This window comes from Candidatus Saccharibacteria bacterium oral taxon 955 (assembly GCA_010202265.1).
Taxonomy (GTDB): Bacteria; Patescibacteriota; Saccharimonadia; order Saccharimonadales; family Saccharimonadaceae; genus Saccharimonas.
This window is the reverse complement of the sequence record CP047918.1, coordinates 287,510-518,195: the sequence shown is the minus strand read 5'-3', so window position 1 is coordinate 518,195 and position 230,686 is coordinate 287,510. Positions and strand designations below refer to the sequence as shown.

General features: G+C 47.6%; 226 protein-coding genes, 10 tRNA genes, 3 pseudogenes, 1 CRISPR repeat array and 1 other annotated feature (1 of these 241 only partly in view). Of the genes and pseudogenes, 173 read left to right on the top strand and 66 right to left on the bottom strand.

What is annotated here, in order from left to right:
- Positions 1-97 precede the first annotated feature (97 nt).
- Both rplS and GWK75_02750 read left to right on the top strand, forming a co-directional pair.
- Entirely contained in the window at positions 98-622 is a 525-nt protein-coding gene (gene rplS, locus GWK75_02755; GenBank protein QHU91361.1) for a 50S ribosomal protein L19, read from the top strand.
- A 504-nt stretch (positions 623-1,126) separates the two neighbouring features.
- Positions 1,127-2,083, top strand: coding sequence for a ribonuclease HII (locus GWK75_02750; GenBank protein QHU91360.1), 957 nt, complete (start codon positions 1,127-1,129; stop codon positions 2,081-2,083).
- Here GWK75_02750 and GWK75_02745 read toward each other — a convergent pair.
- Positions 2,069-4,579 (bottom strand): aminopeptidase, encoded by a 2,511-nt coding sequence (locus tag GWK75_02745; GenBank protein QHU91359.1) that lies wholly within the window; start codon positions 4,577-4,579, stop codon positions 2,069-2,071. The genes GWK75_02750 and GWK75_02745 overlap by 15 nt on opposite strands.
- A 31-nt stretch (positions 4,580-4,610) precedes the next feature.
- Between GWK75_02745 and GWK75_02740 the strand changes: the two genes are divergently transcribed.
- Positions 4,611-5,333 (top strand): DUF1524 domain-containing protein, encoded by a 723-nt coding sequence (locus GWK75_02740; GenBank protein QHU91358.1) that lies wholly within the window; start codon positions 4,611-4,613, stop codon positions 5,331-5,333.
- A gap of 16 nt (positions 5,334-5,349) precedes the next feature.
- Positions 5,350-6,027: a queuosine precursor transporter gene (locus tag GWK75_02735; protein ID QHU91357.1), complete on the top strand. Its 678-nt coding sequence runs from the start codon at positions 5,350-5,352 to the stop codon at positions 6,025-6,027.
- Positions 6,028-6,030: 3 nt separating this feature from the next.
- On the opposite strand, the gene tgt is transcribed toward GWK75_02735, so the two are convergent.
- A complete protein-coding gene (gene tgt / locus GWK75_02730; GenBank protein ID QHU91356.1) occupies positions 6,031-7,278 on the bottom strand; it encodes a tRNA guanosine(34) transglycosylase Tgt in 1,248 nt (415 codons plus the stop codon).
- A 107-nt stretch (positions 7,279-7,385) separates the two neighbouring features.
- Between tgt and GWK75_02725 the strand changes: the two genes are divergently transcribed.
- Positions 7,386-7,685: a hypothetical protein gene (locus GWK75_02725; GenBank protein ID QHU91355.1), complete on the top strand. Its 300-nt coding sequence runs from the start codon at positions 7,386-7,388 to the stop codon at positions 7,683-7,685.
- A 64-nt stretch (positions 7,686-7,749) separates the two neighbouring features.
- Here the strand turns inward: GWK75_02725 and queA are convergent, their stop codons facing one another.
- Positions 7,750-8,778, bottom strand: a complete 1,029-nt coding sequence (gene queA, locus GWK75_02720) for a tRNA preQ1(34) S-adenosylmethionine ribosyltransferase-isomerase QueA (protein QHU91354.1) — start codon at positions 8,776-8,778, stop codon at positions 7,750-7,752.
- A 120-nt stretch (positions 8,779-8,898) separates the two neighbouring features.
- Between queA and GWK75_02715 the strand changes: the two genes are divergently transcribed.
- From GWK75_02715 to GWK75_02690, 6 genes are all read left to right on the top strand, one after another.
- A complete protein-coding gene (locus GWK75_02715; protein ID QHU91353.1) occupies positions 8,899-9,165 on the top strand; it encodes a hypothetical protein in 267 nt (88 codons plus the stop codon).
- 161 nt (positions 9,166-9,326) lie between these two features.
- On the top strand, positions 9,327-10,445 hold the full coding sequence (nusA, locus tag GWK75_02710; protein ID QHU91352.1) for a transcription termination/antitermination protein NusA: 1,119 nt from the start codon (positions 9,327-9,329) through the stop codon (positions 10,443-10,445).
- Between the two features lie 115 nt (positions 10,446-10,560).
- On the top strand, positions 10,561-13,044 hold the full coding sequence (locus GWK75_02705; GenBank protein ID QHU91351.1) for an AAA domain-containing protein: 2,484 nt from the start codon (positions 10,561-10,563) through the stop codon (positions 13,042-13,044).
- 28 nt (positions 13,045-13,072) lie between these two features.
- Positions 13,073-14,014: a hypothetical protein gene (locus GWK75_02700; GenBank protein ID QHU91350.1), complete on the top strand. Its 942-nt coding sequence runs from the start codon at positions 13,073-13,075 to the stop codon at positions 14,012-14,014.
- A complete protein-coding gene (radA, locus tag GWK75_02695; protein QHU91711.1) occupies positions 14,011-15,387 on the top strand; it encodes a DNA repair protein RadA in 1,377 nt (458 codons plus the stop codon). Before GWK75_02700 ends, radA begins: the two co-directional genes overlap by 4 nt.
- Before the next feature lie 32 nt (positions 15,388-15,419).
- Entirely contained in the window at positions 15,420-16,409 is a 990-nt protein-coding gene (locus GWK75_02690) for a hypothetical protein (GenBank protein QHU91349.1), read from the top strand.
- A 69-nt stretch (positions 16,410-16,478) separates the two neighbouring features.
- Here GWK75_02690 and GWK75_02685 read toward each other — a convergent pair whose 3' ends face one another.
- Positions 16,479-19,157, bottom strand: a complete 2,679-nt coding sequence (locus GWK75_02685) for a hypothetical protein (GenBank protein QHU91348.1) — start codon at positions 19,155-19,157, stop codon at positions 16,479-16,481.
- 111 nt (positions 19,158-19,268) lie between these two features.
- Between GWK75_02685 and GWK75_02680 the strand changes: the two genes are divergently transcribed.
- From GWK75_02680 to GWK75_02655, 6 genes are all read left to right on the top strand, one after another.
- The gene (locus GWK75_02680) at positions 19,269-20,483 is read left to right on the top strand and encodes a tyrosine--tRNA ligase (GenBank protein ID QHU91347.1); all 1,215 of its coding nucleotides are present in this window, start codon (positions 19,269-19,271) and stop codon (positions 20,481-20,483) included.
- Between the two features lie 25 nt (positions 20,484-20,508).
- Positions 20,509-21,267 carry an HAD-IIB family hydrolase gene (locus GWK75_02675; GenBank protein QHU91346.1) on the top strand — a complete coding sequence of 253 codons (759 nt, stop codon included), beginning with the start codon at positions 20,509-20,511 and terminating at the stop codon, positions 21,265-21,267.
- A 96-nt stretch (positions 21,268-21,363) separates the two neighbouring features.
- Entirely contained in the window at positions 21,364-23,406 is a 2,043-nt protein-coding gene (gene recG, locus GWK75_02670) for an ATP-dependent DNA helicase RecG (protein QHU91345.1), read from the top strand.
- A gap of 20 nt (positions 23,407-23,426) precedes the next feature.
- On the top strand, positions 23,427-24,233 hold the full coding sequence (locus GWK75_02665; GenBank protein QHU91344.1) for a hypothetical protein: 807 nt from the start codon (positions 23,427-23,429) through the stop codon (positions 24,231-24,233).
- A complete protein-coding gene (gene rsmD / locus GWK75_02660) occupies positions 24,230-24,781 on the top strand; it encodes a 16S rRNA (guanine(966)-N(2))-methyltransferase RsmD (GenBank protein ID QHU91343.1) in 552 nt (183 codons plus the stop codon). The genes GWK75_02665 and rsmD overlap by 4 nt, the downstream gene beginning before the upstream one ends.
- Positions 24,782-25,071: 290 nt before the next feature.
- Positions 25,072-25,464, top strand: coding sequence for a hypothetical protein (locus tag GWK75_02655; GenBank protein QHU91342.1), 393 nt, complete (start codon positions 25,072-25,074; stop codon positions 25,462-25,464).
- A gap of 174 nt (positions 25,465-25,638) precedes the next feature.
- Here GWK75_02655 and GWK75_02650 read toward each other — a convergent pair whose 3' ends face one another.
- Both GWK75_02650 and GWK75_02645 read right to left on the bottom strand, forming a co-directional pair.
- Positions 25,639-26,346, bottom strand: coding sequence for a TVP38/TMEM64 family protein (locus tag GWK75_02650; GenBank protein QHU91341.1), 708 nt, complete (start codon positions 26,344-26,346; stop codon positions 25,639-25,641).
- Between the two features lie 123 nt (positions 26,347-26,469).
- A tRNA-Leu gene (locus GWK75_02645) sits at positions 26,470-26,554 on the bottom strand.
- 97 nt (positions 26,555-26,651) lie between these two features.
- Here GWK75_02645 and GWK75_02640 point away from each other — a divergent pair.
- The 12 genes from GWK75_02640 to rpoC all read left to right on the top strand — a co-directional run bounded on the left by GWK75_02640 (position 26,652) and on the right by rpoC (position 42,787).
- Positions 26,652-28,277 carry an FAD-binding protein gene (locus tag GWK75_02640; GenBank protein QHU91340.1) on the top strand — a complete coding sequence of 542 codons (1,626 nt, stop codon included), beginning with the start codon at positions 26,652-26,654 and terminating at the stop codon, positions 28,275-28,277.
- A gap of 76 nt (positions 28,278-28,353) precedes the next feature.
- Positions 28,354-28,440, top strand: a tRNA-Leu gene (locus GWK75_02635).
- A 273-nt stretch (positions 28,441-28,713) separates the two neighbouring features.
- Complete coding sequence (locus GWK75_02630; GenBank protein ID QHU91339.1) at positions 28,714-29,427, top strand: hypothetical protein; 714 nt, start codon at positions 28,714-28,716, stop codon at positions 29,425-29,427.
- 231 nt (positions 29,428-29,658) lie between these two features.
- Positions 29,659-30,189: a TrmH family RNA methyltransferase gene (locus GWK75_02625; GenBank protein QHU91338.1), complete on the top strand. Its 531-nt coding sequence runs from the start codon at positions 29,659-29,661 to the stop codon at positions 30,187-30,189.
- A gap of 176 nt (positions 30,190-30,365) precedes the next feature.
- Positions 30,366-30,719: a hypothetical protein gene (locus GWK75_02620; GenBank protein ID QHU91337.1), complete on the top strand. Its 354-nt coding sequence runs from the start codon at positions 30,366-30,368 to the stop codon at positions 30,717-30,719.
- A gap of 157 nt (positions 30,720-30,876) precedes the next feature.
- Complete coding sequence (locus GWK75_02615) at positions 30,877-32,229, top strand: histidine--tRNA ligase (protein ID QHU91336.1); 1,353 nt, start codon at positions 30,877-30,879, stop codon at positions 32,227-32,229.
- A 38-nt stretch (positions 32,230-32,267) separates the two neighbouring features.
- Positions 32,268-32,870 carry a prepilin-type N-terminal cleavage/methylation domain-containing protein gene (locus GWK75_02610; GenBank protein QHU91335.1) on the top strand — a complete coding sequence of 201 codons (603 nt, stop codon included), beginning with the start codon at positions 32,268-32,270 and terminating at the stop codon, positions 32,868-32,870.
- 41 nt (positions 32,871-32,911) lie between these two features.
- The gene (gene tig / locus GWK75_02605; GenBank protein ID QHU91334.1) at positions 32,912-34,198 is read left to right on the top strand and encodes a trigger factor; all 1,287 of its coding nucleotides are present in this window, start codon (positions 32,912-32,914) and stop codon (positions 34,196-34,198) included.
- Between the two features lie 72 nt (positions 34,199-34,270).
- Positions 34,271-34,873 (top strand): ATP-dependent Clp protease proteolytic subunit, encoded by a 603-nt coding sequence (locus GWK75_02600; protein QHU91333.1) that lies wholly within the window; start codon positions 34,271-34,273, stop codon positions 34,871-34,873.
- 170 nt (positions 34,874-35,043) lie between these two features.
- On the top strand, positions 35,044-35,247 hold the full coding sequence (locus GWK75_02595) for a hypothetical protein (GenBank protein ID QHU91332.1): 204 nt from the start codon (positions 35,044-35,046) through the stop codon (positions 35,245-35,247).
- Between the two features lie 315 nt (positions 35,248-35,562).
- Positions 35,563-38,919, top strand: a complete 3,357-nt coding sequence (locus tag GWK75_02590; protein ID QHU91331.1) for a DNA-directed RNA polymerase subunit beta — start codon at positions 35,563-35,565, stop codon at positions 38,917-38,919.
- Position 38,920: 1 nt separating this feature from the next.
- Positions 38,921-42,787: a DNA-directed RNA polymerase subunit beta' gene (rpoC, locus tag GWK75_02585; protein ID QHU91330.1), complete on the top strand. Its 3,867-nt coding sequence runs from the start codon at positions 38,921-38,923 to the stop codon at positions 42,785-42,787.
- A 91-nt stretch (positions 42,788-42,878) separates the two neighbouring features.
- Here rpoC and GWK75_02580 read toward each other — a convergent pair whose 3' ends face one another.
- Together GWK75_02580 and GWK75_02575 are read right to left on the bottom strand one after the other, a co-directional pair.
- Complete coding sequence (locus tag GWK75_02580; GenBank protein ID QHU91329.1) at positions 42,879-43,913, bottom strand: hypothetical protein; 1,035 nt, start codon at positions 43,911-43,913, stop codon at positions 42,879-42,881.
- Positions 43,913-44,944, bottom strand: a complete 1,032-nt coding sequence (locus GWK75_02575; protein ID QHU91328.1) for a hypothetical protein — start codon at positions 44,942-44,944, stop codon at positions 43,913-43,915. Before GWK75_02575 ends, GWK75_02580 begins: the two co-directional genes overlap by 1 nt.
- A 304-nt stretch (positions 44,945-45,248) precedes the next feature.
- Here GWK75_02575 and rpsL point away from each other — a divergent pair, with 304 nt between their 5' ends.
- The 8 genes from rpsL to GWK75_02535 all read left to right on the top strand — a co-directional run bounded on the left by rpsL (position 45,249) and on the right by GWK75_02535 (position 53,792).
- Positions 45,249-45,662 carry a 30S ribosomal protein S12 gene (gene rpsL / locus GWK75_02570; protein QHU91327.1) on the top strand — a complete coding sequence of 138 codons (414 nt, stop codon included), beginning with the start codon at positions 45,249-45,251 and terminating at the stop codon, positions 45,660-45,662.
- A gap of 2 nt (positions 45,663-45,664) precedes the next feature.
- Complete coding sequence (gene rpsG, locus GWK75_02565) at positions 45,665-46,144, top strand: 30S ribosomal protein S7 (protein ID QHU91326.1); 480 nt, start codon at positions 45,665-45,667, stop codon at positions 46,142-46,144.
- 93 nt (positions 46,145-46,237) lie between these two features.
- Positions 46,238-46,936 (top strand): hypothetical protein, encoded by a 699-nt coding sequence (locus GWK75_02560; protein ID QHU91325.1) that lies wholly within the window; start codon positions 46,238-46,240, stop codon positions 46,934-46,936.
- Between the two features lie 58 nt (positions 46,937-46,994).
- On the top strand, positions 46,995-47,972 hold the full coding sequence (locus GWK75_02555) for a hypothetical protein (protein ID QHU91324.1): 978 nt from the start codon (positions 46,995-46,997) through the stop codon (positions 47,970-47,972).
- Between the two features lie 44 nt (positions 47,973-48,016).
- The gene (locus GWK75_02550; protein QHU91323.1) at positions 48,017-50,260 is read left to right on the top strand and encodes a hypothetical protein; all 2,244 of its coding nucleotides are present in this window, start codon (positions 48,017-48,019) and stop codon (positions 50,258-50,260) included.
- The gene (locus tag GWK75_02545) at positions 50,257-50,841 is read left to right on the top strand and encodes a hypothetical protein (protein ID QHU91322.1); all 585 of its coding nucleotides are present in this window, start codon (positions 50,257-50,259) and stop codon (positions 50,839-50,841) included. Before GWK75_02550 ends, GWK75_02545 begins: the two co-directional genes overlap by 4 nt.
- A gap of 138 nt (positions 50,842-50,979) precedes the next feature.
- Positions 50,980-53,070, top strand: coding sequence for an elongation factor G (fusA, locus tag GWK75_02540; protein ID QHU91321.1), 2,091 nt, complete (start codon positions 50,980-50,982; stop codon positions 53,068-53,070).
- Positions 53,071-53,204: 134 nt separating this feature from the next.
- On the top strand, positions 53,205-53,792 hold the full coding sequence (locus tag GWK75_02535; GenBank protein ID QHU91320.1) for a prepilin-type N-terminal cleavage/methylation domain-containing protein: 588 nt from the start codon (positions 53,205-53,207) through the stop codon (positions 53,790-53,792).
- An 11-nt stretch (positions 53,793-53,803) separates the two neighbouring features.
- Here the strand turns inward: GWK75_02535 and GWK75_02530 are convergent, their stop codons facing one another.
- Positions 53,804-54,235, bottom strand: a complete 432-nt coding sequence (locus GWK75_02530; GenBank protein QHU91319.1) for an NUDIX domain-containing protein — start codon at positions 54,233-54,235, stop codon at positions 53,804-53,806.
- Positions 54,236-54,391: 156 nt separating this feature from the next.
- Between GWK75_02530 and GWK75_02525 the strand changes: the two genes are divergently transcribed.
- The 8 genes and pseudogenes from GWK75_02525 (at position 54,392) to arcC (ending at position 64,336) form a co-directional block, all read left to right on the top strand.
- Positions 54,392-56,137: a glycosyltransferase gene (locus GWK75_02525; protein ID QHU91318.1), complete on the top strand. Its 1,746-nt coding sequence runs from the start codon at positions 54,392-54,394 to the stop codon at positions 56,135-56,137.
- Positions 56,134-56,739, top strand: a complete 606-nt coding sequence (locus tag GWK75_02520; GenBank protein QHU91317.1) for a hypothetical protein — start codon at positions 56,134-56,136, stop codon at positions 56,737-56,739. The genes GWK75_02525 and GWK75_02520 overlap by 4 nt, the downstream gene beginning before the upstream one ends.
- Positions 56,740-56,816: 77 nt before the next feature.
- Complete coding sequence (locus tag GWK75_02515; protein ID QHU91316.1) at positions 56,817-57,746, top strand: NAD-dependent epimerase/dehydratase family protein; 930 nt, start codon at positions 56,817-56,819, stop codon at positions 57,744-57,746.
- Between the two features lie 319 nt (positions 57,747-58,065).
- Complete coding sequence (tuf, locus tag GWK75_02510) at positions 58,066-59,250, top strand: elongation factor Tu (protein QHU91315.1); 1,185 nt, start codon at positions 58,066-58,068, stop codon at positions 59,248-59,250.
- A 173-nt stretch (positions 59,251-59,423) separates the two neighbouring features.
- Positions 59,424-60,659, top strand: a pseudogene (gene arcA, locus GWK75_02505) (arginine deiminase).
- Between the two features lie 105 nt (positions 60,660-60,764).
- A complete protein-coding gene (argF, locus tag GWK75_02500; GenBank protein ID QHU91710.1) occupies positions 60,765-61,754 on the top strand; it encodes an ornithine carbamoyltransferase in 990 nt (329 codons plus the stop codon).
- 29 nt (positions 61,755-61,783) lie between these two features.
- The gene (locus GWK75_02495; GenBank protein ID QHU91314.1) at positions 61,784-63,385 is read left to right on the top strand and encodes a YfcC family protein; all 1,602 of its coding nucleotides are present in this window, start codon (positions 61,784-61,786) and stop codon (positions 63,383-63,385) included.
- Positions 63,386-64,336, top strand: a complete 951-nt coding sequence (arcC, locus tag GWK75_02490; GenBank protein QHU91313.1) for a carbamate kinase — start codon at positions 63,386-63,388, stop codon at positions 64,334-64,336.
- A 141-nt stretch (positions 64,337-64,477) separates the two neighbouring features.
- Here arcC and GWK75_02485 read toward each other — a convergent pair whose 3' ends face one another.
- Positions 64,478-64,741 carry a hypothetical protein gene (locus GWK75_02485; protein ID QHU91312.1) on the bottom strand — a complete coding sequence of 88 codons (264 nt, stop codon included), beginning with the start codon at positions 64,739-64,741 and terminating at the stop codon, positions 64,478-64,480.
- Between the two features lie 212 nt (positions 64,742-64,953).
- On the opposite strand from GWK75_02485, the gene rpsJ reads away from it, so the two are divergent.
- Entirely contained in the window at positions 64,954-65,280 is a 327-nt protein-coding gene (gene rpsJ, locus GWK75_02480) for a 30S ribosomal protein S10 (GenBank protein ID QHU91311.1), read from the top strand.
- Between the two features lie 317 nt (positions 65,281-65,597).
- Here rpsJ and GWK75_02475 read toward each other — a convergent pair.
- Positions 65,598-65,681 (bottom strand): annotated as a pseudogene (locus GWK75_02475) (DNA-binding protein).
- 98 nt (positions 65,682-65,779) lie between these two features.
- On the opposite strand from GWK75_02475, the gene GWK75_02470 reads away from it, so the two are divergent.
- The 40 genes from GWK75_02470 to GWK75_02275 all read left to right on the top strand — a co-directional run bounded on the left by GWK75_02470 (position 65,780) and on the right by GWK75_02275 (position 88,350).
- Positions 65,780-66,103 carry a hypothetical protein gene (locus tag GWK75_02470; GenBank protein ID QHU91310.1) on the top strand — a complete coding sequence of 108 codons (324 nt, stop codon included), beginning with the start codon at positions 65,780-65,782 and terminating at the stop codon, positions 66,101-66,103.
- A gap of 206 nt (positions 66,104-66,309) precedes the next feature.
- On the top strand, positions 66,310-66,933 hold the full coding sequence (rplC, locus tag GWK75_02465; protein ID QHU91309.1) for a 50S ribosomal protein L3: 624 nt from the start codon (positions 66,310-66,312) through the stop codon (positions 66,931-66,933).
- Positions 66,933-67,550 carry a 50S ribosomal protein L4 gene (gene rplD / locus GWK75_02460; GenBank protein QHU91308.1) on the top strand — a complete coding sequence of 206 codons (618 nt, stop codon included), beginning with the start codon at positions 66,933-66,935 and terminating at the stop codon, positions 67,548-67,550. The genes rplC and rplD overlap by 1 nt, the downstream gene beginning before the upstream one ends.
- Positions 67,550-67,870, top strand: a complete 321-nt coding sequence (gene rplW / locus GWK75_02455) for a 50S ribosomal protein L23 (protein QHU91307.1) — start codon at positions 67,550-67,552, stop codon at positions 67,868-67,870. Before rplD ends, rplW begins: the two co-directional genes overlap by 1 nt.
- Positions 67,870-68,709, top strand: a complete 840-nt coding sequence (gene rplB, locus GWK75_02450; protein QHU91306.1) for a 50S ribosomal protein L2 — start codon at positions 67,870-67,872, stop codon at positions 68,707-68,709. Before rplW ends, rplB begins: the two co-directional genes overlap by 1 nt.
- A 3-nt stretch (positions 68,710-68,712) precedes the next feature.
- Complete coding sequence (gene rpsS / locus GWK75_02445) at positions 68,713-68,979, top strand: 30S ribosomal protein S19 (GenBank protein ID QHU91305.1); 267 nt, start codon at positions 68,713-68,715, stop codon at positions 68,977-68,979.
- Between the two features lie 2 nt (positions 68,980-68,981).
- Complete coding sequence (rplV, locus tag GWK75_02440; protein QHU91304.1) at positions 68,982-69,401, top strand: 50S ribosomal protein L22; 420 nt, start codon at positions 68,982-68,984, stop codon at positions 69,399-69,401.
- 3 nt (positions 69,402-69,404) lie between these two features.
- Complete coding sequence (gene rpsC / locus GWK75_02435; GenBank protein ID QHU91303.1) at positions 69,405-70,046, top strand: 30S ribosomal protein S3; 642 nt, start codon at positions 69,405-69,407, stop codon at positions 70,044-70,046.
- Positions 70,046-70,459 (top strand): 50S ribosomal protein L16, encoded by a 414-nt coding sequence (gene rplP, locus GWK75_02430; GenBank protein QHU91302.1) that lies wholly within the window; start codon positions 70,046-70,048, stop codon positions 70,457-70,459. Before rpsC ends, rplP begins: the two co-directional genes overlap by 1 nt.
- Before the next feature lies 1 nt (position 70,460).
- On the top strand, positions 70,461-70,703 hold the full coding sequence (gene rpmC / locus GWK75_02425) for a 50S ribosomal protein L29 (GenBank protein QHU91301.1): 243 nt from the start codon (positions 70,461-70,463) through the stop codon (positions 70,701-70,703).
- A gap of 1 nt (position 70,704) precedes the next feature.
- Positions 70,705-70,989: a 30S ribosomal protein S17 gene (gene rpsQ / locus GWK75_02420; GenBank protein QHU91300.1), complete on the top strand. Its 285-nt coding sequence runs from the start codon at positions 70,705-70,707 to the stop codon at positions 70,987-70,989.
- On the top strand, positions 70,989-71,357 hold the full coding sequence (gene rplN, locus GWK75_02415) for a 50S ribosomal protein L14 (GenBank protein ID QHU91299.1): 369 nt from the start codon (positions 70,989-70,991) through the stop codon (positions 71,355-71,357). The genes rpsQ and rplN overlap by 1 nt, the downstream gene beginning before the upstream one ends.
- The gene (rplX, locus tag GWK75_02410) at positions 71,357-71,677 is read left to right on the top strand and encodes a 50S ribosomal protein L24 (GenBank protein ID QHU91298.1); all 321 of its coding nucleotides are present in this window, start codon (positions 71,357-71,359) and stop codon (positions 71,675-71,677) included. The genes rplN and rplX overlap by 1 nt, the downstream gene beginning before the upstream one ends.
- The gene (gene rplE, locus GWK75_02405) at positions 71,677-72,264 is read left to right on the top strand and encodes a 50S ribosomal protein L5 (GenBank protein QHU91297.1); all 588 of its coding nucleotides are present in this window, start codon (positions 71,677-71,679) and stop codon (positions 72,262-72,264) included. Before rplX ends, rplE begins: the two co-directional genes overlap by 1 nt.
- The gene (rpsN, locus tag GWK75_02400) at positions 72,264-72,533 is read left to right on the top strand and encodes a 30S ribosomal protein S14 (protein ID QHU91296.1); all 270 of its coding nucleotides are present in this window, start codon (positions 72,264-72,266) and stop codon (positions 72,531-72,533) included. The genes rplE and rpsN overlap by 1 nt, the downstream gene beginning before the upstream one ends.
- 18 nt (positions 72,534-72,551) lie before the next feature.
- Entirely contained in the window at positions 72,552-72,953 is a 402-nt protein-coding gene (gene rpsH / locus GWK75_02395; GenBank protein ID QHU91295.1) for a 30S ribosomal protein S8, read from the top strand.
- 201 nt (positions 72,954-73,154) lie between these two features.
- Positions 73,155-73,844 carry a hypothetical protein gene (locus tag GWK75_02390; GenBank protein ID QHU91294.1) on the top strand — a complete coding sequence of 230 codons (690 nt, stop codon included), beginning with the start codon at positions 73,155-73,157 and terminating at the stop codon, positions 73,842-73,844.
- 209 nt (positions 73,845-74,053) lie between these two features.
- Entirely contained in the window at positions 74,054-74,590 is a 537-nt protein-coding gene (gene rplF / locus GWK75_02385; protein ID QHU91709.1) for a 50S ribosomal protein L6, read from the top strand.
- A complete protein-coding gene (locus GWK75_02380; GenBank protein ID QHU91293.1) occupies positions 74,590-74,943 on the top strand; it encodes a 50S ribosomal protein L18 in 354 nt (117 codons plus the stop codon). Before rplF ends, GWK75_02380 begins: the two co-directional genes overlap by 1 nt.
- Before the next feature lies 1 nt (position 74,944).
- On the top strand, positions 74,945-75,568 hold the full coding sequence (gene rpsE, locus GWK75_02375) for a 30S ribosomal protein S5 (protein QHU91292.1): 624 nt from the start codon (positions 74,945-74,947) through the stop codon (positions 75,566-75,568).
- 1 nt (position 75,569) lies between these two features.
- Complete coding sequence (gene rplO / locus GWK75_02370; GenBank protein QHU91291.1) at positions 75,570-76,046, top strand: 50S ribosomal protein L15; 477 nt, start codon at positions 75,570-75,572, stop codon at positions 76,044-76,046.
- Between the two features lie 123 nt (positions 76,047-76,169).
- The gene (locus GWK75_02365) at positions 76,170-76,580 is read left to right on the top strand and encodes a hypothetical protein (GenBank protein ID QHU91290.1); all 411 of its coding nucleotides are present in this window, start codon (positions 76,170-76,172) and stop codon (positions 76,578-76,580) included.
- 390 nt (positions 76,581-76,970) lie between these two features.
- Positions 76,971-78,377, top strand: coding sequence for a preprotein translocase subunit SecY (gene secY, locus GWK75_02360; protein QHU91289.1), 1,407 nt, complete (start codon positions 76,971-76,973; stop codon positions 78,375-78,377).
- Between the two features lie 173 nt (positions 78,378-78,550).
- Positions 78,551-78,775, top strand: coding sequence for a translation initiation factor IF-1 (gene infA, locus GWK75_02355; protein QHU91288.1), 225 nt, complete (start codon positions 78,551-78,553; stop codon positions 78,773-78,775).
- A 75-nt stretch (positions 78,776-78,850) separates the two neighbouring features.
- A complete protein-coding gene (gene rpmJ / locus GWK75_02350; GenBank protein QHU91287.1) occupies positions 78,851-78,967 on the top strand; it encodes a 50S ribosomal protein L36 in 117 nt (38 codons plus the stop codon).
- 2 nt (positions 78,968-78,969) lie between these two features.
- Positions 78,970-79,356: a 30S ribosomal protein S13 gene (gene rpsM / locus GWK75_02345; GenBank protein ID QHU91286.1), complete on the top strand. Its 387-nt coding sequence runs from the start codon at positions 78,970-78,972 to the stop codon at positions 79,354-79,356.
- Between the two features lie 15 nt (positions 79,357-79,371).
- Complete coding sequence (rpsK, locus tag GWK75_02340) at positions 79,372-79,767, top strand: 30S ribosomal protein S11 (GenBank protein ID QHU91285.1); 396 nt, start codon at positions 79,372-79,374, stop codon at positions 79,765-79,767.
- A gap of 4 nt (positions 79,768-79,771) precedes the next feature.
- Positions 79,772-80,389 (top strand): 30S ribosomal protein S4, encoded by a 618-nt coding sequence (gene rpsD, locus GWK75_02335; protein QHU91284.1) that lies wholly within the window; start codon positions 79,772-79,774, stop codon positions 80,387-80,389.
- A 21-nt stretch (positions 80,390-80,410) separates the two neighbouring features.
- Complete coding sequence (locus tag GWK75_02330; GenBank protein QHU91283.1) at positions 80,411-81,334, top strand: DNA-directed RNA polymerase subunit alpha; 924 nt, start codon at positions 80,411-80,413, stop codon at positions 81,332-81,334.
- Positions 81,335-81,736: a 50S ribosomal protein L17 gene (gene rplQ, locus GWK75_02325; protein ID QHU91282.1), complete on the top strand. Its 402-nt coding sequence runs from the start codon at positions 81,335-81,337 to the stop codon at positions 81,734-81,736.
- Positions 81,737-81,738: 2 nt separating this feature from the next.
- A complete protein-coding gene (gene rplM / locus GWK75_02320; GenBank protein ID QHU91281.1) occupies positions 81,739-82,179 on the top strand; it encodes a 50S ribosomal protein L13 in 441 nt (146 codons plus the stop codon).
- A 1-nt stretch (position 82,180) separates the two neighbouring features.
- Complete coding sequence (gene rpsI / locus GWK75_02315) at positions 82,181-82,579, top strand: 30S ribosomal protein S9 (GenBank protein ID QHU91280.1); 399 nt, start codon at positions 82,181-82,183, stop codon at positions 82,577-82,579.
- An 87-nt stretch (positions 82,580-82,666) separates the two neighbouring features.
- Entirely contained in the window at positions 82,667-83,488 is an 822-nt protein-coding gene (locus tag GWK75_02310) for an alpha/beta fold hydrolase (protein ID QHU91279.1), read from the top strand.
- A 236-nt stretch (positions 83,489-83,724) separates the two neighbouring features.
- Positions 83,725-84,771, top strand: coding sequence for a tryptophan--tRNA ligase (gene trpS / locus GWK75_02305; protein QHU91278.1), 1,047 nt, complete (start codon positions 83,725-83,727; stop codon positions 84,769-84,771).
- 38 nt (positions 84,772-84,809) lie between these two features.
- Positions 84,810-85,988 (top strand): RluA family pseudouridine synthase, encoded by a 1,179-nt coding sequence (locus GWK75_02300; protein QHU91277.1) that lies wholly within the window; start codon positions 84,810-84,812, stop codon positions 85,986-85,988.
- On the top strand, positions 85,972-86,802 hold the full coding sequence (locus tag GWK75_02295; protein QHU91276.1) for an AAA family ATPase: 831 nt from the start codon (positions 85,972-85,974) through the stop codon (positions 86,800-86,802). The genes GWK75_02300 and GWK75_02295 overlap by 17 nt, the downstream gene beginning before the upstream one ends.
- 7 nt (positions 86,803-86,809) lie before the next feature.
- Positions 86,810-87,466: a tetratricopeptide repeat protein gene (locus GWK75_02290; protein QHU91275.1), complete on the top strand. Its 657-nt coding sequence runs from the start codon at positions 86,810-86,812 to the stop codon at positions 87,464-87,466.
- Between the two features lie 40 nt (positions 87,467-87,506).
- Positions 87,507-87,583, top strand: a tRNA-Thr gene (locus GWK75_02285).
- Positions 87,584-87,611: 28 nt separating this feature from the next.
- Positions 87,612-87,696, top strand: a tRNA-Tyr gene (locus tag GWK75_02280).
- Between the two features lie 429 nt (positions 87,697-88,125).
- Entirely contained in the window at positions 88,126-88,350 is a 225-nt protein-coding gene (locus tag GWK75_02275) for a hypothetical protein (protein QHU91274.1), read from the top strand.
- Positions 88,351-88,401: 51 nt separating this feature from the next.
- Here GWK75_02275 and GWK75_02270 read toward each other — a convergent pair whose 3' ends face one another.
- Positions 88,402-89,262 (bottom strand): CPBP family intramembrane metalloprotease, encoded by an 861-nt coding sequence (locus GWK75_02270; GenBank protein ID QHU91273.1) that lies wholly within the window; start codon positions 89,260-89,262, stop codon positions 88,402-88,404.
- Between the two features lie 165 nt (positions 89,263-89,427).
- Between GWK75_02270 and GWK75_02265 the strand changes: the two genes are divergently transcribed.
- Positions 89,428-89,952: a hypothetical protein gene (locus GWK75_02265; protein ID QHU91272.1), complete on the top strand. Its 525-nt coding sequence runs from the start codon at positions 89,428-89,430 to the stop codon at positions 89,950-89,952.
- A gap of 35 nt (positions 89,953-89,987) precedes the next feature.
- On the opposite strand, the gene GWK75_02260 is transcribed toward GWK75_02265, so the two are convergent.
- On the bottom strand, positions 89,988-90,434 hold the full coding sequence (locus tag GWK75_02260) for a hypothetical protein (GenBank protein ID QHU91271.1): 447 nt from the start codon (positions 90,432-90,434) through the stop codon (positions 89,988-89,990).
- Positions 90,435-90,502: 68 nt separating this feature from the next.
- Here GWK75_02260 and GWK75_02255 point away from each other — a divergent pair, with 68 nt between their 5' ends.
- The gene (locus tag GWK75_02255; protein QHU91270.1) at positions 90,503-91,375 is read left to right on the top strand and encodes an SDR family NAD(P)-dependent oxidoreductase; all 873 of its coding nucleotides are present in this window, start codon (positions 90,503-90,505) and stop codon (positions 91,373-91,375) included.
- Between the two features lie 3 nt (positions 91,376-91,378).
- The gene (locus GWK75_02250) at positions 91,379-92,986 is read left to right on the top strand and encodes a hypothetical protein (protein QHU91269.1); all 1,608 of its coding nucleotides are present in this window, start codon (positions 91,379-91,381) and stop codon (positions 92,984-92,986) included.
- A gap of 86 nt (positions 92,987-93,072) precedes the next feature.
- On the opposite strand, the gene GWK75_02245 is transcribed toward GWK75_02250, so the two are convergent.
- Positions 93,073-93,148, bottom strand: a tRNA-Thr gene (locus GWK75_02245).
- Positions 93,149-93,248: 100 nt separating this feature from the next.
- The gene (locus GWK75_02240) at positions 93,249-93,503 is read right to left on the bottom strand and encodes a hypothetical protein (protein ID QHU91268.1); all 255 of its coding nucleotides are present in this window, start codon (positions 93,501-93,503) and stop codon (positions 93,249-93,251) included.
- A gap of 72 nt (positions 93,504-93,575) precedes the next feature.
- Here GWK75_02240 and GWK75_02235 point away from each other — a divergent pair, with 72 nt between their 5' ends.
- Both GWK75_02235 and rpmG read left to right on the top strand, forming a co-directional pair.
- The gene (locus GWK75_02235; protein ID QHU91267.1) at positions 93,576-94,070 is read left to right on the top strand and encodes a YajQ family cyclic di-GMP-binding protein; all 495 of its coding nucleotides are present in this window, start codon (positions 93,576-93,578) and stop codon (positions 94,068-94,070) included.
- Between the two features lie 72 nt (positions 94,071-94,142).
- A complete protein-coding gene (gene rpmG / locus GWK75_02230) occupies positions 94,143-94,352 on the top strand; it encodes a 50S ribosomal protein L33 (protein QHU91266.1) in 210 nt (69 codons plus the stop codon).
- 8 nt (positions 94,353-94,360) lie between these two features.
- Here rpmG and GWK75_02225 read toward each other — a convergent pair whose 3' ends face one another.
- From GWK75_02225 to GWK75_02210, 4 genes are read right to left on the bottom strand one after another with little or no spacing between them, the layout of a single operon-like run.
- Positions 94,361-95,062: a hypothetical protein gene (locus GWK75_02225; GenBank protein QHU91265.1), complete on the bottom strand. Its 702-nt coding sequence runs from the start codon at positions 95,060-95,062 to the stop codon at positions 94,361-94,363.
- 3 nt (positions 95,063-95,065) lie between these two features.
- Positions 95,066-97,012 (bottom strand): hypothetical protein, encoded by a 1,947-nt coding sequence (locus tag GWK75_02220; GenBank protein QHU91264.1) that lies wholly within the window; start codon positions 97,010-97,012, stop codon positions 95,066-95,068.
- A complete protein-coding gene (locus tag GWK75_02215; GenBank protein QHU91263.1) occupies positions 97,013-98,239 on the bottom strand; it encodes a polysaccharide deacetylase family protein in 1,227 nt (408 codons plus the stop codon).
- Positions 98,236-99,471: a glycosyltransferase gene (locus GWK75_02210; protein QHU91262.1), complete on the bottom strand. Its 1,236-nt coding sequence runs from the start codon at positions 99,469-99,471 to the stop codon at positions 98,236-98,238. Before GWK75_02210 ends, GWK75_02215 begins: the two co-directional genes overlap by 4 nt.
- Before the next feature lie 171 nt (positions 99,472-99,642).
- Between GWK75_02210 and GWK75_02205 the strand changes: the two genes are divergently transcribed.
- Positions 99,643-100,611 carry a mechanosensitive ion channel gene (locus tag GWK75_02205; GenBank protein ID QHU91261.1) on the top strand — a complete coding sequence of 323 codons (969 nt, stop codon included), beginning with the start codon at positions 99,643-99,645 and terminating at the stop codon, positions 100,609-100,611.
- Positions 100,612-100,659: 48 nt separating this feature from the next.
- Positions 100,660-100,735: transfer RNA gene (locus GWK75_02200), tRNA-Trp, on the top strand.
- Between the two features lie 131 nt (positions 100,736-100,866).
- Here the strand turns inward: GWK75_02200 and GWK75_02195 are convergent.
- Positions 100,867-101,484, bottom strand: coding sequence for a DUF5052 family protein (locus GWK75_02195; protein ID QHU91260.1), 618 nt, complete (start codon positions 101,482-101,484; stop codon positions 100,867-100,869).
- Between the two features lie 148 nt (positions 101,485-101,632).
- Entirely contained in the window at positions 101,633-103,132 is a 1,500-nt protein-coding gene (locus GWK75_02190; protein ID QHU91259.1) for a DUF11 domain-containing protein, read from the bottom strand.
- Positions 103,133-103,340: 208 nt separating this feature from the next.
- On the opposite strand from GWK75_02190, the gene GWK75_02185 reads away from it, so the two are divergent.
- The 8 genes from GWK75_02185 to GWK75_02150 all read left to right on the top strand — a co-directional run bounded on the left by GWK75_02185 (position 103,341) and on the right by GWK75_02150 (position 109,009).
- A complete protein-coding gene (locus GWK75_02185) occupies positions 103,341-103,901 on the top strand; it encodes an AAA family ATPase (protein ID QHU91258.1) in 561 nt (186 codons plus the stop codon).
- A 4-nt stretch (positions 103,902-103,905) separates the two neighbouring features.
- Positions 103,906-104,604 (top strand): DUF45 domain-containing protein, encoded by a 699-nt coding sequence (locus GWK75_02180; protein ID QHU91257.1) that lies wholly within the window; start codon positions 103,906-103,908, stop codon positions 104,602-104,604.
- A 44-nt stretch (positions 104,605-104,648) separates the two neighbouring features.
- On the top strand, positions 104,649-106,271 hold the full coding sequence (locus GWK75_02175) for a PAS domain-containing protein (protein QHU91256.1): 1,623 nt from the start codon (positions 104,649-104,651) through the stop codon (positions 106,269-106,271).
- A 94-nt stretch (positions 106,272-106,365) separates the two neighbouring features.
- Positions 106,366-106,746: a preprotein translocase subunit SecE gene (gene secE / locus GWK75_02170; GenBank protein ID QHU91255.1), complete on the top strand. Its 381-nt coding sequence runs from the start codon at positions 106,366-106,368 to the stop codon at positions 106,744-106,746.
- A gap of 26 nt (positions 106,747-106,772) precedes the next feature.
- A complete protein-coding gene (gene nusG / locus GWK75_02165; GenBank protein ID QHU91254.1) occupies positions 106,773-107,321 on the top strand; it encodes a transcription termination/antitermination protein NusG in 549 nt (182 codons plus the stop codon).
- A gap of 404 nt (positions 107,322-107,725) precedes the next feature.
- The gene (locus GWK75_02160; protein ID QHU91253.1) at positions 107,726-108,322 is read left to right on the top strand and encodes a hypothetical protein; all 597 of its coding nucleotides are present in this window, start codon (positions 107,726-107,728) and stop codon (positions 108,320-108,322) included.
- 76 nt (positions 108,323-108,398) lie between these two features.
- On the top strand, positions 108,399-108,824 hold the full coding sequence (rplK, locus tag GWK75_02155) for a 50S ribosomal protein L11 (GenBank protein ID QHU91252.1): 426 nt from the start codon (positions 108,399-108,401) through the stop codon (positions 108,822-108,824).
- A 108-nt stretch (positions 108,825-108,932) separates the two neighbouring features.
- Positions 108,933-109,009, top strand: a tRNA-Pro gene (locus tag GWK75_02150).
- A gap of 40 nt (positions 109,010-109,049) precedes the next feature.
- Here the strand turns inward: GWK75_02150 and GWK75_02145 are convergent.
- Positions 109,050-109,301, bottom strand: coding sequence for a hypothetical protein (locus GWK75_02145; protein ID QHU91251.1), 252 nt, complete (start codon positions 109,299-109,301; stop codon positions 109,050-109,052).
- A gap of 190 nt (positions 109,302-109,491) precedes the next feature.
- Entirely contained in the window at positions 109,492-110,364 is an 873-nt protein-coding gene (locus GWK75_02140; GenBank protein ID QHU91250.1) for a hypothetical protein, read from the bottom strand.
- Positions 110,365-110,385: 21 nt separating this feature from the next.
- Here GWK75_02140 and GWK75_02135 point away from each other — a divergent pair, with 21 nt between their 5' ends.
- The 3 genes from GWK75_02135 (at position 110,386) to GWK75_02125 (ending at position 112,832) form a co-directional block, all read left to right on the top strand.
- Positions 110,386-111,243 carry a hypothetical protein gene (locus GWK75_02135; GenBank protein ID QHU91249.1) on the top strand — a complete coding sequence of 286 codons (858 nt, stop codon included), beginning with the start codon at positions 110,386-110,388 and terminating at the stop codon, positions 111,241-111,243.
- A 109-nt stretch (positions 111,244-111,352) separates the two neighbouring features.
- Entirely contained in the window at positions 111,353-112,270 is a 918-nt protein-coding gene (locus tag GWK75_02130) for a D-alanyl-D-alanine carboxypeptidase family protein (GenBank protein QHU91248.1), read from the top strand.
- Positions 112,271-112,547: 277 nt separating this feature from the next.
- Positions 112,548-112,832 carry a hypothetical protein gene (locus tag GWK75_02125; protein QHU91247.1) on the top strand — a complete coding sequence of 95 codons (285 nt, stop codon included), beginning with the start codon at positions 112,548-112,550 and terminating at the stop codon, positions 112,830-112,832.
- Between the two features lie 95 nt (positions 112,833-112,927).
- Here the strand turns inward: GWK75_02125 and GWK75_02120 are convergent, their stop codons facing one another.
- The gene (locus GWK75_02120; protein QHU91246.1) at positions 112,928-113,683 is read right to left on the bottom strand and encodes a LysM peptidoglycan-binding domain-containing protein; all 756 of its coding nucleotides are present in this window, start codon (positions 113,681-113,683) and stop codon (positions 112,928-112,930) included.
- A 652-nt stretch (positions 113,684-114,335) separates the two neighbouring features.
- On the opposite strand from GWK75_02120, the gene rplA reads away from it, so the two are divergent.
- Complete coding sequence (gene rplA / locus GWK75_02115; GenBank protein ID QHU91708.1) at positions 114,336-115,025, top strand: 50S ribosomal protein L1; 690 nt, start codon at positions 114,336-114,338, stop codon at positions 115,023-115,025.
- 101 nt (positions 115,026-115,126) lie between these two features.
- Positions 115,127-115,579 carry a hypothetical protein gene (locus GWK75_02110; protein ID QHU91245.1) on the top strand — a complete coding sequence of 151 codons (453 nt, stop codon included), beginning with the start codon at positions 115,127-115,129 and terminating at the stop codon, positions 115,577-115,579.
- On the opposite strand, the gene GWK75_02105 is transcribed toward GWK75_02110, so the two are convergent.
- Positions 115,576-116,271 (bottom strand): hypothetical protein, encoded by a 696-nt coding sequence (locus GWK75_02105; GenBank protein ID QHU91244.1) that lies wholly within the window; start codon positions 116,269-116,271, stop codon positions 115,576-115,578. The two genes, GWK75_02110 and GWK75_02105, sit on opposite strands and share 4 nt — an antisense overlap.
- Before the next feature lie 105 nt (positions 116,272-116,376).
- Between GWK75_02105 and GWK75_02100 the strand changes: the two genes are divergently transcribed.
- A complete protein-coding gene (locus GWK75_02100) occupies positions 116,377-117,357 on the top strand; it encodes a thymidylate synthase (GenBank protein ID QHU91243.1) in 981 nt (326 codons plus the stop codon).
- Here the strand turns inward: GWK75_02100 and GWK75_02095 are convergent.
- Positions 117,350-117,835: a dihydrofolate reductase gene (locus tag GWK75_02095; protein ID QHU91242.1), complete on the bottom strand. Its 486-nt coding sequence runs from the start codon at positions 117,833-117,835 to the stop codon at positions 117,350-117,352. The genes GWK75_02100 and GWK75_02095 overlap by 8 nt on opposite strands.
- A gap of 92 nt (positions 117,836-117,927) precedes the next feature.
- Between GWK75_02095 and GWK75_02090 the strand changes: the two genes are divergently transcribed.
- The 5 genes from GWK75_02090 to rplL all read left to right on the top strand — a co-directional run bounded on the left by GWK75_02090 (position 117,928) and on the right by rplL (position 122,289).
- Positions 117,928-118,647 carry a deoxycytidine triphosphate deaminase gene (locus GWK75_02090; protein QHU91241.1) on the top strand — a complete coding sequence of 240 codons (720 nt, stop codon included), beginning with the start codon at positions 117,928-117,930 and terminating at the stop codon, positions 118,645-118,647.
- Positions 118,644-119,396 carry a hypothetical protein gene (locus tag GWK75_02085; protein QHU91240.1) on the top strand — a complete coding sequence of 251 codons (753 nt, stop codon included), beginning with the start codon at positions 118,644-118,646 and terminating at the stop codon, positions 119,394-119,396. The genes GWK75_02090 and GWK75_02085 overlap by 4 nt, the downstream gene beginning before the upstream one ends.
- Before the next feature lie 101 nt (positions 119,397-119,497).
- Complete coding sequence (locus tag GWK75_02080; GenBank protein QHU91239.1) at positions 119,498-121,021, top strand: hypothetical protein; 1,524 nt, start codon at positions 119,498-119,500, stop codon at positions 121,019-121,021.
- A gap of 23 nt (positions 121,022-121,044) precedes the next feature.
- Positions 121,045-121,166: a sequence feature (ribosomal protein L10 leader region), on the top strand.
- Positions 121,167-121,294: 128 nt separating this feature from the next.
- The gene (rplJ, locus tag GWK75_02075) at positions 121,295-121,819 is read left to right on the top strand and encodes a 50S ribosomal protein L10 (protein QHU91238.1); all 525 of its coding nucleotides are present in this window, start codon (positions 121,295-121,297) and stop codon (positions 121,817-121,819) included.
- Positions 121,820-121,908: 89 nt separating this feature from the next.
- Positions 121,909-122,289, top strand: a complete 381-nt coding sequence (rplL, locus tag GWK75_02070; protein QHU91237.1) for a 50S ribosomal protein L7/L12 — start codon at positions 121,909-121,911, stop codon at positions 122,287-122,289.
- A 195-nt stretch (positions 122,290-122,484) separates the two neighbouring features.
- Here rplL and GWK75_02065 read toward each other — a convergent pair whose 3' ends face one another.
- Entirely contained in the window at positions 122,485-122,802 is a 318-nt protein-coding gene (locus GWK75_02065; protein ID QHU91236.1) for a hypothetical protein, read from the bottom strand.
- A 429-nt stretch (positions 122,803-123,231) separates the two neighbouring features.
- Here GWK75_02065 and GWK75_02060 point away from each other — a divergent pair, with 429 nt between their 5' ends.
- The 7 genes from GWK75_02060 to recR all read left to right on the top strand — a co-directional run bounded on the left by GWK75_02060 (position 123,232) and on the right by recR (position 129,757).
- A complete protein-coding gene (locus GWK75_02060) occupies positions 123,232-123,747 on the top strand; it encodes a hypothetical protein (GenBank protein ID QHU91235.1) in 516 nt (171 codons plus the stop codon).
- 106 nt (positions 123,748-123,853) lie between these two features.
- Positions 123,854-124,495 carry a thymidine kinase gene (locus GWK75_02055; protein QHU91234.1) on the top strand — a complete coding sequence of 214 codons (642 nt, stop codon included), beginning with the start codon at positions 123,854-123,856 and terminating at the stop codon, positions 124,493-124,495.
- 42 nt (positions 124,496-124,537) lie between these two features.
- Positions 124,538-125,962 carry a DNA polymerase III subunit gamma/tau gene (gene dnaX, locus GWK75_02050; protein ID QHU91233.1) on the top strand — a complete coding sequence of 475 codons (1,425 nt, stop codon included), beginning with the start codon at positions 124,538-124,540 and terminating at the stop codon, positions 125,960-125,962.
- Positions 125,962-127,314, top strand: a complete 1,353-nt coding sequence (gene dnaB / locus GWK75_02045; protein QHU91232.1) for a replicative DNA helicase — start codon at positions 125,962-125,964, stop codon at positions 127,312-127,314. Before dnaX ends, dnaB begins: the two co-directional genes overlap by 1 nt.
- Before the next feature lie 21 nt (positions 127,315-127,335).
- A complete protein-coding gene (locus GWK75_02040; protein ID QHU91231.1) occupies positions 127,336-128,793 on the top strand; it encodes a hypothetical protein in 1,458 nt (485 codons plus the stop codon).
- Between the two features lie 49 nt (positions 128,794-128,842).
- The gene (locus GWK75_02035; protein QHU91230.1) at positions 128,843-129,133 is read left to right on the top strand and encodes a YbaB/EbfC family nucleoid-associated protein; all 291 of its coding nucleotides are present in this window, start codon (positions 128,843-128,845) and stop codon (positions 129,131-129,133) included.
- A gap of 9 nt (positions 129,134-129,142) precedes the next feature.
- The gene (recR, locus tag GWK75_02030) at positions 129,143-129,757 is read left to right on the top strand and encodes a recombination protein RecR (protein ID QHU91229.1); all 615 of its coding nucleotides are present in this window, start codon (positions 129,143-129,145) and stop codon (positions 129,755-129,757) included.
- 84 nt (positions 129,758-129,841) lie between these two features.
- On the opposite strand, the gene GWK75_02025 is transcribed toward recR, so the two are convergent.
- Entirely contained in the window at positions 129,842-130,327 is a 486-nt protein-coding gene (locus GWK75_02025) for a hypothetical protein (protein QHU91228.1), read from the bottom strand.
- A gap of 147 nt (positions 130,328-130,474) precedes the next feature.
- Between GWK75_02025 and GWK75_02020 the strand changes: the two genes are divergently transcribed.
- Positions 130,475-131,503 (top strand): hypothetical protein, encoded by a 1,029-nt coding sequence (locus GWK75_02020; protein QHU91227.1) that lies wholly within the window; start codon positions 130,475-130,477, stop codon positions 131,501-131,503.
- Entirely contained in the window at positions 131,472-132,941 is a 1,470-nt protein-coding gene (locus tag GWK75_02015) for a cysteine--tRNA ligase (protein ID QHU91226.1), read from the top strand. The genes GWK75_02020 and GWK75_02015 overlap by 32 nt, the downstream gene beginning before the upstream one ends.
- Before the next feature lie 84 nt (positions 132,942-133,025).
- Here GWK75_02015 and GWK75_02010 read toward each other — a convergent pair whose 3' ends face one another.
- Both GWK75_02010 and GWK75_02005 read right to left on the bottom strand, forming a co-directional pair.
- Complete coding sequence (locus GWK75_02010; GenBank protein QHU91225.1) at positions 133,026-134,162, bottom strand: AI-2E family transporter; 1,137 nt, start codon at positions 134,160-134,162, stop codon at positions 133,026-133,028.
- Positions 134,163-134,199: 37 nt separating this feature from the next.
- Positions 134,200-134,403, bottom strand: a complete 204-nt coding sequence (locus GWK75_02005) for a hypothetical protein (GenBank protein QHU91224.1) — start codon at positions 134,401-134,403, stop codon at positions 134,200-134,202.
- A gap of 59 nt (positions 134,404-134,462) precedes the next feature.
- Between GWK75_02005 and GWK75_02000 the strand changes: the two genes are divergently transcribed.
- Positions 134,463-135,323, top strand: coding sequence for a hypothetical protein (locus tag GWK75_02000; GenBank protein QHU91223.1), 861 nt, complete (start codon positions 134,463-134,465; stop codon positions 135,321-135,323).
- Here the strand turns inward: GWK75_02000 and GWK75_01995 are convergent.
- The gene (locus GWK75_01995) at positions 135,271-137,373 is read right to left on the bottom strand and encodes an STAS domain-containing protein (GenBank protein QHU91222.1); all 2,103 of its coding nucleotides are present in this window, start codon (positions 137,371-137,373) and stop codon (positions 135,271-135,273) included. The genes GWK75_02000 and GWK75_01995 overlap by 53 nt on opposite strands.
- 149 nt (positions 137,374-137,522) lie before the next feature.
- Between GWK75_01995 and GWK75_01990 the strand changes: the two genes are divergently transcribed.
- A tRNA-Gln gene (locus GWK75_01990) sits at positions 137,523-137,597 on the top strand.
- Positions 137,598-137,761: 164 nt separating this feature from the next.
- Here the strand turns inward: GWK75_01990 and GWK75_01985 are convergent.
- On the bottom strand, positions 137,762-138,481 hold the full coding sequence (locus tag GWK75_01985; GenBank protein ID QHU91221.1) for a methyltransferase: 720 nt from the start codon (positions 138,479-138,481) through the stop codon (positions 137,762-137,764).
- 63 nt (positions 138,482-138,544) lie between these two features.
- Between GWK75_01985 and GWK75_01980 the strand changes: the two genes are divergently transcribed.
- The 5 genes from GWK75_01980 to GWK75_01960 all read left to right on the top strand — a co-directional run bounded on the left by GWK75_01980 (position 138,545) and on the right by GWK75_01960 (position 144,875).
- The gene (locus GWK75_01980) at positions 138,545-139,144 is read left to right on the top strand and encodes a prepilin-type N-terminal cleavage/methylation domain-containing protein (protein ID QHU91220.1); all 600 of its coding nucleotides are present in this window, start codon (positions 138,545-138,547) and stop codon (positions 139,142-139,144) included.
- A 51-nt stretch (positions 139,145-139,195) separates the two neighbouring features.
- The gene (locus GWK75_01975) at positions 139,196-141,598 is read left to right on the top strand and encodes a phosphoketolase (protein ID QHU91219.1); all 2,403 of its coding nucleotides are present in this window, start codon (positions 139,196-139,198) and stop codon (positions 141,596-141,598) included.
- 14 nt (positions 141,599-141,612) lie between these two features.
- Positions 141,613-142,797, top strand: coding sequence for an acetate/propionate family kinase (locus GWK75_01970; GenBank protein ID QHU91218.1), 1,185 nt, complete (start codon positions 141,613-141,615; stop codon positions 142,795-142,797).
- A gap of 77 nt (positions 142,798-142,874) precedes the next feature.
- Positions 142,875-144,179: a hypothetical protein gene (locus GWK75_01965; GenBank protein ID QHU91217.1), complete on the top strand. Its 1,305-nt coding sequence runs from the start codon at positions 142,875-142,877 to the stop codon at positions 144,177-144,179.
- Positions 144,180-144,212: 33 nt separating this feature from the next.
- Positions 144,213-144,875, top strand: coding sequence for a prepilin-type N-terminal cleavage/methylation domain-containing protein (locus GWK75_01960; protein QHU91216.1), 663 nt, complete (start codon positions 144,213-144,215; stop codon positions 144,873-144,875).
- A 3-nt stretch (positions 144,876-144,878) separates the two neighbouring features.
- On the opposite strand, the gene GWK75_01955 is transcribed toward GWK75_01960, so the two are convergent.
- A complete protein-coding gene (locus GWK75_01955) occupies positions 144,879-145,370 on the bottom strand; it encodes a hypothetical protein (GenBank protein ID QHU91215.1) in 492 nt (163 codons plus the stop codon).
- A 138-nt stretch (positions 145,371-145,508) separates the two neighbouring features.
- On the opposite strand from GWK75_01955, the gene GWK75_01950 reads away from it, so the two are divergent.
- Together GWK75_01950 and GWK75_01945 are read left to right on the top strand one after the other, a co-directional pair.
- Positions 145,509-148,790, top strand: a complete 3,282-nt coding sequence (locus GWK75_01950; protein ID QHU91214.1) for a UvrD-helicase domain-containing protein — start codon at positions 145,509-145,511, stop codon at positions 148,788-148,790.
- 357 nt (positions 148,791-149,147) lie between these two features.
- Positions 149,148-150,110, top strand: coding sequence for a tRNA-dihydrouridine synthase (locus tag GWK75_01945; GenBank protein QHU91213.1), 963 nt, complete (start codon positions 149,148-149,150; stop codon positions 150,108-150,110).
- 68 nt (positions 150,111-150,178) lie between these two features.
- On the opposite strand, the gene atpC is transcribed toward GWK75_01945, so the two are convergent.
- Genes atpC through GWK75_01895 form a run of 10 tightly spaced genes read right to left on the bottom strand, consistent with a single transcriptional unit; the run spans position 150,179 to position 157,254 of the window.
- Positions 150,179-150,607 (bottom strand): ATP synthase F1 subunit epsilon, encoded by a 429-nt coding sequence (gene atpC / locus GWK75_01940; GenBank protein ID QHU91212.1) that lies wholly within the window; start codon positions 150,605-150,607, stop codon positions 150,179-150,181.
- 3 nt (positions 150,608-150,610) lie between these two features.
- On the bottom strand, positions 150,611-151,987 hold the full coding sequence (atpD, locus tag GWK75_01935) for a F0F1 ATP synthase subunit beta (GenBank protein ID QHU91211.1): 1,377 nt from the start codon (positions 151,985-151,987) through the stop codon (positions 150,611-150,613).
- A gap of 50 nt (positions 151,988-152,037) precedes the next feature.
- Positions 152,038-152,484, bottom strand: a complete 447-nt coding sequence (locus GWK75_01930; GenBank protein QHU91210.1) for an NUDIX domain-containing protein — start codon at positions 152,482-152,484, stop codon at positions 152,038-152,040.
- Between the two features lie 21 nt (positions 152,485-152,505).
- Positions 152,506-153,384: an ATP synthase F1 subunit gamma gene (atpG, locus tag GWK75_01925; protein ID QHU91209.1), complete on the bottom strand. Its 879-nt coding sequence runs from the start codon at positions 153,382-153,384 to the stop codon at positions 152,506-152,508.
- Positions 153,384-154,919: a F0F1 ATP synthase subunit alpha gene (locus tag GWK75_01920; protein ID QHU91707.1), complete on the bottom strand. Its 1,536-nt coding sequence runs from the start codon at positions 154,917-154,919 to the stop codon at positions 153,384-153,386. The genes atpG and GWK75_01920 overlap by 1 nt, the downstream gene beginning before the upstream one ends.
- 12 nt (positions 154,920-154,931) lie before the next feature.
- The gene (locus GWK75_01915) at positions 154,932-155,315 is read right to left on the bottom strand and encodes a hypothetical protein (GenBank protein QHU91208.1); all 384 of its coding nucleotides are present in this window, start codon (positions 155,313-155,315) and stop codon (positions 154,932-154,934) included.
- A 2-nt stretch (positions 155,316-155,317) separates the two neighbouring features.
- Positions 155,318-155,860, bottom strand: a complete 543-nt coding sequence (gene atpF / locus GWK75_01910; protein QHU91207.1) for a F0F1 ATP synthase subunit B — start codon at positions 155,858-155,860, stop codon at positions 155,318-155,320.
- Between the two features lie 22 nt (positions 155,861-155,882).
- Positions 155,883-156,095, bottom strand: coding sequence for a H(+)-transporting ATPase (locus GWK75_01905; GenBank protein QHU91206.1), 213 nt, complete (start codon positions 156,093-156,095; stop codon positions 155,883-155,885).
- Between the two features lie 47 nt (positions 156,096-156,142).
- Positions 156,143-156,982 carry a F0F1 ATP synthase subunit A gene (locus GWK75_01900; GenBank protein ID QHU91205.1) on the bottom strand — a complete coding sequence of 280 codons (840 nt, stop codon included), beginning with the start codon at positions 156,980-156,982 and terminating at the stop codon, positions 156,143-156,145.
- Positions 156,979-157,254, bottom strand: a complete 276-nt coding sequence (locus GWK75_01895) for a hypothetical protein (protein QHU91204.1) — start codon at positions 157,252-157,254, stop codon at positions 156,979-156,981. Before GWK75_01895 ends, GWK75_01900 begins: the two co-directional genes overlap by 4 nt.
- Positions 157,255-157,318: 64 nt before the next feature.
- Between GWK75_01895 and GWK75_01890 the strand changes: the two genes are divergently transcribed.
- Positions 157,319-157,522, top strand: a complete 204-nt coding sequence (locus GWK75_01890; GenBank protein ID QHU91203.1) for a hypothetical protein — start codon at positions 157,319-157,321, stop codon at positions 157,520-157,522.
- Here GWK75_01890 and GWK75_01885 read toward each other — a convergent pair.
- Complete coding sequence (locus GWK75_01885; protein QHU91202.1) at positions 157,503-159,695, bottom strand: hypothetical protein; 2,193 nt, start codon at positions 159,693-159,695, stop codon at positions 157,503-157,505. The genes GWK75_01890 and GWK75_01885 overlap by 20 nt on opposite strands.
- A gap of 110 nt (positions 159,696-159,805) precedes the next feature.
- Here GWK75_01885 and GWK75_01880 point away from each other — a divergent pair, with 110 nt between their 5' ends.
- Entirely contained in the window at positions 159,806-160,069 is a 264-nt protein-coding gene (locus GWK75_01880; protein ID QHU91201.1) for an NrdH-redoxin, read from the top strand.
- A gap of 33 nt (positions 160,070-160,102) precedes the next feature.
- On the opposite strand, the gene GWK75_01875 is transcribed toward GWK75_01880, so the two are convergent.
- Positions 160,103-161,779 (bottom strand): ATP-binding cassette domain-containing protein, encoded by a 1,677-nt coding sequence (locus GWK75_01875; GenBank protein ID QHU91200.1) that lies wholly within the window; start codon positions 161,777-161,779, stop codon positions 160,103-160,105.
- A gap of 74 nt (positions 161,780-161,853) precedes the next feature.
- On the opposite strand from GWK75_01875, the gene GWK75_01870 reads away from it, so the two are divergent.
- Positions 161,854-162,618: a CPBP family intramembrane metalloprotease gene (locus GWK75_01870; protein ID QHU91199.1), complete on the top strand. Its 765-nt coding sequence runs from the start codon at positions 161,854-161,856 to the stop codon at positions 162,616-162,618.
- A 127-nt stretch (positions 162,619-162,745) separates the two neighbouring features.
- On the top strand, positions 162,746-163,228 hold the full coding sequence (gene smpB, locus GWK75_01865) for an SsrA-binding protein SmpB (protein QHU91198.1): 483 nt from the start codon (positions 162,746-162,748) through the stop codon (positions 163,226-163,228).
- A 499-nt stretch (positions 163,229-163,727) separates the two neighbouring features.
- Here smpB and GWK75_01860 read toward each other — a convergent pair whose 3' ends face one another.
- On the bottom strand, positions 163,728-164,990 hold the full coding sequence (locus GWK75_01860) for a glycosyltransferase (protein QHU91197.1): 1,263 nt from the start codon (positions 164,988-164,990) through the stop codon (positions 163,728-163,730).
- Positions 164,991-165,007: 17 nt separating this feature from the next.
- On the bottom strand, positions 165,008-165,844 hold the full coding sequence (locus GWK75_01855) for an alpha/beta fold hydrolase (protein ID QHU91196.1): 837 nt from the start codon (positions 165,842-165,844) through the stop codon (positions 165,008-165,010).
- Positions 165,845-165,878: 34 nt separating this feature from the next.
- Between GWK75_01855 and GWK75_01850 the strand changes: the two genes are divergently transcribed.
- The gene (locus tag GWK75_01850) at positions 165,879-166,619 is read left to right on the top strand and encodes a glycosyltransferase (protein ID QHU91195.1); all 741 of its coding nucleotides are present in this window, start codon (positions 165,879-165,881) and stop codon (positions 166,617-166,619) included.
- 22 nt (positions 166,620-166,641) lie between these two features.
- Here the strand turns inward: GWK75_01850 and GWK75_01845 are convergent, their stop codons facing one another.
- Positions 166,642-167,463, bottom strand: a complete 822-nt coding sequence (locus GWK75_01845; protein QHU91194.1) for a hypothetical protein — start codon at positions 167,461-167,463, stop codon at positions 166,642-166,644.
- Positions 167,464-167,626: 163 nt separating this feature from the next.
- Between GWK75_01845 and GWK75_01840 the strand changes: the two genes are divergently transcribed.
- From GWK75_01840 to GWK75_01820, 5 genes are all read left to right on the top strand, one after another.
- A complete protein-coding gene (locus tag GWK75_01840) occupies positions 167,627-168,100 on the top strand; it encodes a hypothetical protein (GenBank protein ID QHU91193.1) in 474 nt (157 codons plus the stop codon).
- A 115-nt stretch (positions 168,101-168,215) separates the two neighbouring features.
- A complete protein-coding gene (gene xth, locus GWK75_01835) occupies positions 168,216-169,010 on the top strand; it encodes an exodeoxyribonuclease III (GenBank protein QHU91192.1) in 795 nt (264 codons plus the stop codon).
- A gap of 78 nt (positions 169,011-169,088) precedes the next feature.
- The gene (locus GWK75_01830) at positions 169,089-169,844 is read left to right on the top strand and encodes an HAD-IB family phosphatase (protein ID QHU91191.1); all 756 of its coding nucleotides are present in this window, start codon (positions 169,089-169,091) and stop codon (positions 169,842-169,844) included.
- A gap of 48 nt (positions 169,845-169,892) precedes the next feature.
- Positions 169,893-170,624 (top strand): HAD-IB family hydrolase, encoded by a 732-nt coding sequence (locus tag GWK75_01825; protein ID QHU91190.1) that lies wholly within the window; start codon positions 169,893-169,895, stop codon positions 170,622-170,624.
- A gap of 101 nt (positions 170,625-170,725) precedes the next feature.
- Positions 170,726-171,430: a hypothetical protein gene (locus tag GWK75_01820; protein ID QHU91706.1), complete on the top strand. Its 705-nt coding sequence runs from the start codon at positions 170,726-170,728 to the stop codon at positions 171,428-171,430.
- Positions 171,431-171,596: 166 nt separating this feature from the next.
- Here GWK75_01820 and GWK75_01815 read toward each other — a convergent pair.
- Positions 171,597-171,683 (bottom strand) — tRNA-Leu (locus GWK75_01815).
- Positions 171,684-171,952: 269 nt separating this feature from the next.
- On the opposite strand from GWK75_01815, the gene GWK75_01810 reads away from it, so the two are divergent.
- Positions 171,953-173,254 (top strand): sortase, encoded by a 1,302-nt coding sequence (locus tag GWK75_01810; protein QHU91189.1) that lies wholly within the window; start codon positions 171,953-171,955, stop codon positions 173,252-173,254.
- 18 nt (positions 173,255-173,272) lie between these two features.
- Here the strand turns inward: GWK75_01810 and GWK75_01805 are convergent, their stop codons facing one another.
- Positions 173,273-174,733, bottom strand: a complete 1,461-nt coding sequence (locus GWK75_01805; protein ID QHU91188.1) for a PEGA domain-containing protein — start codon at positions 174,731-174,733, stop codon at positions 173,273-173,275.
- A gap of 115 nt (positions 174,734-174,848) precedes the next feature.
- Here GWK75_01805 and GWK75_01800 point away from each other — a divergent pair, with 115 nt between their 5' ends.
- Positions 174,849-175,814, top strand: a complete 966-nt coding sequence (locus GWK75_01800) for a DUF4367 domain-containing protein (GenBank protein QHU91187.1) — start codon at positions 174,849-174,851, stop codon at positions 175,812-175,814.
- A 79-nt stretch (positions 175,815-175,893) separates the two neighbouring features.
- Positions 175,894-177,312: a glutamate--tRNA ligase gene (locus tag GWK75_01795; protein ID QHU91186.1), complete on the top strand. Its 1,419-nt coding sequence runs from the start codon at positions 175,894-175,896 to the stop codon at positions 177,310-177,312.
- A 115-nt stretch (positions 177,313-177,427) separates the two neighbouring features.
- On the opposite strand, the gene GWK75_01790 is transcribed toward GWK75_01795, so the two are convergent.
- Positions 177,428-178,369, bottom strand: a complete 942-nt coding sequence (locus tag GWK75_01790) for a hypothetical protein (protein QHU91185.1) — start codon at positions 178,367-178,369, stop codon at positions 177,428-177,430.
- Positions 178,370-178,494: 125 nt separating this feature from the next.
- Here GWK75_01790 and GWK75_01785 point away from each other — a divergent pair, with 125 nt between their 5' ends.
- From GWK75_01785 to GWK75_01765, 5 genes are all read left to right on the top strand, one after another.
- The gene (locus tag GWK75_01785) at positions 178,495-179,607 is read left to right on the top strand and encodes a DUF3048 domain-containing protein (protein ID QHU91184.1); all 1,113 of its coding nucleotides are present in this window, start codon (positions 178,495-178,497) and stop codon (positions 179,605-179,607) included.
- On the top strand, positions 179,598-181,160 hold the full coding sequence (locus tag GWK75_01780) for a hypothetical protein (GenBank protein QHU91183.1): 1,563 nt from the start codon (positions 179,598-179,600) through the stop codon (positions 181,158-181,160). Before GWK75_01785 ends, GWK75_01780 begins: the two co-directional genes overlap by 10 nt.
- A 7-nt stretch (positions 181,161-181,167) precedes the next feature.
- On the top strand, positions 181,168-181,584 hold the full coding sequence (locus GWK75_01775) for a response regulator (GenBank protein ID QHU91182.1): 417 nt from the start codon (positions 181,168-181,170) through the stop codon (positions 181,582-181,584).
- Between the two features lie 227 nt (positions 181,585-181,811).
- The gene (locus GWK75_01770) at positions 181,812-182,510 is read left to right on the top strand and encodes an ATP-binding cassette domain-containing protein (protein QHU91181.1); all 699 of its coding nucleotides are present in this window, start codon (positions 181,812-181,814) and stop codon (positions 182,508-182,510) included.
- Positions 182,507-184,474: a hypothetical protein gene (locus GWK75_01765; GenBank protein QHU91180.1), complete on the top strand. Its 1,968-nt coding sequence runs from the start codon at positions 182,507-182,509 to the stop codon at positions 184,472-184,474. The genes GWK75_01770 and GWK75_01765 overlap by 4 nt, the downstream gene beginning before the upstream one ends.
- A gap of 239 nt (positions 184,475-184,713) precedes the next feature.
- On the opposite strand, the gene GWK75_01760 is transcribed toward GWK75_01765, so the two are convergent.
- Positions 184,714-185,019, bottom strand: a complete 306-nt coding sequence (locus GWK75_01760) for a hypothetical protein (protein QHU91179.1) — start codon at positions 185,017-185,019, stop codon at positions 184,714-184,716.
- A 364-nt stretch (positions 185,020-185,383) separates the two neighbouring features.
- On the opposite strand from GWK75_01760, the gene GWK75_01755 reads away from it, so the two are divergent.
- Positions 185,384-186,082 (top strand): hypothetical protein, encoded by a 699-nt coding sequence (locus tag GWK75_01755; protein ID QHU91178.1) that lies wholly within the window; start codon positions 185,384-185,386, stop codon positions 186,080-186,082.
- 56 nt (positions 186,083-186,138) lie between these two features.
- Here the strand turns inward: GWK75_01755 and GWK75_01750 are convergent, their stop codons facing one another.
- A complete protein-coding gene (locus GWK75_01750) occupies positions 186,139-186,897 on the bottom strand; it encodes a hypothetical protein (GenBank protein ID QHU91177.1) in 759 nt (252 codons plus the stop codon).
- Positions 186,898-187,319: 422 nt separating this feature from the next.
- On the opposite strand from GWK75_01750, the gene GWK75_01745 reads away from it, so the two are divergent.
- Together GWK75_01745 and GWK75_01740 are read left to right on the top strand one after the other, a co-directional pair.
- The gene (locus GWK75_01745; GenBank protein QHU91176.1) at positions 187,320-187,790 is read left to right on the top strand and encodes a hypothetical protein; all 471 of its coding nucleotides are present in this window, start codon (positions 187,320-187,322) and stop codon (positions 187,788-187,790) included.
- A 2-nt stretch (positions 187,791-187,792) separates the two neighbouring features.
- Entirely contained in the window at positions 187,793-188,020 is a 228-nt protein-coding gene (locus tag GWK75_01740) for a hypothetical protein (GenBank protein QHU91175.1), read from the top strand.
- Positions 188,021-188,039: 19 nt separating this feature from the next.
- Here the strand turns inward: GWK75_01740 and GWK75_01735 are convergent, their stop codons facing one another.
- From GWK75_01735 to GWK75_01710, 6 genes are all read right to left on the bottom strand, one after another.
- Entirely contained in the window at positions 188,040-189,746 is a 1,707-nt protein-coding gene (locus GWK75_01735) for a DUF2326 domain-containing protein (protein QHU91174.1), read from the bottom strand.
- On the bottom strand, positions 189,733-189,972 hold the full coding sequence (locus tag GWK75_01730; protein QHU91705.1) for a hypothetical protein: 240 nt from the start codon (positions 189,970-189,972) through the stop codon (positions 189,733-189,735). Before GWK75_01730 ends, GWK75_01735 begins: the two co-directional genes overlap by 14 nt.
- Entirely contained in the window at positions 189,972-190,709 is a 738-nt protein-coding gene (locus GWK75_01725; protein QHU91173.1) for a hypothetical protein, read from the bottom strand. Before GWK75_01725 ends, GWK75_01730 begins: the two co-directional genes overlap by 1 nt.
- Positions 190,710-190,750: 41 nt before the next feature.
- Positions 190,751-191,476, bottom strand: a complete 726-nt coding sequence (locus tag GWK75_01720) for a TraM recognition domain-containing protein (protein QHU91172.1) — start codon at positions 191,474-191,476, stop codon at positions 190,751-190,753.
- Between the two features lie 1,561 nt (positions 191,477-193,037).
- A tRNA-Glu gene (locus GWK75_01715) sits at positions 193,038-193,112 on the bottom strand.
- 49 nt (positions 193,113-193,161) lie between these two features.
- Complete coding sequence (locus GWK75_01710; protein ID QHU91171.1) at positions 193,162-194,001, bottom strand: M48 family metalloprotease; 840 nt, start codon at positions 193,999-194,001, stop codon at positions 193,162-193,164.
- A gap of 644 nt (positions 194,002-194,645) precedes the next feature.
- On the opposite strand from GWK75_01710, the gene GWK75_01705 reads away from it, so the two are divergent.
- The 7 genes from GWK75_01705 to GWK75_01675 all read left to right on the top strand — a co-directional run bounded on the left by GWK75_01705 (position 194,646) and on the right by GWK75_01675 (position 202,774).
- Positions 194,646-196,199, top strand: coding sequence for a PAS domain-containing protein (locus GWK75_01705; GenBank protein QHU91170.1), 1,554 nt, complete (start codon positions 194,646-194,648; stop codon positions 196,197-196,199).
- A gap of 52 nt (positions 196,200-196,251) precedes the next feature.
- Entirely contained in the window at positions 196,252-197,436 is a 1,185-nt protein-coding gene (locus GWK75_01700; GenBank protein QHU91169.1) for a response regulator, read from the top strand.
- A 9-nt stretch (positions 197,437-197,445) separates the two neighbouring features.
- Entirely contained in the window at positions 197,446-198,138 is a 693-nt protein-coding gene (locus GWK75_01695) for a pseudouridine synthase (GenBank protein QHU91168.1), read from the top strand.
- 164 nt (positions 198,139-198,302) lie between these two features.
- Complete coding sequence (locus GWK75_01690) at positions 198,303-199,106, top strand: hypothetical protein (protein ID QHU91167.1); 804 nt, start codon at positions 198,303-198,305, stop codon at positions 199,104-199,106.
- A gap of 26 nt (positions 199,107-199,132) precedes the next feature.
- A complete protein-coding gene (locus GWK75_01685) occupies positions 199,133-200,245 on the top strand; it encodes a hypothetical protein (protein QHU91166.1) in 1,113 nt (370 codons plus the stop codon).
- Positions 200,246-200,270: 25 nt separating this feature from the next.
- A complete protein-coding gene (locus tag GWK75_01680; protein ID QHU91165.1) occupies positions 200,271-201,641 on the top strand; it encodes a hypothetical protein in 1,371 nt (456 codons plus the stop codon).
- Between the two features lie 20 nt (positions 201,642-201,661).
- On the top strand, positions 201,662-202,774 hold the full coding sequence (locus GWK75_01675) for a hypothetical protein (GenBank protein ID QHU91164.1): 1,113 nt from the start codon (positions 201,662-201,664) through the stop codon (positions 202,772-202,774).
- Between the two features lie 86 nt (positions 202,775-202,860).
- Here the strand turns inward: GWK75_01675 and GWK75_01670 are convergent, their stop codons facing one another.
- Entirely contained in the window at positions 202,861-204,345 is a 1,485-nt protein-coding gene (locus GWK75_01670; protein ID QHU91163.1) for a hypothetical protein, read from the bottom strand.
- 224 nt (positions 204,346-204,569) lie between these two features.
- Between GWK75_01670 and der the strand changes: the two genes are divergently transcribed.
- Positions 204,570-206,033: a ribosome biogenesis GTPase Der gene (der, locus tag GWK75_01665; GenBank protein ID QHU91162.1), complete on the top strand. Its 1,464-nt coding sequence runs from the start codon at positions 204,570-204,572 to the stop codon at positions 206,031-206,033.
- 61 nt (positions 206,034-206,094) lie between these two features.
- Here the strand turns inward: der and GWK75_01660 are convergent, their stop codons facing one another.
- Both GWK75_01660 and GWK75_01655 read right to left on the bottom strand, forming a co-directional pair.
- Positions 206,095-206,475 (bottom strand): hypothetical protein, encoded by a 381-nt coding sequence (locus GWK75_01660; GenBank protein QHU91161.1) that lies wholly within the window; start codon positions 206,473-206,475, stop codon positions 206,095-206,097.
- A 489-nt stretch (positions 206,476-206,964) separates the two neighbouring features.
- Positions 206,965-207,519 (bottom strand): hypothetical protein, encoded by a 555-nt coding sequence (locus GWK75_01655; GenBank protein QHU91160.1) that lies wholly within the window; start codon positions 207,517-207,519, stop codon positions 206,965-206,967.
- Positions 207,520-207,883: 364 nt separating this feature from the next.
- On the opposite strand from GWK75_01655, the gene GWK75_01650 reads away from it, so the two are divergent.
- A complete protein-coding gene (locus tag GWK75_01650) occupies positions 207,884-208,438 on the top strand; it encodes an aminoacyl-tRNA hydrolase (GenBank protein QHU91159.1) in 555 nt (184 codons plus the stop codon).
- On the opposite strand, the gene GWK75_01645 is transcribed toward GWK75_01650, so the two are convergent.
- Entirely contained in the window at positions 208,439-209,332 is an 894-nt protein-coding gene (locus GWK75_01645) for a ZIP family metal transporter (GenBank protein QHU91158.1), read from the bottom strand. It lies immediately after the preceding gene.
- A gap of 463 nt (positions 209,333-209,795) precedes the next feature.
- Here GWK75_01645 and dprA point away from each other — a divergent pair, with 463 nt between their 5' ends.
- From dprA to GWK75_01580, 13 genes are all read left to right on the top strand, one after another.
- Positions 209,796-210,659 (top strand): DNA-protecting protein DprA, encoded by an 864-nt coding sequence (dprA, locus tag GWK75_01640; GenBank protein QHU91157.1) that lies wholly within the window; start codon positions 209,796-209,798, stop codon positions 210,657-210,659.
- 157 nt (positions 210,660-210,816) lie between these two features.
- Positions 210,817-211,392, top strand: a complete 576-nt coding sequence (locus GWK75_01635) for a hypothetical protein (GenBank protein QHU91156.1) — start codon at positions 210,817-210,819, stop codon at positions 211,390-211,392.
- 121 nt (positions 211,393-211,513) lie between these two features.
- Positions 211,514-211,942 (top strand): hypothetical protein, encoded by a 429-nt coding sequence (locus GWK75_01630; GenBank protein QHU91155.1) that lies wholly within the window; start codon positions 211,514-211,516, stop codon positions 211,940-211,942.
- Positions 211,943-212,197: 255 nt separating this feature from the next.
- Positions 212,198-212,842 carry a hypothetical protein gene (locus GWK75_01625; GenBank protein QHU91154.1) on the top strand — a complete coding sequence of 215 codons (645 nt, stop codon included), beginning with the start codon at positions 212,198-212,200 and terminating at the stop codon, positions 212,840-212,842.
- A 329-nt stretch (positions 212,843-213,171) separates the two neighbouring features.
- Positions 213,172-213,540 carry a hypothetical protein gene (locus GWK75_01620; GenBank protein QHU91153.1) on the top strand — a complete coding sequence of 123 codons (369 nt, stop codon included), beginning with the start codon at positions 213,172-213,174 and terminating at the stop codon, positions 213,538-213,540.
- A gap of 107 nt (positions 213,541-213,647) precedes the next feature.
- Positions 213,648-215,990 (top strand): type I DNA topoisomerase, encoded by a 2,343-nt coding sequence (gene topA / locus GWK75_01615; protein QHU91152.1) that lies wholly within the window; start codon positions 213,648-213,650, stop codon positions 215,988-215,990.
- Positions 215,991-216,428: 438 nt separating this feature from the next.
- On the top strand, positions 216,429-217,487 hold the full coding sequence (locus GWK75_01610; protein QHU91151.1) for a hypothetical protein: 1,059 nt from the start codon (positions 216,429-216,431) through the stop codon (positions 217,485-217,487).
- Between the two features lie 125 nt (positions 217,488-217,612).
- Positions 217,613-220,435, top strand: a complete 2,823-nt coding sequence (locus GWK75_01605) for a type IV secretion system DNA-binding domain-containing protein (GenBank protein QHU91150.1) — start codon at positions 217,613-217,615, stop codon at positions 220,433-220,435.
- 281 nt (positions 220,436-220,716) lie between these two features.
- Positions 220,717-224,739: a type II CRISPR RNA-guided endonuclease Cas9 gene (gene cas9, locus GWK75_01600; GenBank protein QHU91149.1), complete on the top strand. Its 4,023-nt coding sequence runs from the start codon at positions 220,717-220,719 to the stop codon at positions 224,737-224,739.
- 3 nt (positions 224,740-224,742) lie between these two features.
- Positions 224,743-225,621 (top strand): type II CRISPR-associated endonuclease Cas1, encoded by an 879-nt coding sequence (cas1, locus tag GWK75_01595; GenBank protein ID QHU91148.1) that lies wholly within the window; start codon positions 224,743-224,745, stop codon positions 225,619-225,621.
- Between the two features lie 2 nt (positions 225,622-225,623).
- A complete protein-coding gene (cas2, locus tag GWK75_01590) occupies positions 225,624-225,944 on the top strand; it encodes a CRISPR-associated endonuclease Cas2 (GenBank protein QHU91147.1) in 321 nt (106 codons plus the stop codon).
- Positions 225,941-226,630 (top strand): type II-A CRISPR-associated protein Csn2, encoded by a 690-nt coding sequence (gene csn2 / locus GWK75_01585; GenBank protein QHU91146.1) that lies wholly within the window; start codon positions 225,941-225,943, stop codon positions 226,628-226,630. The genes cas2 and csn2 overlap by 4 nt, the downstream gene beginning before the upstream one ends.
- A 54-nt stretch (positions 226,631-226,684) precedes the next feature.
- A CRISPR array of direct repeats spans positions 226,685-227,586; the repeat unit is 36 nt; unit sequence GTTTTACAGTAGTGTTATATTGAATGGTACTGAAAC.
- A 722-nt stretch (positions 227,587-228,308) separates the two neighbouring features.
- Positions 228,309-228,821 carry an NUDIX domain-containing protein gene (locus GWK75_01580; GenBank protein ID QHU91145.1) on the top strand — a complete coding sequence of 171 codons (513 nt, stop codon included), beginning with the start codon at positions 228,309-228,311 and terminating at the stop codon, positions 228,819-228,821.
- A 65-nt stretch (positions 228,822-228,886) separates the two neighbouring features.
- On the opposite strand, the gene GWK75_01575 is transcribed toward GWK75_01580, so the two are convergent.
- The 3 genes and pseudogenes from GWK75_01575 to GWK75_01565 form a co-directional block, all read right to left on the bottom strand.
- Positions 228,887-229,138, bottom strand: a complete 252-nt coding sequence (locus tag GWK75_01575) for a hypothetical protein (GenBank protein ID QHU91144.1) — start codon at positions 229,136-229,138, stop codon at positions 228,887-228,889.
- 71 nt (positions 229,139-229,209) lie between these two features.
- Positions 229,210-230,595 (bottom strand): Ig-like domain-containing protein, encoded by a 1,386-nt coding sequence (locus tag GWK75_01570; GenBank protein ID QHU91143.1) that lies wholly within the window; start codon positions 230,593-230,595, stop codon positions 229,210-229,212.
- A pseudogene (locus GWK75_01565) lies at positions 230,574-230,686 on the bottom strand (hypothetical protein) (it continues 25 nt past the right edge of the window). Before GWK75_01565 ends, GWK75_01570 begins: the two are co-directional and overlap by 22 nt.

Sequence of the window (230,686 nt, the reverse complement as noted above, 5' to 3'; positions counted from 1 at the left end):
GTGGTTTTTGAGGTGCGTAACCTCTTTTAAAATATTCAAAAGTGTGCTATAGTTAACGATTGATTGTAATATTAAATTTGAAAGCCAGAGAAGAGAAATGAGTTTTGCACTGATTCAAAAAGTCAATGACGAGCAAAAAAAGAGCCAGGTTGTTGACGTTCGTAGCGGTGATACGGTCCGTGTTCACCAAAAAATCAAAGAGGGTAACAAAGAGCGTATCCAGGTATTTGAAGGCGTCGTAATCCGAACAGACAACAAGGGTCAGCACGTAAGCCGTATTACTGTTCGCAAGATTGCGTCAGGTGTCGGTGTCGAAAAGAGTTTCTTGCTCCATAGCCCACTGGTTGAAAAAGTCGAAGTTATGCGCCGAGCTAAGGTTCGCCGAAACTTCCTCAGCTACTTGCGTCAGCGTAGTGGTAAGTCGGCACGACTCACTGCAGTACAGTTTGATCGCGAGGCTGTCAACTCGGTAAAGAATGATCATGCCGAAGAAGATGAAGCTCGAATCAAGGAGCAAAAGGCTGCCGAGGCGGCAGAGCATGCGGCAGCAAAAGAGGCTGAAGAGGCAGAATTGGCTGCTAAGCAAGCAGAGGTCGAGGCGCGCCACGCCGAGAACAAATAGTATCTAGAGCTACAAGAAAACACCCTGGTGGTTGAGCTCCAGGGTGTTTTCTTGTGTGCTGAGTATGAAAATGACCCCGCCAGCCCCAATCGTATGAAAGGGGTGGCGGGGTCGGAAGGGAATAGAGACTATCGTTGGAGTATAAAGTTTACATTCCTCCCTCTATCCGACCTTTCTTCAATCGACCCGTCAGGGTCGAACAGTCTGATGAGTTCCTCCAGCTGATTGGCGTCTACTACGCCGCTGAACCTCTCTGTCCTTCGTCCCTGATCTCTACCCACGCAAACGATATAGATATCGCCCCGACATGAAAGTTTCGCGGATAGATATCGGCTTTGTGGGTCGCGTGCAACCTCCTTAAGGTATTCTAGCTCCTCCTCTGTTGTCCATGGTTCACCCAGGTTGGTGGTGCACATGGCATAATCCTTCCTTTTTGATGGTGGACTAACGCTACAATTATACAAAAATACCAAGAATAAGTCAAATAATAGTAAACTATAAAGTATGATTCTTGGTATCGATGAGGCGGGGCGCGGCCCATGGGCGGGGCCGTTGGTGGTCGGCGCGGTTGTGCTGGGTGTAGCTCAGATAGAGGGGCTTGACGACAGCAAGAAGCTGACAAAAAAGAAACGTGAGTCTCTAGAGAAAGAAATTGTCGCACATGCTAGTGCGTATGGATTAGGCTGGGTGAGTGCGAAAGAACTAGACGAGCTTGGTATGAGTGAAGCTCTGCGGTTAGCGACTAGGCGAGCGGTTGAACAGATCCACGTACCGTATCATGAAATTATTATTGATGGAACAGTCAACTTCTTGGCTGGTACGACAAAAGGGCGCTACGTGACCACTATGCCAAAGGCTGATGCTTTGATACCGAGTGTGTCAGCAGCGTCGATTCTCGCCAAGGTGGCGCGAGATCGTTATATGGCGGAGCAGGACAATATCTATCCGGGCTATGGATTTGGACAAAATGCAGGATATGGGGTTGCTGCCCATCGAGAGGCGATTGAACGTTTGGGTATTACGCCGCTACATCGATTGAGTTTCGCGCCACTAAAGAAGTATCAATTAGATAGCGACAAGAGAAAGCTGTCTGTGGGTGGAACCTCCAAGGCTTGTCGTAAAACTACCAGGCAGATTGGCGATGATAGCGAGACAGTGGCGGTGGAATACTTAATTCGTGCTGGGCACGAGATTATCAAACGGAATTGGCGAACCAAGTGGTGCGAGATTGATATTGTATCTCGTAAGGACGGTGTAATTTATTTTACAGAGGTAAAGCATCGTAAGAACGATCAAGCTGGCGGTGGAATGGAGGCGATTACACCAGGGAAATTACGCCAGATGCGCTTCTCGGCTTCGCTGTACGCTAGCTCACTCAAAGAGCCGTATGATTTACGGCTCTCGGCGATTGCGACGACTGGCGAGCCACCAGTGGTGGTCGAGTATCTAGATACGATTTAGGGCGCTGGCGACTGCTTCTGTATCACGTTCTAATAGAGCGATACGTCCTTCCAGGTCTAGTAGGCCCATGTCGATTGCACGCGTCAGGGCTGGGTTGTCTCGTAAAGGCGTGAAAAAGTCACGGAACTCATCGAGCTGTTGCCTGGTCGATAGAACTGACGCCGAATAACGCGGGAAGTAATCGTGTGATTTGTCGCTGGCGAAGTGAGCTTCGACCCATTTCCAGTGACGACGTAGCCACTGCCAGGTTGCTGTACGTCCGTCTCGGTTGCGGAGTAGGGCGAGGTACCAGTGGATCGTATCCTGCTGTCTGATGAGCTTGGTGTCGGTCAGAGACTTGATCAGCCGAGCTATCTGTCGGTGATTTTTTGTCGAGGTTACGGCGGAGGCGATGATGCTCTTTAGCTCGGCGTCAGATGATTTGCGGTATAAATCGAGCAGTGCGTCGATATCGCGAGGATTGTCATCGTTTCGGACTACAGATGTGAGGATAGTGCCACGCAGTTCTGAATTGAGCCTATCGATCCCTAGCTCGTGGTAGCGTCGTGAGGCTTCGGCGACTACATTGGCGTCCTCACCGTAGATCATCAGGCCGATGACAAGAGAGCGGAGCTCAGTGTCGTCTTCGGACTCACCATTGATAGGGTCCCAGCCTAGACGCTCGAATTGTGGGCGAGCGAGGTTGGCGACTAGTCGACGGAGATTTGCTTCGGCTGTTTTGTCAGTTTCGACGAACCTTTTTAGGTCGGAGATTGCCATCGCAATAACCTGCCAGACCTTTTCGTTTGACTCGTTTTGGAAGGCTGTTAGTAGCTCTACTAGAGTAGCGCTTGAGATATAGCCACCACGCGCTAGTAGGGTTTGTTCGGTCAAATACTGTGCGCGTTGAGTTTCGCTTAGGCGACCAGCTATAATGTCGTTAACAATACGAGCGCGGAGCTCAGCGTCATAGAGTGTGATGAAATGTCCGTTATTGTGTTGGTTGAGATAGACTGGTGCATCACTAATGTATGGAATTGTTAGGGTCTGCTGGTCCATGATATCTGGTAGGGTGTCGACAGTAGAGTCAAGCGGGATTGGCCAGAGACGGCTGCTGGCGCCATGAGGACCAATAAAGAACTGTTCTTGCGAGAGGGTTAGCTTGTCGTCCTCAAGTGTGGCGTGAACAACTGGGTAACCTGGCTGAGTAATCCAGGCGTTCATCAGTGTGCCGACATCTTTGCCGCTAGCCTCTGACAGTGCCGACCAGAGGTCATCACCGGTTGTATTGTCATAAGCGTGCTTGGTGAAGTAAGCCTTGAGCCCGCGCCTGAAAGCGTCGTCGCCGATCCATAGTTGCATCATGCGAAGTAGCCGTCCACCTTTTGCGTAAACGATTGCGCCGTCAAACAGCGTGCCGATCTCATCAGGATGATTAACGGCAACCTGGACTGGCTGGACGCCATCGATACTGTCGCGGCGAAGCGCGGCGACGCCTTCGTTTGAGGCGAAGTCAAACCAGATATTCCAGTCGGGGTGAAGTGCGTCAGGGGGTAAGTACTCCATGATTGTAGCAAAACTTTCGTTAAGCCACAGATTGTCCCACCATTTCATTGTAACGAGGTTACCAAACCACTGGTGCGAAAGCTCGTGAGCGATCACGGTTGTGATGTAGCGCTTACTGCTGATAGTGGCGGTTGCTGGATCTGCTAGGAGGACGACTTCACGGTAGGTGATTAGCCCCCAGTTTTCCATCGCACCTGATGAGAAGTCGGGCAGGGCGACATGGTCAGATTTTGGTAGTGGGTATGGTATGTCGAAATATTGATCATAAAACTCAATTGACGCTACCGCATGCTCAAGCGCCCAGGCGAGAGCTTCGGGGCGGTGGGCTCTCGTGGCGTAAACATTTACTTCGACACCGCTTTTTGTTGAGGCGGTGGCTCGCTGGAGGTCACCAACGACAAAAGCGACTAGATAGCTACTCATGCGAGGCGTCGTGTCGAAGGTTGTGACAATCAATGGTCCATTATGGTGCTGTTCTTTGATAGGCATGTTGCCTAGAACGGTGGTGTCTTCGGTGATGAGTGTGATGTTGAAGGTTGCTTTTGCTTCTGGCTCGTCAATACACGGAAAGGCTTCGCGTGCGTGATGTGATTCAAATTGGGTCGCATAGAGTTCTTGCTTATGTCCGTCCATGGTGTAATAGCACGGGTAAATTCCGTGCATTGTGTCTTTGACTGTGAGAGAAAATTCGATCGTGACAGCTACTTGTCCAGCTCCTTTGTGGGGAATAACCAGCTCGTCTTTTTCGATGTACATTTCGGAGATTTCTTGCTGATTGACGAGGACTCGCTTGATGTTTAGTTGTTTTGCATGAAGTCGAATCGTGCCATCATGAACCTGTGTTCCATAGATATCGACCATGCCTGAGACCTGTCGTTTACGGGCTATATTTCGTAAGTCCCAGGTGATGCGGTAACTTTCGGGTATAAATTGTTCGTAGAGATGTTGCATACTTCCTAGTATATCAAGATATAATGACAAGATGAGAATCCGGAGGGTTATTGGTGTTTTGATAGTTGTTGCTGGAGTGGCAGTTTGGTGGTTGCAACATTACGGCATCCTATCAAAGACAGATGCAGCTAATTTTACGCCAATAGAATCATCGACTACCTCGACGAGAGCAGTAGATCCAAGCTCAAAAAAAGCTCGCGATATACTCGAGAGCCTCACTGTCAAGGGTCGGGCCCCAAAAACAGGCTATACGAGAACACAATTTGGTAACGGCTGGACGTCGACGGGCAAGTGTGACACGAGAAACATAATTCTCAATCGCGACCTCGTGAGTCCTAGTGTGAGTGATTCATGTAAAGTGCAAAGCGGTACTCTCCGTGACCCGTATACGGGTGCGACGATTAATTTTGTACGTGGAGCTAAGTCTAGTGAAGCTGTCCAGATCGATCATGTGGTTGCGTTGTCTAATGCTTGGCAAACTGGAGCGCAGCAGTTAGACTCAGCTACGCGGGTTGCACTGGCAAATGACCCACTGGAACTTTTGGCGGTTGACGGCAAGGCAAACCAGACGAAGGGTGACGGTGATGCAGCGACGTGGTTGCCGTCAAACAAAGCCTTTCGCTGTCAGTATGTAGCCAGACAAATTGCGGTGAAGTCAAAATATCGTTTATGGGTAACATACGCAGAGAAATCTGCTATGCAGAATGTATTGGCGCATTGTCCTGATGAAGCTGTACCTAGTCAGCAGGACTAAGGTATAATACCGCTATATGTTTAGGCTTTTTCAGAAAAAACAACTACATATCTACGAGATGCTGGCTGGCTTATTTGTGATGACGCTTATCGTCAGTAATATCGCTAGTATAAAAGTGGTGGCAATTGGACCGCTGGTGTTTGACGCTGGGACGATACTTTTTCCGCTTTCGTATATAGTTGGCGATATAGTAACGGAGGTTTATGGGTATCGTAAGATGCGCTCGCTTCTGTATGTTGGGGTTGTGTCGCTGATCTTGACGATGACGACTTTTTGGGTGGTGCAGATCTTGCCGGCTAGCCCTGATTGGCCTAATCAAGTGGCGTATGAGTCGATTCTGGGCGTTGTCTGGCGAATTGTTCTAGCAAGCGTCACGGCGCTATTTTTGGGGGAGATTATGAACGCTTATGTCATGGCACGCATGAAAGTCCGCTCAAAAGGCAAGAATCTCTGGGTGCGGATGATTAGTAGTTCTGTGGTCGGGAGCGCAATCGATACAGTGGTATTTTCGACAGTTGCGTTTCTCGGTACGATGCCGTTTGATGCGCTCGCTCAGCTGATGATTACTGTATTTTTGATCAAGATTACGACGGAAGTTATTGTTTCGCCTCTGACAATAAAAATCATCAATATCGTTAAGCGACGCGAAAAAATCGATACCTACGAACAGCCCGCGATATATTTGGTGAACTAACCTTTAGTCGAGCGTCACGCCGGTGGGAAGTTTATCGCCGTAGTAGCGCCTCAAGAACGTTTTTTTCAGGTCAAAAAACTTATCTTGCTTGATACTCTCGCGAATCTGATCCACAGTTCGGACGACAAATCGTTCGTTGTGAATGCTAGCTAGTGTCGCACCGAGGATCTCGTCTGATCTAAAGAGGTGATTGATGTAGGCTTTTGTATAATGGTCACAAGTGTAGCAATCGCATTCAATGTCGATTGGTGTAAAATCAGTTTTAAATTTGGCGTTGGTGATATTGATACGGCCATCTAGAGTGTAGAGTGCGCCGTTTCGGGCCTGACGGGTCGGGGCGACGCAGTCAAATGTGTCGACACCATACTCGACACCGAGGAATAGGTCGGCTGGTTGAGAGCCCATACCTAGCAAATGGCGTGGTTTATTTTCTGGCAGGGTTTCATTAACCCATTTGACGACTGTAGGAATCTCGCCTGGCTCAAAAACGCCGCCGATGCCGTATCCGTCAAAATTACGTTCACCCAAAAAATTGGCTGATTGCTTGCGAAGCTTTTCCTCTCTAGCTCCCTGAACGATGCCGTAGAGCGCCTGGAGTGGTTCGTGGTTTGCAATATGCTCAGTATTTAGCGCATCGTGACGAGTCAGGCAACGTTCGGCCCAGGCGTGAGTACGGTTCATGGCTTCACGAATTACGCCCGGTGACGCTAACGGCGCAGTTAGCTCGTCAAATGCCATATGAATATCAGCGCCGATTTTGTGTTGAAGCTCCATCGAGGACTCGGGTGTCATCGTGAGTTTTGCACCATCATAGTGACTCCTAAATTCAGCGCCAGCGTCAGTGATTTCTACAAGTTGCTGGGCGGATTTTTTGGCGAGTGTAGCGTCGCCTTTCTCAGTGTGAGCGACGGCGTCGATGCCTTTTTTGTAAGCGATTCCTAGGCTAAATATCTGGAACCCGCCGCTGTCAGTAAAGGTTGGTCCGTTCCAGTTCATGAATTTTCCAAGTCCACCAGCTGTATGGACTATATCGGCGCCTGGTCGAAGCATTAGATGGTAGGTGTTTGCTAGAATGGCTTGTCCGCCATAGTCAGCCACTTGCTCTGGCGTGATTGCTTTTACCGTAGCTTTGGTTCCGCCGACGATAAAGGCTGGCGTTTCGATGTTACCGTGGGGTGTCTCGATAATGCCGACACGGGCTAGTGTCCCAGGCAGTCGATGGGTGATCGTGAAATCGAGAGCTTTTTTCATAGCATTATTTTAACAGAGTAGAGGGTGGTTGATAAAATACCGGCTAGGTGTTTATATAGAATGTAAGAACCATGCATCCCGTATGGTGTACCTTTTTAGGGGAGATAATGTCAACAACAGTTCACTCTAACTGGCTGATTTACTCAGCAGGCCATTCGAGCGAAGCTATCTGTCAGGCGATACGTAGAGAGATTGAGTATCAATCACGCGTCTCGGGTACTAGGGCAGATATAGCGATCAAGGTTGAAGCCTCTGGGCTTCATCTGGAGAATTTTGAGTGCCCATGGGTGGCCGATCTTGGTTACCATGTGGCCAACTGGACTAGAAAATACGATGTTAGCCATGATATTGAAATCTATGAGCTGACCTTTGAGCCAAGGGGCATACCCCTTGATGAGTGTCAATGACAACCCTAGCCACTCTGCGGTAGAGCAAATTATATGCTCCCGCAGGGTGGCCTTTTTATTTTTTTTAGAGGATTAGCATACTATCGCCGTAGCTAAAGAAATGGTATTTTTCGGCGATACAATGCTCGTAGGCTGGTTTTAGATGGTTCCAGCCAGCAAAAGCTGACGTCAGCATCAGGACGGTACTTTCTGGCATATGAAAGTTCGTCAACAGACCGTCAATGGTCTGAAATTTGTATCCTGGGTAGATGAATATATCGGCTTCGCCGGAGATTTTTTGGGGTGGCTCATTGAGGATTGCTTCGTGCGCGTATTCTAAGGTGCGGGTGATAGTGGTGCCGAGTGCGACGACGCGTTTTTTGGCTTTTTTAGTCGCCTGGATGATGCGAACAGTCTCCTCGGGGACCTCAAAATACTCTTGGTGCATTTTGTGCTTAGTCACGTCGTCGACGCGAATTGGCAAAAAAGTCCCAAGTCCAACGTGAAGAGTGGCATAGACTACATTGACGCCCTTGTCTCGTAGTTGATCGAGAGTTTTTTCGGTCATATTTAGGCTTGCGGTCGGGGCGGCTACCGAGCCTAGCTCACGAGCAAAGACCGTTTGATAACGTTCTATGTCATCGGTAGTTGCCATACGGTTCATGTAGGGCGGGAGTGGAACTGAGCCATACTCTTCGGCGATATCGAGCAGATCGCGACTAGAGCGAATGATGGCTAGGCCATCGCCTAGGATTTCCTCGACAGTAAGGGTGTCGTCACCTATAAACAACCTATCACCGACGGCAAGGCGACGTCTGTAGATAACCTTGTGGCGAAACCAGTCATCTTGACCGCCGTGTTTTTCGACTAACACCAGTTCACGCGTACCACCAGTGGCTTTGCGGGTGATTAGCCGAGCCTTGATAACCTTTGTGTCGTTGATTACTAATGTGTCACCTGGTTCGAGATAGTCTACGACATCGGTGTAGACGCAATCTTTGTATGTGCCAGTCTGACGATCGAGGACTAACAGGCGAGCCTCACCGCGTACAGCTGGAGGGTGATCTGCGATTAGTTCTTCTGGGATGTTGTAGTGAAAGTCAGATAGATTCATCGTCTATTTAGTATACGGCTCTGGTATATAGATTGACAAATACTGATATTTAGATTATAAAATGTACCTAGACTGGTACGGAAGTACTGGTTGTCGTCTATTCTCGAAGGAGAAAAAATCATGGCTAGTTACAGCGGTCAATACGCCGTAATTCTTGTCAAACGAAATGGAGATGGCAGAATCGACCAGACCCTGGAGACGGGGTTTGAGGGCGACTATGATTATTGTAGGTCTGCCACGAAGGAATACTTGCCTCCAGACGGGTATGAGGTTGAGGTGAAATTTACGGGCTCATACGACGAGCCTAACTCTTTTCCCTCAACCAGCCAACGAGGTTGGCTTATAGGGGAACATGGCACCCTAGGACGGCCATTTGGGTCGCTCTAGGGTGTCTAGCCGGTTGGCGTTTTGTGTAGTATCACATGAGACGCCAACCGGTTTTTCAATTGACATTTTTGTAGCGGTGAGCTATAATGGAGTATGTACTTATCCGGCCGGCAGGTCGGACATTTTCGTATCAGTAGATAATAATTTGGAAAGGGGTTCTCATGGAGGACTTAAATATCAAACAATTGACTCTCGCAGTTCGTACGATTGCAGAGGAGAAGAACTTGCCCGAAGAAACTGTCATGGACGTGATAGAACAGGCGATCGCAGCGGCGTGGCGTCGTGATAACGGTGAGCGCGATCAGAGCGTTCGGGCTGAGCTGAATATCAACGACGGTAGCGCGAAAGTATTTGTGATGCGTGATGTGGTTGAAGAGGTTGAAAATGATCTTAATCAGATTAGCCTCGAGGATGCTCAAAAGATTAAAGCAGACGCCAAGCTAGGCGATGTAATCGAAGATGAGCATACAGTTACGAGTTTTGGTCGTGTCGCTGCTCAGACGGCAAAGCAGGTCGTGCTGCAACGTCTACGCGAGGCGGAGCGTGAGGTGGTCCTTGCTGAGTTTGAGGATAAGATCGGCACGGTCGTCACTGGTATTGTTCAGCGAGTCGAGCCTCGTGTTGTACGAGTCGAGCTTGGCAAGGCAACTGGTATTTTGCCTCAGAGCGAGCAGATTCAGGGTGAGTATTACAGCGTTGGTCAGCGCATCAAGGTGTTTATCAAGGATATTGAGCGCGATAACCGTGGTCCACAGCTAATTTTGAGTCGCGGTAACGAAGCGTTTGTTGAGTATTTATTCCGTCAGGAAGTGCCAGAAATGGAAACTGGCGCAGTAGAGATCAAGGGCATCGCTCGCGAGGCTGGTCGCCGTACCAAATTGGCTGTTATGAGTACTGTCCCTGGGGTTGATCCAGTGGGTACCTTTGTCGGTGGTCACGGTACGCGCGTTAATGCTGTCATGAATGAAATTGGTGATCAGGAAAAAATTGACATCATCACTTTTGACGAAAATGTCGATACTTATATTCGAAATGCGCTTAGCCCAGCCGAGGTAGTGAAAGTTGAAATCGACAAAGAAGCGAAAACTGCTAAAGTTTATGTTTCCGAGGATCAGCAGAGTATTGCGATCGGTCGTGGCGGTCAAAATGTGCGTCTAGCGAGTCGTTTAACGGGCTACGAGCTAGATATCGAGACGGCGACGGCCAAGCCAGCCGAAAAGAAGCCACGCAAGAACATCGAAGACGGGCTATTTGCGGCGATTGAAGAGCAAGGTGAATAGGTCATTCTCGATATTTCGCTGAATATATAAAAAATTAGCACTCTCACTTGACGAGTGCTAATTTAATTGGTAGACTGGTGAGTGAGTGGGCTAAGCCCAAAGAACGGAGGGCGATATGATGCCAGAAGATTTTGCAGATTTTATTTCACACTTAACCGAAAACGCACGAATGAGCGTCCAGTATGCGGACGCGATTGCTCGTGGTAATGGTAGCTCGTATATTGGCACGGAGCATCTTTTACTTGGTGTTTTGGCCCAAGGTTCGAGTACTGGCGCTAAGTATTTGGCAGACGCAGGAGTGACGCTTGCGGGAGCTGAGCAGGCTTTGGGGATTCAACCCTCAAAAGTTACCGTAGGGACAGGGGTGATTGGCTTGTCAGAGACGGCACTTTTGACACTTCGAATGGCGTGGGAGACAGCCAAAGAATACAACCATGACACCCTGGGGACTGAGCATATTTTGTATAGTGTTCTACGCCAGACTAATGCACGGGCGACGACACTACTACGAGAGATGAGCATCGATGTCGATGCGATAATGGAGCAACTTGAATCACTTTTTGATCGAAACCGTTCGGAGCATGGTGACGTTGCGACCGAGCCGAGGCAGCGTGCAGTGCGAGGTGGTGCACTCAATACTTTTGGAATTGATCTGACCAACAAGGCTGTAGCTGGCGAGCTAGACCCGATGATTGGGCGCGACAAAGAATGTGAGCGAGTTATCACCGTATTGTCACGACGTACCAAAAACAACCCTGTGTTGATAGGTGAACCTGGCGTTGGTAAAACAGCGATTGTTGAGGGCCTGGCGCAGAGAATCGCCCGCGAGGAGGTGCCTGATCACTTACTAGACAAGCGTGTGATTATGCTAGATATGGCGGCGATGATTGCTGGTACGAAATATCGCGGTGAGTTTGAAGACCGTCTAAAAAAAGTTATTTCAGAAATTAAAAAACAAGGTAATATCATTGTATTTATTGATGAGCTCCATCTGTTGGTTGGCGCTGGTGCTGCTGAAGGCTCGATGGATGCGGCAAATATCCTGAAGCCAGCGTTAGCGCGTGGTGAATTGCACATGATTGGTGCAACTACGCTTGATGAGTATCGTAAGCATATCGAAAAAGATACCGCTCTAGAGAGGCGTTTTCAGACGGTGATCGTCAAAGAGCCAACGGTGAAAGATACGGTGGCGATTCTTCGTGGTCTCAAGGGTTATTATGAAAAACATCACGGTGTTACGATTACCGATGAGGTGATTGATTCTGCGGTCTATATGAGCGATCGCTATGTGAGTGATCGTTTCATGCCCGATAAGGCAATTGACGTCATGGATGAGGCGGCAGCCCGTGTACGCGTCAAACAGGGGCATCGCCCTAGCCGACAGCGTGAGCTGACAAAAGAACTCAAGAGCCTTAACGAAAAAATGGAAGACGCGGTTAGCCGCGAGGACTATGAGCGAGCGGCCCTATACAAACAGCGAATCAGTCAAATTTCTGAAAAACTCGAAGCCGAAAAAGAGGCCCGCGAGGGTAAAAATGCCGTTGTGCTCACAGAGGACGATATTGCGCATGCGATTGCTGTTATGACGCACATTCCGGTTGAAAAGGTCCAGACGTCTGAGGCCAAACTCTTGACTAACTTGGAAAAACATCTCGGTAAGTATATCATCGGCCAAAAAGAGGCCGTTCAAAAGGTGGCGCGAGCGATTCGACGCTCTCGTAGTGGCGTGGCGAGTCAGAAACGCCCGATTGGAAGCTTTGTGTTTATGGGGCCGACAGGCGTCGGTAAGACGGAGCTAGCCAAGGTGCTGGCACGTGAAGTGTTTGGTAGTGAAGACGCACTGATAAAGATCGATATGAGTGAATTTGCTGAAAAGCACAATACTTCACGGCTAGTCGGTGCGCCAGCAGGCTACGTGGGATACGAGGACGGCGGAAAGCTGACCGATAAAGTACGCCGTCAGCCTTATAGCGTGGTGTTGTTTGATGAAATTGAAAAGGCTCATCCAGATGTATTTCAGTTACTACTACAACTTCTCGAGGAGGGAACTTTGACTGACGCCAAAGGTCGGGCCGTGAGCTTCCGTAACACTATTATCATCCTGACGAGCAATCTAGGTGCTGACAAGATGATGAAAGAGTCTGAGCTAGGATTTCGTTCTGTACGACAGGCTGATCAAAAGCTTGACAGTATTCACGAGCGTAACGCCAACTACGCACGTGAGGCGCTCGATAAGTTTATGCGCCCAGAGCTGATCAATCGTTTTGACGGGATTATCACTTTCCGAGCTTTGACGCGCGATGAGGTCGGCAAGATATTTGATCTTTTGATTGGCGAGCTACGCCAGCGACTTGTTCGCAAGGGACTTGGACTTGTCGTGAAGCCCTCGGCGAAAAAGTATTTGATTGACAAGGGTTATAGCGCTAAATACGGTGCCCGACCATTACGTAGGGTCATCGAGGACGAGCTAGAGCATGCAATTGCCGAAGGGGTGCTTGCGGGAGAGTATGAAAAAGGCGTTATACTGGAAGTACGGACGAATAAGGGGAAAATAGCGATTGAACAACAAACCGAATCTACAAAAGCAGCCTCGCCATAAAGCTTTTTGGCGTAAACTAATCTCTACATTGGTAGTATTAGGGTTGGCAGTGCTTGGGGTTTTGTATGGCCCGACTTTATTGGATGCTTTACGTGCTATGCAGTTTCAGCCATCTGAGCAGATCACGTCGATTCGTAATCGAATTGGGCTGACTGGTCATGGCGAGAGGATTTTTTATGCAACAGCGCCAGCGATCGAAGATAAGACACAGTTTAATAAGAGCTGCCAAAGCACCGAGCGAACGGCAGCGATCTTGGGCTGTTATTTCAAGGATCGAATATATCTTTACAATATCAAAAATGCTGAGCTAGACGGCACTCTTGAGGTGACGGCAGCTCACGAACTACTTCACGCTGCGTATCATCGTTTAAACGGCCTAGAGCGACCACGCGTGGACCAGATGGTGCGCGCTCAGTACGAGAAGATCAAAGATGATGCAAACCTCAAACAGATTATGCAGTATTATCAACGAGCTGAACCTGGAGCGGAGGCGGACGAACTTCATTCAATCATCGGTACGACCGTACGCGATTTATCGCCAGAGCTGGAGCGTCATTATGCGACTTATTTCACAGATAGGGCAAAAGTCGTGGCGCTAAATGAGTCGTATAATAGAGTATTCAACGGACTCAGTCAGCGTGCGGATAGTTTGCAGAAGAAAATTGAGTCAGCACGCCCAGCGATTGAGCAGGATCTCAAGCAATATGAAGTTGATCTCGAACAGATGAATCTTGATATTCAGACGTTTAATCAGCGAGCTGGTTCAGGTGGATTTAATACGCAAGCAGAGTTTCAGGCGACCAGAGCTGCTCTACTGTCACGGGCAAACGCTCTCACCAGCCGTCGACAGGACATTAACGGCCGTGTAGCCGCCCTAAATGCTGATATAACCGCCTTAAATGAGATTGCAGTGCATGTCAATCAACTAAACGAAAGTATAAATGGTGTTTCTGCGCCAACGGGGCTATAGAGGTGGCGAAGTCTAAGACACTATTTACTTGTCAGAACTGCGGTAGTAATTATCCAAAATGGGTGGGAAGGTGTGAGAATTGTGGCGAGTGGAATACACTAGTTGAGCAGGTGGCCGTCTCAGCAGGCAGCTCGGTGGTGGCGCGAGCAACTCGTGGCGGTAAAGTACTTGCCCCTCAGTCGATGAAATCGATTAGTGCCAAGGAGGTGGTGTCCCGGATGCAGACAGGAATTGCTGACCTGGATACTGTACTTGGTGGCGGAATATTGTCAGCTGGTGTGATGCTTCTCGCTGGCCAGCCAGGGATCGGTAAGTCGACGTTATTGCTTCAGATAGCATCACATATCGCTGAGTCTAACGCCGTGCTGTACGTTAGCGGCGAGGAAAGTGCCTCACAGGTGAAGCTTCGGGCGACGAGGCTGGGGGCTGAGGCTGGTGATGACCTACAATTTGTCGCTAGCACCTCTGCTGATGATATTTCGGCAACTATCCGGAGCGGCAAATACAAGCTGGTCATCATCGACAGTATCCAGACACTAAGTCTAGACGAAATCACCTCTGCGCCGGGTACTGTTAGCCAGATTACAAATTCCGCAAACGTTATCATTCGTGCCGCCAAAGAATCGGGTGCGGCCGTAATTTTGGTCGGACATGTTACAAAAGAGGGTTCGATCGCGGGGCCAAAAGTTCTTGAGCACCTCGTAGATGTTGTGTTGCAGTTTGAGGGCGATCGATATGGTGGCTTCAAGGTTGTCCGGGCGATCAAAAATCGTTATGGCTCTACGGCTGAAACGGCGATATTTGAGATGGGAGAGTCTGGATTAAAAATGGTAGCGAACCCGTCGGCGGCTCTGCTGGCGGAGAGACAAAATGCCGATGGTTCGGTTGTGCTTGCGACGCTTGAAGGAAATAGGCCAATATTGGTAGAAATTCAAGCACTTGTCAACTCGACACATTTCGGGTATCCTAAAAGGACAGCAAGTGGTTTTGATCTAAATCGCCTCAATCTTCTCATTGCGGTACTAGAGAAGCGTACCAAACTGAACTTATCCGACAAAGATATTTATATCAATGTGGTGGGTGGTCTGAAGCTTGCTGATCCTGCGGCCGATCTCGCGGTCGCGATGGCAATTGCTTCGGCTGCTGCTGGTAGGCGGCTTGATGATGGGCTTGTCGTTTTTGGCGAAATTGGTCTAGGAGGCGAGATCCGCTCCGCTCAGCTGGCCGACAAGCGTATAAGCGAGGCAAAGAAGCTAGGGTTTACTCAGGCGGTTGCGCCAGCTAGCTCTAATGCCAAAAAGGACTCATTTATTAAGGGCGTACGAGATCTACGCCACGCATTAATCGATTATTTGAAGCCAGGTGACAAATAGAGCTTGCTTCATAGTCGTAGAAAGATAGGAAAATGGAAACAAAAGATATTGTGCTACTAGCGGTGGTATTGCTGATTTTGGCAGAGTTGAGTTACCTTCTCGCAAAATTGCCAAAAACATCAATTAAGTCTAAGAGTCGAGCGATTTTTGTCGATACATCAGTGTTGATGGACGGCCGAATTACGGGAATTGCGCGTACGGGATTTATCGGTGGGACGCTTATCGTGCCACGTAGCGTAATTGGTGAATTACAATTTTTGGCGGATAATGCAGATGCTGATAAGCGGACACGGGCTCGCCATGGACTTGATATCGTGACAGAGCTTCAAAATATGGAAGATGTTGATATTGAGATCCTTCAAGACGGCAGCAAGGCCGAGGAGGGGGTTGATGATCGGCTGCTTACGCTAGCTAAGCGACACCAAGGTTGCATCTTGACGCTTGATTATAATCTAAACAAGGTGGCCGTTGTCGAGGGTATCTCTGTGCTTAATATCAATGAGCTGGCTCAAGGGCTACGCATGTCTTATTTGCCTGGTGAGCAAATGTTGATCGAACTGACTCAGAAGGGTCAAGATAGTCATCAGGCTGTTGGGTATCTTCCTGATGGTACGATGGTCGTTGTCGAGCAGTCGAGTAGCCTAATCGGACAACAGGTCCTTGTCGAAGTTGTTCGTAGTCTGCAGACAGCGGCAGGCAAGATGATGTTTGCAAAACGAGTAGCCGAGACGAAATCTCCCGTACAGCGTAAAAAATCCACCACTCAGAATGCTCAAAAATCAAAAGGTACTAGCCGGACGACGGCATCTCGTAAGAGTGTCTCAGAGTCTACTGAGCCAGAGGACAATGTCCCGCGCACAAAGAGATCGCGAACTCAGATAAAGAGTGTTTACCATGCTGTTCCGAAGCAGACCTCCGAGAACAAGAGTACAGCCTCCGAACCGAGCGTACGCCGAGTTTCACGACGACGTAAAGACCACGAGGCATCGCTAATCGCTCTAGTCGATAATCAAAAAGACTAGATTCAGCAGTTACTAAAAACAATATAGCCTCGCTAGAGGCTATATTGTTTTTAGTAAGACCAGACTGTATCACCTGCCGTAATTTACCGTATGAGTAGCAGTGTAGTATGCGGTATCAGTGACTGTCAGGGTGAGTGGGCCAGATCCAGCCGACTGGAGTTCTTGAGAGCTCAGTTTGTACGTACCGTCGTTTGATACTTGGCGACTGAGGATAAGTTTGTCGCCCGAGCGAACCTCGACTGTCTGTAGGGGGTGTCGTCCGTGGGTGTAGGCGATTGTGACGCTCGATCCACTAGTACTGATCAGGGCGGTTGGCTGTACGTCGCCGCACTCGTGTACGTCATCGTCTTTTGTCGCATCATAGCCATCTTCGGCGATTAGAATGTCCTTGTTGGTAATTGGGTCGACAGATTTATTGACACCAATTTCGACCTTAGCGCCGTCTGGAGTACAGTTGGTGGCTTTTTTCTTAGATACACGGTCAAATGTCATCTTGATGTTTGAGGTGCTTGCCGCCTTGTTGTAATAGGATGGGAAGGCCTCTTTGCCAATCCGCTGGATACCTGATGGCGCCTCATACCAATCGCTATATTTTGCCTTTCCCTGTTCAACGTATTTTTGTGTTACCGTCGCCATAGTGCGATCAAGGAGCAGGGCGGGGATGAGCGAGTTTCCTCTGGTCAGTGGGGTCGTGTCTGGGTTACCGAGCCAGACTGCCATAGCAATTGATGGTGTATATCCTACGGTCCAGAGGTCTTTTGGAACAACCTTTTCGCCAACCTGACCGTTACTGGTGCCAGTCTTGACGGCAACTCTAGCGCCGAGAGCGTTCATACGTAGCATGTAATCTTGATTCCAACCTAGTCCAGCGCGCGCCGAGCCATCACCTAGGATGTCACTGACTATGTAGGCGGCCTGCGGATCAATAACCTGCTTCCTTTCGGCTTTATATTCTTTTAGCGTCTGTCCATTGCCATTCGTAACCTTTAGGATGGTTGACTGTGGGGTGTGAGCGCCTTGCCGACCGAGGCTAGCAATGGCATTGACGTGATCGACGAGACGAGTTCCGCATCCACCGATAGCACTAGATAGCCCAGCCTGTGCGTCGGCTCCTTGGGTGCAGTAGTACTTGTCGCCGAGGTCGCGGATTGTTTTCCAGGTGCTACCAGGGTTGTTCTGCTCATTTACCGCCATGGCCTTGATGGCTGGAATGTTACGCGAACGGTCAAGAGCGAGACGAATATTTATATTGCCCTGGAACTTGCCGTCGGCATTCTGAGGTTTCCAGCCTGGTGCTGTCGGAAAAGTTGTTGTGCTGTCGGCGAGAATCGACCCGCTACCATAATTTTGTTTACCGCTACCTTGATTCTGGAATAGCTGGGCATAGACTAGCGGCTTGATCGACGAGCCTGGCTGGATAAATCCTGTAGCGGCATTATCTTGGCCGTAACCTGGGTGATTGTAGTCGCGGCTGCCTACTAGTGCGATTAGCTGTCCAGATTTGGTATCTTCGATCGCGGCTGCTCCGTTTGAGAATCCGGCATATGTTGCGCAGTTTGTGTAGCTACAGTTGCGGTCAGTCATCCCGCCAGAGAACATGGCAGACATGTTTTTTTCGAGTTCGGTTTGAATGTCGTAATCCAGAGTTGTTTTAACAGTTAGTCCACCTTCACCGACAATAGTTTTGCCGAGTGATTTTTCTAGCTGATCCCTCACCATTAGTACAAAATGTGGCGCTTTGATATCGGCTAGTTGGTCGGCAAGTGGCTTGACTTGATCGATAATCGCGACTTTTTTAGCTTTTTCGGCTTCCTCTTTTGTGATGTAATTCATGTCAACCATCATGTCGAGCACTTTGTGCTGGCGCGCGACCAGCGCTTTGTGTCCCTCGATATTGTATGGATTGTAAACTGATGGGTTATTTGGAATAGCGGCTAGGAGGGCGCACTCAGAGAGGTTGAGGTCTTTTGAGGACTTACCAAAATATGTTTGAGCGGCTGACTCTACGCCATTTCGTCGGCCACCGTAGGGTGATTCGTTTAGGTAGAGGCCGAGAATCTGATCTTTGGTGTACATGCGTTCAACTTCGATAGCGAGAATCATTTCCTTGATTTTGCGCGGAATACCCCGAATACCACGCTCAGATGCCTCTTCTTGTGTGAAGAATACTTTTTTGACGAGCTGCTGGGTTAGGGTTGAACCACCTTGGACGGCATTTCCTTGAGAGTTCGAGATAAATGCGCGAAGGATACCAGAGAAGCTGACGCCACCGTGGTTGTAGAAATCTTTATCCTCGATAGCGATGGTAGCTTTGCCCATACACGGAGAGATATTTTTTGGCTCGACAACAAGTGTGTAGTTGCCTGTGCCTTTATCTTCCCAGAGGAGTTTATCGTTGCGGTCGTAATATTTGGTGACGGTGGATTTCACGCGTTGGGCGAGTGTATTCGGATTGATCTGGTCAAGATCTTTTCTAAAGTAGGCAAATAAAGCTAGTGTAATGAGAATGAGAATAACTACAAACGCCCCGATAATCTTGAGTAGGGTGATCGCTCCCTGTTTCGAAAACCAATACTTAGCCAAGCGTTTCGGGTGCATACGATAAAGAAAGCGCTTCAGCGGATGCTTCGGCAGAGTTGCTAGGTATTCGGCTTTTTTGCGAGCTTTTGCGTCTTTCTTGGTGCGATGTTTTGTCGCGAGGTTTGAATACACGCTGACCTTACGTGTCGGTTTATTTGGCTTGACCACGTCACTACTTTCCCATAAGCAATATTACTCTCCATAATATCACTATTTTTTTGGCGAGGCTAGTGGTATTGTGCTAGGATAACACTAGTAACAAAGAAAGGAGCGTTCAGCATGACACTGAGTGAGGAGCTTACGTGGCGTGGTTTCGTCAACCAGTACACGTTTGCCGATATCAAAGAATTAGACAATGAGACGCGGACGTTCTATTGGGGTGTTGACCCTAGCGCAGACAGTATGACGATCGGCAATCTCGCTGCCGCTATGATGGTGCGTCATTTTATTGATTATGGCTACAAGCCGATTCTTCTTGTTGGCGGTGCAACTGGTTTGATAGGTGATCCAGACGGCAAAAAACAGGAGCGAGACCTCAAAACCGTCGAAGAAGTCGAGAAAAATGTCCAAGGCCTCTCTAAGCAGTACGAGACAATATTTGCTGGCAAGAATTTCGAGATTGTCAATAACTACGACTGGTTTTGTGACATTGGTTATATGCAGTTCCTGCGTGAAATTGGTAAGCACGTTAGCCTGACGCAAATGTTAGACCGTGAGTTTGTTCAGTCTCGTATCGGTGAGGGTGGTGCCGGGATTAGCTATGCTGAGTTTAGCTATGCGCTTATTCAGGGGTATGACTTCCTCCATCTTTATCGCGAAAAAGGAGCAACTCTTCAGGTCGCCGGCGCCGATCAGTGGGGTAATAGTATCACCGGCGTTAGTCTGATTCGTCGCCTCGAGGGGGCGGAGGCCCACGTCTATACGGCGCCTCTTGTGATAAACAAGCAGACAGGCGTGAAATTTGGCAAGTCTGAGGGTGGTGCGGTCTGGCTTGATCCGGCCAAGACGAGTCCATATAAGTTCTACCAATTTTGGCTGAACCTCGATGATGAAACGAGCGAGGATATGATTAAGATTTATACGCTACTTGATCGTGCTACAGTTGAAAAAACAATCGCCGACCATCGCGAGAATCCTGGTATTCGCCTATTGCAGAAAACTCTGGCCCGAGAAGTGACAGACCTGATTCACGGTCGTGAGCGTCGTGAATGTGTCGAGCGGGTGACAGCGGTACTTTTTGGTGGTGATGCATTTGCAACCCTAAAGGACGCCGATCTTGATGCGCTTGGTGCGGAGATCCCGACTGCTCCAGTTGGAAATAGTGTTATCGATACTCTGACCGCAAGTGGACTAGTAGCGAGTAACGGCGAAGCGAAGCGTTTGATCGCAAATAACGCCATTTCTATTAACGGTCAGAAAATTGCCGATGACGTGATGATAACAGAGGGGAGCCTGGTCAAAAAAGGTAAAAATAATTTCGTTTTGGTACGATAACGATATTGATATTAAGGAGGAAATTATGAAAAAAGTTATAGCATTTGACCTAGATGATACGCTAGCAGTCACAAAATCAGAGATTTCTGACCGTATGAGTGGTCTATTGAGTCGATTGGTCGAGAAATACGATGTTTGTATTATTACTGGTGGTCGTTTCGAGCAAATCGAGAAGCAGGTCGTGAGTCGACTGGAGGTTCCTGAACACTTGCTTGGTAAGCTTCATCTCATGCCGACCTGTGGTACGCGCTACTATCGCTACGACGAGCTAAATCATAAGTGGACGCTTCAATACGCAGAAGATCTGTCGAAAGAGCAAAAAGAGAAGATTATTGGCGTGCTAGAGACGGTCGCAAAGGAGATGGGTATCTGGTGTGATAATCCAGCAGGAGAAATCATCGAAGATCGTCATAGTCAGATCACGATGAGCGCGCTGGGTCAACAGGCGACGCCAGAGGATAAGTATGCCTGGGCAGAGAAGTTCAAGGATGTTCGACCAGTTTATCGTGATAAGGTTGCTGAACTGTTGCCTGATCTAGAGGTGCGAATTGGCGGTACGACCAGTACGGACATTACGCTTCCTGGTGTAGATAAAGCATATGGGATGCGCAAGCTGATCGATGCGCTTGATATTAGCAAAGACGAGATTCTGTTCTTTGGTGACAAGCTAAACGAAGGTGGTAACGATTATCCAGTCAAAGCGATGGGCATCGATAGTATTGCCGTTGAGGGCTGGGAGTCAACTGCTTACGCTCTCGAGGGAGTGTTGGGCGTTACAGAGTAAGTCGTCGATCGCACAACGCAGATCCGCACTGTTCAATCGGTGCGGATTTATTTTGATAGACACCAACGCGCGACAATCGAGATATAATAGCTAATAATGAATCTCAAAACACCACTAGAGCAAGTCAAGGGCGTTGGGCCAAAGATTGCCATGCAACTAAGGACCGCAGGACTCGAAACGGTTGGTGATATCATCACATTTTTACCACGTCGTCATGATGATTTTACGGGTCTAGCGCCGATCGCAGATCTAAAGCCGGGCAAAGTCACGATCCGAGCGCGCTGTGAAAGTATATCGACGCGCCCAGTTCGACGAGGGCTTCGTCTGACAACGGCAGTGCTGGCCGATGATAGCGGTAAGCTCAATGCGATCTGGTTTAATCAGCCGTATCGTACACAACAGCTTGGCGGGTCAGATGATGAGTTTTATTTCTCAGGTGAGTTTGAGTACAATTACGGTCGTTATCAATTGACTAACCCAACTGCAGAAATAGCCAAAGATATGCCAGTGCAGGCAGAGCGATTGATGCCTGTGTATCATTCGATTCACGGTTTGAAGTCGGTCACTGTTCGCAAGGTGGTCGAAAATCTACGTCCCTTGATGTCAGTTTTGCCAGAAACTTTACCGGCATCTATCGTGCGAGCTGAGGGTTTGATGGGTCGCGCCGAGGCGATTAGCGCGATGCATTTTCCAAAAACTACCGAGGAGGTTCAACGGGCGCGTGATCGTCTAGCGTTTGAGGAGTTGTTTGAGTTATTGCTAGCCAGCCGGCTAAACAAACTCGAAAATCAACAGCTCGAGGGCTATCACATACCGTTTGAGCAGTCTGTAGTCAAGCAGTTTGTATCGAATCTGCCGTTTGAATTAACGGGTGCTCAGCGACGAGCGGCGTGGGATATATTGCAGGACTTCGAACGCAAAATACCGATGAACCGTCTACTTCAGGGCGATGTGGGAAGCGGCAAGACGGTTGTTGCAGGACTGGCGGCGCGCCAGGCGGCGAGCCATGGTTTTCAGACAGCGCTGATGGCGCCGACGGAGATTCTAGCTTCACAACATGCCGAGACACTTGATAAGCTTCTGGCTCCGTTTGGTGTTAGGGTTGGTTTATTGGTCGGTAGTCTCAAAGGCAAGGCACGTCAGGCTCTGTATGAGCAAATTGCAAACGGTGAGGTTGACGTGGTGGTTGGCACGCATGCCGTGATTCAGGACAAGGTTAGTTTTAAGAAACTAGGCTTTGTCGTAATTGATGAGCAACATCGATTTGGTGTCGATCAACGGCAAAAATTATTAGCAAAGTCGGGTGCTGACGGACTGATGCCACATCTTTTGGCGATGACGGCGACGCCGATTCCGCGTAGTCTGGCGCTTACGGTTTACGGTGAGCTTGATTTGAGTATTTTGAACGAGCGTCCAAAAGGGCGTATGCCAATTAAAACAGAGATAGTTACTCCTGTTGGCGTACCAAAGATGTATGAACGGGTCGACGCTGAGATCGCGAATGGTCGGCAAGCGTATGTTGTTTGCAGTTTGATAGATGACAATCCAGAAAACGACACCAAAAGCGTTACCGCTGAGCACCAACGCCTCAAGCAAACGATATTTGGTCATCGCCAGATAGGATTATTACACGGCAAGATGAAACCAGCCGAAAAAGAGACCATCATGCAGGACTTCAAGGCTAGGAAATATGACATTCTGGTCAGTACAACAGTCGTAGAGGTGGGCGTAGATGTACCAAACGCGACGACGATGATTGTCGAAAACGCTGATCGTTTCGGTCTGTCTCAGTTGCACCAACTGCGTGGTCGGGTTGGTCGAGGCGGTCATCAGAGCTATTGTTACCTGGTGATGAGTTCGTCAAATAAGCCCTCGGAACGAATTCGTGAGATCGAAAAGTCAGACGATGGATTTTATTTGGCTGAGGTGGATATGAAGCTTCGTGGGCCAGGTGAGATCTATGGGCGGATGCAGCATGGTGTGCTCAATCTCCAGATTGCGACATTGGCTGATACGGCTCTGATCGCCCGCGCCCAAAATGCTGTAAAGCGTTTCGTTAAGTCTCCCGAAGAGGTCGCTAGATACAAGACGACAAATAGTCGCGTCCAGTACTACCAGCGCCTGACAACACTTAATTAACTAAATGGTATAATGGTCGCATGTATGCAGGCACGACGATGAACCGAAGGTCCGGTGATTTTATCGGTGTTCACCAAAAAATTGATCGGATCGCACGACGTAATCTCAAGACATTTCCCGGTGTCGGTCCAGGCTTTCCTGGCATCGAGGAAATTCTCCACTTTGAGGGAAATAACGGCCCAGATGGCATCAAGCGAAAGAGCCCGAGTGTTGACGAGCCGTGGCACTATATTGATCCCACTAACCCAGACGACCGCGAGCTGATTACGATGATTTGGGACCATCATTACAACCTTGTCGAGGCGTTGCGGGCGCGAAACCAACAGAGGGCGGCCTTTGAGGCGGCTTGGTTGGCTCATGCAATCACAGACGGCTTGACGCCAGCACATCACTATCCGCTTGGCGACAAGATTGAGGAACTTTGGGGTAAGCCAAAAGAAGAGCGTTTGTCGATTCGTGAGAAAAATGTCATTATAGGCGTAAACCGACGTGATACAATCAGCAAGAACTGGGAGTATTGGGGTGCAAAAGGCGTTTTCTTGACACATGGATTGTTTGAGCTTGGGGTTGCGACTAGTATTAAAACGACGAGATTCCCGAATTCAGAACCAAGCCTCAAGTGGCTGAAGCAAGCCGACGAAAAGGGCTTAGAGCAGGTTTTTCTCGATGCGATGCACGAAATCTTTGCATTAAATATGTACGAAACGTTTTGGAAATATGGCTGGTCGGCAAAGCTCGCCAGACAGACTCGTCAGGTGCTGATTCCACGCATCTGTGATGTCGTTTCATACGCATGGTATACGGCGTATCGTGAGGCTGGATTGTGACCCAGATTCGGGTCATAGCTGGAAAATACGGTGGACGCAAGATTGATGCGCCAGATTTTTCTAATTCTCGCACCAAGCCGATGGGTGAGCGAATCCGTAACGCGATGTTTAATCGTATCGGTGAAGAGATTAGGGGTGCTCGCGTACTTGATGCATTTGCTGGTACCGGCTCTGTTGGACTCGAGGCGTTGAGCCGTGGCGCATCATTTGTTACCTTCGTTGAACGCGACAAAATTGCGCAAAAAATTTTACAGAAAAATGTGTTATCGCTAGGTACTGAAAATGAATCAGAAATTATTCGTACTACTGTAAATAATTGGCTGGAAACAGCAGAACCTGAAATGTATGACATAATTTTGGCCGATCCGCCATACCACGATCTGCAGTTATCCACAGTCAGTAGGCTTTTTGGGCTTCTCAAACCAAAGGGGCTTATGGTATTATCTCACACAGGAAGAGGTGAGGGACCAAATCTAGAAAACAGCATTGTTGTGGTGGACAATCGTAGTTATGGAAATGCTACCCTCACTTCTTTCCGCCGAGAGTAAGCAAGTGTCGGTCTAAAATCTGTAACGCATGGTTTTATTGCTCAGGGATGCCTGAGATTTTTTGTTTATATAGAAAGTCTAGATTGACATATACTTAAGAAGATGATACAATAAGATGACCTTTTTGAATACTATTTGAAGAGGGGTTGATTGACAAGCGGGCATTACGAGATGAGACTTTGCTTTTTGCGGAGGTAGCGAGAGGCAAGGCCTCATCTTGTGTCTCCGCCATCAGGGCGACTGACCAGTAGTAATACAGGCACTTGGCCTAGATGAGGAGAAGGAAATACATGTCGTACAACGATTCGCCACTTTCTTTAGCGGAGCTTTTTGTTCAGGTCGGCCAAGGTTGGATTAAAACTCTTGATTTGCTTACCAAGTGGTCTCTATCCAGCCTAGATGCCCTGGATGAGATTCGCATTCTTGATGCGAAAGGATGGTCTGGTCTGGAGGTATGGGAGTTGTTTTTGGCGTGTGGTCAGAGTCTTGAAAGATTCCGTTATCACGTCACGACAGAATTGCCAGATCGGGATACAGGTAAATTGACCCTAGTATCGGGCAAGTACGCTCCCGAGCCTGGTGATCAAGAGTTCTGGCGCAAACGGGTGTACGGAACACCCGGATCGTACTGGGCACTAAAAACTCCGCCCCTAAAAGCGGATTATGAATATCCGATTACGTAATTTTATGAATATGACAGGTGGGCGCATGACATGCGAGCTTGCGTGTCTTTTTCCTAAAAGCCTGCTTGTCATATTCATTTTATTAACCAAAGTAATACTACCGAAAAACTAGAGGTACTTATAGTAATTAGATAAATTTATCCCGTTTTTGGGATTTTTTCATTTCTGAGTAGGTTAAGTATCGTCTGACTCATCTTCACGAGTAAACTGTCGTGCCCACTGTTTGATGGTGTCACGTTGCCAGTAGGCGATCGCCGCTCCTATGACTAGCAGAACGACTACCGAAACTATTAGTGAGGTGTTGGCCTCACCAATCCCAGCACCCAAAAAACCTGACAAAATATAGCCTGGTGCACGACCTAGAATGGTGATGATCACTAGCGTGCGAATCGGGATTGCGCTTAGTCCGGCGAGGTAGCAGATGATATCGTCAGGAAAGCCTGGTAGCAAGAATATGAGGAAAAACACCATCGGACCGGCATTTTTGGTCAGGCGATCAAACTTTTTGAGGTGTTTTTTATCGACAAACCGTTCGACAAATGGACGACCGAGTTTTCGAGAGAGCGTAAAGACAAGAAAACACCCTAGCACCGAGCCCACTAGCGAGTAGAGAGTGCCTAGCCATGGGCCAAATAGACTACCAGCGATAACACCCGCTACTTGTCCAGGAATTGGTGCGAATACAATTTGCAAAAATTGGATAGCGATAAATACCAGTGGACCCCAAATGCCAGCGCGCTCAACTGCACCTTTGATACGAGCATGATCACCAAAGAACGCTGTGATTGGTTGCCAGTAGATTGCGACGATAGCAACTATGATTGCTAAAGCGATGAGTCCAGCAGTAATTTTTCGCCAATGCTTTTTCGCTAACTCTTTCATAACTCTATATTACGCTATCTTGTGAATTTACGCTCCAAAAACTACCACTCGCCTCTGTCAAAAATACGCTAGCCTATATATCAAAATAAACAAAAAGCCGAGCGAGCGCTCAGCTAATTATTTTGGTGCGGATGAGAGGACTTGAACCTCCACGCCCGAAGGCATATGCTCCTAAGGCATACGTGTATACCAATTTCACCACATCCGCAAAATCGATACTGGCTCATTATAGCAGAATGCCAGGCGGATGAAAATACCGCACGCTTATGCTAAAATATAGAGCAAATGCTAACAAAGAGGGGATTATGAGTAAAGTTGCGGCTTACTTGAGAGGGCATATTACTGGCGAGGTCAGCACGAGGGGCGATGTTCGCTCGGCACTCGCAAGCGATACGGGTGTGCTAACGGTTAAGCCAGAGCTGGTGATTTATCCCCGAACAACCAATGATATCCGTAAGGTAACACGGTTCGCTTGGCAGCTTGCCGAAAAAGGTCACACTCTGCCGGTGACGGTTCGTGGTGCGGGTACGGACAGTACGGGTGCGGCAATTGGTAAGGGTGTGGTCATGGTAATGCCGGCCCATATGAACAGGATATTTGAGTATGATGCTAGACAAAAGTTGGTTCGTCTGCAACCTGGGGCAACGGTGAGCGCATTAAATAGTGCCCTGGCACTACACGGTACGGCTGTTATGTCGCTGGTAGGCTCGTATCCATACGGTACGGTAGGCGGAGCAATCGCTAGTGCCGTATCTGGTATGTACGCCGGTAAATATGGCCCGATTGCCCAGGCGATTGATCAGCTCGAGGTGGTACTCGCCAATGGTGATGTGATTCAGACGGGGCGAATCAGCAAAAAAGAGCTAAATCGTCGCAAAGGTCTTCAGGGCTTTGAGGGTGATATTTATCGTGGGGTGGATGGTGTTATAGAGGAGTATGCCGATGTGCTCGATCAGTTACGCGAGAATGACGCTGTAGGCTATAGTGCCGTTGCTGATGTCAAGCAAAGAGATGGTAGTTTCGATTTGACACCGCTGTTTGTTGGTTCGCAGGGCACACTAGGTGTCATAAGCGAGATGATTATGCGGGCGGATTTTCGTAGTTCTCATATTGCGGTGGCGGGACTTGTTTTTGCGAATGCTAATGCGGCACGTGATGCGATTGATGATTTAGTGCGCTTAAATCCAGCTTTTCTCGAGTATTTTGATGCGACATTGTTTGAAACGGCTTCTGCAGCCGGGCGAACCTATGGTTTTTATAAAGAAGCGTCGGACTCGTTTAAGCCAGCAAGCGTTGTGATTATTGGATTTGATGATTTCAATAGCCGACATCGAGAAAAAGCGCTAAAAAAACTCAAGAAGCTGTATGCAAATAATCAAGAAATTAAGTTGACTGTTGCTGACGACGAGTCGACAGATGAGCTGATTGCGGCGCTTGATGTAGCACACTACACATCGCTTCCAGACCACATAGATACCGCTGGGCCGGCCTTGTTTTCAGGGTTTTCGGTATCGATGGCCCGACTAGATGAGTTTATGAAGTCGCTTGCTGATTTTGAGCGTAGTGAGCATATCAAACTTCCGCTCTCTGGGCACATGACTACGAATATATTCTCCATCCACCCGACACTTTCGCTTCATAGGGTTGCTGACAAACAAAAAGTGTTTAAACTGCTTGACGACCTGACCAAACTAGTTTATGTGCACGGTGGAACAATGGTCGCCGAAGGTGGCGAGGGTCGTCTCAAGACTCACGCAATTTATACTCAGCTCGATGAACGAGTGGTTGAGATGCATCAGGCGGTACGGGCGGTTTTTGACCCCTTGGGTACGCTAAATCCTGGGGTGAAGCAACCGGCGAATGTCAGGACACTAGCTAGTATGTTGCGTAAAGACCACGAGGGTGGACAACTGGCGCGATTCGGTCTCTAGAGGTTTTTGTATAGCGCAAGGCTGATTAACCTGATATAATTACTGATGATTGCGTGATATTTTTGATGCAATTTATGCGGATGTGGCGGAATTGGTAGACGCGCTAGCTTCAGGTGCTAGTGCCAGCAATGGCGTGGAGGTTCAAGTCCTCTCATCCGCACCAGATTAGGCTTTGAAATAACCATCCTCACCATAGGGTGGTTATTTGTTAGATAGACAATGAGTGTGTGGTTGACTTTATGGCAAGAATATTTTACAGTAAAAGACATCTTTCGTGAGGCTTCTCCGAGAGTGTTGATTGACAAACGGATGACACGAGGCGAGATTTTACTTCTGTAGTTACATTAGAGAAATAAAACCTCGTCTTGTGTGTTATAGGAATACGCACGTCCCTTGGTGATGGCAATACCGCCAAAGACGGGGAGAAAGTTAAAAAATGAGTACTGCTGCCATGGTGTCGATTGGCGAGCTTTCGAAGGCGAGCGTGCTTGCTGCTTTGTATAATGCATCTGCACCCGTGGGCGTAGGGTTTGTAGAGGCTATAACTGGTCCGGCGGTAATGGACACAGCTAGCGCCCAAAATTATATCGACCAAAGGAAAGGAAGCCTTAAATTCGATTATGTGTACGGCAGGCCGATCAAGGTTGACCTGACGGGAGACAGCTTCGATCCGAGGCTGTACGACTGTCGAAATGGCGGCGTTGGTGTCGCGCGACACATCGTGGAAAAGCTGCGTAAATCGAATGAGGTGAGCTCATCGTACGCACGCATGATTCACATGACAAATCTAATGAGCGCCCTGTACGATACGCGGGAGGGTGTCTCAAGCCGAAGTTACGAAGGTGCTGCCGCACTTTTTATGGTGCGGGAGTTTAGAACTGAAAAAGTGGAGCCAGATTTGAATCTGGCAGACCTGCCGGAGTCTCCTGGATTTGAGACCGGCGATGATCACCTTCGTTGGTCGGCAGATGAGGCTATTAAATACTACGATGAAGACCCAGATCTTGCGGCCGTAGTCTTTGTGGAGCTTGTGAAGTTGCACAAAGATACGGCGTGGATCGCTACGCACGAATGGACCGCCGCAATACTAGCACGAGGGTATGCCAGTAAGACAGATATGCTCCATGCCATGAAAGGCTTTAACATCTAGTCTAGTGCAGACATGACGAGCAGATGAGGTGTGGGTTCGGTTGTTGTGGCTCTATGTAGCTGTGAAAAAAAACTATTCCTATCCCATCTGTTTGTCATGGTTGCTTCCATAACTGTGTAGTTATGCTGATGAGTCCAAAAGGACGAAAAGCAAGTAAATTAAATATGTGTGGTGATAGAACAGGGGTCTTTTGGTCGCATCTAATCAAGGTGCTGTATAATTCCAAGGTATATGCAAGATACACGCAATGTTGTCGATAAATACAAGGGTAAGCCCATGGAAGAGATTGTCGCTGATCTCGACAGGCACGGGGTGTCGCTTGAGGTTGCTATAGATAACGTAGAGCGAGACTTCAATATGGGGACGATTGTTCGAAGTGCCAATGCATTTGGCGTGAGGACGATACATATCATCGGTCGTAGGCAGTGGAATAAGCGCGGAGCGATGATGACGGATAAGTACCTGCATGTAGTGTATCACCCGACTGTTGAGGCATTTTTTGAGGAGATAGGGCAAAAGACGGTGGTTGCGGTTGACAATGTCCCAGGCTCGATTCCATTGCAACAGGCGTCGTTACCTAGTGATGTGGTGCTGATATTTGGAGCAGAAAGTCTAGGTATACGACCAGAGCTGTTAGACAGAGCCGATCTGATAGTAGCGATCGAGCAATTTGGTAGTACGCGTAGTCTAAATGTTGGTGTCGCGGGAGGAGTCGCCATGTATGAGTGGGTCAGGCGAAACCATATCGCTCCGACAGGATAACGCTCTTACAGAGGTAAGATTGCTTTTTTATGATAAATATGTCAAAAAGTATTGACAAAATATAATACATATGCTAATATTAGAACATCCAATCAGTTAGAGCGACAGCTCACTGGTTGGCACATTAACAAAGTTACCCACTAGCAGCCCCTAATGAGGGGCGGAAGGAGGCCATCATGGCCAAGAAGACTGCTATTCACCGCAGCAACCCCAACGCACATGCTGCAGAGATGGGGAGGTTCTTGGTCTGGGCCAAGGACCACCCCAAGGAAGCCTGGGAACAGGCTATTGAGGAGAGGGAAAGTAAGCCATGGATGCTGAGGGCCCTCCGCTCGCGCGAAGGGGAGAAGGTCAGAGAGTTGATCAGGTCGATCTTTCTGGAGGACCTGATGAAGGCAGAGGCCAAGCTGGCGTCTTTCTCAAAGCCTAGCCCGGCTCGCCGGCCAGCGCAGTTGGCCGTGGAAGCGGCGCGCCAGTGCTACGTCGAAGTCCAGGCAGCGCTGAGCCCTCGGCGCCGGTATCGTAAGTAGTGGGTAACCTGCCCCCAGATATGACAGAAGTCTATATCTGGGGGCACTCACTCTTTTTTTGCACCCGTAGATGGGTGTTTTTTGTTTTTTGAGATAGTGATAGAAATTATGCTTATGCTTGCTATTTATACTAAAACATGCAAAAATAATATCTATTATGGCGTCATTGTCTACCGAGTCTTATAAGGGTGCGCGTGATTGGTATCCTGAGTCAATGCGACTTAGGGAATATATTTTTCGTACCTGGCGACGGGTGGTGAGGCGTTACGGATACGAGGCGTACGATGCGCCACTGATCGAGCCGATAGATGTCTATGAGGCAAAAAGCGGACAAGAGCTGGTGAGTGAGCAGACTTATAGCTTCGTTGACCGAGGTGAGCGTCGGGTGGCAATTCGTCCTGAGATGACACCGAGTGTCAGTCGGATGATAGCAGGTCGTCAGCAGGAGATTCCGATGCCAGCACGGTGGTATAGCATAGGTCAGTTTATGCGCTATGAGCGACCACAACGCGGACGTGAACGCGAGTTTTGGCAGTTGAACTGTGATTTGTTTGGTATCGATGGTGCGATGGCAGAAGCAGAGATTATATCGATGGGTGCCGATATCATGAAGGCATTTGGGGCTGATGATGAGATGTATACGATTCGGATCAACAATCGGCGGATAATTAATTTCATGATGGCGCAGTATCTAGAGCTTGATGCGGTACAGGCGCAGTTGATGATTCGGCTGTTTGATCGCAAGAACAAAATTGCACCAGAGGCGTTTCGTGATCAAGCGATCGAGATATTTGGCAATGGAGCGGCAAAACGGGGCTTACAAAAGCTCGCTCGGCTGGTGGCGGCAAAAACTATGGCTGATTTGCCAGAAGAGATCCGTGATAGTGAGGCGGTTCGCGAAGTTCAAGAGTTGTTTACGTATCTTGAGCGCGCGGGTATAAAAAATGCGATTTTTGATATCACGCTGATGCGAGGGCTTGATTATTATACTGGTACGGTGTTTGAGTTTTTTGACACGCATCCGGAGAACACTCGGGCATTGTTTGGTGGAGGGCGATATGACGGGCTAGTCGGGCTGTTTGGTGGCGAACCTGTGAGTGCGGTTGGGTTTGCACCTGGGCTGTCGATGATGGAGTTATTTTTGACGACGCATGATCTTGTGCCGTCGTTTAGCAGTACCACAGACATCTATATGATCGTAATCGGTGACAATCTGCGTGGCGCGCAGAAAGTTGCGAGAGCTCTCAGGAATGAGGGTGTAAATGTCGAGCTTGACTTCACGGGGAGAAAGATTGATAAACAGCTAAAAACAGCCCTCAAAAAACAGATCCCGTATCTGATGTTTGTCGGTGATGAGGAACTGTCAGCCGAGGTCTATACGTTGAAAAATATCGCCACAAACGAAGAAAAGAAGCTGAGTTTTGAGCGAATCGTGACGACAGTGTCTGACTATCGGGGGCATCAGTCACGTGGTGATGATGAATTTGATATTTCTGATCTATCGGCGTAGTCCTTGACCCAGCATAAGCTTTTTGCGATAGTAAACATATGAAATCGCGTATACGCAGAGGATTTACGATCGTGGAATTACTTATCGTTGTGGCGGTTGTTGCTATTTTGGCGATCGTAACGGCGACAATCTACCTGAACACGCAGGTGCAAGCACGTGATACGCATATGCGTGATGGACTTGATAAATTTGCCGACGCTATTATGCTCTGGAGCTCGGGGCATAAAGGTGCCTTGCCGTATGGCGGTAGCGGGACGACATATGATGCGACTACCCAAAACTGTGCAAACCCGATGAATAATCGTGTCGAAGGGTGGCAAGATGCGGGCGTTTACTCGTCGTCGTGTACGATCGGTGATGTCATGGTGAAATTAGAGTATTTACCAAAAGATTTTTTCTCGAACTTGTCAAAAGTTACCTCTAAACCGTCGTTATTCATGGTTCATTCGTGTACGAGCGATCCAGCTGGACGAAAATTTATCGTCATGACTTCACTCGAGGATCCAGACGAGAAGGATAGGGAGCATTTCAAAAAAGAGCATGAGCGGTGCTTTACGACCCTGCCGTATAGCGGCGCGGGGACGGCCGACTACTTCCGCTCAACTTACAATATGCAGATCGCGACAACTGTGAGCCTATAAGTGGTAGCAAGCTAACGGGCGGTGTGTTACAATGAACACATATGAACACTACAGTCAAATATCTATCCGACACACGTGTCCGAGCGACGATCAAGGTCGAAGCGACCGAACTAAAAGCAGCTGAACAGGTTGCCCTAAAGAAACTATCGAAAACTGTCAAGGTAAATGGATTTCGCAAGGGCCATGTGCCACTTGAGGTGGTGAAAAAGAATGTCGATCCAAATGCGCTGGCCCAGGAGACTCTCGAGAATGCGTTGAGCCGTGCGGTTGCTGAGAGTTTCATCGAAAATAAGCTTCAGGCGCTTGAGCGCCCAGAGGTGGAGGTCAAGAAATTCGTGCCTGGTGAGTCACTTGAGTTTACGGCCGAGGCCGATGTGCTGCCAAAGGTCAAACTTGGCGATTACAAGAAGCTAAAAGCGACAGAAAAGAAGATTTCGGTTGCTAAAAAAGATGTCGATGAGGTGGTCGAGCGAATTCGCAAGAGTATGGCTGAGAAAAAAGAAGTCAAGCGCGCGGCTAAATTGGGTGACGAGGCGGTGATTAATTTTGTTGGCAAAAAAGACGGTGAGGCTTTTCCTGGCGGTACGGGTAATGATTATCCACTTGAACTGGGCTCTGGTTCGTTTATCCCAGGCTTTGAAGAGGCAATTGTCGGACTAAAGGCGGGCGACAAAAAAGATATCGAACTGACATTTCCAAAAGATTATCACGCGCCTGACCTAAAGGGCAAAAAGGTGGTATTTGAGACGACAGTCAAAAAGATCAATGAAAAGGTACTGCCAGAACTAAACGATGAATTTGCTGCCAAGACTGGTCCATTTACATCGATGAGTGAGCTGACGGCAGACATTAAACGCGAGCTAGAGGCACAAAAAAAGCGTGAGGCAAGCGACGAGCTAAAAGATAGTTTGGTCAAACAGCTGGTTGCCAAAAGTAATGTAGCTGTACCGGCGGTGCTTCGTGAGGATCAGGTTAGGTCAATCGAGCAGGATCTGATGCAGAATCTGATGTATCAGGGTCTTTCGATCAAGCAGTACTGGGAGCAAAAGGGCTACAAAGACCGCGACGCCTGGGTGAAGGCTGAGGCAAACGAAGCGGCTGACAACCGTATCAAGGCTGGTCTGGTGCTTTCGGAGCTGTCAAAGGTGCTAAAGATTGAGGCGACAGCAGATGAGCTAGCCGATCATCTGAATACGTATCGTAAACAGTATGCTAATAATCCCGAGATGGCCAAGCGATTCGAGGAACCTGAGGTTCAGCGAGAAGTCGCTAACCGCCTGATCACCGAAAAGACGGTAGACGAGCTAGTGAAGCTCAACACCAAGTAGCTTCAGCTGTAAGTAAAAATAAAATTAGCACTCCGACTTGACGAGTGCTAATTTATTATCTAAACTAATGATATGACAAAACCTAGCAATTACCTCGTCCCAAATGTTATCGTTCGCACTCGTGACGGTGAGAGAGGGTACGACATCTATTCACGACTTTTAGAAGATAGGATTATTTTTCTCGGCGAAGGAGTAAATGAGCAGACGGCAAATGTCGTTGTGGCACAGCTGCTTCATCTGGCGAATGAAGATCCTGACAAGGATATTCAACTCTACATCAACAGCCCGGGCGGGAGTGTCTATGATGGGCTTGCGATCTACGACACTATGCAGTACATCAAGCCTGATGTGCAGACGATCGGGATCGGCTTGCAGGCTAGTATGGGAGCATTTTTGCTTAGTGCTGGCGCTAAGGGTAAGCGGTTTGTTTTGCCAAATGCACGTGTGATGATCCACCAGCCGTCAAGTGGCACTCAAGGTAAAGTGACGGATCAAGAGATCAGCTTGCGTGAGGCTCTCGAGATCAAGGAGAGGTTGGCGACAATCATGTCAGAAAACACTGGTCAAGAGCTAGACAAGATTAAAGCTGATATGGAGCGAGATTTTTGGATGAGTGCTGAGGCGGCAGTGAAGTATGGGCTGGCTGACGAGGTCATAGACTCGACAAAAAAATAAAATTGTGATACAATATAAAGGTACCGTCCTACTATCGAAAGGAGAAGTGGGTGTCTGCCCTATACGGTATAGTGTTGGCGTTGCTGAGTATAGCAACGGTTATTGTCATGGTTGGGTCCGCAAAGCTATCCTTCGATATGTTTTGGATGGTCCGTTCTCATATAATTCCTATGAGCGAGGAGGATACGTACAGCATTCAGGCTACAGCTTGGCGTCATGTTGCTACGGTAGGGGGCACCCTAGTCGTGCTTTCTCTTGTCAGCATGAGCTGGATGAGCGGTACGTCTATTCCGCTTGTAGGTATGATAGTAGGGGGAGCTATCTACGTCGCCGGTCGCGAAGGCCACTTCGTGATGGAAAGAAAGAGTAGATAGGGCGCGCCCGGTTTTTCTGTAGTTGTTTGTCAACTATGGAAAAGCCGGGCCTTTACTTTTTTGTTCCAAAAAAACGATCAAAAATAGGTCAAATATTGTTGACAATTCCACGGCATTTTTGCTAGACTAAACACTAATGAAGATTGTGTAACGTGGGTCGATGATGTACTACGCCTGTGGCGTGGCGTTTTAGTATGTGAAAATCTACGTTAAGTAAAGCTTCGGCGCCAAGCCTAGCAACGAGGGACGACCCACCACTGTTGCTACGCAAATAATATCTACCAAACTAATACTCTTGTGAGAGAGGGAGTATCTATGCCAAAAGCCACTAAATCGGCTGCGGCTCCAGCAACTCGTGTGTTTTTCACCGAAAATGACACTGCGCTGGAGGTGCCAAATCTACTGGCCCACCAGAAGGAATCTTGGAAAGATTTCATCGAAACGGGACTGAGCGAGATTTTTGCAGAACTCAACCCGATTGAGGACTACACCGGACAAAAACTCGAACTACGCTTCAAGGACTATTCGTTCCAGGAGCCAAAAAACAACGAGCATTTCGCCAAGGAAAATAACCTTACGTTTGATGCGCCACTTCATGTCAATGTTGAACTGACAAACAAGGTCACTGGTGAGGTCAAGGAGCAGGAGATCTACCTTGGTGATTATCCATGGATGACTGATCGCGCGACGTTTATCATAAATGGTACTGAACGAGTTGTTGTCAGCCAGCTTATTCGCTCAGCTGGAGTATTCTTTACCGCTGAAAAAGGTGTCGGACGCAACCTCTACAGCGCGAAGTTGATCCCAGGTCGTGGCGCTTGGCTAGAGTTTGAGACAGCCGCAAACGGTGCAATTTACGTAAAGATCGATCGTCGTCGAAAGATCCCTGTTACAACCCTGCTTCGAGCGCTTGGATATAGCAAGCTTAGCGAGATTAGGGATCTGTTCAAGGATGTAGATACCGGTGAAATCAAGTACATCGAAGAGACACTTGAAAAAGACCCAAGCCATGGTGTAAATGAGGCACTTATCGAGGTTTATCGTCGTCTTCGTCCAGGAGATCTGGCGACTGTCGATAACGCTCGTCAGATGATCGAGCGTATGTTCTACGACTTCAAGAGATTTGATTATAGCCGAGTTGGACGCTACAAGATGAATCAGCGCCTCGGTCTAGATACGCCAAACACTGCCGAAAACCGCGTATTTAAGCTCGAGGATTTGGTAGCGATCATACGCGAGTTGATCCGCCTAAACAATACTCAAGAAGCTGGCGACGACATCGACGCTCTCTCAAATCGTCGCATCAAACTTGTCGGTGAACTTGTCGCACGTCAGTTCCGTGTCGGTATGCTACGTATGCAGCGTAACGCGATGGATCGCATGAGTATGAGCGATATTACGACGGTTACGCCATCTCAGTTAATCAACGCTCGTCCTGTAGTGGCGGCGGTGCGTGAATTCTTTGCTAGTTCACAGCTATCTCAGTTGCTTGACGAGGTGAATCCAATTTCTGAACTCTCACACAAGCGCCGACTCAGTTCAATGGGTCCTGGTGGCCTCTCTCGTGAGCGTGCTGGATTTGATGTCCGTGACGCGCACCCAACCCACTATGGTCGTATCTGTTCAGTTGAGACACCAGAGGGTGCCAACATCGGGTTGGTGCTTAACCTCGCTACATATGCTCGTATTAATGAGTATGGTTTTATCGAGACGCCATATCGCAAGGTTGAGAATGGTCGAGTTACTGACGAGATCGTCTACCTGGATGCATCGCAAGAGGTCGCAGAGGTAATCGCTGACGCTGGTGCTGAGCTCGACCAAAACGGTAAGTTCGTATCTGATCGTGTTTCGGCACGTAAGTTCCTCAAGCCGGGCTCGGTTGATGTTTCTGAGGTTACTTATATGGACGCTGCTCACAAGCAGATCCTCGGTTCAACCGCAGCGCTTGTTCCATTTATTGAAAAGAACCGTATCGACCGTTCATTGACAGGTTCAAACATGCAGCGTCAGGCTGTTCCATTGCTTGTGCCAGAAGCGCCTACGGTCGGAACTGGCGTTGAGGGTACGGTAGCTCGCGATTCGAGTCAGCTTATCGTCGCTGAAGGCGACGGTGAAGTGGTACGCGCTGATGGCGATGTTATCGAAGTTCAGTACAAAGATGGTAAGAAATCTTATGAATTGATCCACTTTGCAAAGAGCAACGATGATCGTTGTGTTAACCAGAAAGTACGAGTTGCTCGTGGCGACAAGGTTGTAAATGGCGATATCTTGATTGAGGGCATGTCGATCGCTGATGGCGAGCTAGCACTCGGTAAGGACCTTGTCGTAGCATTTATGCCATGGGCTGGTTACAACATGGACGACGCAGTGGTTATTTCTCGTCGTTTGGTCGAGGACGACACTTTGACCAGTATCAATATCAAGGACTACAATGTTGAAGTTCGCGAAACCAAGCTCGGCCCAGAGATCGTTACTCGTGATATCCCAAATGTTTCTGAGGATAGCCTGCGACACCTTGACGAGAATGGTATTGTTCAGCTTGGTTCAGAGGTAGCGGCTGGAGATGTCTTGGTCGGAAAAATTACGCCAAAGGGTGAGCAAGAGCTAAGCTCTGAGGAGCGTCTGCTTCGTGCAATCTTTGGCGAAAAGGCTAAAGACGTTCGCGACACTAGCCAGCGTATGAATAACGCTGGTGGCGGTAAAGTTGTCGGCGTAAAGATATTCTCGCGCGAGAATGGACATGAGCTCAAAGCTGGTGTTTTGATGCAGATTCAGATCTTTGTTGCACAGTTGCGCAAGATCAGTGTCGGAGACAAGCTGGCTGGTCGTCACGGAAACAAGGGCGTTGTTGCCAGGATCCTGCCAGTAGAGGATATGCCTTATATGGCAGATGGCACGCCAGTTGACATCGTGCTTAACCCACTAGGTGTTCCGAGCCGTATGAACCTCGGTCAGCTATTTGAGACGCACCTCGGTATGGCGGCACGCACACTTGGATATAAGGTTGCGACCCCTCCATTTAATGGTGTGCCAAATGATGTTATCGAGAGTGAGCTCGTAAAAGCTGGATTTGCGCCAGACGGCAAGAGTCAGCTCTTTGATGGCCGCAGTGGCGAAGCCTTTGAGGAGCGCACTACTGTTGGTGTCATGCATATGATCAAGTTGCATCACATGGTTAGTGATAAAATTCACGCCCGCTCAACTGGTCCGTACACAATGGTCACCCAGCAGCCACTTGGTGGTAAAGCACAGAATGGTGGTCAGCGATTTGGTGAGATGGAGGTGTGGGCGCTTGAAGCATATGGCGCGGCAAGCACGCTTCAAGAAATGCTTACGATTAAGTCTGACGATGTCTACGGACGTGCAAAGGCTTATGAGTCAATTATCAAGGATGACATCATCACTGGTCCAAAGCTTCCAGAGAGTTTCAATGTTCTCGTCAAGGAGCTCCAGGGTCTAGGTCTGCGTGTTGACTTGGTTGATGAAAGCGGATCAGAAACCGACGCTGAATCAATTATCGAGACGAGTGGTCCAGCAGATAAATCAGTGCCCGTGATTGATGATGAACCAACCGAACTTGTTCTCGATGAAGCTGATGAAATTGGCAACATCGATGATGGCATGAGTATCCAGGATATTGATGAAATAGATGAAATTAAGGAGGAGGCGTAATATGTCACGAGTTGTATCGACGACAGGCATCGCTGATTTTGACGCGGTACGCCTCGCTGTCGCAAGCCCAGAGGATATCCTCAAGTGGAGCTACGGCGAAGTTACCAAGCCTGAAACAATCAACTATCGAACCCAAAAACCAGAGCGCGACGGTCTCTTCTGTGAAAGAATTTTTGGGCCAGTAAAAGACATCAACCCGCATGATTCAAAACTGAAAGGTGTCCGCTCTCGTGAGGCGGCTGTCGACAAGAACGGTGAACTAGTTACCAAGTCGATCGTTCGCCGCGAGCGTATGGGTCACATTCAGCTAGCTGCTCCAGTGGCACACATCTGGTTTATGCGTGGTACTCCAAGTGCAATGAGCTTGCTGCTTGGTATTACTGTCCGTAATCTCGAGCGTATTGCATACTTTGCGACCTACGTTGTGCTAGGTGTTGACGCTGAGAAGCGTGATCAGATGCTGGCGGATCTCGAGGCGGAGACTGACGCTGGTCGCGTTGCGATCAAGATTCGATTTGAGAAAGAAGCTGAGGCCGAGGGAGCGGACGTCAAGAAGCTCGCCGAGGAGCAGACTCGTGAAATCGAAGAGCTTGAAGCTAACTACACACTCAGGAAGTCACAGCTCGATAGTCTTCAAAAAGGCGCACTTCTCAATGAAACTGATTTCCGTAATCTTCCAGAAGAGTACGAGGAACTAATCACAGTTGGAATGGGCGGTCCTGCGCTCAAGGCGTTGCTCGATGAGGTTAACCTCGACGAATTGATCGTTCGTCTACAAGAAGAAGTGGAGGGCGCCAAGGGTCAGCGTGAGAAGAAGCTCCTCAAGCGTCTCAAGGTGCTAGAGGGTATGCAAGCGGCTGGTATCAAACCATCTAGCCTGTGTCTAACGGTTCTGCCAGTGATTCCGCCGGATCTTCGTCCAATGGTGCAGCTGACTGGTGGCCGTTTCGCAACCAGCGACCTAAATGACCTCTATCGACGAGTTATCAACCGTAACAATCGTCTCAAGAAGTTGATCGACCTCAACGCGCCGGAAGTTATCCGTCGTAACGAGATGCGCATGCTTCAAGAGGCAGTAGATAGCCTCATCGATAACAGTGCGGCTCGCGGCAGTCGTGCTGTTAACGCAACTGGTGGTCGCCGCCGCCTCAAGAGTATCTCAGATATGCTCAAAGGAAAGCAGGGTCGTTTCCGTCAAAACCTCCTCGGTAAGCGTGTTGACTACTCGGGTCGTTCGGTTATCGTCGTTGGTCCAAAGCTGAAAATCAATCAATGTGGTCTGCCAAAGCAGATGGCGCTCGAGCTATTCAAGCCATTTGTTATTAGCTGGCTGATTCGTGGTGAGTACGCGCACAATATCCGTAGTGCAACTCGTCTGATTGAGGCGGGTGAGGCAGTTGTCTGGGACGCGCTTGATGCATGCATCGAAGGCAAGTATGTCCTCCTCAACCGTGCGCCGTCACTTCACCGCTTGAGTATTCAGGCCTTCCAGCCTGTTCTTGTCGAGGGTAAGGCGATCCAGCTTCATCCGCTGGTAGCGTCAGGCTTTAATGCTGACTACGACGGTGACCAGATGGCAGTTCACCTACCGCTGTCGACCGATGCACAGGCGGAGGCTCGTGAGCTCATGAGTGCGGTCAATAACCTGCTCAAACCTGCTGATGGTAGCCCAGTGTTAAACATCAACCAGGACATCGTTCTTGGTAACTACTACTTGACTTACGATAAACCAAGTGCGCAGACAGATACGGTGGCCGTATTTGCCAATAGCCGTGATGCTGAGCTGGCTTACGATATGGGCAAGCTTCATCTTCAGAGCCCAATTCGAGTTCGCGCAAAAGGCGAGATTCGCAACACAACGCTTGGGCGAGTGTTCTTTAATGAGATTCTTCCAGAGGACTTCCCATACAACAACAACGTCCAAAATAAGAAAGAGCTCAAGAAGGTCCTGGCGCAAATATTTGATAAGTACGGGGCTGAAGAGACCGCAAAGACAGCGGACCGTATGAAGGGCTTGGCGTTTCGTTTCGCGACAACATCAGCTGTTTCGACCGGTATGCAGGATTACCTAAACTTTGACGAGATCGCAAACTTTGTGGCTGAAGGTGATGAAAAGACCGCAATTATTTCAGGTCAGTACGACCAGGGTCTTATCACAGAAGACGAGCGTTATAGTTTGACGGTTGCAAACTGGCGCGGTGTCGACAAGAAGGTTGAGGAGTTCCTAAAGAGCGAGTTAGCGCATATGGATACTAGTATCTCGACTATGGTTAACTCTGGTGCTCGCGGTAACATTACCAACGTAAAGTTGGCAAGTGCGATGATCGGTATCCAAGTGGATGCGACCAACCGTGAAATTGAGCTACCGGTTCGCTCAAACTTCAAGAAAGGTCTTTCGAGTCTTGAAGCCTTTGTCGCGACTCGTGGTGCGCGTAAAGGTCTGATCGATACCGCTCTCAAGACTGCTGACTCTGGCTACCTAACACGCCGTCTCGTCGACGTGAGCCAGGATGTCTTCACAGTTGAGGATGAAGCTGGTGACGACCAGGGCTTCAGTATTTACCGCTCAGAGTCAGAGATGACGATGATTGAGTTCGGTAATCGTCTATTTGGGCGCTATACTGCCGAAGAAGTTCCAGGCCACATTGGCGCTGATGAGCTGATTACTCGCGAGATTGCAGATGCGATTGACGCGGACAAGAAGATCACAGAGGTAAAGATTCAGTCAATCTTGTCAACAAACAATCTCAACGGTATTCCACGCAAGAGCTATGGTATCGACATGGCGACCGGTATGCTCGTTGACGACGCTCAGCCGGTAGGTGTCATTGCCGCACAGTCAGTCGGTGAGCCAGGTACTCAGTTGACGCTTAACACCTTCCATAGCTCTGGTGTAGGTGGTAGTGACATTACTCAGGGTCTTCCACGCGTTGAAGAGCTGTTTGAGGCGCGTAATCCAAAAGGTCAGGCCTACATGTCAGAAGTTACTGGTACGGTTGATGTCTGGGAGGATAATCGTAAATATATCGTTCAAGTCACTCCAGAGGCAGGTCATGTAGAGCGAATGCCACTTGAGGGTCGTACGGTCAGTGTAAAAGCTGGGTCAAGCGTAAAAGTTGGTGACGTACTGGCGAGCGCCGAGGGTGAGGCTCACCCGCTCGTCGCACCATTTGACGGTGTTGTCGATGTAGCTGAGGACACTTTGGTGATTGCTGCAAACGCATCTGCTCCAGTTCGCTATGAAATCCCGGGCAATATGCAACTTGTTGTAAATGCTGGAGACCATGTAGAGGCTGGCGATCGTCTGACGATCGGATCGTTGAACCTACATGACTTGATGCGACTTAAGGGCACTGAGGCGACACAGCGTTATATCATCAACGAAGTGCTCCGTATCTATGCTGCGCAGGGTCAGGATGTCGCTGACAAGCATCTTGAGATCATTGTGCGTCAGATGTTTAGTCGGGTTCAGGTTGAAGACCCAGGTGACAGTACATTCGTCATGGGCGACATCGTTTCTAAGGCGAGTGTTGTTGATGCCAATAAGATGCTTGTCGCTGAAGGCAAAGCGCCAGCGCAGTACACCCAGTTGCTGCTCGGTATAACGAAGGTTTCTATCTGGAGTGATAGCTGGCTGTCGGCTGCATCATTCCAGGATACTACTCGTGTGCTTATCAACGCAGCGACAAGTGGACGCGCCGACAAGCTCAATGGACTCAAGGAGAACGTTATTATCGGACGAAAGATTCCAGTCGGTACTGGTGCTCATCCGCTCGATGAGGACGAGACTACTCCTGAGGATGAGTACGTCGAAGATCTCGCTGAAATCGAGGACGAGATCTCGGCGGACGTCGATCTTAGCTCTTAGGACCAAAGGGCAGTGCTCCAAAATACCACCCAGAAATGGGTGGTATTTAGTATGTTATTTTAACTATGCTTGTGTGAGTATTTTAGAATAATTAGCGCTTTTTTGGCGGAATGATTGTTTCGCTTGCTCCTGTTTTGACGCGACGACAGGTCTCGTTGGCATAGGCAGTCTTTAGGTTTGGTGTGTCATATTGTTCACACTCCACTGTGAGATTGGAGTCGCGGTCGGTGAAGTATCGCCATAGCTTATCTGGAGATTGATAAAACAGTGCCAAGCGATTACTCGAGGTCATAGTATTGTCGATGACCGTGCTGACAGGTAATTCAGCGTGAGTGTAGCCGTCGGTTTGACTAGGTTTTGTCATGGGTTTTCCGACAAATCCATATTGTACGCTACTAGCGGTTAATGGCGTGTAAAGTGCGGCGAGTGGCTGTTGAGTTTCGGCGTATTCTGCGTAGGTGCCCATATCTAAACAGCGTAGTTCTGTCCAGTGCTCGGCGTTTACGTCTTTTTGTTTGATCACCTGAACTTGGCAGATGACGTCGTCGCGAGTAAGGTCTGCAAGATAGTTTGTGTTATTTGCACCGTCCTCGCGCACCTTTTTGGCAAATTTATCGTAGTCCATAGCTTTGAGGATTGACTCTAGTTGCATGTCTGACTTATCGGCACTGACTGGGCCGGCGATGCCAACCAACGGCGGGACGTCGGGAATGACGGTGTAAAAGGCTTTGCCTGGCGCCATAACTGGTCGCGTAATTGGACTCTTTGGTTTTTCTTGACCCTTGAAATAGACGGCAACATTTTTAACGGTTTGCTTGGCTGTCAGGGCGTCTTTTTGTGGGGTAGACTTGTTTGACTGGTCTGACCCGTTGGTTTTTTTATTTTGCTGAGTTGGAGATAGGGCATAGATCAGCATGATGGCAACGGCGATAAGTGACACGGCAACAATTGAACTAAGGACTATCATCATTCGCTTAGGGTGATATGCGTGCTTGGGCTTGTCCTGAATCGGGTGTAGATAATCATGAACTACTGGCGTAGGGGCCAGAGGTTTTGGCTCTGGTGGTTGTCCTGCGTTTTGAATGTCGTTGTCGCTATATGTTGGTTGATCGTGGTTAGGGTGCATTATGGATTGACCTTGATTTGGTTGCCGTTAGTATCGGTGCATGGTTGACCAGCAAAAGCCTTGCGCGCGTCGCCTTCTGGGTAGCTTGCGCAAGTTGGGATACTCTGTGTGCCGATGAGCCAGTGCCATTTCTTATCAGAGCCTTGGTAAAATAGCCCCTTGAAGCCACCGGTTTTGCTATTGGCGCTTCCCATCGAGACTTCGGCTCGTTTGTATCCAGCAACACTGCTATTCTCGATGATGGCGCTACCCATAGATAGACCGTCGTGAATTGGGTTTTGAGCAGAGGTTAGATAGGCTTCGTGAAGGGGTTTTAGTTGCTTGGCGGTGTTTACGTAGCTAGACGCATCGGCACAGCCAATGTGTGATCGATAGCCAGTAGAGTGGTGAGATAGACGAACGATACACTGAATGTTGTCATTTGAGTAAACAGTCTCCTGAACGATATTGTTTTGTGTGTCAGTTGTAGTTTTGTCGGCTTTTAGACCTTTTGATTCTAGATATTGCTTTGCAAAAGCAATATCAGCTTCGACTAATGATTGAGTGCTGGATGAGGTAGAGACACCAAACATCTCTGCGGGAACTGTTGAAAAAGTATACCCAGATGGTTTATATATCGGTACGCTGTAGGCGACAAGCTTATCTTTTGTTAGGGTCGATGCACCAGCGCGTTCGCCTATTTCTACTTGCTCAGCTTTTACATTTGACTTGATTTTATCAATTAAAGTCTTAGCGGTAATTGGGGTCGGTTTTGGGGTCTGAGGGGCTACGACTGGGGCTTCGGTTGCTGGACGCTCAAAGTACGCCTTGTATACGACAATACCGACAAAAGCTCCAAGTGCTGTCATGAATATTGCTAATATCAGAACAAAGACAGGCCTAGATTGTGAGCGAGCTTTTTTTGTGAAGGCCGGGGTGCTTTTTGAGGTGGTTTCAGCCGACGCGTGTTCATCGACAGGTGGTACCGTGACCTCGGTATTCTCTACGTCTTGTATTTCTTTGCTAAAACGATCGTTGTTTGGCTCCTGCATAGTGTCCCCACTTCATATCACTTATGTATATGTATATTGTACCGATCCCGCCTCGGTTCGACAAGAGGTGTGGGCTAGACAAAGTATAACTAATTTGCTATACTAATAAGCGAGTTTCTCTTTTTTAGTAGATTGACGTGAGTGTGAAGCAGATTCTACTGTTAAAGACGTGATGTTGCGTTTGCTGCGCGGATATCACAACCAGGCCTTTAGCAAGCCTAACAATTTTAAGTACTAATCACAATTATGGGACTAAGATGCGGCAATATTTGACGCAACTATGTCCGCAACGTGAAAGGAATATATGCCAACAATTAATCAATTGGTGCGTAAGCCACGCCAGACTGCGAACAAGAAGTCAAAGTCTCCAGCGCTTGGGCGTATTCATAACGCATTAAAAGTTCGCTATTATGACCAAGATGCACCACTTAAGCGTGGTGTTTGTGTCAAAGTCACCACTAAAACTCCAAAGAAACCAAACTCAGCGCTTCGCAAAGTCGCGCGTGTTCGCCTGACTAACGGTCACGAGGTTTGGGCTTATATCGGCGGTGAGGGGCATAATCTACAGGAGCACGCTGTCGTGCTTGTTCGCGGTGGTCGTGTGCCAGACTTGCCTGGTGTTCGCTATCACATTGTTCGTGGCGCTCTCGACCTACAGGGTGTGGCTAAGCGTAAGCAGGGCCGTTCTAAGTACGGCGCTAAGAAGGAGGAGAAGTAGTCATGCCTCGCAAAGTTACTAAAAAGCTTCAGCGTCAGATTAAGCCAGATCGCAAGTACCAGAGTATTTTGGTACAGCGCCTTATCAATAAGTCGATGCTAGATGGTAAAAAACTTGTTGCGGAGCGCGCTGTTTATAACGCGCTTGAGCAGGCTGCAAAGACTCTCAAAAGCGAAGACCCTCTTGAGGTATTTGAAAAATGTATCAAGAATATTAGCCCGAACTTCGAGGTCAAGTCTCGTCGAGTCGGCGGTGCGAACTACCAGATTCCATTCCCGATCCAGGGGCATCGCCAGCAACACTTTGCGTTTATGTGGCTGGTTCAGGCGGCTCGTTCAAAGAGCGGTATGCCGTACGAAAAGCGTCTTGCTACCGAGATTATCGATGCCTTTAATGAGACAGGAATCGCTTTCAAGAAGAAAGAAGATACTCACAGAATGGCAGAGGCAAACCGCGCTTTTGCGCACTTTGCCCGCAGTTAGTTCGGTTGAGGTGACAATTTATCCGCCCCGTGGATTTTCTAGGGGCGGATTTTTTGTTGATAATTTATCTAAAATATGAAATAGTATAAGCATATGAGGGAGACAGCACCGAAGTTTCATCAAAAAGATCTCAGAAATGAGCGTCTTTTTGCACGGATTGCCGAACAGTCTGACAGGCTTTTAGTAAATGGTGGTCGTGTTGAGGTGGTCGAGCCGATCGAGACTCCGTATGATGAGTTTGGTATCGTTGATAAAAAAGAGTTATTTCGACGAATCCTGGGATCGGTGTCAACTGATTTTTACTGGGGTGGATCATATGTAGGGCCGCATCACATCATGTGGCCACGGGCCGATTACGCGGGCGAAGGACTTGGCGCACGACGTAAAATACCGATGAAATTTCGTAGCTCGCAGAGCTTGAGAGTCATCATACCGAGAGATTTACATGATTATCTCCACAAGATAACTGAGCCACCAAAGCAGCCTGGCATAGATACTATGGAGCAGTATTATCAGGAGCAGCAGACAGTGCTTCATCTATATGATATCGTTAGATACCATGGTCTATCTGATTTGTCGATATCCGAGCAAAACAAGGAGCAGTATAGGCTCCATAGACTCCATGATGAGCTAGGGCGTATCAAAGACGGTCAAGTCGGTCTTTTGCCAGACAGGGAGCTTCTGGCCAGTATGGAGCTAAACGAAGTACGACAGACGCTGAGGAGGCTAGCTCGGGTGCAGGGCCTATCGAATGACCCGGCCTGCCAAGAAGCATTTTTCCGCGAAGGCTAGCTAGATCCCATGACCCTTAAGCTTGTCGTGATAGCAAGATAATGCTAAATATTATCCTATGAGTGAATTGCCTTCTCGAAGTAAGTCTGAGGAAGATGCTATATTTTTTGATCTGACAGATAAGCTAGTATGTCAGATTGTTGATCCCTACCTTATTGACTTGCATGCGGAGGCTTTGGATCGAGAAGAGGCGGTTTTGAGGACGGCAGAAGGTGATTTTAGGGAGATCAAAAATGCTCATGTTAGAGAGCTGGATAAAAAATGGCGCTATATGGGTATGCCTATCACGTTGACGGGGATGGGCTGGCCAGTTCGGGGTAATAGGTACGAGGCTCAGCCTCGTAAGTACATAGAGAAAACTGGTATTTCAAGAGGCTTTTTGTTTTTTACAAACGAATCCGAGGAGGCAGCCGACCACTTTCCGCATATCTCACATCTCATAGAGGTAGATTCTGATATAGATGGCGGGACAAAGACTCATATTGTAGCGCCGTTGAATGGCATAGTTCAACTAGATTTACCATTTCCTTCACCAGAGTTACGTGAAGAGCGTTTTGCGTATTATTTTCCTGATTCGGCCACGACGATTGATGAACTAAACTTTACAGCTCGTCGTGATGATCAAGTGTTGCGAGACTTTGCTGAATATTACATTGTCGCCGATCTCGGCAATGATGAGCAGCTAGAGCGTCTCAGGGATGGGGCACAGTATTTGCGTTCGCGGGCTGAAATCGATCCATTAGCGACATACCACGTGTCGATTTTAGGTGATGCTATTTTGGTTAATGACGATGGTAGCGGTCTACCTGTTAGGCTGGCTTATCCATATTCACAGACGATGAAAATTAGTGATGTCGCGTTAAGACCTGCTGATGTTACCGTATCGGAGCTAAAAGGGAAGCATAAATGTGTTCCATTTGTCCAGGCAACATCGCTTGAGCCAGATGGCGCAGAACGCGAGCTATTATTTCCATGCTCGTCGATTCTGTGGATCAGTTCTTCGCGATACGACAAGCAGTTGCCGCCACAGTTCTAGCGCTTACGCTTGCATTCATTGCTTGGCTTCTGTTTAATTGATCCATGATACGAGAGCCGCTACCGAGCCATAGTGATGACGAAGCGTTCAATGCAATCATCAAAAATGCGTGGGAGACTGGGCCTAGTCTTCGTGAAACAATTGACCCTGGTATTCTACGCCTGTTAAACGACGCAAAGAATGCCGAAACAGCGCTAAATAGTGATATGGATGATCCTTCTGAGGATGCCATACAAGATACACTAATTAACCTAAATGGCGATTGGGAGTCGCTTGGTCTAAATGGTGCGCCGATCAAAGTAACTGGTCGCCTCAGGCCTACGGCATATGCTCTCGAGGAGGATGTTGTCGATCACGCTAGGGAGGGTGCGCTTCCAGGCATCAGCGAGCTCAAAGATGACACTATGGGAGAGTATTTTGACGGTGCTAATTTTGAAGCGACTATTGATGGGTTCGATGTTGAAAAAGTCCCGATGGGCGAGCATGGCTCAATCTATCGGCTCGTAATGCTGTATCGTCTCAGCGATGAATACGATGACAATCAAATTTGGTTTACATCTTACCCCGATGATGTTGAATATATTGAGCCCCACGAACCAACTCGTGAAGGTGTGGATGAGTATGTGAGAGCTAATTTGTCTGAGATCTTTGCCCAGATTCAGACGCTTCCTGATAATTGTCGAAACCCAGAAGCTGTTCGTCGAGCGCTCGATGACTTCTGCGTGACGATTGATTTTTCGAAGTTAGATGGAATGATTGAGAAAGACAAGGTGATCGACCTAGTTGAAACCTGTATTACTGATCATATCGCATTTGATAACGCAACTTATGACGCTAACGTTCAGGGTACGATCTATGGTCGGACCATGAAGTATGAGCAGGTGCCAAAGGAATACAAAGGTACACTGCGTGAACTCTTGATCAGCAATGTCCGTCTCGCGGTTATACCAGAAAGCGATGAGGCGCAATCATCAATTTCGTATCGCCCTGTGCTAGAGACTTGGTATCTAGTACCGGAATCACAAGGAGGACGTACCCCAATTTATATCCCGCTCGATAGTCTGACTGGCTTGACTTCAAACCGTCCCGAGGCCGGGGACTATCCGTTTAGTGAGGATACGATCATTCAGCCAAATGAGCAGTTTGACGAAAATTTTGAGGCAAAACCGCTTGGACAAGATTTAGGAATGGCAGTGCTTGATGTATTGGCGCACCTAGAGGATGGTGCGGAAAATAATGAGCTAGGTACTGGTGAGGATCGAGGTACGCCAGAGAGTGAGATTGAACGCGAGCGACTATTCCTAAAGGAGCTTCGCGATCTACATCATTCGGTAGGCCAGCTAGTTTCAAGTAACATAGAGCGTTCTTACCCTACCCGAGCCCTGGCTGAGGCTGATTACGAGATAGTAAATAAGTATGTCGCAGACTTTTTCGAACGGTGGAAGGCACGGGTTAATGCTGTAATAGAAGTGACCGGCGAGGGTTTGCGTCTTTCTAATGCCACAATCACACATACAATTGATCATGACAACGAGACGGTTGATACTCGCATCAAAGGTTTTGATGTTGTTCCTGCTAGTAGCCTAAATAATGCCAAAGGGACACTTACCCAGGCACATGTTCGCGTAGGGCCCTGCGAGGTGGATGGGGTTACGCATCATGTTATTCGTGCCTACTTAGAGTTTACTGACGTAGAACACGATAATCGCACTAGGGTGATCAATGATCCAGATATTAATGTTCCTATAGTCTCGCTGGAAACTTCGCGCCAGTTTTTTGTTGATCTTGGCTTGTCTGTTGGATATTCGATCCCAAGTGTTGAGTACGATGACCGACGCAATGAGGCGCTTGCTAATGTCGCAAGACTGGATATTGAACAGTCGTTGAGGGTTACGCTCAGGAAGAATCTCCTTCATCTGGCACATGCGATTGACAATGGGTCTGATACAGACCTCACAGAGTATGGGCGCGTTGGGGAGCTATCTGATATAGGGCGGAAACTACAGAAGAATGAGCAGGCAATGACCACGGTTGCCGATACGCTTGAGGCAATTCTCCACAGAGGTCGCCCGCTCCAGGTCATTGGTCCATATATTGATGAGACTGGTGACCAGATTAGCGATCAAGGACTTTTTGCTATACTCGACGGTGTTATTACGGAACACCCATTTATGGATGAGAAGCAGATCGCATTTGTGATGCTAATCCCGGCCCAAGAACCAGGAGAAGTAGATAGTCGATATGTTGTACCATTAAGCACGCTTGAGGAGATGGCGTTTATATCATGAGTGAATTTATGAACAACAAAAAACCAAACGAATACGATGAGTTTTCTAGAATAGTCAGTGGCCTCGAGGGGCAGATGGGTATCGAGGTAGGCGAAAAGCATGTAGTAGTGCCACTAAGTACAGACATGAGACTTCTGCGCTCTGCCTACGATGACCATATCAAGGAGGCGATTGCAGCCGAGCCTGACGCGCCACTTCGAATTGAGGACTATAATTTCATCGAGATGATGCTTAATCGCAAGGATGTGCTGCAATTGCCTGAGCTCCAGGCTGGTGACAAGGTTGTTGTTGGGGAGGGCGCTTTTACGGCGTATCAAACCGACTCTGGTGTCGCCTGTGAGAATGTCGTTGAAGGAGAGCGAATAGTCGGTAATTTTAGTCATATTGCTGTGGCTCCGGTTCCTACGCTTGATGCTATGATTGATGGTTCTGGAATAAACGAGAATGGCTATGATGTGGCGCTTGTTTTGAGTCAGCCTCAGCTTGAGATCGCTGGATATGATGATCCACACAGGATTCAGTCAGATTACATTGTGGTCTCAATTTCTGATCCAAGTGTTGAGATCAGCAAGCGACTCTAGTTTTATAGATAATAACTGTCAGTTAACACTAGTAAATTGTTGCTAAATATGCTATATTTAGATCCAAGTGCTGTTTTCTAATGTCTAGAAAACCTGGCAAATAATAAATTAGTAGAAACGAAAGAGAGTAGGAGCCATATGGCAGCAACAAATGTCCCCCTAAAGGACTTCCGCAACGTCGGTATCATCGCGCATATCGATGCCGGTAAAACAACTACAACTGAAGGTATTCTTTACCGTACTGGTATCAACCACAAGATTGGTGAGGTGAAAGGCGACGGAGACGGTGCAACTACCGACTGGATGGCGCAGGAGAAGGAGCGCGGTATTACTATTACGTCTGCGGCTGTTACCTGTTTCTGGAAGGGCCACAAGATCAACATCATCGATACCCCGGGTCACATTGACTTTACTGCCGAGGTCGAGCGTAGCCTGCGTGTTCTCGACGGTGCGGTGACGGTGTTTGACGGCAAAATGGGTGTTGAGGCACAGTCTGAGACCGTTTGGCGCCAGGCAAACAAGTACGGTGTGCCACGTATCTGTTTCGTTAACAAGATCAACCAAACAGGTGGTGATTTCTACAAGAGCCTCGAAAGCATTCGTACCCGCCTCTCTAAGCAGGCATTTCCGATTCATCTGCCAATTGGATTCGAAAAAGATATCTGCGGTGTCGTTGACCTTATTGATATGAAGGCATATACCTACGACGACTTTACTGATCATGAGCTAAAAGTCGGTGAGATCCCGGCTGATATGCTCGAAAAAGCCAAGAACGCTCGTTCGCTACTCGTTGAAAACGCAGTCGAAGCTGACGAAGATTTGATGATGAAGTTCTTTGATGAGGGCGAGGAGTCGATCACTGTTGATGAGCTAAAAAGTGCTCTTCGTAAGCGCGTTTTGGCTGGTGACTTCTATCTCGTTACTGGTGGTGACGGTCGTGGTGTGATTGTTGAGAAAGTTCTTGACTTGATCACCGATTATCTACCAAGCCCACTTGATATCGACGAGATCTGGGGTAAAAATCCAAAGACTGGCGACGAAGTTTCACGTAAACCGGACGAAAAAGAGCCGATGGCTGCTCTCGCTTTCAAGATCGCGGCTGACCCATTTGTTGGTAAATTGATCTTCATCCGAGTATATTCTGGTGTCTTGACGGCTGGTAGCTACGTGTTAAATACGACAACTGGTGAAAAGGAGCGTATCGGACGGATTGTTCGTATGCATGCAGATAAACGGGAGGACATCGACAAGGTCGGTGCTGGTGACATCGCTGCAGTCGTAGGTTTGAAAAATACCTTTACTGGTAATACGCTTGCCGAGTTGGCTCATCCAATTGCACTTGAATCAATTGAGTTCCCAGATCCACCGGTCAGTATCGCGGTTGAGCCAAAGACAAAAGCCGACCAGGAAAAAATGGGCATCGCTCTTCAGCGTCTCGCCGAAGAAGACCCTACATTCCGAATTCATACCGACGAAGAGACGGGTCAGACTATCATGTCTGGAATGGGTGAGCTTCATCTTGAGATTTTGATTGACCGTATGAAGCGTGAGTTTAACGTTGAAGCAAATGTCGGTGAGCCACAGGTTGCCTTCCGTGAAACGATCAAGAGTATGGCTGAAGCCCAGGGTAAGCACGCTAAGCAGTCTGGTGGTCGTGGTCAGTACGGTGATGTTTGGGTTCGATTTGAGCCAAATGAAACTGGCAAAGGCTTTGAGTTTATCGATGAGATCAAAGGTGGCGTGGTTCCTCAGGAGTACCGCCCAGCCGTTCAAAAAGGCATCAAGGAAGTGCTCGATGGTGGTGTTATCGCCGGCTATCCGGTCGTTGATGTCAAGGCGACGCTTTATGACGGAAGCTACCATGATGTTGACTCATCAGAATTAGCCTTCTCGCTCGCTGGTGGTTTGGCTACTCGCGAGGGTATCAAAAAAGCCACCCCAGTCTTGCTTGAGCCAGTTATGCATGTCGAAGTAACGACGCCAGAAGAGTTTATGGGTGATATCATTGGTGACCTGAACTCGCGACGTGGTCGTATCGAGGCTATGGAAGACCTGATGGGCGGCGCTAAGCTCGTCAAAGCCGTTGTTCCGCTCGCAAATATGTTTGGTTACACAAGCGACATTCGCAGTATGAGTCAGGGTCGTGCTGCAAGCACGATGGAGTTGGCTCACTACGAGGAGGTTCCACCAAACGTTGCACAGGAGATTATCGAGAAACGATCGAAATAGCTAAACTAGTTGGATCAAAAAGCCACCTACTACGGTGGCTTTTTGTTTGTTTAGTCTAGAGCAGTGCTACACGCCTGTGATATTGCTTAGGGCGTATGCTTGCATTTAATAACCATCAAGCTTACAGTTAAAATATGCGAAAAAATACTTTGTGGGCGCGCCAAGATGGCTTTACTATCGTTGAAATATTTATCACTATGGCAGTTATTGTCATCTTGGCATCAGTTGCAATAGTTGGTTACAATGGCCTTCGTGATCGCACTGCTGATGCAGATCGAGCGACTACCGCTGGGCAGCTGAAAAAACTCATCCAGGATGCAGTAGTCAATAACGGCGGAACAACTACTAAGTTTCTTGACACAATAAAGTCTAAATACGTCGAAAGTTACTCTACAGTCTCTGCCTATAGAAAATTATTTAACCTAGAGGGGCTGAGCAATAAGGTGCTTGTTTGCTCACGTAATCAGGCTAGGAACAGCGCAATGGGGATCGATGCCTCTTGGATAAATCATCTCGTAGATGATCTAGATGCGTGTAAGCATTACGAAGATGGCACAAATAAAAAGGTCGTCCTGAGCTACATGGGGCCGCTAAGCGACGGATCTACGGAAGATATGAGTTACCGAAAGATAGAGATTGGTTATTATAGTAGCGTAAAGAAAGCATACGTGAAATTTGCGTCATTTACTGACGCTAAAATTTACGAACAAAGTGAGCTCTAGTGCACGGCTAACTAAGCTAAATACGGATCTGGACCCGCAAGATTAATCTCACTGAACCGCTTGAGTGAAGCGGGGAAGACTGTTAGGTCTACTAACTCTTCCTCGCTAAACCAACGTACTTCTGCGACTGCACCGTTAGGGTCACTATCGGAGTGTTGGCGGTGCGCCTCGTGGCTGTTTGAGTTGAGCGTACCAAGCCAAAATGACTCTAGATAAACCATGTCCTTCTCGCGAAACTCACTCAACCATAGCATACGGTCAATCGTCACGTCGTAATTGGTCTCCTCTTTGACTTCACGTTTTGCGCATTCTGGCAGTGATTCATCCTCAAACTCCCAGCCTCCACCTGGCGGATACCAAAAATTAGCATTGCGGTTACGAACAAGCATAATTTGATCATCATGTATGATGACAACACGAGCGATAGGACGGAGTTGTTTCATACAGTTATAGTACCAAGCTGTACATGCCTAGGCAATAGTATTGATTTTGTAGCTACTTTATGATATAATTAAAGTGTTAGGAGTTTGCATGACAGTAAGCATAGCATCACTAGCATCAAGATGTTTTACCTATCTGCCGGGAAGGATGATTAACAGATGAGGATAGGTGTATTCTCTGACGCCATATCTATTCCTCCAAAAGAAGGAATAAGCCTCCATGTCCATGAGTTGCTTCGTTCAATTTCTGATGACTCTTCTCATGAAGTAGTGCTGTTTATGTGTGATCGTGGCATGCTTGATCACAAAATACTAGAGTCAGAGCCGTACACAATCGTTCTCATCCCTGAGCACGATTTTTTTGAAATCTCGTATATCGAAATGATGATAAAGCGCTACAATATCCAGCTAGCGCAAACACACAAGACGTATATAGCTGCTACAGTACTAGGCGAGGCTTGTCGTCGTGCCGAAGTCCCAATGGTTTACGAGATGCATGATCTTGAAAAGGATGTTGTTCCACTATACTTCACCGGAAACGAGGCCGTGTCTGAGACGAAAAAGCACGACGAGTTTCAACGACAGGCGTGTGCTTATGCCAGTCTAGTTAGGGTGATGTCACGATACGATTATGATTATATAGCTACCAACTGGCATGAATTTGATAACAAGCTGTTTATCTGGCTGCCTGTAGCCACCGAGGCAACTGATGCTGATTTTTGTCAGGACCCAGATCGCCAAATGTTGAGTTATATAGGCAACATGAGCTATTTACCAAACGCAGAAGGCGCACAGGCTATTGTCGATAAGCTTGCGTCTCGAATGAAGAATAATCAATTTTGCTTTGTCGGTCGTGGATCGGAGCGCTACGGCAGCCAGGGTATCGATGCGCGTGGTATGGTGGACGACCTGACTCCAATTTTGAGAAGTACTGCAATTGGCCTAGCACCAATTTTTAGCGGTTCTGGGATGAAGATAAAAAATCTAACATACTTAAAGCATGGGATCCCAGTATTGACGACATCTCTTGGGGCGCAGGGATATCCAGTATCACCTGCAATGATAATTGAGGACAATCTTGAGAGATGGCCGACGATTATTGATTCTCTGCTGACGGATCGAAAGCTACTGGCTAGCCTTTCATTAGAGGCGAAGCATCTTTTTCTCGATAACTTTGAGTCGAATCATGTCAATCGTCAGCTCCATATACTGTATGATAGATGTTTGACTGATTATGGTGTGAGGAAGCGCCAACTGAAAAAGCTCGTGGCCCAACGAGACATCAATCCTGTTGAGATGTACTGGATTCGTGAGTATCGTGAAACACTGTCAGACCTTATAGATGATACGGTGGTGATCCCATCGTCGTGTCAGCACCTGGTCATCCTGGAAGGTCTGCCTGGAAGCGGTAAATCCTCTTTGTTGAGGGCTTTAGAGGGCCGACTCAAGGTGGCGACGGTACCAGAGATGGTCGCGACGGTTGACATGGAACTCCCTACGCCATTTTTGGATCACGATCTCAAAAAATACGCAATAGCGCGTCGTCCTGGTATTACTGTCATGGATCGAGGGGTGGATTCTACGCTTGCTGTTGAGCTTGCTGATCCAGAATCTAAGACGTGTAGCTTGACGATTGAAGCGGTTCGTAGGGCATATGCTAATGGACATTTAACAAAGCCTGATGTTGTTATCTATCTACGAGTGCCGGTTGACGTTAGTCTAGCGCGACAAAATGCATGGAATGCCCCGCTATGGCGAAACCGCGTCTTGCTTGAATCGGTGGAAAAATATTATCAGACCCGTCTTGTAGGTCAATCGAATGTTATCGAGATTGATGCCACTCAAGATCGTGGGGCGGTTATAGAGCAGGCGATAGAACAACTAGAAGAGCGAGGCTTGATATGATGCGACACAATAAACAAACTGAAGTTTGCGTTGTCCAGGATGACAATGCGACGATCCCGCCTGAGCGGCGCATCTGGAGACTAGCCAGTGGGCCGCCAGTGAACAGTGATAGTTATCTATACGTTAGCCCCCGGTGCGCCGATAACCTTGGAACGGGTTTGACCTCTAAGAAGACGAGTTTTGAGACGCTCAGTGCCGAAGATTGGGCACTTTGTATAATTAAGCCTGATGCGCTTAAGCTAAGCCTGGAGGAGAGGATTCAGGCTTGTATTAGAAATAAGATAGCCCGTTCGGCGCTAGTGCTAGTTGAGAATGAAGTGAACCTAACTGAGGCGCAACTCGATCAAATCTGGCCAGCTCCACTGGATGAGCATGGCGAGAGGTTGCCTCCGTCACCGTGGTGGGAAGCAACCCTCGAGTACATGCAAAGCGCTCCAGTTAACGTGCGGTTAGTTCATGGTCTAGGGGCGAGCGCAACACTGCTCGGACTGAAGACTGAGCTTCGACGAGAGTTCTACGGTGACGGCTACCAGTCGGACGAAACGTTGCCAATGCTTGATCGTGTTCGTTCGGTAATTCATACGTCTGACTGTGATAAATAACTGATCGGCAATATATTGGCGTTTTGGGATCATTCGATAATTCGAGAGGCGGTTAATTCTGAGATGGAGGATAACAGGTGAAAGTTTTGATTTTTGGCGGTGCTGGCTATGTTGGGTATGAGCTGGTGAAATGTTTTTTGGGTAACGGCGACACTGTTGCGATATACGATGCATTTTGCAACGGAGACGCGTCGGCGCATGACAAGGTTTCGGCTCTTGGGTCGGTTACGGTTTTTGAGGGAACGATAGCTGACAAAAAAGCGGTCCGTCGGGCGATAGAAGAGTTTTGTCCCGACGTGGTTTATAATCTTGCCGCGCTACACTATATTCCGTACTGTATCCAGCATCCTGACGAAGTTTATGAGACGAACTATCAAGGACTTCAGAATATCATTCAGGTACTTCGAGATTATCCTCAGACCAAATTTATATTTGCCTCATCGGCATCTGTTTACGGCTCTCCGGATCAGCAATGTACGTTAGATACTCCAGTTGATCCTAACGACATTTATGGTGCTAGCAAGCTCGCAGGCGAAGGGCTTATTAAGTATCAATTATCAAATTTCGTCATCATGCGTCTGTTTAATGTGTATGGTAGCCTAGATCCTCATCCACACCTAATTCCAAAAGTAGCCCGAGCAGCAGTTCGTGGCGAGGATCTAGAACTCGGTGCTATGGAGGCTAAGCGAGACTTCGTCCACGTGACTGATGTAGCCCGAGCGTTCTTTGTGGCTAGAAATGGCTGCCCGGGCGATACATACATTGTTGCGACAGGAGAGACCCATAGTGTCAAGGAGGTTGTCGATAAGATTTATCAACTCTCCGGGTCATTAGGCAAGGTAACCTATGGAACGGTAGGAAATATGCGCGCAAAAGATGCATCCTGTCTAAGTGGCGACTATTCAGCCCTTAGGGCGCTTGGATGGGCTCCGATGGTACAGTTCGACGAAGGGCTGCGCTCAGCGATCGATGCAGCTCTAGTTGAAAAGAGGTCGGTAAAGAACTAAGCCGGTCTCTAGCGAGTATGGTATACCAGATCTAGCGAAGAGTTGATGAGCCAAAGTACTACTTCTGAAAGCGCGCCGTGGTGCGGATATAGTCATCGCTGGGTTTAGGTATAGGTCGGGATGGCCTCATCGAAATAGCGAATCAGTCTTTTCTCGTCTCGATGGAACTACTCCCAAAAGTCTTTACACCTTGGCGCTTTTCCTCTATAATCAAGTCCATACGCGCGGCGCGTGTTGGTTCCAAATGCAGGTAACCTGTACTTTGAGACCCATGAAGCTCGCGTCGTGAATAATATAAGTAAAAGGAGAAATACCTACTATGGCAGACTTTGATCGCTCAAAGCCTCACATCAATGTTGGTACCATGGGTCACGTCGACCACGGTAAAACAACGCTTACAGCGGCTATTTCGCACGTTCTAAGCAAAAAGCTACCAAGCGACGTCAACGTACCTCGTGACTACGACACGATTGACAACGCACCAGAAGAAAAGGCACGCGGTATCACTATCGCCAGCTCGCACATTGAGTACGAGTCAGCAAACCGCCACTACGCACACGTTGACATGCCAGGTCACGCCGACTACGTCAAGAACATGATCACTGGTGCGGCTCAGATCGACGGTGCTGTGCTTGTTGTTGCAGCAAACGACGGCCCACTTCCACAGACTCGCGAGCACGTTCTGCTTGCTAAGCAAGTTGGTGTGCCAAAAATCGTTGTCTTCCTCAACAAAATGGATCTTGCCGACCCAGAACTTGTTGAGCTTGTTGAGATGGACGTTCGTGAGCTTCTCACAAAGAATGGTTACGACGGTGATAACGCGCCAATCATCAAGGGTTCTGCTACCAAGGCTCTCGAGGGTGACGCTGCAGCAGAGGACGCAATCATGGATCTCGTCAAGGCTATGGACGAATACTTTGAGCTTCCAGAGCGTGATCTTGACAAGCCATTCTTGATGCCTATCGAGGATGTCTTCTCGATCAAGGGTCGCGGTACTGTTGCGACTGGTCGTATTGAGCAGGGTATCGTTAAGCTAAACGACCCAGTTGAGATCGTTGGCCTCAAAGAGACCCAAAGTTCTGTCGTGACTGGTATCGAGGCGTTCAAGAAGAACCTCGACCAAGGTCAGGCGGGTGACAACGCTGGTCTGCTTCTCCGCGGTATTGAGCGCGAGCAAATTGAGCGCGGTCAGGTCGTTGTCAAGCCAGGTAGCTTGACTCCACATACTGAATTTGATGCTGAGGTTTATATCCTAAAGAAGGAAGAGGGCGGTCGCCATACTCCATTCTCAAAGGGCTACAAGCCACAGTTCTACTTCCGTACAACTGACGTTACCGGTGAGGTTGAGCTTCCAGCTGACAAAGAGATGGTTATGCCTGGTGACCAGGTAACCTTCAAAGTTAAGTTGCTTGCTCCAATCGCTATGGACAAGGGCCAAGACTTCGCTATCCGCGAAGGTGGTCGCACCGTTGGTGCTGGTGTCGTAACCAACATCATCAAGTAATTACGCTCGTAGTTACACTGAAATGCCTCCGATCAGTCGGGGGCATTTTTGGTTTTTGGTTATCTACACCCTATATTTTTTAACTAAAATATACATAAGCTTGAAACTTAAAAGCAAATGCTTATAATAAGTGATGAAAAACTAGGTGGTAAACATATAAAGGAGTAGTGAATATGGGTAGGCCGCTACATATTACGTCGGAAATCGGCAAACTAAAAACAGTGCTATTACACAGACCGGGTGAGGAGCTTGAGAATCTTGTGCCGGATTATCTGACAGACTTACTGTTTGACGATATTCCTCATCTAGAAGTAGCGCAAAAAGAGCACGATGCTTTTGCGCAAGTGCTACGCGATCGCGGTGTCGAAGTGTTGTATCTTGACGAGCTTGTGACGGAGGCTTTGGCAGACCCATCGGTGCGTCATGAGTTCATTGTTGAGATGGTTGCGGCTTCAAAGCAAGAGGGGCGACGTGTTAGCGATGCGCTGGTTGCCTATCTCGAGCAAATGGATACTCGTGCTATGGTTCGAAAGATTATGGCAGGTGTTCGAAAAGACGAGCTTCCGCTTCCAGAGGAGCATCAGCAGCAGCTTCATAGTATGGTTGAGAAGAGTGCCTACCCATTCTATCTCGATCCGATGCCAAACTTGTACTTTACGCGCGACCCAGCCGCTACGATCGGAAACGGGCTGACAATTAACCGTATGCACTGGCCGGCACGACGTCGTGAATCACTGTTTATGCAGTACATCATCAATCATCATCCTCGATTCGCTGGCCAAGACATACCTGTCTGGAGCGGTCGAAACCAACGTTTTTCTATCGAGGGTGGTGATGAGTTGGTGCTTAGTCACGATACGATGGCGATCGGAATTAGCGAACGTACAACTGCTGAGGCAATTGAGACGATGGCAACCAAGCTATTCGCTGGTTCAGATTTCAAACGTGTAATTGCTCTTGAGATTCCAAAATCTCATGCTTTTATGCACCTCGACACGGTCTTTACGATGATTGATTACGATAAGTTTACAATTCATCCAGAGATTCGTGATGCAAACGGTCATCTCAACATATATATTCTTGATAAGGTAGAGGGTAGCCGATATCCTAAGATAACCAAGGAGCGTGATCTTGAGAAGGTCTTGCGCGAAGCACTGCACAAAGATAGCATCACTCTCATTGAATGCGGAAACGGCGATCCGATTGCGGCCGCTCGTGAGCAGTGGAACGACGGCAGCAATACGCTCGCTATTGCTCCAGGTGTCGTTGTGACTTATGACCGTAACTATGTCACCAATCAAGCATTACGCGAGGCTGGATTAGAGGTGATCGAGGTTGCTGGGTCAGAGCTAGGCCGCGGTCGAGGTGGCCCACGCTGTATGAGTATGCCACTTGTCCGTGAAGACCTCGAGGGTGCACCAGAGCCTCATCACCACACTACGCAGAGTATCACGGTAGAGGATGCTTCGTTTAGCGTCCCTGTCAATATAGCTAGTGATGTGGAAGAATCTGCTATTGACTCAAGCTTAAAGGGACGATCGTTGCTCACGCTGAAGGACTTCACACCAGCCGAGATCCGACAGATGCTCGACACGGCTCACGAACTGAAGCGTCAGAAAAAGGCGGGTATTCCGCACCGTATTCACGAAGGTAAACAAATCTGTCTGTTGTTTGAAAAAAACTCAACCCGTACTCGTTGTGCCTTTACGGTGGCGGCGAACGATCTCGGTGTCGCTCCAGAGTTTCTCGGTAAAGACGATATTCAGCTAGGCAAGAAAGAATCTGTTGAGGATACTGCAAAAGTTCTTGGACGTATGTTTGACGGAATCGAGTTCCGTGGGTTTAAACAAGAGACTGTTGACAGCCTAGCTAAGCACTCTGGCGTACCAGTTTGGAACGGCCTGACTGACCAGTTCCACCCGACTCAGATTCTGGCAGACTTTATGACGATCGAGGAGCACCTAGGTCGCCTCAGGGGTGTCAAACTTGTATTTGTCGGTGATGGTCGGAACAATATGGCGAATAGCCTGATGATCGGCTCGGCGATTATGGGGCTAGACTTCCGCATCCTCGCGCCAAGTAGCCTGCACCCAGAGCCAGCTTTAGTCGAAGAAGCACGGCGTCTGGCTGCCGAAAGTGGCGCTAGGATTACAGTTACAGATAACCGTCGAGAGGCGTTGGATGGTGCTGATGCGATTTATACGGACGTCTGGGTCTCAATGGGCGAGGAATCACAGTACGAGGAGCGAATCGCTCTTCTGCGCGACTACCAGGTAAACCGCACAATGCTAGAAGAGACTGGTAACCCTAATGTCAAGTTCCTTCACTGTCTGCCGTCATTCCACGACACGAACACCGAAACGGCCAAGGAGATTGCCGAGAAATATAACCTACACGAAATGGAAGTAACAGACGAGGTATTCCGGAGTGAGGCTAGCGTCGTGTTTGACGAAGCAGAGAATCGTATGCATACCATCAAAGCCGTTATGGCATTGACGTTGTAACCAAAAAAGGACAATAAGGAGGGTCCGCTATGAAAAAACAACCTGTAACGTCGAAGAAAGCGACGCGTAAGCCGATCCGACACTTACGAATGCCATCGGCGTTCACGATTCTGTTCGTGATCATCGGTATCGTAGCTGCGCTGACATGGATTATTCCGTCAGGTCAATACCAGACAAAGGAGACCGAAGACGGTGACTCGCTTCCAGTTGCTGGTACTTATAAACAGACTGAAAAAACTCAAACAAATTCTGACGGCAACAAATATGATGTTCGTCAAGATATTTGGGATGTAATTAAAGCGCCGATTGCTGGTACAGTTGGTCAGACGGACGATGCATCAAGTGGAAAGCAGGCGATCAGCGGTGGCATAGAGGTGATGCTCTTTGTCCTTGTGATCGGAGGTTTTCTCGGTGTTACGATGAAAACTGGTGCGCTTGACGCCTTCTTTGCTTCTATCCTCAAGAAGCTAAAGGGTAAAGAGCATTGGCTTATCCCGATTATGATGACGTTTTTTGCAATCGGTGGTACGACCTATGGTATGCAAGAAGAGACAGTTGCGTTTTATGCCCTTGTTGTACCTCTACTGCTTGCTGCGGGTTACAACGGTATGGTTGCCGCACTGGTTATCATTCTCGGCTCGGGCGCTGGTTTGATTGGCTCGATTGTTAATCCGTTCTCTGTTGGTATAGCTTCAGGCTTTGCTAACGTCAGTATCGGAGATGGCATCATCGAGCGTATTGTTATCTTTGTGCTCTCACTTGTAACTGTTATCTGGTTTACGATGCGCTATGCCGCTAAAGTCAAGGCCGGTAAGTACAAGAGAGACTCAAAAGCTGAGCTGGCCGACTACAAGCAGGCTGGAAAGCGGGCGCCAGCGTTTACTGGTCGTCGTGTTGCGGTCATGTCGGTATTTGGCCTGACATTTGTCGCCATGGTTTTGGCGGTAATCCCTTGGGCAGGAAAGTTTGGTGTCACGTTCTTTGAGAACGCGCTTACATGGTTGAAGGATGTACCGGTCTTGGGTATGCTTGTTAGCCACTCGGTTCCATTTGGTGACTGGTGGTTCAACGAACTATCTATGCTATTCTTGGTCTCGACATTTATAATCGCACTAATCTACTACGCTGGTAAGACCAACAAGGGTGGAGTCCGCGATGTTGTAGGTGACTTTATCAACGGCTCTCGTGACCTATTGGCCGTCGCTCTTATCATTGGTGTTGCGCGCGGTGTTACTATCGTGATGTCAAATGGTCAGATTATGGACACTGTGATCCATGCTGGAGAGCAGCTTCTCACAGGAGTTGGGGCGTGGGCGATGCCACTACTATCGTTCCTCGTATTTCTGCCGCTCTCGTTCTTCATCCCATCTTCATCGGGCTTGGCGACAGCAGTCATGCCAATCTTTGCGCCGCTTGCTGACTTTGCGAACATTGACCGACAGTTTATCGTTACAGCGTATTCTACAGCCGTATCGATCGTAAACATCATTGCACCAACAATTGCATCCGTGATCGGAGGTCTGGTTCTAGCTAAAGTGTCTTACATAACCTATATCAAACGTACATGGTGGTTAGCATTAATCCTCGCGGCGATTAGTATAACCGTGATGACAATATCGGTGTTGATATAAATGAGTCAAAGAGAAACTATCGTTGTTGCGCTGGGGGGTAATGCCCTCCAGCGCAACGGTAAGGCGACGGCTGAGGCTCAAATTCGCGTTGCCGACGAGACCGCGCGAAAGCTTGTTCCACTGGTGCGGCAGGGATACCGACTGGTAATCGTCCATGGCAATGGCCCACAGGTTGGAAACATTGTTCTTCACGAAGAGGCAATCAATACACCGTCCGTACCAACTCTGCCACTTGATACCTGCGTTGCAATGAGCCAGGGGTCGATTGGCTTTTGGCTGCAGCAGTCTATGATTGATGAGTTTACAAAACAGCGTATGCCGAGTACGGCGGCGACGATGATAACTCAGATGCTTGTCGACAAGAACGACCCAGCTTTTACCAATCCAAGCAAGCCAATCGGCCCGTTCTATAGCGAGACTGAGGCTAGAGAGCTCACTAAGACGCGCGGATTTGTCGTCAAGGAGGATGCTGGCAGAGGCTGGCGTAGGGTAGTTCCGTCACCGAAACCATCAAAGATTGTCGAGAGCTATACACTTAAGGCTCTTATCGGTGCTGGCGTCACAGTTATTACGGCTGGTGGCGGAGGTGTGCCAGTAATTCAAGAATCCGATGGTAGCTACACTGGTGTTGAGGCGGTGATCGACAAAGATTTCTCGGCGGCTATCGTCGCTGAAGAAGTTGGTGCGTCACGCCTGATTATATTAACTGCGGTAGACTACGTGATGACAGGATTTGGCACGCCAGACCAGCGTAAGCTGGACAAAATAACTGTTGCTGAAGCTAACGACCTAATCGAAAAAGGTGAATTTTCAGCGGGCAGTATGCTCCCGAAAGTCCGTGCAGCACTTCATTTTGTAGAGAAAACCGGTAGATCAGTTTCAATTGGATCACTTGATCGTATCGATGAAGTGATTGCAAAGACTTCAGGAACAGTTATTTCGGCTTCGTAGTTATAGCATTCAATACATAAGCCTGCCACGAGTTGAACCTAGCGCTTAAGGGTGGGCTTTTGTTTTTTTAGAAAATTAAAAAGCCTGCGTTTGACATATAAAAATACATCAAACGCAGGCTGACTCGATGGTTAAAAAGCTTTATGAGCACTCTGGGCTATTTGGAACGGCCGTAAGGCCGCCGCGTCTATAATCATACATTACGTACAAAAGCGTACCAGCGTCGCACCGCTTGTAAACTTTTCCGCACTGTGGGTCAGTGGACACATACACCCACCCGACCTTTGGATCGGTATTCTGCTCAGGTCTCGCTTCTTCCGAAGAAGACTGAGCTGGACCACAGGACACAAGTAGCGCGACGCTGGTGATTGTACCGACAATTACGCCCAGCAGTTTTCTTCTCATAGGAGCTTCCTTTCGAAAGAGCAAATCGCCTTGTTGCGATTTAAGTAAACAATAGCATGGCATGCTCGCTGCGTCAACAGATAGGCTGGTTGCATTTATTTACTAAACAGAGTATAATAGGTGGGTATTATTTAATCGCACTAGAGAACTCGGCCAGACGCTAACAAAACCGATTCGAGCAGAGGTTACTAGAGCAAAAGGAGTATATCTATATGGCAGATGCAAAACCTGCAGAGGGCTTGCGTATTCGTATACGTCTCAAGGCGTATGACCACAAAGTTATTGACCAATCAGCAAAGCAAATCATTGACACGGCTTTGCGCACTGGCGCTACTATCGCTGGTCCTGTGCCACTTCCAACTCGTCGTAGCACATACACAGTCGTCAAGAGCCCACATGTTTATAAGATGGGCGGAGAGGCGTTCGAGATGCGTGTCCACAAACGTTTGATTGATATCACTGGTGCAACACCAAAGACAATCGATAGCCTGCAAAACCTCAGTCTTCCAGCTGGCGTAGACGCAGAAATTCGTATGTAGTCTGGCACTTAACTAAAAAATACCCCTCCATCTAGAAGGGGTATTTTGTTGATCGCACTAAAGTTGAGCTAGTGTGACTTTTGGACTTTTGTAGTCTCGGCTTGTCGTCTAGCGGCGTCATTTTGGTCGTATATGTGTTGAATTTTGTTACTAATATCAATCACCCAAAGACCAAGAAGTAGAACAATACCAGTTAGAACCAGCCAGTAAACAGTCTGACGAGTTATCTTAAACGTCATAAACTGCTCGTCTGACTTTGCGGGACGGAACGACCGGACAGCTGCCTTTTTTGGTCGAGAGACGCGAGTTACTTTTGTAGTAGATTTTTTGGCTGGCGCACGTTTTGGTGCAGTCTTCTTAGCTGGCGTACGTTTTGTAGCAGCTTTTTTAGTTGTTTTCTTTGTGGTTGCCATAAAAATAACCCCTGTTTAATAACCGTTAGCTTCATTATCCTACAGACTAAGCTCTTATGCAATATGCTTATGTTATACTGCGATATATGACAAGCAAGCGAAATAAACAGCGGACCTACGCACGTAATCGCATATTTAGTCGAACGGGTCGTGAGAAGCTATACGAGAGTGATGGGGTTTATTTTCTGAAGCTTGTTCTGGTTGTGGTACTAGGGACTTTGTGGCTGAAGTTTCGATCGCCTATATTTTTGGGAGGATTGCCCTTTTCTGGAGTCCCGATCGGCATGCTGTTTGGACTGGTTATTGTTAATCGATTTGAAAAATATCAATTCAATAGAAAAATTTGGTATGCGATTCTGATTCTGGTGACAATTGTTAGTTTCTTTTTGCCAGCCGGGATGCTGATTTAGCTAGATTATCTATATCAAACCAGCTAGTATCAGAAACGCTCCCAATTCGTGTAAAATCTCTAGTAGCACTCTTGACGAATAGTGAATTATTTGCTAATATAAAAGGCGTAACTTATTACGTAATAACAACTTGGCTCGCGTGAATCAGTAAGTCCACATCGGATACTGCTGGCCACCGAGGCTTTTAAATGGGAGTAAAGAGGGCTATGAAAGCACTTCTCGGTACCAAAATTGGTATGACCCAAATCATCGGTGAGGATGGTGTTACTACTCCAGTAACATTGATTCAAGCCGGCCCCGTGACTGTGACTCAGGTCAAGTCTGTCGAAACCGACGGCTATAACGCAGTCCAGGTGGCATATGGTGAGGGTAAGAACCTGAGCAAGGCCGAAGCAGGACATGTAAAGTCCGCAGGTGTCACCCCGAAAGAAATTCGGGAATTTCGAGTCGACGATCTTGGTGAAATCAAGGTTGGTGATTCGTGGAATGTCACAGAGTTTGAACTGGGTGACATGGTAGATGCGACTGGCATCTCAAAGGGTAAAGGTTGGGCTGGTACAATCAAGCGGCACAACTTCAAGCGTCACCGCAAAACCCACGGTGGCAAGGGTAACACACGACGAGTCGGCTCGATTGGTAGTATGTACCCACAAAAGATTTTCAAGGGTAAGCGCATGGCTGGTCACATGGGTGCTGAGCGGGTTACTGTACAAAACCTGCGCGTTGCATATCTGTCGGCCGAGGACAACCTGATCGGTGTCAAGGGTGCTATCCCTGGCCCAAAGAAGGGTACGATCGTTATCAACATAAGCAAGAAAGGTGCTAAGTAATGGCTGAAAAAACTACGCCAGCAAAAGCAACCTTGCCAAAAGCTGTGTTTGCAGTAGAGGTGCCAAACCACCAGCTACTCAAGCTTGCATATGACGCATTCCTTGCGAATAGTCGCAAAGCAAGCGCAACCACGCTACAACGCGGTGAAGTTCGCGGCGGTGGCAAGAAACCTTGGAAGCAGAAAGGCACTGGCCGTGCACGCTTTGGTAGCACACGCAACCCAATTTGGCGCGGTGGTGGTGTCGTTTTTGGTCCACGTGGTAATGAGAACTACAAACTTAAGCTATCAAAGACAAGCAAGCTGGTAGCGCTTCGCCAGGCGTTAACGCTAGCAAACCAGGCAAAGAAGATTATTGTTAGCGATATCAAGACAACCGGCAAGACTGCCGAGGTCGCGAAGTTTTTTGCTGACAACAAGTTTGACAAAGATGCGAAAGTTCTCATCGTTGTCGATGAAAAAACACCTGAGATCATGCGCGCAACGAACAATCTCGAGAAAGCCCTCTTGGTTCGTGCAACCTACCTCAGTGTTTATTACATCCTAAATGCAGATAAAATTGTCATGACACCAGGCGCTGTGAAAGCGGTTGAGGCGTGGCTCGGAGGTGACAAATAATGAAGCTTAACATCGTCACTCCACGCGCTACCGAAAAAGCCTATCGCTTGATCACTACGCAAAATACATACATCTTTGATGTGCCACTAAATGCCAACAAAGATGAGATTGCTCAGGCTGTAGAGGCGCAATTCGAGGGCACAAAGGTTGCCAAGGTCACTACTGCCGTACAGAATGGCAAAGCGGTCCGCTACTCACGTGGCAAAAACCGCTATCCAGGCACAACCACTCGTCAGGATTCAAAAAAGGCCTACGTCGCCCTAGCTGAGGGTAAAATCAAGGTCTTTGATACCGAAGAAGTGAAGGAGGAGAAGAAATAATGGCTATCAAAGCATACAACCCAACTACTCCTGCACGTCGCGGTATGACATCCCAGGATCTGTCAGATATCACTACTCGCAAGTCTCTTAAGTCACTGACTAAGAGCAAGAAGCAAAATGCTGGTCGCAACAACACCGGTCGTATCACTGTTCGCCATCGTGGCGGTGGCGTCCGTCGTCATTATCGCCTGCTGAATCATCGCATGGCGTCAGACATGGTATTGACTGTTGAGGAAATTGAGTACGATCCAAATCGTAGTGCACGTATTGCGCGTGTCAAGGATCAGCACGGTCTATACCACTATATTTTGGCCGACACCCAGATGACAAAAGGCAAGGTTATCAAGACTGGCGCTAACGCTCCTGTCGAAGCAAGTAACCGCATGCCTCTGGCAAATATTCCTGTCGGTAGCCAAATCTACTCGATTGAAATCAACCCAGGAAAGGGCGGTCAGATGGTTCGCTCAGCTGGCGCTAGGGCTCAGCTCATGGCAAAAGAAGGCGACTACGCAATGGTCCGCATGCCATCGGGCGAGGTTCGTAAGTTCCGTCTAGAGTGTGAAGCAACGCTAGGTGTTGTCGGTAACATCCAACATCAGAATGTAAAAGTTGGTAGCGCTGGACGCAAACGACGCAAGGGTATTCGCCCAACTGTTCGTGGTGTTGTCATGAACGCCGCAGACCACCCACACGGTGGTGGTGACGGTGGTCGCCACGGTAGCGGTAAAGCGCCTCGTACGCCATGGGGTCAGCTCACGCTGGGTTACCGTACTCGTACCCGAAAATCAACTAACAAGATGATTGTCCGCAGTCGTCACGAAGCTAAGAGGAAGAGGTAATATATGAGTCGTTCACTCAAAAAAGGCCCATTCGTCGACGCAAAGCTTGCAAAAAAAGTAGCTAAGCTTACAGTTGGCGACCGCACAGTGACAAAGACCTGGGCGCGCGCGAGCACGATCACTCCAGAGATGGTAGGATTTACGTTCGCAGTTCATAACGGTCGCGTGCATGTTCCGGTGCTTGTCACAGAAAACATGGTTGGACATAAACTCGGTGAGTTTAGCCCAACTCGTAAGTTCCGTAAGCACGGCGGAAAGGATAAGAAGTAATTATGGCTGACGAAATCTATACCGTCCGCGCGATGATCAAGGGCGTTGATCAGACTCCACGCAAACTGAGTCTTGTTGCTAGCCTAGTTCGCGGGCGTAGCGTGGCCGATGCTTCGGTTATCCTTGATCACACTCCAAAACGCGCTGCTCTCGCTATCAAAAAAGCGATTATGTCAGCATCAGCAAACGCTACCAATAATCACGGGCTCGACTCAAAGAGCCTTGCGATCAGCACTTTGAGTGTTACCGCTGGCCCACGTCTCCGACGCTACAAGCCAGCGTCTCGTGGTCGCGCGTTACCGTTTGCGAAAAAATCTAGCCATATCCTCGTCGAGGTGACTGGTACGCTAAAGCAAGTCAAGAAGCCTGCTGCAAAAAAGGCTGAAGCGGCTGAAAAGCCAGCTAAGAAAGAGGAGAAGTAGGACATGGGCCAAAAAGTTAACCCAATCAGCTTCCGCCTCCAAGTCCATAAGAACTGGAGTTCACGTTGGTTCGCTGGCAAACGCGATTTTGCTAAGTGGCTGGCGGAAGATATCAAGATTCGCGACCTAGTTGAAAAGAAGTTTGCTTCTCGTCCAACTATCGCGAAAGTAGAGATTGAGCGTAGCGCCAACCTAATTACTATCACAATCCATACTGCCAAGGCTGGTGTAGTGATCGGTCGCGGTGGTGCTGGTATTGCCGATCTTAAAAAAGAAATTGAAAAAATCGTCAGCTTGCCTGTGCGAATTAACGTTGAAGAGGTTCGTCGACCAGAACTTAACGCTAAGCTTGTCGCCGAAAACATTGCACGACAGCTTGAACGTCGCGCAAACTTTCGTCGTGCGGTCAAGATGGCGGCTCAAAACACTATGAACGCCGGCGCTAAAGGTATCCGTATCGAGGTAGCTGGCCGCCTAAACGGCGCAGAGATGAGCCGACGCGAAAAGACTATTGAAGGTTCCGTGCCACTTCACACCCTTCGAGCTGATGTTGACTTCCATGCTGCTCGGGCGTTAGGTCCAAACGGTACTGGTATCATCGGTATCAAAGTGTGGATATATAAGGGCGAAAGGAGTGACCGCTAATGTTGCTACCAAAGAAAGTTGCCCACCGCAAGGTTCGTATCGGCAAAAATAGGGGAAATGCGACTCGTGGTAACTACGTTGCATTTGGTGACTTCGGTCTTCAGAGTCTAGAAAACGAGCGTATCACTAGCCGTCAGATTGAGTCAGCGCGTCAGGCAATGACCCGCTACATTAAGCGTGGCGGCAAGATCTGGATTCGGATTTTCCCGCACACCCCAGTTACTCGCAAGCCACTTGGCTTGAAGATGGGTCAAGGTAAGGGTAATCCAGAGTTCTTTGTTGCAAAAGTAAAGACTGGCACAGTTCTCTTTGAGATGAAGGGTGTAAACGAAGAGGTTGCTCGCGAAGCGATGCGCCTCGCTAGCCACAAGCTCCCAGTCAAGACCCGTTTTGTAAAACGAGAGGAAGCATAAGATGGCTGAAGCAAAGAAAACTACTGTAAAGAAGCCTGTTACGAAGAAAGCTAACGAGGTTAAGAGCATTGAAGATCTCCGTAAGGAACTAACCGACAAGCAAGCTGACCTCGTAACAAGCCGTCGCTCACACCGCGCTGGCGAACTGGTAAATCCACGCGCCATCGGTACGATTCGCAAAGAAATCGCGCGCTTGCACACTGCTATCCGAGCAGCTGAGCTTGCCGCAAAGGAGAGTAAATAATATGGCCAAGACATTGTTCGGCAAAGTGACCTCGGACGTCGCTGACAAGACTATCGTCGTCACCGTAACTAGCCGTGAGACTCATCCGATTTACAAGAAGCAGTATACTGTCACTCGTAAATACATAGCTCACGACGAAAAGAATGAGGCTCGCAAAGGTGATATGGTACGCATCATCGAGACTCGCCCAATCAGCAAACGTAAGAGCTTTACGCTACAAAATATCGAAAAGCGCTCTGTTGGCAGTATTGGCGTCAAGGACGACACTGCGGAGGTAGAAGCCTAATGATTCAGCAAGAAACTCGTCTCAAGGTCACCGACAACAGTGGCGCAAAGGAAATCCTTTGTATCAAGGTTCTTGGTGGTTCACGCCGCCGCTATGCTCGTGTCGGTGATATCATCACCGCTAGCGTCAAAGAAGCTAGCCCAACTGGTAACGTCAAGAAAAAGTCAGTCATCAAGGCGGTAGTTGTTCGCACGCGCGCTCAAATCCGTCGCAAAGATGGCAGCACTATTAAGTTCGACGACAATGCTGCTGTGATCATCAACGAAGACAAAACGCCAAAAGCAACTCGTGTGTTTGGTCCAGTCCCACGCGAACTTCGTGATATGGGCTATGCAAAGATTATCAGCCTGGCTCCGGAGGTACTATAATGGCTCAGCGTATTCGTAAAGACGATCTAGTCAAGGTAATTGCAGGGAAAAACAAAGGTACAACCGGCAAGGTTCTATCTGTTTTACCAGCAAAGAATATGGCGCTGGTCGAAGGCGTCGGTCTTGGTCATCGACACGTTAAACCAAGTCAGATCAACCCTCGAGGTGGTAAAAAGGACATCCACGTAGGCATCAGCCTTCATAAGCTCGCGCTAGTTGTTGACGAAAAGACAAGCAAAACTAGCCGTGTTGGATACAAAGTAGCAGATGGCGTCAAGGCTCGTGTCGCACGCCAGCAAAAGAATAAGGAGATTAAGTAATGGCAGAAGCTAAGAAAAAAGCCGCTGTTTCTACCGCTCCTCGTCTGAAAGCCTTGTACAAAGATGTTTATGCCAAGGAACTTCAGGCCGAACTCGACCTCAAGAACGTGAACCAAGTTCCTGTTCTAGAAAAAATCGTCGTGAGCGTAGGAACTGGTAAGAACAAAGATGACAAGCGTATGCTTGAAGTCGTCAGAAACACCCTCGCACGTGTCACTGGCCAGGCGCCCATCGAGCGTCTTGCAAAGAAGTCTATTGCAGGCTTTAAGATTCGTGCCGGTATGGGCGCACCGGTTGGTATGAACGTTACCCTACGTGGCGCTCGTATGTACGAATTCCTTGATCGTCTAGTAAACGTTGCTCTACCGCGCGTCCGTGACTTCCATGGCGTAGGCGCAAAGTTTGACAAAGGTGGCAACTACAACCTAGGTCTAACCGATCAAAGTATATTCCCAGAGTTGACATTTGAGGAAACGCAACTTGTGCACGGTATGCAAGTCACGTTTGCTATCAAGAATGGTAGCAAGGTCGCTTCACGCGCCTTACTCGAGAAATTCGGTCTACCATTTGAAAAGGAGGCAAAATAATGGCGAAGAAATCTATGATTGCTCGCGACCTTAAGCGCCAAAAGATGATCCAAAAATACGCCGCATTGCGCGCAAAACTTAAAGAAGAAGGCGACCTAGATGGTCTTCAGGCGCTTCCAAAGAACAGTAGCCCAACTCGCTGGAAAAACCGCGATATGATCAGCGGTCGTCCTCGTGGCTACATGCGCAAGTTTGGCCTCAGTCGCATTAACTTCCGTGAAAAAGCCGCTAAGGGTGAAATTCCTGGCGTAACAAAGAGTAGCTGGTAAAGGAAAGGAGAAAAAGATATGAGTTTACAATCTACTGACCCAATCGCGGACCTCCTGACCCGCATCCGTAACGCCGCAATGGTTGGCAAAACCGAAATTCGCGTTCCTACTTCAAAACTAAAGAAAGTTGTCGCTGAACAGCTCGTCAAAAACAACTACCTGGCAGACGTCAAAGTAGAGGACGGCAAACCGCGAGGTACGCTCGTTGTGACACTGGCAAAAGAGGGCGAGAGCTGTCCAATCACAGAGATTGCTCGTGTTTCAAAGCCAGGTCGTCGTGTATACACCTCGGCAGTCGACATTCCAAAAGTCAAGCAAGGCCGCGGACTGGTTCTCGTCAGCACCTCAAAGGGTGTTATGACTGGTCAAGAAGCAGTCAAGAACAAACTTGGAGGAGAGATTCTCCTCAAGGTGTACTAAAAGACGCTTCGCCTCACAAAAAGCACCCGGATAAAGCCTCGGGTGTTTTTTGCTTGCCAGAATATATGCTAACGCTAGGGATAAACCATAAATTTAAGCGAAGTTTGTATTTTCTGTAATGCTGCTATATAAAATATATTAATAGCTAAATCTACGGGGAGAATAGTCATAGAAAAAAACAAAAGCTCATCACTTCGAATAATGTCACTTAATATCTGGCATGGAAACTTTCATGATCCACTACTAGAATTTATCGAACAAGAGTCTCAACGAAACGACGTTCTGTGTTTTCAAGAGATCGACGAAAAAATATGTCGTGACATTAAGCGCATTCTAAAAGATAGTTTCAATTTATTTTACGCCGAAAAACCTGGCGAGCATGTCGTGAGCAACGCTACTTACATCTCTAAACGACTACCTGTCATGGAGTCGCGTACTATACTCGGCGCCGATCAGGAAACTGGTCTCGGGCTTGTGTGTGTTACTTCGCTAGAATCTGGTCAGCTAGTCGCGATAACAAATGTGCACGGCTGTTCACGCCCTGGCGATAAACGCGACACTCCAGCGCGACTACGTCAATCAGAGGCGATCGTACGATCGACAACCGAAAACGGCGATGCTCTCAACATCATCGTCGGTGACTTCAATTTGATGCCAGATACAAAATCGATTTCTATGATTGAGGAGGCGGGGTTTGATAACCTTATTGCTCAGTACGCCATCCAAACGACCCGAAACGAGGTAGCGTGGAGCCGTTATCCAGATGATAAGCAACTTTATGCTGACTATACGTTTATTCAAAAAGACCCGCATATCTGCCATGATTTTATGGTAATAAACAATCTAATATCAGACCATCTACCAATGTTTACGACTATCAACTATAAATAGTATTTTTGCGATGAAACAATTGCATCTAGCGAGGCTGTCATTGCGTCATAAAAGGCATCTTACCACTTGATTTTTGTCTGCCAAAATGCTAAAATTGACTAGATAATAATTTGCGAGTGAAGTCGAGGGATTTTGCGCCTCAGCTATCTAGCTGAAAGCACGAGAAAACAAACACTTTACCTGCATTTAACGAAAGGTAAGAAATGAGTCTGAGTCGAATCGGAAAACTACCAATCGAGATTCCGTCAGGTGTGACAATCACGGTTGACTCTGGAAATATTACTGTCGAGGGCCCAAAAGGCAAGCTCGTCCAGTTCATCACTCCAGCAGTTGACGTGAACATCAACGATGGCGTACTCACCGTCAATCCAAAAGACGAGAGCAAGCAAGCGCGTAGCCAGCACGGCTTGATGCGTGCGCTCATCAACAACATGGTAATTGGCGTCACCAAAGGCTATGAGAAACGTCTAGAGGTCAAAGGTGTTGGCTTCCGTGTTGCATCAAGCAATAACGAATTAACCATGAGCCTTGGCTTTAGTCATGAAATCAAATTTAAAGCTCCTGAAGGCGTAAATGTCTCAAACGACAAGATGGTAATCATCGTCAGTGGTATCGACAAACAAAAAGTCGGTCAAGTTGCCGCTGAAATTCGTGCTCTCAAGAAGCCTGAGCCGTACAAGGGCAAGGGTATCATGTACGAAGGTGAGCAAATCTTGCGCAAGGCGGGAAAGGCAGGTAAGAAATAATGAGTAATTTCGCACAAAAACTGCTTAATCGCAGTCTCCGCAAGAATCGTGTGCGCGCAAAGATCAACGGCACGGCTGAACGACCACGCCTCAGCGTAACGATTAGCAATATGCACGTATCAGCTCAGCTGATCGATGACACAAAAGGTCACACGCTAGCAAGTGCAACAACCGTCGGCGCAAAAGCATCAGGTACTATGACCGAGAAATGTGCCGTTATTGGTACCGAAATCGCGAAGAAAGCAAAGAAAGCTAAAATAACCGCAGTTGTCTTCGACCGTAACGGTCGTCAATACGCTGGTCGCCTAAAGGCACTAGCAGACGCTGCACGCAAGGAAGGATTGGAGTTCTAGTATGGCAGAGCAACAAATTGCGCCTACTACACCCCGGACTGAAGCTCGCACGCCACGCGGTCGTCAGCAGTCACGAGGTGGTCGCCGCGATGACCGGCGCGATCGTGCCTCAGAGGCACCAAAGGAATTCGAGGAAGTCGTAGTAAATATCGACCGTGTTGCACGCGTCGTCAAGGGCGGACGTCGTTTCCGTTTCAAGGCGCTTGTCGTCGTAGGCAACCGCAAGAACAAGGTTGGTGTTGGCGTCGCCAAGGGCGCAGACGTCCAGGCCGCTATCGCCAAAGCGACCGATGTTGCCAAAAAACACCTTATTACAATTCCAGTTGTGAACGAAACGATTCCACACGAAATGGAAGTCAAGCTTGCAGGCGCTCGCGTCTTGATCAAGCCAGCCGCTCCTGGTACTGGTATCATCGCTGGTGGCGTGGTCCGTGCCGTTATCGGTGTAACTGGCATCCGAAACATGCTGTCAAAATCGCTCGGCTCAACAAACAAGGTAAATATTGCCTACGCAACTGTTGAAGCCCTAGCTGGACTTGTTCCTCGTGATCAATGGCTAAATGCCGACAAGGCAACCAAAAAGCCAACTGCTAAAAAATCAGCAGTAAAGCAGGAGGAGAAATAAGATGAAATACAACGAACTTCAGGTGGCTCCACACAAAAGCAGGAAGCGCGTCGGTCGTGGTATTTCTGCCGGTGGCGGTAAGACTGCTGGTCGTGGTACCAAAGGTCAAAATGCGCGTACTGGTAAAAAACTTCACGCCATGTTTCAGGGTGGTCAGAATGGTATTAAAAATGCCGTGCCGAAGGCTCGCGGATTCAAGAGTCTGCGAATACCAGCCCAAGTTGTCTATCTCGATCGCCTCGAGGGTATGACTGGTGTAGTCGACAATTTTTCACTCTACGAGGCCGGTCTTGTTGCAACACCGTTCCATACTATCAAGGTAATTGCACGTGGCGAGCTTTCGAGCAAGCTAACTCTAAAGGTTCAGGGAGCTTCAAAAAGCGTCGTCATCGCGATCGAAAAAGCTGGCGGAAAGTTTGAGAAGGTTCCGACTCCACTCCAAAAGTCTGCAAAAGAAGCAGAAGAGGCTGATAGATAATTATCCAAGTCTACTAAATAAAAGCTCCGAAAACATCGGGGCTTTTTAGTTATGCTTGCATAGTCGTGCGAGAGATGAGATACTTGCATGGTAGTTTCATCCCTAGTACAGAAAGGTTAAAGGATGAGCACTAAGCACCTTGAGGATCCGATGCAGATCTTGCCTGAGATCAGCAGGATAGCTGCAGTGGTTAGGCTATCGATTGTAGAACAGCTGCCTAAGTGGCGAGAGGCGCGAAATCGATGGCTGGCGTTTTTTGAAAACGCAGGGCGCTACTATATGGGTTCGGGCGGCGAACGCCATGACCTAGAGCAAGGTCGTTTCCCGATTGGTAGATTTTATGTAGGTAGGCCGAGCAGGCTACTTATTAACTACGAAACGGGTACTCTAGAGACTCACCCCTACCAGCTCGCCACGGACGCAGAGGTTATCTCTGCATACATATTCGAACCAGAGTGGTTCGATATCGAGCTAGTGCTAAGCTGGCTTGACAGCTTGCAGGCCAAGGTAGAATACGGTAAGGGAGTCAAATGATAAAAGCATACGCCACATACAATGGCGGAATAGTTTGTAGCCCGAGCGGCTGCAGAAGAGTGTTGAATATCAGGCTGGGAACTATACACTGGAAAGCCTACACGGTCGAGGGATGTCATCCTGACAATCTGCAAAATAACGGAAAGATTATCGTTAGACGCGTCAGAAGCCGGCGCGGAGAGCTACGTCAGGTTCAGGTGGATGGAGTTTGGTATAGGCTCGTACCGCTCCTGAGCACCAACCAGGCAGCATAGCAAACAACCCCGCAATCTTTGCGATTGAGGCGTCTCGTCTCTCCCAAAGGTTGCGGGGTATTTAATATCCTTAAGTATGTTATAATAACGAGGAATTATAATCGACTGATTTAAACAGGGAAGAAACAATACAGATATGAATTGGCGAACCGTATTCCGCTCTCTCAAAAACCGTGATATGCAAAAACGCCTCGGCATCGTGCTTGGGTTGCTTATTGCTTTTCGCTTCATGGCGCATATTCCAGTGCCACTAGCAGAACCAACTAAGCTTAAAACGATTATTGAAAGCGTCATCGGCAATAGCGACTTTGGAGGCTTCCTCAATCTAATGAGCGGTGGCGCTCTGGCACAAATCAGTATCGTGCTTGTCGGCATGAGTCCGTTTATTACCGCTAGCATCATTACTCAGCTCCTGACCAAGGCAATCCCAAAACTCGAGGAACTGCATAAAGACGGTGAAACTGGTCGTCGCAAAATCAACCAGTGGACACGTATGATTAGCGTCCCACTTGCCGTAATTCAATCAGTCGCATTTATCTATATTTTGCGCCAATCAGTTCTCGCTGGTAGCACAGCTGGTACGGTTACAACATCACCTATGGAGTGGGTTGTTGCCGTGCTAGCAATGACCGCTGGCTCTGTGCTATTGATGTGGATTGGCGAATTAATCACCGAGCAAGGGGTCGGCAACGGCATCTCGCTAATTATTTTTGCTGGTATTGTTTCGCAGCTGCCAAAAACATTCGGCACACTGATAAGTTCGCTACTCGACACCTCAGCGGGTAAACTAAATGTCTTTGGCTGGTTTGAGCTGCCTGTTAATCCAACCGCTTTTTGGGTAGTACTAGTCATACTGACGCTTGGTTTAGCGATCCTATACACGCTGGTTAAGATAAACGAAGCCCAACGTATCATCACAGTGAACTACGCTAAGCGCGTTGGCGGGAACACTAGCTATGGTGGTATCAAGAGTATCTTGCCGGTCAAACTGATTGCTGCTGGAGTTATCCCTGTTATCTTTGCGGTTGCCTTTCTCAGCCTGCCTGCGTTTGTCGGCCAGGTTATGAAAGCGATGCCAAACGCCGATCAAGCACTTGCTACAAACCTCGTTAAATGGTTCCAAGCACCAACAGCAACCAGTTTCACGAACGGTGACTGGGGAGTGGCGGTCTATCCAATAGCTTATTTCTTACTGGTTATTGCCTTTACTTATTTCTACACAGGGATAGTTTTTAACTCTAGCGAAATTGCTGAAAATCTCCAAAAGCAAGGTGGCTTTATCGAAGGTGTCCGCCCAGGTATTCAAACCGAAAAATACTTATCTCGCACTGTCAATCGCTTGATCCTATTCGGCTCAATCGCGCTCGGCATCATCGCCGTCATGCCATTTGTCATCGACTACGTATTTGCCAAACTAGGAGTTAACGCCGCGAATATCTCTATCGGCGGTACTGGACTACTAATCGTTGTGACCGTCGGGCTAGAGACCTTGCGTCAGATCAACTCACGCGCCCTAATGGTGACATACGACGACTACAAATAGCTTTTATGCCGTGAATCAATAACTGACCCGCCAGGATTAACTAGCGGGTCAGTTATTTACTTGACCAAACTCTAGACATTTCGTACCATAGGGTTATCGGAATATACCCACTTTAGGGGATTTTACTATTTACTTATGTCATTAATTTCGCTATAATACTAAGCTGTATATCTATGGCGAGTTCCAAGGAAGTAATTAAATTGCGCGGAAAGGTAGTGGAAGCACTGCCTAATACTCAATTTAAGGTGGAATTGGAGAACGGCCTGAGTATTATCGCTCATATAAGCGGCAAGATGCGCAAGCACTATATCCGCTTGGTACCAGGCGATACCGTAGAAGTCGAGTTGACCCCGTACGACCTCACAAAGGGCAGAATCGTCTTCCGCGTACGTGATTAATAACGTAGCCTCGAAGCCCGATATCACTTCGAGACTCATTAAGACAGGTTTTTCCTGTAGGAGATTTGTACGCTCATGAAAGTTCGTGCGAGTGTCAAAAAGATCAGTCCTGATGATCAACTGGTCCGACGCAAAGGTCGCCTCCGTGTCATCAACAAGAAAAAACCTAAGAATAAGCAAAGGCAGGGTTAAGCATGGCTCGAATCTCTGGGGTAGTTATCCCATCTGAGAAACAAGTGCAGATCGCGCTGACGTATATCTACGGCATCGGTCCAAAGCACGCAAAGAGCATCCTTGCGGCGGCAAAGATTGAGCCGACCACTCGTGTGAAAGACCTCACCGAGGCTGAAGAGCAGAAGCTTCGCGACATTATCGACAAGGATTATGTCACCGAAGGTGATCTGCAACGCCTGGTCGCAAACAATATCAAACGCCTCAAAGATGTAAATGCCTACCGTGGTCTTCGCCACAAGGCGGGACTACCAACACGCGGTCAGCGTACCCGAACGAACGCACGAACTCGCAAGGGTAAGGCAGTCGCAGTCGGTGGAGCACAACCTAAGGCAGCAAGTAAGACGTAGGAAAGGACTTGAAATATGGCAGACGCTAAATCAGCATCAAGCAAAAAGAAGCAACGCCGATCAGTCCCAATTGGTCAGTTGCATATTCAGGCAACGTTCAACAACACGATTGTTACGTTCGCCGACACAAAAGGTAATGTCCTCAGTGCAAGCAGCGCTGGAGCATGTGGCTTCCGCGGAAGCAAAAAGGGTACTGCGTATGCAGCCCAAGTTGCCGCAGAAAAGGCCGCAGAAGCAGCTAAAACAGGCTATGGTCTATCAACCGTTGACGTATTTGTCAAAGGTGTCGGACTCGGTCGAGACGCTGCTATCCGCGCACTCAGCAACTTTGACATGACCGTAAATAGCATCAAGGATGTCACCGGTGTTCCACACGGCGGTGTACGTCCACGAAAGGCACGAAGGGCATAACTTTATGGCACGCGATACTTCCCCAATTGTGAAGCAGAGCCGCCGAGAAGGCGTTGCGCTTCACCCAAAAGCACACAAAATTATGGCTCGAAAGAGCGGTATCCCTGGTGAGCATGCTGGTGGACGCCAAGGCAAACAGAGCATGTACGCAACTCAGCTTCGCGAGAAGCAAAAGGTTCGTCGCATGTATGGCTTGCTAGAAAAACAATTTGCAAAACTGATGGACGAAGCAACCAGGAAACCGGGGCTTTCAGGCGAAAACCTTCTCCGCTTCCTAGAACTTCGACTCGACAACGCTGTTTATCGCGCAGGATTTGCCACTAGCCGTCGCGCTGCTCGTCAGCTCGTCAGTCACGGACACTTCATGCTAAACGATCGTCGTGTCGACATTCCATCAATTCGCCTAAAGGTTGGCGACGTTATCACCGTCCGACCAAAAAGCACAAAGTCTGGCTACTTTTCTCAGATAAACGACATTCATGGCAGTACAACTCAAGGCCCACTCAGCTGGATCAAGAGCGATATCAAGAAGCTAAAGATTGAAGTAACTGGGCTGCCAAAGCGAGAAGAAGCTGAAGCAGATATCAATGAGCAGCTAATTGTTGAGTACTACTCACGCTAAAAAGGGTAAGGAGATATATCAATGTCTAAAGTAATTCACAATCCAGCTCTCGCTAAAGTAGTCGACAACGACAGCAACAGCGCGACATTTGTCGTAGAACCACTTCAGGCTGGCTACGGGAACACTCTAGGTAACTCACTTCGCCGAGTACTACTTTCTAGCATCAGAGGCGGAGCAGTTGTTGCATTTCGCATTGAAGGCGCAACTCATGAGTTCACGACAGTTCCTGGTGTCCAGGAAGATGTAGTCGACATCACCCTTAATCTCAAGGGTATCAACTTCCGCGTCGAGACCGACGAGCCAGTTGAGCTTCGCCTCGAGAAAAAAGGCGCAGGTGTTGTCACTGCTGGCGACATTAAGCTCACCGCTGACGTCGAAGTCATGAATCCAGACGCAGTGATCTGTACCATTGACGACCCTAAGAAATCGGTTGTTATTGATCTCGTCGTAGAGGCGGGTCGTGGCTACCAGTCGATCGAAGAATCGTCAAAAAATCGTCTACACAGCGACATGATTGCTGTCGACGCAATGTTTAGCCCAGTAACTCGCGTTCGCTTCAAGGTTGACTCAACTCGCGTTGGCCAAGAAACCAATCTCGACAAGCTCGAGCTAACTATCGAGACAGATCATTCAATCAGTCCACGCGACGCGTTTGAAGAGGCCTCAGCAATCCTTGTTAACCAGTACACGGCACTTGCTGGATCGACTACTGTTGAATCAGCACCTGCACTTGGTACTACTAGCGAGGAAGAGGTTAGCGAGCTAAACACCCCAATTGAAGAGCTTGGTCTGAGCGCTCGCACTGCGAACGCACTGATCAACAACGAAATCCGCACCGTTCACGACCTGGTCACACTTTCAGAGCAAGACCTACGTGAGCTAAAAGGATTTGGCAGTAAGGCTCTCGACGAAGTTAAAGATAAATTAGCAGAACTGGAGCTATAGATGCACCGACACGGATACAAAGGACGCAAGTTCGGTCGTGAAACCGACCAACGCCGTGCGCTCATCAAAGGCCTCGCGACTAGTCTCGTGATGGAGGAGAGAATTGAAACTACTCTTCCAAAGGCCAAAGAGCTCGTACGGTATATAGAAAAACTCATCACCAAAGCCAAGAAGGGCGATCTAGCTAATCGACGTGCAGTAATTGCTGGTCTCAGCACTCAAATCGCAGCCGTCAAGCTTGTCGATCAAATCGCTCCTCAACTCAGTGGTCGCACCAGTGGTCACGTCCGCGTTGAGCGAACCCGCCTACGCGTTGGTGACGGAGCGCAAATGGCAATTATCGAGTTCGTTGACGAACTCAAAGCAATGCCAAAAGAAGTCAAAGAGGAGGCTAAGAAATAATCATGGCTGAATTCAAGACATTCTCACAAAAACCAGCAGATATTAGCCGTCGATGGATTCTAATAGACGCAAAAGATGCGACGCTTGGCCGTCTCTCAACAGAGATTGCTAAATATCTTATCGGTAAATATAAGCCAACTTACACACCTCACGTTGATAGTGGCGACTACGTTGTTGTCATCAACGCTTCAGAGGTACCGGTAACTGGCGCCAAAGAAACTGATAAGATTTACTACCGCCACAGCGGGTTCCCAGGTGGACTCAAAGAGGCACAGCTCAAGGAAGTTCGTGAGAAATACCCAGAGCGCATCATTGAGTCAGCGGTAAAGGGCATGCTGCCAAAGAACAAGCTCGCAAAAGAGCGTATGGCACGCCTCCGCATATTCCCGGGTGCTCAACATACCCACGAGGCGCAAAAGCCAGAGAAAGTAGAGGTAAAGTAATATGGCTGAAGCAAAATACGACTACGGTCTTGGCCGTCGCAAGAGTGCAACCGCTCGCGCACGTCTCGTAAAAGGCAAAGGTCAGATCACGATTAACGGCAAGCCAGCAGCAGAGTACCTCGACGGTAACAAAACGCTACTCGCTGAGGTTACCGACCCTCTAGCGTTAGTCGGCAAACAGCAAGAGTTCGACGTCAGCGTTCTTGTAAAAGGTGGTGGCCTCGCGGGGCAGGTCGACGCAATCAAGATGGCTATCGCAAAAGCGATCACCGTTGGTGCGCCAGATCTTCGCGGTTCACTCAAAAAAGCCGAGCTACTACGCCGAGACTCACGCAAGAAAGAACGCAAGAAGTACGGTCTTCGTAGCGCCCGCAAACGCGAACAATACTCAAAGCGTTAATCAAAACATTTACAAAAAACGTCTCTACTTCGGAGGCGTTTTTTTGTTAGGTCGATATGATTAATATTTTCCGCTATACTAGGGTCTATGTGGCAAAAAATCATCCACAAATACCTAAAAATTCCTTACACGCTAAATACGCGTGAGTTTCAGTCTCCAAAAAAACCCAACTCCACCATCGTGTTGCTCCATGGTATTGGTAGCTCTCTGGACATGTGGGTGCCTCATATAAAAAAACTACCAAAAGACGCCCGAGTTATAGGCATTGACCTACTAGGCTTCGGTAAATCCCCAAAACCAACCTGGGGTACATATAGTGCGAAGCTCCAAGCTACCAGCGTCTCGGCAACCCTCCTCAAACTCAGGGTGTTTGGCGACGCCGTTATCGTTGGGCATTCCCTGGGCGGTCTTGTGGGTATAGAACTGGCGAGACGTTATCCTCTAATGCTAACTTCACTCGTCTTGATTAGCCCTCCAATTTACACGCCGCGGACAAACTCGTCGAGATTTGACTTCAACCCAAAAGTCATACTACGCAAAATGTACGGTATCATGCGCGATAATCCAGATGCCACCGAACGTATCCTACGCATGGCCGGAAAATACTACCTAATCAACCCTGGATTTAAGGTTTCCAACGTCAACGTAAACTCATTTCTAGCCTCCCTTGAAACCGCAATTCTTAATCAACAATCTTACAAGGATATTTTACGCATCAAGCACCCCACGAGAATCATAACAGGCAAGCTAGACATTCTGGTTATTAACGATGTCATCAAAAATATTGTTCAGCAAAAACCAAGCATCACCTGGAAGTCGGTTATTGGTGGTCATGAGGTAACCGGAAATGTTCAGCGTGCATCAATAGAAGCTATCAAATCAGCTGTTAACGAGGCCACGACTCATTGACATAACCGTAATATTGGAGTATAATAGAGGTATGACATATCGACACTTAAGCAAAGCCTGGCGACTCTACTTTTAGTCTGCGGTTAGTGTTTGATATCTTTTACAGAATTCAAATAAAGACCGCTCAGGTCTTTTTTAGGCTCCGCCAGAACAATTCGACCTTTAAAAGACCACTAAATCACCCGTTCCCAACAGCCCCAGAAGCTATAACCTCAAACTGATATAATAGGAGCAACATGACTAAACCAGTAATCCTCACAGGCATTCGTGCCAACAACGACCTACACATAGGCAACTACTTCGGTGCGATGCTACCGACTATAGACATGGCCACTAAGCGGTCTAATGAATATGAGATAAACATGTTTATCCCTGATTTACATAGCTTTACGACGCCGATTGACCACAGTCTGCTGTTTGACAGCATCATGAACAACGCCCGCGTATATGTTGCCGCAGGTCTACCACTTGATAACGACAATATCCATCTATATCGCCAGAGTTACGTCCCGGCTCATAGTGAGCTGGCGATACTACTCAACAACTTTACAGGTTTTGGTGAGATGGAGCGTATGACACAGTTCAAGGATAAATCCACAAAGCTCTCAAACGATAGAATTAGTGTCGGGCTATTTGACTATCCAGTCCTGATGGCGTCCGATATCTTGCTTTATGGCGCAAAATACATTCCTGTCGGCGATGATCAAACCCAACATCTCGAGTTTACCCGCGACATTGCCCAGCGCATGAACCACAAATTCGGCGAGCTCTTTACTGTGCCTGAACCAGTGATAAAACAACACGAGTTTTTTGGCAAAGACCAAGGATTGCGCATCAAAGACCTAATTGACCCAAGCAAGAAGATGAGTAAGTCGGACGACACGGGTAGGGGGGTTATCTTTCTAAGCGACAGCCCCGAGGTGGCAAAAAAGAAAATCATGGGCGCAACCACCGATGGTCTGGCTCGCGTCAACTACGACAAGACTAGTCAACCAGGTATCAGCAATCTACTTGAGATTCTCACGCTTGTCCGTCAAGCCAATGGGCGGGAAACGACCCTCGAGGAGGTTTGTGATGAGTTTACAGGCATGGAGCGCTATGGCGACTTCAAGAAGATAGTCGCCGACGAGATGGCGCGATTCTTGGAGAACTTCCAGGCGAAATTATCAGCCGTCTCTGACGGTGAAATCTTAGACAAGCTAGAGAAGTCAGAACTTGCCATGAATACAGTCGCCAAAGAAACGCTACTTCGGGTTCAAAAAGCCATCGGATTAAGGCGATAGACGAAACGACAGAGTTAAAATATAGTGAGCGAAAAAATATGAAAATCACTACCAGCGACCTTTTATCGATTCTCCGACAGTTTAGAATTGCTGACGATAGTCATGTTCCACGCAATATTGACCAAATCAAGCAAAGCCATCCCAATCCGATTAATCAACTAGTTAAATTTCGCTTCAATCGACATCACTTCTACGTGCTACTAGACGAAACGGCCGAAGACCGAGCGAGCTACATAATGGAGCAAATTTACACCGCCGACAGTAACGTTCAGGGTGAGATTTTAGAAAACCCGATTAGCAAGCTAACAACCTACGGACTGCCGTTCAAGGGCAAAGATGTCTACCTATTTCAGCAGGTAGATAGTAAGAAACGCCTCGACGTACTGCTAGCTGAACGCTACCCAGAAACAAGCCGTAGCACCTGGCAAAAACATATCAAAGCTGGGCATATTGCCGTCAACGGAACACCTGCAAAGAACGCCCGTCAAGAGGTGACTGCTGCGGATCATATTGCCATCAGCACCCCAGATCACACGGATTTCTCGAAACACGATCTACCAATTGTCTATATTGACGACGATGTAATTGTCATAAACAAGCCCGCTGGTGTATTGACCCACAGCAAAGGAGCATTAAATGATGAGTTCACGGTCGCGGACTTCTTTCGTCGCTATACAACGGTTGGACTAGACACCAATCGTCCTGGCATAGTTCATAGGCTTGACCGCGATACAAGTGGTCTGATTATCGGCGCACGTACGCCAGAGTCATTTGATCTATTGAAGTCGCAGTTTGCTAGTCGCAAAACCAAAAAAGATTACATAGCTATCGTAGATGGTTCGCCAAAACAACAACACGCCAAAATTGATATCCCAATCGGACGAAATCCAAGCGCACCAAGCACTTTTCGCGCTGACAGCAAAGGTAAGTCTGCCATTACAGATTATCGTGTTCTAGACCAGGGTGACGGTAAATCGTTAGTGGCACTTCATCCGCTGACTGGTCGCACTCATCAGCTCCGAGTCCACATGCAGTATTTAGGTACGCCTATTACTGGTGATCGTGTCTACGGTAAACCATCTGACAGGCTCTACCTTCACGCCTACCGACTTGAGGTGACAACCGCTCCAGGATCTCGAAAAACCTTTACCGCACCCGTACCAACAGAGTTTGGGAAATACTTTCCAAAGGTAAATCAGGATGTCGCTTCTATATAATCCCGAAACCAAGCAATTACTCGACAAGGTGACGATCGACATGCCTCACGCATTACTACTTGAAGGTCCGGTCGGGGTGGGTCTATCTACGATAGCTCGTGACCTAGCTTGGCATGACTTAGCAGGCTTGATCCAAGGCACGGACAATGAAAACAACGTCGACATATCATCAAAAGGTGTGATTAGAATATCGCAAATCCGTGATCTAATAGAATCAACTCGCGGTAAACTAACAAAAAGACGAGTTTACGTGATTGACGAGGCAGACAAGATGAGCATACAGGCGCAAAACGCATTTTTGAAACTACTCGAAGAACCAAACAGATTCGTGTCGTTTATCATGACTTCTCATGCACCGCAAAAGCTACTACCAACGATAATCTCACGCGTTCAACGAATACACATCAAGCCAATCGATCAGGCCTCTAGCCGTAATTTGATCAAAAACAAAGGCGTCAACGATGAGCGTAAGCAAGCTCAGCTGCTATTTCTAGCCGACGGACTGCCAGCTGAGCTTTCGCGCCTAATAAATGACGAGAAGCTATTTACCGAACGCTCGACCTATGCCGCCGATGCACGTACTTTTATCCAAGGTACTCCTTATCAAAAAGCGATGATTGCTCAAAAATACCATGGCGATCGAACCTCAGCCCTAGAGATGCTTACGGTGGCCCAGCAGATTCTCCGACATTCGCTCAGCTCCAACCCATCTCCGTCAATAGTGAGGCTTAGTGATCAGCTCGCTGACGCCTACGACCGGATCCTAGCCAACGGAAACATCCGTCTCCAACTAATAAACCTTGTGTTACAATAATATAGATATGTTTGGATTATTACTTGCAGTAGCATTTGGTGCGTTGGCGATCTGGCGACAGTCAACTGTCAATGATACTCCAGGTGATATATCACAACGTCTTTCGAGTAAGCTAAATAAACTATGGGACATAGCTCAAGAGAGCCTGAGAGATCGCAAATATTTACGAGCCGAAAAGGCTCTTTTGACGATTCTCCGTGTAGATGAACGGAATGCCACTGCCTACAACCGACTCGGTATCCTATACGCTAAACAACAGGCCTACACCGACGCAATCGAATGTTTTGAGATTGCCCAAAGTCTTGAACCGAGTGCCTCAAGCCTTCATAATGTCGGCTTGATTTACTACGAAACCGCCAATTACGACAAAGCGGCTTTGGCTTTTGAGCAAGCCTTATCTATGGAGGACGACCTAGCAGCACGACACATCGCCTACGCCAAGGTACAGGAAAAATTAGGTCATCAAAAAAAGATGATTGAGAGTCTAGAGCGCGCCATAAAAATCGAACCGAGCATTCAGAGTTACCATATCCTTGCCGATGCATACGAGCGCACCGGCCAGACAGACAAGGCAGGTGAACTGCGTGCTCGCATAGAAAAAGCCGTTGCAAGCAAAAATCCTCCAGCACGAAGCGTACATCAAGTGCGCAAAGTGCAGATGTAGCCTTGTTTTTTTACCTCTGACGGGTTACAATTAGGGCTGTGCCGCTTTAGCTCAGTTGGTTAGAGCAGCTGTTTTGTAAACAGCAGGTCCTGGGTTCGAATCCCTGAAGCGGCTCCACGGTTTATAAGCGACATGGTTCGTATTTGCCGGAGTCGTCTAGTGGCAATGACAAGAGACTGTAAATCTCTCGGCGCAAGCCTTCGTAGGTTCGAGTCCTACCTCCGGTACCAAAGCAGGACAAAACTGTAAAACTGAGCGCGAACGCGCTCTTTTTTCTAGCGTTTTGCGTAACAATACCCATACTCCAAGGGGGGAGAGAAATTTCTGGGACAGTCGTAGGCTGGGTATTTTTGGATTTTAGAAAAAGGTTCAATTATTCTATTTTCACTAACACCCCCTTGATGACACTCGACCGACGGTATTTACAATTGTATTGAGGCCTGGAGCTTGATTTAACCATTGTCGCATCGGTTCAATCCACGCCATTGGTGACAAGAGCTAACTTGCTGATCTGTTCCTCCAGCAATTGCGATCCGGTGCATTTAATCATTTTACTCTTACGTGTACAGCGATAATACGCATATTCGTGTATGTTGCCGTTCTGTATTTTATTTTCTTTTCAGCAATTAGACATATCGCACACACCATAGGTCAGCAAAATGTATGTTTGCGTTGGTGGTAGCAAAGCAGACAACATCATGGTGCGTGTCAATGCAGACACACACGAGGACACACTGAAACGAAAGGGCGCGCGCCCGACAATCATGAAAGGTCGTCCGATCAAAGGTTATATCGACCTCGACAGCGAGGGGCGAAAGGACTTGAGGGGGTGGGTAGAGTTGGCGTTGAGGTTTAATGAAGAATTGGTAAGCAAGAAGAAGTAATCCCAGAGATATGCTATATCTAGCGCGTATACACCAGATATAGCGTAGCTATTACCTATTGCTCTCTTCAAAAGCAAGTCGCCCACGTGTCGCAACAATCGCCACGATTGCTAGTACTGTCAGACTGAGTGCAGCAGGCCAGTTGTTGGCGACAGCAGCGCCGCTGAGTGTCGCGACAACAAAGAGCGACCAATTGACGCTATTGTGTGCGAGTACAGCAAGAAACACACTGCCGCGCGCCTTGTTGACAATCCATGACATCACGACCGACATACTCACCACGAGTACAAGGTACGCCCATAACTGCGAAGCCTCACTGCGCGCCGTGTCCCATTCGGAAGTAAAGAACAATGGCACATGCCATAGACAATGCACAACGCCCAGAATAACCGCCGCAACTAGCGGGTGATACCGCTGCTGCAAACGATGAAGAGCAAAGCCTCGCCAGCCGCCCTCTTCCTGTATCGGACCACCAGCAAGATATGTAACAAATGTAACGAGCAACGTCGTAATAATCGCAGGCGATATGTTGGACGAAATCCCAACACCACCAAAGAGGAAATACGCCGCACAAATCGCTAGAGGAATTGCCACGAATGCGAGAATATATGCCAGTGGGTGCGCTCGCCACTGCGTAAAGCTCTTTTGTAGTTGCTTTACTCCTTTGCGTCCACTCGCGATGCGAGTAACAAAAAACGCCGCAACCAGCGGCCCCGCAATAAGTCCGAGCTGATTGATACCGGCAACCGCAGAATGTGGCAGTTCATACGGCAGCAACCCGACACCTGTCTGCGACAACCACCACGGACTCCACCCAATCCACGACCCAAGATATGCGAGAATAAAGAATGACACTAGGGGATGGGTGCGAACAGTGCTAATAAACTTATTTTTTATAGATAGTTGGCTCATAGAGCTATTATAAATGACTGGTGATGTTATTGCGACCAGCGGTACAACTCACAGTTTTTAGCATTTTGTACTAAAATAGATTCTAACGGAGCTGTAAGTTCCGACAAGATAAGCACACCAAGTACTTGTGACTTGGTGTATTATTATGTTAAAAAGGAGTTATATATGAGTGACGAGCTGGAATTAGAGCTGACATTTCTCGCCAAAGGGCTACCCCCAGAGATCGAGTCTACATCACCGACTCGTATTGTAGATATCTACATCCCAGATACACCTGGTCATTCACATCTAAGACTTAGGCAAAAAGGCGACAAATACGAAATCACTAAAAAAACACCAGTCCTTGACGACGACGCTTCTAGACAAATTGAGCGAACAATACCGCTGACAAAAGATGAGTTTACTGCTCTTGCAGGGTGCAGCAATAAGCGCGTAGCAAAAGACCGCTACAAGCTTAACGTTGATGGCAAATTAGCCGAAATTGATGTTTTTCTAGAGGGCTTAACTGGCTTGGTGCTGATAGATTTTGAGTTTAGAACTCTTGAAGAAAAGGCCAACTTCGTAGCGCCATCAATAACTCTATCAGACGTCACCCAGGAGGATTTCATTGCGGGGGGACTGCTAGCCGGTAAAAAATATGACGAAATTACCCAAAAGCTAGATGAGTTTGGCTACAAAAAGATTACTTAAATAATCACAGCCCCCAATTAACTAGAACCTAAAAGCTAATCTCTCCTTTTTAGTTTTGGCGCGACATCTATGCATCGTTTGCAGTAACCTTGGATCTCTAGTTGATGAGTTGGTCGGTAGATGTTGTGCTTTTTAGCCAGCTTGGCGATCAAGTGCTCGATTCTATGATCCTCTTCCACGGCAATTATGGTCCCACACCCCAAGCAGGAAATATGATGATGGTGGTCAGAGAACGCATCAGATAGCTCAATCTTATATTTCCAGCCAATATATATCTTGTTGATGATATGTAACTTTTCAAATAGCGCGATCGTACGATAAATACTCGTGCGGTCAATTTTGTCTTTTAGGCACTGATAGAGACTATTCATAGACTGAGGCTCTTTGTGATGCAATGCCAAAAACACCTGCTTACGTGCATTTGTAACATGTAAGCCGTTGGCTTTTAGTACCTCTGCTAGGGACGATTCTGGGCTACTCATTGTTGCAATAGTATAGACAAATTGCAACAAATTTGCAATGTATATCAAAGTCAACTTAAAATAATTTCATGAAAAAAGCACTTATAGTCGTGACGGGGGTCAAATTCTCGCCACTTAAAAAAGAATTTAATGGTGGACAGATCGTTAACTATATCGATCATAAAGGCAAAAAATACAAGATGAATGCTGGTGCAGGAGTCGTTCGACAACTGATTGACGATTACGAAATAATTGCGTGCGGTTATTCACAATCTGACGCTCAGATACTTGAGTCTGAATTTGGCCTATCAAAGGATCGTTTTTATGAAGTAGACCTTCTAAACAAGCAACGGGTAGGTGAGTTTGTCAAGCAAGTCACCAGCCTCAAGCGGTCGCTCGGACTACCAGTCCATCTTGTCCATTATGGTGGCGCTTCAGATACAGCGACACCTCTACCAAATAACAGTCTATTAGCACATACCTGGGAAATGCGGGCAGAGGCAATTCCTGACCTCGTAGCCAACAACTGTGTCACCCTAATAAACATCCTACAAGCGATGAAGCAGGCAAAAATCTTTGCAGACCAGCCAATCAGCAAGGTAATATTTATCTCAGCTGCTGCTGCCGTACGTGCCAAACAGTCGCTCGGGCTAGATGTTGCGCAAAAAGGTGCTGGTCACGGACTTATCCGAACCGTTGCCCTCGACCTAACACCCGAGAACATATTTGTGACCGAAATAATGCCAGGCAGTACCGATAGCGGGTTCTTTGACAACGACTACACGCTCGACACAGCAGTAGACATCACAAAAAACCTCGGCTACCATCCAACAGTCGAGACTTATCCCGTATTTACGGCCGAACAAATCGGAGACGCCGCAAAATATAGCCTAGATGCAAACTGTAATATTCGCGAGATCGTCCTATTGCCATACGGACAATTCCCGCACCTAGGAGCCTAGCTTATGGAAAGCAAAAAATTTGAAGTCATCTCAGTACTCGGTCCGCTTGGGGCAGGCAAGACTACCACACTAAACCGTTTAATCGAACATGTACCACTTGACGATAGCTATGCAGTTGTCGTCAATGATGTTGGCGAAAACAACGTTGACGCAAGACGTATTTGGGATCACCCAGCAAATCGTAGTGAGAAAATCATTCCACTCACCGCTGGCTGTATTGGCTGTAGTGACGTCACTCAATTCAAAGATGCCCTAGAACGAGTCCACGATTCTGGCATAAATGTCCTGTTCATAGAGCCAACTGGCATCGCTCCTGGGACAGAAATTGCTAACGTGGTTCGTTCGAGCGGCTTTGACCTCAGTGTTATAGCCCTAGCAAACGCTCAAACCGTTGAACGTGACCTCAAGTGGCAGGTTCTCCCAAGTCAACTTTCGGTCGCAGATATAATCGGCATCACTCACATACCAGACAGCAGTAATGACGCTGACGTTATGAATACCGTTTTAGATCAACTTCCACCACTAGCCGATGATGTTTCGGTTGAATTAATCAAACCTAACTCTACTGATTTTTTTGAAATCCTTGCCAAACTTCGTGGCATGGATCGTGAGCTAAGATTCGGTCGTCATCTGCTAGAGGTGTGCGGCTGCGACTGCGGTCACGAACACGGCCATGATCATGTACACAACCACGGAGTAAGCGCCAAATCTTTTCGCCTCAAGCCAGATATCAACGTCTCTGATATTAAAAATATTCTTATGCCATTGACCGCCAACGATGCCAATCCGTTGCTTCGGGCAAAAGGCACCGTCGGTGGCATCCACTTTGACCTAGTAGGCAACGAATGGAACACTCAAGGAGGCGTAACCAGTGAACAGTCGACTATGAACGTTATCTTTGGAGGACGCATCCCACAGACATTCTCTAATGATATTTCCAAAGTGATCGAGCCTATCGAACGCATCGAGGTGTCTGGCGATAAAAAGTCCATAGTCAAATCAATCAGCGATTTGTCTATCGCAGAACGCTCGTCTATTGTTCACGAACGTACTAGCCAATATCCGTCACCGATTAGTATTTCTCACGGCGAGCTCATCCCTGACTGCGAGGCTGACGAAGGCTATGAAATTGCTTTTTGGGGAAATCACGATGATATGCCAGACGACGTCAAAAAGCTAGCGATGAATAAATATATCTCTTTCCGCTTAGCTGGACTACACGAGCTACAACATCACCCGGAAGCAATTACCAATGTAGACAGCAAGCGCTCATACTGGATGAGGCGCTATGGTGCTACATTAGGCTATAATGGCTATTATCTGGCCGACTTTATAGACGGGGATAGTCTCACAAAGCTACGTGAGCACAATCCTGCTCATCTACTTACTCAAGGGCTACTTGACCTCGATGAGCTAACCTTTGATGAGGGTAGAGCAGAAGAAAAACCAGAGTTCGTCAAAGCCGTTCTCAATGAGGCAATCGTAAATGGGCACGTTTCTCCTCGTGAGGTGACTGAGCTAGGTGCGCATATGCTCAAGCTGTCTGAGGCCAATCCGTCGTTTCACGAACGCTGGACAAAAGCATTACATAGCCTTGAGCTCAAGTCATAGACAGTCCTACATAAACGCAGTACTATACTACGAGTTATCAAATAAAATAATCGCCAATTCGGCGATTATTTTAGTAAAATCTATTCTGGAGCCACGATCGGGGCTTGAACCCGAGACCTCATCCTTACCATGGATGCGCTCTACCAACTGAGCTATCGCGGCACGACGTGCGATGACATCTGAAATGGTCAGGCTATCTCAGATATTGTACCACACCAACGCCATATTTATAGCAAATATCAGTCAGCCTAGTCTATCTTAACTACTTCTTACTGCCTGAACGAGAGCTAACAAAAGCCTCAACCAACGCCCACATAATTGCGTTCACGAAAAATATAAATATCGCACCTGCCGCTACCATAAGTAGCTTTTTGCCTAGGCTGTCATTTAGTAACGTAACTACGCCAGCCAGAGCAGCCAATATAGAGGCAACGATAACATATGCTTGTTGGAGCTTACGACGCTGATTCTTTTCACTTGACCACGACACATAAACTTGCTTAATCACATCTTGCATATTTCTATTATAGCACTTTACGTATAGAATGTCAATGTAGGGTGTTTTGCGCCGACAAGCTATACTGAGCTTATGGCACAATTTAGTTTTGATATCGAATCTACCTACGACAAAGCCGAAATGAATAACGTCGAGCAGCTAGTTGTTCGTGAGATAGCTAACCGATACGACTTCAAGGGCACACCAGCAGGAATTGAGTGGCTGGCCGACAAAAAGGGATTCAAGGTCATCGGCAGTAACGAGTGGCAACTTGAAAGCGTAATCGACATGATAGGCAAGCAACTAGCAAAACGTGGAATGACCAGCAAGGTACTTGACCTGTCTGGCAAGGTTACCGAGGCAAATATGCGTGCTTGGAAAGATGTACCGTTCAAGGATGGTCTCAAGCAAGATAACGCCAAGCAGATTACCAAGCTTCTCAAAGAAAAACACCCCAAGGTGAAGGCGCAGATTCAGGGAGATGCTGTGCGCGTTATGAGCAATAGTAAAGACGAGCTTCAATCGGTCATGCAGACTCTACGCACTGGCGACTTTGATTTTCCGCTCTCGTTTACAAATTACCGATAAGCTATTGTAATAGAGGTAGCTATCTGGTATACTACGTAGTTGAAGTTTTATATCAACGTATAAAGGAAGTTTATGGCTAAGAAGACGAATACCAAGCGCAAGACCATCGCTCTCGTAAGCGAGCTGACTGGACACCGCACATACGTGACCCGCAAAAATACACAAAACACTCCAGACAACCTGGAGCTGATGAAGTACGACCCAAAAGCTCGTAAGCACGCAAAATACGTAGAGACTAAGAAATCTCTCGGCCGCAACGAAGTTAAGCCACGAAAAGGCTAGTTTGCCGCCTATTTTACTGAGTAGATCGTGTCGATCGACTCAGCGAGCCATAATCCATTTGAAAGCATCTTCTCAAGTAGCGCCTCATTGGGGCGCTCGCTTTCGATATAGAGGTATAATGAACCTTCTTTGATTTCTATACTAGCACCCGAAAAGTGTGTCGCGATAACCATAGCCACCTGAGGTGTTATAATACGCTCAATATTAAGCGCGTGAGTCGCTTTTCCATAAACAGTATACTCGCTGATAAATCGGTGCGGATAAGCACCATAAAAACTACCTATAGCCAGCGGGTAAATCCGCTCATAAGACGCTCTGAATACAGAGTCCTGGGAATGATGACCGACGTAGCAATGGGGAACTTCCGCCTTCGTATGAAGGTCTATCGCCACAATCAGCCAATGACAACGACGCTCTTTGGTGTCATCAGGCCGTTTGAGAACATCATTACGAGAAACAAGCATCACGTCGTAGCCACGGATAGTACCCGCACAGTAGTTGTCGTCGATGTGAGTCGCCGAAACAGTATGTCCACGCACTAACCGATGTTCGTCGTTTCGCTGATCAACATGGCCAAAATAAACTAGACCGACCTTTTCAGCGAAACCTTCAATTGTCTTGCGTGTCATTTGAGCGCGAATGACATGCCGCGGTCGCATATGGTGAACTGCACGCTTCATCCGTAGTATGGCTCGCTGTCTTGCCGTCATATATCACTTATCCGTTATCGTATCTAGAAGGGTTGAAACATATTCCGCTTGACTCCAACACAGAGGCGAGACCGACGCCTCCTCGAGAGTCCTTGGATCGATCTGCTCCGCCAAAATACCGCTAGACCAGGCCGAATCACACACCCATCTTAGGATTGCGTTTGCCGACTCGGTTTTTCCGACCTCGAGAAAATATTGCGCCACCCAAAGCGTTGTTACAAACCACCAGTTAGGATTATCAGATCCATCAGCACGACGATAGCCATCGTGTTCATAGCGGGGCAGACCCGGCCGATCGTCGGTTGCTCCAAAAGTCGTCAAGGCAGTCTCCACCGCGTACTTGGTCTGTTCGCTACTGGTAGGAAAAAGTCCAAACATGAATGTACCAAAGATACTCGACATGTCGATCGTCTCATCGGGCGTAATCGTTCCATCTTCGGCAACCGACACACCCTTGTAAAATGCCTTGCGCGACTCATTGTAGAGATGCTTTTGAGCCGATTCATGAATATCCTCCGCAACTGCCCGCCACTGAACCGAGCTATCATTGTCTTTATAAAGCTCGGCTAAATCAGCCGCCGCAAGCAGTGCCGCATGAGTTACCGCAGTAGTGTAGGTTGTAGTCATAAACTTCTCTTCCCAAAGGTCGTATGACGGCTTCGGCAATCCAGTATGTTTGTCTACATAATGTGCCAGGAAATTTGCCATCGGTAATACCATTGGCTCATAGAACTCTTTGAGCAGCGCTTCATTGCCAGAAGCGTGATAAAACTCACTAAATACGAAAAGCACCAGAGCAGTTTCGTCCTCTTGAATCGGCGCAGAAACCGTACCGTCAGCATGTAAATACGGATGCCAACTACTACCAAGCGCTCCGTCCGCCCTATATTTGTGCATCAAAAAGCCACCTGCATTGAGTGCACGCCGACAAAACTCGAAAAATTTATAGGCTTCTTCTCTGTAGCCCATTCTAATTAACGGCCACAGTACGTACGCACCGTCGCGCGGCCAGCAATAAGCATAAGCGTCGCGCCAGTAGTTAAGCATACCACTATCGGTGCTAGCAATAACCGCTCCGCGCTTATCGATGTGAGATTTTATCAGCATAACACTTCGGATAAATTGATCTCGATGTCCTGTGTCGATCTTGTCAGCAAACACTTTAGCGGGTTTCAGCCAATTGTGCCACCATTTTACAGTGACGTCTAAGCGTTTGTGTACGCCCTGGGAGACAATTTGTTTATTAACATACAGCGCCTGTCGAGTAGACGTACCACACGCAATCCAGTAATGAAATCGCGAAGAGCTGTGTGGAGATAACGTAATTTTAAACCGAATAATTGAATCCACTCGACCGTGCTCAACCGGACACATCGACAACTCACCATCATCGGCATCGCGATAAGTGCCTTCGCGCCCTTCAATACCATAAAGACCGACCGAATACTGATCAAAATACTCTCCATCATCGTCTTGGGCAGAGATAACAAACGCGCGACGGCCTCGGTAGTGCAGAATTGCATTTGCGTCAGGTAAGTACTGGGCCGTATCGGTATTACTCCTAGCGTCACCAATCACAAATGACTGGTGTAGGAATATACGAACGTCACGCGGTGAGCTCTTCGTATTTATGATATGAATATTGCGCATAAAAGCATTAAACTCAGCGTCGACTGTGTCATCGAATTCAACAATAATTCCCAGTCTGGCGTGCTTAGCGATAACGTGTCCGACTAATGCTTCATGAGGATAGGTAAAATTAAGCTCCCAGCTACCATCGTCTAGCCAGCTCAGTATGCCATCGACCCAAATACCTACACGGTGACGAGTATCTTTGCCAGCCGAATGGTTTTCAAGCCCAACATAAGGAAAATAAAAATCGTGGACCTCGCCAAACTTATTGATCCCAACATGAAGCTCGCCGTTACTGAGAACAATCGGTCGCGCCACCTACAAACCCCCGTTCTCATGATGTTCACAAACACGATATCTCACATCGCGAACAGCATTCATGAAGTACAAGAACGCATCATATGGAGAATCGTATGGACTAAAGTACGCATGAACATCGCCATCAGTAAAGTACTTTGTGCACATGTAATAAGCGTGGTCACTCGTTGTCAACCGTCGCCAATCTTCTATCAACTGCTTATCGTTGGTGCGAAGAACGTCCGACTCTAGATCATAAAGATGGCGCATCGCCTCATGTTGCATAGAATTACCAAGCCATGCCGTGAGATCACGCTCTGTGTCTGCCCAGGTGATAGTCTGCGGACAGTCAACCATATCTACTGGCTCAAAAGAATCGCAGGCTTCGCTTACTGTATAGAAGGTATTTGCAGGGTTCTTTAGCCAACGACCGACAAAATCAGCAAAGAAGTCAAAGATCCCTGTATCTGCCCATTGGTGTTCACCAAACGTCTCGTAGTCCATAAACAGATTCACCACATTGCCATCGTCACCCAGGGCGCTATTGACCCATACATCATACGTATCAGCGTGAAGCGGATACGACTCCCAGGCTTTATTGCTAAACCGAAAAGCGATATCGTCACTGAGCTGATAGTTCTTCATCAAAAGTTTGATGCTAGTAGTATCAGTCGGCCTATAGACGTAGTTTGCATTTCGCCAGCCCAGCACAGGATCCCAACCTTCGGTCAAAATGCCCTTAAAACCATATTCATCGGCCCATTTGGCGAGTTCGTTATTGTAACTTAACTCTGTGTTACGAAAGACGCTAGTTTCAACCCCAAAAACATCGCGAATTTTTTGGCGATGAAGCTCAACCTGATGCTCAAATTCGCTCCGGCTGTAGAAAAATGCCAAGCTATGGTAATAGGTCTCAGACACTATCTCAACCCGACCTGTCTTGACGAGTTCACAAAAACTATCAAGCACATCCGGCGCCCACGCCTCAGCTTGGTCAATAAATGTACCAGTGATAGACAAGGATACTTTAAAGTCTGGATATCGCTCAAGCAATGTTCGGAGTAGAGCATTCATTGGTCGATACGATTTATCGGCAACTTTTAGAAATATCTCGCGGTTATCGCGGTGTAATTCTCGGGTGGTTGAGAAATAATCGTGGTTTTCGGCCGTATCAAATACCGTATACTCACGCACCCGCCATGGCTGGTGGACGTGAAGGTATAGAACTACGCCGCGCTTGCTACTCATGCGGTTGCTCCTATCTTCATGCGTTTATAGAGATGTAGACATGTCCGTGCGACATCATGCCAGCTCAGACGCGCGTATTCGCGCTTAACGTCTTGTTTGAGTTGCGCACAAAGAGCAGGGGACTTAGCGATACCGACCAATTGATCGGCCAGTCTATCGACATCCCAAAAATCATAACGAAAAATACTATTTAGCACCTCGCCGACACCCGACTGCTTGCTGATAATTAGTGCCGTACCGTGATGTGCTGCCTCCAGCGCGGTCAGTCCAAACGGCTCTGAAACGGAGCTCATAACAAATATATCAGCCACACTATAGGCGTCACGCCATTGTTTGCCCCTGACAAAGCCCGTAAAGAAAACTTTGTCAGAAATGCCCAGGTCGGCAGCAAGCGAAATCAACTCATTACGCTGCTCACCATCACCCGCCAGTAGCATAACCAACTTATCATGCTTACTACAAGCTTTTGCCATACCACGCATAAGCTGCACCAAACCCTTTTGCGCCGTAAATCGAGTAACCGTAGATACAACTGTATAGCCCTCCTCACGAAGCGACTCAAGATACTTATAAGTACGCTTGTCATACTCGTAGTTACCGAGTGACGCCAGATCAATTGCATTATGAACAACCTCAATTTTGTCGGCAGGGATATGGTATTTATGGATAATGATGTTTTTAGTAATTTCACTAACTGCGATAATTCGATCCGCCATCATCAGCCCCTGATACTCGATCTCGTGAACAATTGGATTACCACTTCCAAATGACCCCGCACGATCAAACTCAGTGGCGTGAACGTGGACAATCAATGGTGCGTCGGTCAGCTCTTTGGCGCGCATGCCAGCCTCCATCGTCAGCCAATCATGGGCATGAATCACGTCAGGCATACCAATCTTTTTTATCTTGATTAAACGCTCGACAAATCTGACATAACGCTTCTGCACCCCACGCATAGTCTGTAAATCTCGCAGATCTACCGCGTCGAGGTCTATCTCATCTACATATTTGCTATCATATGCCCCCATCAAGCCAAACTTATGAATAGGATTGAGCCTAGTAGCAGCGTGAATATTCATATACTCGGTACCAGGATGGTGCGCGTCATAAGGCAAAACGAAATCTATCGACGCACCCTGGTGGGCAAGAGCTTTTGATAGATGGTAACAAGCCACACCCAGACCTCCGCTGTTGTGCGGCGGGAGCTCCCACCCAAGCATAAGTATGTTCATGTCACCCATGTTAGATTACAGTCTGCAATCTAATTTCCCCTTTTTTGCTAACATATCCACAACTAGTATACGCCTCTCCATAAGCGTTTTGCAACCGATTAAATACATTTAACGAAAAAAGTCGCTCTTAGAATATAGTAGAGAGACCTGCAAACTGCTACAATACTGAGCGTGAGTAATACAATTAAACACCCCCAAGCATTTTTAGATGATATGCATCATCTATTCATAGAGCCAAACGCATTCCGCTCTATCTTAATCCTGATCGCCTCACTGATCATAGCCTATTGGCTTAGCCGTTTTCTTGCAAAAGGAATTATCTATATCGCTCAAAAGGTTGGGCGTCGTAGTGACAACGAATCAGACGATGCCCGTGTGATGCGCCTACGCCAGACCGAAACTTATCTTAGTATCACAGTTGCAATCGTCCGTGCTCTGGTTGTTGCCGTTGTCGGCTTCGTCGCCTGGAGAGCACTTAGTCCGTTCTCTTCAAACAGTGCGGCGGCAAATAGCGTGGCCGCAATTGGGGCTAGCGCATTCTTTATCGTCATCGCTGGTCAGACGATCGGTATCATTTTGCGCGATCTAACCGCTGGTTCGACTATGATAACTGAAGGTTGGTACAAGATTGGTGACTTCATCAAAATTGAACCATACTGGGATGTAGCTGGCGTCGTCGAGCGATTTACCCTTCGCTCCACCCGAATACGCGCACTCAACGGTGAGATCATCTGGGTACACAACCAGAACATCACTGGTGTCCACGTAGTACCAAAGGGTGTTCGAACATTAGCCGTTGACGTATTTGTCCGCGACAAAGAGGCCGGCGAAAAAGCGATCAATAAAATCATCTCCGCTATTCCAAAAGGCAAAACCATGCTCGCCAAACCACTACGAATTATCCGCACTGAGGAGTGGGGAAAAGATCGTTGGCGAATCACCGTCCTAGGACAAACCGCACCTGGTCGTGAGTGGCTGATCGAAAAGTTCTTTGTCGAAGCCTGCATCGATCTCGACGACGGCAAAGTAGGCTCCGAAAAACTCCTCGCACTTCCGCCAATGTCACGCTACGCCGACGAAGGAGCTGACCGTCACTTCAAGCGCGCTGTCTTAGTCAAGCCCGAAGACGAGCAAAAGTAGCAGTTTTATCATAAAATCTGGTATAATACTCTGGTATGCGAGAAGTACAGGGGAGTAGCTCAGTTGGTAGAGCACCGGTCTCCAAAACCGGGTGTCGCAGGTTCAAGTCCTGTCTCCCCTGCCAGAGGAGCATGTATAAAAAGTCCACTAGCTGGACTTTTTTATTACAAACCTAAAAATAGTTTCTTCGCCAAAATGAATAAAGCCGGAGCCCGAACCCTCTTAGAGGGAACAGACTCCAGCTTTTAGACCCTGCTACCCTAGCAGCTCCGTATCGTATACGGTATAGTCCGCTCGATATATAAGTAGATACCTACCATCAATACGAAAAGCCGTTGATTTAGGGATGTCAGTCGAAAAGGTCTCGACATGATCCCCGGCAAAAACGGCCAATGGCGTCCCATCCTGACTGCGCACCATGATGGTGCGTGCTTTGCCTTGCCACAGGTTACCATAGCGGTACCTGATATCATTAAGCCACGGAGCGCCTGGCTCAGTGTTAGAAAACCGAACCTCATTCGGCAGACTGCTCGAGACATCAACTATACCATCTTGGGCAAATATCAGCGTCGAGCCAACATGGGTGATATGATTATCACCCAAGCTGATCAGTAGGACGGATGAGTCTTTGTTTGACTCTCCATCCCTAGACTTTGAGTCAAAAGTCTGGTCTCTCGAAAACCTGAATGACGTCCCGGACACTCTATCAATCAGCCGTGACGATTCATTGTAGGTGGATACCGTACCCGACACGCCTCTGATAGCCCGCGAAAATTCCTCCGAGGACATACTGATGGCTGCACACGATGACAGCAAAATTGTCATCAGCACAGCCAAAACAATGCTCAAGAGGCCGAAGAAACGACGAGACACTTACACTCCTAGGTTAGTAGCTACTTGCACGACATCTCTCATCGTGCAACATTATATATTATGCATTATGATAAATATTTTGTCAATATTACAAAATAGCCCCGCAGACTATGCAGGGCTATTCGTTAGAGGATTTGACTGTAGACTTTTACCGTAGGTTACGGCGACTTGCCATGTAGGCTGCACCGACACCGACGAGACCACCGATACCGATTACACTCATAGTGTCCGTGAGACCAGTGTGCGGCAACTCTTTGACTGGTGTTGGAGGTACCTCAGCACATTTGCTCATATCGGTTGTCATAGTATTTTCATCGTAGTCTTTTTTAGCAATCTTCTTGATCTCTTTTGTACTTATGACACAGACCTGGATGTCACCACATCGCGCGATATCAGTTGTCATGTGCGACTCGTCGTATTCGCTACGTTCGATGGTCTTGATCGTGTTGTCTCGGAGATCACAGACCTTAATTCGCTCTTTGGTCTCAGTAGTCGCGTCATCACAATCATCTGGGGTGCCAGGTACGGTTGGCGTATCAACACATACTGAGTTTTTGTGAGTACCAGATGAGTACTTCATATACTTAGCTGTAAGCGTGAATCGCATCGACTCACCAACCTTTAGTTCAGGAATCGTATGAGTCCAAACGTTATTAGCAATCTTGCCAGCATCTGCTGAGACAAGCGTTACCTCAGCTGGCGCCTTGTCAGTAACGACTGCATCCTTTAGAGCTACGTTACCAGTATTTTTAACGACAATTTCGTAAGTGAACTGCTCACCAACGGCAACCTTGTCGTGCTTTTTGTTGTTTACGGTCTTGACGATGTCGATACCAGGCTTGAGCTCCTGAACGACAGTGACTTCAGTTACACATGTACCAGGCGCTGTTACAAGCTGACCATTTACGTTGACACGAACCTGTGCAGATACTTTGTAAGTACCAGGCTTGTCATAGTTGTGCGTCACACTTGAACCGCCAGTTGCACTAGTGCCATCACCAAATGAGTATACGTAGTCTTTGATAGATGCGCCATTTGCCGCACTTGCGTCAGTAGTGAAGCGGTACTCTGTTCGGCTTACTTTAGTAGCAGATAGCGAGTTACACTTATAGACTGGCTTTGGCGGAACAGGTACTGGTGTCGCTACCAGCGGGTTACCACATGAGTAGTAAACTGCTGAGACAAATTGGCCATTTGAGTCAAACCAAATGTGCACAGCGATACCGTCGGTGCGCATAGCCGAGCCTGCACGACGCTGGTAGAGCGTCTTGCCGCCGATATTAACCTTTGTGTCGCCTGAGAAATACTGACGACCAACAGTTACACCATTTGTAGCAACGAGTCGACCGTCGTACCAGACTTCACCTTTTCGGTTAACATAACCCTGCTTTTGAGCCATTCCATTAATCTGTGAAGAACTAACTCCATAGTGACTAAATATAGCAGGTAGGTCACCAGTTTTGTTGGCGTTATATTTTGACTTCAACTCCTGAGGCGTAATTGCACCACAGTAAATTATTGAGTTACGATTACAGTCACGCGCACTTGGATTGACCGCATCGGCACGGTCTCCTGCGAGGTAGTTGATCCCCGCAAATGCTGCAGCTGCAACTGCAACTCCTATGATAATATTCCTTAGTTTATTCATGTATGCCTCCTCTAAAGCTCACATTTTTTACACGGCTTTTCCGTGTTTATGGTTTACATTATAGCAAGTTATTTACATTATGTCAATATGCATGAGTAGTATATGGTACTTATGGTTATTTTTGTTCTACCTCTGTTAATTGCCTCCAAAAGTAGGTATTAAACGAAACCTGAGAAAAAATTGTCATCTTTTTTGATATAATCAGCCTATGAAATCGTTACATCTGACGCGGCCGCATGCGATTATGATGGTGGGACTCCCAGGAAGCGGCAAAAGCTTTTTTGCAAGCCAATTTGCTGAAATGTTCAATGCGCCCTATATCGATAGCTTAGCGATCGAATCAAAAGCGTCTGATGCCGCTGCTGCTAGCGACCTGGTCGCGATGATGCTTGCAGAAATCATAAAAACCGGTCAAACGTTTATATTTGAAGGTAATAGTGACAGTCGCGCACGACGCACCGAGTTTGCTAGATGGGCAAGGGATAAAGGCTACCAGCCGATGCTCATCTGGGTTCAAGCCGACCAGACCACTTCACTCGGTCGTTCATTGAGAGCAAAAACTCTCACCCGCGATCAATTTGCCGATGCTGTTCGTAAATTTAGCCCTCCGCACCCACACGAAAAACCAGTAGTAATCAGTGGTCGACACACCTACGCCAGCCAGGCAAAAGTCGTTCTCGGACGTCTAAGCAAAGATAATCGCCCAACCGAATCATTACAAACAGACCGTCCATTATCTGGCGGTGGACGTTCGATCATGATTCGCTAATTTTATGACCAGCTTTGATGATCCAGAGTTTGGAGAAATCCGGATTCAAAAGCGCAAAGGCTCACGAGCGGTTAGAATCCGCGTCGGCACAGATGGTCGATATATCGCCACTGCGCCCACCTACACACCGATATTTTTCATTAAGCAAGTCGTTAATTCGTCGCGCGAAGAATTGCGTAAATTGGCATCACACACCTCTATAGAAAATCCGTACGTCGACGGTCAACTAGTCGGTCGGCATCACACCTTAGCCGTTGTGCCGACACAGATGGTCAAAGAGCCAGCCACCAAGGTCCAGCGCAATCGCTTGCTAGTCTATTTGCCACCAGGCTTCGCGCTCGAGGATACACAGGTGCAACAAAAAATTCGAAATAGCGCTATTGCTATCCTTCGCAAGGAGGCGAAGGCTTATCTACCATCACGGCTCAAAGAACTAGCGACCAGGCACGACTTTCACTATGAGCGAGTTAGATTTAGTCATGCGAGTAGTCGCTGGGGAAGTTGCAGCAGTAGCGGCACAATCAGCCTAAATATCGCACTGATGAAGCTTGCGCCCGAGTTGATAGATTATGTTTTGATCCATGAACTATGCCACACCAGACACATGAACCACTCGACGGCGTTTTGGACAGAGGTGGGCCGCTACGACCCCCACTATAGAACCCACCGACAGCGAATCAAGCGCGAAACCCCGACCGTATAATTTAGCCTTTGATTTCTTTCTGCTTAAGATTATAATGAGAGACAATGAAACAGAGAAAGGGTGGCGCTCGGGGGACAAACGCTTACGTAGAGCGGATTGTTCATATTGCTGGTCTGGTCGTTCCTATAACGCTCCTCTTGTACGGCGCCCTGATTGTCTTTGATGTCATCAAAAACAATCACCACTTTAACCACTTACTGTTTGCCATCATTGGGATACTCTGGATTGCACTTAGCATCTATCAGTTCTTTGTGCCGTCACGCTCGCGGGTTGAATCAATAATCCGCATCATTGCATATCATGTGCTAGCCTCGCTACACATTTTGGCGGTTACGGGACTAGACATGCCACTCACTGGCGCCTGGATCGTCCTATTCCTGGCGTCATACGCCTATTTTGGTAGAAGAGGACTCAATCTAAGCATATTTGTACTATTTGGGGTTACAGTTATCGACTGCGCCCTACACATTCATAACGCCGAATACATTATCCGTTCGGGTCTATATTTCCTAGGCACAATTTTGGTAGGAAGTATAGCTGGCATCGTAACCGCATCGGGCGAAGTTGACAGGAGAGAACTCTCCAGGTCTCAGGCTCAAGAACTGCTTCAGCGCGACCGAATCTTGACAATTGTCAACAACCTAGCTGATGGCATCCTCAGTACAGACAAGGACGGCATCATACAAGTCTACAATGCCGCCAGTCTAAATCTACTAGATACCAACCGTGAGTTAGCTGGACAACCAATCGACAGTGTCATCCGTCTAATCGACAAGAACAATAAACTATTTCGATTCTCAAAAGCCTTTCGTGCCGCTCGCAGTGTCGAAACCCGAGAAGATTTAAGTACTACAATTTCTGACGAAACCATTCACTTAAGCGTCATTTATTCACCAATTCACAGCACAAATAGTCATAATCAAGGTATGAGCGACGGCTATGTTGTAATCCTTCGTGATATCACCAAGCAAAAATCTCTCGAGGAAGAGCGTGATGAGTTCATTTCGGTCGTAAGCCACGAGCTACGCACACCAATCACGATCGCCGAAGGGTCGCTAAGCAACGTTCAGCTCATGATGGACCGAGATGATATTCCCAAATCAACCTTATCTGCCAGCATCAAAGCTTCTCACGATCAAGTACTTTTCCTAGCCAAGATGGTAAATGACCTAAGTACGCTGAGCCGCGCCGAGCGAGGCGTTGGCGACACGGTAGAGGAGATAAATATAAGTGAATTAATCCACAGTCTCTATAACGAATATGCACCGGAAGCCGAAGCAAAGGGCCTACGCTTCAACCTCGATCTTTCACCTCAGCTCGGCTCGGTGATGGCTAGCCGCCTTTATCTCAAAGAGCTTCTACAAAACCTCGTAACAAACGCCATCAAATATACTAAAAAGGGCGAAGTAACTGTAGAGGTCAAAAAACGAGACGGCAGACTGCAATTCAACATCCATGACTCAGGAATTGGCATCAGCAAATCCGATCAAAAACACATCTATGACAAATTTTGGCGTAGCGAAGATTACCGTACTCGAGAGACTGGCGGTACGGGCCTCGGGCTGTATGTCTCTGCCAAGCTAGCCAAGAAACTTGACACCCAGATAGAGCTCTCGAGTCGCCTCAATCATGGCTCTACTTTTGGCTTCTCGTTGGAGGCAAAGTAAACCCTCCTCGCTTGACACATTGACCATAAACAGCTAGTATAGACTTGACAGTCTGCAACCAAGCAGACTTTTAAATTTGGGAGAATCACTTATCGTGGCGAAACCATCAGCATCAAAATCAGGTACAAAGATCACGCGCATCAGCGCCTCTGATAGCGCCTCAAAAGCAAAAAAACCAGCACCAGCAACTAAAAAATCCATCAAAAAACCAGCCCAATCTGGGTCAACAAAACCCAAGAATGAGAGCATAGCGATAGAGTCATCAACCAAGTCGCAAACTCGCAATCCACTGGTTGCATTTGGACGCTACATAAAAGGTTCGTGGCGCGAGCTACAGCAGGTCCGCTGGCCCGACCGACGTAGCACATGGGGCATGACCGGCGCGCTACTCGTGTTTACGCTATTTTTCGTCATCCTCATCCTAGTTATGGATTATGGATTTTCAGAATTATTTAAGCTCATCATGAGCAAATAACCACAGTAAAGGAAACTTAATTTATTATGGCAAAAACAAATCGCTACGACAGCACCCGCCAGTGGTACGCTATCCACACCTACTCAGGCTATGAAGAAAAAGTTGCCGACTCTATCCGACAGCGCATCCAAGCCGTCGACATGGCAGACAAAATCTTTGACGCCATGGTGCCAAAAGAAAAGCAAATTCAGATCAAAAACGGCAAACGCAAGGTAGTTGAGGCAAAGATATTCCAGGGCTATGTACTGGTCGAGATGAAACTCACCGACGAGACCTGGTACATCGTCCGCAACACGCCAGGTGTAACTGGATTTGTCGGCAGCGGTACAGAACCAACCCCTGTCTCTGATAGCGAAATTGCTAAGATCAAGAAACGTATGGGCGTCGAGGATCCGAAACATCAGATCGACTTTGAAATTGGCGAAGTCGTCAGTATCACCGACGGACCATTCAAAGGCTTTGACGGCTCGGTGTCTGAAATTGATACCGCCAAGGGTAAGCTTAAAGTCATGGTCAGTATGTTTGGTCGTGATACACCTGTCGAGCTGGACGCCCTCCAGGTAAAGAAAGTCTAGCTTCAAGAATACATATCATAGCAACCCCGCAAAAACGGAGATAATCACTATCTTCGTTTTTGGTATTATTGACTAAATCAATAACTACTGTTATAAATATAAAATGTGGTGTAGCCCTCTACGCCGTGGTAGCGCTATACAGAAAGGGTAAAAACGAGGTGGAGCTATTTGTTTTTTTTGCGATTCCACTAACAGTTCTTCTGCTTGCGGTAATGTATACCGCAAGAGAGGACCACGAACCCCCAAGAGGGGGTTCCTCCCAACTGCTACGATAGCACTTGCCGAGGCGGACGAACATTCGTCTGCCTCGGCACAACTAAACCACACTGAAACCCTCATTGGAGGGTCTTTTTAATTTATATAGAGTATTGCATTTTTGTAGTATTTATGTTATAATTCGAGTAATGGAGTTTCCTCATCGAAATCACACACAATATCTAGTCGATGCAAACATCGGTCAACCGTTTGTGGCGTACAACGTTTCGGTATACGGCGACAGAGAAAATCATGTTCTTGAAAACGGCGGTTTCATAGACGAGACTCTACGTGTTTCAGAAAAAACTCGCCTCTATATCGGACAGACCGCTATAGAGGAGTTGTTAGACGATAGGTTTGAGAGTTTTGAAAGAACAGGCGAGGCGGAATGGGCAATTGACGCCCTAACAATCATCGCCCTATTTCCTGAGGCCGTCGACCAAGACTTCTCGCTGCCAAACCCTTCAGAGGCGATCATTGATGAAGTCAGTGCTGCCGCGGCAAAAGAAGTCATACAGCCATCACAGACCTTAAGCGACACCTATGGCCGTCTCATTCAGCTAGAATCAGCTCCTGAGGCGCTACAACGTCAGTTTTACACTAAACTAGGAGCCTATGCTAGTGAACTGACATTATCACACCCATTCTTAAGTGCATACACGCTGTTTCAAGAAGAACAGCATGGCAACGACTTTTCGACTGCTATATCCGTACTACAAAAGCGCTTGCAACAATCAGAGGAATAGCGTATAATTTACCACTGTTACGCACTGCAAATGCTTCAAACAACGCAGTAAATAGTATCAAAAGGAATCTTTTATTATGGCAAAAAAAGTTATCGGCAACTTGAAACTCCGCATCCCTGCCGGTCGTGCAACCGCTGGGCCTCCAGTTGGCTCAACGCTTGGTCAATGGGGACTTAATATGATGGACTTCATCAACCCATTCAACGACGCCACCAAAGGTGACATGGGCAAAGATGTAATTGTACACATCAAAGTTTACGAAGACCGCACGTTCACATGGGAAAGCCTCGGCCAGCCAGTCGACGATATGATTCGCGCAGCAATCGGCATCCAAAAGGGTAGCGCAAAACCTCACACCGACAAAGTAGGCAAGATTACTCGCGCTCAACTTGAGGAAATCGCCAAATCAAAAATGGGTCAACTAAACGCAATTGATCTTGAAGGAGCTGTCAAGGTTGTCGCTGGTAGCGCCCGCAGTATGGGTGTCGAAGTTGTCGACTAATCATAAACTAGTTCAAATTTCAAAAAAGAGCCTCTTAATACGAGGCTCTTTTTAGATCGTAGGCTAATTGCCTTTATCGAAAACGACGAGTAAAATATGTACTTATGTCGGGGTGTGGCGCAGTTTGGTAGCGCGCACCGTTCGGGACGGTGAGGTCGCTGGTTCAAATCCAGTCACCCCGACCACTATCATTATCTTTAAAAGCCATTCAAATAGTCTAGAGACTTAAATCTCTAGACTTTCTTCATAGCCCTGATCTTCGGACTTAAATAATGGATATATCTCGCAAGCGCTATTAATACCAAGCTCGCCCTTCTCAACCGCATCACAAAGTAGACTGGTGGCCGCCTCCTCTGTAATGTCCCTCTCACACACAAGCCGCCCGAGGGCCTTTGATATACCAAGAGGCGCTTCCTGCGTATAGTCACCCTGCTCCAAAACAGCCTTTAGATCTTTTTCGTTTCCTACTCTCCTCACATTGCCTCCTTATAGCGTGACTTATTGCCAAATAATTATAAAGCAGTCAGGAATAAAAGGCGAGCACGTCCAGCTTGATGAAAGATTCTCGCTAATTATAGTTATTGCTAATCACCGAGAGAATAGAACCAGGGTCACACAAAATTGCACTACAAAACTTTTGATGATTGTAGCTGTATATATAGGACTCTTATCGTCGCCTTGCTCGTCTAGCAATGTGCGCGCCGATCACATTGCCATACTGTGCAGCGATACTGTGGTCACTGGCAACGGATTGTGGCGAGATGCGGTGCGCAATGTTGTGGTTGAGCCAGGTACCGACATGAAGAGCGGCGCGATAGGCATAGGCGTCAACTGCAACACGCGATGACATAGGCCCAAAGATGAGCTTTGCCATGGCGTGTGTCCACACATAGTATGTGTCGCCAGCACTATCTTGGGGATGTTGTCCATCGTGATACTTGAGGGCCGCAACTGACCGATACCAAGTCTTCATGGCACGCTTCGCCTGACCGTGAGAAAGCGGACGAAAGTCGTCGATCGCCTCGCCGTCGTACCAGCGAGCATATTGCCGAGTTGTAACAAGCAGAAGCCAAAGCGCTTCGACTGGGTCACCTGCAACCTGCATAGCGTGGTGAAATTGCTCGACAAGATTAACTGGACGATGATGCGTACGCGCATCTTTAATGATTTTGTCATGCAACGTATCAATGTCGGCTTGTTTGGCGCGGAAATATGGCTGGATAGTCGGAAGATACATGGTAAACTGCATCAGCGCAGCGAACAACCCAAGTCTCTCTCTGACGGTGATTCTTGGAACGACGAAATCTGTTGGTAAAAGAGACTCAATTGACTTAACAGTTTCATCCAGTGGAGGATTTAGCGGTATTTGCGTATCCATAAGTTGTTGGCTGACACTACGATGAATGACGCGATCTTCATGCGGTGGAGTCCAGATAACGGTATGGATCGCTCGTAGACAACCGGTTAGGGTCAGCCAAAAATGTTGCTGCGTAGGTAGAGCAAAGCGACGGAAGGAAATTTGACTATTTGTCTTTTTCATTATATATGATATTATAACACGGTGGAAGAAAAAAAGAGACAAAACGAGCGGTACGCTGCGATCAGAGCAGGAGACAAACTCGCGAGGTCCGTAATTACACTGTTGATAACTCCACCTCACGAAAAACTACACGTAGAGGCCGAGCTCGCAGCCGAGGCTACCGAACAGCCGCTAATGCCGGCAGTTGAAGAGGCTTTGCCAAATGTACGCGAGAGACTAGCGGGATATCGCGATACGCCACGAGTACTTGGTGCGGTTGCGATGCTGAACTTAAGCGCTGCGCTAATGCAATTTACTGACCATTCTGGGGTCGGTCCAGATGACATAGTGGGCACGCCGAGCTTCACTCAAACTGAAGCGCTCCGGATGGAATACGAACAGCGGTACGGCGTCTCGGGCCCGCTAGACGCAACTGAGCAGCTAGACGCCGCGCTGTCACTAACTGAGCGAGTTGATGATTCATTGATGTTGCTTTGGGCGTCATCGCGCCAATATGCGCGCTGGCTCGACAGTACGCTACTGCCAAACGAAATTACCGACAGGCAGCGGCGACTCGATACGATGCTTGCTTGGCGCAGAACAATCAAGGCGCACAAAACACGTGAAAACGGCCCACAGGACCCAGCTGGTGACAATTACTATATGTGGACACACGCACTGGCACAGTACGCTTGGCGAGTTTCATCAGGATGCCCTCGTTTCGTCAATAATGTGGTAGCTCAGACGTTTTGGAATGGCACAGACTTGATGCACGGGATTGTACATCGGTTCAACAGACAGAGCGTGCCAAATGACCACACGGCGGCGGCTCGATATGGCAACGTTTTGGGTGATGCGATCGCTAAACAGGCGACGAATTCACCTCTAGAAAACTGTTGACCCTAGCAATATCATCTGGAGAGTTTTACAGTACAAGGATATTAGCAAGGTCGTACAGGGCACAGTAAAAAGATCCTTGTTAATTATAATTATGCTTTATACTAGAGCTATGGAGGAGCCTACCGAGCGACCAGTCAATCAGGTCAACAAAATCAAGAAACCCCACTTCTTGCGTCGACATCTTATCTTGGTAATTTGTATACCTACTCTAATTATCGCCTCCGTACTATTTGTAGTTATTACCGATCACCGCGAGAGAGTGACATCAGAATCACGCAAGGTCGCACTACAAAAAGAACTGACAGCAATCGATGAACGGGCTAAGGCTGTAGTAAAAGAAAAGAAACTTGCCGCCCAACGAGCTGAAGCAGAGGCTCGAGCAAAGGCAGAGAAGGATGCCGCCGAAGCCAAGAAAAAAGCAGCCACCAAGCCAGCGGGAACCGCACCAGCAACTCCTAAATGTGACGTTACAAATCCATCATCGATAACCGCTGTCCTCAATAAAAAACACTGTTTCTCACCGATAGACTGGGCGCCAACTGACCTAGTAACTATCAAAGGCTATCCTCTTCGCCGCGAGGCTGCCAGCCAACTACAGGCCTTGATGAACGCCGCCCAAGCCGAAGGCTTACAAATCGATATATCAAGCGCCTATCGTTCCTACGCCGACCAACAATCCACCTATCGATACTGGGTCAATGCCAACGGCAGTCAGGCGGCCGCCGATACAATATCAGCACGACCAGGCTACAGCGAGCATCAGACAGGCTTAGTTGTCGATCTGAAAGTAGGCTCATGCTACCTCGAGTGTTTCGGCTCAACCGCCCAATACACCTGGCTCACTCAACATGCGGCTGACTATGGCTTTATTCGACGATATCCCGACGGAATGACCAGCATAACTGGCTACAGTCCAGAGTCATGGCATTGGCGCTATGTCGGCGTCGCCGTTGCCAAAGATATGAAAGCAAAAGGTGTCGAAACCATGGAAAAGTACTTTGGTATAAGTGGCGGTGATTATCAATAGATACGTCTTTTATCTATTTTTCACGACATTTCACAAAGATTTCTAGACTTGACCAGCTACCGATACGCCACGGTATCATAGATATAGGTTATAGTTGTACTCCAATTTGCTGGTTTCCACAGCCAAGCCATCTAACGCACTAGGCTCTGGGAGTAACCAGAACCTCTGAAATCACGACCTCTGGCATACGCTGTACTCTGCATAAAGTGGGGCAGGACCGCGGCCATAGTCGTTCATACTCCACCACTTTAAATCAAAAAATAAACTAGCAAGCCAAATGTCAATACAAGAGGCGAGCTACACCATAGGAGAGTATGCTATGATAACCAACCAAATTAACAGTCCTGTTTCTATCACCGCAATCGACTTCGGTCAAGATATGGAGGCAATCCCAAAACGCATGGAATGGGGTGGTCGAACCTATCAATTTATTGATCGCGGTATCCGAGTCGTCGCACGACGTGGTGAGCGAGTGAGTAGTACTGTCACGATGAGCGATGGCGAACAAAGCTTTTGTTTACGTCATCACAGTGGCGTCTGGACGCTCCTAAGCGTCTGCTAATAGGAGCCAAACAGGACGAAAAGCCCCCTAGACAACTAGAGGGCGTTTTTCGTAGCTCTATCAAAAACACCGCAGAGGTTGCGGTGTTTTTATTACTAGTAGATAAACTTACCAAATGTACCGGGGCTAACAGTTCGCTTGTTGTAGCTTCCTCGCTTATAATTCCAGCCCATCTCAGAAACGACATATGTACCGTCTGGATTAACTGATTCAACATAAGCAACGTGACCATTTGTTACAGCTACTGCTCCCGCCTGGGGCGCTGAACCAGTTGCCTTACCGGCCGCCTGCGCCGAGCCTATCCAGTTATAACCAGCATTACCATAGACAGCAACATCTGGACGGCGCGAGTGAACGTAGTCAGTGCACCACATACCGTTACCGACATATCGGCTACTTGAACTGGTTGGCGCTGATGAATAACGACGTGTTGTGTATGTCGTCGCAGTTTGCGCGACAACCTTTGTCGCAGCCGGCTGTGGCGCAGGTGCAGGAGGCGTCATAAACGCGCTGGCCGCGGCCTGAAGCTTGTCGTACTTGTCAATGAGCTGTTCTTTGCCAGGCGTGACTTTGATCACTTGACCTGGCTCGACAAGGTTTGCGTTAGTGATACTGTTTTCAGCCATCACTGCTTCAACCGTCGTGTGATGCGCCTTGGCAATAGCAGTTAGCGTGTCGCCGGCGTTTACCGTCACATCAACTTTCGTGTTAGCGTTAGTATTTGTGTGAGCTTGGCTATCTTTGCCAGGCTCCAGGGTTTGTTTGGTGTCTGTGGCGTAAGCATTGTGTCCGCCAAATACGGTGAGGGCAAGCGCAAAGGCGACCACCGTCACTGTCTTGTTGAAACGCATGTTTTCTCCCGAGTCTATCGACTGAATAGTCGACGTACGACTCTTACATTTACCAACCCCCACGGCTAGGTTTAATTTCGATTACACGTGGATTTTGTGCCTGAAAATCCTCCCGAGATTGTCTACGGTTTTCAAGAGACACAAAGTCGATGATATCGCAGGATAGCGTTTCGGTCAATAATTAACACGCTAGTGCTAGCGCCACCAGATGAAAATACGTAGTAAAAATATCAACGAATTTGGCTTTTTAAAATCATTCTGTGCACCAGAAAATCTTGCATAAACCGCCAAAATCTGGTAATATGCCATAGATATTTACATCAAGGTTGGGAGGTCTAACGACCGTTTGTACCACAGAAAGGATTCTACTATGGCAAAAAAAGCCGAGCTGCTTGAAAAAGCAGCTGAACTGAAGCTAGAAGTTTCAGAAAAAAATACTATCGCTGAGATCGAAGAGGCTATCGCTCAGGCCGAAAAACACGAAGTCCGTGAGGCAGTCGTTGCAAAAGCCGGTAAGCGTTCTCAAAAATCTCTTGACGAAGCCGAGGAGAAGGCCAAAAAAGAAGCTCGCAAAGAGGCCGGTGATACCACCCCGCAAGGTGACGCAGTTGCGCATGAGAAAAAAGGTCCCGCACCAAAAGTTCGTCCACTGATTGAACGTCGCGGCAAGAACTACCGCAAAGTTGCCGAGAAAATTGACAGCACAAAGGTATATAACCTTGCTGACGCATTGGCACTTGCTATTGAAACAAATCCAGCAAAATTTGATGCTAGCGTTGAGGTACACGTTCGCCTCGGTGTCGATCCCCGTCAGGCCGACCAAAATATCCGCGCGACCGTAGCACTGCCAAACGGCACGGGTAAGGATATCCGGGTTGCAGTGTTTGCCCCAGAAGCCGAGACCGCAAAAGCCGTAAAAGCTGGCGCAGATATCGCAGGAGATGAAGAAATCCTAAAACTCCTCGATAAAGGTGAGTTAAACTTTGATATCCTAATTGCAACTCCAGCTTATATGCCAAAACTCGGCAAATACGCGCGTCTGCTCGGGCCAAAGGGCCTCATGCCAAACCCAAAGAGTGGTACAGTTGCCGCTGATGTTGTAAAGGCTGTTTCTGAGGCAAAAGCCGGTAGGGTTGAATACCGAGTTGACAAACAGGCAACAATCCATCTTTCAATCGGCAAGGTAAGCTTCGGCGTGGACAAGCTTAAGGAAAACGCATCGGCCTTCTTTGCCAGCCTTCAAAGCCAAAAACCGTCAAGCCTAAAGGGTAGCTATATCAAGTCGACTGCAATCGCAACCACGATGGGTCCTGGAATCAAGGTAGAAAACCAAGTCGGCTAACGACTACTTTTACTATCACAAAAAACAACCACCCAGGTGGTTGTTTTTAATTTCTTCGTTAGCACTAGAATTATAGTCTCGTCTCTGTTATTATTTATATAGTGAAACGACCCCTTTTTAGTTTTGGCCCAATAAATCGAACACGCAAAGCGGAACGTGATTACGTAAACTACCGTCGAAACAAAAACATAGACTGTGATTTCTGCAATTTCAATGACTCATCAGACGTGCTCATCAAAGAGTATTCGTTGTTTTGGCATGTAATCAATAAATTCGGCTATGCGACCTGGGACGGCTACTGCGTCCGCGAACATTCAATGATCGTACCAAAACGGCACGTAGTGTCGATCAGCGAGTTCACGCCCGAAGAATCCCAAGAGTATATCGCGCTGATTTCAAAATTTGAAAAAGAGGGCAACAGTATATACTCGCGTTCAGACAAACAGGTAACAAAATCTATTCCGCACCAGCACACACACCTTATTCAACTAGAAGACAAACAGGTGCGATCCCTCATCTACAATCATTCGCCACACATTCTCACATTTCGCTAGTATTCATCGTTTGAGTAGACACACACGTCCTCGCGAAACGGAATCCCGATCGAAATCATCTCAAAAATTGATGGCGTAATAGCAAAAAGACGATCTTTTCGTAGAAGTTTTTCAAGAGACATCCACTCACTATAACCTCCAGACCACTCACAGGGCGTAACTGGTCGATCTAGTTCAGCTATCATGAGGGCAAATATCTTGTCTTCAAGAACAGTATTTCGATGATTAACGTCAATCACGCGGTATGAGCCAGCAACGCGAAACTTTGCGTCAATTCCAGTCTGCTTTTTGAGTTCACGGGCAGCCGACTCAGCTAGTGGTACGCCTCGAAGTACTGGAGCGCTCGCAATACCCCAGTAACCGTTAAACGGCTCTCGATCGCGTCGGTGAGCAAGAACATATTTTCCGCATCGCACCACCATAAGCATTGATGATTTGGGCTGCTCAATTTCACGCCCAGTGCCCTTATCCAGACGACTTGCAAAAGCCTTACCTTCGGTAGTCAATTCATACAGCCCGTCATCAGCTTTCAGGATATAGCCTAGCCTTACCAGCTTATGGATATGAAACTTGAATATATCGCTCTCCATCTTTGCGGAACGCATCAACTCTGAATACCGCGCCCGTGTCGCATATTGAAGTGTATAAAGCACCGCTGTTTGCGCTTTGTGAAGCTTTTCTGTTGATTTCATATAATAATTTTAGCACAGAGTCTAGGGTATAAAATCGCCCTATTATAAGCAAATTATGCTATATATAATCAATATATCGTCAACAATGAATAGGGGGATAAAATAATGAAAGAAACATTACGACCGAGCCATGAGGATCAGTATCTCGATCTAGCCGAAAGCATATTGCTCGACGGAGAAACGAGGGACGATCGCACCGGTGTTGGAACTCGAGAGTTATTTGGTGTACAGATGAAATACGACCTGCGCCAGGGATTTCCGGCGCTTACGACCAGAAAAGTGCCGTTTGGCACTGTCGCTTCTGAACTAGCCTGGATGCTTCATGGCGACACAAACCTCCGCTACCTAGCTGAGCACAAAAACCACATCTGGGACGAATGGCCATTTGTATCATATTTACGCCGGACAAACCAAACCGTCCCGAAGCAAGGTTCAGAAGAGTGGAGCACCAAAAAGTCTGCTTATCTAGAAAAAATTCTCAACGATGATCAATTTGCGTCAGAATACGGTGACCTAGGACCAATTTATGGCCATCAATGGCGTGCCTGGGAAGGCTATGACGGTCAGCCAATCGATCAGCTGAGAAATGTCCAGGAAGCAATCCGAAACGAAGACCGCAGTATGGGGCGTCGTCTAATCGTCAGTGCATGGAATGCAGCACAAATCGAAGAAATGAGTAAAAGCGGTTTACCACCATGCCATACTCTATTTCAGTTCAACGCATCAGATCAACGCAATCCAGAGACGGGCAAAAAATACCTCGATATGCAGCTCTATCAACGAAGTGCAGATTGGTTCTTGGGCGTACCATTCAATATGGCGCAGTATGCGATGATGCTGAGCGCCATGGCGCAAACTACCGGTCGTACACCGCGCTATTTCACACATACATTTGGCAGTGCACATATATACAATAATCACATCGATCAGATAAAGGAGCAATTGTCGCGCCGTAACGAAACCTACCCAGCACCACGACTAGAACTCAATCCTGAAATTACCGATATTGGTGATTTTGACGCCAAAGATTTCAAGGTTGTCGATTATCAATCGCACCCATCAATTCGTGCACAAATTGCTATTTAGCAATACGAACATAGGTAACGAAGTCATAAGGATATTTGTTACGGTCATCAGCCTCAAATGATTCGCGAGAACGCTCCTGCCAGTCCTCCCCAAGCGAAGGGAAAAACACCTCCGCCTCGGGGAACACCTGGTCGACTTCCGTCGCATAAACTACGTCAACATCAGATAGCGCTTGCTCGTAGATACTCGCACCGCCAATAATAAACTGATTGCCATGTGCTAACCGATATGCCGAAGCGAGACTATCGACCGCGATTACATCAACCGCATCAAGCGGACGATGCGTTACAACGATATTTTCGCGGCCAGGCAAAGCGCGTCCAATCGATTCAAACGTCTTACGCCCCATGATTAACGACCCGCCAGCAGTTAGATCCTTGAAATGCTGAAGGTCTGCTGGTAAATCTCGACCCCACAATAGGTCATTATTTGCACCGATACCTCGGGCACGATCATAGGCGACAACGATGCTTTTCATACACTTTATTGTATCAAATAGCGTGATATACTAATGGTAATAACAGGGGGATTTACAATAAAAATGACTTACAGTTCTTTGGGTAGTGCCGTATGAGCGTTTATAGCAATACCGAAATCAAAACAGCGATTCGTGAAGGTACGATTGTAAGCGTTCCGTTTGAGCCAGACCATGTCAGTGAAGCTAGTCTGGACTTTACGTTAGGCTATTATTTTTATAAACAAGAAGTCCGCGAGGATAATCGCATCTATAATCCGTTCGACGAAGAGGACGTTGCCCAGTACTTCAAAGGACCACTAAAAGCCATACCTCATCACGAATGGTGTGAGCAATACGGCTATCGTCCATTCAAAAATATTCCACGTGACCATCCGATAATCGTCCTGCGTCCCGGTGAACGTATTCTGGCGCACACTCATGAATTTATCGGCATCCGTGCCCACGGTGGAGCCGCCGAAGTGCGTGCTCGATCAAGCTGGGGTCGCAATGGCGTGGCAGTTTGTTTCGACGCTGGTTGGGTAGACCCAGGTTACATCAACCGAATTACCCTCGAGATATACAACTTAAACAAGCACGAGAGTGTCGTATTGCCAGTCGGGGAACGAATGGGGCAGCTAGTGTTTCATAAAACTGGTGAGGTTGATGGAGATTACAGTCGGGGTCGAGGAGGCATGAGCGGCAAATATCAATCAACCGACAACCTAGACGAGCTAATTGCTAATTGGCGACCTGAAGCCATGCTACCTCGTAACCACAAGGATTTGCGCAGAAAACCGAAGAAAATCAACGGATTAAGCGAGGGGATGCTATGATGTCGCGACAACACAAAGGAGTTTATATCGCCATCGAAGGTGGCGACGGCTCAGGTAAGGGTACCCAGGCCAAGGTGTTAGTAGATAAACTTAAAAAACTTGGATTTGACGTCTTGGCGATGCGCTACCCTCAATACGGCAAACCATCAGCTCGGTATGTTGAGCGCTACTTGCGTGGCGAATACGGCCAGGCGAATGACGTTCCCGCCGACCTAGCGTCACTGGCATACGCCCTCGATAGGGCCGACGCCGATACCCTGTCGACGCTTCGTAACCATCTAGCGAAACCAAACGGCATAGTCGTCAGCGATCGTAGCCCAGCTTCAAACATGGCTCATCAAGGGACAAAAATTTCATCTCCTAAAAAACGCCAACAGTTCTACCGCGAGATGGTAGAGCTAGAGTATGAAGTCCTTCGAGAGCCACGACCAGACTTGAATATCGTCTTGCGCGCAGACGCCACTACTGCTCAAGCAAATGTCGACCGCAAGGACGCAGACACTCATGGCTATACGACGGCAAAACGCGATATTCACGAGGCAGATACCAACCACTTGACGCTAGCGCTCCGAAACTACGACGAACTATGCGAGATCCTGCCTGAAGAGTTTATTCCGATCAATGCACTTGATGACGCGGGCAAGATGCGACCAATCGAGGAAGTTCACCAGCAAATCATGACACTGATTCAAAGGCGCAGACTACTCCCAGGGCTACAAGACGACAATACAAACGCTCAAAAATTTTAGCAAGAAGCGCCATTCTAAGCCATCAGCAACATCCCAATCAATATACTCGACACCTCGCTCCATAAATTGACATTTTGGCTATTTTATGCTAAAATCAAAGAATGGACACAAGTCGTATTCAGAAGGCTAGAAAACGAGTAGCCTATCCTGACCATGCGTTCCCGCTTGCTTCGGATGCTGTTCGAAGTGCCTATCACGATTATTGGAGTACAACCCTAGAAGACCCAGCTACTATCCGTCAGCAACAGGTTTCAATGGCCCAAACCAACACTCTAATTTCAGATTTTTGCGACAAATTTCTGACCCCCCAAACTTATCACGCTGCCACACTAGGAGGTATTGTCGACGCCCTCGACATCCCAAGCCACACGAACGAAGCAACTCACGCCCTGCGCGTATATCGCCATGAGTCAAAAGAAACCCCAGAAGAGCAGTTAAATGTGCTCGGGCTTTTACAAGATAGACAAGTTATCAATAACTTTTGGGAGCGCCGCGTTCTCGAGCAATACGGCCAGGAGGAGCGTCGACTTGACCTCCTAACCGACATCAACAACCGACTGGAGGTTCGGCCCGAAGAGTGGCGAGCGCGCGCTCTTGGCACTAGAGCAACAGATATTTTAAGAGTCCGCTCTCAGGAGGGCGTCAATATTGAGTCTTTACTAATTGGCTCTGCCGAAACCCTCCAGTGGCTACACTCTGATAAGGCCGAAGCTACAACAGATACTTATAGGCATATCCACCAAGCCCAGCAGTTTTATGCACCTCTTTCGGAGTTTATCGGGTTTGATGGCCTGGCTATGGGCCTACAGAGCCAATCCGAGATCCTAAAAGCCAAACACTCAGGGCAAGAACACCTTGTACAGCGAGCGCAGACTATAATTGAAGAGCTCGGCAGTCCCGAAGTCGTCGAACAGCGAGTCGAAACAATGCTTCGGGCTGTCCTCGGCGAGACCAATCAAAGACAAGTCTTGACCCACACCAATAAACATGGTGTTATTATCGGAGAAGGCAAGTGTCTTGACCGCGATCTACGAGTTGTCTGGCGCCGAAAAACCCTAGGCGGAATTCTGCGTAAACTAAGCTGCCTAGAAAAAGATCAGATACCGATGGATATCATCGGTGCTACAGTTATAGTCCAGGATCCTGAGCAGATTGGACGCGAACTTCGTGCCATCATGACAAAGGCCGAACTCGATCCACGGATAGTCCTCACACCATCGCCGAGCCGAACAAAGCCCTTTCATGTCAAAGGCTCAAGCGAGTACCGTGCGGCCGTTGCTCGTGGCATGGGTTATACAGATGTCGACGAGATGGCTCGTGATGTTGACGTCAAAGACGGAGATTATCAGGTAGGCAAAGTAACATTCCGCTTCCAGCGCTGGGGTGAACCGCTACCACTTCATACGGAAATTCAGTTTTGCACTGTGACGGACCGTATCGATGCACGCATCGGCAGTGCCGCTCACGCCGCATATAGACTAGCCGAGGGTCAGCCATATACACTAACCCAAGAGGACACAGTCGCTCTTGCAGACTTTCGTGCCCAAAAAAAGCACCTCGGACAAGACGATCTAACTCCACTCAGCCGTCCACGTGCTCACGAATTACTACGCCGCATCTCTTGACGTTTTACCCATAATTTGCTATCATAAAGCTTAGACATTCACCAGAGACAGTGGCTGTGAGACATATCACTTAATTAGCCACCGAGGGAATTATACTTTTCCGAGAGGTCTTTGGTCGTGTAGCCAAAGATTTTTGTTTTTGGCGACACTTCCACCAAGAGATGTCGAACATTGACAACGCGGTCATACATTTAAAAATATCAGAGCAGGAAAGTTTTTCTAGTTCTTAGTTCAAAGCGGCTAGAAGCTTTCACCCCGAAAGGATTATTATCTATGGCCATCACCAAAGATAAGAAACAAGCTTTGGTCAGTGAACTTACCGAACTCTTTGCTAACGCAAAGGGGACAGCAGTCGCAACATACCAGGGAATCAGCGTTGCTGAACTCCAGGAGCTCCGCAAAAGCGCACGCGCCGAAGGTGTCGTCATCAAGGTCGTCAAGAACCGCCTCGTACGGATCTCGATGAGCAGTAGCGACACCTACAAAGAGACAGACACGTCGGCACTCGTTGGTCAGCTTCTCTACGCGTTTAGTGCTGATGACGAGGTTGCGCCAGCAAAGGTGCTAAATGAGTTTGGAAAAACCCACCCAGCACTTGAGCTTGTCGCTGGATTTAGCGGAGATGGTCTTGCCCTCGCGCAAGCTGAGGTCAAGGCGCTTGCTGGACTTCCAAGCAAACAGCAACTCATCGCCGAGGTGGTTGCTCAACTGCTTTCACCAGTTCACGATGTTACCAACGGCCTATCTGGCAATCTCCATGCATTGCTTGATGGCGTCGCTGACAAAGCTACTGCGTAGTTTACTACGCTCAAATTACATTAGAATATCAAGCCAACCCCAGAAAATATATCTGGGTTTATAGATAAGTACTATAAGGAGAATATCCCATGGCAGACGTAAAGAAACTTGCTGAAGAGCTAACCAAGCTCACAGTACTCGAAGTAAACGAACTCAAAAATGTCCTCAAGGACGAATATGGCATCGAGCCAGCGGCCACAGCTGTCGCTGTTGCTGGTCCTGCTGCTGGCGCTGAAGCCGGTGCAGCAGCCGACGAAAAGACTGAGTTTACCGTAACCCTCAAAGACGCTGGTGCGCAAAAAGTTGCTGTAATCAAGGCTGTCAAAGAGCTTACTGGTCTCGGCCTAGGCGAAGCAAAAGCCCTCGTCGACAACGCGCCATCTCCAATCAAAGAGAAGGTCAGCAAAGACGACGCAGACGCAGCCAAGAAAGCCCTCGAAGAGGCTGGTGCTACTGTCGAAGTCGCGTAAGTTACCTCGAAAAAAAGACCGCTTTTGTCATTTTGCAAAAAATACCCCAGATTTTGGGGTATTTTTTATTAGGGTATTGCTTTTTTGTATATTTTATGCTACAATATAGATATTGGTCGTTAAGAGGAGGAAAAAATGACCAAAAGCTCTCGTCGGCCTCAACGGTCGAAACGAGATAAGGATCACCGCCCTTTCTCAGGTAACGCCGGGAAGCGTCGCCTGAAAGAGTTGCGCCTTCGATCGAAGGGTGGAAACAGTTTCGCTCACGCCGGTTGCCCCGGCTGTGAGTACTGTGATAACCTCAAGCGCAATGCACTTTTGCGCAGAGGTTTTTCGGACGAATGGCAGCACGAATACTGCTAATCGTCCCCAGCCCAGATCCACGCACCAACTGTACGTGAGATCTGGGCATTTTTCTTTGGTTTTATCGCTATATTGCATTTTCTTACATTTTATGTTACTATAGTAAAACTGGCCAGAAGAATAGGAGAAAGGATGGCCAAAAAGTTTCATAGACCTCAGCGGTCGAAACGAAAAAGGCAGCGCTGTTGGATTTTTTCTGGTAACGCCCATGGGCGTTACCAAAAGACAAGAAGGCGCGACAGAAAGGATTGGATACGCGGCCCCAAGGGCGGTTGCCTAGGATGGACCTGCCGGTGTGGAGGGGAGTTTAAGCGCCCCTCCACGCCCTGGAGACAAGACTGGGACGGCTGGCTGGACGGCTAGAGCCATCACTAGTCGCCCTATAGGCCCAGATCTCACGTACAGTTGGTGCGTGGATCTGGGCATTTTTCTTTGGTTTTATCGATAATTTTTACAACGCTTTTGTTTTCACCTCATAAAACCTTGTGGAAAATTTCTGTTCTTGACTTTTTACCCATAGAGATGTATATAATGGGTTGATATAACAAAACACAGACAAAAGATTGCGAGATTTACCAGATGTCTGAATTACCAGAAAAACAAGTTAAGCGACTTAAATCGCTAATTCAAGAGGCGGAAACCAACTTAGCCGCTGCCAAGGAGCTCTTGATGAGTATCCTCGGAGACGATGGACATGTCGTCACACCTACTAACTCCCGCGAAGATGTATCGGGCAAAGTTATTGAGGGTGTATTTGACGGGCAAGTGATGATTGGTCCAGATGGCAAGAGCTATCCTGTACCAGCCAACTATGCAAGCAAGTCAAAGCTTGTCGAGGGTGATATCCTTAAGCTCACTATCGCCAATGATGGTGGATTTATCTATAAGCAAATCGGTCCAATTCCACGCAAGCAAATCATCGGCACGCTTGTCCAGCACGATGGCGCATACTATGTCGAAGCCCAAGGTCGAGAATATCGAATTCTACTTGCTAGTGTTACGTATTTCCGAATCAATATCGGTGACCAAGTCACGATCATCGTACCAGAGGACAACCCAGACGCTACCTGGGCGGCCGTTGAGGCGGCACTTTAGGCCAAATAGCCATATTGTAAAAACTACCCACGACAGGCCTATCGCCGCTAGGCTATACTAGAGGCAATAGACGATAAAAATCAACAGGTGGGCAGGGGGATTTAACATGGCAAAATTGCATTTTCTCTATGGAGCGATGAATTGTGGTAAAAGCGATACGATGATCAGTACCGCCTTTAACTATGCAGAAAATGGACTAAAAGTTGTGACCATGATGCCAGAAATGAGCATGCGTAAACCTGGGTTTACAACATCACGCGCTGGCAAAGAATGGCCAATCGACATAGCGACGCACAAAGCTGGCGACAAACTCCCTGATGAGACCAAATTTGAAGATTCAACCCCAGTATACGAGACACTGCACAAGCTAATTGGCGATAGAGCCGTCCAATGTGTCCTAGTGGACGAGGTTAATTTCATGTCTCCCGAGCAAGTAGATGACCTAGAGAAAATTGCAAAGATCGACGATACATCGGTGATTGCGTTTGGTATTCGCACTGATATTCAACGACATTTATTTGAAGGCACACGTCGCATGTTTGAGCTGGCTGATACGGTCAAAAAGATGCCGACGATGTGTCCCTGTGGTCAGCAAGCGGAGTTTAACGGTCGATTTGTGGACGGAAACTTTCATGTCGGTGAACCGATAGTCTGGATTGACAACGACCCAACTAGAGTGCGTTATCAGTCGCTTTGTGGACAGTGCTATCTCGACAACGCCTCGTCACCAGGCGCAATCACGAAATAATACAACAGTGTAAACACCTCTCTCGAGGTATAATAAATTCATATGGGGCAGGCGTTATATCGAAAATACCGTTCGAAAAGTCTTGATGAGATTGTTGGCCAATCTCATATTACTGATATGCTAAAACGCGCAATTGCGAGCGACAATATCGCTCATGCCTACTTACTGACTGGACCGAGAGGGGTAGGCAAGACTTCGATTGCTCGCATATTAGCTCACGAAATTAACCAGCTACCGTATGCTGACGAAACCAATCACCTAGATATTATCGAAATAGACGCGGCAAGCAACAACTCAGTCGATGACGTCCGTGACCTACGCGAAAAAGTCATGGTTGCACCTAGTAGCGCCAGAAAAAAGGTGTATATCATTGACGAGGTCCACATGTTGTCAAAACAGGCCTTTAATGCTCTCCTCAAAACACTAGAAGAACCGCCTGAGCACATCGTCTTTATTCTTGCCACAACTGACGCGAACAAGTTACCAGCGACTATCATTAGCCGAGTGCAGAGATTTAATTTTCGGGCGATCCAACCAGATACAGCCGCAAAACATCTGCGCAAAATTGCTGACGCTGAAAATATTATGATTAACGATGAGGCGCTAGAACTGATCGCACATCAAGGCAAGGGAAGTTTTCGCGACAGCATCAGCCTACTAGATCAGCTACGTAATATTTCAGATGAGGAGATTACTGTTTCGCTAATCGAGAAAGTTCTTGGCCTAGCAGAAACTGACATAATTGAGCGTCTGATTGAAGCTTACAAATTACAGGATATTCATACAATCGTTCAGCTACTCGATACCGCAGAATCACAAGGAGCGCCAGCTCTCACGCTAGTTGAACAGTTAATTTACGTAATTCGTAATTGCATTACGGCAGAACCAGAGCTCATCTCACTACTCGATAACCTACTCGATGTTGCGCGTAGCGCCTGGCCACACGTTAAACTACTCACCGCGTTGACCAATTACCCTAAATCTAGCTCAGTAGCTCAGCCAGCAAAGCCTAGCGTTAACACTGACCTGGCAGCCAACAAGCAATCAGACAAAGTTGCCGAACAAAAACCAGTTTCCAACAAAGATCAAACAGGTACACAAAAAGAAACACTTGACACTTCGGATAGTACAGCGTCAGCTCAATCTGACGAATCCAAGGCACCAGAGACGGGTCAGCCGTTTTCATGGGAGGACTTTGTTTCAGCGCTTTCATCACATACTGGAGCGCATAGCATCATCAAAAACTGTAAATATAATTTTGACGACAACAAACTAACAATCTACGCTGGCAAGAAATTCTATAAAAATAAGCTTGATGCAGCCCTGCCCGCACTCGCCGAGGCTCTACAGTCGATTGGTGTCATAAATACTGATATATCGATCCTCGAATCGTCTGCACCACCAAAAGATAGCCAGGTAGCAGCCGTCTTTGATATCATGGGCGGAGGAGAAGAAGTGGAGTTGTAATGGCTGATAAAAAAGAAATTGTTGCTGGAAAAGTTCCGCCCCAAAATCTCGATGCAGAGATGAGTTTGATTGGCGCAATCCTGATAGACGATGAAATTGTTGCTGATGCGTCTGAGATCGTCACGCCAAAAGACTTCTACGACAAACGCCACCAGGCAATTTTTGGGGCAATTATGCGTCTATACGAAAAACATAAGCCGGTGGATCTACTGACTCTTACCGAAGAGCTCAAAAAGAAAGATGAGCTAGAAGCAATCGGCGGATCAGCCTATCTCACCGAACTGACCAATTACGTGCCAACCGCGGCGCACGCTGATAGCTATGCCGAAATTATTGCTCAAAAAGCCGTACGCCGACGCCTAATTAAAGCCAGTGCTGAGATTAGCGAAATGGGGTTTGACGAAGAGACCTCTACCCAAGAGCTTCTCGAAAAAGCCGAAGCGGAACTATTTAGCGTTTCGGATCAGTCGCTCAAACAAGACCTTATCAGTATCGAGAGTATTTTGACAGAGAGCTTTGACCGTATCGAGGAGTTACATCGCAACAAAGGTCAACTACGCGGTATTCGTACCGGCTATCGCGATCTAGATAACATGACGGCTGGCCTACAACGTAGCGATCTAATTATCCTCGCGGCGCGCCCAGCGATGGGTAAGACGACGCTCGTCACCAACCTCGCCTATAACGTTGCCTCGCTTGCTAAACTACCAGTGTTATTCTTTAGTCTAGAGATGAGCAAAGAACAGCTAATCGACCGTATGCTAGCGGACGCGTCGGGAGTTGATAGCTGGAATATCCGTACCGGCAACCTGAGTGATGAAGACTTTTCGAAACTTTCAGAAGCAATGGGCGAGATGGCAGAGGCACCGATATTTATCGACGACACGCCAGGCTTGAGCGTACTTGAGATGCGTACCAAAGCACGCCGCGCAGCACACGACCAGCCGCTCGGGCTGATCGTCGTTGACTACCTCCAACTCATGCAAGCTAGCGGTAATCACAACGGCAACCGCGTCCAGGAGGTTTCAGAGATTTCACGTGGCTTAAAATTGATTGCTCGCGAGCTCAATGTGCCGCTAATCGCCCTTTCACAGCTATCACGTTCAGTCGAGAGTCGCACACCACCAATTCCACAGCTAGCTGACCTACGCGAATCGGGATCCATTGAACAAGATGCCGATATAGTTTCGTTTATCTATCGACCAGGCTACTACGAGCCAGACAATCCTGAAGTTCAAAATATCACCGATCTAATCATCGCCAAGCACCGTAACGGCCCAGTCGGCAAAGTTCAACTGTACTTCCATCCAGAGCGTCTTCGCTTTATGTCGCTCGACAAACGGCACGAGTAGCGTGATATAATCATAGGCAGTATGAAATCACACGTCACTGACTACGCTCTCTATCGATGGCGATACAAGATAGGCTACAGCCTAATCTTTTTGATTGTCGTCGTCATCCTAGGCCTCACTTCGATATACATTCCTGGATCACTTCGTGAGGCGGAATTGTCAAGTGCACTCGAAAGTGGCGCGCTGTCAGCCCAGTCACTCGACCCTGCAACCGTTGTCAATTTGCCATATCATATACTTCAACGCCTAGGTTTTATGGTGTTTGGCGTCTCAACGCTCACAATCAAGCTTCCATCAATTATCCTTGGTACGCTAACTAGCGTTGGTATCTGTCTCCTGACGCGCGCCTGGTTTCGAAGAAATGTCGCCGTACTCGCGACAGTCCTCGCGGTAACGACTACACAATTCCTATTCTTGATTCAGGATGGCACGCCAGCTATTTTATTTACGTTTGTCACTATATGGCTTCTAACAGCTGGAACTTACGTAACACGAAGCGCTATATTTAATACTTTTTGGAAGGTGATAGGGTGTGTGCTCATGGCGACTGCCCTCTATGTACCACTCGGTGTTTACGTCGTAATAGCACTACTGATTACAGCATCGTTTCATCCCCACATTCGCTATATAATCCGCAAGATATCACGACCGCGCCTGATCCTAGCTCTGATACTTGGACTAGCCTCAATAGCGCCACTCGTATACGCATCAATCGTCAATCCTTCCGTCGCACTGACGCTTCTTGGCGTACCAACCGCATCGTTTGATATCGTCGCAAATCTAAAAACCGTTGCTCTAGACCTATTTGGCTTCTTTTCTACCTCAACCAGCGCGCTACTTCGACCGACTTATTCGCTTGGCGTGGTCATATTGATGGCTGTAGGTATATACAAATTTTTCACCGTAAAATATACCGCTCGTAGCTATGTAGTTTTAATTTTGGCAACATTCATGTTGCCGCTCATCATCCTAAATCCAAAATACCTATCGAGCCTTTATCCACTCAGCACCCTCATGATAGCAATGGGTATGGCTACAATGATCACAAGCTGGTATAAGCTATTTCCACGAAACCCTTATGCACGTGTCACTGGGCTTTTGCCGCTAAGTATATTTGTCGTAGGCTTGATATTTTCAGGCATGATGCGCTACATGAACAACTACTCATACAACCCTCAGGTACTAGATCATTATTCAAGTGACCTCGCACTTCTAGATCAATACCTTGCAAAAAACAAAACAGACGCAGATTCAACTCGTCTAGTCGCCTCAAAAGATCAACTAGCGTTTTATTCGTTAGTAGCTCATTATGACAAACGATTCAGCGTCTCAGTAGACATCACCGACACGCCTAAGACCGTCTTGTTGACACATGATTCTCGCCACATTCGAGTACCAAATCTAGAACTATCGCACATCGTCACCAGTCACAAGATTCGGAGCGCAGATCGCTTCTACGTCTACACGACAAAACAGTAACAATAGGTTATAATACGTCTAGTTAATTATTCAGGAGGAATTACTTATCATGGCACTCAACCAGATGAAGATGCTCAACGACCTACGAAAAGCCCAAAAAGATCTTGCAAAAGAAATTGTTGAAGTCGAAGCAGGCGATGGAGCCGTAGTCGTCCAAATCTCTGGCGAGCTAAAAATTAAATCAGTTAAAATCGACCCAGAGTATGTTGACCTTGATGACATTCATCAGCTCGAGCATTGGATCGAAATCGCCGTCCGTGACGGTATGACCAAAGCTCAGGAAATTGCTGCTGAAAAAATGAAGCCTCTGATGGGCGGACTTGGCAAGCTTGGACTCTAAAATAAACCCATGCCCGAACTACTGCCAAAGACGCTCGCAAAAGTGATCGATGAGCTCGGTCGACTACCCGGCGTTGGCGCTCGTACTGCTGAGCGCTACGCTTATTATCTATTACGCTCCGACGCCCGCGCTTCAGAAAGCTTGTCTCATGCGATATCGGGGTTGCACAGTGGTGTAAAAACCTGCCCAAAAACGTTTGCTCTGATAGACAGCGAAGAGGAGATATCCCACCTATACGTAGATGAGTCGCGAAACAAAAAACTGGTTGCTGTCGTCGAAGAGCCGCTAGATATCATCGCTTTAGAAAAAACAGGGCATTTTAGCGGCACATACCACGTCCTCGGCGGAGCAATCTCACCAATCGACGGGATTGGCCCAGAACAACTCCACATCCCAGAATTACTTAAACGTCTCCGCGACGACGAGGTAGAAGAGGTGATCATCGCCACAAACGCAAGCGTCGAGGGCGAGTCGACGGCATTGTTTATTCAGCGCCAGATCAAAGAAGCGAACATAGAGACTAAATTATCACGTCTTGCAAGAGGCATACCAGTTGGCGTCGACCTTGAGTACGCCGATCAGATTACCCTCAGCCACGCCCTAGAGGGTCGTCGCGCATTATAGTAAATCTCGTTACCAGAAATTTTGAAAATTATTCAAACCCTCTGGTAACGAGGCAGGAGAAATGAGTCCAGCCTCGTGCTCAGATCATACAAGGCAAAAGGGTCTCGCCTTTAGCCCATTCTGTCGAGCAAGCTTCCATAGCCAGCCCTCAGAAAATGACCAAACGAGGTCACTCTCTGGACTCCACCAAGCTACGGTATTGTAGCTACGACCCAGAGGCCTTCCAAGGATATCTTGCTTGAAAAAATGCTCAGAGAAGTCTGAGTAGACCTTGGAATAACACCCCTGGTTTACCCACTTCTGTAGCTCTATTGCCTTGAGAGCAGCCTCATTTCGGCTACATAGAAAATATACAGCCTTGATTATACCTCTAATCTGTATAGATCCGTTCGAAACGGTCAATTCCTCGTCGGCACTTAGCCTCTGTAGAGACTCATTAAGCGCCCTTTCACTCTCATCGTCCACATAATCGCAGACGAGCGCCCCTCCCAGTGGGACAACGCGCTGTACAAGCCAAAAACTACTCATTTTTCCTGCCTTTCGTCTCCAACCCAACCTAGGATGGAGCATAGAACTAGGACAGAATGATCACTCTGTCCTCTCCCTTAATTATACCACTCTTTTATATAAAAAGCAACTAGTCTATCGTTGCCATGATTGATAATCCTCCCTAGATAGGACCATCTAATAGGCAGGCAATATGCTACAATATACCTGATGTTTGACACCGTAATCTCTATGATCAACAAGGCTACAAAAATTGTAGTGATACAAGGCGAGAACCCAGATGGAGACAGCCTAGGCAGCAGCTTGGCACTCGAAGAACTACTTAGTGAACGAGGCAAATCGGTCGTCATGTACTGCGCGATTGACGTGCCAAAATACCTCCGATATATCAGCGGATGGGACCGAGTAGTAAACGACTTCCCATTTGACGCCGATCTAGCGATTATCGTCGATACCGCCGCTGAAGCGCTCCTTGAAAAAGCTCTCCAAGCCCCAGGAGTACGTCATTACCTAGAAACGCATCAAGTCATCGTTCTCGATCACCACGGAGAAAGCGACGAGGACGAAACTCAAAATGACCTAACATTTAACCATGAGTTTATTATGAGCGGTACAGCAGCGGCGACTGGTGAGCTAATTTACGATATTGCCTCAACCGCTAAATGGCACATCAATGCAGCTGCCGCTGAATCACTCTACATATCTATCGCTAGCGACACACTCGGACTAACAACTCAAAGTGCTGGCGTCCGCACCTACCAGACGGTAGCCTCACTAGTTGAGTTAGGCGCTATACCCGCCGAAATAGAACTGCGTCGTCGTGAATTTATGAAAAAACCAGCCGACATCTTGGACTACAAAGCCGAGCTCATCAAGCGTATCGAGTATCACCTGGATGGCAAGCTCGCCACAGTTCACATTCCCTGGGAGGATATTGCCGAATATAGCGATCGATATAACCCAAGCGTACTCGTGCTAGACGAGATGCGCCTCGTCGAGAACGTAGAAGTTGCCTGCGCAATCAAAACCTACCCCGATGGCAAGCTCACTGGTAAGCTACGCTGTAACACGCCAGTTGCTTCTGATATAGCTGGATTTTTTGGCGGAGGCGGCCATAGCTATGCGGCAGGCTACAAAATATACGAATCATACGAAGAGGCCCTCTGCGAACTAATCGACGCAACTGACAAAGCCCTAAAGGAGTACCATGACTCTCAAGCTTCACAATACGCTAACTAGAAAAACTGAGACATTTGCTCCGCTCACATCTGATAAGGTGACCTTATATACGTGTGGACCAACCGTCTACGACCACCTACACGTAGGTAATTGGGCAGCCTATATATACTGGGACACCCTCATTCGAACTCTGATCGCCAGCGGCTACCGAGTTGAACGAGTTATGAATATCACAGACGTTGGACACCTGGTGAGTGATGCCGATGACGGGGAGGATAAACTCGAAAAGGGTGCTCGTCGCGAGAAAAAAACCGCCTGGGAAGTGGCCGAATACTACGCCGAAGACTTTGTCGCTGGCATGGAAAAACTCGGCCTAATTCCACCCGAGCACCTCGTCCGCGCGACCGACTTTATCCCGCAACAGCTCAATCTAGTGCGTGCTCTCAAGGAAAAAGGCTACACTTACCAAACATCTGACGCAATTTATTTTGATACCAGCAAGTTTCCAACTTATGCCGATTTTGCTCATCTAGACCTCGATTCTCAGCGTGCTGGCGCCCGAGTCGAAGTTAATAGCCAGAAGCGCCAACCTTGGGATTTTGCTCTCTGGAAATTTACTGAACCGAGTAAAAAACGTGACATGGAATGGGAGACGCCAGGTGATCTCTTGGAACTTCCGCCAAAAGACGATGAACCTATCATGGGATTTCCGGGCTGGCACCTAGAATGCTCCGCAATGGCGATGGATATACTAGGACCAACGATTGACATCCATACTGGCGGAATTGACCATATCCCAGTTCATCACACCAACGAAATCGCTCAAAGCGAATCAGCTAGCGGTCAGAAGTTCGCTAACTACTGGTTACACAACAACCACTTGAAAATCGATGGCGGCAAAGTTAGTAAAAGCCTCGGTAATGGATATACTCTAGCGCAACTAGAAGAGCGTGGCTTCTCACCGATGGATCTAAGGATGTTTATATTGCAAGGGCAATACACAAATGAAGGGAACTTTACGTTCGATAACTTAGAAGCGGCAAAAAATCGTCTGGCTAACTGGCGTAGTTACGCCGTACTTCGCCATCAAACACACGACAGCTTACACGACGACAAAAAGAATGACGATACCGATGAGTTTATATCGGTGGCCGCTGCATCAAGAGCTCTCGTAGAAGCCCTGCAGAACAACCTAAACACTCCAGAAGCACTAAGAATCGTCGATGAAACTTTTAGTAAGCTCGACAACAAGCCACTGGCATCGATTCACCAATATGGGCTGGTTCAGTTCCTCGAAACAATCGACGACCTATTGGGGCTACAATTATGCGAAAGTACTCCAGACATCAACGACGAAGAAAAGATGCTTATCCTCAAGCGTCGTCGAGCCAGGGAGGTGAGCGATTGGAAGCTTTCAGACAAGCTGCGCGATGAGCTACTGGAGCGTGGAATAAAAATTCGCGACACCTCTAATGATACGATTTGGTCACGAGTTTAGTATTAAGCAGCTAGACACCCCCCAAAAAAAAGACACTTCCAGCCCAAATGTGGAAGTGTCTTTAAATTATCAAGTACGATGCCCCTAGGCCTTTTGACTCTTTATTTTCTTGACAAGCTTCGCTAGCGGTTTATTATTTTCGGCGTATTTCTGACGATTCATCTCCAAATACTCCTCAACCAGAACGTTAATACAACCTGCGATAGGAATTGATATAACACCACCTACAACTCCAAACACATAAAGCCCAACCGTTACTGAAACAAGTACGGTTAGCGGACTGAGTTCAAGTCGTTTTGATTGGATACGTGGTCCAATTATGTTGTTTTCGACCTGCTGATAGACGAGGAAGTAGATCGCAAACAAAATACCCGCTGGCACACTACTAAAGAATAGCAGTATCGCCACAAGCATGCCGGCAATTGTTGCACCAAATACCGGAATCAGCGAAAGCGTAAAGCAGATTGCTACAGTCGGTAGGGCAAGATTTACTGGTACCTCATGGATAAATTGACTGAGAATAAAGACTGTTGCACCTGCCGCAAATCCATCAATTGCCGATATTGTCAACTGTCCACCGACATAGCCTGAGACGATCGCGTGCATACGACCGACTAGTCGCCTATGTTGCTCCATACGCTCCTTATTTCGATATAGGCTCCAAAGTCGATGTACCCAATTAGGCCCCTCAACCAACATAAGAAATGTCAGGACTAGCACCAAGATACCAGCCACAACCATATTAAACGCTGAGCCAAGACCAGATATAAAATTCTTCCCCAGGTCGGTCGTCCAGCGCGCTGCATCAGTCTGAATAGCAGCAACTATCTGATCTACCTGGTTTTGAATACGATACTTTTCGATAACTTCACCAAGCCCATGCCATTGGGCCGAGATCGTTCGCACCATCTCGGGCGCGCTGTCAATAAATTTAGCCGTCTGCTGAACTATTGGTGGAATAACGAGAAATATTACCATGGCAAGAAACACCACAACGACCAGAAAAGATAACGCCGTCGAGAGAGTTCGACTCCGACCAGGTAAATAGCGAGCCAGTCGGCTGACTGGTCCATTTAACGCTAGCGCCAAGAATAGCGCCGTGCCTATAATAACAAGCGCCGTACGTGCACTATACAGCGCCAAAATTGCCGCAGCAAAGCCAATGACCACCAGCCAAAAGCGAATAAAAGTCTTTGTGTCTATCTCAATGCGTACTTTCATACATTTAAGTATACTCTATGTATACCCAAATGAGATACTACTGCCAGCCGTGATACGCGCCGTACACCGATATCAAAGCAAATAGAACCAAAACCGTTCCCGCCAGTGCCGACACGGCTACAGTCATACGGTTAGGGTAGTAATCAACCTTAGTCGACTTGCTAACGCGTCGTTTGCGCGTAGCCGGCTTCTTTGCCGAAGTACGGTTGACCTTTGCTGAAGATGCTGCTTTCTTTACCATGCCTATAGTGTATCCTAGTTAGTCTAGAGTCGCAACCCGCTTATGATATACTACACTACATGAAAAAGCCTCTCCGTGAGTTTATTAAAAACTACTTTGGCATCACTACACGACGACTCACTATACCAACTTCGATACGTCGTCGAGCTAAACGTATCGACACAATAGTCATCGACTCTACCGCGCTAACAGACGGTCGCTTAAACTTTGCACAGTCATACAGTTTGGACACATCACCAAAAGAAGTGACAGCTATCGCACAACGTGCACTCGTTGGCAACACCTCACCACGATCGCAGCTACTACGTGACAGTATGGGAGACCACGCTTCTCTACCATACGACCCAGTTTCGTCTCATGATGGGACATTAACCCATAGTAGTTGGCATGAGGGTGAGCTTTATCGCACCTATTGGCTAGGTGAGGTTGCCGATATCATTAATCATACAGATTTAACTGATAATGAACGCGAGAAACTACTTATCGCTGCAAGATCTTATAGTGCGCGAGGACGCCAAGTTTATGCAGTAGGAGTTTCTCTGACAAGAAACTTGCCAGGAGCTAGGCCAAAAGGAGGTGCACTACGTTCAGTAGGATTAGTATCATTTCACTACACCCTACACCCAGACATCCCATATGCTATCGAAAAAATAAAACAAGAAGATATCGATATTATTTACGCTTCAACGGACTCGGTGCTCAATACTACAACGCTTGCGCATCTATCGTGTCTCGTACCGGCGACTATACTCGCCAAGAACGCAAAGATAGTTAGTGTATCAACGGCTGATACCGTAATCGGCGGATTTACTCCTGAAGAGAAAGAGCGGTTCTGTCGTCGATTCAACCCAGCAACGACCCTGTTCGTCAACGAACCTTTGATTCAATTTTGGAATCATTTTTCTTCACTTCGCTCTTGACGGGGTGGTGCTGTAGATACTGCTTTAATAACGTGATGTCAGCAAGGTCTTTCCGACGCCCAAGGTGTCGTTTGCTTTCGATTAGCATTTGGATATTCATGAGCGACACACCGTCGACGACAAATGCATCACGCTTGAGGCGCTTGAGGGAATTGCCCATCCAGGTACGCATCATGTTGTAACTGTTATGCACCAATACTCGCTTACCATTGTCCTGAACGTACTCTTTCCAGTGTTTTTTATCGCGATAACGTGTATATACCTCATCACTAACAACTATATCGATATCCATCGTATCCCGGAGATGCAAGGACTCAAGCACCGCACCGCCAATTACTACATAATCATCCTGTTTTATACCAAGCTTTTTAACTTTTTCCACCGCAGTCTGCCGAGTGTTCGGCTGTGATTTTATGGCACCAGATAAAGTAGAGTAGATGTTATCCTCGCCAACTAGGTCAGTGACGCCATATTCATTAAATTGATGGTAAAGATTTGGCGAAACGTGCGCAAAGCCGAGACGGATATCGTCAGATGACAAATGCCGATACAGCGTCTTGAGCGATTCTACCGCTGTGTAGTCAATATTATCAATTGCACCAGCATCAACAATGATATATTTCACAGGTTTTTCAGCATTTTCAACCGCCCGCTTGATACGAGTTGTAAAGTAGTTGATACTATCAAAAAATAGTGCACCGTCAAATGCATACACTAGTATACCCTCAGAGTCAGCAAGGTAACGACTATCAACGCCCAACCGTTCAACCGCCCATTCCGACAGCTTTCCATCGCGCAGCAACACGTCATCTTTAGGATGATATTGTCGGCTGATACGTTCCATCAGAGAAACTATTACCGCAATCAATACGCCCTGCAGCACACCAAAAAGCACCGTCCCGACCAAAGCAATCAACGAAACAAAAAACTCAATTCTATGAGTCCGCCAGATGTAGTCTAGCTCACTGAATCGGATCAAACGCCAGCCAAGCATAAAGACGATTGACGCAAGAGCTGCTTCTGGCATCCAGCGAAAAAGCTGATTGCCAAACAGCAAGAATAAGCCGATGAATCCACCCATCATAATATTTACCATCTGACTCTTGCCGCCGGCGAGGTCTGCCGCAAGACTACGTGGCGGGCTACCATTGACGACAAAGCCTCTTGTTAATGCCGAGAAGGCGTTTGCCACGCCAAGCGAAAATAGGTCCTGGTTAAGCCGAACTTTTTCGTCATGCTCATTGGCCGAGCTTTGAATTACCGATGAACTCTGAGCAAGGATAACGACTGCAACTGAAATAGCGGTAGGTAATAACATCACGACCTGTCCGAGGTTAACATGTGGGTAAGTTGGCATTGGCAGTCCAGCTGGCAAAACCCCAACCAGCTTGACGCCCAGTGTATCGACGTTAAAACCAAACGCAAATAGCATCGCCAAACCGAGTCCAATTAACTCACCTGGTATCTTGGTTTTTCGCGTAATCAAAATAATACCAACAACAAGAACCGATATCGTCAACGCCATTCCATTGATCGACCCGATCTGCTGAAATAATTGAATGATATGTTGAGACAGGCTTCCGTGAGCCTCTACGCCCAGCATCGTCGGTAGCCGAGTAATAATCAGCTGAACGCCAACCCCCGCCAAAAAACCAACAAGCACCGGACGTGATATTAAGTCAGCCAAAAAGCCAAGTCGCGCTATCGCCATAATTATCAGAATCACCGCCGTCAGCAAACCAATTACACCAACCGCATTGGCATAACCCACAGTACCAGATTGCGCGACCAATACCGCACCTGACGCAATCAAAGCTGCGGTCGCAGAGTCTGCACCAACGATCAAACGACGCGTACTAGCCAAAAGTCCAAAAACAATCGGCGCCAACACGGCCGTATAAAGCCCTGTAACGGGCGGTAGTCCAACAATAACCGCAAAAGCTAGCGACTCAGGAATTGCAATCGCCGTCACCACTAGCGCGGCTATCAAATCATGTTTGAGATATCGTTTTTTGTATTGAGCGATACTCGGATGGAGCAGCTTCTTCATGTGATTTATAGTAGTGATATTTTACTTAAGCGTCAACATACTTCAGCCCATACTCTTCACTTATATATCAAAAAAACATACGACTAGCAGACAGCGCCTATTATTGACAAGTTAACTGTGGTATAATGCGGTAGCGTTAAGTGTATTATTGGGCCGTCGCCAAGCGGTAAGGCACCAGGTTTTGGTCCTGGCATTCGGGGGTTCGAATCCCTCCGGCCCAGCCAAATACGCAACTAAACTTTTTTTGAAACCCGCAAAAAGCGGGTTTAGTTTTATAAAAATCAGTGGCTGTATAACATAAACAAGACCAGCTTGCTACCCCACAATATTATAAACTGCCGGCGTGACGTCTATGATTGAACCACGCAGTTATTTTATTATGCTTACATCACCCAAGGTGAGCGTTGCGGGCCGCTGACAACCATTCTTCAAGTGTTAATTCTGATGGTTTTTTATGTTTAGGTGCGGTCGACCTAGCAAAAGTACGTGGATCAGCATAACAACGCTCAATCCAGTCCATATAAGACTGCATCTGCTGGCGTGGCAATAGGGGAGTATCTCGCAATTTTAGCTCAAGCAGTACGGCGTCAACCGCTGGTGGTGGAGTAAAGTCAGTCCGACGAAGCGAGCGACGAACTCGCGCTGTCCACCAAGGAGCAATCCCCATACCAAGCGCACTATGAAAATGAACACCCTCGACAATCATCTTTTGTGCAAATTGTTTTTGGACGATCAGATATATAGACACCGGTGGATTTGTGCTACACGTCAGACGACGAACTATCGACGAGCTAATATGAAAGGGGATATTTGAAAACACCTTATACCGTCCCTCTGGCAGCTCAGCGCGCAAGAAGTCACCTCTGACAATCTCTACGTTCGAGAAACGTTTCATGTTATGCTCTAGCCGTGAATATGCCGACGGCTCTGACTCATAGGCAACTACCTTTTTTGCACGACGCGCCAGCACAGCAGTAATCGCACCACTACCCGCACCGATATCAATCACCGTATCATTTTTACGTATATTGCTATGGCCAACTAGCTCAGCAATAAAGGCGTTACCGCGCAAGAAATGCTGAGAGTGGCTCGTAACAAGTCGTTTCATATCTATATCGTACCACTACCTAAAACGATAGACAGCAATCAGCTAGCGTCGTATACTAACAGTATGAAGAAAACCATGAGCGGATTTACACTTATAGAAATCCTCATCGTTGTTTTTATTATCGGCATCCTCGCGGGCATCACGCTAGTCACTTATAACGGCGTTCAGGCGCGTGCTCGCAATTCACAAACACTTAGCGCTGCCAATCAATGGGTTAAGATTCTAAAAACCTATCAGCTACGAAATCATCGCTATCCCGAATTATCTACCTGCTTAGGATCGGGGTATGGCTATGGCGTAAACAACGACAAAGGCTCAACCGGCGTCGGACAGTGTCGCCAGACGAGTACTAGCTCTGGTATCATAACCGACCCAAACGTATCAGTTGCGATCGCAAAATATTCATCAAATGCACCTAACCCCGCGTTTGTCACCGCCGCAAACAGCGATACCGACTGGCACCGTGGCATTTATTACTCTATAAGTGGCACTGACGCGTTATTTACTTTCATACTAGACAGTAGTGGAGCATCAGAGTGCCCACGTAAATTTGCCGACATGAGCCTGACTAGCTCCCAGAGGTCAACTCGTGATGGTAATCATATATGTACTTATAAATTAGGAAACGCCGACAGCACATTCACCAATCCAGAAGGTCTGTAAGCGTCTTTTGATTGTCAAATCACGCCCTCAGAGGTTATACTAAGCATTAGCATGAACAATCACGAAAAACACTCAATGAATCAGTATTTGCGTGCAGCAAATTATCTAACCGCGGCGCAAATCTTTTTAGCAGACAACCACCTCATGAAGCGTGCAATCAAGCCAGACGACATCAAAAATCGTCTGCTCGGACACTGGGGGAGTTGTCCAGGTATCAACTTTGCCTACGCCCATTTATCGCGCTATGCTAAGAAATACGACCAAGATATGATGTTTGTCCTCGGGCCGGGGCATGGATTCCCAGCGCTACAAGCCAACCTCTACCTCGAGGGTACGCTGAGCCACTTTGACCCAACCTTGCCGATGAATCTTGACGGTATTCGTCGACTATGTCGTGAGTTTAGCTGGCCATACGGATACCCAAGCCACTCAAACCCAGAAACTCCAGGCGTTATCCTCGAAGGAGGCGAGCTTGGCTACGCCTTAAGCACTAGCTATGGTGCCGTCATGGATAATCCAGACCTTATTGTCGCTGCGCTAATCGGGGACGGCGAGGCAGAAACCGGGCCAACCGCTGGCGCTTGGCATTTAAACAAGCTCATCAACCCGAGAAAAGACGGCGTCGTTCTACCGATCCTCCACCTAAATGGCTACAAAATTAGCCAGCCGACAATCTTTGGTCGTATGAGCAACTACGAACTGATGACGCTATTTTCAGGCTATGGCTACGAACCACGAATTGTCGACGCAACCAAGGGCGACGTCAACCCTCATGACGCAATGGCAGAGGCACTCGACTGGGCACACGATCTAATAGCTGAGGTTCGCTCCAGTCACGATACCGTCAGCCCTCGTATGCCAATGATTATTATGCGCACACTCAAGGGCTGGACAGGCGTCAAAGAATTGCCAGACGGTGAAAAAGTTGAAGGCAACTGCCTTGCACACCAGGTTGTCCTAAACGAAGCCAAGACCGACAAAGAGGAGCTAAAACTACTAAACGAATGGCTCGGTAGCTATAAGTTCGACGAACTATTCACAGAGGCAAACGGGTTTGGCTCATATGTCGACGATATCTTACCAGAAAATCCGGAAAAACGACTAGGGCGCAGTCGTCATGCACACGGTGGCAACGCCGTCTACAAGCCACTTGACCTCCCAAGAGCCGAAGACTTCGCCGAAGACGCAACTATACCCGGCACGATGGGCTCAAGTAGCATGCGCCGAACTGGTCTATATCTCGAGGAAGTGTTTCGTCGAAATGCTGATCACAAAAACTTTCGCATGATGAGCCCTGACGAAACGTACTCAAACAAACTTGACGACATATTCAAAGCCACTAGCCGTAGCTGGCAATGGCCTATCATGAGCTGGGACAAGGACCTCACCCAAGATGGCCGCGTTATGGAGATGCTCTCTGAGCATAATATGCAAGGTTTGATGCAGGGCTATGTCCTCACTGGACGACACGCTATGTTTGCTAGTTACGAAGCATTTCTCACTGTTGTCTCGAGTATGGTAGATCAGTACGCCAAGTTCCTGACACAAAGTCGTGGCGTCGAGTGGCGCGGAACTATACCGAGTATCAATTACATCTTGACAAGTAGTGGTTGGCGACAGGATCACAACGGATTTAGCCACCAAAACCCAGGATTTATCGACGACATCTTGCGTCGTCAAAGCAACTTTAGCAATGTCTACTTCCCAGCAGATGGCAACTGTACACTCGTCGCTGTTGAGAACATGCTAAAAAGCGTCCGCCAAATCAATGCCGTTGTCGCCGGCAAAACAGTCGAGCCACGCTGGCTAACGCCAGAGCTAGCACGTAAACAGATTGATACCGGGTTGATGATATGGGACTTTGCGAGCGACGAACAGCCCGACATCGTCATGGCGGCCGCTGGTGATTATCCGACCAAAGAAACCATGGCGGCAATCGACATTATCAAGACCGAGCGTCCTGACGTAAAAGTCCGTTGCGTCAACGTGTCGTCACTGACAACACAAGGATTTGGAACGCTTGCTAACACCGCCAGCCAGCAACTCTTTGACGATATATTCACCGAAGATAAGCCTGTCGTCTTTAACTTCCACGGCTACCCACAGACCGTTAAGAGTATCCTATTTAACTACGCGGTCGACGGAACGCGCTTTGATGTCCGTGGCTACAAAGAGATTGGCTCCACCACTACACCGTTTGATATGCATGTCCGAAACGAGACCAGCCGCTACGACCTCGCTATTGCCGCGTTCAGGAAGCTTGGTCAAACGGACGCTATACCAGTCCAAGAGGCCGAACATCTGATAGCGAAATACCGCGCTCGAATCGAAGCCAATACTGCCTACATCAAACAGCACGGCATCGACCTTCCCGAGCTTGACGCATGGGTATGGCCAGCAGCACGCGACCTCGAGCGCACAAAAGAAGAAGAATGGCGCGGCCAAACTAACTAAGATAGGAGAAATGGGTGGGACTGATACTTGTCGCAAATCCTGGAAGTTCAAGCCGTAAATACGCGCTGTACGAATCAGACAAACTCGCGCTACGAGCTGAACTTCATATTGAATCGTCAGATGGCCAAATAGTCGCAACACTTCGCACAAATAGCGGTTCACGACAAGTCGAAACCACACTGTCAGAGGTTCATGACGCGCCGCGAGAAGTGAGAGGTATATTGGTTCGCGAAAATATATTAAACGAAAACGAAGCAATTACCGCAATAGGTCTGCGCGTCGTCGCCCCTGGTTCATACTTCATGGAAGACCGCGTCATATCAGACGAGGTCATCGCGAAGCTCGAAGAGACCAAAAGCCTCGCTCCGATTCACATTTTTGCAACACTCGAAGAACTAAAAATACTACGCGAGTATTTCGGACAGACACCAGTCGTAGCGGTCAGCGATAGTGCGTTTCATCGCACAAAACCACCATATGCCTGGAACTACGGTATCAATATCCAAGACGCCGACAGTCTAGAGATTAAGCGATACGGATACCATGGCATATCAGTAGCAAGCGCTGTCGATGAGCTGTGGAATCATGGCAAACTACCACCAAAAGTCGTAGTCTGTCACCTCGGTAGCGGTAGTAGTGTGAGCGCCATTTTTCACGGCAGAAGCATCGACAACACGATGGGGTTCACGCCACTCGAGGGTGTACTCATGGCGACAAGGAGTGGTGACATCAGTCCAGGAGCTGTGCGCGCTCTACAAACCAAACTAGGCATGGACTGGTCAGGAATTGAATCCTATCTAAATCAACGAGGCGGTCTGCTCGGAATTGGTGGCTCAAACGATATTCGCGATCTAATCGAACGCGAAAAAAATGGCGACCATCTGGCACACCTAGCCCTGACAACTCTCGTTCATACAATTCACAAGGCGATCGGCAGTATGATAGTAACCTTAAACGGGTGCGACCTACTGGTGTTTACTGGTACGGTTGGCGAGCGCAGTGCAATTTTGCGAAAACGCATCGTCGCTCATCTGGAATTTGTCGACTTCATCATAGACGGCAATCTAAACGATGGCTGTACGGAACCCGACCAACTCACCAGCATCTCTCAGTCTGCAAAATCCAAGCCTATCATCGTCATACCAACAAACGAAAGTGTTGAGATCGCAAAACGGACCCTCAAGGCGGCCAAACGATAAGGTAAACAGGCTTCATCTGCAAACACCTGCGTAGTTACGAGCTTTTATATAAATCAGTTACACGCTAGAATAGGGTGATGGCTAAAAAACCTCAATTTGAAACGCTAAAACTAGATGTTATCGTAGGCGGAGGACAGGCTCTCGGCACTCTTGAAGATGGCCGAAAAGCCTTTGTGTGGGGTGGGCTACCTGACGAACGCGTCACTATTCGCATAACAAAAAAGAAATCCCATTTTGTAGAAGGTGTAGTAACCGAGATCCACGAAACGTCACCTAAGCGCCTCACACCAAAAGACCCTACCAGTTACCTAAGCACTAGCCCATGGCAAATTATGGCTTTCGAGGACGAGCAACACTACAAATCAGCCCTCATAGAAGAGGCTTTTGAATTGCACGACATCGTATTGCCTGACGCCATCGAGGTCTATACCGATGAAAAAATATATAACTATCGCAACAAAGTCGAATTTAGCTGGTTTGGCGACACCACCCCTAGTGGCAACACGCTAGATCTAGCGTTCTTTCAGCGCGGAAGCAAAGGAAAAATTGTCGTTGATTCATGCAGCCTATTGCCTGATTCAATGATAAATCTGGCTCGTTCAATCCGCGACCTGCTTCGGACAAAGCCCGTCACCGCACGCAACCTAAAAACACTTTTGATTCGTGCCGACCAGCAGGGAAATTGCGTTTGGCAACTTTATCTAAAAGATAGGCTACCTGAAATCATTTCACCAGAGGAGGCGTCAAGCCTCCCCGCACAAGGAGGGGAACTGATCTACAGTGACCCACGCAGCCCCGCCAGTCGCATCACTGAACGGCTGGCGTCATTTGGCGATATCGTCCTATCCGACAACATCCTCGGCATTCCATTTCATTATGCAACCGAAGGTTTTTTCCAGGTAAATATACCCGTTTATGAACAAGCTCTTCGTGATATGCAACAATGGGTCGAAAATAAATCAGTCATCGACCTATATAGTGGCGTCGGTACAATCGGACTAACAATTGGCGGTGATGATGTTACGCTTGTCGAGATTAATGAGGACGCGGTCCGTGAGATGAACCGTAATATTAACGACCTTGGGCGCACCAATTCCGCTCGCGCTATCTTGTCTCCTAGCGAAAAAGCCCTCGACCATATTAATACCGATCACTGCGTAATCGTCGATCCACCCCGCGCTGGCCTGCACTCTAATGTGATTGCTCGGTTACTGGAGACTGGTCCAGAACGAATTATTTATCTCAGTTGCAATCCAGTCACTCAAGCACGCGACATCGCTCTGCTGACCGAAATTTACGGAGTCCGATACCACCGCGGGTATAACTTTTTTCCACGCACCCCTCACATCGAGCACCTGGTGATACTCGACAAGAAACATTAGCCTAGCATAAGCACCATGTGGTAAACTAACTTTATGAAGCGTTCTAAATCGCGCGGTTTTACACTTGTTGAAATTGCTGTTGTTATAGCAGTCGTCGGGATCCTCGCTACGATGACAATCGTCGTTTATCATCGTGTTCAAAAAGAATCTCGCGACACTAAACGACGCAACGATATCTTGATTGTCATGAAAGAGCTCGAGAACTACTATCAAAAGAATGGTGAGTATCCGACTCTAGCTGGCTTTCAGGCAGCAAAAATGTCGCAAGTTGCACCAAAACTGGTAGATAACGCCGTAAAAGATCCGCTCGACAATATCGCCACCATGCCAACAGGTAGACTAGGCTCGACGCAGTTTTGCGTAGGCGAGCCTCATTTACACAATAACCCCGGGCAGTCGTGCAAGGGCTATGGTTACTATGCAGACAATTCAGACTCCAGTGCTATAGTGTCTAACTGGGGCACAATGGGTACGCGACCAATTCACGGCTCGGGCTGTTCTGTTCTCGCTAAGCAATACCCAGGCCCGACATTAACCGACTGGTATGTCCTAGCCTGGTATAGCGAAGTCGACAATAAAATTCACTTCATAAAAAAAGAGCATGACGGTTCAGCAGAAGTAAAAATTCAACAAACCGAAAGCCAATCAAGCACCATCTATCCCACTCAGCAATGCGTGTTTGATAAAGAGGTATAAAAACTAGCTGGTTTTTATTCGCCGATAGGCAAGTCTCACAGCCGGACGCCAGCCGCCACGGGCGTCACTATCAGCGCAGCGGATAGTTCCACCCTTTATCTCGCCGACGAGAATCAGCGCCGGGCAATAAGGCGCAAGTGTGCGATAAAACCTCAAATCAGACTCATGAATGTCTTTGCGCCCCGGAAATACATCACGAAATTTTTCACGTCCGATCTCATCGAAATAGTTCGGCTGACCTTTAGGCGGGAAAAATATCTCAGGCTTTATACCAATACGTGATGCAATCTTTTTGACATCACTCAATAAAAGACGCGCTGGCCCTTCGATATAGCAATACAGTTGTTTCTTTTTTGAAAGGTATAGCGTCGCCCGAGCTGACTGACCTACGTCCAAGTTACGAGCAATAACCTTATCGATCTCCAATGAAACCCCAAATAGCTCTTTAGCGCTCTTCTCCAGTGCGAAATCGTCGAATAAATCGCCGTTATTCATACCAGAATTATAGCACATTCACCTCTGGTGACTAGAGTATTTTTATATTTTCATATAATATTGACGAATTATCAATATATATTTTTTGTATCAACTAGTCAATATAATACAGTCATATTTTCAGGTATAATAGGGGTGATGGACGTGTTTTCTAAACGATACAACAATCTAAACGACGAGCAAAAGACGGCCGTCGATACAATCGATGGACCGCTGATCGTTGTCGCTGGACCAGGCACCGGCAAGACCGAACTACTCAGTATGCGTACCGCCAATATTCTGCGTAAAACCGACACGCTCCCTGAAAATATCCTCTGTCTGACTTTTACAGATAGCGGGGCGGTAGCGATGCGCTCACGACTATCAGAGATTATTGGACCCGACGCTTATCGAGTTGCAATTCAGACATTTCATAGCTTCGGCACAGAGATTACTAACCAGCACAACAGCTACTTTTTCCGTGGTGCGCAGTTTCGTCCCGCCGATGAGCTATCTAGTTACGAGATACTAAAAAGTATCTTTGACGAATTAGATCACGCCAATCCGCTCGCCAGCAAAATGGCAGGCGAATACACTTATCTACGCGATGCAATGACAGCGATTAGTGAACTCAAGCAAGCTGGCTTGTCTAGCGAAGAACTGCGCACGGTCGTCACTGCCAACGAAACTGCGCTAGACAGCATAGAGCCAGAACTACAGGCGATATTTTCTCAAAAAATTAATATCAACATGCTAAAAGCACTCAGCCCAATCGCCGAAAAAATCGCCACGTTTTCACCTCAAACACTCCCGCCAGCCATCTTACCGCTAAACAATAACTTATCCCTCAGCCTAGCACACGCACTAAGCGAAGCGATCGAGACAGGCAAAACCACTCCAATTACTGCTTGGCGTAATCGCTGGATGGAGAAAAATATTCAAGGTGATTTTATCTTCAAAGATCGCAAACGCCACGCGAAACTTCTCTCGCTAGCTCATGTTTACGACTGCTACGTCGCGAAAATGGAGCAGGCAAAACTCTATGACTATGACGACATGATTCTCAACGCAATCCAAGCGATGGAGACATACCCCGACCTTCGATTTAATCTCCAAGAAAAATACCAATACATCATGGTTGACGAGTTCCAGGATACCAACCTGGCTCAGATGCGTATCCTGTTTAACCTCACCGACACAACACTGGGTGACGCGCCAAATATTATGGTTGTCGGCGACGACGATCAGGCAATCTACAGCTTCCAGGGTGCTGATGTCGGCAATATTCACCGTTTTCGTCAGGAATATCCGACATACAAAACAGTCTCTCTGATCCACAACTATCGCTCATGTCAAGCCATCCTTGATCATGCCAGAGAGGTAATTATTCAAGCAGACGGACGACTCGAAAACTCCATGGAGATTTCAAAAAAACTTATCGCTCACGCTACCGCGGCGCCAACTGTCAATATAAACCACCTGGAGACACATAGCGATGAATACGCATGGGTCGCAGACGCAATCGCGAGGGACATCGCTTCTGGCACAAAACCAGAATCTATCGCAGTCCTCGCGCGTCGTCACCAAGAGCTCATAGAATTATTGCCCTATCTAGCAAGCAAAAAAATCTCTGTTAACTACGAACGACGCGATAACGTCCTAGACCTAGAGTGCATCACAACGCTAGAGCTTCTCGCCAATATAGTCATCGATATCGCGGCAGGTCAACACTCTAGGGCTAATAGTCGCTTACCTGAACTACTGGCCCACCCGATGTACAAGCATAGTGCAGAGTCAATCTGGCGACTGAGTCTCGCCGCACACCGCAACAACCACTCGTGGCTAGAGGCAATGATGGGTTCGACCGAGTTCAAGCCTCTTGCTGATTGGCTGGTTGAGAGTGCGCGCGATATTGTACACAAACCACTCGAGGAGGCGATCGACAGGCTAATTGGCATACCGGCTGAAAAAAATGATCAAAACCCTGTTTTTATTTCGCCATACTACAATCACTATTTCGGCGACAACACAAGAGAAACCAACCCTGAAGCCTACCTCACTACGCTGGAGGCCCTACGAACAATCAGGACAAAACTACGCGAGTATCGACCGGACTCCACCTTGCGCCTAAATAATTTTATTGAGTTTATCGAAACATATAGGCAGCTAGGCGCGACGATAGCCAGTGTACGAAACCGGAGTACCGAGCTTGACGGTGCAATCAATCTCATGACTGCGCATAAATCAAAAGGACTAGAGTTTGATACAGTATACGTCGTTAATTCAATTGATTCGGTCTGGGGTGAGCGTGTCCGTAGTCGATCGCGCTTGATATCATACCCAGAGAACCTGCCAATCATGCCAAACGCCGACACCTACGATGAGAGACTGAGGCTCTACTATGTCGCGATGACACGCGCAAAACGACAGCTCCATCTCACGTTCTCATCTGTCAATGACACCGGCAAAGACACACTAATCGCTGGGTTCTTGACTGGAACTACAATTTCACAAACCACACCAGAATCACACCACTCTCTCGACACACTAACAGCACAAGCCGAACTCTCTTGGCACGAGCGTCTAACAGACCAGCCAACTGCCAGTATGAAGCAACTGCTCACGCCCGTGCTAGAACGATATAAACTTTCGAGTACTCATCTAAACAACTTCATAGATATCACTCACGGTGGGCCAGCTACTTTTCTCACCAACAACCTACTAAAGTTTCCTCAGGCCAAGAGTCCTCACGCCGGCTACGGTACAGCGATTCACACTACGTTACAGCGTGCCCACAATTACCTGGTAGCACACGGGGAGCGACGCCCGGTCAAAGACGTTCTAGACGATTTCACCAATATACTCCGCGAACAACGGCTCGATGATAATGATTTTGCGCTCTTTTCAAAACGAGGCGTAGATAATCTGACTCGCTTCCTAGGAGCACAGTACGATACTTTTTCAGCTAACCAAAAAACTGAGCTTAGCTTCGCCAATCAAGGCGTCGTCATAGACGGCGCAACCCTCACCGGATCGCTTGACTTAGTCGAGATAGTCGACAATCACATTACCGTCACCGACTACAAAACGGGCAAGCCCAGCTACAGCTGGAAAGGCAAAACCGATGCCGAAAAAATTAAACTCCACAAATATAGACAACAGCTGATGTTCTATCAACTACTCTGTAATCATTCGCGTGACTACGCCAAGTACCAGTTTAAAAGGGGAGTTCTCCAGTTTGTCGAACCCGACAGTAACGGAGAAGTATACGCACTAGAAGAGCAATTCTCTCAAGATGACCTGGTTCGATTCAAAAAGCTTATCAACGCAGTCTGGCACTGTATAACGACACTTGAACTACCAGATGTCAAGGAATTTGAGCAAAACTATCGAGGTGTGCTTGCCTTTGAGGATTATCTTATTGACAAATACTCAAAGTAGTATATCATGGCTACAGGCCAACCCCGGCTAGCCTTAGAGGGCGACAAGAGAAAGGGCGAGCATTGCCCACTGTAAAGTGTGACCATAGATACCCAATGGAAAAGTGCAAGCGCTGCGACGGAGGCGGGTGCAGCGCTTGCGACAACACAGGAAATAAATGCAGCAAGTGCAAACAACCCCCAACCAGAAGTGGTTGGGCTAGGACGTAAGAGTCGTCTACCTGTGGGGTTGGATGAAAGAAGTCGCCGGTCCGCAAGACCGGAGAGCCAGGTGCAATACCGGCCCCCACTCTACACCCCCTCAGGCTTGTAATTATTATGAGCCTGAGGGGTTTTATCTTTTGTGAGATAATGGATAATGATGAAATCATTCTGGAACAAACTACCCAAACCATTTTTTGTTCTCGCCCCCATGGAGGCGGTGACAGATGTTGTATTTCGGCACGTAGTGACACACGCCGGCAGACCCGACGTTTACTTCAGCGAGTTTACCAACGCAACTGGCTGGTTTCGCGCCGGCGACAGGGCAATTGGCGGGCGTCTCGTCAAGACCGATGACGAAAGCCCAATCGTCGCTCAGCTATGGGGTAGCGACCCAGAGGCGATGAAGGCTATGAGCCAACATGTTGCCAAGCTCAATTATGATGGCATCGACATCAACATGGGCTGTCCTGACCAATCGGCAATCAAGGGTGGTGGAGGTGCTGACATGATTCGTAACCCCGACCGAGCCTCGGCTATAATTTCCGCCGCAAAAACATCTGGCCTACCCGTAAGCGTCAAAACCAGACTTGGCTATACTTATGTTGATGAATGGAGGAGCTGGCTGAAATTTCTCCTGGAGCAAAATATCGCTGCCCTGACAATTCATCTACGCACCAAAAAAGAGATGAGTAAAGTAAGTGCTCATTTTGAGCTAATACCAGAGATCAAAGCCTTACGTGATGAGATTGCCCCAGACACCCTGCTCATCATCAACGGAGACATCCTCGATCGTGGACAAGGCATGAAGCTGTTCAAAGAACACTCTATTGATGGCGTCATGATTGGTCGCGGTGTATTCCAAAACCCCTTCTGTTTCAAAGACGGCCTAAAGACAGAAGAGCGTTCTGACCGAAAAGCTAAGCTTATCAAATTGCTCCAATATCACCTGGATCAATACGATCATTATCAGTCACTAATGGGGCGACCGTTTGAAACGCTCAAGCAATTTTTCAAAATATATATCAGGGATTTTGAAGGCGCAAGCGACCTCCGCGACAAGCTCATGCACACCAGCTCAACCGACGAAGTAAGATCAATCTTAAAGCAATTCGGGTAAACCTATGACCTCAACTACGAAAAAGACATGGCCACATGACCATATCTTTTTCGTTCCTAATATAGACGCTATGCGCGTGGACGACGCCTGCGATGCAAGTCTGCAACCTTGAGGCGCACTGCATGACGGTCAACCAGCTGGTGAGCTTTTTCGAGCTCGACCTGCGTCTTGGCCTCATCACGCAATTTGATCGCACGCTCAAGAGCCGCCTGGCTTTCAGCTTCTACGATATCTTCACCGTGTTCCGCCTCATCAACCAAAATGCGAACTCGATCTGCACTAATCTCAACCACGCCACCCGAGATAGCGAAATAGTCCATCCGGTCATTGTCATGCTGTTTATCGCGACGAACCGCTATCACCCCAGATTTTGCGACCGTTACTAGAGGCTCGTGACTGGGGAACACCGATATCTCACCATCAACTGTAGGTATGATCACCTCGTACACTGACTCATCGACCTTTACCCCCGCTAGCGTCACCAACTGGAAATTCATCGACTAATCCTTCTTCTCCGAAAGTGGACCTGGCGCCATGTAGAACCAGTTTTCTGGCTTGTCATCGTATTTACCAGCCAGAATATCCTTTACGTCTTTGACCGTGTCAGACACCTTGATGTATGCACCAGGGTTACCCGTGAATTGTGTAGCCACAAAGAACGGCTGAGCAAGGAATCGCTGAAGACGACGTGCGCGATTAACTGTCTGCTTCTGATCATCTGACAGCTCTTCCATGCCAAGAATTGCGATGATATCCTGCAGCTCCTTATATTGTTGGAGGACGCGCTGAGCTTCACGCGCCACCTGATAGTGCTCCTCTCCAACCACCTCTGGATCAAGGATCGTCGAGCTAGAGTCGAGCGGATCAACTGCGGGATAAATACCGATCTCGGTTAGTGCACGGTTTAACACAATCGTCGAGTCCAAGTGAGCAAATGTCGTTGCTGGAGCTGGGTCAGTCAAGTCGTCGGCTGGGACATAAACCGCCTGGACAGATGTAATCGAACCGGTCTTTGTACTAGTAATCCTCTCCTGCAGAGCACCCATCTCTTGTTGCAAGTTTGGCTGATACCCCACAGCACTCGGTAGACGACCTAACAGAGCCGACACCTCGGCGCCAGCCTGAGTGAATCGGAAAATGTTATCGATAAACAAAAGAACGTCCTTACCCTCATCGCGGAAAGCCTCTGCCATCGCAAGGCCAGCCAGCGCCACTCGTAGACGCGCCCCAGGCGGCTCATTCATCTGCCCAAACACTAGCGACGTCTTGTCTAGCACGCCGGCCTCTTTCATTTCATAATAGAGGTCGTTACCTTCGCGCGTACGCTCACCAACACCCGCAAAAACTGAGTTACCTGAGTGAAACTTCGCAATATTATTGATAAGCTCCTGGATCAAAACAGTCTTACCGACACCAGCACCACCAAACAGACCAACCTTTCCACCCTTAGCAATCGGCGCAATTAGGTCAATCACCTTGATGCCGGTTTCAAGAATCTCGGTCTTATTAACTTGCTCAGATAGAGCAGGGGGCTCACGATGAATCGAAGCCTTCTTTACCTTATCAGAGATAACTCGGCCATCAATTGGCTCACCGACGACATTAAACATCCGTCCTTGAGTCTCCGCACCAACTGGGACACTGATCGGTGCACCAGTCGGGATCACTTCCTGGCCCCGCTTTAGTCCATCGGTGCTCTGCAGGCTAATTGTCCGCACGGTGTGCTCGTCGAGGTGCTGAGCAACCTCAAGCACTATCGTCTTTTTGTCGTGCTCAACATGGAGCGCCTCATAGATCGCCGGAAGATTGTCGCCGCTAAACTCAACGTCGACAACCACGCCCATGATCTGAATTATGTTTCCGTTACCTTTACTCATCAATTACTCCTCCGCAGTTCCTTTCTACTAATCTCATCGCAGTACCGTATCTATCGTCTCTGATGGTCCGTAATTATATCCAGAGAATAGCTTTTTCCAGACATCGCACGACGAGCCGATTCCATAATATCATCAGGAAAGCGCAACTTCAGCTCCTCTAGAGCCTCTAGCGTCACAAACTCAACCTGTTGAATTCCTTTTTCATGTCCAGCCGGAGATTCATCAACAACATGCCCCAAAAAGAACACTATCAGCGACATGCTCGCGTTTGTATTCTTTAGTTCCAGTGATAAAACGCCATCGATTGCAACCGTATAACCAGACTCTTCTTTTACTTCACGCACCGCTGCGTCAACCAGATTCTCGTTAGGTTCAACGTGTCCAGCTGGAAGATTCCATGTACCCAGCTGTCCATAGTTATTCTTACCCTCCTTGACTACCAATATTTTACCGTCTCTTACAACAACTGTACTGACAAATAAGGTTGCATTATTCACTTGGTCCTCCATAAACATTCATTAGCCCATCGCCTCCACGCCACCTGATATTTCCGCTAACTCTTGGGTAATTGCCCCCTGACGAGCCTTGTTCATGGCGAGCGTAAGGTCATCAACAAGATCGCTGGCGTTATCGGTCGCATTTTTCATCGCCATCATACGCATACTGTGCTCACTTGCCCGAGCATCGAGAAATGCCTGATACAGCTCAGCACCCACCAATCGATAAGCTACTGCATCTAGCACCTCGGCAGGACTCGGCTCGTAGCGAGCGTCCTGAATGTTATCAGGAATCTTGGCTGGATCACTATCGACTGGTGTACCAGCTGGAAGCAGGCGCATCCGCGACGCTTCCTGAGTGATGCTAGTTACGAAATTTGTGTAGACGACCGTCACGGCATCAACTTCTTTGTTGCGATACATATCACACGCCGTATTGAGGATAGTGTGAAACGTCACGCCTTCAGGTTTATCTGGCAGATCATCATAGTTACCGATAATCTCTGTGTCCTTTAGGCGCGAAGCAAACTGCGATGCCTTGCGACCGACAGTAATCGTTAGATTGTTTATACCTCTATCGTCATCACGCTTCAGTAGCTCAACGTACTTCTTGAGTACACTAGAGTTATAGGCACCAGCCAAACCTTTATCGGCAGCAATCACAATGATAAGGCGGCTTTTTATCGCACGCTTACGAAATAACGGATGATTATCAGTCACACCCTGGCTGGAAAGATACGCCAAAAGATCATCGGCACTCGATGTATAAGGCTTTGATGCTTTGGTTGCATCTTGTGCTCGACGCATTTTGCTCGCCGCCACCATTTGCATGGCCTTTGTAATTTGCTTGGTGTTTTTTACCGAGCGAATACGCGATTTTAATTGCTGGGTAGAGGCCATCAGCCTTCAAATCCTTTCGCAACCGACTTAGCAACTTTTGTGATCAGCTTACCGGCATCGCTCTCAACCTCAAGCTTTTCAAGCCCCTTGTTGAGTTCTTGCATGTCTTTTTTGTGATCTGTCCACAGGCGGGTCAACATGGCACGCTGAGCTTCCCTAATCTTTGAGGCGGGTACTTTATCAAACAGCCCCTCGCTCACCGTAAACACGCTAGACGCCTGCTCCCAGACGCTCATTGGTTGATACTGTGGCTGCTTTAGAAGTTCCGTTAGGCGCTGACCTCTTTCAATCTGAGCTTTCGTCGCCTCATCAAGATCACTACCAAACTGCGCAAAACTTGCTAGCTCACGGAACTGACTCAGGCCTAGCTTGAGGTTACCAGAGACAGATTTAACCGTCTTTGTCTGAGCATCACCGCCAACGCGAGAAACCGATAAACCAGCACTAATCGCAGGACGAATACCCTGGTAGAACAGGTCTGTCTCCATAAATATCTGTCCATCGGTGATCGAGATAACGTTAGTAGGAATATACGCCGATATGTCACCAGCCTGCGTCTCGATAATTGGTAGAGCCGTCAAGCTACCAGCGCCGAGGTCGTCAGACAGCTTACTTGATCGCTCAAGCAAGCGAGAATGTAGATAGAAAACATCTCCAGGAAAGGCCTCGCGTCCTGGCGGACGGCGGAGAAGAAGCGACATCTGACGATAGGCAACCGCGTGCTTCGTCAAGTCATCATAAATCATCAAAGCATGTTCACCGTTATCCCGAAAATATTCACCCATCGCCGTACCAGCGTATGGAGCCAAATAGAGTAGGGAAGCTGGATCACTTGGGCCAGTTGCAACGATAATCGTCTGGTCCATCACACCCTCACGCTTCAGCGTCTCAACCAGTCGGGCGACCTTCGAGAGCTTCTGTCCAATCGCAACATAAACATTCACGACACCAGTTTTTTGACGCGCCTGGTTGATCATCGTATCGATGGCAATAGCAGTCTTGCCCGTCTGACGATCACCGATAATAAGCTCTCTCTGTCCACGACCTATCGGGAACATCGCGTCTATCGCCATGATACCTGTCATGAGCGGTTCATGGACGTGCTTACGACCCATCACGCCGACCGCCTCACGCTCTACCGCACCACGTTGCTTGGCTGTAATCGCTGGACCGCCATCAAGCACCTCACCAAGCGGGTTAACCACGCGACCAAGTAGCTCTGGGCCAACAGGAACAGATAGGACTTCGCCCTTGAGCTTCACCTTGTCACCAGCTGCCACACCCTGATCGCTACCGAGCAAGACAGCACCAATTTCATCTTCCATGAGATTGAGGGCAAATGCCTCAACCATACCAGTTTTCGTTTCAATTTCGAGTACTTCGCTATACCCAGCGCTCGACAGGCCGTGAATCCATGCCACGCCGTCGCCCACGCGGGTAACGACACCAACCGACTCAAGCTTACCGCTCGTATCTAGGTTAGCGATTGCATCGCGCAGGCCTTTTGATAATTCTGTAACTGCTATATCAGCCATCATGAGCCTTTCTTACATCTTAGCCTGGCGAAGCGCCAGAAGTTTACGTTTTATAGTTGCGTCAAGTGATTCGCCTGGCGTGTCAATCCGTACGCCACCGATCACAGTGCTATCGACAATCTCATCAAGGTGAACTTTATCGCCACCAACAAGCTTGCTAATCTCTCGACGAAGTACATCGGTTAGCGGGTGAGCGGTCGTAACACGCGCCACTACTAGCCCACGCTCGGCAAATACGTCTTCGATCGTACGAACTAGCAAGTCCGCCTCTCTAGTGCGCTTTGAGTCGACAAGATAGGCTGCAACCTCCTTAAGCAAGGTAGCAAGCGGTGCCCCCGATTCAAACCTGTCGACAACATAGCTCGCCAGTTTTCGTCTAGAGATCTTTTGTGTCATTGCTACCGAGACTCCTTGAGAGACTCTTCAATTACTACATTATCAAGCTTTGCGTCAACCGTCTTGCCAACGACTTTTTCAGTTGCACGGGCTACTAGTTCGACAGTCTCGTTGTGCAGAGCTTTTTTAGCGGCAATAACCTCCTTGGCAATTTCACTTTGCGCGGCCGCAACCACTCGTTCAGCCTGCGCCTTGCTCTTGGCCTCGGCACTTGCTACCAGCGCGTCAGCCTCTCCCTTGGCAGTCGAAACTATCTCTTTAGCTTCAGACCGCGCCTCATCTAGCAGTTTCTTAGTTTCATCTTGACTAGCATCCGCTCGGGCCTGAGCTTCACGCGTCGCCTCTGCAGCTGCTACAACCTCTTGCTCACGCTTATCAAGCATCGTAACCAGTGGTGGATAGACATACTTCTTGAGAAACCAAAGAAGGATCAAAAATGCAATTGTCTGCAGCACCAACAACTTCCAGTCGACACCAATCGACGCAAACAGATCAGCTTTTCCAGCCGTCTCTGCCGTTGCAAAAGTGTTAATAAATGAAAACACGCGTATTCCTTCGTCTTGCTATCTACATTACCTTACCGACGATAGCGACGATAAAACCAATAATCGCAAGCGCGTCGATAAACGAAATACCAAGAATCATCATCGTACGTAGATCGTTGACTTTTTCTGGGTTACGACCAGCCGCGTTCATAGCAGCCGCACCGACTAGACCAGCACCGATAGCAGCAAATGTTGCCGGTAGAGCGTAGGCAAGAGTAAATGCGAGGCTTTCCATAATATTGTTAATTCTCCTTAAATTATTGTTTAACCATTATTTAATACTCATTCGTGTACAGCCGTCTGGATTTTACGACTGCTCGAATGCGAACCTGAATGCGTAGATTTTTCCTCATCATCGCCATGATGCTGTAGTCCCAGTGAAATAAACACTGTCGAAAGCATAAAGAATATGTAAGCTTGGATACCACCGATAAACAGCTCAAATATATAGAACGGCTGAAGAGCAACTGGTGAAATATATTGCGTGAGATAAGCGATCATAATAAGAAGCACTTCTCCCGCCAAAACATTTCCAAACAGACGAAAACTCAACCCCAATAAGCGTGAGAACTCCGCTATAAGCTCGAGAATTCCGATAAACGACATGATTGGATTTTTGAGTGGACTGATAAAATATCGCCCCATATTACCGCGAAAACCTAGGTACTTAAATGCGTAAATCTGAGCTGCGACGATCGTCACCCCTGCAAGAGCAAAGGTCATATTCAAATCCGCAACACCACCACGAAATAGCGGTGTATGATGCTCGCCAACCGTAATCGGACCAACAAATGGCAGCAATCCCATCCAATACTGCGCCACCACAAAGAAAAAGATCGTTATCGATAGCGGAGCTACACGTCGTGCCCACTTTGCGTCTGGAATCACCTGTCCAACAGTTGCGTACAGCCCCTCAAACGCCCAGAGAAATAGCCTTGTTATAAAATTGTGCCGCGTTCGCCCCATGGCGGCACGCTTGGTCGCAATTAGCGCCCAAACCAACACTATTAGCCCAAGAATGCCCAATAAGTGTGAGTTAGTGATCGAAACACCCGCCACTGAAAATATCTCATCAGCCTTGACAGATATATGAGGGCCAGTAGCAGCAAACCATGTAATCATAATGTGTTCCTATTCGTATTGATTGAATTAATCTGTCGCCTAACTAAAGCAATTGCAGCGATTGTCCCGACAACGATTCCAGATATCATAAACCAGGGCTTCATGTGCCACTCGCTATCGAGCCAAACCCCAAGAAGCGTCAGACCGATAGATGGAACAAACATCCGCCAGGTCGTATCCGCTATCACTGCAAAAAACATAAGACCCGACGAACCAGCTTGGCGGTCGTTAGATATTCCATCACCGTCACTAGAATCAGGCAATTTACCCATGTAAGATTATTATAGCAGTTTATAGCATTTGTTTAAAGGGTTAGTGGGGTATAATAATCACAACATGCCACGCAAAAACCGAACCCCCAAACATAAGCCATATCAACCACGCTCAGCGACCACGCCTGACAAGAGGCGCTTTTTGAGTCGTGACGCCGCCCTTCGCGCAATAAAGGAACTTCAAAAGTATCACCTAGATCTCGAACTCGACATATACCAATCTCCGATCGATGGCGGGTGGTATCTGACTAGTAAGAAGTTGCGCTAAAGTCGTTGAGATATTTGGCACGAATTGGTGTCGAACTATTATTCATAGTGCCGTCGCCGAGCTGCCCGTGCGAGTTATTGCCCACACTGTAAACCGAACCGTCCGTAGTGAATATAACCGTTGTTCCAAGTCCGACCTGAACACTCCGAGCGCTTACCGCGCTTCCATCAATCACATTCATCGCTACTGGAGTCGTCACCGCTGGTGCCGTGCCGCCGTTACCAAGCTGACCATAGGAATTCGAACCAGCGCCATATACCCGTCCATCCGCCCCAACCGCAAACAGGTTCTGGTATGAATACTGATTTGTTGTATCGTTATTTGTTATGTAAATATATTTTGCAGCAACTGGTATAGCAAACTTCACCGGCTTGAATTGTGTCACACTTTGACTGCCGTTACCAAGATGCCCAGACGTATTTACCCCAGCACCCCAGACCTCACCATTGGATGTAAGGACAGCCACAGCCCACTGGTCAGACACCACATCAACTACCACTCCCGAAAATACACTATTGTCAAACTGCTGAAGACTGGCGTTGACAGGGTAGAATATTCGGTTGGCATAATAAGCACACGGCTCCAGATCCATTGCTCCACCAGCAACATTGTAGTCGCGGTTATTGACACATAATCCGCTTGATGCATGCTTTAAGTAACCGCGCATCGCGGTAGTTTCTGGCTCCCAGCGAAACTTCTGCGCGGCACTCCCGTCGCAAGCCGCCATCTTGAGACCATTAGAGCCAACCGTCGTGAGACAAACGTTTTTGCTTGCATTATAGAATGAGCCGTCACTCCTCAGTTGAAACTTTTGTGAAGCCGACTCATTACAATTCCAGATATGCGCTGACGATCCATCTGTATCTAGGCAGAAGTTAGTCGTATTTACCCTCAGAGACATGACGCCAGTCCCTGCTTGACCGTTACTATTTGAGCCCATACTCTTGAGGGCTCCCACGCTATCAAGCACATAAAGTGTTAGCCCGTCAAAAGCGATCTTGGTGGCCTTTGGCTGACCAGAGTCACCGTAGGTGCCGATCTTAACTGGACTAGAGCGATCGGCAAACGACACGTCACCAAGCTGACCGTGGTCATTTGAGCCCCACCCATACACACGACCTCCAGCCATGCGAATATACGTCGTCGTACGGTCAGCAACGAGGTTGTCTGTAGGAATAGTGTTTGGATCAGACGGATCTGGTATAGGCAGAGACACTCGGACCGGTATTGATTGGTTCAAACACCCCGATATCGTATAAGTTGTTCCGAGAGCACCACCCTCACAATTACCAGCTGCATACAGATTATTGTCGGTAGTCAGGAAATAGGTTGTACCACCTCGCACCGAAATATAGCGAACCTGCTTGCCTAGGGGCAATGAGACCCGGGCTGGTGATGATATATTGTGGAACCCTGACCCAGTGCCCAGTTGCCCATAGTGATTTGAGCCAGCAGCGTACGCCTCACCATTAGAATCGACCGCAAACATCGACGTACCAAGTGACAGAAAACTTGTGTAGCCGGCGACAATTGGCGCTGATGTTGGTGCAAGAAACTTCTTTGGCACCAGAGTCGGATTAAACGTACCGTTCCCGAGCTGGCCAAATCCGTTGTATCCAGTCGCACGCATCACACCGTCGCCACCAACCGTAGCAAAAAATGCTCCAGTTCCTTGGCCAATATACCCAAAGATAACCTGGTTCGCGCTAACCTGAGCACCAGTACGCACCTTTAAGGTCTTGCTGAAAGTCCGCCAAGCCGCTCCAGTCGAAGCCCTCGTCAGAGTTAATGTGCTCTTGACCGTTACCGTCTGAAAACCTGAACCACTATCAGTAACTGGACTAACACTATATGTACTATTGTAGGTATCCGTCCTGACGACATAGCAACTATCCTTATCTGAGCATGGCGGACCTCCGTTGCATCCAGTATTTGGATGAAGCTCATTAGATCCCCACGTACTTGCTTGGTTATTGTCCATCAAGCAACTTTTCGCGTGATTCATGCCTGATTCAGCTGCATCTGTCGCTAACGCCTCATAAAACTGCGTATTAATTGCGTCGCCCGTACTAGACACCGTACCAGTCGCAGCGACCAATATAGCAAACATCACAACAGATGTAATGATAACCGTAGGTAGGGCAAAACCCTCAGAATAGCGACGCCGCAACATATAACCCTATCATATACCAAGTGACAAAAAAGCAAAAGCACATTGCTGACGCGCTAACCACCGTGCTATACTCAAGCTGAAATATACGAGGAGAAATAGGGGAGTTCATTATGGCCAGTACAAGTCGCATCATCGTCTATAGCGCACCATGGTGTGCGTTTTGCAAAACTGAGAAGCAATATCTCGAGCATCTAGGCGTCGATTTTACCGTACGAGATATCGAGCAAGACAAAAGAGCGATGGAGGAGTTGCTCGAAAAAGTGGGTGGCGAGACATCCAGCGTGCCTGTAACAGATATCGACGGTATCATCATACGCGGCTTTGATCGAGCCAAGATCGACGCCACTCTCCGAGACAAAGGTCTAATCAAATAACCACCAAGCACGCTACATATAGGCACACTAAACCTAGCGTGCCTTTTCGTCTCCACCGACCGTAATGACCTCACCACCAAGTTTTGCTCGAAAATAATTGTCATGGCTCACATACAAAATCGCACCGCTATATCGCTCAAGCGCCACCTCCAGCTCTTCAATACTCGGCAGATCTAGGTGATTGGTCGGTTCATCAAGAATCAACAGCTGTGGGTCATTAGCAAGCATACTGATGATCTGAAAGCGTGCTTTCTGTCCACCGCTCAAGCGCCCTAGGACAATTCCGCCATCGCTCTCGGTAAATAAATAATCACCCATCAGTTGACGAATCTTTGTCTCGCTAATCGCTAGGTTGCGGTCAAGATACATCCGCTCAATCGCATCATGCAGAGTCAAGTCGAGATAGGTCGAGGCGATCTCCTGCTCGTACACTCCCACCTTCACATGCGGATCAAGCTTTAGCGTACCGTCAAAAAAGGTGATCGAGTTAAGCCGGTCTACTTCTGATTCCGTCGGCGCCAATAACGCCCGGATCAAGGTCGACTTACCGGCACCGTTTCGCCCACGCAGTTCAGCTACCTCGCCCTCGCGTAAATCTATATTTACGCCCTCAAACAACAAATTATCGCCATAACCAAGCGCTAAATCTCGCGCTTCAATCAGCTTTCTCTGGCTACGCATAGCGCCATCACGAACCGACAGGCGAATATTCCGTGCCTTGTATTTGTCATATCGCCCAGCCATCTTGTAGTCAAGTTGCGCCACGTTGTCTCGGTCAATCCAAAATGTTGGCCTCTCAACCTTCTCTAGCTCTTCCAGTCGTGCCGCTGCTTGCATCTCACGACGCTTAAATTGCTTGATCGTATCAGGGTCGCGCGCCCTCTCCTTGAGGCGGCGAAACTGAACAATTTTGTCGCGCAAGTTAGCTTTTTGACGCTCAACCTGCTCATAATCTCCCATCGCATTGCCGGTGGCGAGGGCATTCTGCTTGAGATAATCATCATAATTACCTCGATAACTCACCGTATTACCATCTTTTAACTCAATAATCCGATCGACATGCTTCAGCACATCTCGATCATGGGTAACTACCAGCATCGCTGTCGTCGACGACTTCATCCAGTCAATAAACTGTGCTTTTGCCACATAGTCCATGTGGTTGGTCGGCTCATCGAGTAGGGCAAGATGAGCGTCAGAATGCATAACCTTTACCACTTCCACGAGACGTTTTTGTCCACCGCTCAGCGTCCCAAACGCTCGTTCTTCAACACCCCCTAGCTGAAAATTCCTCAGTTCTTCAGCTACCAACTCTTCTATCTGATAGAATCCTCGTTGCCCAAACCGATCAAGCGCCGCCGTATACTCATCAATCAACTTCATATTGTCACCCATCTTGGCTGGATAGGTATCGATAATGTGCTTTAGCGAGGCATACTCAGGCAGTCCACGCAAAATGTACTCTATGACCGTCATGTCATCTATCTGATGATGCTCCTGAGCGGTCGCCACTACGCTCACGCCCTTGCGGTAAATGACTTTGCCCATAAAGTCTTTGTCAGCTCCCGTCAAAATACCAAACAGCGTCGATTTACCAGCGCCATTACGCCCGATAACGCCAACTTTCTCTCGATCGCCCACACTAAGCCGAACATCCGTCATCAGCAACTTCGGACCAAATGATTTTTCAGTGATATGGACATCGATAACCATAGCCACATTTTAGCACACCTCTGTTGAATAGTTTGACTTATCTATACTTTTTTGATGTAATATAAATAACGCAAATGCGCGCACTTAGACAACCTCCTGCCAAGAGAAAGGCAAAAAAGATGTACCGCAACACGCTGGAAATACCGGCCCTAGACGTGAGCGTCATATACATAGCACAAGCATTTAAGGCTGCAGCCATATTTGGGCTGCTATGTCTACTGGGGTTTGAGTATCTCAAGTGGGATATGTTGTCTCTGATAACATGGAACCCATACGGCCTTTTAATGGCTTGGCCCATATTGCTATGGGCGACCGCTTGGGCAATCGCGAATTCCATAACCGGTCGCTACGACCAAACGCTCAAAGAGGCCAGAACAAGGATCTTGTCTAGAGCTGTCTGGACATCAATACAGATAGGCTTCTGGGAGGAGCTGATCTATCGATATCTGTCCTTTGGAATCGCGATGATCGTCCTTCCACTCGTAGACTGGATCACCCGCGGGGTAACTAGGTGGGTTTTTGAGAGCTTTCTCATGCCCGCCACACATCTGATGACCTTTGGGGCACTGGAAGGACAAATCCTCACGACCCCTTGGACAGTTGGAGCCGGTATAATCACTGCAAATCTCGTATTTGTAGCAGCCCATGTCTACACTGGCCATAGCATAATCAGCTGTGTTAACGCCTGGTTCGTGGGTCTAGTCCTTTTTTGGCTAGCCCTCCACTACGGTCTGATCACGTCTATGGTAGCGCATAGTGTATACGACGCTGTACTGCTACTGACGCAGGCCCTCAAAGCGAAGTGTGTCAAGACTAGGAGTAGGAGATTACCAGTATAACCGTCTCAGAGAAGCCACTCCAGAATTGTCTGTTGAGTAATCGCTACCACCTGGGGCGGCTTTTCATTTTTACATCTTCGGATTTATATCGTATAAACTTTCATCTGTTATCTGTTACAATGGCCCTATGGCAAAGCCCAAAAAATCATCTTCAAAACCAACCGCACCGATCATCAATCGTCGTGCACGGTTTGACTATGAATTGGGCGACGAAATCATCGCTGGATTAGTACTAACCGGCCCCGAGACTCGATCCGCCCGAGACGGACACGTCCAGCTAAAGGGTGCTTATGTCACAATCCGCTCTGGTGAGCTTTGGCTCAACAACGCTAGCTTTGGTCTAAAAGTTACCGAACGTGGCGTAAGCAACCATCGAAGTATCGACACCTCACCGCGTAAACTACTGGTCAGCAAAAAACAACTTGAGCTATTTAAGGCTCACAAAAAAGAGGGTATGACGATCGTCCCCACCAAACTACTGACAAACAATAAATACATCAAGCTCGTGATCGCCCTAGGCAAGGGCAAGAAGCGCTGGGACAAGCGTGAAACTATCAAGCGACGCGACCTAGACCGCGAGCATAAAAAATCAGTACGACTCCACATATAGGTACATAGACGACCTCTCGCATAGCCCAAAACAGGCTACGTATCTCTTGACTTTATGATACAAAAAGTGCTGTAATATCTATACTGGTTGATCAACCCGATCAGCCCCTTACCAATTGAGGTGAAGAATGAAGAAGCGTCACACACTACAAGTCGCCATAGCTACGCTGACTGCGGCTGTGTCTCTGACGGGTTGCACTACCGGAGGGACCTATAGGATGGTAGTTGATCGGATAGGCGCCACACCCGGCTACTACGGAGATACTATACTTGAAGGGAGAGAAAAGGAAACCGGTGAGCGATGGCAGATCATCTGCTCCACAAGGAGCCAGTATGAATGTGCCCTCGTAAAAGCAGGGGACCAGATCGAGTTCACCCTGACTAGCCAACACGGGCGGCGGATAGCAGACGTGCGTCGTTTATCCGTATCCGATTAGCCTCAATGAGGTCGTGCGTGGGACTACTTTTCCTACGCACGGCCTCGCACAACCACAGCTCGCTTATTCGCGGGCTTTTTCTAATTCTTTGGTTCGAATTGCTGATTCATATAGGGCAACTAGGTCTTTCGCCATCTTGGTAGAGTCAAAGTTCTTAGCGACCTTTAGCGCACCAGCCGAAAGCTCGGCCCGCTTCTTGTCATCTCCTAGCAGATCAGCAAATACTTTCGCAAATGCATCGCCCTCGATTCCATCGGTCAATACCGCGTTCTTTGGTGTCAGCCCCTCGGTCATACGCTCATCACAGTAGACAATCGGCAAACCACAGGCAGCCGCCTCTAGAAAGACCATCGGTTGGTTGTCAAAATGATATGACGCTAGGACAAACAAATCAGCCTGCTTGAGTATACTTGCTACTTGATCACCAGATAGCGCACCCGTAAAAATCACCTGATCAGACAGCCCACGAGAAGCTACCGAGGCAATCAGCTCATCTTCGGTTGGACCATTGCCGACCAACACCAGCTTCACGCCTGGATCATTAAGTTGCTCCATCGCGTCGATCAGTACGTGTTGTCGCTTCTCGGCAGACAATCGGGCAACACAAACAATATATTTTTCGCCAGGAAGCTTAGTTAGCGGCGAGTTCTCCGTAGTCGCCGACGTATATCGGCTCGTGTCGATACAGTTAGGAAATACCGAACTTGGCGTCGTCAAGCCAGCGTTCGTCAGGATCTCCGCTAGGTGTTTTGATGGTGATATACAGTAGTCACAGCGATTTGCAAACTCTGCCGTCAGACGCCAGCCTTGACGCTTCATAATTGACTTGGCATCCTCTTTGCGTAGGTCACGAATATCACTTCGATCCTTAAATGGCAAAATTGGCTTACAACGGAACATAATAGGGTAGCCAAATGTAACCGCGATCAATCCGGCAGAGATCATGAGCGGATAATCATCAATTAGTTCGGTATATAAAGAGTGAATTGTTGTAAAATGCGGAACCCCTTGACGCTTAGCAACACTCATCGCTAACAGACCGAGGTAAAACTGCATGTGACTATGGACAACATCAAACTCATATTTATCGAGCTTCTTAGCTAATCCAGGGTAGATTACAGAGGTAGGCCGTTTTTCGAATACATAGTTGTTGATTGACGGCATCCGAATAATATGGTCATCATGGTCGTCGTGACCAGGCTTATTCGGGGCGATGATATAAACCTCATGGCCTAGGCGCTCCAGCGCCTCACGATAGGTTTTGATAGAAGTTGCAACACCGTGGATGTGCGGCAAGTAGTCATCTGTGAAGAATGCGATTTTCATAATGTTCTTTTATTATATCAGACGCTGTTATCGCGTCGGACAAGGGAGCTAATCGCCTCAAAGTGCAAAATATGCCCAGCTGGACCAGCACTAACAAACCTAGCGTATGGGAGTTTTCTCATCAGATAAGCCCTTGCATCAGAGGTGACAACATTATCGCGCTCACCTAATACGACCGTAATCTGTCGCTGAACATCATCTGGCAGCTGCTCTCCCTTAAAAGGGTTGTCGCGAATTATCATATTTGTCAAAATCGGTGAAACATTTGGAGCAATATAGTGATATTTGCGCCTTTCGGACTCAACTAGCCAGTCATAGGACTGACGATCACTACCACGATACAAGATCTTCACACGAAGCTTCCTGGCTGGCGAAGTATTATATACATACCATGCGATACGATCGGGAACCGCTTGTCCGATACGATTAAGTAGTCGCGACATCAGCGCGACAGTTGGTGTCGGACAACCAAGGATCACATGTGTATGCTTGGACAGAAAACCCTGGGATATGTAGCTATAAACCACGCCTGACGAATAAGAATTACTGACAATCAGCGACGGCTCCACACCAATTGCCACAACCAAGTCACGGAACCATCGGCCCAGATCGTCGAACTTCGTCACATGAATCATCGCTGAACCGCCATGACCGACTAAGTCGGGGCAATAAACACTATAGCCAAGCGCGATATACTCTTCGGCAAGTGGCAACATATCATCCTTACCTCCAGTTACGCCGTGGATGATGATGGCCGACTTTTTAGCGGTCGTATTTGCCTCGAGCCAACAAAATCCGTCACGCGAGACAGTGCGAAAACCTTGGTGCCGAGCCTCTAGAGTTCTATGAGCCATGCGCCTAGCATATACCATTTGCTATACTGTTGTCATGCAGATAAGCGTACTTATCCCTGGTAAAAATGAAGCCGGCACTGTCGACAAACTTCTAAAATCACTCACCAAGCAGACTCGACAGGCTGATCAAGTCGTATTTATCAACTCCCACAGCACCGACGACACACTCGCACACGTCGAAGCATTTAGTGATCGTCTACCGCTTACGATCGTCACCGCCAAGAAACGCGGTGTCGCCAACGCCCGTAATGAGGGTAGCCAAAAAGCGACAGGCGACATGCTCCTGTTTGTCGACGCTGACATTATCCTACCTCCCCAGTTTCTAGCCGACTTTGAACAGCAAGTTACCGCTAGAAATCTAGAAATTGGCGGCTGCACCCAGCGTATGCCATCGAAAAAGCTCAGTATCCGCATAGGCGCTCGTGTCATGAATGGATACCTCCGCCTGATGCAACACACACCGTGGCCGATATCGTTTAGTTGCACCTTTGCAACAAAAAAGGCTTTTGAGTCACTAAACGGCTTTGACCCTACACTCTACATCATGGAGGATTACGACCTGGCTCTACGTGGACATCGTGCAGGCTATAATGTCGGCATCGTAACATCACCGTTCATCGCATCGGATCGTCGATTCATCGAAAACCCATCACAAGGCTGGCGTGGCGTCTACGGCGAGCTATATCGATACACCCACGGCCTACGTGTTACAAAACCGATATACGAGTATGAGATGGGCGGCAAGTCAAAAACCGACAAAAATGCTCCAGACTAAGCCGTATCAAGGTTGCTAGAGGCTATTTTAGGTAGTGTTTGATTAACCGAATTACTGGTAGCGCCATCGTATCAAATGGCAACTCAATACTCCGATCAATAATTACGTATGGACACGAATCTGTCTCTGGCAACTTCGCAGGTAGTTCGCTCACAAGATATTTTGGCGCACCAGCTGGCGGAACAACTGGCTGAATAGCTCGTTCACGATCAGCTTGGTTACGTGTTTTTATCTGCTCTATCAGCTCATCGACACGTTTTTTAGTTTCATCATCCAACTCTAGATAAGGCTTCGGCATCAGACCCAATGTCCGCTGAGCACTGACGACTGGATCGCAAACAAAAAACAACCCCAATACATGATTACAAAGGCCTTCGCTCTCTAAAGCATCACCAACCTCAGTCAGCGCCCGCCCATCGAGCAGTATCGTATCAAACCCCTCTGCTCGTGCGTCACGAAGCCACTTGCGAAGCAGTCCGTCTTTGAACGACTGACTTAGCGGTCGGGTACCTACTTTTGCGCTATTTACACCGATCAACGGCGTATAGAACAACGCGCTACGCTCCGCTTTTGTCATGCGATACACCTCCTTGACCCGCCTGACACCACGCTCTTGGTTGCGCACATCAGCTAGGTAGGTGTCTATCGCTCCCGTATCATCTAGGTCAATGCCATCCTCTGTCATCATCACGACCAACACACGAAACACCTGGCCCGCGTCAATTAACATGACTTTTCGATGATCGACATCACGAAGATAATCTTTGACGAGACTAACAATCGTCCCTTTACCGCTTCTTGCGTCTCCGTCAAATGTTATTAGCTTAGGTAGGGGGTTATCCATTAGTTATTAGTATAGCCTATCTCTCTAGCAAAATCGCGTGATGAGATGGTCTATCTCTACTAGATTATTGACTTTTTTGCTATTTTTTATCATAATTATAGCAACGGCTCAACCTGAGCTGTAGTGCAGTTTTCGACTGCATTCACAACGTAGAAGGGACAAAATGAAAAAGTCGCGCCTTGTAATCATCCTGGTGGCAGTAGCCGTCCTAACGGCCCTGTTTGTCTGGCAGGGAGGAGGGAGTGCGAGTGAGGAAAGCACTCCTCCTGCACCCCCAGCTAGCACAACAGTGGCAACTTTCTCAGATATCTATAAGGCCCTTGGCCCGTGGGTTCCTGTGGACCCACTAAGGCCGACAGGACAGAAAGTCGTCCTGTCGCGAGTTAACGGTACTCTCGAAGAGGGAAGTAGAGCCATCGTGCGCGATGAGGCCTGGCGTGAAACGAAAGCGCCGACCACGTCGTTTACTTACGACATGCGAGACGGCTACGCCAGACTAGCTGTGGATAATTGGTTTGCCCAAGAGGTAAACTACGAGCAAGCCTTCATCTTTGAAATCGAACCCTCAGCAGTTTATATAATCACTGCGGACGGTACCCTATACTGCAGGGAAACTTCCGCCATCCTTAGTCCTTAAAAATGGGTCCACTGGACGAGATAAACTCTCGTCCAGTGGGTCTAACCCCCAAATAACGCTTCTTTTTCGCCCTAAAAACCAGGGCGTTTTTTGATACCTTGATATACTTAGACACATGAAACTATACTCATGGAATGTCAATGGAATTCGCGCCGTCATAAACAAAGGCGCCCTGCAACAATTTATCGCCGAACACGACCCTGATATTCTGTGCCTACAGGAGACAAAAGCCTCTCGCGATCAGGTTGAGATTGATTTACCTCAGTACGAAGAGCATTTTTTTTCTGCTATAAAAAAAGGCTATTCTGGTACGGCAATTTTTTCGAAAACTCCTGCTATCCGCTATATCGACGGCTTCCCCGATGAGATTATCACGCAATTTGCGCTAACAGGCGACAGTTACGGCGACCCAAACGCCGAAGGGCGCATAATTTCGGCGGAATTCGATAATTATTGGGTAGTCACTTGCTATACACCAAATTCAAAAGGAGACTTGTCTCGTCTATCCTTGCGCTACGACAAGTGGGATAGGGCGGTGCTAGCACACCTCAAGCAACTCGAAGCGACCAAGCCAGTACTCTACTGTGGTGATATGAACGTCGCTCACGCTGAGATTGATCTAGCAAACCCAAAAGCCAACGTCGGTAAGCACGGCTTCACAAACGAAGAGCGAGAGAGGTTTCAGGATTTTCTGGACGCAGGGTTTGTCGACACCTTTCGCATGGCCCACCCAGATACGCCAGGTAAGTACACCTGGTGGACGCACTGGGCAAATGCTCGAGCGCGCAACGTTGGCTGGCGTATCGACTACTGGCTAGCTAGCCACGATATCGCTTCTTGTGTCAAAAATCCGCAGATTCACCCCGATGTCATGGGTAGCGATCACTGTCCAGTTAGTATCGAGATATAACGCCCTCTACATTGCCTCAAACAGAGGTACGTGTTATAATAAGCCAGTAATCTCGCTATTTCGTCAAGAGGAGGATTTATGACGAACCACGACCCAGCGCGACAAAAGCCAGGTAAGCTTGCGGTTTTTGACCTCGATGGCACATTATTTCGCTGGCAATTGTACCATGAACTTGTCTTCAAACTAAAAGACAAAGGCTGCTTCCGCGACGACGTCGCCGAACAGCTAGACGAAGCTCTTTTGGGCTGGACGTCTCGTCGTACCTCTTTTCATGACTACGAAAAGAAGATGATTAAACTGTTTTCCAGCGAGCTACCACGTATTCCGACGCAGATTTTCGACCAAACCGCCAAAGAAACCGTCAGCTCAAGTAGTCACAAGATATACCGCTACACCCATCGATTACTCAAGCAACTCAAAGATGAGGGATATTTTCTACTTGCTTTGAGCGGTTCACAGCAAGAGCTAGTCGACCAATTCGCTAAACTCTACGGTTTTGACGATTGGATTGGGTCATTATACGAACGAAATGAGCAGGGCTTTACTGGCGGGATCGTTCGAAATGTGCCAAAAGACAAAGCAGGGATAGTCACCACCTACGCCGACAAGCATGGCTATGATCTACTAGACGCCCTAGCCATCGGCGACTCGGAAAGCGATATCGGTATACTGGAACTGGTCGGTACACCCATCGCCTTTAATCCCGCTGGAGACCTCCTCGGAACGGCTCACGAAAGAGGTTGGCGAATCGTAGTTGAACGAAAGAATATCGCTTACCAGATGATCAAGCAGCCAGACGGCACGCTGGCAGTTACCGATATGACCGTTTACTAATCGCTTATGCATGACAATCACCCCCCTAGGGCGTATACTACGACAACTATGGCAAAGCAAAAGTTTGCAGTATTTGATATCGATGGCACGCTATTTCGTAGCGGTCTATATCGTGAGGTCGCCTATGAACTGATGAAAATGGGTGCATTGCCCGACGATATCCTCGAAGAGACAACCATGGCCAATCGCAAGTGGCGCCATCGAATCCACGGTAATGCCTTTGAAGAATTTGATATGCTCGTCGTTGATCGCATCGACCACATACTGCCACAGCTACGTATCGACGACTACGAAGAGGCCGCCCAGATGGTTATCGACAAGCGTGCCGACAATGTCTACGTCTACACACGCGATTTAATTCGCCAACTTAAAGAAGAGGGTTATTTCTTGATTGCAATCTCTGGCTCACAGATCGAACTTGTCGAGCCGTTTGCCGCCAAATACGGTTTCGATGTCTGGGTCGGCCAGCAGTGGGAGCGTGGTGATGAATACTTCACCGGAAACATCATCAAAACCCACACCAACAAAGACATCATCCTAAAAGACCTCATAAAAAAGCATAAACTAACCCTAAAAGATAGCATCGCTGTAGGTGACAGCAACGGCGATCGCCACATGCTAAAACTTGTCGACAATCCGATAGCGTTTAATCCAACCGCTGAGTTATACGAGCAGGCGATTAACAACAAGTGGAAAATTGTTATCGAACGCAAAAATATGATGTATACACTTGAGCCAAACGACGATAATTATCGACTTACACAAGCTACACCGCACTAGCGTATACTAGGGGAGTGACGATACATCCATATTGGCATCAACAAGCCATTGATAAGCCACTTTTTCCAGATATAGAGTGGCAAAAACCCGAGCAACGCAGTATGCGCGGTAAGCTCGGCATAGTCGGCGGCAATAAACTCGGATTCGCCGGAGTTGCTGAAAGCTATTCAACCGCCCAAGAGGCCGGTGCTGGCACTGTGCGAGTTTTACTACCAGACTGCCTGAGAAAAATGATCCCGACCAGTATGACCGATGTCGTATTTGCTGATTGCAACCAAAGTGGCGGATTGTCGCACGACGCTCTCGGCGAGCTTCTAGCACTAGGTGCATGGTCAGACTGCGTACTACTAGCTGGCGATGCTGGACGCAGTAGCGAAACAGCACTTGTCTACAGTGACTTTATCCGTGAATACACCGGCCCGCTAGTCATCACACGCGACGCCATCGACCTCGTTAGAAATGATACTGAGGCCCTTGTTGATCGACCAGAAACAACCCTGGTACTGAGCTTTGCCCAGCTCCAAAAGCTGTTTCGGTCGATTTATTATCCAAAGATGTTGACTTTTAGCATGCAACTGATGCAACTTGTCGAAACACTTCATAAGTTTACAGCCATATATCCAGTAACGATCGTTGTGCTACATCGCGAAAATCTCATTGTCGCACACGGTGGGGAAGTCACGACGACAAAATGGGACAACCCTATGGCAATCTGGCGCGGACACACCGCCACCAGAATAGCAAGCTATCTAATGTGGACACCAAATCAGCCGCTCGAAGCAATCAGCACCAGCTTGATTAAGTAAGTCTCGGCAATCAAGCAACCTCTAGCTATTTTTGAGCTTTTTAAGCAACTACCTCAAACCACCGAAAAGTGCTTGATCCGATACTACCATATATCTAGGCATCCTTTAGAAGCTTGTTCATAGTATTCACATCACCAGGAGGGCTTTAGTACAAAATACATCAACTTGGTGGGCCGGGCGGGACTTGAACCCGCACGAGATATTTCTCACCAGATTTTGAGTCTAGCGCGTCTACCAATTCCGCCACCAGCCCATCAAGTTAATATATTTTAAATTACCGACTAGACAAACCCTTTTTACGCATAGCGTCAAACAGGCCCTACTCATTGTATATCAACGTCCTCTGAAATTAAACAGACCAGTGTCGATAAGCAGACAACAACCGAACCTGACATACACCTCTATTATAGCATAAGATATAGATTTTTACAATATATCACCTCTGTTAATGAGAGCTTTTGACACCAAAAAGCATAATCGTTATTAGAGTGGCGTGATATAATTAGAAAAGAATATTCTACTATGCGTCCAGAAGATTCAAGACCCACCAACCCCCTTGTCATCCCATCTCGCCAGACGGTGGGCGGCTTGTCGTCGACAAAGCGGCAAGCTAGTAACGATGCAGCAGCAGAAGTGGTACGAAATCAAATAGACAATATCTACCGGCAAGACCCAAACCTAACAACAACTGCCCAGTCCACCCCTCCGAACCAGCCATTATCACCTCCGCAAACTCAGCCCGCAACTCAGCCAATCGGGTCCGCCAAAGACACAAACGGTATGCAACCAGGACCCGGTGCGGTCAATATGCAAGTAGCAAATCAGCAGGCTAACGTACCAAACCCGTACGAACGAACTCCTCAGCAACACCGTCAAATTCAAGCCAACGAATGGAAACAGTACCATAGCGCTTGGCAGAATTATTACCAGCAATACTACGAGCGCTACTATGTTGGACAGGTTCACGCTGCAAAAAAATCCCTCGAAGCGACCGTACAAACCCAGAACAACAAAAGCAAAGACGATTCAATCAGCACCGACGAGGCAATGCACGACCTGCGGAGTAGACTACGCCATCAGATCAACGAACGTGCCAAAAAGGTCCGCAAGAGCCGTCATTTTGTCCCCGTATTAGCCGCAGTGATGGTGATGTTGATATTTCTGTTTCTCCAATATAACCGTGTCCTTTTCTCGAATGTTAGCGCTTATATCACACCCGGGAACATGGATCCAGCAACGCTTATCGTCGATCCAAATGCATCGTCAACCGTCTCGTCTGATCCGCGCCTCATAATTCCAAAAATCAATGTCGACGCACCAATCGTCTGGGACGCAAACGCTGCCAGCAAAGAATCACTTGACGCCGCAATGGACAAGGGGGTCGCTTGGTTTAATATCCAGGGCGCAAGCGCACGACCAGGTGAAAAAGGCAACTTCGTCCTGTCCGGACACTCATCAAACGACTGGCTCGACAGAGGTGATTATAAGTTTATTTTTGCTCCACTCGAGCGCATGAAAGCGGGCGACACTATATATGTCAACTACAATAGCACCCGCTACGTCTACACGATCACCCACACAAAGGTCGTTAAACCAACTGACGTTGCCGCTCTACAGACTGGTACCGACAAGCCACACATGACACTTGTAACCTGTACACCTCTTGGTACAGACCGCGACCGACTGCTTGTATTTGCTGATCAAGTCAGCCCTGATCCAAACGGCGCGACAACCGCCAAACAAGACACTAACACTTCTGCAAATGCCACAAAGATGCCAGCGAACTCACCAACATTCCTCCAGCGACTATTTGGTGCTCGCTAGACTAAACCAAATATCAGTCTATTCGATCATTCTGATACGTTGAAGCTTTATCTCTAAACCAGCCTGCGCAAAGTAGTATAGATAGGTGTTGCCATCGGCCATAAAGGCTGGCTGTTTCACAATATTTTGAGCAAACACCTGAGCATTTGTACCGTCAAAATCATAAAAGCTACCGCGCCCGTCACTAGTATTTATCAAGTGATAGCCATCCATCCACTCTGGCTCACGATCAAGCGGTGTCGACAACGTAACCACCGAGGAATGTAATAACTCTAGATCATAAGTAGTGATCTTCGTGCCTTTTGCGGCATAAACAAACCGATTCTCACTGGGCGATAGACCGAGATAATCAGCCCCGCCAGGAATTTGATACGACGCTACGTCTTTGAGCTCAATAGAGGCCTTTGTGTCACTCGACGGTAAATTACCTCTATAAATATCAACCGTATCGCCATGCGAAATCACAACGTATCGCTGACTATAATAAATCCCGGTCGAGATATGCAGTGGATCAGTAGAGATATCAGCATAAGATTTCAACTGCTTAGCGGTTGATGAACCAGAACTAAGGTATCCAACACTACGCGCACCTTTCTCGTCTGTTAGCGTCGTATACACGACCGTATCGCGGTCTGGCATCGAAAACTCAGCCACATTAGACACTAACGGACCAGTTATAGTCGACTGCTCCAGATCCGCTCTACGCAGTTCATGGCTCATCGTCAAAATATAAGCCATTCCACTATTCGCCATCGAGTAACGAACATTTGCAATATCGACTCCCAAAGAAGTTGTGATATTACGAGAATGAGACAAGTCATCAGTATCAACCGAAAGATACTCGGTCTTGTCGCCATAAACATGTTTCACGATGAGATATCGATTATTAGCGTCCCACATCATCAGAGAAAAGTCCGACGTCGTACCTTCGCCAGGTACAGTATAGATGCCAGCTGGGATTGTCAGTTTTTTCGTTTCGGGCTTATCTGTGTTGATCGTCGTCATCGAGATCACAGGTTGCGACGAGGACTCAAAGAGAGCTAGCTTCTTGTGATTTGGAGCAACAAGTGGCGTAACTACACCAGTATAGGTAGCACCGGTTGAAACTTTAGGAGCGACTGGCAGTAACTGCGCATAATTTAGCCACAACACACTACCCGGTTTTACGTTCACGGTTTTTTTCCATGTCGTGTAACCCTCGCGAGAAATCATAACCTCGTGCGGACCAGCCGAAAGGGTAATTTTGCTTGCCGTACGGTTAGCAAGCGCCATCCCGTCAACCGAAACCGTCGCACCCGTCGGACGAGAATTAAACTGAACCAAGCCACCCTGTTCAAGCTTTCCATCAAAATGATTAAACCTATAGCCCTGTGTAATCAGAATCAGCACCACAACAATCGAAATAACCGAAAGTACCATCAAAAAATATATAAACGCTAGTTGAGTACGCTTTTTGCGCTTACTTGGTGCATGATACATACACCAACATTATACCTTGTCGACCCCAAAAACAACACTTGCACCCAGCGAGGGTGATAAGCTATGATAAAGTAAGCATGAGCAGGGTAGGCTCTTTATAGCAGGGGAGAAATACATGACCAAACAAACTATATCAGTAAATGGCACCGTCTATGACGCACAGACGGGCATGCCACTGCGTGTAGAGCGGGGTAACACCACTGCACCACGACAGCACAATGCGCGCCATATGCACGCTCAGCCACAACGCTCAAAAACACTTAATCGAAAATATGTTCGTCGTGAAGCGAAAGAACCCGCCCCAAAGGCTACCAATCAAACCGCAAACCCTACCATCATCACCCGTCCAAAACCAGTGCGAGCTCCTGCCGCTACTCAGAGCGAGCAAATCACCCACTTCACAAAACCCACGCCCAAGCAGATCACTCCCGTCGCCGTAGACCTTGCTCCTACCAAGCACCATCTAGCTGAACGCGCCAGTATCCGGATGTCCGCCAAGCGACCAGTGGAGCGTATGGTCAAGCCTTCACAAGTACTCAAACAAGAGGCTATCAGCCAAGCAAGTGCTAAAATGCAGCCAAAGTCCCTCAAAAAAGACATCAAACCAGCCAAAAAACACCGTTCAATTGGTAGGTTTTTGAGTATTGCTTCAGCCTCGCTAGCCATCCTCGTGCTCGGAGGTTATCTAACATATCTAAACATGCCAGCCTTATCGACTCGCGTAGCAGCCTCACAAGCTGGCATTAGTGCCTCGTACCCCAGCTACCAACCAAGTGGCTATAGCCTAAACGGCCCCATTACATACCAGCAAGGGAGCGTTACCATGAAATTCGCCGCCAACGGTGGACCACAAAACTTTACGCTATCACAGACTCGATCAGACTGGGACTCTAGTGCTGTTCTCGAAAATTACGTCTCACCACAAGCTGGTAAAAACTACACAACAACTACGACCGGCGGCCTAACTATCTATGCCTACGGTAGCAATGCTGTTTGGGTCAACAATGGAATCCTCTACACTATATCCGGCAACGCAACGCTTTCTGGTGACCAAATTCAGCGTATCGCAACCAGTCTATAGCAGCTACTAGCCAATAAGCCAAAAACATCCTTTTAGGTAGTCTGGAATTGACTAGCTTACATCTGTTATACTGTTGGTCATGAATGTTCGTACTCGTTTCGCTCCAAGCCCTACCGGCTTTTTACACGTTGGCGGTATTCGCACCGCTCTTTTTGCTTATTTAGTGGCACGTCAGGCTGGTGGCACTTTTGTGCTACGACTAGAAGATACCGATCGAAAGCGTCTAGTTCCGGGCAGCAAAGAGCATTTGATCGCTAGCCTAAAAACTATTGGCATAAACTACGATGAAGGTCCAGATATCGGCGGACCATTTGGGCCATACGTCCAGAGCGAGCGACTCAACAGCTACAAAAAATGGGCCCAAAAACTTATCGATAGCGGACTGGCTTATGCCGACCCGTATACACCCGAAGAAGTTCAGGCCTTTCGAGAGCAGGCACAGGCAAACAAAAAAGCCTTTCTATACCGAGACCATCGCCCCGAAAATCCACCAGCTTGGGACGGCACACAACCGCTGAGGTTTAAATCTTCACCAAAGAGCTACACCTATCATGACGAGGTTATGGGCGATATCACGACCAGTCCAGACGTCATTGACGACATAATTCTCATCAAATCAGACGGCTATCCGACCTACAACTTCGCTCATATCATCGACGACGCCGAGATGGAGATCACCCACGTAATCCGCGGACAAGAATTTATATCAAGCATGCCAAATTATCTGGCGCTCTACGAAGCTCTGGGTATCGATCGACCGATTTTTGCTCATATGCCACATATCATGAACGAACAGGGCAACAAAAAACTTGGTAAACGTGATGGCGCAAAAGACGTTCTAGATTATATTCGTGACGGCTATCTGCCAAAGGCCATGATGAGTTTTATCGCCACACTCGGCTGGAATGACGGCACAGAGCAAGAGGTTTTCACGGAGGCAGAACTAATCGAAAAGTTTAGCCTCAACCGCATCCAACGCAGTGGTGCTAGATTTGATGAAAAGCGTCTGCTCTGGATGAACGGCCATTTCATCCGTGAGCTATCAATTGATGAACTAGCGATACGAGTTGAATCATTTTGGAGTGAGAGCGCCAAAAAAGCCACCGAAACCTACCGCAAGCAAGTCCTCGCTCTGGCTCAGGACCGCCTAAAAACCCTCAAAGACCTACCAACTCTAACCAGCTATTTCTTTGAGGAGCCAACACCAGACAGCACACTTATCACCAGCAACAAGCAACTCAAAAAATTATCACCAGAAGAAATTTCTAATCTACTAAAAATAACCAAAGACGCTTTCGAAAAACTCGACGACTGGAGCTCAGACTCAATTCAAGCATCGCTCAACGATCTGCTGGAACGTACGGGTCAAAAACCGGGTGTGCTATTTAGCCTCATCCGTATCGTTACGACCTGGGCACCATTTAGTCCTCAGCTAAATGACACCTTAGCCCTACTTGGCAAAGAAACGACACTAACACGCCTACAAAACATCCTCTAATCTAGTTCTCTAGAACCATATGAAAAGCCCCCGACCGATAAAAGTCGGGGGACTTGGTTTTGCCCCCTGAGGACGTCACGTATCGTGACACCACTCAAGAAGCGAGAAAGGAATCTCAGAAACGATCAATCTGCTGGTCTATCTCTTTCAATCTGTGACGATAGCCCCTGATTGTCTTTCGGGGTACTCCTATACGGATCACCCTCCTCCTATAGTGGTATTCGTCATCCGTCAGTACGGCCCGTCTCCACAGACCGAATAGGCCGAGGCCAACATAATCGTCCATGGACAACAAGAACGACATGAAGCCAGTGGCCACCATGCCCACAATCATAGCCCCGGACATCCATGATATCCAGGGCGGCGCAAATGACAGCGCCCCAGCCAACGCGACGAGCCCGAAGACTCCAAACCAGCGCAGCCTATAGACGCCATATTGACGCCTACGTCTGTTGGCTTCAAGCGCTGATTCCAGTGACTCTTCGAGACAATCTCTCTCATCCTTCAGGCTCTTGCGGTCCTGCTCTTCTTGGGCCAGAGCCCGGATAATACCCAAGCTAGGTGGGGTGACGCCCTGCTTAGCCCAATAGGCGATAAGGAAGCGATGTTCGTTACCCTCATCAGAGAGATAACCAACTACGGCCCACTCCTTATGGCCCTCGTTATCGCGGCCGATTGTCCGCTGATATGAGGCAACCATGAACCCCCTAAATAAGCCAGAAGCCCTGGCCCTGACTACCGACTCAGCAACACTTCGCGGAATCGCGCCACCCCTGGGGACGCTTTTGTCAATTGGTGCCCAGCAGCTGGCGTATGAAGCACCACATGATGTGTTGCTGAAGAATACGCGAGATACATCGTCAGTCAGCTCGAGGTACTGGCCCCTGCAGCGATTCAACGTCGCGAGGCTTGGGCTTGATAGTCTCTCGTAGGCGGCGGTGAAGCCTGCTTTTTTCAATAGATCGATATCGGCCAGTCCGCCATCTTTTTGTCCTGGCTCGTCCGCAGAAAGACTATCGCAATACCACATCTCTGGTGTGACGGTTACGGATTGCATCTACATGCCCTTTCTCTAAAGGTGCAAAGCAACTTGCTTCGCATCGTGTACCATAGCATAATTTCATCAAACCGTCTAGTCATGACTAGCTCCTATGACACAATCTTGATACAATAGCCATAAGCATGAAAAAAGATACCATGTCACACCCACCAAAAAAACCGCACCAACTGCTATCGCGTGTGCGCAACTGGATGCACCGCCATCCACATCGCACCTATGCGATCGCTGGGGCGGGGGTTATTGTCATCGCCTTGATAATTGTTGCCGTTATATATGTAGCAAATCCGCAAAAAACTATCGATATACCACCGATCAAAATAACCAAACGACCACCAGCTCCAGTCGTACATTATTCGCCACTCACTGGAGTAAAAGTCGCCGACGAAGCCGCTACAAAACAGGCGGTAACAGCGATTATGATCGAGAACAGTCCCGACGCACGCCCGCAAAGCGGGATCAAGCAAGCTGGCATTGTCTACGAAGCAATCGCCGAAGGTGGAATCACACGATTCCTCGCACTATACCAAGAGGCCAAACCCGGTTTGATCGGACCAGTCCGGAGCGTACGTATGTATTATGTCGACTGGGCAGCACCATATAATGCTAGTATCGCCCACATCGGCGGTAGTGCGGCCGCGCTAGCTGAGGTCCGTAACGGTAATTACCGCGATATTGATCAATTCTTTAATAGCGGTTCATACTGGCGAGCACGTGATCGCTACGCCCCGCACAATGTATACACCAACTTTGAGCGCCTCGACGCTATCAACCGATCCAAAGGCTATGTCGAATCAAAATTTAACGGATTTGCACGCACCGATGACAAGCCACACGAGGCTCCAAACGCCACCAGTATAAATATGACTATCTCAGGCGCACTCTACAACACCCACTACGACTACGACAAGGCATCCAATAGCTACCTCCGTAGTATCGGAGGTGCCCCATCTGACGACCGCGAGGAGGGTCGTATCACACCGAAAGTCGTCATCGCCATGAAAGTCGACATGGCCCATGTCATGGAAGACGGCTGGCGTGAAAGTATAACCACTAGCGGAGCAGGAAGCGCTGTCATCTTTCAAAACGGCATAGCCAACGAAGTAACTTGGCGTAAAAACAGCCGAAACGATCCATTGCAGTTTATCGACGGAAATGGCAAAGAAGTACCATTAAATCGCGGTCAAACCTGGATAACCGCCATACCAAATAGCCATGGGGGAGTGTCATGGCAGTAGAAAAAAAGTCAAAAGAGACCAAGAGGCCAGAACCGCAGATTCGCGACTACTGGAAACGCTACCATCGCTCGGCGATGATCACGACGACCCTCATGGAGATACTCGTTACACTAGTGATCGGTTTTGCTCTACTTGTCGGTGGTATCTCGCCAGAAAAGGAGTCATTCTGGATCACTATGTTTGCTACACTTGTGACAACGACACTCCTCAATTACGTCATCATCGATCTACTGCTTGCGCCACTACGCGACCTCGCTATGGCAATCACAACATCAGCCGGCCAGAAGCCAACCCATCCACTCGCAAATCCAAACATTGAACGCTACCGAAAAAACGGATTTCGCCCCGTACTTCAATATATTTACGAAACAAGCGCTGAAAAGAGTCAACCCCAACCCGAATTCGAAAATAGTCCAAACTCAGAAGAGTCACACCGCCTAGCTACCGCCTTAAACCAGACAAATGCCGGCATCATCATCATGAATGCAAGTGGTAAAATTGTATACGCCAATAACTCTGCACCCGTCAAAAAGGACACCTCAGATACACTACAGTTAGATCTGCTGTTTGAGCGAGAAAGCGCATTTGACGACTGGCTGGCAACTTGTCGCGATTCAGCCGTACACGCCGAGCAGTCGTGGCTACGCGTTCCAGACCGTATAGTCGGTGAGGAGGGTAGGCGTATATTTAACGTGACCGCCAATTACGAAAAAGGCAGTGCCGCTGAAGTCGTACTTGTCACCTACGACGCGACAAATATGTACCAACAGGAGGACGAGGATCTCGACTTTATATCATTTGCGGCACACGAACTACGCGGTCCGATCACCGTAATTCGTGGTTACCTAGACGTTCTCGACGTAGAGCTCGAAGGACAACTCGCGCCAGACCAAAAAGAACTATTTAGTCGTCTCATCGTTAGCGCTAACCGCTTATCGGGATATATCAACAACATCCTAAATGCTAGTCGGTTTGACCGTCATCACCTCAAGATCAACCTCGCTGAGGACTCTCTGCTAGCAATATACGACACTATTCGTGATGACATGCAACTACGTGCCAGCACCCAACATCGCCGACTAAACATTTCAATTCCTCCGAATCTACCAACAATCGCCGCCGACCGATCCAGCCTCAGTGAAGTGCTGTCAAACCTAATTGACAACGCCCTAAAATACTCAAACGAAGACGGAACAGTGTCGGTCACCGCCAGTGTTGAAGGCGACTATGTCAGAGTAGACGTCATCGACCATGGCATCGGCATCCCTGCCAATGTTGTCAGTAATCTATTTCACAAATTCTATCGCAGCCATCGCTCACGCGAGACTGTCGCCGGTACAGGCATAGGCCTCTACATCTGCAAGGCTATTATCGAGAGCCATGGTGGTAAAATAGGGGTAACCAGCACTGAAGGCGTTGGCTCGACATTCTCATTCACCGTCCTGACTTATGCCAGCGTGGCCGATAAGCTCCAGGCAAATGATTACACAAACGACGGACTAATCTCGTCGAGCGACAGCTGGATCAAAAATCATTCAAAATACTCAGGATAGGAGCTGTATGGCAATCAAGAAAATACTAGTTATCGAAGATGATCGATTTATCGGGGAAATGTATGTCCGTAGTCTCCAGCGCGAAGGCTACACCGTCGACTGGGTAGTAGATGGTCACGACGGCTTTGTCGCCGCCACAAACAAACCCTATGACCTAATTCTACTTGATATCATGCTCCCGGAAATGAGAGGGTCAGAGATACTAAAAGCCCTGAGAGACAATAGCCAAAACAAAATTCCTAACACCCGTATCGTCGTCATGACAAACTTTGATCAAGACGCCGAAAGTCGCATCGCCATGCAACACAACGTCGACGCCTATCTGATCAAAGCCGAGATCACGCCTCGTCGTTTGATTGAGATCATCAAGAAATTCGACGCCGACAACTTAGAAACAAAACAAGACCAATCGATAAATACTTGATGAAACTTAACTTCAACTAGAAAAACGACGACACCTACCATCAGTATTGCACAAACTGTCACGTATAGGCATTTGAGCGCGTGTATGAGGACGGTAAGACCTGTTATTTTTGCAGCATTTGTAAAAAACGTCATGAGAGGTCTAGAAGTGAGCTCGTGACAAAAACTCCCGAACTATAGACAATTTCGTCTAAACTACTCATATAATACTTATGCTAAAATAACCCCATGGAGTCCGCCGTCGAAACAGCATCAAGGAGACACATTTTACGTCTCGAAAACGTCACCCGCACCTACAAAACTAATGCAGATGACGTTGTAGCAATAAAAAACATCTCCCTCACGATATATCGCAGGGAAGTTGTAGCGATCGTTGGACCAAGCGGTAGCGGAAAGAGTACGCTACTACACTTGCTGGGCTGTCTAGATGTTCCTAGTAGTGGCAATATCTATATAGATGACCAAAGAGTTAATAACATGAGCGACAAAAAGCTTAGCGAACTCAGAAATCGTACTATTGGTTTTGTTTTTCAATCCTTTTATCTACAACCATTCCTCTCCCTCAAGGATAACTTAGCCGTACCTGCTATGTTCTCTAGGAAGAGTCCAGAGGAGATTGACAAAAGAGTTACTGAGCTACTATCGAAGGTATCTCTAGCCGATAGGGCGTCACATCTTCCGAGTCAACTTTCAGGAGGACAAATTCAACGAGCAGCAATAGCGCGTGCGCTCATGAATAACCCCTCTATCATCTTGGCAGATGAGCCAACCGGCAACCTAGATACAGAAAACAGCGAATCCATCATTGATCTATTCAGGCAAATTCGAGACGATCACGGTACCACAGTCGTAGTGGTCACACACAACCTAGATATCGCTTCTCGAGCAGATCGTATAATCACTCTAAAAGACGGAGAAATCGTATGATAAGGGCACGCTACGCAGTTATGCTTGCGCGCACAAAACTTCGGTCGAAACGCGGGGCTCTGCTAGCCACCATAGCCATCTCAAGTACCCTGTTTGCCGTACTGATTTCGGGCGTTATCATATTTACCGCCGCAGAAAAAAGCACCGTTGCACTAGTAAAAGCCGTCAACAACAATCAATACCTTGTCGAAGTCCAACCCGTAATACCAGGAGGAGCAGTAGCTGGCTACGACCCCTCTCATCTGACAGCAGAAAACATCAAGACAGCGCGTGAATATGAACTAAATCACTACAAGACTCTAAAAGAAAAATGCACCAGGCTAAGACTCACATGTGTAGAACCAGACCCGAACGATAGCCTCCTGAAACCCGACGTTTTCGCCGACCCAAACACACCAACCGACTTACGATACCAGCTAAACACCAGCTCTTCGCTATTGGCAGAGTTTGAGAAATCTCAACTCATCAAATACAGCAAGACTGCAAAAAATAGCCTTGGCAACCTAAAAGAGAAGGCTAGCCTATACGGAGGAAGCGGCTATTACGCCTTGGGCAAATATCCTCTACCGTCAATTCCAAATCAACTACTGATCACTAATGGCAAGGAGAACTTTTCTGACGCGTCACTCAAGTCAGGTGATATGTCATCATATGGATACGCTACAAATGCCGTCAATAATAGTATGTACGAGGTTCGAGACTTGTCGCTAGTCAATCGATATATAACCTATAAGGACACGTCTAATCTAAAAGGTATACCGGTTATCATTACCACCAAAGAGGCGGCTACATTGTTTGGCAAACACAAAGGTATTGGCGATGAGCCAAAACACGATCAGGATCGACGTGTCTGGCTAGAAAAAATACGCCAAGAACTTAGTGGATACACCTACCAAACCTGTTATAGGAATCAAACTGAGCAGACGATGCTTGCCAAGATCCAGCGTGACTACGCAGATATAAAATTACATAAAGACGACAAGAATTACAGCAAACCTTCTCTTATATATGAACATCCGTCAACGGCCTGCGGAGAGATCACAGTCAAGCACGACACGATAACCCAAACTGAAAAGGATACCGAAAATAAAAAAATCAACACTCAGAAAAAACTTGGCGAGTTTAAAGAACCCTCTCACAAGGTACTTACTTATCAAATCGTAGGCTTCATCGACCTACAGCCATACGACGAATTCCATAAAAGCGCATCATCGTATTTAAAAAATCTGCTATCTTACCAAACCGACCTCACTAGCGCCATAATCCCTCTACAACTTTTTGACAAGTTGCCGAACGAGCTAAAACCGAACATTGAATCACCACGATCTGGAAGTCCAGAGTACCTATCAGCCCTAGAGTCGCTCTCGCCACGAGTTGTCGCATTCTCATCGGTGACAAAAGCACGCGACTTTATGGATAATGAAACCTGCCCATCGAGTGAAACTAAATGCAAAAAATTATACACCGCCGCACCCCACGGCTCTAACTATTTAATTCTTGACGAGGTAGGGAAGTTATTTAATAAGCTCATGACATATGCCACACCAACAGTTATCGCGTTCTCTATTTTCATCATTTGGCTTATGATATCCCGCCTAATGTCCGACAGTCGCAAAGAAACTGCTGTGTATAGAGCGATGGGAGCACGTCGACTAGATGTCGCCGCCATTTACCTGGTATATGCCTTAATTGTAGGATTTATAATATCCACTGTTTCGTTTATCATAGCTATTTTCGTATCATTTACCATAGATTTATTAAACAAAAACCATCTTACGTCAATAGCTCATACGTCATTTGGACTCGGCAGCTCGGCTGATACTTCGTTTACACTATTTGACCTATCGTCGCCACTACTGGGTCTCATATTTATCACTATTCCGGCAGTCTGTATCCTAGCCTCAATCCAGCCTCTGCTACGCAACGTACTCAGACCGCCAATTGAAGATCTGCGTGCAGAATAATATTAACCTTGCAGGGTACATATGGATGGCAATACTGAGTTCCACCATTTGGTGTCGTCAAAAAGGGCGCCAGTATCCAGAAGTAATGTAGATACATCTATGGTCTCAACGCCTACAATACTGGAGGCGCATACTCCTGGTACTGCGCATAGCCTCCTGTCGACCTAAGCCAAGTCGTAAAACTGGCTTATTTTAACCCGCGTAACCGCACATTAATCTTAGTTGTTTTATCAGTAATTTTATGAGTCAACTATTTTTCTAATCTTTTTGATAGCTGACAAGATTAGCCACACTAGGATCAGTCCGATTAGCGACACTAGGGAGAATCCCATTATACTGCTTAGAAAAATAGCCTGAAAGAAATATATGTACAGAGCTACCAAGCCTAGCATACCTGACAGAATAAACGCTATCTGCAACCTAGGGTGAGCCGATCTACGCGAGTAAAGGAGGCCCTGCCGCTCCGACCGTTCAGCGCGAGCCTCATCAGCCGTCTTGGGACTTGGGTATATCTTATTGATGAGCTCTGGGTCGATTTTTTGCATATATTTATACTTAACCGTACTTTGGGGATAGACTTATTATACATCCCGCCACTCGGCAAGCCATCGATCTAATTTGCACTAATAGGCAATTACTTGACTATCTGTCTTCATTCTGCTTATATGGATTCTATAAAGCGTCCGAGTTCCAGTCACGCCGGAACGAGCTGGGTGTCAAAATACACCACGGGAGTGAAGCCGTAAAGTCACACAACCGAAATCGCGATCCATCGTAGAGCCGGTAATGAGCGCTATAATTCAGCAATGAACTATAGAACAAGGATGGGACCGCGGGAGGTCTCTTTTTTGATCTCTCGTTCCTTGGGTAAATAATAATTTATTGTGCCTGAGGAGGTTTTATCAGATTATGAACACGGTGAAGCAAATTCAAGAAAATCCTAATTACATTAACCGACACATTATGACTTACGACGAAATGGCGAGCGCAGAGCAGAGCGCTAGCCAAGAGCCGCTAGTTGATGTGCAAAAGTATGATCCATCAATAGTGTCACAACACGAGCAATCTGACATGCAAGCTTATACTGGTGAATCTATTTTAGTGCGCGACACAGTAGCTAAAAAGCTCGCTGAAGTAAACAAGCAGTTGCGAAACACTAATAACCTACGGCTACGTATTGTTTATGGATTTCGCCATCCAAAGGTGCAGGAAAAGTACTTTCGTGAACGCAAAGAGGTTCTACGAAGAGAGAACCCTAGTATGTCAGAGTATGATTTAATACGCCTAGTCCACGATTTTGTCGCAGTACCTGATGTAGCTGGGCATCCAATGGGCGCAGCAGTCGACTTAACGCTCGTCGATGATAGCAATAATCCTGTCGACATGGGCAACGCTATATCCGACTATTCTGATCCGGACATAATTAAAACCTTTGCAGAAGTGACCTCAGAGCAGGCCTTGTATAGAAAGATATTGCACGATGCAATGATAGCGCAAGGCTTCGCGCCGTTCTACGGTGAGTGGTGGCACTTCTCATACGGTGACCGTGAGTGGGCGACATTCTATGGCAAAAAGAAGGCAATTTACGGCCCGATAAATATATATTAAGCTACGAAACCGTCTCAATTGATACCGCAGGAGAAAGGTTAATTAATCGCAGTATCTCAATTAGAATAAATAACTTCCATATCGCTCTTAAGAGAAACCAGGTCGTCATTAATTTCAGCCCAGATAATTTTCCCTGTCGGCTGAACAATATCTGAGACCCCAGTGACAGCACACGCTGCGATGGTCCCAGAGCCGCATGACGATTCATAGAAAAACGTATCAACACTCCTTACCCAAACTACAGGGTGAATATCAACAGAATCACCCTTACGTTCAACCCAGACTACTCCAACAGCATCTCGTTTACGAAGATTCAGCTCTTCCGTCAGGCGATGATGTATCTCCTGATAAGCATCCTGCTGAACCGGAAATTTATCTTCTATAACAACATGGACAATACCACCGAGATCAACAACATCTACTGTCTGCTCACAGCTCTTGGTGGGGCGAATGTCGACAGACATGCCCGGGAACCTGCAGCATACAGAATATTTGCCATCCATCTGCTTGTCAACGGTCGCACAGACAGTGCCCTTGAAGCCAGACACTGTGAAATTTACGTCTCTAGCGTTTCGCAGTTCAGAAAACAAAACGGCGGCCGCCCTCGACGCATTGCCACAGAACTCTCCGCCGGCCATTTCAAAATGACCTTGTGACAGCACAAGAAAACCGGCCTGTTCGGCACCGAGCTTCTCCATGCGCTCTCCGAGAAGTCGTCCTCGACTAGAGTACTCTGTACGGGTAAGCGGGTCGTCGATAATTTCTATCGCCGTCCCGTTGCCGCCTGCCGCGGTTATAACAACCATTGAACTCATTATCGCCACCTCCTGGCGTGAGCATTATACTTATAAACTATAATAATCTCGCTATTATCGATATTCCAAACACTTAACTCGACATAGCACAACCACTACGCCTCAATTATACCACCCACTCCATAACCAACCTCACTATCTTAACTACATAAAATACTCCGCCCTTAAGCCGTATACAGCATCGCGCCCCACTAATACACGTAAATCTAACGCTAAAATTATCAACCTCCAAAATTAACGACCATATAAAAAACGAAAAAGTCGCCATATAAGGCGCCAGTTCCGAAATAATTTCTTTTATGGTGAGCCAGCACATATAAATTTGGAACTTTTGTTCAATGATTTGTTCCTGCTGCGGGATCGATTCAGAGAACTTGGTATGACGATAAAAGATGGCGAGGTTTACTTAGCCGATTTGGAGAATGAAGATGTTTAAGATGATACAATCGCTAACTCCTAGCCTGTACAACCAAAATACCTTTGATGCTCATTTTCTTCGTGACATGAGAAAGGCACGTTGTAGTATCATTATCGAAAGCCCATTTATCAGACTAACTAGAGTTAAGCAATTCCTTCCGGTGTTCAAGCGTCTCACTAGACGTGATGTGAGGATCATTATCAACACTCGTCACCCCGATGAGCACGACACACAATATCGCATGCAGGCGATTACCGCTATAGAATCGCTGCAAGAAATTGGTGTAGAGATACTGTTTACTACCAAACATCACCGTAAACTTGCTATAATTGACAAAGAGATTATTTATGAAGGTAGTCTCAATATCTTGTCGTACTATGACAGCTGCGAAATAATGCGTCGGATTACGTCAAAAGTAGAAGCGGAAATGTTGATTAATTTTATCAAACTTAACAAATTTATGGAGGTGAAGTAGTCATGAAAAACGAAGATACATTCAAAAATCTTCATCTGTACGAAGACGAAGAGACAATTCAGAAAACATTACGCTACTTAGAGATTCATGATCCTGAAAATGCGACGAGAGACTATGCGATCGGATTTCTAAAATTCATGCAGCGATTTGCGCATGTTGCGAGCAAGAGCGAGAGTTTTGATTTTGAGGGATTTTTGGAGAAGTATAAGAAACAAGACGGCAACTTTTAGCAGACAGGTCTACAGTATACTAAAAAGTTACACCCAGTAGCGTGCCGTGCTCATTTTTGTCGTGAAATTTTGCGATAGTATACTGACTTAGGTTATCGGTAAATTCCTTTGATAAATAATCGTACGGCATATACCCAGAGTTCATGGAGCAAATATACTGAAAGCCCAGTGACTCAGCTTTATGACTAGAAATCTCTAAAGCTTTTGCTACCTGCCTAGGGTCTACGTCTGCAAATATTTTTGAATCGTGGAATAGAGGAAATTCTCTGTGGCGTATAGTAGACCAATATTCGGCTAACATAAGATCGTAACAGAACACTTTCATACTACTGGCTCCGTCGCTACCGGCTTTTTTGATATCAATTTTAAACTTGTATCCTTCTTTACCTACATCAATAGAGAGCGTCCCGGACTGTTCGTACAAAAACCGAGAGTTTGAGTTAAATAAGCTTATAGCTTCTGATACGAGAGGCTGATTTCCGCTATATTCCTGCCGCATTTTTGATATAATACCGCTAATCTCTATCCGTATATCATCAATCCTTGACTCAATCTCTGTAAGCCGAGTGATTCTACTCTCTATGTCCGCTATCTTAGCCTTACTTTTATTGACCTCATCTTGAAGCTTTGTATACTCATCAAGAGCTCCATGTGTTTTTAGTATATTCATGTAGCCAGCTCTCTCGTTTGAGAGTTTCTCCATTTTACTATCTAAAGTTCTGTTTTTTGTTAAGTATAACTCAATCTCGCTTTCTAGATAATTTTTTCTATTAAGCACCACGTCCCTATGGAAGTTGATTACCTCATCAAGTGTACGTAGAGAGGACTTTTCGAAGACAGCGCCTGCTGCTTCGTATATTTGTTCTATTCTTATATCATCACCGTTTTCATTTTTTAAACTATCCTTGTATCTTTCTACAATTTGAGAGTTTATAGTGATTTCATTAAGAATATTGTGGATTTCTTCGGTTAAAGCGTCTGCTTTAGTTTGTATGTCTCTATAGTCTTCGTGAACTTGAAAATTTTCTAGTCTTTTCATCTTCTCTGTAAGCTGTAATTCAATGTCTATTTTTTCTGAATTTAAATCACCCACCGTACCCCCAAACACATTGAAAGCACCAGTTTCAATGGCTTTGTTTGCGTTGTCCAATTTATTAAATTCAGATTTAAGTTGCGAGAATTTGACAGATAGTCGCCAGTTTAGCCCTATTAGAAAAGCAGCATTGTTATTTCTAGATAGCGCGTTCTGCCCAGCAAAGCATAAGAAAGGATTAGAAAATGCGCCGTCATAAGTCCTCATGAAGTACGATGCTAATGTGCGATACGTAGGGTGATTGCTTTTGTCTTTTACCTCGCGTACACTAAGGCCAAATAACTTCTCTCCTAGGGTTAAACAAACTTCATCTACGTTGATGTCTTCAATTCCTAGCGCCTCTACATATTTCTTACGATCCTTTACTGCCCGTTTGAGGATAATTTCTTCTCCATCTATCTCGATAGTTAAACTGAATATCCAGTCTCGCATCTCCTCTTTTTTGAGAGTTTCTGATGGACTGCCTCCGAGGCAATAGTTTATAATTTCAAGTAATAGTGTTTTGCCTAAGCCATTAGTAGAATGCTTATCGCTGGAATCTTGATCGCGATCGGCTATGATTATATTAAAACCTTTACGAAATTGTATAGTTTTAAAAATGCTTTTATTTGCGCTTAGCTTAACTAATTTCATGTTTTTTATTTTTCTCTATTATTCCATTATTATACAGTATGGTTCCAGAGGAAAACAATAGCACTAAGGCCGCGACGAACTTTTCAAATGTGCCCACTTCTTCATGCGTCTTCACTTTGCTCCACAGTGAGCTTACTGTTTCAACCGAGTCCATGTTTTGAAGAAGTATTGCCCCAACTCCAATGACCGAAAATCCCACGCGAACAGTCTTATCTGGAAGTATTATCATTTTTCGAATACCTCGCATAGTTGAAAATAGTAGGCCACTATTCCATAGGCTGCAGCCATATAACGAGGGTAGCTACTGTCGTTTGAAGCTGCTTGTACTAGAGAATAAAATATGACATCACCACTATCAGTTTCTCTTCTTAAGTCTTTATATTTTTGCACGAAAAATACTCTCAATTTTTCTGGATAGTCTTCACCAGCATTTTTGTTTAAAAAATCACCAATCAACGATACGGAGGCCATGCCTAGTTTTAGCATTTGTTCCGCTTGCGGACCTAAACTATTTTTGCGCACCTTATCTTGTATAGGTATGAGGTCAAAACCTTTATTCTCATATTCAAGAGGAGGATTGTCAACTATATGCTGCAAGGTTTTCTCAAGCTCTCTAAACGTGACTGTAGGTAAGTATTTCTTTATAGCTTGCTCAATACTCTTCTCGTGTTTAGTTTTAATTTCCAAAAGACGACCAACAGAATACTTTGTCACATCCTTGTCAATAATTGTATGACAAGTTGGACAGAGAAGAATTAGATTACTATATGAGTTGCGTTCAATGTTACTTTGATTGCTATCGTAGCGTGCAGAACCTGGCTTATCTCCCTTAATATGAGCTTGTTCGCCTATGGGATACAAGGAGTTGACATGGGGATCGATTACTAATATATTATTGCACATCGCGCAACGATTACCGCTCTTCGCCCAGAGAATTTTTGTGTCAACTAGCTTTATGGGCATATGCTTAGAATTATAGCACTAGATACCGCTTGTGCCTATAGTTAGATGTTACAGTCATCTATCATTGGTATTGATTTTTTCTCCGCATTCTTATCTTTTGTCGTCTGTTTTTTCTTTGTAGTGCGTTGGCCACTGCTATTTGTATTCTCTTGCTTCCTTGCGTAACACTTCCGTGAATGTGTAATAACAGCATCCCGTACGGTCTTATTGCCCTGGTCTTCTAGCAATAATGTTTCACCAGATAACGGCTCTTGTGCATTCACTGCGGCTAATCGCGCATAGTAATTATAGGCTGGCAAATTGCTAATTTCACCTGGCTCAATATACGGGCTAAACATCGGTAATAGCCGTTGTTCATCCTGTGGGTTGCCAGTTCGGAAACAGATAGCCGTACCGACATTGGCCAGAATTATATTTACAGTTTGCTGATTGCTTTGTTGTGAAGTAGATTGCTCTGCCATGATCATGAAAACTTTATATTTACGGCTTTCAGATAACATTTGCACAAATGAGGTTGTGGCGAAATTTTGGAACTCATCGACGTAAATATAGAACGCGCGACGCTCCGATTGTTGCAGTCGGGCGCGCCGCAGACTTGCGAGCTGAAGCTTCGCAAGTATGGTAATACCAAATAATTCAGACGTATCCTCGCCAAGTAATCCTTTCGATAAATTACAGATCAGTATTTTGCCCGAGTTGATAATATCGTCAAAATCAATAGTAGACTTTGATTGTTCAAGAATCTGTTTAGCTGAAGCCGAAAACAAAAATCGACCAATATAACATTGTCGTTACAGAGACGATTATTTTGCTTGAGTCTGCTTCGCATGAAGTACAACCAATGCAAAAGGTCATTGATGTCTGCAAAGATAAGAGCAAAGGCTTTCAGGTTGTTCTTATTAAGTCAATTGATCGCTTTACACGAGGCGGTGGTGATTATTATTCACCGCTGAAGCGGCAGTTGACTAGGCTTGGTATCGCGCTTGAAGATATGTATGGTGTTATTGGTAAGCAACAAATTAACACCCTTGAACACACTGGTTTTAAATACTATTGGAGCGAATTTAATCCTACACAAAAATCTGAGTATCTTGAAGCTGAACGAGCTAAGGACGAGATGCGCGATATTATGAGCCGTATGATTGGTGCGGAGATTCGCTACACGCAGCTTGGCTATTGGATGAGACGCCCGCACTATGGATTCCGCAGTGTCAAAATTGATACTAAAAATGGCAAGAGGACTATTCTTAAGCCTGATAAGAATGAGGCAAAGTTTATTATCAGACTGTTTGAGATGCGCGCTGCGCATGTTTATACAAACCAGCAAATTGCCGATGAGCTTAATTCTATGGGCTTTCGTTCTCGCGTGACGATTGTACGTGACAAATACGACCGAACGAAAATTAAACGACAGATTGGCGGCCGAAAAATGACCGCCAAAATGATTGATCAATACACCAGTAAATTGGTATATTGCGGTATTATTAAAGAAAAATGGACACATGATAAGCCAGTTAAAGCGCAGTTTGATGGGCTCGTCAGCGTGGATTTATTCAATGAAGCTAATCGCGGCCGAGTCTTCGTGGAGGTTGATAGCCATGATAGTATCACTATTAAACATAAGGCAGTTCCGGATCATTTGAAAAATAAACAAATTTATAATCCAGATTATCCATACAAACAGGTAGTCGCCTGTCCTAAATGTGGTAAGACACTATCTGGTAGCGCTACTCGTGGCAAACTAGGTAAACACTATCCAGCCTATCACTGTAGCCGTGATGGCCATTACTTCCGCGTACCGAAGCCTGAATTTGATGAGACAATAGAAGACTTTGTAAGGACTATCGCTATCAAGCCAGAATACATTGACGATGTTATCGCCGCTATCGCTGAATTGTGGCGCGAACGTCAGACCAAGCAGATTGATGCTAATAGGCAGCGCCTAGAGCATCGCGATATCCTGCAAAGCCAAATCAAGGCAACCGTTGATCGGATGCGTATTGTCACAAGCGAGACGGCCCTAAAGTACCTTGAAGAGGATATTGTTAGCGTCGAAAAAGAATTAGCAGAGCTGGATGAAGAAATTGCCAGGCAGCCGAATTTGCAAGCTGAATTTGACCAAGTTTTGCAATACGCTAAATATATTTTGGAACACCTGTCAGAACTACTGCTTGACCTCTGTAATCCACTGCGAAAAGCCGCCTTTTTCGGTGCTGTATTCAACAAACTTCCAACCTACGAACAAATAAACTTTGGAACCCACAAAAACAGCCCGCCACCAGAGGTAAACGAGCTGTTTCAAATCCGAACGGAATATAAATCCCTTTATGGTGACCTTACCGGGAATCGAACCCGGATTGCAAGGATGAGAACCTTGTGTCCTAACCGTTAGACGATAAGGCCGAACTCCGACTACTATAGCAATTATCGTCTGGCTTGTCTAGCTATAAAACTACTGTCGGCCATCAAGCTCTTTTAACCGCTTGATCCGATCCTCGGTCGATGGGTGAGTGCTAAACAAATTCGCTAGACCCCGTGCCGAAAACATATTGGCAAACATCAGTGCATTTGTCGCTTCCTGACTGGGGCTACCCTCTATAGGCGGTGTCTGCTGCTTCCAGCCCTCGAGTTTCATCAACGCCGACTCGAGATGCTTACCGTTTCCTAATACATGCTGCGAATGCTCGTCAGCCAGGTATTCTCGAGAACGCGAGATGGCCATCTGGATGATCATTGCTGCAAACGGCGCTAATATCATCATTGCAATCGCTACAAACGGGTTACGGTCGTCGTCCGACCCACCGAAAAAGTACGCAATCTGCGCGAGGTAACTTATCGCACCAGCCAAACAGGCGGCAATCGTCGAAACAAGCATGTCTCGGTTTTTGACATGCCCTAGCTCATGCGCTAGGACCGCTTTTAGCTCATTATCGTCTAGGATCTCCATAATCCCATCGGTTACCGCAACCGCAGCATGCTGTGGTGACCGACCCGTCGCAAACGCGTTTGGAATTGGGGTAGGGACGTAGTAAAGCTTTGGCATCGGCATACCCTCACGCGACACGAGATCCTGAACTATTTTCTCTACCTGTGGGTATTTACCATCAAGTGGATGCGCACCTTGCATTTTCAAGACTAGAGAGTCGCTGAAAAAATACATACCGATATTGCCGACACTCGCAAAAATCAGTGCCATGAGCATACCATTTTGTCCGCCGATTAGATAACCAAGAGCCATGAAAAGACCCGTCAGACCAGCCATTAGAAGTGTAGTTTTGAAAATCTGATTCATATACATCCATTATACTGATCGAAGCGTAAAATTCGTAGTATTTCCATTAAAACGCCGCCAAGACACAAACTACAGCCTCACTAAACCAACCAAAGCCAGCGTCGCTAGTACCGTTTCCAGTTGTCTGGTATACTAAACATAAGTACTAAATAGAATAACTATGGGGGGGCAATACCACGTCACGCCAGCTTAGCCGTTTTTGGCACCGCCGCACTAGCGAGGCGCTATTTCTCGTAGCGACCGTAATAGGTAGTCTTTTTGCATGGTCGACATTTGCCAGCACTAACACCCTGAACCATAATCTTGTTGTCCCACTTATCCCAGGGGTTATTGCACTTACGTCTCTGTTTGTAATTGGTGTCAGCTATTTTGTAGTGCCACTCCAAAAACTTCGATCATCTCTACTCGTCAATTACGGCCTCGTTCTTGTCTCTACTACTATACTCGTCGCCCAAACTGGTGGTGTAAGCTCTGTATTTTTGGGTTTATTTATATTTTTGCTACCATTTGGTGCATTTATCAGCCTCAGAGGTCTGACCATAAGTCTCACCACCTTTGCCGCACTCCTAATTTACCAGTACCTCGCTGTCGATCCCAGCCCCGGACAACTAATCACATTATCAGTACTTAGTGGCACTCCACTAGTGATAGGGCTTATTCTATGGGGACGCAATGCCTCATCGGCAGACGAGACCAAACAGGACAGAGCCTACAACGAACTCGCTAGCGAGCTTAGCCAGGTTGCTGGAACCTCAGAGGTAGTTATCAACGCTATCGGAGAGGGCGTCCTTGCTTTAGACGGACGGGGAACCGTTCAGCTCATCAACCCAGCAGCTCAGCAGCTAATTGGCTGGGGCAAGCAAGATGCAACAAACTTAAGCTACAAATCAATCCTCAAGATGCTAGACAGTAAGAATCAAGCCGTGTCCGAAACGAATGACCCCGTCGCGCTAGCTCTCACGACACATAAACCACAAAAAAACGACAACTTCAGCCTCGAGACCCAGTCTGGCAAGACCTTCCTGGCTAGCATCTCCGTCAACCCAGTTGGCCAGCTTGGCAACGGAGTTATAGTTGTTTTTCGAGATGTCACTATCGAGAAGTCTGATGAACGCCAGCGAGCTGAGTTTATCTCAACCGCCAGCCACGAAATGCGTACACCAGTTGCTAGTATAGAAGGTTATCTCGGGCTAGCTCTCAACCCAGCTACCGCACAAATCGACGACAAAGCCCGTGACTTCATCACAAAGGCCCATGAGTCCGCTCAGCACCTAGGACGATTATTTGCCGATCTGTTAGACGTCAGCAAAGCCGACGACTCTCGCCTCAAGAATGATCCAAAAATTATCGACGTAGTTCCGTTTATTCATGATATCGTCGAGGGTCTCACCCCAAAAGCCAAAGAAAAAAATCTCCGCATCATCTACAAACCAGATCCTGATGAGACCTCTGTCGAGGATCCGGTGAAGCGTCTCAATCCAGTCTTTTATGCCTACGTAGACAACGACCATTTACGTGAAGTTGTTCAAAACCTAGTAGAAAATGCTATCAAATACACGCCCGAGGGAGAAGTGAGCGTCGACGTTACAGGCGATCATTCGCATATAGTTATCAGTATCGCCGACACTGGCATCGGTATCCCGCACGAAGATCAGTCTCATTTGTTTCAAAAATTCTATCGTGTCGACAACTCCGACACGCGCGAAATCGGTGGCACCGGCCTAGGCCTATACCTCTGCCGACGACTCACCGAAACCATCGGTGGACGTATCTGGGTAGAAAGCGAGTACAAGCACGGCAGTACATTCTTTGTTGAAATTCCACGCACCGATCACGATGAAGCGCGAAGGCTAATCGAACAATCCAAACTCAAAGCCGAAAAAGAGTCAGCCGATAAGCCACAACAAGCCACAGCACCAGGTCACAATCCCCAGGCTTCAGATTCCGTAGCCACCAACGCCCCGATGCAGCCTGTCGTAACTACACCGCCAACATCATCAACACCGACGCCAATGACAGCACCCGAATACCCTACAGCTCAACATCAAGCACCAGGACCTCAGCACGTGGCCCCAGCACCCGTATCAGAGGCTGTTCAGCTAGTCAACACGCCCCTCAGCACAATCGAAGCCAACCCCGAGCAATACCTGTCGAGACGGGATAATACGCCGATCAATATACCCCCAAGACAACAATAACCATAAGGGGTATGGCTTTTTTGCAATTCACCAACTACAATAGGAGATAGTTATGACCAAGATTTTGCTAGTAGAGGACGACAAAAGCTTACGCGAGATTTATGGCGTCCGCCTCCTTGCGGAAGGCTACGACATCGTCTCCGCCGGTGATGGGGAAGAGGCTCTGGCAATGGCGATCAAGGATCGTCCAGACCTGATTTTGAGCGATGTCATGATGCCAAAAATCAGTGGATTTGACATGCTCGACATCCTCCGCAGTACTACTGAAACAAAAAACATCAAGGTTATCATGATGACAGCCTTGTCGAGCGAAGAACAACGTCAGCGCGGCGTTGCTCTCGGGGCTGATCGTTATCTAGTCAAGTCCCAGGTTGGTATCGAAGATGTCGTACGAACCGTCCACGAAGTACTGAGCGATGCTCCAGTTAGCGGACAGAAGCCCCTCGTCTCTCCGAGGCCCGCAGCTCCGGCAAACCCAGCTCCTCGACCAAATCCCCCTAGCGCAAGCACACCCCCAACAACACCTACACCGCAGGCATCAGCTCCAGTCCAAAGCCACACCGCGCCAGTCGCACCTCAGCCGTACATTGCTGCTCCTCAGCAAACTGAGAGCACACTTCCTCAGCCCACGGCACCATTCTCCACTCCGAGACCAGGCAACCTAGCTGATCGAATCATCCAACCTCTTACACGCCCTGAGGGTCAAAATGAGCCCAACTTTAATGAGCTAATGGACAAGGAGCTGGCTAGCGTCGACCAAGCTCCAACTCCAGTATCCGATATTGCCCCTCCAACAGCACCTGCACCCCAGAACTCAATTCCAGCCCCAACGCCAATACCGAGTCCTGCCCAGGAGTCAATACCAGGCCCAAGCCCTGTAGCTCCAAGTGTGTCAACTGCACCAACTCCGATACCAGCACCTACGATACCGACTCCTCCGCAGACACAAACCCAAGCTACACCACACCCCGAGCCAAGTGGTCTTGAGTTTGAGGAGACACCACGCCCAGAAGCGCCTCAACAAATCACAACCCCAGCACCCACCGCCCCTACTTCCGCTCCGATAGAGCCAACACCTCAAGCTCCCGCTCCGGCTCCATCTCCAAACTCAAGCCCAGTCCAGATGCCAATGTCAGGACCGATACCAGTAGCTTCGCCCGTAAATCCAGGCGTGTCGTCGGCTACAGCATCTACACCGCCTGCAACCCCAACCGCGCCACAGGCACCAGGTGCGTAGAAAAACTACATGACGGATAACTCAACCCGTCTCAATAAATACCTAGCTCTCCAGCTGGGTATTTCGCGTCGCGAAGCAGATGTGCTGATCGACTCATCGACAGTCGAGATAAATGGCCGACCAACCGCGCTAGGTGCTAGGGTGAAACCAGGCGATAATGTCACCGTCGCTGGCGCCTCAATCTCGAAAAAGCCTCAAAAGCTCATCTACCTAGCCCTCAACAAGCCAGTCGGGTACGTCTGCTCACGGAAACCCCAAGGTAACAGCCCGACAATTTACACACTCCTACCAGCCGAGTATCACAGACTCAAGCCCGTAGGGCGTCTCGACCGCAACAGTTCCGGGCTCCTGCTTCTCACAAACGACGGTGACTTCGCCTACCGGATGACCCATCCGAAATTTACAAAAACAAAGATATATCATGTTCAGCTGGACAACGACCTCGCGCCACTACATCAGCAAATGATTAGCGATTTTGGCGTCCAACTCGAGGACGGACGATCCCAGCTCACGCTCGCGCGATTATCAGACGAACGTCGTGACAAGTGGCAGGTAACGATGAGTGAGGGTCGCAATCGTCAAATTCGCCGTACATTTTCTGCTCTCGGTTACGAAGTGAAGCGCCTCCATCGTGTACAGTTCGGCAATTATACGCTAAACAACATGAAGCGCGGTGACTATCTAGTCATTGATCGTCAATGAGCCCAGCTTCATCGACCCAGGCTAGACCACCAACATGAAACTCCAGCCAGCTTGATTTTTATATGGATTATTGAAATAATGTATAAACCGATGTTTAGGGTGGGACGCATCTGTTCATTAACAACCAACCACCCTAAAAACACAAACTAAAAAAGAGGTGACACATGTTCCTAAAAGGCGCCTCCGGCTTATATGACATACAAGCTCGGCAGCTAGCAGATACCGAGTCGTACTCTTTCCATCTCGCGAGAGAAGAAGAGTCCGGCCGATGGCATCTAGCCCAGATTGCCGCCTCTCGTAAATATAACGGGGGCCTTGAGCGTGCGGCGTTTATACTGCGACGTCTTGCGACAACCGCAGAGCTATTTGACGCTGAATACGCCAAGCTTACCAACCATCACCTACATTACGAACGACTCTATCCACTGCTAGTAGAGTCTGGAGTATCGCCCGAGCGAGGTAGACGACGAATCAATATATATCGTTTTGCCGATGTAGATGACGTTCGCCGTATTCTCCCCATGTCCAATATTCGTCGCAAGAATGGCCTGAGGGTCGACATCAAGACGAGTGCATGGATTATGGGACGACTACTCAAGATGCTCGCGTATATTCACGGTGAGGGCGTCCAAAATCGCAGGATAACTGCTAGTAATGTTCTGCTGGACCATCAGCAACATTTTGCAATTACCCTAGACTGGACGTCTGCGTTCCTCCACCAGGATCAAGTGCCGGCCGACAAGGCCGTCCTTGACATCAAAGACGCCGCTTCTGCGGTGATGTTTAGTCTTGGCGGAGAGGTAAATGGCCATTGGCCCTACGGAGAAACAGGCGCCTATATTAGACTGCTTCAGCAGTTGATAAAAGGAGCCTACAAGAACGCCGAAGAGGCTCTGGATAGCTTTTACGAGCTCGTCAGGGCCGAATACGGACAATCGTTTCATGAGTTCACCACATTGTCGCTATAATAGCGACCCAAACAGAGAGGATGGCGATGGGATACCGTCGTTTTACCCATGATGCCTACCTGGCGGCCCGTTCTAAATACGTGCCAGCTACTGGCCCGGCGACTAGTACCGCTGAGCAAGCTTACCGAGAAACCAAAAAGCTGGATCCACTAGTTGATCCAGCTGAGTTTGGGCTGATTCGAGAATCGCGTATACGATTCGTCGAGCGGCCAGACGGTCTGTTTGTCAATAAAGTCGGGATGCCAGTCCCTGTCGAGATACGTCTCGATACGACCGGCTCAATGGGAAGTAATGTCGACAAGGCGCTAAAAGTCTTGCCAGACACATACGACCTATTGAGTAAAGTCCTGCCAGACATGGATCCGCAGATTGCCACTAGCATCTTCGGTGACCGAGATGACAGAGTGACCCTCTGTCGTTCTCAATACGAAGCGCTGGCTAAGCGGATCGTGCGACAGCTGGCGCTCATGGTGCCGGAACGCGCTGGCGGGGATTTTCCAGAAGATCCTCAATACGGGCTGTTTGCAGGCGCGTATCTAACGAGCGCGTACATAAACCGAGTCGGACTAAAAAGGTACGACTTCACGGTGACGGACGCCCCCGGCAGGGAGTACGTCGACCACCGAATGCTCATAGATATCTTTGGTGAAAGTGTCTATGACAAGGCATCAGAGAATGGCTGGCAAATACCAAAGAGCCGGCCAATCTCGACCAAGCGCGTCATTATTGACCTACTCAAGCAGGCTCACGCCTTCTTGTTGCAGGTCAATAATGACGACGAGACGCGCGAGTTTTGGCAAGATATATACGGCGAGGACCGTATAGTCACCCTGCCAAAGGTCACCCTGTTGCCAGAGGTACAAGCAAGTATCATCGGTCTAACCGAAGGTACGCTTGAGCTGGAAAAGTTGCCCAAATTTCTCGAGGAACGAGTCGCGTCCAATAGTGATATTGATAAGATCATCCGATCTATCACTAATATCCCTATTGGTGATCAAACGATACTCAAAAACTTTGGGAAAGGGCCAAAACCAGGCGACGTCTTCCGTAACAAGACCGACCTTTGGCCGCTCGATCCAGCAAGCGTACCGCCGCTTGATCAAAAGGATGAGGCAGAAGGTGATCTCGACTGGCTCTAGTCCAGCTCTATAGACTAGAGGCAGTATGACTCACAAGGTCTACGTCGTCACCGACCTCGGGTCTGGTGACGGCGGGAAAGGAAGTGTGGTGCACGCTGTGGCGAAATCCCAGCGTGCCCACACCGTCATCAAGCGCGGAGGCGCGCAAGCGGGACATGGAGTGAAAACATCAGGAAAGAGCTTCACGTTCTCTCAGTGGGGCTGTGGGACACTTGACGGTATCCCTACACATCTGTCTCACCAAATGGTCGTAAGCCCAGAGGGGCTACTAAACGAGGCCACCGAGCTACGTTCACTACTCGGCATCAACCCGTTCGACACACTAACACTAGATAGACGAGCGCTCGTGTCTACGCCTTTTCACGGCATAGCCTCACGTTTGTTCGAACTATCCCTCGGGAATACTCCACGTGGGACAGTAGGTACAGGTGTTGGACAGGCCTATCGCGACATGATGCGATACCCCGAGCTTATGCTAACAGTCGGCGACCTCATGGTTACCGACCTGCGTGAACGACTTGAAGCGATTCGTAACAATGTCGTTCAGTATGTTATGCCAGTGGTTGAAGACGCCGAGTTCCTGAGAAGCGATAGTATCGCCGTTCGACGCGAACTCAGCCTTCTTCGTGACGACAACTTCATCGACTTCGTTCATCGACGTTTCAGGGAAGTATCACAATTGGCCCAAGTGGTCGATCCAAGCTACCTCCCGGAAGTCGTCCTGGCGAGACGTGGGGTTGCCGTCATCGAAACATCGCATGGCGTACTAACAGACCGTGTGTACGGTTTTTCACCTCATACCAGCGCTATTAGGACCCTACCGAGTATCACTCGGCGCATCCTAGACGACTCAGGTTATGAGGGAAAAATCGTCAATATCGGTGTGTCCCGTGCGTATGCTGTCCGGCATGGCGCAGGACCGCTGCCGACGGACGATCCAAAACTGGTCGAGAGACTACTACCTGGTGTCCACGAACAATACAATCGATGGCAGGGTAGAGTTAGGGTGGGCGCCCTAGACGGTGTACTCCTCCGATACGCTATCAACGTTTGCGGAGGAAAAAACGCCTTTGACGGGTTGGCCGTCACCTGGATTGACCAGGTCAAAAAAAATGGTGATTGGCTCATTGCCAACCGGTATGAAGATACGATTAATCCCGCATTTACTACTCAGGGAGAATTGCGGGTTCATCGTCATCCAACACCGGAGAAACAAGAACAACTCACTCGGGCGCTACAAAAAGTAGCTCCCGTCATCACTCGTTATTCAGTCGATTCTACTCTCACCGCCGATGCACTATACGCTCACTGCGCAGAGATAATCGGCAACATAACGAGTATCCCGGTCCGCATGATATCCATGGGGCCGACTGAGCTTGACAAGCTCATGAAGTAAACAAACACGAAAGGATCTCGATGTCTGACAAAGACTCAGTTGCCAAAGCTACTGACGAAGTGGCCACCAAGCTCGCCGAGCATGGCGCCTCCAAACAGGTTATCGCCAAAGTGCTTAACCTGGGCGTAGAGAAGATTGCCGACCTAGGGGATCTCACTGTCGATGATTTGCGAGAAGCTGGTATGCCTGTGGTAAAGGCACGCCAACTGATTGCGAACGTCAAACCAGCCGTCCCCGCAGTCGACACCGCTGTTCTAAATACAGCGACCTTCGACAACCTGCTGCCTAGCCCGCCAGATGATGAATCCTGGTTGAGGGCACTAAAGACTGGTGGCGTCCTAAAGGTAGACCAGTCCACAGTAGTTGCCGCTATACGCGCTGCACTTGCCGAACGGTTTGGCCTATATAGCCTACCGTCCAAGCTAGCTAACGCCATGGAAAAGTGGGCGGACGAGACTGATGAACAGGTAAGCCCAACGTTCTATCAGCTACGGAAGCGGGTGACCAGACTTCGATACGGAGACGTCTTTGATGCTATCGAAGGCCTAGACGGGGCCTTCATTACAGAAGCGCGCAAGAAGCGTCTCCTTGGTAGACTCAACGACTACCTGTGGCCAGCTATCGATGGGTTCCGCGAACAGCTCAAGGGTTGGCAAGAAGCGTACCTGCAAGGTGCAGCTAACCCCGCTATGCTGTTGATAGCGTTGACCGGAGGCGGAGCGGCCAGCATGCTACAGCCCAGCATAATGCAGGCTGATACGTCTGGTCTGCGAGACGCCGCCGACGCCGTCAAGGATGCCATTAACCGCGTCTTTGCGGGTACGGGAGTCCAGATCACTGCGGGCCTTGCCTACGAGGCTCAGCAGATAAAACAAGCTCTGGAAGAGCCGCGCCTACCGAGTATGGTCGGTGCAGCAAACCGTGAGCAAATGCTGAAGAAGCTCGGCCTAGGGATCCCCGGAACCTACCCGCGCTTCGAAGTAAACCTTGTAAGGTTTACGCTGTCTATTCTAGAACTCGAGAACCAGACCCCTGGTCAAGAGGAAATAGGCTACCTAAGTGCCATGTGCATGTTGGGTAGTCAGCTAGATATGAGACAACTAGCTGAGCGTAAATATGCCACACTTGGCTAATCACGCCCTATAGAAAAAGGGCCAAAGACCTCCTTTGGGGCAGTATCGTCTGCCCTAAAGGAGGTCTTCTTCATATTCAAGACAAATTATTTCTTAGATGGAGACTGTAAACGAATCTTTTCAGCAAACAACTGCGTTGCTAACCGGCGATAACCCGGGTCCCAATAAACACTCTGCCTATCAACACCACCCCACTCCTGCCGCCTATCATCACCATCGACCGCGTAGTGGCGTTCATAGCCCTTATGCATCAAACGATACTGCAGAGCATCCTGCTCAAGCCGACGCAATGCAATCCGCCTAAGTGTTGGGTCATTTTCATAAGGAGCAGTCAACTCCTTACGTAATTGCTCGATCGTCTCCCGCTCGCCAATCCAGACATTGTTATACAAAAGATGACTCCAGGCGTCAGACGCTCTATCAGCAATATCCGCCTCGCAGCTCGGCAACCGCAAGCCCTCTGGCGTATCAGAAAGCCAGCACTGAATCGGTCGCTCGTCGCCAAAAAGTGACTCGAGACTCGACGCAACATCCGCCTCCAGAGCCCCAGGACGAATCATAACCGCAAGATCAAGATCAGAGTCATCATTACCGTAACCCTTGAGTCGCGACCCGCCCATCGTTACTACTGGATAAAACAACTTCAAAAGACGTTCATCACTACTAATCCGTTCAATAATTTCAGTAATCCACGTGACCTCAGTCTGCATATAACAAAGATTTTCCGACCAATCTCCAGCTAAAGCTGGGGTCGTCACGCCACGCGATTCAAGTAAGTCCCGAGACAATACTCCAGCATGTGACAAGTGACGATACGTTCGCTCCGCGCGCTGGCGTACAGCTATATCATCGTTTGACAGCTGAGCGCCAAGCCACGCTTCATGAGACTGCTCTATACCTGAAAACTTGTCTGATCGCAACATCCGACCCAGCGCCGCCATAGCAATCTGCACCTCAATCGGTTCATGAGAGCACATCAATTCCTCTAGCTCGTTCGGCTCGACGCTACGGGCCATCTCGCGAACCAGCTCATCAGTTTTCACCTCCGCCAGCCATTTACGGCGTGCTGGCGACATTTCACCCAGCGTTGTCTGCTCCGTCAGTCGGTTAGAGGAAGCAACCTTCTCGCAGTCCATAAACGATTCCCTTAATAGATCTCTGTCGCTTTGACTTAGCACGTACCGTATATCACGTTCGCTCACCAAACCACGCTCCTGCAACCACGGTATGAGGTGCATCGCCTTGACAACAAGTGGCACTGGATTCTCATCGTAAAGCTCACCAATATCTCCGTCCACAAAATCCGCCCGTTGATCTACCTGACCAAGCAGACTCCACCAAGCCTCAACATAGGCCTCAGCGTACGCACTACCAGGTCGATCGGGCAACCACCGCTCTGGCAGATATAGAGCAATCCGGGCGCTATCCTCAGACTCGAGAAGCGGTATTATTGCCTCAACTGGCGCTCGATCGGTGGCGCAGGCAATTTCTTGCGCGACAGACGGAACCTCCGCCTCATTAAGCGGCGGCTCAACTACCACCGAAGTCCGTCCGTTTCGTCGCTCTTTCATTATTTTTAGTAATTATAAAATCATAAACTGATAAAATCAACCCAGCCTCGGACAAGCCCCACATAAAAAAACACCTCGTCCCGTGAGGCGAGAGAACTGCACTTATCTTTCTTGATTATATCACTTTTACATATCTAAGTCAATACACGCCACGCACTCCACCTCTATTATCTATTAAGCTTATGCTCGTATTTGACGTAAAACTCTGGTATAATTATCACCTAATGGCAACAAAACTTCCTACCGTCGCTATCATCGGTCGCGCAAATGCGGGCAAAAGCTCGCTCTTTAACCGTATGGTACGCTCTCAGCAGGCAATTGTCGCTCGCGAAGCCGGCACGACACGCGACAACGTCATTGGCAAAGTATCATATCGTCGCCCCGAGACCACCCAAAAACACCCGCTAGAATCAAACTCCGCGCAAACCGACGAGACCACCAAAGCTCAGTTTTGGCTAGTTGATACCGCTGGGCTTAAAGACCCTGACGATGAATTCGAAGCTGGGATTCAACAACAGATTGAAGAGGCAGCCAGCTCCGCAGACGTTATTCTTGTCGTCGTCGATAGCACCGAATACCCAGGAGACGAGGACCGCCTCGTCGCCAAAAAAGCCCTAAAAAGCAAAAAACCCGTTATCCTCATCACAAACAAAGCCGATCTTCGCAACTCGCTACCCGACGACGAGTTCCGTCGTCTCGGTATCCGTGACATTATCCGTACTAGCGCTGAACACAATTCAGGTATCAGCGACATCCTAGATCGTCTGGCCGAGCTCCTACCCGAGGCTCACGAGCGTAGCGATGACGACATTCTACGTATCGCCCTCATCGGTCGACCAAATGTCGGCAAGAGCCATCTATTCAACACGCTTGCTGGCAAACAGCAGGCGATTGTCGCTAACATCGCTGGCACTACCCGCGACCTCAACCGCGTCTCGATCCGTTATCACGGTCAAACTGTTGAGCTAATCGACACCGCCGGTATCCGTCGCCAGGGCAAACAAGAAGTCGGTATTGAAAAATTCTCTGTTCTACGCACTCTTAGCGCTATCGAGGAGGCCGACATCTGCTTCTTGCTCATGGACGTAAACGAGCTAAACGTCGCCCTCGACCAAAAACTCGCTGGAATTATCAGCGAGGCGGGCAAGGGGCTAGTGCTTGTTGTCAGTAAATGGGACTCCGTCGAGGGCAAAGACGCCTTTACTCGCGACGCTCTCGCGCCAAAAATCGCCCACAACTTCGACTTTGTCCCGTGGGCGCCGCTCATTTTCACTAGCTCTGTAACTGGCCAAAACGTGACCAAACTATTTGACCTAGCCCTCGATATACGCACTCGTCGCCGACAGGAGACCAAGACACGCGTTCTAAACGATCTGCTCCAAAAAGCCATCCAAAAACACCCACCGGCTGGGCTAAAAAACTCACATCCGAAACTTCGCTACATAGTACAGACCGACAACAACCCGCCATGGTTTGTTATCTATGGCTCAAATCTAAAATTTGTCCACTGGAGCTACAAACGCTACCTCGAGCGCCTGGTTCGCGAGACCTATAACTACGCCGGTACACCGATCAAGTTCAGCTATCGAGACGAGAAGCAGATCAAGGCCAACAAAGAACGTATCGCTCGCGGTCTCGAGCCAGTTACAAAAGCCTACAAAGAACGTAAAAACGCCGAAAAAGACTAGCCAAAACTACATCTAGCGAGAAAAACACCCCCGCTTTTTACAGCGGGGGTGCCCCTTTGCTTTATCCCTCCGTGTCAACCTCGTCCGTCGACGAGGGGTCGAGGACGGAGACCTGACTGCAGACGGCGGACACCACCAAGGCGGCCAACTCTGCATCTTCGCGGCGAACAACTGCCGCGACTGATGCGATCTGCAAAAATAGCCCAATCGCCGACCCTAGCATCATTACGGCCCCTGCCATTATGACAGGGAAGCTGCCTACTGACGTTCCTGCTGAGGCAGTGCAAAGGCCCAACCACATCAGTGCAGACGAAACCGCAAGAGACAAGAATGCTCTAAGCAGTGTCCCAGCGATGACTGGATGCGCCGTATGACGCAACCACCGGGCAAATCTCCCTTCCTTAAATCCTGGAAGAACGTCCGAATCTTCTTTTTTCATCATGTCTCCATGTCTCCGATCTACAAAAGGGCATACCCCTTGGTTCAGGGGGTATCTACTCTTAATTATATCAACAAATCTTTATCTTGTCAATAAGTACACAATAGCCCTTGTTGCTTAGATTTTTTTCACGGCATATGAAAATAGCCCGCCGAACGAGCTCAAAGCCTATATTTGGCGAGCTATTTTCAGCGAGCAGCCTATTATCCGAGCAATTTCATGACCAGATACCAGAAATTGCCTCGCACCTGGTCGCCTTCCTGCATGGAAGATATGAACTTATTGAATGCATAAGCTCTCATCCTCTCCAAGACAGACGGTCGAGAATCAGGACTGACAGTACCCACAGCGATTCCTCTCTACTCTAGTTGAAGTATGGGTCGTCGTAAATATATCACTTTATAGCATTAAGGTCAATTTAGTATCTTGGCTAGCAAAACTAACATTTAAATAGCCCTGGTCAGTCGATGAGACCAACCAGGGCTAAGGCGTCTACACGAACCGTGACAGTATAGACACCACAACCAACACGATAATAAGATACAACGCCAAGGTATTATACAAAGCATGCACCGTCCCGCTATAAGCGGTGGCCGACACCTGGTTGCGTGTCCTACGGTAATCCCACAGATATACCAGCAGGAATCCAAACCCCGTCAGCGACAGTGCCACTCCCGCCGCAAACGAATACCATATATTAATTATATGGATCGCTCCAAACACCATACTGGCACGAACTCGCTCCAGCCAGGTCCACTTCTCGCACCCGGCACGAAATGCTACCTCCTCCCACAGGGCAAGCCTGAGCCAGGCATTGTAGACGCCACTCTTGCTAGCGGGCTGATTATCCAGCATACGCTGGAAATCGCTACGCTCGACAAGCGGACCGAGTCCGATGACGACACAAATACCAACCCCCCAGGCTAGACCCGTAGCCCAACCTTGCGGTAAAAACAACCCAAACAGCTGAGTTAGCAAGCCAACAGCGGACGGCCTCAAAAATGGCACCTGCAATAGCAGCACGGTCAGACCCACCGTAAACGCCATTAATAGCGCTGCTATCGGCAAAAAGCGCCACACGCTGCCTCTGGCCGTGACTATTATATGCGCTACCCTTGGAGGCACATACAGCGCCCCTGGGTCCTTGGGCATGGACCACCGCAAGAATCCCGCTAACAGTCCCTTGTTGGGTCGTCTGTACCGAATCTCTCTATCGAATCTATCGAGGAGATCGCTGGGGATCGTCATACAAGAAGCACCACCTTCGATGTTGGATTGAAAATGTACAAAGAGGGCCTGGGTTATTCGTCTAAAACACCTCTTTTTTACCTAAAACGTCGACCAATAGTCGGCGCCTAACAGCGATATTATACCACTTACCGAATATTTGTAAATGATCTATACTGGTTGTATGAAGGTTATTTTTGGTATCGGCAACCCTGAGAAGCGATACGCTGAGACTCGCCACAACATCGGCTTTATGGTACTCAATACACTAGCAAGCCAGCTGGGTGTATCATTCAAACGATGCGAAAAATTCCACGCCGATATCGCCCAAGCAACAATTGATGGCGAAAAAATATTGCTCGTAAAACCAACGACCTACTACAACCTAGTCGGGCAATCGGCGCGTGCCATCCTAGACTTTTATAAGCTCGCCTCGGTCGACTTTCTCGTAATTCACGACGACCTCAATCTACCAATCGGGACATTACGCACCCGTATAGGGGGCAGTGATGGCGGCAACAACGGCATCAAATCACTCAACGCTCATCTAGGTGTCAAAACAGCTCGTCTCCGCGTCGGCACCTGGACCGACCAGCAACGGTCAACCGACAAAGCGAATTTTGTCCTCGACACGCTCAACTCGGAGGAGCGCAGTACGATCGAGGATCTACAAGCTCAGATCAGGGAAATTATCGATCATTTCGTTGATGGCTCATTCCAAGCGACAACCTACAAATAACTACTCGCTATGGTCGTAATCGTGACCATGCTTATGTTCATCCTCATGGTCATGATGAGTTTCGGTGTCGCTATGTGTAGATTCTTTGTGTTCGTGATGATGGTGATGAGTGTCAGTTGTGCCATGAGAGTGATTGTGTGGAATCAAGCCACTCACACCAGCAATTACGACCACACCGGCTAGAAGCATAAGCGCCTGTAAGTTGCCCTCACGACGCGGTCGCTCGTGAATATCAGGGATGATATCGCTTGCAGCAACGTAGATAAAGAACCCAGCAGCCAACGCTAGTAGCGGCGACATATCCAGCGATACCGCCGATCCGAGCCAGTAGGTGAATAGCGCGGTAACAATAGTTGCCAATGCGCTTAATAGATTTACAAGTACGACTCGCTTCGGACGCATACCCTTACCGAGTAAAATACCAAAATCACCAATCTCCTGGGGCACCTCATGTGCAGCAACCGCCAGGGCAGTCGCGACACCGACACTAGGATTCACCAAAAAAGCCGCCCCGATTGCTACACCGTCGATCGCATTATGTAGCGTATCACCGATTACCACGAGATTAGCATGAGTTTGGCCCTTTATCCGATCTTCACCCTCGATATCATCGTGATGATGGTGATGAAACCACCCGAGAAGGCGCTCTAGGACAAAAAATGCCAAAAAGCCTCCAAGCGCCCAGCAAAGCACTGGTAGTGGCTCGTCTTTGCCGTGAAGCGCCTCTGGCAACGCGCCAAGTAGCGCAGCCGCTAGCAAGGCGCCAGCCCCAAAGGGTAGCGCAAAACGAATGATTTGTTCACGTTTTTTAACTGAAGTGAGTAGCAGCATACCGCCAGCAAGCGATACAACACTGCCAACCGTTGCCCAAAAAAGTAACTGTAAGTATTCCATATTACTTATCGTATGGCGTTATTTTTATCATTGCAAATCTGTTGCAATTTAACGCCCCATTGCAACAGCCTCGAGCAAAAAAGAACTCTAAAAACAAAAACGACCCCGATACTCTCGAGGTCGCTTTCCAAACTAGTGCCAGGTAAGGGTGGGCATCACCTGGCACTAGTTTGCCCTTCGTCCCACCCTATCGGGTAAACGTGATCCACCTCACATACTACGTGCGATCCGCTGGACAAAGGGGTTAGTAAACGCACCAAGGCTTTTCTAGTGGTGCTATAGTGGAGGGTAGAATACTACAACACGCCTTTGTGCGCTACCTAACATAGTGGGTATTTACCTAGTGGTAAACACCCTAGAATAGGGGGTATAAGGTGCTTGATTGAGCTGTTTCAGCTCATCAATCATGAACCATATTATCATACCTTTTATATAAAGTCAATACTTTTAACCACTTATTTGTATGAAAATCAATAATATATCTCCAGATAAGAATTCCTACCTCCAGATAATAAGCTCTATTGCCAAGCCTCCAAAAAGCTTATATTACATGGGAAAACTGCCCGACCAGCGCCTACCAACTATCGCAGTCGTCGGAACGCGCAAGCCAACCAGATACGGTCAAGAGGTGACTAATCGCTTGACCTACGAGCTGGCAAAACAGGGAGTCGTCATCGTAAGTGGACTCGCCCTCGGTATCGATGCGCTAGCTCACAGCATCGCACTTGACGCAGGCGGGACGACAATTGCCGTACTTGCCAATCCGCTTCCCACCATCCAGCCCGCTACCAATCGTGAGCTTGGTGTACGCATCATTGAAAATGGTGGTGCAATTATTAGTGAACACGATGCCGACGAATCCTATACGGTCGGACGGTGGAGTTTCCTCGAGCGTAATCGAATCGTCGCTGGCATCTCCGACGCCATCCTCATAACCGAGGCAAGCGCTCGTTCTGGTACGCTCAATACCGCCATGCATGCCCTAGATCAAGGCAAGGACGTGTTTGTCGTACCAGGTAATATCACCAGCCCATCAAGCGAAGGCTGCAACCTCCTGCTGAAACAAGGCGCTATCCCCGTTACCTCCGCCGAGGACATTCTCGAAAGACTTCTACCTAAAAGACCTCGCAAACAGAAAACCCTACCACTTGGATCAAATGAATATGAAACCGCCGTCATCAAGCACCTTGCATCAGGCGTCCAAGATGCCGACGAAATTCAGCGCCTCACCGGTATCGACCAAACCTCACTAAATACCGCCCTTACAATGCTCGAGCTTGCCGGCACAATCCGCCCCCTCGGCAACAATCACTGGACGTTGTCATAAACCCCATACACTCAACCTCTAACCTGAGGCAAACGAGGTATAACTATTTTTTAACTCTATCCATATAAGCTTAAGCTATATACTTTAATTTTTGTCAATATATCTACCTCTATGGATTACAAAAAATACTCCTGTTTTTATGGTATTATTTATAAATATGACACGAAATCTCCGCGCAAAAGACCTACTCAAACCACCAACTGCAATTACCGCCGCATCATTTGCGATGGTACTACACGGTAGTCAGCACCTAGACACCAAAACCGGGAAAGCCGAAGTAATTATCGGTCGAATAGGTGACGTTGTCGACGGTATGGTCGCCCGCAAGTTCGAAATGTCAACCGACGCTGGAGCACTGGCTGATGTCACCGCCGACAAGCTTGGTATGCTGGCAATTGCGCTCGGCACAGCCAAGCACGACATAGTTCCGAAGCCTATACTAACCGCTATGGCCATCAAGCACATCACGAACGCCACCGCGACAATCTATAATGGCCTCACCGATAAAAAGCAACGCTCTATCCGTCCACCAAAATCAGGCAAATATGGTATGGCAGCTGACACGATTTCTCTGGGTGCATTCATGCTAGCCGACGAACTAGAGCCAGGCTCGCCAAAATATCGCCTCGCTCGTGGCCTCGGCTATGCCGCATTTGCCGCTGGTATGGTTTTTGGCGCTATCTCAACTCGACGTTATCTCAAAGGCGACTTCGACGAAGTCCCAGCGCGCTAAATCCTTGACTTTTTATAAATTACTTATATAGTATACGGAGGACTTATCGTTCAGATACGATTGGTCTGTCCGCTCAGAAAGTCTGAGCGTTGACAATTTGGACAGAGAGGACCCAGGCTCTATGAGCAAGAAGTATCGTGTGGACATAAAGATAACGGGTGACATGGTCACCATAAACTCAACGACAAGGCTTAAGGAGGAGCACCTCGACAAAATAAGAAAATGTCCTGGCGTATATAACACCATGGCAGTCACCGGACGATACTCGGTGACAATCTTGGTCGGAGAGGCTTTCGACACCCTGGAGACAACAGCCAGGGTTGTCACGATCATAGCAAAGTCTAGGAGGCCAGACCGTCTAGACATAACGGGCGACCATCCCGTGGACATACGCCAATTGGTCGTAGCCGTGAAACTCAAAGAGCTAGATACAGCGATCAAAAAAGCTCTAAAAAAGTCCGAAAGATGCAGGAGTAGGGCAAGCCGTCTCAACAAGAGGCGGATTAAGCTATACTTAAAAGGACAAGAGATCGGGCAGCAAGAAGCCTGATCTCACCCCCCCGAGGGCAGACTCATCTCTCTGTCCTCGCTACCAGAATTACCGAAGTTATTTTTTCGGTGATTGTGGTAGCGAGATAGTTTGACATTTAGAGATTATATATAAGTTACTAAAGCATAGTTTGCAATAACTATTTGACGTTTTATATTTTATTTTGTATAATATATTGCAGACTTTTCGTTCAGATGCGAAAGTCTAGTCCGCTCAGAGAGTCTGAGCGTTGACAATTTGGACAGAGAGGATCAAATGCCCCAGCTCACGAAGCAGGCAAAGGAAATGCGGCTGACGAACATCGAGATAATAGATGAATCTAACGCGACCGTGCACAGTAGTGTGCGGATTGCAGACGAGGAGTCTCTTGAAAGTATCCGAAAGGAACAACATGTAGTCTCAGCCCATGCGGGAAGCACAGAATACGACCTGACGATTGAGGCCGCCGACCACCATGTTATGGAGGCCATAGCCGAGGCCATTGCAACATGCGCCGAAAAACACGGTATCGCTAGAGTATACGTCGAAGGAATAGAAGACTCCTTGGTCCTGGCGAACGCTATCGGTGCCGAAATTCGGTACAAGTGCGAAGAAGCCCTGGCCGACATAAGGCATAGGGGGTCTTTGCTAAGAGAAATAAGAGAGGACGCCCAGAATGAACTCTACGAAATCGGGTGTGAGGAGTATCAGCTCGACATAGAAATTCACGCCCTTGAGGCAGAGCTGAAGAAGGCAGAGGAGGAAATAAGGAAGCTCCGAAGCATAAAGGACGAGCTGAGAGAAGGGTTGGAAGAAATTGACCGAACAGAGAGGATTCTAAAAGAAAAACGGAGAAGTGTTAAGAAGAGGAAGAAAAGTATCAGAGCCACAACCTATAGTGCTCTGATCACAATAGACTAGCCATTTCCCCGAGGGCAGACTCATCTCTCTGTCCTCGCTACCAGAACTACCGAAAAAATACCTTCGGTGATTGTGGTAGCGAGATAGTTTTGTAGCAATATATTTGCTATAAATGATAAAATTAATATACAAAGTACTTGACTTTTTATAAATTATTTGATATAGTATGCTCTAGACTTTTCGTTCAGATGCGAAAGTCTAGTCCGTCCGGATGGTCCGGACGTTGACAATTTGGACAGAGAGGTACGAGAAAAATGACCAAGGACCGCAAGAACCGCATGGTCATAAACAAATACGCAGACAGCGTCTACGTATCCGCAAGAGAGAGGGTGAGCAAGAATAGCTATACTCTCATCGAAGAAGTCCCGGGAGTGGAGCACGTCACCACGAGTTGTGGTGGCTACTCGACGGGAGTCAGGTTCGCAGACACATACGACGCCGAAGAAGTAGCGGCACGGATAGTGATCATCCGAGCCGAGCAGGCGGGTGTTGACCCTGCCGACGTTGCCCTCCAGGGCGACATCGCCAAGGAAACAAGGGTAGAGGTCCTCAGGACCCTACACAAAGAAGCAGCCCTGCGCGGAGCTGAGGCGACGTTGCGTCTCAGGCAGGCCCAAGAGGACGCGAGGCAGTCAACCGAAAGAGCCAACTGGCTCTGGAAAAAGATAGAAGAGGAGATTAGGCAGCAAGAAGCCTGATCTCACCCCCCGAGGGCAGACTCATCTCTCTGTCCTCGCTACCAGAATTACCGAAAAAGTGCTTTCGGTGATTGTGGTAGCGAGACAATTTGGTATAATATGAGGTTATGAAAAATCTCGTCATAGTCGAGTCACCAGCCAAAGCAAAAACCATTGAAAAATATCTGGGCAATGACTTTCATGTATTGTCAAGCGTCGGTCATATTCGGTCAATTCCCAAAAAAACCAAGGATGGCACACCACCGATCGATGTCAAAAACGGATTTGCCACTACCTATGAAATCGATCCAGAAAAGAAAAAAGTTATCAGCGAGCTCAAAAAACAAGTCAAAGCAGTCGGCCCCGCTAACGTCTGGCTGGCTACCGATGAAGACCGAGAAGGAGAGGCAATCGCCTGGCATCTTTGTGAGGTTCTCAAGCTAGATCCAGCCACGACTAAGCGAATTGTTTTTCACGAAATCACAAAACCAGCGATCGAAGAAGCTATCAAACATCCGCGCACTGTCGACATGAAACTTGTTGAAGCCCAGCAGGCCAGACAAATCCTAGACCGTGTGGTTGGATTTGAGCTTAGTCCTGTTGTGTGGCGAAAAGTCCCAGGCGGAAAATCGGCTGGACGAGTCCAGAGTCCAGCGGTGCGACTACTGGTGGAACGAGAGCGTGAGATCGAGGCTTTTAACTCTAGCGCGCAATTCAAGGTTACCGCTATATTTATTCACGACGGACAAGAGTTCAACGCCGAGCTAAAACAACGATTTGACACCGAAAAAGAAGCAACTGAGTTCCTGGAGGGACTCGTCGGTGCGACATATACCGTGAGCGATATCACCAAGAGTCCATCAACCCGCAACCCATCTGCGCCTTTCACTACCAGTACTTTGCAACAAGAGGCAAACTCCAAGCTTGGCATGAGTAGCAAGGCTACGATGACAAGCGCTCAGAAACTCTACCAAGAGGGGCGCATCACCTACATGCGTACCGACAGCGTAACACTATCTAGCCAGGCGATTGCCTCGACAGCCGATCTAGTCAAATGCCTCTACGGTATCGAGTATAGTCATGTACGTAAGTTCAAGACCAAATCAGCAAGCGCCCAAGAGGCCCATGAGGCAATTCGCCCAACCGACATAACCCGTGAATCTGTCAGCGGTAATGAATACGACCAAAAACTCTATGACCTGATCCGTCGCCGAACCTTAGCAAGCCAGATGGCGCCAGCCAAGCTTGAGAATACGACAGTTACGATCACCATCAGTAAGACCGAGCAATCAAGCGAAAAAAACAAAAAACTCGTTTTTGAGGCAAAGGGACAAGTTGTCGTGTTTGACGGCTTTTTGCGAGTCTATGGCAGCAAAGACGACACACTATTACCAGCAGTTTCATCCGGCGATACACTTCAGCAATATAGTGTTGAAGCACGACAGGTATTTTCACGCCCGCCAGCACGCTACACCGAAGGGTCGCTGGTCAAAAAACTCGAAGAGCTAGGTATCGGGCGCCCGTCAACCTATGCGACCATCATCAACACCGTACAGGCCCGAGGCTATGCAGAACGTGGCGAGTCCGAGGGGACACCTAGAGACATTATCGTGCTCCAGCTAATTGACGGAGAGGTCGATCGAGAGGTTATCCAAGAAAAGACCGGCTCTAATCGTGGTAAGCTCGTCCCGACGCCATCTGGAGAGCTGATTAGTGACTTTTTGTCGAATCATTTTGATCAAATCGTTGACTATGATTTCACCTCAAAGGTTGAGGCACATTTTGATGATATCGCTACGAACAGGCTAGCGCGCAACACTATGCTAAGAGATTTTTATGAGCCGTTTCATGAGCTTATCGAAGGCTCTGGCTCGATTGACCGATCAACTGTCGGCAATAGCCGGGAGATTGGCGTCGACCCAAAGACTGGAAAAACTATCCTGGCGCGATTTGGCCGTTTCGGCCCAATGCTCCAGCTGGGTGCATCCGACGACTCTGAAAAACCACAGTTTGCCCCAATGCCACGCGGAGCAAAGATCGAAACTGTTACACTCGAACAAGCTCTCGAGGCGTTTAAGCTGCCTAGACTTGTCGGGCAAGCCGACGATGGTCAAGACATCAAGGCGAATATCGGGCGATTTGGCCCATATATCCAGGTAGGCAAGCTATTTATATCTATAAAAGACCACGACCCGCACGACATCGATCTAGACACAGCCAAGACGCTCTATGCCGAAAAACTCAAAGCCGAAGCCGAAAAAAATATTGCTGATTTTGGTGAAATCAAGGTTCTAAGAGGGCGATTTGGCCCATATGTCACCGACGGCAAAAAGAACGCCAAAATACCAAAAGATATCGACCCCACTACACTCACTGAGACGGAGGCCAAGAAGCTACTAGACGAAGCCCCGGCCAAATCCGCTCGTGGCAAAACACGTCGTGCACCTCGTCGAGGTAGCAAAAAAGCCTAAAACCAAAGTCTTCTCACCGCACAACCCGAAAGACTCGATTATGAGGCTATGTTTGGCAGCATTAAGCCTAACGCAGACGTCCGATCTCAAGCATCAAGATGACCAACAGTCTATGCTAAATCAATGAATTGCCTGTGGAATATAGGTAATTCATTGATTTTATGGTGTAATATTTTCGACATTATTTGTGGAATTTTTTCTGGTTTCAAGGTGTTAAAGTTGACAGCTCGGTGAAGTATGGCTAGCTTGACCATGGTTCTATAGCAAAAAAAGTCTCAAAAAAGTATTTACCATAAGCGTCGATATTGTGGTACAATAAATGTAGCAAAGTTTGGGGGTTGACATTTCCAAAAAATGTATCATAATGTAACCAGACTGAATATTAATTTTTATATAATTTTCCCTTAGGTGAGGCAAAGGGAGCGGAGAGTTCTACCGATGAGCGATACTGCAAAAAGCGATACTGCAGCAACCCTAAAGAGTGCCGTGCAAGAGATACTAAAAGCTATCGATCAGGAGCGTGAGCGTGAAATTATTACACGCCGTTTTGGCCTATTTGAGCGACGCGAAACGCTAGAGCAAATCGGTGAACTACTCAGTATCACTCGCGAGCGTGTTCGCCAGCTCGAAAAAGCCATCTTGATTCGTCTGAAAATCGCCGCAGACGAGGGTAAAATTCCAGCCGTACACGAAATCGAACGCCTCATTGTTCGTGATCTATCTGAGAATGGTCGTGTTGGCCGTGTGCAGGACGTAGCTACGCGCATGGTAGGGAATATGCCTACCATCGAGACAAAAGCACGTATCGCATTTGTTGGTGAGCTATCTCCGAAACTAGTCGTTATCAACGAAAATGACAACTACTACCAAGGTGTCGGCATCGCCGAAAATGGTGACGAGAAAAAAATCCGTGGCTCAGTCGACGAGATCGTCAAAACTATCAAAAAACATGGCGAACCAGTTGATATTGAAACGCTTCACGGCATGCTCAATTACGAAAGCCCTAGCCAGGTTCGCGCGCTTGCCAGCCTCTCAAAGGGCTTAGCCAGCCTCAAAGACGTCTGGGGTCTCGTCAAATGGCCGACCGTTAATCCAAAGAATATTCGCGACAAAATCTACGTCATCCTCGCTGACAATGGCAAGCCAATGCACTTTTCTGAGATTGCTAAATTTATCAAAGATAGCGACTTCAAGCGCAAAGACGTCACTACTCAGGCTATTCATAACGAGCTGATTAAAGATAAGCGCTTCGTGCTGATTGGTCGTGGCATTTACGCCCTAGACAGCTGGGGCTACAGCAAGGGAACTGTTTCTGATATCATCACAAAGGTTCTCAAAAAAGCTGGCGAGCCACTACATCGCGATGAAATCGTCAAGCGTGTACTAAAGAGCCGTCAGGTCAAAGAAACGACAATTTTACTCAATCTCCAGAGTAAACCAGAGTTTAAGCGTGTCGCCAAAGCGACGTACACTCTCGCCGAGCTGGAAACAAACTAGCTCCCGGACTAAACTAATGATTTTAAGCCCGCCGCACTAAGCCAGGCGGGCTTTAGTTATCCAAAACAATCATGCTTACTCTTGCTTTTTTTACAGAGGTATGATATAATGTAATAGAATAAATTATGTCAATTATCGTCGACTTCATCAATATAATTCTCCAGTGGTACGTTTGGCTGCCAATTGTAGCGACTTTAGGCTACATGACGTGGCGAAACTATCAGCGCGTTGACGTAGTCAGAAATGTCGACAGCGTCTTATTGATGCTAGAGATTCCAAAAACCAACGACAAATCCGAGCTCGCTGCTGAGCAGATGTTTGCGTCACTACACGGCATCTTGCGCGACGCCAAAGAACTAAAAGCTAACGGCGGATACCAAGAACATCTCAGTTTTGAAATCGCTTCAGTCGGTGGACGTATTCAGTTTTATGTCTGGACACCAAAATCGCTTCAAAACTTTGTCGAAGGACAGATCTACGCTCAATACCCTCAGGTCCAAATTCACGCCACAGATGAAGATTATGTGGCGCACGAACGTCATCACAGCGTCGTCTACACTTCAGAAATCGTTCTGACCGACAAAGAGTTCTTGCCCATCAAAACATTTCAGAGTTTTGAGGTCGACCCGCTGGCTGGTATCACTGGCACGCTCGCCAAGCTAGAGGACACCGAAGAAGAAATTTGGATTCAGATGTTAATTCGACCTGTAAGAGACGATTGGCACAAGGCCTCTGACGCCTGGATAAAAGCCGTCAAAAGTGGTGGCTTTAATCTATTTGGTGATGGTGGCATGAAATGGGTCACTGGACTGTTTGAATTACTATGGGCACCACCAGAGCAGGGGACTGGTAGTGCAGCGGAAATTTCTGAACGCGACAAAACCCGTATCGCTGAGGCCGAAAAAAAAGCGACAAAGCTGGGCTACCAGGTAAAAATCCGTCTCGCATACCTCGGAGAAAATACCTCCGATGCCAAACTTCGTATGCAAGGTATCGTAGGTACGTTCAAGCAATTTAACTCGACAAACCTCAACGGTTTCAAACAATCCCATGACAGCTTCGCCAAAGAATCTCTCGCCAAATACAAGACCCGCCTGTTTGCCGATAGAGGGTATCTCATGAATATCGAGGAAGTCGCTTCGGTATTCCACCTACCGCACACCAACGTTGAAACACCAAATATCGTCTGGGCAAGCACAAAAACCGCCGAGCCGCCAGCCAAACTTCCGATTCTAACTGGCGACCCAGCTCATGATGAAAATATTTCCGCCTTTGGCATGACTAACTTCCGTGGCATCAACCATCAGTTCGGCATGTTACGCTATGACCGTTCACGCCACGTCTATATCATCGGACAAACAGGAGCAGGTAAATCAGGACTTCTAGAGTTATTTGCGCTATCTGATATATTTCACGGTCAGGGCTACGCGATTATCGACCCTCACGGCGACTTTGCGATAAACAATATGCGATTCGTGCCTGGCTCACGCCTAAAGGATGTCGTTTATTTTAACCCTGCCGATACGCAGTATCCACTTGGATTTAATCCTCTAGAAGTCACCAACCCGTCGCAAAAAACCAATATTAGCTCTGAAGTGATTGGCGTGTTGAAGCGCATGTTCGGTGATTCATGGGGTCCACGTCTCGAGTATATTTTGCGATACACGATACTAGCCTTACTCGACCGACCCGAGACTACCATGCTCGACATTACTCGCATGTTGACCGACAAGAAGTTCCGCAAAGAAACCCTCAGTTACTGTACAGATACTGTCGTTTTGCAATTTTGGAATGTTGAATTTGCCAGCTGGACTGATAAGTTTCAGGCTGAAGCGATTGCCCCAGTACTAAACAAGGTTGGCGCTTTCACTGCTAATCCAGTTATCCGCAACATCATCGGCCAGCCAAAATCAACGTTCAATATCCGCCAAATTATGGACGAGGGCAAGATTCTCGTCGTCAACCTCAGCAAGGGTCTAATCGGTGAGGATAATGCTGGAATCCTAGGGTCGTTCCTGGTCACCAAGATCCAGCTCGCCGCCATGAGCCGTTCGGATATACCAGACATCAAAGACCGTCGACCATTTTATCTGTACGTGGACGAGTTTCAAAACTTCGCGACCGATTCTTTCGCTACGATTCTATCTGAGGCACGCAAATATGGACTCAATCTCACCGTCGCCAACCAATACATTTCACAAATGCAAGATTCTGTGCGCGACGCCGTCTTTGGTAACGTCGGTACGATGATCAGCTTTCGTGTCTCAGCCGACGACAGCCCAATTCTAGCCAAACAATTTGAACCACAGTTCGAGCCAAACGACCTCTTGCAGATGCACAACCGTAATTTCATCATAAATATGGTAATCAACGGCGAAAAAGCTCCAGCATTTAGCGCAAAAACCCTCAACCTACCACCCGCCCAAGACGATAACACTGGTAGGATTATCCAACATACGCGAGAAAACTACGCCCGCAACCGTCAAGAGATCGAGGAGGATATTTCAAAACGCATCCTACCTCCAGAAAATCTCGTTGTTAAGCGTCCTGGCCCCGCCTACACACCGCCAAAATCACCAGAGCAACGTGAGGCTGAGCGTCGTGCAAAGGAAGCAGCGATGCTCGCTCAGGGCAAAACATGGCCCATCAGCAACATCACACCCGATGAAGTCAACGTCGCCTTAAAAGAAGCAAGAGACCAAAAGAAGCAACCAAGTACAGAGCCAAAAACTAGCGACCAGCCTGACGCACCGATCAATAATTCCAATAGCGTAACCGAAAAACCAAAGAAAAAACGTACACGAACCCGCAAGCGTAAGCCATCGGGCAGTAGCGATACTCAACAAGAGCCAAACCGACCTCGCATCATACGCGAATCAAGCGTAAATGATAGCAAACCATCCTCTAGCAAACCAGAGAATGATCCTACTATATTGAGCGTTAGATAGTATACTGCAGCTAACATTACAGGAGAATAACATACAATCAAAAGTAGATTCAGCTAAAAGAGTCTGTTGTTTTTACTGCAAATAGAAGACTCTAGGAGTTTTAAAAAAAACGGGCCTACCGCCCGAATCTTTATAGAAACATTTTAGCTAATGCTTTATTTTAACCTGTAGTGTTATATTGAGATACCGAAACGGTACACTAAGAATTATAGCCAACTAAAACAGCGTTGTAAACCCTAAAAATAAGCGATATACTTAAAAATAATTAGAGGGGATTTACGATGAAACAACCGTATTCTATTGGATTAGATATTGGCACAAATAGCGTTGGCTGGGCAGTTATCAATGAGGATTTTAGACTACACAGGTACAAGCACCAAAATATGTGGGGTGCACATTTGTTTGATGAGGCTCAAAAAGCAGCCACTCGGCGGTCATTTCGCTCATCGCGCCGACGACTTGCTAGGCGAAAACGGCGTATTACACTCCTCCAACGAATATTTGACAATGAGATGCAAAAAGTCGATCCGCATTTCTACCTCCGCTTATCCGAATCAATGCTCCATGTTGGCGACAAAAGTTCTACGCTAGAATTAGACGCCAACATTCTATTCGCCGACCGCTCATTTACCGACAAATCATATAGAGAAAAATATCCAACAATTTATCATTTGCGTAGCGATCTATTTCACAACTCTAAAAAGCAAGATATTCGATTAGTCTACCTAGCTCTTCATCACATTATCAAGTACCGTGGCAACTTTTTGGTCGAGGGCAGAGTAGATAACGTGATTTCATCGTTCGACAGCCAAAATCTACAAACATTCATGGATTTCATTAGCGCTGACGAATCGGTGGCCAAAAAAGTCAAAGCTATTTTACTTGACCGCTCTCTATCGCGTAGTACCAGAAAATCAGCTATTATTGAGCTACTACAACCCTCTCCCGACAACAAGAAGACCATCAGCGAAGCCGTCGGTGCAGTTATCGGCTTAAAGTGGAATGCTAATAAACTATTTGAGGACGATTCTCTCGAAGCAAAAGGGGAGTTCTCGAATAAAAATTACGAAGAGCAGCGCGATGAAATTGCAACCGCAATCGGCGACGATCGCTATGGGCTCGTAGAGACTTTAGAATCAGTCTATCAATGGACAATTTTTAGTCAATTCATCAGAAAAGATAGCTGTCTATCTGACATTATGGTCGAGAAATACGATGATTACCGCCAAGATTTATCTGATCTCAAATCACTATTCCATGAGTTCTTGCCTAAAGAAAGCTATAAATCATTTTTTCACGGCGACGCTGCTGAATTTGAGCTATATAACAACCACAAGCGAAATCTCGATGATTTATACAAATCTATCAAAAAACAGCTCGGCGAAGTTGCCAAGGATGACCCGCACTACCAGCGATTTGAGAAGCGGGCTGAGCTAGAGGAATTTCTCTCTAGGCAACGCATCCGAGATAACGGCGCCATTCCACATCAGATCCACCAATATGAGCTTGAAAGAATCATCGACAACCAAGCGCAGTACTATCCGCTCCTAGCCCAGAACCGTGATAAGATTATCAGCATTTTTACTTTCAAATTACCGTACTATATCGGACCACTCAAAACTGGTGGTAATTTTGCATGGTCAGTCAAAAAGAAAGATGGCGTGATCTATCCGTGGAATTTCGATGAAATAATAGACGATGAAGCTTCTGCCGAGAGATTCATCGACCGAATGCATAATAATTGTACATATCTACCAGACGAAGAAGTCCTCCCTAAAAATTCGCTGCTTTATCAAGAATATGAAGTTCGAAACGAGCTGAAGAATGTGACTGTTAATGGCGAGAGATTAAGCCCTGACATCCAAAACCGCATAGTTGATGAATTATTTACCAAAGAGCTTTCAGTTACTTACAAAAAGCTCATCAAATATCTCTATGATAATCAAATATACAACACTGACTCTCTCATTATTTCCGGAACGGCCAAAGAGAAATCATTTGCTTCGTCGCGGAAATCATATATCGACTTCACGCAAAAAGTTGGCGTCGCAATTACACTAAAAAACCAACAGGCAATCGAAGAGGTTATTAAATGGATTGCTCTCTTTGAAGATAAAAAGATTCTAGCTAAGAAGCTACAAAAGCATAGCGGCATATTTAATGAAAATCAACTACGTACTATTTTAAAGCTAAATTATAGTGGCTGGGGACGGCTATCTCGCAAACTCCTTGACGGCATTACTGCGCACACGCCTTACGGCGAGCTGACCGTCATAGAAACAATGCGCCGTTGTTCGGACAATTTTATGCAGATTATCCAGAGCGACCAATATGAATTCAAGAAAATCATTGACGATATCTTGTCAGTAAACCAGCGTGCCGATATAACCTACGACGATATCAAGAATCTTGCTGGCTCTCCCGGCATTAAACGTGCTTTGTGGCGCAGCGTTAGGATTATTGACGAGATTGTCGATACAATTGGCTACGAGCCAAAATTGATTAGCATTGAGATGGCTCGCAATGAAGACGAGAAAGTTAGAACCAAAAGCCGATACGGCCAACTGGAAAAAATGTATAAGGATCTTTACGGCAAGATATATACCAAATCTGATATAAAATCGCAATTGGCTGAATACAAAGACAAGCTCGACAAGAAAAAGTATTATCTGTATTTCCTCCAGAACGGCAAGTGCGCTTATACAGGCAACCCGCTCGACATCGAAAACGATCTCAGAGATAGTGAGATTGACCACATCTTGCCGCGGTCACTAACCAAAGACGATTCGCTAGACAATACTGTATTGGTGCTACGCAAAGAGAACCAGCGGAAACTTGATGATTATCCTATCGCGCCCGATATCCAAAACCATATGCGCCCGATTTGGACATCTCTGAAAAACGCCAAACTCATGTCGCAGCTTAAGTTTCAACGCCTAACGAGCCAAAAGCAACTGTCTGAAGACCGCGTCGCCGGCTTCGTTAATCGCCAACTCGTTGAGACACGGCAAATTACCAAGCACCTAGCCAGAATACTGACCGAAAAATATCATGACTCAGCTACCGAAGTATTTACCATTCGTGCTGGCATGAGCTCAGAATACCGTCGCATTCATGACTTGCCAAAATGTCGCGAGGTCAACGATTTACACCATGCCAAAGACGCCTATCTAGCCGCAGTACTAGCGCAATATATAAAGATTCGTTATCCAAAGCTAGATAAGGCTTTCGTCTACGGTGAATACATGAAGTTCAAATCTAAAAAACAGACCAACATGGATCGCAGCAGCTTTATCCTCGCGTCAATGAGCTACGATCTTGCCAATACAGAAACTGGTGAAATTATCTGGCAGAGTAAAATCACACACGATATCATAGACCGAACGATGAAATACAATGACTGCCTGATTACAAAGAAAACTGAAATTGGAGACAATCAATTCTACGACCAGACTATTTACGGTAAAAATTCTGGCGCCACCATGATCACCAGAAAAGCGAACCTGCCAGTCGATAAATACGGTGGCTATTCAGGGAGAAAAGCAGCCTATTTTATGGCCATAAGATATCTTAAACAGGTGCGTAACAAGGATGTTTTTGTAAACGAGATTATCAGCGTGCCAACTCAAATTTATACACTAGAAAAAACTAAACCGGGTTCAATCAACGAATATATCCGCAACAACTATAAACAAGCAAAAGTTCTTATTTCTAAAATACCAATCAATCAAAAAATTGAGCATGAAGGCAACGAACAGTTTATTGTCGGCAGCAGCGAAGTTACCAATGCCAAACAGCTGAAGTTGCCTTATAATATTGAATACGCCGTAGCAGTCGCCCTCAAGCAGGGAATTCCGCGAATCACTATCACAGAAGAGCAAGCCACCAGCGACGACGAGCTACAGAACAAGCGCAATAAGCAGATCGAGAGAAGAGACAAAGTTATTGACGGAGTAGAGAAGTTTTGGGGAATTTATGCCGAGAAGCTCGCTAATCAATACCAGCAATTCGGAAATGCTGGCCCTAATGCCCAGAGCGCATTAGCTGAATACAGCGAACTATCACTAGATGATAGAATCAAGGTCATTGGCCTGGTGTTAAGAGCTACGCATGCTGGTTCCGATAGGGTAGATATGAAAGGCAGCGAGAATAAACCTGTATTTCCAGAGCTAGGTCTACCAAACTCCTTTGGCCGTATGGCGGGCAAATCTCTTGACCCAACCAAACTTACCTTTGTTTACGAATCTATCACTGGATTACATCGCCGAAAATTAGACGGAAAGTCGTTAGGACGGGATCTATAAGGCATGTCTTGGCGAACTGTCATCGTCAAGAATCGTTGCAAACTGAGCTATAAAAATGACTACATGCTTATCATCAGCGACGGTAAAGAAAAAGCTCTCCACATCAGCGAAATAGGCACTTTAATTATCGAAAATACCGCCGTCAACATCACTGCCTATCTGCTTTGTGAGCTGGCTCGCTACAAGGTGAAAATAATATTCTGTGATCACCAGCGCAATCCATACAGCGAGATAATACCGTATTACGGCGCGCATAATGCCAGCAAGCAAATGCACCGTCAAATCCAATGGCCTCAGACTGCCAAAGATAAAATCTGGCAGAGAATCGTTGCTCAAAAAATCATCAAGCAAGCTCAGGTGGTCTATAGAGAAACCTCCAACCAAACCTCCTGCGAAACGCTTATGAATTTTGCCGCATCAGTATTATCTGGAGATACTACCAATCGCGAAGCTCATGCTGCCAAATTCTACTTCAAAGAATTATTTGGTCCGCAGTTTTCGCGTGATAGCTCCAGCGACATAAACGCAGCGCTTAACTATGGTTATTCAATTCTCCTTTCAGCTTTCAATAGGGAAATTACTTCAGCCGGCTATTCAACTACTATGGGCGTTAACCACTGCAATGAATACAATCCTTTTAACCTCACCTGCGATCTCATGGAGCCATTCCGCCCTATCGTTGACCGTGAAGTGTATAAGTGTCGAAGTTTCGCGTTTGATGACTTCTTCAAGAGTCGCCTCATTGATATTCTCAACCACAAAGTCATTATTCTTGGTAAAGAACAATTCCTGTCAAACGCGATCAACATTTATGTAAAGTTATTTTTTAGAGCAATGGAAGAGGGCAGCAACAAAGATCTGCCCGAATACGAACTAATATAAGTATGAAGTTACGATATATGAGAATGATATTATTTTTTGACTTACCAATGGTTAGCGCTCGCGAGCGCAAAATATACGCGACATTCCGCAAACAACTTACCCAAGAAGGCTTCGTCATGATGCAACAATCCGTCTACAGCAAGCTAGTGCTCAACTCCACCAATGAAAAATCAACCTACGACAGGCTAAAGAAAATCATACCCGACAACGGTGTTATCCAGCTACTGACAATAACCGAGCGGCAATTCGCCTCAATGGAATATTTGGCAGGGGAGTATGAGGAGCTATCAATTCAAAGCACCGACAGGACAGTGGTTTTATGAATATTAGCATTTCAGGATTCGATAATACGCTATCAATACCAGATGACGGCGGCATTGCGACCCTGATTGTACATAATAACCTATTCTTCAGAAGAGTCGTTGAAGATATGCTTGATATATACACTAAAAGGGAAGATAACAACCGCACTGTTATTTACAACAGTGATCACAATCCGTTGAACTTCGCAAAAGACACCCTGGTTATCACAGATATATATTCCTACGATCTAGCCAATCGAACTATCACAGCGGCCCTATATAAAAACATCCAAGACAATAGCGACATCGACATAGCCAAACTGGCACAAATAGAAGCAGACATTTTGGATGTTCTTAGCGCTATAAATACTAATTTCTCACAAAGTATAAACTATCAAACAGATATATCTATCAATGACATCATGAAGATGGCTCACGTAGGACTAGAAGCCAACGAGAAGAATAACTATCTTGACAAGCTTTATGGTATTATAGATTCAGCTCAGCAATTATTATCAAAACGTTTAGTGATTTTGATAAACCAGCGCCAATTATTGTCACACTGCGAGCTACAGGCTCTTTTACAATATGTACAAAACAATCATTTTTCAGTACTTTTTATTGAGAAAAACTGTAAAGATAAGTTAAACGAGGAGAACATTCTCGTTATTGATGACGATTTGTATGATTTTAGTACCAATTCATAATAACAACAGGAGTAAGCGCTATCATGTTCACCCCTGTAAAACCTTACAATTGAGGTTTTACAGTAGTGTTATATTGAATGGTACTGAAACCTACGACAAGGACAACAATGTGGCAAACCTGTTTTACAGTAGTGTTATATTGAATGGTACTGAAACCAGCCAGCAAGGAAGCACTGGCAGCATTACGTTTTACAGTAGTGTTATATTGAATGGTACTGAAACCGTTGCTCGGTCCACTTCAAGCCTTGTGCTGTTTTACAGTAGTGTTATATTGAATGGTACTGAAACTTTCTGTCTTGTCGTTGCTTTATTCAACATGTTTTACAGTAGTGTTATATTGAATGGTACTGAAACATATCTGCATGGGAAACATACCGCTCGAACGTTTTACAGTAGTGTTATATTGAATGGTACTGAAACTGAAAACAACGCACAACATAAGCGAGTTGAGTTTTACAGTAGTGTTATATTGAATGGTACTGAAACAGCTGAGTTTGAGACGATTTGCACAATTGCGTTTTACAGTAGTGTTATATTGAATGGTACTGAAACCCGTAATTTGCTGGAGCCACCGCACAAAGGGTTTTACAGTAGTGTTATATTGAATGGTACTGAAACCCATAGTCGCCGTGACATTTTCTGGTGGCGGTTTTACAGTAGTGTTATATTGAATGGTACTGAAACTTTGGCTATCTTATCAAGATTTACCGACATGTTTTACAGTAGTGTTATATTGAATGGTACTGAAACCGCGCCAGAGATGATTGTCTGGTCAAGAATGTTTTACAGTAGTGTTATATTGAATGGTACTGAAACGTATTTACGAGTATGAGTAGGGTCAAGAAGGTTTTACAGTAGTGTTATATTGAATGGTACTGAAACGTAAACTTCGCTACCGTCAACACCGTCTACAAATTATGTCCAATATCTAATGTTATATTACAAAACACACCTTTTTAGAAAGCGAAGCGAGCAAACGTTTACCACTAATGAAATTGGCGGTAAATATAATTGGCTCAAGAGGGGTAGGTATTAAAAAGCCCAAGCAAAGCTTGGTACGCCCCTGATGGACGACGACTTGCGGGCGTTACCCCGGCGGGTAGCGATCTAGAATCTGCTACAGGCACAAGTCCTGTTAGTAATCCATCAGGAGCTCGTCTATAAATGTATCACAAAACATATCAAGCGTAACTTGGTTTCCAGTGATTCGCCCCTAGCTAGTAGACGAATCACCGGTTTAGCGTCAAACAACGGAGTTGGAGTTGTCGATAGGCAGCTCGCTGACAACTTTACAGACGCTACGACTATATGTAGTCTAGCAAACAACACGTTAAATATCAATTCCGAGGACACCTACAGGTCAACGAAGTCAGGCTTTTCCGGCGCGCCTCCTGAAGATTACCGCTGTAGGATCTAACAAACACCACGATACAAGTATGTAATCGTTAAAGAATATACTGACGACAGGTCCATCACCGCGACATTCTAAACGCTCAGATATCGACCAGTGCAAAAAAACAAAGAGTAGCGAGGCGGCCACCGAATTACATTGTGAATACCGCCTAAGAGTGATAGACTGCAAATACATAACTTAAATCAACGTCCCCCTAAACTTGTAAAACCAGTTGCGTAGCCTTTGGCTGATGAATAAAAATCTGAGCATCGAATCAGGAGAAATATGACACACTCACACTCAAACCCAAACATAGAGATACCAAAACACCTAAAAGAAATCGCACATATCAGCGATGAGAATTTCAATATACCTCCTATACATCACAATGAACGGCCCATAACTCGACTCGGGTCTAGAGGAATTGTATTGAATGATAACGGCGAGATAGCCGTCATCCACAAAAAAGCTAAAAATGAATATAAGCTTCCTGGTGGCGGTATTGACAATGGGGAGGATCCACGAGAAGCATTTAGGCGTGAATGTAGAGAAGAGCTGGGTTACTCTGTCATCATAACTAATGAGCTGGGCATAACCATCGAATATAAGTCACAGGAAAACTTCCAACAAGTTTCATTTGTATACGAAGCAAAAGTAACAGGCCAACCATACAGGAACAGACTCACTTACAAAGAAAAGGCAGAAGGAGCCGCGAGCTATGATTCGGTGTATAGGACTAAGTTTATGGTCCTTAGGGATGCTCAAATTTTAGAGCACTACATAAAAACAACTAAATAGCAAGCACTATAGAACTACCCTGTATTAACCAAAACACTACAGCCGTTCATTAACCTAACGCTATCTCACGCGTCGTCGCAAACGATATAGACCGATAGAGCCGGCCGCAATCGTGAGGCACACACACCAATGATTAAGTAGAGGTTGTCACCGGTGCCAGCCAGAGATGAGTGGCTCTTTTTCTTATTCTGTTCTGGAGTCGCAACACCTACGCCGCCAGGTTGCGGTAGCTGCGGAGTTAAAGGCGACGAAGGAAGGGAAATTGTCAATACTCCTTGAGTAACCGACACATTACCAGCAATATCTGTAAACTTCATCTTGACCGTATACGCTCCATCACCAAGCGCGGCAATAGAATTTGACGGCAGTGTCCATATGCCACCTGCGACTACGCAGGGTAGTCAACGCCGTTAATCGTCACAACCACCGTCGCGGTCGGGTCATTTACCGTACCGCTCAGAGCCGGTGAAGCGACCGTCGCTTGTTGCGTAGTGAGCGCACCAGTTGGCGCAGTCGTATCTATAGTTAATGTCAGCGGCATTGATGGCGCCGATACGTTGCCTGCCGAGGTTTCCCGACTATAGGTCACAGTGTGACTACCGTCAGATAGAGCGTTAGGCAAAGTAACCTCTATTGGCCCCGCCGATGTACAATTAACAACTTGCACCTCAACACCATCAACTATAAGGTGTAGTTTATCAGTAGCAGATATGCACTGCAACGTTACTACTGGCCTCGTATTTTTAGTGATATTGTCTGAATCGCTACTGCCGGTATCAGAAGATGCCTTGAGAGTAGCCCTCGCCGGTGGTACTACGACATTAGCATCAACATTATAGGTCTTCGACGAGTTGATACTAGTTGTGTTGCCAGCGACATCAGATGCCGTCACAACAACGTCAATCGTACGGTCGGGATCCGACACGAGCTCAGTACCTGGGACTGTCACAGAGAATCTGCCAGTAGCATCAATCGTGGCCTCATATATCACACCGTTAATAGTCAATCTGGCTTTATCACCGGGATGAGCGCCGGTTACCGAGCCGCGGATGAACTGCTGTGCAGCCGCCTCGACAGAATTGATAGTATTATCAGCTGTTACTGGGTCCATTGTTACTGTCGGGGCAGCTGGAGCGGTTGTATCTATCGTAACAGCCAAAGCGGGCGAGCTCGGCGACTCGTTACCTGCTGCGTCCGATTCTTTGAACGTAACAGAATGATTGCCCTCGGTCAGCGGCGCAGTCGGTACCATGTCTACCGGGCCGACATTTGCGCAATTTACAGTCCCATTAGCGGCACCATCAACATACAGTGTAAGTGTACTACCCACCTCAGTACAAACCAACTTAAAGACCGGTTTATTTTTATTAGTAATATTATCTGAATCACTATCGCCAGTGTCTGATGTGGCTGTCATATCAGGGGCAGCAGCAGGAGCGACCGGCGGCTGAGTATCTTGCCATTGGGCATAAAGGGTAATGTCACCAGTGAGGTGGAAGTTGGCGCCTGGGGCGTATGGTGTACCTGCACCGTTAGGGGCAGTGTTCCAGCCGGTGAAGCTGTGGCCGGTTTTGGTGAAGCCGTTGTTGGCAATCTGGACGGTGGTGTCGTAGTTAGAGACAGTGTCTGGGGTTGCGCCACCGGTGCCAGTGTTGGCATCGTAATGTATCTTGTACTGGTTAATTGTCCACTTGGCGTAGAGGGTGGTGTCGCTCGCTGGCATAGTGTCGGTGGCGAAGTTCCAGGCGTTAACTAGACCAGCTCCTTGTACCAACCGGCAAAGGTGTGGCCAGTTTTGGTTGGAGCGGTAGGGGTGGTGGCTTTTGCACCAAAGGCAACAGTTTGGTCTGGTACGTTAGAGCCAC

Bases quoted from the DNA above. Each gene is read 5' to 3' on its own strand.
- GWK75_01830 (QHU91191.1), top strand. From the start codon at position 169,089: ATGACGAACCACGACCCAGCGCGACAAAAGCCAGGTAAGCTTGCGGTT.
- secY (QHU91289.1), top strand. From the start codon at position 76,971: ATGAATTGGCGAACCGTATTCCGCTCTCTCAAAAACCGTGATATGCAA.
- GWK75_01750 (QHU91177.1), bottom strand. From the start codon at position 186,897: ATGAGTTCAATGGTTGTTATAACCGCGGCAGGCGGCAACGGGACGGCG.
- trpS (QHU91278.1), top strand. From the start codon at position 83,725: ATGACTAAACCAGTAATCCTCACAGGCATTCGTGCCAACAACGACCTA.
- GWK75_02035 (QHU91230.1), top strand. From the start codon at position 128,843: ATGGCACTCAACCAGATGAAGATGCTCAACGACCTACGAAAAGCCCAA.
- GWK75_02235 (QHU91267.1), top strand. From the start codon at position 93,576: ATGGCACAATTTAGTTTTGATATCGAATCTACCTACGACAAAGCCGAA.
- GWK75_01670 (QHU91163.1), bottom strand. From the start codon at position 204,345: ATGAAAGAGCGACGAAACGGACGGACTTCGGTGGTAGTTGAGCCGCCG.
- rplQ (QHU91282.1), top strand. From the start codon at position 81,335: ATGCACCGACACGGATACAAAGGACGCAAGTTCGGTCGTGAAACCGAC.
- GWK75_01890 (QHU91203.1), top strand. From the start codon at position 157,319: ATGCCACGCAAAAACCGAACCCCCAAACATAAGCCATATCAACCACGC.
- GWK75_02015 (QHU91226.1), top strand. From the start codon at position 131,472: ATGACTCTCAAGCTTCACAATACGCTAACTAGAAAAACTGAGACATTT.
- rplE (QHU91297.1), top strand. From the start codon at position 71,677: ATGGCAGAAGCTAAGAAAAAAGCCGCTGTTTCTACCGCTCCTCGTCTG.
- rplK (QHU91252.1), top strand. From the start codon at position 108,399: ATGGCAAAAAAAGTTATCGGCAACTTGAAACTCCGCATCCCTGCCGGT.
- GWK75_02625 (QHU91338.1), top strand. From the start codon at position 29,659: ATGCAAGATACACGCAATGTTGTCGATAAATACAAGGGTAAGCCCATG.
- GWK75_02610 (QHU91335.1), top strand. From the start codon at position 32,268: ATGAAATCGCGTATACGCAGAGGATTTACGATCGTGGAATTACTTATC.
- GWK75_01660 (QHU91161.1), bottom strand. From the start codon at position 206,475: ATGATGAAAAAAGAAGATTCGGACGTTCTTCCAGGATTTAAGGAAGGG.
- rpsL (QHU91327.1), top strand. From the start codon at position 45,249: ATGCCAACAATTAATCAATTGGTGCGTAAGCCACGCCAGACTGCGAAC.
- GWK75_02125 (QHU91247.1), top strand. From the start codon at position 112,548: ATGTCAATACAAGAGGCGAGCTACACCATAGGAGAGTATGCTATGATA.
- GWK75_02215 (QHU91263.1), bottom strand. From the start codon at position 98,239: ATGAGTAGCAAGCGCGGCGTAGTTCTATACCTTCACGTCCACCAGCCA.
- rpsJ (QHU91311.1), top strand. From the start codon at position 64,954: ATGGCAGATGCAAAACCTGCAGAGGGCTTGCGTATTCGTATACGTCTC.
- GWK75_01760 (QHU91179.1), bottom strand. From the start codon at position 185,019: ATGCAAAAAATCGACCCAGAGCTCATCAATAAGATATACCCAAGTCCC.
- rplP (QHU91302.1), top strand. From the start codon at position 70,046: ATGTTGCTACCAAAGAAAGTTGCCCACCGCAAGGTTCGTATCGGCAAA.
- GWK75_01650 (QHU91159.1), top strand. From the start codon at position 207,884: ATGAAGGTTATTTTTGGTATCGGCAACCCTGAGAAGCGATACGCTGAG.
- rpsI (QHU91280.1), top strand. From the start codon at position 82,181: ATGGCTGAAGCAAAATACGACTACGGTCTTGGCCGTCGCAAGAGTGCA.
- rpsS (QHU91305.1), top strand. From the start codon at position 68,713: ATGAGTCGTTCACTCAAAAAAGGCCCATTCGTCGACGCAAAGCTTGCA.
- GWK75_02025 (QHU91228.1), bottom strand. From the start codon at position 130,327: ATGCTCCATCCTAGGTTGGGTTGGAGACGAAAGGCAGGAAAAATGAGT.
- GWK75_01915 (QHU91208.1), bottom strand. From the start codon at position 155,315: ATGACACAAAAGATCTCTAGACGAAAACTGGCGAGCTATGTTGTCGAC.
- GWK75_01710 (QHU91171.1), bottom strand. From the start codon at position 194,001: ATGAATCAGATTTTCAAAACTACACTTCTAATGGCTGGTCTGACGGGT.
- atpD (QHU91211.1), bottom strand. From the start codon at position 151,987: ATGAGTAAAGGTAACGGAAACATAATTCAGATCATGGGCGTGGTTGTC.
- arcC (QHU91313.1), top strand. From the start codon at position 63,386: ATGAGTCAAAGAGAAACTATCGTTGTTGCGCTGGGGGGTAATGCCCTC.
- cas2 (QHU91147.1), top strand. From the start codon at position 225,624: ATGAAGTTACGATATATGAGAATGATATTATTTTTTGACTTACCAATG.
- rplW (QHU91307.1), top strand. From the start codon at position 67,550: ATGAAGCTTAACATCGTCACTCCACGCGCTACCGAAAAAGCCTATCGC.
- GWK75_01765 (QHU91180.1), top strand. From the start codon at position 182,507: ATGATAAGGGCACGCTACGCAGTTATGCTTGCGCGCACAAAACTTCGG.
- GWK75_01855 (QHU91196.1), bottom strand. From the start codon at position 165,844: ATGGCTCATAGAACTCTAGAGGCTCGGCACCAAGGTTTTCGCACTGTC.
- GWK75_01870 (QHU91199.1), top strand. From the start codon at position 161,854: ATGCGCGCACTTAGACAACCTCCTGCCAAGAGAAAGGCAAAAAAGATG.
- rplS (QHU91361.1), top strand. From the start codon at position 98: ATGAGTTTTGCACTGATTCAAAAAGTCAATGACGAGCAAAAAAAGAGC.
- GWK75_01625 (QHU91154.1), top strand. From the start codon at position 212,198: ATGCCCCAGCTCACGAAGCAGGCAAAGGAAATGCGGCTGACGAACATC.
- rpsE (QHU91292.1), top strand. From the start codon at position 74,945: ATGGCAGAGCAACAAATTGCGCCTACTACACCCCGGACTGAAGCTCGC.
- GWK75_02120 (QHU91246.1), bottom strand. From the start codon at position 113,683: ATGCGTTTCAACAAGACAGTGACGGTGGTCGCCTTTGCGCTTGCCCTC.
- GWK75_01605 (QHU91150.1), top strand. From the start codon at position 217,613: ATGTCAATTATCGTCGACTTCATCAATATAATTCTCCAGTGGTACGTT.
- GWK75_01770 (QHU91181.1), top strand. From the start codon at position 181,812: ATGGAGTCCGCCGTCGAAACAGCATCAAGGAGACACATTTTACGTCTC.
- rplX (QHU91298.1), top strand. From the start codon at position 71,357: ATGGCTCAGCGTATTCGTAAAGACGATCTAGTCAAGGTAATTGCAGGG.
- atpC (QHU91212.1), bottom strand. From the start codon at position 150,607: ATGAATTTCCAGTTGGTGACGCTAGCGGGGGTAAAGGTCGATGAGTCA.
- GWK75_01880 (QHU91201.1), top strand. From the start codon at position 159,806: ATGGCCAGTACAAGTCGCATCATCGTCTATAGCGCACCATGGTGTGCG.
- GWK75_02210 (QHU91262.1), bottom strand. From the start codon at position 99,471: ATGAACATACTTATGCTTGGGTGGGAGCTCCCGCCGCACAACAGCGGA.
- GWK75_01785 (QHU91184.1), top strand. From the start codon at position 178,495: ATGAAAAAAGATACCATGTCACACCCACCAAAAAAACCGCACCAACTG.
- GWK75_02620 (QHU91337.1), top strand. From the start codon at position 30,366: ATGGCCAAGAAGACTGCTATTCACCGCAGCAACCCCAACGCACATGCT.
- GWK75_01965 (QHU91217.1), top strand. From the start codon at position 142,875: ATGGCTAAAAAACCTCAATTTGAAACGCTAAAACTAGATGTTATCGTA.
- dnaB (QHU91232.1), top strand. From the start codon at position 125,962: ATGGCTGATAAAAAAGAAATTGTTGCTGGAAAAGTTCCGCCCCAAAAT.
- GWK75_01735 (QHU91174.1), bottom strand. From the start codon at position 189,746: ATGAAATTAGTTAAGCTAAGCGCAAATAAAAGCATTTTTAAAACTATA.
- GWK75_02260 (QHU91271.1), bottom strand. From the start codon at position 90,434: ATGAGTAGCCCAGAATCGTCCCTAGCAGAGGTACTAAAAGCCAACGGC.
- GWK75_01810 (QHU91189.1), top strand. From the start codon at position 171,953: ATGCGTCCAGAAGATTCAAGACCCACCAACCCCCTTGTCATCCCATCT.
- GWK75_02185 (QHU91258.1), top strand. From the start codon at position 103,341: ATGAAATCGTTACATCTGACGCGGCCGCATGCGATTATGATGGTGGGA.
- GWK75_01920 (QHU91707.1), bottom strand. From the start codon at position 154,919: ATGGCTGATATAGCAGTTACAGAATTATCAAAAGGCCTGCGCGATGCA.
- xth (QHU91192.1), top strand. From the start codon at position 168,216: ATGAAACTATACTCATGGAATGTCAATGGAATTCGCGCCGTCATAAAC.
- GWK75_02060 (QHU91235.1), top strand. From the start codon at position 123,232: ATGTCTGAATTACCAGAAAAACAAGTTAAGCGACTTAAATCGCTAATT.
- GWK75_02745 (QHU91359.1), bottom strand. From the start codon at position 4,579: ATGCAACATCTCTACGAACAATTTATACCCGAAAGTTACCGCATCACC.
- GWK75_02100 (QHU91243.1), top strand. From the start codon at position 116,377: ATGAAAGAAACATTACGACCGAGCCATGAGGATCAGTATCTCGATCTA.
- GWK75_01780 (QHU91183.1), top strand. From the start codon at position 179,598: ATGGCAGTAGAAAAAAAGTCAAAAGAGACCAAGAGGCCAGAACCGCAG.
- GWK75_01885 (QHU91202.1), bottom strand. From the start codon at position 159,695: ATGTTGCGGCGTCGCTATTCTGAGGGTTTTGCCCTACCTACGGTTATC.
- GWK75_02630 (QHU91339.1), top strand. From the start codon at position 28,714: ATGAGTACTGCTGCCATGGTGTCGATTGGCGAGCTTTCGAAGGCGAGC.
- nusG (QHU91254.1), top strand. From the start codon at position 106,773: ATGGCAAAAACAAATCGCTACGACAGCACCCGCCAGTGGTACGCTATC.
- GWK75_02390 (QHU91294.1), top strand. From the start codon at position 73,155: ATGTCACTTAATATCTGGCATGGAAACTTTCATGATCCACTACTAGAA.
- GWK75_01685 (QHU91166.1), top strand. From the start codon at position 199,133: ATGGGATACCGTCGTTTTACCCATGATGCCTACCTGGCGGCCCGTTCT.
- GWK75_01945 (QHU91213.1), top strand. From the start codon at position 149,148: ATGATGAAATCATTCTGGAACAAACTACCCAAACCATTTTTTGTTCTC.
- GWK75_02265 (QHU91272.1), top strand. From the start codon at position 89,428: ATGAGTGACGAGCTGGAATTAGAGCTGACATTTCTCGCCAAAGGGCTA.
- GWK75_01635 (QHU91156.1), top strand. From the start codon at position 210,817: ATGACACGAAATCTCCGCGCAAAAGACCTACTCAAACCACCAACTGCA.
- rpsH (QHU91295.1), top strand. From the start codon at position 72,552: ATGAGTTTACAATCTACTGACCCAATCGCGGACCTCCTGACCCGCATC.
- GWK75_02330 (QHU91283.1), top strand. From the start codon at position 80,411: ATGTCTAAAGTAATTCACAATCCAGCTCTCGCTAAAGTAGTCGACAAC.
- rplN (QHU91299.1), top strand. From the start codon at position 70,989: ATGATTCAGCAAGAAACTCGTCTCAAGGTCACCGACAACAGTGGCGCA.
- GWK75_02140 (QHU91250.1), bottom strand. From the start codon at position 110,364: ATGAAAAAGACAAATAGTCAAATTTCCTTCCGTCGCTTTGCTCTACCT.
- GWK75_02580 (QHU91329.1), bottom strand. From the start codon at position 43,913: ATGCACCCTAACCACGATCAACCAACATATAGCGACAACGACATTCAA.
- rplB (QHU91306.1), top strand. From the start codon at position 67,870: ATGGCTATCAAAGCATACAACCCAACTACTCCTGCACGTCGCGGTATG.
- GWK75_02065 (QHU91236.1), bottom strand. From the start codon at position 122,802: ATGAAACTTTTTGGCCATCCTTTCTCCTATTCTTCTGGCCAGTTTTAC.
- GWK75_02365 (QHU91290.1), top strand. From the start codon at position 76,170: ATGAGCACTAAGCACCTTGAGGATCCGATGCAGATCTTGCCTGAGATC.
- GWK75_01575 (QHU91144.1), bottom strand. From the start codon at position 229,138: ATGAAGTTTACAGATATTGCTGGTAATGTGTCGGTTACTCAAGGAGTA.
- GWK75_01875 (QHU91200.1), bottom strand. From the start codon at position 161,779: ATGGTTATCGATGTCCATATCACTGAAAAATCATTTGGTCCGAAGTTG.
- rplJ (QHU91238.1), top strand. From the start codon at position 121,295: ATGGCCATCACCAAAGATAAGAAACAAGCTTTGGTCAGTGAACTTACC.
- rpsG (QHU91326.1), top strand. From the start codon at position 45,665: ATGCCTCGCAAAGTTACTAAAAAGCTTCAGCGTCAGATTAAGCCAGAT.
- dnaX (QHU91233.1), top strand. From the start codon at position 124,538: ATGGGGCAGGCGTTATATCGAAAATACCGTTCGAAAAGTCTTGATGAG.
- GWK75_02380 (QHU91293.1), top strand. From the start codon at position 74,590: ATGAGTAATTTCGCACAAAAACTGCTTAATCGCAGTCTCCGCAAGAAT.
- rpsN (QHU91296.1), top strand. From the start codon at position 72,264: ATGGCGAAGAAATCTATGATTGCTCGCGACCTTAAGCGCCAAAAGATG.
- GWK75_01980 (QHU91220.1), top strand. From the start codon at position 138,545: ATGAAGAAAACCATGAGCGGATTTACACTTATAGAAATCCTCATCGTT.
- GWK75_01895 (QHU91204.1), bottom strand. From the start codon at position 157,254: ATGGGTAAATTGCCTGATTCTAGTGACGGTGATGGAATATCTAACGAC.
- rpsM (QHU91286.1), top strand. From the start codon at position 78,970: ATGGCTCGAATCTCTGGGGTAGTTATCCCATCTGAGAAACAAGTGCAG.
- GWK75_01655 (QHU91160.1), bottom strand. From the start codon at position 207,519: ATGGCGTTTACGGTGGGTCTGACCGTGCTGCTATTGCAGGTGCCATTT.
- GWK75_01950 (QHU91214.1), top strand. From the start codon at position 145,509: ATGGACGTGTTTTCTAAACGATACAACAATCTAAACGACGAGCAAAAG.
- rpsQ (QHU91300.1), top strand. From the start codon at position 70,705: ATGGCCAAGACATTGTTCGGCAAAGTGACCTCGGACGTCGCTGACAAG.
- GWK75_02130 (QHU91248.1), top strand. From the start codon at position 111,353: ATGGAGGAGCCTACCGAGCGACCAGTCAATCAGGTCAACAAAATCAAG.
- GWK75_02255 (QHU91270.1), top strand. From the start codon at position 90,503: ATGAAAAAAGCACTTATAGTCGTGACGGGGGTCAAATTCTCGCCACTT.
- tig (QHU91334.1), top strand. From the start codon at position 32,912: ATGAACACTACAGTCAAATATCTATCCGACACACGTGTCCGAGCGACG.
- tuf (QHU91315.1), top strand. From the start codon at position 58,066: ATGGCAGACTTTGATCGCTCAAAGCCTCACATCAATGTTGGTACCATG.
- rpoC (QHU91330.1), top strand. From the start codon at position 38,921: ATGTCACGAGTTGTATCGACGACAGGCATCGCTGATTTTGACGCGGTA.
- dprA (QHU91157.1), top strand. From the start codon at position 209,796: ATGAAAATCAATAATATATCTCCAGATAAGAATTCCTACCTCCAGATA.
- rpsK (QHU91285.1), top strand. From the start codon at position 79,372: ATGGCAGACGCTAAATCAGCATCAAGCAAAAAGAAGCAACGCCGATCA.
- rpmG (QHU91266.1), top strand. From the start codon at position 94,143: ATGGCTAAGAAGACGAATACCAAGCGCAAGACCATCGCTCTCGTAAGC.
- GWK75_01825 (QHU91190.1), top strand. From the start codon at position 169,893: ATGGCAAAGCAAAAGTTTGCAGTATTTGATATCGATGGCACGCTATTT.
- GWK75_02715 (QHU91353.1), top strand. From the start codon at position 8,899: ATGGCTAGTTACAGCGGTCAATACGCCGTAATTCTTGTCAAACGAAAT.
- GWK75_02095 (QHU91242.1), bottom strand. From the start codon at position 117,835: ATGAAAAGCATCGTTGTCGCCTATGATCGTGCCCGAGGTATCGGTGCA.
- GWK75_02105 (QHU91244.1), bottom strand. From the start codon at position 116,271: ATGAAATCAACAGAAAAGCTTCACAAAGCGCAAACAGCGGTGCTTTAT.
- GWK75_01840 (QHU91193.1), top strand. From the start codon at position 167,627: ATGAAAAAGTCGCGCCTTGTAATCATCCTGGTGGCAGTAGCCGTCCTA.
- GWK75_02495 (QHU91314.1), top strand. From the start codon at position 61,784: ATGAAAAAACAACCTGTAACGTCGAAGAAAGCGACGCGTAAGCCGATC.
- topA (QHU91152.1), top strand. From the start codon at position 213,648: ATGAAAAATCTCGTCATAGTCGAGTCACCAGCCAAAGCAAAAACCATT.
- GWK75_01610 (QHU91151.1), top strand. From the start codon at position 216,429: ATGAGCGATACTGCAAAAAGCGATACTGCAGCAACCCTAAAGAGTGCC.
- GWK75_02705 (QHU91351.1), top strand. From the start codon at position 10,561: ATGATGCCAGAAGATTTTGCAGATTTTATTTCACACTTAACCGAAAAC.
- GWK75_01755 (QHU91178.1), top strand. From the start codon at position 185,384: ATGAACACGGTGAAGCAAATTCAAGAAAATCCTAATTACATTAACCGA.
- GWK75_01700 (QHU91169.1), top strand. From the start codon at position 196,252: ATGACCAAGATTTTGCTAGTAGAGGACGACAAAAGCTTACGCGAGATT.
- cas9 (QHU91149.1), top strand. From the start codon at position 220,717: ATGAAACAACCGTATTCTATTGGATTAGATATTGGCACAAATAGCGTT.
- GWK75_02005 (QHU91224.1), bottom strand. From the start codon at position 134,403: ATGGTAAAGAAAGCAGCATCTTCAGCAAAGGTCAACCGTACTTCGGCA.
- GWK75_01850 (QHU91195.1), top strand. From the start codon at position 165,879: ATGCAGATAAGCGTACTTATCCCTGGTAAAAATGAAGCCGGCACTGTC.
- GWK75_02600 (QHU91333.1), top strand. From the start codon at position 34,271: ATGACAAAACCTAGCAATTACCTCGTCCCAAATGTTATCGTTCGCACT.
- GWK75_01820 (QHU91706.1), top strand. From the start codon at position 170,726: ATGCGCGGTAAGCTCGGCATAGTCGGCGGCAATAAACTCGGATTCGCC.
- GWK75_02160 (QHU91253.1), top strand. From the start codon at position 107,726: ATGGAGTTTCCTCATCGAAATCACACACAATATCTAGTCGATGCAAAC.
- GWK75_02595 (QHU91332.1), top strand. From the start codon at position 35,044: ATGAGCGAGGAGGATACGTACAGCATTCAGGCTACAGCTTGGCGTCAT.
- GWK75_01690 (QHU91167.1), top strand. From the start codon at position 198,303: ATGTTCCTAAAAGGCGCCTCCGGCTTATATGACATACAAGCTCGGCAG.
- GWK75_02750 (QHU91360.1), top strand. From the start codon at position 1,127: ATGATTCTTGGTATCGATGAGGCGGGGCGCGGCCCATGGGCGGGGCCG.
- smpB (QHU91198.1), top strand. From the start codon at position 162,746: ATGGCAAAGCCCAAAAAATCATCTTCAAAACCAACCGCACCGATCATC.
- GWK75_02740 (QHU91358.1), top strand. From the start codon at position 4,611: ATGAGAATCCGGAGGGTTATTGGTGTTTTGATAGTTGTTGCTGGAGTG.
- GWK75_02275 (QHU91274.1), top strand. From the start codon at position 88,126: ATGTATGTTTGCGTTGGTGGTAGCAAAGCAGACAACATCATGGTGCGT.
- csn2 (QHU91146.1), top strand. From the start codon at position 225,941: ATGAATATTAGCATTTCAGGATTCGATAATACGCTATCAATACCAGAT.
- GWK75_02290 (QHU91275.1), top strand. From the start codon at position 86,810: ATGTTTGGATTATTACTTGCAGTAGCATTTGGTGCGTTGGCGATCTGG.
- GWK75_02650 (QHU91341.1), bottom strand. From the start codon at position 26,346: ATGAAAGAGTTAGCGAAAAAGCATTGGCGAAAAATTACTGCTGGACTC.
- GWK75_01960 (QHU91216.1), top strand. From the start codon at position 144,213: ATGAAGCGTTCTAAATCGCGCGGTTTTACACTTGTTGAAATTGCTGTT.
- GWK75_01955 (QHU91215.1), bottom strand. From the start codon at position 145,370: ATGAATAACGGCGATTTATTCGACGATTTCGCACTGGAGAAGAGCGCT.
- queA (QHU91354.1), bottom strand. From the start codon at position 8,778: ATGAATCTATCTGACTTTCACTACAACATCCCAGAAGAACTAATCGCA.
- GWK75_01790 (QHU91185.1), bottom strand. From the start codon at position 178,369: ATGCAATCCGTAACCGTCACACCAGAGATGTGGTATTGCGATAGTCTT.
- atpG (QHU91209.1), bottom strand. From the start codon at position 153,384: ATGGCCTCTACCCAGCAATTAAAATCGCGTATTCGCTCGGTAAAAAAC.
- GWK75_02000 (QHU91223.1), top strand. From the start codon at position 134,463: ATGAAAAAGCCTCTCCGTGAGTTTATTAAAAACTACTTTGGCATCACT.
- rplO (QHU91291.1), top strand. From the start codon at position 75,570: ATGAAATACAACGAACTTCAGGTGGCTCCACACAAAAGCAGGAAGCGC.
- GWK75_02675 (QHU91346.1), top strand. From the start codon at position 20,509: ATGAAAAAAGTTATAGCATTTGACCTAGATGATACGCTAGCAGTCACA.
- GWK75_02560 (QHU91325.1), top strand. From the start codon at position 46,238: ATGAGGGAGACAGCACCGAAGTTTCATCAAAAAGATCTCAGAAATGAG.
- rpmJ (QHU91287.1), top strand. From the start codon at position 78,851: ATGAAAGTTCGTGCGAGTGTCAAAAAGATCAGTCCTGATGATCAACTG.
- GWK75_01805 (QHU91188.1), bottom strand. From the start codon at position 174,733: ATGTATCATGCACCAAGTAAGCGCAAAAAGCGTACTCAACTAGCGTTT.
- GWK75_02665 (QHU91344.1), top strand. From the start codon at position 23,427: ATGTATGCAGGCACGACGATGAACCGAAGGTCCGGTGATTTTATCGGT.
- GWK75_02725 (QHU91355.1), top strand. From the start codon at position 7,386: ATGTCAACAACAGTTCACTCTAACTGGCTGATTTACTCAGCAGGCCAT.
- GWK75_01795 (QHU91186.1), top strand. From the start codon at position 175,894: ATGAATGTTCGTACTCGTTTCGCTCCAAGCCCTACCGGCTTTTTACAC.
- GWK75_02270 (QHU91273.1), bottom strand. From the start codon at position 89,262: ATGAGCCAACTATCTATAAAAAATAAGTTTATTAGCACTGTTCGCACC.
- GWK75_02040 (QHU91231.1), top strand. From the start codon at position 127,336: ATGAAATCACACGTCACTGACTACGCTCTCTATCGATGGCGATACAAG.
- GWK75_02590 (QHU91331.1), top strand. From the start codon at position 35,563: ATGCCAAAAGCCACTAAATCGGCTGCGGCTCCAGCAACTCGTGTGTTT.
- GWK75_01725 (QHU91173.1), bottom strand. From the start codon at position 190,709: ATGCCCATAAAGCTAGTTGACACAAAAATTCTCTGGGCGAAGAGCGGT.
- GWK75_02735 (QHU91357.1), top strand. From the start codon at position 5,350: ATGTTTAGGCTTTTTCAGAAAAAACAACTACATATCTACGAGATGCTG.
- rpmC (QHU91301.1), top strand. From the start codon at position 70,461: ATGGCTGAAGCAAAGAAAACTACTGTAAAGAAGCCTGTTACGAAGAAA.
- GWK75_02295 (QHU91276.1), top strand. From the start codon at position 85,972: ATGTCGCTTCTATATAATCCCGAAACCAAGCAATTACTCGACAAGGTG.
- GWK75_01900 (QHU91205.1), bottom strand. From the start codon at position 156,982: ATGATTACATGGTTTGCTGCTACTGGCCCTCATATATCTGTCAAGGCT.
- fusA (QHU91321.1), top strand. From the start codon at position 50,980: ATGGCAGCAACAAATGTCCCCCTAAAGGACTTCCGCAACGTCGGTATC.
- GWK75_02080 (QHU91239.1), top strand. From the start codon at position 119,498: ATGGACACAAGTCGTATTCAGAAGGCTAGAAAACGAGTAGCCTATCCT.
- recG (QHU91345.1), top strand. From the start codon at position 21,364: ATGAATCTCAAAACACCACTAGAGCAAGTCAAGGGCGTTGGGCCAAAG.
- GWK75_01985 (QHU91221.1), bottom strand. From the start codon at position 138,481: ATGAAACGACTTGTTACGAGCCACTCTCAGCATTTCTTGCGCGGTAAC.
- GWK75_01580 (QHU91145.1), top strand. From the start codon at position 228,309: ATGACACACTCACACTCAAACCCAAACATAGAGATACCAAAACACCTA.
- GWK75_01800 (QHU91187.1), top strand. From the start codon at position 174,849: ATGACCAAACAAACTATATCAGTAAATGGCACCGTCTATGACGCACAG.
- GWK75_02240 (QHU91268.1), bottom strand. From the start codon at position 93,503: ATGCAAGATGTGATTAAGCAAGTTTATGTGTCGTGGTCAAGTGAAAAG.
- GWK75_02530 (QHU91319.1), bottom strand. From the start codon at position 54,235: ATGAAACAACTCCGTCCTATCGCTCGTGTTGTCATCATACATGATGAT.
- der (QHU91162.1), top strand. From the start codon at position 204,570: ATGGCAACAAAACTTCCTACCGTCGCTATCATCGGTCGCGCAAATGCG.
- GWK75_01675 (QHU91164.1), top strand. From the start codon at position 201,662: ATGTCTGACAAAGACTCAGTTGCCAAAGCTACTGACGAAGTGGCCACC.
- GWK75_01995 (QHU91222.1), bottom strand. From the start codon at position 137,373: ATGAAGAAGCTGCTCCATCCGAGTATCGCTCAATACAAAAAACGATAT.
- GWK75_02550 (QHU91323.1), top strand. From the start codon at position 48,017: ATGATACGAGAGCCGCTACCGAGCCATAGTGATGACGAAGCGTTCAAT.
- GWK75_02010 (QHU91225.1), bottom strand. From the start codon at position 134,162: ATGAAAGTACGCATTGAGATAGACACAAAGACTTTTATTCGCTTTTGG.
- cas1 (QHU91148.1), top strand. From the start codon at position 224,743: ATGTCTTGGCGAACTGTCATCGTCAAGAATCGTTGCAAACTGAGCTAT.
- nusA (QHU91352.1), top strand. From the start codon at position 9,327: ATGGAGGACTTAAATATCAAACAATTGACTCTCGCAGTTCGTACGATT.
- rplV (QHU91304.1), top strand. From the start codon at position 68,982: ATGGCTGACGAAATCTATACCGTCCGCGCGATGATCAAGGGCGTTGAT.
- GWK75_01740 (QHU91175.1), top strand. From the start codon at position 187,793: ATGAAAAACGAAGATACATTCAAAAATCTTCATCTGTACGAAGACGAA.
- GWK75_02555 (QHU91324.1), top strand. From the start codon at position 46,995: ATGAGTGAATTGCCTTCTCGAAGTAAGTCTGAGGAAGATGCTATATTT.
- GWK75_02175 (QHU91256.1), top strand. From the start codon at position 104,649: ATGAAACAGAGAAAGGGTGGCGCTCGGGGGACAAACGCTTACGTAGAG.
- tgt (QHU91356.1), bottom strand. From the start codon at position 7,278: ATGAAAAAAGCTCTCGATTTCACGATCACCCATCGACTGCCTGGGACA.
- GWK75_01860 (QHU91197.1), bottom strand. From the start codon at position 164,990: ATGAAAATCGCATTCTTCACAGATGACTACTTGCCGCACATCCACGGT.
- GWK75_02520 (QHU91317.1), top strand. From the start codon at position 56,134: ATGATGCGACACAATAAACAAACTGAAGTTTGCGTTGTCCAGGATGAC.
- GWK75_02250 (QHU91269.1), top strand. From the start codon at position 91,379: ATGGAAAGCAAAAAATTTGAAGTCATCTCAGTACTCGGTCCGCTTGGG.
- GWK75_02615 (QHU91336.1), top strand. From the start codon at position 30,877: ATGGCGTCATTGTCTACCGAGTCTTATAAGGGTGCGCGTGATTGGTAT.
- GWK75_02090 (QHU91241.1), top strand. From the start codon at position 117,928: ATGAGCGTTTATAGCAATACCGAAATCAAAACAGCGATTCGTGAAGGT.
- GWK75_02085 (QHU91240.1), top strand. From the start codon at position 118,644: ATGATGTCGCGACAACACAAAGGAGTTTATATCGCCATCGAAGGTGGC.
- GWK75_02535 (QHU91320.1), top strand. From the start codon at position 53,205: ATGCGAAAAAATACTTTGTGGGCGCGCCAAGATGGCTTTACTATCGTT.
- infA (QHU91288.1), top strand. From the start codon at position 78,551: ATGGCGAGTTCCAAGGAAGTAATTAAATTGCGCGGAAAGGTAGTGGAA.
- rpsC (QHU91303.1), top strand. From the start codon at position 69,405: ATGGGCCAAAAAGTTAACCCAATCAGCTTCCGCCTCCAAGTCCATAAG.
- GWK75_01845 (QHU91194.1), bottom strand. From the start codon at position 167,463: ATGGATAACCCCCTACCTAAGCTAATAACATTTGACGGAGACGCAAGA.
- GWK75_02300 (QHU91277.1), top strand. From the start codon at position 84,810: ATGAAAATCACTACCAGCGACCTTTTATCGATTCTCCGACAGTTTAGA.
- rpsD (QHU91284.1), top strand. From the start codon at position 79,772: ATGGCACGCGATACTTCCCCAATTGTGAAGCAGAGCCGCCGAGAAGGC.
- GWK75_01645 (QHU91158.1), bottom strand. From the start codon at position 209,332: ATGGAATACTTACAGTTACTTTTTTGGGCAACGGTTGGCAGTGTTGTA.
- recR (QHU91229.1), top strand. From the start codon at position 129,143: ATGCCCGAACTACTGCCAAAGACGCTCGCAAAAGTGATCGATGAGCTC.
- GWK75_01775 (QHU91182.1), top strand. From the start codon at position 181,168: ATGGCAATCAAGAAAATACTAGTTATCGAAGATGATCGATTTATCGGG.
- GWK75_02470 (QHU91310.1), top strand. From the start codon at position 65,780: ATGACAAGCAAGCGAAATAAACAGCGGACCTACGCACGTAATCGCATA.
- GWK75_02310 (QHU91279.1), top strand. From the start codon at position 82,667: ATGTGGCAAAAAATCATCCACAAATACCTAAAAATTCCTTACACGCTA.
- GWK75_02020 (QHU91227.1), top strand. From the start codon at position 130,475: ATGTTTGACACCGTAATCTCTATGATCAACAAGGCTACAAAAATTGTA.
- GWK75_02525 (QHU91318.1), top strand. From the start codon at position 54,392: ATGAGGATAGGTGTATTCTCTGACGCCATATCTATTCCTCCAAAAGAA.
- GWK75_01630 (QHU91155.1), top strand. From the start codon at position 211,514: ATGAGCAAGAAGTATCGTGTGGACATAAAGATAACGGGTGACATGGTC.
- GWK75_02655 (QHU91342.1), top strand. From the start codon at position 25,072: ATGTCGTACAACGATTCGCCACTTTCTTTAGCGGAGCTTTTTGTTCAG.
- GWK75_02190 (QHU91259.1), bottom strand. From the start codon at position 103,132: ATGAATAAACTAAGGAATATTATCATAGGAGTTGCAGTTGCAGCTGCA.
- GWK75_01905 (QHU91206.1), bottom strand. From the start codon at position 156,095: ATGGAAAGCCTCGCATTTACTCTTGCCTACGCTCTACCGGCAACATTT.
- GWK75_02575 (QHU91328.1), bottom strand. From the start codon at position 44,944: ATGCAGGAGCCAAACAACGATCGTTTTAGCAAAGAAATACAAGACGTA.
- rplD (QHU91308.1), top strand. From the start codon at position 66,933: ATGGCTGAAAAAACTACGCCAGCAAAAGCAACCTTGCCAAAAGCTGTG.
- rplL (QHU91237.1), top strand. From the start codon at position 121,909: ATGGCAGACGTAAAGAAACTTGCTGAAGAGCTAACCAAGCTCACAGTA.
- GWK75_02690 (QHU91349.1), top strand. From the start codon at position 15,420: ATGGAAACAAAAGATATTGTGCTACTAGCGGTGGTATTGCTGATTTTG.
- GWK75_02680 (QHU91347.1), top strand. From the start codon at position 19,269: ATGACACTGAGTGAGGAGCTTACGTGGCGTGGTTTCGTCAACCAGTAC.
- rplC (QHU91309.1), top strand. From the start codon at position 66,310: ATGAAAGCACTTCTCGGTACCAAAATTGGTATGACCCAAATCATCGGT.
- GWK75_01680 (QHU91165.1), top strand. From the start codon at position 200,271: ATGACTCACAAGGTCTACGTCGTCACCGACCTCGGGTCTGGTGACGGC.
- GWK75_02180 (QHU91257.1), top strand. From the start codon at position 103,906: ATGACCAGCTTTGATGATCCAGAGTTTGGAGAAATCCGGATTCAAAAG.
- GWK75_01695 (QHU91168.1), top strand. From the start codon at position 197,446: ATGACGGATAACTCAACCCGTCTCAATAAATACCTAGCTCTCCAGCTG.
- GWK75_01975 (QHU91219.1), top strand. From the start codon at position 139,196: ATGAACAATCACGAAAAACACTCAATGAATCAGTATTTGCGTGCAGCA.
- rplM (QHU91281.1), top strand. From the start codon at position 81,739: ATGGCTGAATTCAAGACATTCTCACAAAAACCAGCAGATATTAGCCGT.
- GWK75_02485 (QHU91312.1), bottom strand. From the start codon at position 64,741: ATGAGAAGAAAACTGCTGGGCGTAATTGTCGGTACAATCACCAGCGTC.
- GWK75_01745 (QHU91176.1), top strand. From the start codon at position 187,320: ATGAAGATGTTTAAGATGATACAATCGCTAACTCCTAGCCTGTACAAC.
- GWK75_02055 (QHU91234.1), top strand. From the start codon at position 123,854: ATGGCAAAATTGCATTTTCTCTATGGAGCGATGAATTGTGGTAAAAGC.
- GWK75_02225 (QHU91265.1), bottom strand. From the start codon at position 95,062: ATGACGGCAAGACAGCGAGCCATACTACGGATGAAGCGTGCAGTTCAC.
- GWK75_02640 (QHU91340.1), top strand. From the start codon at position 26,652: ATGAGTAAAGTTGCGGCTTACTTGAGAGGGCATATTACTGGCGAGGTC.
- GWK75_02545 (QHU91322.1), top strand. From the start codon at position 50,257: ATGAGTGAATTTATGAACAACAAAAAACCAAACGAATACGATGAGTTT.